Genomic DNA, 229,847 nt, shown 5'->3' with positions numbered 1-229,847 from the left:
GCTTGGAGATCGCGCGCGCCTCGGCGTGCTTCTCCTGGGCCCGGTCCAGCTCGTCCTGAGCCTTGCGCAGGCGTGCCTGGGAGGAGTCCAGGGCGCGGTTGGCGGCAGATATGCCCTGTTCGCGATGGTCGGTCGCGATCTTGACCTGGCCCTGGGCGCCGCGTACCGCGCGCCTGGCCTCGGCCACCACGCCATTCGCGTCGTCCATGCGGGAACGCGCGTCGTCGACGTCGCGCTTGTGGGGCCGCAGCTCCTGCTCGTGGTCCGAGCGCAGACGCTCGAGCTCGCCTGTGAGTTGCTCGACCTGCGCCTCCAGGGACTCCACCTGCCTCCTCTGGGAGGAGACCTCCTTTGACGCCTCTTCGACGATGGCGCTCTGCTCGGTGACGATTCCCTCGTAGTCGCGCTCGATGTCGTCGCGCCGCTCGAGGACCCTCTCGTCGTCGGCGAGCGCGTCCTCGAGTTCGCGGAGCTTCGAGCGGGCTCCCGCATGCTCGCGCGAGGCTGCGTGGACGTCACGCACGGCGGAGAGTCCCCCGTGCAGGGTCAAGGCCGCCGCCCCCGCCGCTCCGCGCGCGGCCGAGAGAGCCGTCCTACCGCGCGTCTCGTCCGTTTTCGCCACCGGGCCTTCGTCTGCCACAGGCTCCTCGTGCTTGTCACGATCGTCTGCCATAGGGGCCTCCCCACCTCATCTTTTCTGCGGGGCTCCCGCCATCAGGCGACGTCCCCATGAGTTCTCATTGTGCCGCAAGAGACGCGCGTCCCCGCCTCCGGATTGCGCGTATCCCAAGACTTTGCAGTCTCCTCAAGAACGTGCCTGCCCAAAGGCCCCATGTTTGATAGGATAGGCACAGCGCTTTCGGGGCAACAGACTGTCCCCGCCTGACAGGGAATTCTGGAAAAGGGAGTCCACAGCATGGTTTCTAAGCAGACAAGCATCATCAACGCCACTGGCCTTCACGCGCGCCCCGCGTCCGTCTTCGTGACCGAGGCCAAGAAGTACCAGTGCAACGTCACCATCAAGAACGTCGACAAGGACTCCGCGCCCGTAAATGCCAAGTCGATCATGATGATCCTGGCCGCCGGCCTGGGCACGGGCACCAAGGTCGAGGTCGCCTGCGACGGCACCGACGAGCAGGACGCCCTCGACGCCCTCGTCGCCCTCATCGAGAGCGGCTTCGGCGAGTAAGCAGCGCGCCCCCTTCTTAGGTGTGAGAGATGGCCCGGCACCCCCAGGGGTGCCGGGCCGTCGTCGCTTGCCCGTCCCCGGCGCGATCGCGATAATGGACGCCGGCCGCGCGGCAAGGCTCGGCCGAGACGAAGGGGAAGCACATGCGCGAGGGACACGAGGAGCGAAGGGCCGCGTCGGACGGCTGGGGGCGCGGCGAGGTGGCCGACGAGGGGCGCTGGTTCACCTATGACGTCGTGGCCACAGACCCCGCCACGCACGCGCGCGCCGGCGTCTTCCACACCCCGCACGGGGACATCCCCACGCCCATCTTCATGCCCGTGGGGACCAAGGCCACGGTCAAGGGGCTCCTGCCGTCCACGCTTGAGCAGATGGGCACCAAGATCCTGCTCTCCAATACCTACCACCTCTCCATGCGCCCCGGCGCGGACCTCGTGGCCGCGCGCGGCGGTCTGCACGACTTCATGCGCTGGCAGGGCCCCATCCTCACCGACTCGGGCGGCTTCCAGGCCTTCTCGCATGAGGAGTTCTTCAGGCTCTCGGACGAGGGCGTGCGCTTTCGCGCCGTGGACTACGACGGCTCCTGGGTCAGCTGGACCCCCGAGGAGAACATGCGCATCGCCCAGCAGCTCGGGGCCGACATCGTGATGCAGCTCGACCAGTGCGTGGGCTGGCCCGCCCCACGCGATAAGGTCGAGCGCTCCGTGGAGCTCTCGAGCATGTGGGCCGACCGCTGCTTTGCCGCGCACACCAGGCCCGACCAGGCCCTCTTTGGTATCGTCCAGGGTGGCATGGACCTCGACCTGCGCGTGCGCAGCCTGCGTCACCTCCAGGACTCCGGAGACTTCCCCGGCTACGGGATCGGGGGCTACTCGGTCGGCGAGGACCAGACGACCATGTTCGAGAGCCTGGCCCCCCTCGTCTCTGAGCACATGCCCATGGGCAAGCCCCGCTACCTCATGGGCGTGGGCACGCCCTCGACCCTGGTCCACGCCGTCGGCTGCGGGGTGGACATGTTCGACTGCGTGCTGCCCACGCGCACCGCCCGCATGGGGACGGCCTTCTCGAGCGAGGGCCGGCTGAACCTCAAGAACGCGCGCTTCGCCACGGACGACGCGCCCATCGACCCGGCGTGCCACTGCCCGGCCTGCGCGGGCGGCTTCACGCGCGCCTACGTCCACCATCTCGTGCGCCAGAGGGAGATGCTCGGGTCCATCCTGCTGTCGCAGCACAACGTCTGCTACGTGCTCGACCTCATGCGGCGCGCGCGGCAGGTCATCATCGATGGCACCTATGCCGACTTCGTGGCCGCCTGGGACCAGAGCCCCGCCTCGCGCGACTGGTAGCGCGCAGGCGCGCCCATCGGCCTTTTTGCCCTCGGTTCGCATTGGCGTACAATTAGTCGAATTGACCATCGGGCGCCCGACGCCCCACTGTGAGCGAAGAGGCCTGAGTCATGGCAGACAAGAGATTTGACCGCGGCGCCGCGAACGCGCGTGAGGCCGCCAAGAAGGCCCCCGCGTCTCGTCAGCCGTGGCGGAGGTCCTCCAAGCAGAGGAGGCGGTGCCTGGCCGCCCTCGCGTCCGCGCTCGTGCTCGTCGTGGTCGGGCTCGCCCTCGCCTGGCCCCCCGCCGAGCGTCTGGGCTGGGGCATCGACTTCGCCGGGGGAACCGCGAGCACCTTCATCGCGGACGACCCCTCCTCGGCAGGCGCCGCGGCCACCCTCGTGGCGAGGCGCCTCGAGAAGCTCGGGGTCACGGGCGCGCGCGTGAGCGCGGACGAGGACGGCACGCTCGAGGTCGTGGTCCCGGCGGGCCAGGACGCGACGTCGGCCGTCTCGTCCGCTACGCGCACGGGCCACGTGGAGCTCGTGCGTCTCGACGCCATCTCCGACCCCGAGGTCGTCGCCAAGATCCAGGCGGGCTCCACGGGCCTCTCGCTCGACGCGGGCTCCTACTCGGCGCTCGTCGACGGATCCGAGGTCAGCTCGGCCCAGATGGCGAGCCTCTCCTCGACGACGGACTCCTACGCGCTCACCCTGTCCTTCTCCTCCGACGCCGCCGCGCGCTTCGAGGAGGCGACCGGGCAGCTCGCCTCCGTGGGAGGCAAGATCGTGCTGCTCGTCGACGGCACCGTGGTCTCCGCCCCCTCCGTCAACGCGCAGATCACCGGAGGCCAGGTCACGGTGCCGGTCGGCACCGACGCCGCGGACGCCCAGGCTCTCGCGATCGCGCTCGGCACCGGCTCTTTGCCCGTGACCCTCTCCGTGCAGGGCACGTCCGCGGTCGCGGCGAGCGTCGGCGCCGGCGCGCTTCGCACGGGGGCCCTCGCCTGCGGCGTGGCGCTTCTCGTCGCGGTTGTCGCCCTCTTCGCGACCCTCGGTCCCCTGGGGCTTCTCTCCCTCCTCGCCCTGGTCGCGAGCGCCCTGCTGGAGCTCGGTGGCCTCGCCGCGCTCTCTCGCTCGGGTGCCTTCGTCCCCAGCGTCTACGGCTACGGCACCGCCGCGCTGTCCCTGGTCGTCCTTCTCGCCGTCTACGTGGGCGTGGTCGTGCGCTTCCGCGGCCGCGTGCGCGGCGGGTCCACGGCCGTTGACGCCGCAGGCGCGCCCCTGCGGCCCCTCTACCGCGAGCTTCTGGTCGCCGCCGGCCTTCTCGTGCTGGCCTTCGTGGTCGCACGCCTCGTGGGAGCCGCGAGCACGGAGGCCATCTGTGCCTCCTATGTGTGGCTCGTCGCCCTCGCGGCGGGGGCATTGAGCCTGCCGCTGGTCCTCGTCTCGCTTCTGCGCCTGGCGGCCAGGGGCTCCATGAGGGACAACCCCGGAGCCTGGCGGCTGGAACCTGTCGAGCGGGAGGTGCGCTAGCATGGCGGGGCTCGCCGACAGCCGTCGGTGGTCGGTGCTCGCCGCGGACGAGGCCGCCGAGCGCCGCCTGGCAGCGGAGCTCGGCGTGTCGCGCCTCGCGGCTCGCGTGCTGGTCGCGCGCGGCCTCGCGGACGCAGACGAGGCGCGCGCGTTTCTCACGCCCTCGCTCGCGCGCGACTGGGCCGACCCCCTGTGCATCCCCGGCATGGGCGAGGCGGTCGAGCGCCTCGAGCTCGCCCTCGCGCGCCACGAGACGATCGCCGTCTTTGGTGACTTCGACGTCGACGGCATGAGCGCCACCTGCCTGCTCACGCTCGCCCTGCGCCGGATGGGCGCGCAGGTGCACCCCTTCATCCCTGACCGCTTTACGGAGGGCTACGGCCTGTCCCAGAAGGCGCTCGAGCGCGTGCTTGCGGCCTCGGGCCCCGACCTGGTCGTGACCGTGGACAACGGCATCGCGGCCGCCCACGAGGTTGCGTGGCTCCGGGGCCAGGGCGTCGACGTGGTGGTGACCGACCACCACGAGCCGGCCGACCTCGTGCCCGTCGGCGTCGCCGTGGCTGACCCCAAGCTCGACGAGGACTGCCCCTCGCGCGAGCTCGCGGGCGCCGGCGTGGCCCTGAAGCTCGTCTGCGAGCTGGGCCGCCGCCGCGACCAGGGCGACCTCTGGCACGACTACGTGGACGTGGCCACGCTCGGGACCCTCTCCGACATGATGCTGCTCCAGGGCGAGAACCGCGCGCTCGTGGCCGAGGGGGTCGCCCGCATGCGCACCTCCACCCGTCCCGGCCTCGTCGCGCTCGCCGCCGCGAGCAGCCTCGACCTCTCCCAGGTGACGGCCGACGAGCTGCCGTTCTCGCTCATCCCGCGCCTCAACGCCGCGGGGCGTATGGGCACGACCGAGGTGGCCTTCGACCTCCTGCTCACCGACGACGCAGCCGAGGCCACGAGGTTGGCCGGGGCTCTCGACGCCACCAACGCCGCGCGCCGCCAGACCGAGGCCGCGCTCACCGAGGCCGCGCTCGGCGAGACCGAGCGGACCTATCGCGGTGGCCGGGTGGTCGTCGTGGGCGGCGAGGGCTGGCACGAGGGCGTCAAGGGGATCGTGGCCTCGCGCCTCGTGAACCGTTACCACGTCCCCGTGATCGTCTTCACCATCACGGACGGCATCGCCCGCGGCTCGGGGCGCTCGGTGGGCGCGGTCGACCTCTTCCACGCCGTCGAGCAGTGCTCCGACGTGCTCGTGCGCTTTGGCGGGCACGCGGGAGCGGTGGGAGTGACCTGCGAGGCCGCGCGCCTCGACGAGTTCCGCGCGCGGCTCGGGGAGGCCCTCGACGAGCTGCCCGCAGAGCAGTTCGTCGACGTCGGCGAGGTCACGGCCCTCGTGCGGCTCTCGGAGCTCACGGTCGAGGCCCTGGACGGACTTGAGGTCCTGCAGCCCTTCGGCCAGGGCAACAAGAAGCCCCTGCTCGCGGCCCGCGGCGTGACGATGAAGAACCGGGCGCGCGTGGGGACGGATGGCGCGCACCTGCGCTTCGTGGCGTCCGACGGCGTGGGCTCGGTGTCGGCGATCATGTTTCGCGCCCCCGACCCCGCTCGGGCCCTGTCCTGGGAGGGCGTCGTCGACCTCGTCTTCGAGGCCGTCAACGAGACCTGGCAGGGGCGCACCAAGCCCAAGCTCATGGTCAAGGACATCATCTACCGCACCCACGAGGGCCCGGACGTTCGCACGATCGCCGACGAGCTCGACGCCCTCGCAGACGCCGCGCCCGCTGTCGAGCAGGCTCCCGCGCCCGCCGCATCTGAGCGCGCGCGCCTCGCGTCTCTGGGCGCCGACGGCGTGGGCGACGCGCTGCGCCGCCGGATGATCGGGGAGAGCCCCCTTCTGCCGACCCAGGCCGCGGCCCTCGAGCGGCTCGCGGTCGGTCGGTCGTGTCTGGCCGTCATGGCCACGGGGCGCGGCAAGTCGCTCGTGTTCCACCTCCACGCCGCCCGCGAGGCCATCTGCCGCGCCCGCGCGAGCGTCTTCGTCTACCCCCTGCGCGCCCTCGTTGCCGACCAGGCCTTCCACCTGACCTCCGAGCTCGCCTCGCTGGGCGTCTCGGTCGAGGTTCTGACCGGCGAGAGCTCGCCCTCCGAGCGCGCCCGCGTCTTCTCTGCGCTCGGCGCAGGCGCGGCTGACGTCGTCCTTACCACGCCCGAGTTTCTCTCCCTGCATCGGGAGAGCTTCGCGGCCTGCCGGCGGGTGGGGTTTCTCGTCGTGGACGAGGCCCATCACGCCGGGCGCGCGTCGGCGGGGGAGCGTTCCGCCTACCTCGACCTGCCGGACGTGCGCGCCCAGCTCGGCGAGCCCGTCTGCCTCGCGGCCACGGCCACGGCCAGCCCTGAGGCGTCCCGCGAGATCTGCCGGCTGCTCGCCATCGAGCCCGACGACGTCCTGTGCGACCCCGCCGTCCGTGCCAACCTTGTCCTCGACGACTGCCGCGACCTGCGCGACCGCGAGACCGCCCTGGCGAGCATCGTGGCGCGCGGCGAGAAGAGCGTCGTGTACGTGAGCTCGCGCGACCAGGCGGTCTCGCTTGCGCGGATGCTGCGCCATCGCCTGCCGGAGCTCGCCGGGCGCACGGCCTTCTACCACGCCGGTCTTTCTCGCTCGGCGCGCGACCGCGTGGAGCGGGCCTTTCGCGCAGACGAGCTCACCTGCATCGTCTCCACGAGCGCCTTCGGCGAGGGGGTCAACCTCCCCGACATCCGCCACGTCGCCCTCTACAGCCTGCCCTTCGGCCAGGTGGAGTTCAACCAGATGAGCGGACGGGCCGGCCGCGACGGCGAGCCGGCCACGGTGCACGCGCTCTTTGGCTCCCGTGACGTGCGCATGAACGAGCGCATCCTCTCCTCGTCGTCGCCCGACCGCGCGGCCCTCGTGTCCCTGTGGCGCGCCCTGTCCTTTCTCGGGGCCGGCGGCTTCGAGATCGCTCTCGACGACGAGGGCATCGCCCAGGCCGCGCGCGACCTCGACCTGTCCTCGCCGCTCGCCGCGCGCGAGGTGGCCAGCGGCGTGTCGATCTTCTCCGAGCTCGGGCTCTGCTCGATCGCGGGCTGGGGGGACTCCCGCCGCGTCCTCGTGGCGTCGCCTCCGGCCCACGTGGAGCTCGCGCGCTCGGCGCGCTACGTCGAGGGGGAGCACGCGCTCGACGCCTTCGCGCGCTTCAGCGAGTGGGCGCTCACAGCCCCGGCCGACGAGCTCATCGCCCGCGTCAACCGGCCCATCATGCCCGACTTCGGTACCATCGTCTAGAAGAGGAGGAGCCCATGGACACCGACGCCAGAAACGAGAAGGTCCCCGAGCGTGGGGCTTCCCCGTTGCAGCAGGGCCCCGTCACCTCCAAGAAGGCGCCCCCCGATGCCGCCAACTTCCGCCTGCTCGAGGCCGCCTGTGCCGCCTACCTCGACGAGGAGGGCTGCGAGAAGGTCGAGCGCGCCTATCGCTTCGCGGCGGACTATCACCGCGACCAGCGTCGCCGCTCCGGCGAACCCTACATCAACCACCCCGTCGAGGTGGCACTCATCCTGGCACATGACCTGCGCATGGATGAGGACACGATCTGCGCCGCGCTCCTGCACGACACCGTCGAGGACACTCCCGCCACCCTCGACCAGATCGCGGGGCTGTTCGGCCAGACGGTCTGCGAGCTGGTGGACGGCGTGACCAAGCTCACCTCGATCGAGGTCACCTCGATGGACGAGAAGCAGGCCTGGAACCTGCGCAAGATGTTTCTCGCCATGAGCCAGGACATCCGGGTCGTCATCATCAAGCTTGCTGACCGTCTTCACAACATGCGCACCCTGGCGGCGCTCCCGCCCGACCGGCGCCTGTTCAAGGCGCGCGAGACCATGGACGTCTACGCGCCCCTGGCCGACCGCCTGGGCATCTCCTCGGTCAAGTGGGAGCTCGAGGACCTGGCCTTCTTCTGGCTCGAGCCCAAGGAGTACCAGCGCGTTGCCCGCATGGTCCAGGACTCGCGCGCCCAACGCGAGGACGACATCGACCGCGCGATAAAGACCCTGGACGACGAGCTCAAGAGCGTGGGACTCACGGACTACCAGATCACGGGCCGCCCCAAGCACCTGTGGAGCATCTACCAGAAGATGACCCGCAAGGGACGCGAGTTCTCCGACATCTACGACCTCATCGCCCTGCGCGTCATCACGCAGTCGGTGGGGGACTGCTACTCGGTCCTGGGGGCCGTCCACTCGCTGTGGCACCCCATGCCGGGCCGCTTCAAGGACTATATCGCCACGCCCAAGGCCAACCTCTATCAGTCCCTGCACACCACGGTCGTGGGACCCGACGGCCGGCCCATAGAGATCCAGATCCGCACCTCCGAGATGCACGAGGCGTCCGAGTACGGCATCGCCGCGCACTGGCTCTACAAGAAGGCCGGCAACTCGCGGGGCAAGATGAGCGCCGACGACCGCGCGATCGACTCCACCATCACCTGGATCAGGAGGAGCCTCGACTGGGCGACCGAGGACGACATCGACGACCCTCACGAGTTTCTCGACAGCCTGCGCGTGGACCTCTTCGAGCACGAGATCTTCGTCTTCACCCCCAGGGGAGAGGTGATGAGCCTGAGGCGCGACTCCACGCCGCTCGACTTCGCCTACGCCGTGCACACCGAGGTGGGCAACCACTGCGTGGGTGCCAAGGTCAACGGCTCGGTGGTGCCGCTGTCGTACCGGCTCAACATGGGAGACCGCGTCGAGATCCTCACCAACAAGAACGCTAAGCCCTCGCGCGACTGGATGAGCCTGGTGGTCATGCCCTCGACGCGAGCCAAGATTCGCAAGTACTTCTCGACGCAGACCAAGACCGACGACGCCGAGCAGGGTCGCACCGAGCTCGCCCACGAGCTGCGCCGGCGCGGCTACGGCATCTCCACCAAGCGCACGATCAAGGCGCTCGCGCGCGTCGTGGGGGCACTCGACTACCACGCGACCGACGACCTGTTCGCCGCCCTGCACACGGGCAAGGTCTCGGTCAAGCACGTGGCCAACAAGGTCGAGGAAATCCTCGAGGAGGGCTCCTCCGAGCAGCTCGCCGCCGCCGCCGCCGAGGCCGAGCGCCAGGCCGCCCACGACGAGGCGATGAGCTCCGGCAAGCCGATCATGCAGTCCTACGCGATCACGCGCACGGCGCGCGGCAAGAAGCGCAGGAGCAACTGCGGCGTGGTGGTCAAGGGTGACCCCGACCTTCTCGTCCACCTGGCGCACTGCTGCAACCCCGTGGCCGGCGACGAGATCGTGGGCTTCATCACCCGTGGCCGTGGCGTCTCGGTGCACCGCGCGAACTGCCCCAACGTGCGCTCGCTCATGGAGCACCCCGAGCGGATGATCGAGGTGGCGTGGGACACCTCGGGCGCCACGGAGTTTCGCGTGGAGATCGTCGTCGAGGCCACGGACCGCATGGGCCTGCTCAAGGACATCACGATCGCCATCGGCGACGCGGGCGGCAACATCTTGTCGGCCGCGACCCAGACGAGCGTCCAGGGCGTCGCGCGCCTGCGCTTCTTGGTAGCGATCTCCGACGCGAGCCTTCTGGACGCCCTGCTCGCCACCGTGAGCCGGGTGCCCTCGGTCTTCGACGCGCGCCGCATCATGCCCGGTGAGGGCGCAAACCAGATGAAAAGGAGGATCTAGCATGGACATCATCAGCGAGAAGGAGGTCGCACTCGGCTCCGACGAGCTGCGCCGCTTCGAGGTGACCCTTCTGGCCACCAACTGCTACGCCTACCTCTCCGAGGGCTCCTGCATGGTCGTGGACCCCGGCGGCTCCGGCGCCCAGCTGGCCGAGAGGCTCTCCGACGTGTCCGTGGAGCTCATCGTGGCCACGCACGGCCACGGGGACCACGTGGGCGGCGTCGCGGCCCTCAAACGCGCGACGGGAGCCCCCTACCTCATCTCGGCGGCCGACGCCGAGCGCGCCCGCCACGCCGGCGAGCGGGCCGAGACAGGCTACGTCTACGACGAGAACGCCCCCGCGCCGGACCGCACGCTCGCCGAGGGCGATGTCGTTACGGTAGGGACGGCCTCCTTCACGGTCATGGAGACGCCCGGGCACACCCCGGGCGGAATCGTGCTCGTGGGCGAGGGCTCGGCCAAGGGCATAGCCTTCGTCGGGGACACCCTGTTTCCCTCGAGCCACGGGCGCACCGACCTCACCGGGGGAGACGAGCGGGCCATCATGCGCTCGCTCGCGCGCATGGCCGCAAAGATCGACCCCACCACGGCGCTTCTGTGCGGTCACGGCCCCTCCACGACCATGGCCGACGAGCTGGCGAACAATCCCTACCTGCGCTAGCCGCGCGTCGGGCGGGCGCGCACATCTGCTATAGTTCTTCTCGCTCGCTACGCGCGTTGCGGGAGCTAGCCCGAGTGACGGAATGGCAGACGTGACGGTCTCAAAAACCGTTGGGGGAAACCTCGTGTGAGTTCGAGTCTCACCTCGGGCACCATGATCGAGCTGCGGCCGGGTTTTGCCCGGCCGTTTTCAGGTGTCGTGCCACGCAACAAGTGCGCTGGGTAGAATAAGAAGCGCATGACGCAGTGGGGCGGCAGGGGCCGTCCGACGTTCGAAGAAGGGAACACGCTCATGGCACTCTCCGACAAGGTAACCTCCGTCCTCAACGAGCAGATCAACAAGGAGCTCTACTCCGCCTATCTCTACCTCACCTTTGCCGACTACTACGAGGACCGCGGCCTCAAGGGCTTCGCCAACTGGTACATGATCCAGGTGCAGGAGGAGCGCGACCATGCGCTGGCGCTCCGTCGCTACCTGCTCGACAACGACTTCACCCCCAAGATGGCCGCCATCGCCGAGCCGGACCTGACCTTTGACAACGACCTCGCCCCGCTCGAGGCCGGCCTCGAGCACGAGGAATACATCACGGCCAGCATCCACCACTGCTACGAGGTCGCCCAGGGCGAGAAGGACATCCGCACGATGCAGATGCTCGACTGGTACGTCAAGGAGCAGGGCGAGGAGGAGACCAACGCCCGCGACAACATCACCAACATGAAGCTCTTCGGAAGCGACCCCAAGGGCCTGTTCGACCTCGACCGCGAGTACCAGACGCGCACCTACGTCGCGCTGACCGCACTTCCCATGTAGAAAGTCCGCAGCTTTTCCGAGTCGGCCTAGGCAACGCACGGTGGTTGTCCCAGGCCGACTCTTGTGCTACCATACACAAATGTGCTCTTACGAAGCGGGACCGCAGAGGTCCCCACCTACACGGCGCCTCAGGCAGCTGTCTGGTCAGACAAGATATTTCTCGCGCCCTCAGGTGCGTATGTCTCCCGGATGCCGCTTGGTGCCGGGGGCTTTTTTATGCGGCGTGAGCCGCGATGAGAGGAAGGTGTAGAAGATAGCCAGAAACGACGGTCCTCGTATCAACGAGGAGATCACCTCTCGCACGTGTCGCCTCATTGGCGTCGACGGGTCGCAGATGGGCCTGTTCGGAGTGCGGGACGCGCTGCGCATTGCCCACGACCAGGGGCTTGATCTTGTCGAGATCGCCCCTAACGCGGACCCGCCGGTCTGCAAGGTGCTCGACTACAAGAAGTTCAAGTACGAGCAGGATCGCAAGGCCAAGGCCGCTCGCAAGAACCAGGTCAAGGTCGAGATCAAGGAGATGAAGTTTCGTCCCAAGATCGACGTGGGGGACTACGAGACCAAGAAGGGTCACGTCCTGCGCTTCCTCAAGAAGGGTGCCCGCGTCAAGATCACGATCATGTTCCGCGGCCGCGAGATGGCCCACCCGGAGCAGGGGCGCATCGTGTTGGACCGGCTCGCCGAGGATCTGAAGGACTGTGCCACGGTCGAGCAGCAGCCGCTCATGGAGGGCCGCAACATGCACATGCTCATCGTCCCGATCAAGGGCGCCTTCGACGAGAAGGCGGACGCCGACGCGGACGAGGATCTAACGATGGAGAAGGAGAACTAGGTATGCCCAAGATGAAGACGCACAAGGGTACGGCGAAGCGCTTCCGTCGCACCGGCACTGGCAAGATCATGCGCGCCAAGGCGTTCAAAAGCCACATCCTGTCCAAGAAGTCGCCCAAGCGCATCCGCGGGTTTCGTCAGGAGACCACCCTCACGGCGGCCGACACCAAGAACGTCTCTCAGCGCATGGGCTCCAACTAGACAAGGCGCCCCAGAATTTTTTTCAACGAGGAGTTGATCAGATATGGCACGAGTCAAGCGCGCCGTTGCCGGCCGTAAGAAGCGTCAGACGCTCGTAGAGCGCACCAAGGGTTATTACGGAGTTCATTCCCGCACCTTCCGCGGCATGAAGGAGCAGTCCCAGCACTCCGGGCAGTACGCCTACCGCGACCGCCGCAACAAGAAGCGCGACTTCCGCTCCCTGTGGATCCAGCGCATCAACGCCGCGGCCCGCATGAACGAGCTCTCCTACAGCAGGCTCATGCACGGGCTCAAGCTCGCCGGCGTCGAGCTCGATCGCAAGGTCCTCGCCGAGATCGCCTACTCCGACGAGCAGACCTTCTCCGAGATCGCCGACGTCGCCAAGAAGGCCCTCGCCGACGCCGAGTAACCTGCGCTCTCCTGCGTTTTGAGCGCCTCGAGCCCCTGCGGCCCGGGGCGCTTCTCTGTGGGCCGGCTGTGCGTGTCACCCTTGCCGCTCGCAGGAGAAAAGCGACCGCTTGTGGGGGACGGGACGTCTCGCGTCTAAAGGGAACCCAGGGGGGAACAAAGAGAGTAAGCAAACGCGTCGCTACCCAAGAAGCGACCGACCAAGGAGGCGAGTCCAGTGAACAGCGAAGAGATAGCAGCTTTTGGGCCCGTTGGGAGCGCGACCGAGGTCTTCTAACATTCGGGCGAGCGCACTCGCCAACATTTTCCGATACTGCATCGGATGGGACCCTTGAAGGAAGCGCCGAACGGGCCCAAAGTTTAAGACAGAGCTCCTTTCCCATCGAGAAAGAGAACAGAGGCGATTCCGAAGTAATACCACACAGACATGGGGCGGAGCAAAGGGGCTCCGCCCCTTTTTCATGGCTCGAGGCTGCGTGACGCGTGCTCTTGGGCATATGACCCCTATCCCTTCCGGCATGCAACCCCCGCTCCTTCCGGTCAGGATTGGGGCGCTTTTTATGCAAGGGCCGCCGAGAGCGACGCCTTTTCTTCTAAGGGCTCACGTTTTCCCAGTTGGGAGCTCTTCTCAGCGAGAGGAGCATCAAAAGAGAGCCCCAATACTGGAGGGGGCGGCAGCCGGGAAAAGGGGCCCGATCGCAGCTGCGGTCGGGCCCCAAGCAAAAGACGAGCCTGTCGAGAAGCCCTAGTCCTTCTTGATCCAGCTGAACATGGAGCGAATCTTCTCGCCGGTCTTCTCGATCGGGTGGGTGTTGATTTCCTCGCGCTTCTCGAGGAGCCACTTGTGGTCGTTGTTGCAGTCCGCGACGAACTCGGCGGCGAAGGAGCCGTCCTGGATGCGGCCCAAGATCTCCTTCATGGCAGCGCGGCTCTGGTCGTTGATGACCTTGGGACCGGCGTAGTACTCGCCGTACTCGGCCGTGTTGGAGATCGAGTAGTTCATGAAGTGGATGCCGCTCTCGTACATGAGGTCGACGATCATCTTCATCTCGTGATAGACCTCGAAGTAGGCCAGCTCCTCGGGGTAGCCCGCCTCGGTCAGGGTCTCGAAGCCGGCCTTGACCAGCTCGACGAGGCCGCCGCAGAGCACGGCCTGCTCGCCGAAGAGGTCCTCCTCGGTCTCGTCCTTGAATGTGGACTTGATGACGCCGGAGCGGGCGCCGCCGATGCCCCAGCAGTAGGACAGGGCGATGCCCCAGGCGTCGCCGGTCGCGTCCTGTGCGACGCAGGCGAGGTCAGGCACGCCGGAGCCCTCGGTGTACTGGCGCCTCACGATGTGGCCCGGGCCCTTGGGGGCGCACATGATGACGTTGACGTCCTCGGGGGCCTTGATGTAGCCGTAGTGGATGTTGAAGCCGTGCGCGAACGCGAGGGTGTCGCCGGCCTCCAGGTTGGGGGCGACGAACTCCTCGTAGACGGCGGGCTGGGTCTCATCGGGCACGAGCATCATGATGACGTTGGCCTCCTTGGCCGCCGTCATCATGTCGCAGACCTTGAGGCCGGCCTCCTGGGCCTTCTGGGCGGACTTGGAGCCCGGGCGCAGGCCCACGCGGACGTCGCAGCCGGAGTCCATGAGGTTCAGGGCGTGGGCGTGGCCCTGCGAGCCGTAGCCGATGATGGCGACCTTCTTGCCCTGGATAACCGAGGGGTCGCAGTCCTTCTCGTAGTAGATCGTGACGGCCATGTTCTTCTCCTTTTTGTCGAGGTACTAGTCTGAAACGAACCGCCGAGGCGGGTGGTTCCCATGAGGGAGTGATGGGGCTGGGACCTACGAGTCGTGGCCCCCGCGCGCCATCGCGATCTTGCCGGTGCGCGTGAGCTGGCGGATGCCGTAGCCGCGGAAGAGGCCCTCCATGGCGTCGAGCTTGCTCTGGGTGCCGGTGGCCTCGATGGTGAGCGTGTTCTTTCCCACGTCGACGACCTTGGCGCGAAACACGTTGGCGATCTCGATGAGCTCGTGGCGCCGCTCGGGCGTGGCGGTCACCTTGAAGAGCACGAGCTCGCGCTCGACGGCGTCCTGCTCGGTGAGGTCAGAGATCTTGAAGACGCTGACGAGCTTGTGGAGCTGCTTGGTGATCTGCTCGAAGCCGACCTCGTCGGCCTCGACGATGATCGTCATGCGGGAGAGCGTCTCGTCCTCGGTGGGGGCGACGGTGAGCGACAAGATGTTGAAGCCGCGGCGGCTGATGAGCCCCGTGACGCGCGACAGGACGCCGGACTTGTTCTCTACGAGAACCGAGAGCAGGTGCTTCATCACTCGTCATCTCCCTTCGCAGGCTCCGTGGGCGCGCCCGGGTGCCCCGTCGTGCCAAAGCCCTTCTCGCTCACGCGCACGCCGCCCAAGGTGACGTCCAGGGCTCCGATGATGTCATCGAGTGGGGCGCCGGGGGCGACCATGGGGTAGACGGTCTGGTCGGTGGGGATCACGACGTCGAGCAGGTATGGTCCCTCGCAGGCGAGCATCTGGTCGAGCGCCGGGCCGATCTGGTCGGGCCGAGAGATGCGCGCGGCCTGCCAGCCGTAGGCGTCGGCGAGCTTCACGAAGTCGGGGGTGTCGGCGAGCTCGGTGAAGGAGTAGCGCTGGTGGTAGAAGAGGCTCTGCCACTGGCGGACCATGCCGAGGGCGCGGTTGTCGATGATCATGACCTTGATGGCGGCGTCGTTGATGGCGGCGGTGGCCATCTCCTGGACGTTCATCTGAAACGAGCCGTCGCCGGCGACGCAGACGACCTCGGCCTCGGGGCAGCCGACCTTGGCCCCGATGGCTGCGGGAAACCCGAAGCCCATCGTCCCCAGGCCGCCCGACGAGATGAACGTGCGCGCGTGCTCGCGGTGGATGTTCTGGTGGGCCCACATCTGGTGCTGCCCGACCTCGGTGGTGACGATCGAGGCCTCGGGGTCGAGTCGGTCAGACAGGGCCGAGAGCACGACCTCGGGCGCGATCTTGTCGGGATAGTCCGCGAAGGCGTCCGTGTAGAACGGCCAGCGCTCGCGCCACTCGAAGACCTCCCTGGTCCACGCATCGTCCACGGGATGGGCGTCGGCCTTGGCCAGGCGCTCGTTGAGCGAGGCGAGAACCACGCGCGCGTCGCCCACGATGGGCACCGCGGGGTCGACGATCTTGCCGATCTCGGCGGGGTCGATGTCGACGTGGATGATCTTGGCGCGGCGCGCGAACTCGGAGACCTTGCCGGTCACGCGGTCGGAGAAGCGCGCGCCCACGGCGATGAGCAGGTCGCACTCCGTGACGGCCCGGTTGGCGTACTTGGAGCCGTGCATGCCCACGGGGCCCAGGTTGAGCGGGTTGGAGCAGCGCATGGCCCCCTTGCCCATGAGCGAGGTCACGACGGGGATGCCCATGCGCTCGGCGAGCTCGGTCAGCTCGGCGCAGGCATGGCTGGCCACGATGCCGCCTCCCGCGTACAGAAGCGGACGCTGTGCCTCCTGGATGAGGGCAGCGGCCTGCTTGACCTGCTTCGCGTTGCCCTTGTAGGTGGGGCGGTAGCTGGGCAGGCTCACGGAGTCGGGGTAGTGGAAGACCATCTCGGAGCCCGACAGGTCGCTCGGGACGTCGATGAGGACGGGACCGGGACGCCCCGTCGAGGCGATGTAGAACGCCTCGCGGAAGGTCCGCGTGAGGTCGGCGTTGGACTGCAGGAGGAAGCTGTGCTTGACCACGGGCATCGTGATGCCCACGATGTCGGACTCCTGGAACGCGTCGGTGCCGATGACGCCGCGCGTGACCTGGCCCGTAATGACGACGAGGGGGACGGAGTCCATGTAGGCCGTGGCGATGCCGGTCACGGTGTTGGTGGCGCCGGGGCCGCTCGTGACCAGGACGACGCCGACCCTGCCCGTGGCTCGCGCGTAGCCGTCGGCCATGTGCGTGGCCCCCTGCTCGTGGCGGGCGAGCACGTGGCGGACCTTGGTGGAGTCGTACAGGGCGTCGTAGATCTTGATGGCCTGCCCCCCGGGGTAGCCGAAGATCGTGTCCACGCCCTCGGCCTCGAGCGAGGCGATAATCGCCTGCGCGCCCGTCATGGTCTTGCCCTCGTGCTCGGTCTTGCTACCCGGGCCGAGCGGGCGTCCCCCAAGGGCGCGCTGGCGCAGGGCGATCTTCTCCTCGGTGGTCATCATGAGAGGTAGGCCCCCTTGTCTGCGCTCGTGACGAGACGCGCGTAGCGGGAAAGGACTCCGGTGGCGTATCTGGGCGCGGGTGGCTCCCACGACGCGCGGCGGCGCCCGAGCTCGGCGTCGTCGACCTCGAGGGTCAGCGTGCCCGCGTTGATGTCGATGCTGATGGTGTCGCCCTCACGCACCAGGGCGATGGGCCCGCCGGCCGCGGCCTCGGGAGAGACGTGGCCGATCGCGGGGCCCTTCGTGGCGCCCGAGAAGCGCCCGTCGGTGATGAGGGCGCAGGACTTGTCGAGGCCCATGCCGCAGATGGCCGAGGTGGGCGTGAGCATCTCGCGCATGCCGGGGCCCCCGGACGGGCCCTCGTAGCGAATCACGAGCACGTCGCCCGGGCAGATCTTGCCGCCGAAGATGGCCTCGCAGGCCTCCTCCTCGCTCTCGAAGACGCGCGCGGGCCCGCGGTGGACGCGCATGTCCGGGGCCACGGCGCTCTTCTTGACGACGCCGTAGTCGGGGGCAAGGTTGCCGCGCATGACCTTGAGGCCGCCGTCGGCTGAGTAGGCGTCGTCGACGTGCCGCACGATCTCGCCGTCAGCCTCGGGGCACTCCCTGACCCAGTCGGCCATGGTCCCGTGGCAGGTGAGGGCGTCCAGGTCCAGGTGGCCGGTGCGCCCGAGCTCGCCGATGATGGCGGGGACGCCGCCGACGGCGTTGAGGTCCTCGATGTGGCGCGGGCCCGCCGGCGCGATGCGCACGATGTTGGGGGTCTGAGCGCTCATGCGGTCCCAGTCCCCCATCGTGACGGGGCAGTCGGCGGCGTGCGCGATGGCGGTGAGGTGCAGCATCGTGTTGGTGGAGCCGCCGAAGGCCATGTCGAGGGCCATGCCGTTTCTCACGGAGTGCTCGTTTATGATCTCGCGGGCCGTGATGCCCTGCTCGAGGAGCCTCATGACCTGCATGCCCGTGTGCTTGGCTAGGCGGATGCGCTCGGAGTAGACGGCGGGCACCGTGCCGTTGCCGGGCAGGGCCAGTCCGAGCGCCTCGGCGAGGCAGCAGATCGAGTTGGCCGTGAACATGCCCGAGCAGCTGCCGCAGGTGGGGCAGGCGGTGTTCTCGAGCCAGGAGCACTCGTTCTCGCTCATGGTGCCGGCCGTGACCGCGCCGACGGCGTCGAAGAGGCTGTTGAGGTCGGTCTGGCTGCCGTCGCGTCCGCGCCCGGCGAGCATGGGGCCGCCCGAGACGAGCATGGTGGGGATGTTCAGGCGGCAGGCGGCGATGAGCATGCCGGGGACGATCTTGTCGCAGCTGGGGATGATGACCATGGCGTCGAACTGGTGGCCCTGGATCGCGCACTCGACGGAGTCCGCGATGACCTCGCGGCTCGTGAGGGAGTAGCGCATGCCCTCGTGGTTCATGGCGATGCCGTCGCAGACGCCGATCGTGTTGATCTGCAGGGGGGTGCCGCCGGCCATGCGCACGCCCGCCTTGACGGCGTCGGCGATGGACTGCAGGTGGATGTGACCGGGAATGACCTCGTTCTGGGCCGAGATGACTGCCACGAAGGGACGGTCGAGTTCCTCGTCCGTGAGGCCGTCGGCCTTGAGGAGGCTCCGGTGAGGCGCGCGGGCCAGCCCCCGCTTGATGGCATCGCTTCTCAGTTGCACGTCGTCCTTCTTCCCCTCATGGCAGACAGATGCGCTACGCGTGAGTCTGCGGAGGGGGACGTGCCCGCTCGATGCCCCGTGACGGTGGGCTTCCGGCTCGAGGTACTGATCATCCGCAGACGCTCGGGGGTCTCCCGGCGCAGGGGGCGACGTTCTCGCGAGCTGCTCGAGGGGGTGTTCGGGGCCGTCCGCCGCGGGCTTCTCAGGTGTGCCCGCTTGCTGTGGGACGGGTGCGGCTCGTACGTGCCCTGTCATCGCAGATACTCAGTGCCTGGTAATGTACGTGTCCCCCTGTTTCCGCCGTGTGACCGCACGGGGGCGGTCTTGTTACGCTTGGTCTCGGCGGACGGGCGCGGGCGCGCTACAGCGAGGTCTGCACGAGGGTGGGGGAGAAGCCCGCCTCCTCGAGCGCGCCCACGATCTGGGCCCTGTGCTCCTCTCCGTAGGCCTCGATGGTGACGCGCAGCTCGACGGCGGCGTTTCTGTTGGTGCTCACGAACTGGTTGTGCTCGAGCTTGATGACGTTGCCGTTCTTCTCGGCCACGACGCTCGCCACGCGCACGAGCATGCCGGGGCGGTCGGGGAGCAGCACCGAGACCGTGAAGATGCGCCCGCGCTGGATGAGGCCGTGCTGCACCACGGAGGACATCGTGATGACGTCCATGTTGCCGCCCGACAGGATCGAGACCACGCGCTTGTTCTCGGCGGGGAGGTGCCTCAGGGCGGCCACACTGAGCAGCCCCGAGTTCTCGACGATCATCTTGTGGTTCTCGACCATGTCGAGAAAGGCCACGATGAGCTCCTCGTCGGGGACCGTGATGACGTCGTCGAGGTTCTCCTGCAGGTAGGGAAAGACGAGGTCACCGGGCTCGAGTACCGCCGTGCCGTCGGCGATGGTGCTCGCGGAGGGGAGCTTGACCACGTGTCCCGCCTCGAGCGAGGCCGTGAGGCACGCGGCCCCCTGGGGCTCGACGCCGATGACGCTGATCTTGGGGTTGTAGAGCTTGGCGAACGTGGAGGCGCCGCAGGCCAGGCCGCCCCCGCCCACGGGCACCAGGATCGTGTCGACGAGCGGCAGCTCCTGGATGACCTCCATGGCGATCGTGCCCTGTCCGCAGGCCACGACGGGGTCGTTGAACGGGTGGATGAACGTGTAGCCGCGCTCCTCGGCGAGCGCGCGGGCGCGCTCGCACGCCTCGTCGTAGACGTCGCCGTAGAGGATCACCTCGGCGCCGAGGGCCTTCGTGCGCTCGACCTTGATGAGCGGGGTCGTCGTGGGCATGACCACGACCGATGAGGCGCCGGCGCGTGCGGCAGCGTAGGCCACGCCCTGCGCGTGGTTGCCCGCGCTCGCCGTGACGAGGCCGCGCCCGAGCTCCTCGTCAGAGAGGGTGGAGATCTTGTAGTAGGACCCGCGGACCTTGTAGGCGCCCGTGCGCTGCATGTTCTCGGGCTTGAGCCACACGCGATTGCCGGACTGCGCCGAGAAGTACGGGCTCGCCACGAGCTTGGTCTCCTGCGTGACCTCCTTGACCTTCTCGGAGGCTTCCTCGAACGCCTCGAGCGAGAGCGTCTCTGGCATGGTGGGTCCCTGCTTTCTGAGCGGCACGGCTTTTCGATTTGCCTATAGTAGACCCCGCGGCGCGCTCGCGCCGGCTCGTCTCAAGGAGGTTCCATGGACGCTCGCGCGTCGGCCCCGCTCTTCTGGATTCGTGACGCCAGCGTGGTGCGCGCCGGTCGCACCATCCTGCACGTCGGCGACTTCTCGCTCTCCGAGGGGGAGCACGTGGCCCTCTTGGGCCCCAACGGCGCCGGGAAGTCGACGTTCATTCAGCTGCTCACCCGCGAGGTCTTCCCCCTGTGGCGCGAGGAGCCCCCCGTGCGCTTCCGCGGGCAGGAGCGGCCTCTGCTCTCCGAGATCAAGGGCGCCCTGGGCATCGTGAGCTCCACGATGCACGATCAGGTGCGCGTTCACCTCCCGGTGGAGGACATCGTCGTGGGAGGCCTGTTCGGGACGCTCGGGGTGCCCCTGCACGCCGAGGTGGGAGGCGCGCACCGCGAGCGCGCCCGCGCGGCCCTCGACCGCCTGGGCATCGTCGGGCTTGCCGGGCGCGACGTCATGACGCTCTCCACGGGCCAGGTCCGCCGCGTGCTCGTGGCGCGCGAGCTCGTGCGCGACCCCCGGGTGCTCATCTTCGACGAGCCGTGCACGGGGCTCGACCCCGAGGGGATGTACCACGTGCGCCAGACCATGGGGGCGCTCGCCTCCGAGGGCCGCTCGATCGTGCTCGTGACGCACTACCCCGAGGACATTATCCCGCCCATCGCTCGCGTGCTCCTGGTCAAGGACGGCGAGGTCTTCGCCGACGGCCCCAAGGCCGACCTGCTCACGAGCGAGGTCATGAGCGACCTGTTCGACGTACCCCTCGTGGCGGCCGAGCAGGACGGCTGGTACTCGCTGCGCGGCTCGTACGCCTAGGGCCCCTGTGCATCAAAAGGAAGGCCCGGGTGCCAGCCGAGGCATCCGGGCCAAACGGTCTCTGGTGGAGATGAAGGGATTCGAACCCTCGGCCTCTGCCTTGCGAAGGCAGCGCTCTCCCAGCTGAGCTACATCCCCAGGCGCGTAGCGCGCTGGTAATTGTGGCAGCGCCCCCGGCGGCTGTCAAGCGGCAATCGAGAAGCGATCGGCGGCGCGGCACCGGCGAGTGGCGTCGGCGCCGCGCGGGCATGATTGGGGCGCTTTTTTGATACGAGAGGCTCCTTCTCGGCATCCGTGAGCCTCGCCAGCTGGGATAACGCTATGCAGGGTGGCACTTTGACGTGCTTTTCTCGCAGATCCATCAAGAATGTGCCCGATCGTGGCAGAGGGTCGCGACAGGTGAGAAGCGACAGAAAAATCGTCCCCTGCGGTGCGGTAATGAACCCACCTCTCAAAAGGTGGGTGTCCCCATCGTGTGTTCCGGCTTTCTCAACAACGGAGAATACCCGTACTGAACACGAGATGTCGGACTCCCTCGTAGTGCTTGTCGGTTCACCCAGTTTGCACCGCAGGGCGACGACAACACCTACTATAGGTGAGCCGTCCGGAGAAACCAGTCTTGACTTGCGAGGCGTGGTCGGTGAAAGTAAAAGGTACGTGCGCGCGAGCGCCCCCGGTCCTCTCCACATACCCGCGTCCCTCGGCAAGGCGGCGGTCGTTTCCGCTATCATGAGCTGAGCAAAAGGCGTCAGCGCGTTCGGGGAGGAGACGAGGCAGTGCCACACTGGATGCCGTACCTGTGCCTCTTCGCGACCGCGCTTCTCACGACCGTCGCCGCGACCCCGCTCGCGCGTAGGATCGCCGTGGCCGTCGACGCGGTCGACTACCCCAGCGCCCGTCGCATCAACCGCACGCCCATCCCGCGCATGGGCGGCATCGCCTTGTTCTGCGGCATCGTTGCGGCGTTCGTGGTCCAGTACCTGGGCACGAAGTTTCTTGACTGGCCGGTCGTGCTCGTGCCCTCACCCAAGCTGCAGATCGACTACTGGCTGCTCGTAATCGCCTTCCTCGTGATCTTCCTCACGGGCCTTCTGGATGACTACCGCTCGCTGAAGCCGCTTCAGAAGCTCCTGGGCCAGACGCTCGCGGCCACCATCGCCGTGGCGGGGGGGCTCGTGATCGGTGACATCGCCGACCCCTTTTCCCTGCACGGCATCATACAGCTGGGGTGGCTCGCATACCCGGTCACCGTGGTCTACCTCGTGTCCTACGTCAACATCATCAACCTCATCGACGGCCTCGACGGCCTCGCGGCCGGTATCTCGGCCATCGCGAGCTTCACCATGTTCGTGCTCTCAGTGTGGGCGGGGCGCCCCGACGCCGCAGCGCTCTCAATCGCGGTCGCGGGCTCGTCCGCGGGCTTTCTGCGCCACAACTTCTATCCGGCCTCGATCTTCATGGGGGACTCGGGCGCCCTCACCCTCGGCTTTGCGCTCGGGACGGCGTCTCTGCTCTCGGTCACGCGCTTCGCGGGCCTGACCACCATCATCGTCCCGCTCGTCATAGCGGCCGTGCCCATCATCAACACCTTCTCGGCCATCGTGCGGCGCCTGCGTGCGCATGTGAGCGTCGGACAGGCCGACCTGGGCCACATCCACAATCGCCTCATGGCCGAGGGCTACAACCAGCGCCAGGCCGTGCTGCTCATCTACGCCTGGACCGCGCTTCTGTGCGTGGGTGCCGTCGTCATGACCAAGGTCTCCACCTGGCCGCGCATTCTCATCTTCTGCGTGCTCATGGCCCTCTCCGCGGCCTTCGCCCGGCACCTGCGCCTGTTCGACCCGGTGCTCCTGCACCGCCGCGATCCCAAGGACGGCGCGGGTGAGGTCGAGGGCCCTGCCGACGGGTCCCCCGAGGAGACCCACGAGCGGTCCCGGCGTCACGGGCGGGGGCGCCGCCCGTGACAGCTCCCGCATCGCCGTGGCCCTGCGAGAGGGCCTACGCATCCTGCGAGCTCTGCCCGCGTCGCTGCCATGTCGCGCGTCTCGGCGGCGCGGCCGGCGTCTGCGGGATGAGCGCCCAGCTCAGGGTGGCCCGCGCGGCCCTGCACTTCTGGGAGGAGCCCCCCATATCCGGCGCGGCCGGCTCGGGCGCTATCTTCTTCTCGGGCTGCCCCCTGCGCTGCGTCTTCTGCCAGAACCACGAGATCTCGAGCGAGGGGTTCGGCGCGGCCGTGAGCACGGAGCGCCTCGCCGAGATGATGCTCGAGCTTCAGGGGCAGGGCGCGCTCAACGTGAACCTCGTGACGCCCCTGCACTTCGCGCCCCACGTGCGCAGGGCCGTGGAGCTCGCCCACGCGGCCGGTCTCACGCTGCCCGTCGTCTGCAACACGTCCGGCTACGAGCGCGCCGAGGTCGTGCGTGCGCTCGGCGAGGTCGTGGACGTGTGGCTGCCCGACTTCAAGTACGCCGACTCTGGCCTGGCATCCGCGCTCTCGGGAGCGCCCGACTACCCCGACGTCGCCGCGCAGGCACTGGCCGCCATGGTGGGCTCCGTGCGCGAGCGGGGAGGGCGCGCGGTCGCCCCCGACGGGGCCATGACGCGCGGGGTCATCGTGCGCCACCTCGTCCTGCCCGGACACGTCCAGGACTCCTGCGCCGTGCTCGATCGGGTCTGGCAGATCGCGGGAAACCAGGTCGACCTCTCGATCATGAACCAGTACACCCCCAACGACGTCTGCCGCAGTGCCGGTGGGCCCCTCTCCCACGGCGTCTCCGAGGAAGAGTACGAGATCGTGCTCTGCCATGCCGACGACCTCGGCTTCGAGCGCCTGTGGTGGCAGGAGGGGGGCACGGTCTCGGAAAGCTTCGTGCCGCGCTTCGACGCGACGGGGGTGGCCGGGCCCGAGCTCCGGGGCCCCGGGCCCGACAAAGGGGTATAACTGTGGGCACTGTCGACGAGCGGGACGGAGGGCGTATGTCCGAGGACGAGGGCCTGAGCGAGGCGGAGCGCGCCGAGCTGGAGCGCCTGCGGGCCGAGAAGGCCGAGCGCGACGAGGCCGCGCGAGCCGCCGCCGAGCGCGCCGAGCTGGAGCGCCTGCGCGCGCAGAGCGACGCCGACGAGGCAGCCCGCGAGCAGGAGGCCCATGACGCCAGGGCACGCGAGCGGGGCCGCAAGATGATGGAGCCCGACGAGGACGACCTCAAGATGGCCCCTGGGCAAAAGATCGTGATTCTCGTCATGGTGGGGGTGGCTCTCATCTGGCTGCTCGCCACGCAACTCGGATAGGGGGACGACGTGTCACTCACCGACCGCACCAAGCCCACCGACGTCTGTCTCAACACGGATCTTTACGAGCTCACGATGGCGCAGGGCTTCTGGGAGTCCGGCCTCGCGGACGCCCAGGGCTGCTTTAATGCCTTCTTTCGCGAGAACCCCTTCGAGGGCGGCTACGCCGTCTGCTGCGGCGTGGGCCAGGTCGCCGAGCTCGTGGAGAACTTCGTCTTCGACGACGAGGACATCTCCTACCTCTCGGAGCTCGAGGCACCCGGCGGCGGCCCCATGTTCAAGCCGGGGTTTCTCGAGTACCTGCGCGACCATCACCTCGACCTCACGATACACGCGGTGAGCGAGGGGGAGGTCGTTTTCCCCCGTGAGCCCATGGTGCGCGTCGAGGGTCCCGTGATCGACTGTCAGCTCGTCGAGACGGCCCTGCTCAACCTCGTTAACTTCCAGACGCTCGTGGCCACCAAGTGCGCCCGCGTCGTGCGTGCCGCCGAGGGCCACCCGGTCTCCGACTTCGGGCTGCGCCGCGCCCAGGGCCCCGACGGGGGCCTCGCCGTGGCGCGCGCCTCCTACGTCGCCGGAGCCTCGTCCACCTCCAACGTGCTCGCCGGCAAGATCTACGGCATCCCGGTCTTTGGCACGCACGCGCACTCCTGGGTTATGGCCTTTGGCTCGGAGCTCGAGAGCTTCCGCGCCTTCGCTGCCTCGAGCCCCAAGAACTGCACCCTGCTCGTGGACACCTACGACGTCCACCAAGGCATAAAAAACGCCATCGTCGTGGCCAGGGAGATGGAGCGAGCCGGCGAGCGCCTCGCGGCCATCCGCATCGACTCGGGTGACCTCGCGCGCCTGTCCAAGGAGGCGCGCTTAGCCTTCGACGAGGCCGGCCTGCCCTACATCAAGATCGCCGTCTCCAACGACCTCGACGAGTACACGATCCAGTCGCTGTTCGCCCAGGGGGCGCCCATCGACTCGTTCGGGGTCGGCACCAAGCTCGCGACCTGCGACCCGCAACCCTCCTTGGGAGGCGTGTACAAGCTGTCGGCCATCCGGCGCGACGCGGACGGCCCCTGGACGCCCGTCATCAAGCTCTCCGAGCAGGCCTACAAGCGCACGCTCCCCGGGATTCAGCGCGTTCTGCGCTACCACGACGCCCTGGGCCGCCCCACCGGCGACCTCATCGTGGACGACACCGTCGCGCACGAGGGCGTGGCCCATCGGATGGTCGACATCCTCGACCCCTATCGCACCTACGACCTCGCGGGCGAGCCAAGCGGGCTGCTCGAGAAGATCGTCGAGGGCGGCCGACGCACCGCACCCCCCGAGGGGATAGAAGCGGCCCGGCAGCGCTGCGCCGACGCGCTCATGCGCCTCGATCCCGCGGTGACACGCTTCTTGAACCCGCAGGTCTATCCCGTGGGCCTCGAGCGCGGCCTCGCGGAGCTCCTGCGCAACCTCGCAGAGGAGGAGGGCGCGCGCTCCGGTCGCCCGACCGTGGCCTAGCTCGCCCGTCGCGCGCTCTGATACACTTCCTGCGGGCGCAGCGCCCTTGCGCCCGGCCCCTTCACGCCCCACGATGGGAGAGAACATGCCCGACAAGATCGAGGAACTCGTCCGAGCCGCCCTGGCGGCGGCCCAGGCCGCAGGAGAGCTGCCTGAGTTCGAGGTGGGAGACCTCGGGTTCGAGCGACCTGCGGACTCCGGAAACGGGGACTGGACCTCGACCGTCGCCCTGCGCTCTGCCAAGCTCGCGCACCGGTCCCCCGCGCAGATCGCGGCCGTGATCGTGAGACGCCTGGACCACGACGCGAGCGTCGAGCGCGTCGTGGTGGCAGGGCCCGGCTTCATCAACTTCTACCTCGCCGCCGCCTCGGCCAACGAGGTCTTCCGCACCGTCCGCGACCAGGGCCGCTCCTACGGTCGCTCGAACGTGGGTGCGGGTCAGAAGGTCCAGGTGGAGTTCGTCTCGGCCAATCCCGTGGGCCCTCTGCACGTCGGCCACGGGCGCTGGGCGGCCCTGGGGGACTCCCTGTGCCGCGTGCTCGAGCATGCCGGCTACGACGTCGAGCGCGAGTACTACATCAACGACCACGGAAGCCAGATGGACGTCTTCGGCCACTCCATCTCCAAGCGCTACCTGCAGCTCTTTGAGGTCATGGGGGAGCGCGCGTGCACCCTGGACGAGGCGCGCGCGGCCCTTCTCGCCGATCGCGAGGCCTACGTGGCCGACGAGGCCGACGAGCGCCCCCAGACGCATCCCCTCACGAACGCCTTCAACGAGGACCTGGGCGACAACGCCTATGGCGGCGACTACATCGTGGACCTCGCGGTGCGCTTCGCGGAGTCGGACGCTCGGCGCTGGCTCGCGGTCGCGGAGGACGAGCGCATGGCGGAGTTTCGCGAGCGCGCCTACCATTGGATGCTCGAGTCCATCCGCGACACCTGCCACGACGCGCGCTGCGACTTCGACGTGTGGTTCTCCGAGCGCAGCCTCTACGAGAAGGGCCCGAGCGGCATCTCCGCCGTCGACCGCGCGCTGGCCAGGCTCGACGAGCTTGGCCACCTCTATCGCGACGAGGCGGGTGCCCTGTGGTTTCGCTCGACGGACTTCGGCGACGACAAGGACCGCGTGCTCATCAAGACCAACGGCGACTACACCTACTTCGCCTCCGACGTAGCCTATCACTGGGACAAGTTCCAGCGCGTCGACCACGTGATCGACATCTGGGGGGCAGACCACCACGGCTACATCCAGCGCGTGTCGTCTGCCTGCGAGGCGCTCGGCTATCCGACGCAGTTCGAGGTCCTTCTCGGCCAGCTCGTCAACCTTCTGCGCGACGGCCACCCGGTCAGGATGTCCAAGCGCAAGGGCACGATGGTGGGCTTCGACGAGCTCCTTCGCGAGGTGGGCACCGACGCGACGCGCTACACCCTGGTCTCCAAGTCGTCCAACCAGATGATCGACTTCGACATCGAGCGGGTGAAGCGGCAGGACAACACGAACCCCGTCTACTACGTGCAGTATGCGCACGCGCGCATCTGCTCGATCCTGCGCCGCGGCGCGGGCGTCAGCGCCGAGGAGGCGGCCGAGCTGGGCATGGACGAGGTCTCTCGCCGCGCGGTGGGAGACGACTACGACCTCTCCCTGCTCACCGAGCCTGCCGAGGCCGCGCTCGCTCGCGAGCTCTCCGAGTTCGGGGCCCTCGTCGAGAGCTGCGCGCGCGATCGGGCTCCCTTCCGTCTCACGCACTACGCCGAGGAGCTCGCGGGCGAGTTCCACTCGTTCTATGCCGTCTGCCAGGTGCTCCCTGGCAAGGGGCGGCCGCTCGACCAGGAGCTGTCCCACGCCCGACTCGCTGCGGCAGACGCCACGCGTCGCGTGCTCGCGCTCACGCTCGAGATGATTGGGGTGTCCGCACCGCAGTCCATGTAGGGCGCGTTCAGGCGCTTTTCCCGTGAGAGCTCCCCCGCCTTGCCAGGAGGCGGGGGAGCTCTCATAGATGCCGAAGGGTGATATGTGGGAATTATCTACGTCTTTTATAAATTCCTTTGCATTAGCAATGGTTGAGTGGTTCGTTGTCTTGTATACTGCGTGGCTATAAAGAAGTATCTTAACTAAGCTGTTGTACTGGAGTTTGTTTGACTCTAAGAAAGGCCAGGGACCGTGGATCTCAAGGAATTCATGTCCGTGAGAAGGGCATATAACATCGTTCGGCAGATGGTTGACTCCAAGGAGCGACTCACCTTCGAGGAGTTCGCGATTCTCTGCCGCCTTGACGTCGCGGGGGCTCCGGTCAAGACCTCTGCCATCGCCGAGTACCAGGGCGCGCTTCGCCCCACCATGACGCATCGGACCAACCATCTCGCAAACCTGGGCTTCATCGTGCGGACCGAGGGCGACGTCGACCGCCGCAACGTGGTCTGCTCGATCTCCGACGAGGGCAGGGCGCGCGTGGCGCATCTCTCGGGCCTCACGCGCGCGCAGATCCCGGCCGGCCGCGCCCTGTCGCGCACCTCGGCCGACCGCATCCGCAAGTACGTCGACGCCATGGGCTCGCTCTTCTGCAAGGCCGGTGACCTCGTGGTCCTTGGCATCTACGCCTCCTCGGGAGACACGCTCACGATTATGCAGCTCGTCGAGGCGCTCGGCCTTCTACAGCCGACCGTGTCCATGTCAGTGTCCTCGCTCGTCGAGCACGGCCTCGTCACGCGCTCCCATGACGCGGGCAGCGCGCACACCACGAGCGTGAGCCTGACCCCGGAGGGCACGGCCTATGCCGAGGAGTTCGCCCAGAGGATTGAGCAGCTCGTCGTGAGGCGTAGGCTGCGCGGCGCGAACTAGGGGCCTTTCGAAGACATGCAATTGTTTCGTCTTGTCAGAATCTCATGAGTGCTATAATATACGAGTGGTTCCGTCTGGTAGATGCCAGAGGAGCCGCCCGTAATCTTATGTGAGCATACTTGCTCAAAACACATTGTGTCAGAGGGCATAGGCCCCGGACCTGAGCTCGGCAGACCCGCTTCGGTGCTTGGGTGCCCTGTGTGGGTGCCACAAAAGAGAGGTAACCATATGTCGGACGACGTAACGCCCGTTTCCGCCTCGGCTTCGGCCGACGACCAGCCGGCAAAGCCCCGGAGGCATCGACGGACCAAGGCGGAGATGGCGGCCGCACGCGCGCAGGAGGCAGCTGCTCGGGAGGCCGCGGAGAAGGCGGGGGAGCCCTGGCCGCCCAAGCGTCGTCGCACCCGCTCGAAGGCGAGCGCCCCTGAGAAGCCCGCGCCCGCGCATGAGGAGTCCGCACCTGCGCGCGAGGACTCGGTGAAGCAGGTCCCGAGCGTCCCCGAGCCCTCTGCGGAACCTGCCTCCGAGGCGACCCGCCCCGTCGCGGGCGAGCCCGCGTCCCACAAGACCGGAGCCCCCAAGCGTCGCCGAACCCATCGCCACGACGAGGTGCCCGCCTCGTCCCCCACTGCCTCCGCCTCTGCGCCCGACGAGATGACGCAGCTCACCCAGGAGGCAACCAAGGCCAGCTCAGAGCCAACGCAGATGCCTGCGCAGACGCTGGGCGCACCCTCCTTCGAGCATCGTCGCGAGACGAGCGCTCACGCTCCTGTGCCCGCGAACAGGCAGCCCCAGGCGGACTCCTCTCACATGAGCCGCAAGCACCGTCGCCCGGGTGACCACTCCGGCAGCGGCAACGGCTATCAGAGCCGTCGCCAGGCAAACAATCAGGGGGGGCAGAACAACCAGGGACGTCATCGCAACCGACGTCAGCAGGACTCCTCGTTGTCGCCCTCTCTCACGCGCGACGAGCTCATAAAGCTGAAGGTCGCGGAGCTGCGCTCCAAGGCGGCCGAGCTGGGCGTCGAGTACGTGGGCGTGCGCAAGCCCGAGCTCGTCGAGGCCGTCTACGCCGCCGCCGCCCAGGCCGAGGGGTTTCGCCCCGTCGAGGGCATCCTCGAGATCGGGAACGAGGGCTACGGCTGGATTCGCACGGGCAACTACATGGAGGGCGACGGTGACGCCTTCGTCTACCAGCAGCTCATTCGCTCGCTTGGCCTGCGTCCCGGCGACCGCGTGGCGGGAACCGTGGGCCCCGGTCGCTCCAACAGCAAGTATCCGCCCCTTCAGAGCGTGAGGACCGTCAACGGCCAGCCGCCCGAGGGGCTCAAGGTACGCCCGCGTTTTCGCGACCTCACGCCCGTCTTTCCCAATGAGCGCCTGGCCATGGAGTGCGACAAGAGTTCGATCACGGGTCGCGCGATCGACCTCGTCTCGCCGATCGGCAAGGGCCAGCGCGGCCTTATCGTCAGCCCCCCCAAGGCCGGCAAGACGACTGTTCTCAAGAAGATCTGCCAGTCCATCGCCGCCAACAACCCCGAGGTGCACCTCTTCTGCCTGCTCGTGGACGAGCGCCCCGAGGAGGTCACGGACATGGAGCGCTCGATCAAGGGCGAGGTCGTGGCCTCGACCTTCGACATGCCCGCCGACAACCACACGCGCGTCTCCGAGCTCGTGATCGAGCACGCCAAGCGGCTCGTGGAGACGGGCGAGGACGTCGTGGTGGTGCTCGACTCGATTACGCGCCTCGCGCGCGCCTACAACCTCGCACAGCCCGCGAGCGGCCGCATCCTGTCCGGCGGCGTGGACTCCGCCGCGCTCTACCCGCCCAAGAGGTTTCTGGGCGCGGCGCGCAACATAGAGAACGGCGGCTCCCTCACGATTATCGCCTCTGCGCTCGTGGACACGGGATCAAAGATGGACGAGGTCATCTTCGAGGAGTTCAAGGGCACCGGCAACATGGAGCTCAAGCTCGACCGCGACCTCGCCGACAAGCGCATCTTCCCCGCGATCGACCCGGTCTCCTCGGGCACGAGGAACGAGGACCTGCTCATCGATGCCGAGTACCAGCCGTTCGTCTGGGGCATCCGTCGGGTGCTCGCCAACATGAACAACACCGAGCGCGCGGCGAACGCCCTCATCAAGGGCCTGCGCGAGACGGAGTCCAACTCCGAGTTCCTCATCCTCAGCGCCAAGAAGGCCCAGAAGACCGGCTACATCGCCTAGAGGCCGCCGGCCCTAGACGCCCGACAGAAGCGTGAACAGCAGGTCCTGGGCGTGCAGGGTGAGGGCGGACGGCAGGAGCTTCACGGCCACGTGAATGAACTTCGCGTCCCAGGAGGGGACGCAGGTGGCGCTGCCGCGCCCGGCGGCCGCGAGCGCCTTTCTGACCACGCGCCGCGGCTGCTCGTAGCCGATTGTGGTCATGCGGCGCACGGCGCGCGCGTCGCCCGCGTTCGCGAGGAAGCCCGTGTCCATGAACTTGGGGCAGACGGCGCACACGTGGATGCCCACCGGTTCCAGCTCGTAGTTGAGGGTTCGCGAGAGGTCGAGCACGAAGCGCTTGGTGGCCGAGTAGCAGCTGAGCTCCGGCTGCGGGGCGAGGCCGGCGACCGAGGACATGTTGACGATGCACGAGCCGCCGTCCATGTGCGGCAGGGCCAGGTGGCACAGCCCGACCACGGCGCCGCAGTTGAGCCTCACCATGTTGACCTCATCGTCGCGGGAGATGCTCCCAAAGGAGCCGAATCGCCCGAACCCCGCGCTGTTGATGAGCCAGCGGACCCGCGCGCCGGCCTCGTCGAGCGCCTCGGCGAGCGCGTCGATCGACTGGGGCCTCGTGAGGTCGAGCGCGAAGACGCGACAGGGCGTGGAGCACTGGGCGCGCGTGGCCTCCAGGCGCTCGGCTCCGCGCGCCACGAGCCACAGCTCGTCGAGCGCGCCTCCCGCGCCCTGGTCGAGCTGGCGCGCGAACTCCCCCCCGACCCCCGAGGACGCCCCCGTGACGATGGCGATGCTTCGCATGATCCGGCTCCTCTCGACGTCTGAAAACACCTTGCAAAGTTACCCACAGTATAGGTATAGTCAACGTATATTCGAGCAATCGAGTGTCGCTACGGTACCCGAAGATGAAACGATGCCCAAGCCGTTGACACCCGCCCCGTCGCGTTTTTCGCCGGCGGAATAACGTGGTTTGACGTTCGTTTTGTCTTCCGCCTCTGGGAGGAGCGGGAGCACATGGTGCAAAGGAGAAACCCGGCCGTCGTCGCCGGTCTCGCAGGCGCTTTTGCCTGGGGCGTGCCCGCGTCGGCACAGGCGCTTTCCGTCTCGGACCTCGCGCGCGCCGCCGTCTCGCCCGAGGGCTCCTTCGTGGCCGGCCTGGTCTGCGGCACCGTCCTCACGGGTGGCGTTGCAACGACGATCGCGCTCGCACGTCGCCATCGCCGCACGCGCGCGCAGGCGCCCCTCGCTCCCGCGGACCCCGAAAAGACCAACGGGCGCGCGCTGGAGGGCAAGCCCGCGTCCGAGCAAGGGGACAAGCCTTCTCGGCGCCCGCGTCACCTGGCGCCCGAAGCCTCCGATCCGGACCCGGCGCGCGGCGCCGACCGGCCCGAGGACGTCTCCTCGCCTCGTCAGGGACCGGGCCACGCCGCCCGGGACTACGAGGACATCGCCGAGAACTACGTGCGCCGCGCGAGCTTTCGCGAGCGCATGTCCCGTCGCGCCCAGGGCGTCGCTGCCACGCTCAAGGAGCGCATGGACGCCGACATGATGGATGGCCTGCCCGTCATCGAGCGCGCCGACGGCTCGGTGGGCGACGTGGGCACGAGCTGGTGGCAGACGGCGGTGGGGTCGGGCAGTATCATCAGCGACGCCGGCTTCGCGCCCGACGACGCCATCCCCTCCGACTTCTCGTCCACGGGCCGCGAGCTTCTCGTCAACGTCGAGCGCGCTCGCGAGCGGGACAGCATCGCGCGCCGGGTCGCCTTCGTGGACAACGGCGTCTACCCCGAGCGTCGAGGTGAGGGCGAGCCCGAGGACGTCTGGACGTCCGCCCTGCGCTCCCTCGACGAGAAGATCGCCGCCGAGTCGCCCCTGCAGGACCCGATCGGATTTGTCGACGCCGCCGGCGACGCTGACTCCCTCGACGAGCCCGACGACCTCGAGGCGCAGACCGCGTTCATCCCGTTCAAGACGCCCGCCGGGCACCCCGAGGTCGTGGACACCGACACCTACGTGGACTACCTGATCGAGGACGAGTTCGGCAAGAACGCCTCCAAGGCCGTGCGCCGCAGCTCTCGCAGGTTCCTGCGCGTCCTGGAGGGCGGCACCCAGACCTCGAGGCACTTCGCGGACACCGCGCCCTCGCACGCGACCTACGCGCCCCGGCACTTCTCGACGTCCGAGGCCGCCGAGGCGTAGGCGCGCGGGCACGCTCTCTCGCTTCCGCGGCCCCAAAGTGTTTCGGATGCACGAGCTGCGTCACAGGATGATTAACAATTCCTTCACACGAGGTTCCGAGCGTCTGCGGTCGGGCTACGGTAGCTCCACGCTTTCGCAAGGGAAAAGCGACGGGAGGAGTTTAATCATGTTCGAGAACGTATCCAGGCGTCAGTTCCTGCAGGCATCGGGCGCGCTTGTTGCGGGTTTGGGTCTTGCTGGCTGCGGCGGTGGCTCTGATACGGGCACCGCCTCCGACGGCGGGGACGCGAGCAGCATCAAGGTGGGCGTCATGGGCCCCTACTCGGGCGACGTGGCCCAGTACGGCCTCGCGTGTCGCAATGGCGCGCAGCTCTACTTCAAGCAGATCAACGCAGACGGCGGCGTCAACGGCAAGCAGATCGAGCTGTCCGTCCAGGACGAGAAGGGCGACGCCACCGAGGCGCTCAACGTCTACAACAAGATGGTCGAGGACGGCGTCTCCGCCATCGTCGGTGACGTCACGTCCAAGCCCACGATCGCCGTGGCGCAGGCCTCCGTCGCGGACAACATGCCGTGCGTGACCCCGTCCGCCACGACGGCCGACGTCATCAGCTTCGGTGACAACTACTTCCGCGCCTGCATCACCGACCCCTTCCAGGGCAAGGTCATGGCCGACTTCGCGGCCAAGCAGGGCTACAAGACCGTCGCCACGATCTACAACAGCCAGGGCGACTACGAGACGGGCGTCAACGGGGCCTTCGTCGAGCAGGCTGCGGCCAACGGGATTACGCTCACCTCCGAGCAGGGCTACGCGCAGGGCGCCACCGACTTCAACGCCCAGCTCACCGCTATCATGAGCGACAACCCCGAGGCCGTCTTGTCCCCGAACTACTACCAGGACACGGGCAAGATCATCACCCAGGCCCGTCAGCTCGGCTACAAGGGCGTCTTTCTGGGCGCCGACGGCTGGGCCAACATCGTGGGCTCGGACCAGGACTACGCCTCGCCCGAGGACCTCGAGGGCTGCTTCTACGACTCCTCCTTCGTCGCCTCGAATGATGACGAGAGGGTCAAGAAGTTCGTCGAGGACTACAAGGCCGAGTACGACGAGGATCCCACGAACTTCTGCGCGCTGGGCTACGATGCGGCCATGATCGTGGCCGCGGGCCTCAAGGCCGCCGAGGAGGAGGGTGCCGAGGCCGGCTCCGACGACTACAGGCAGGCCGTCATCGACGCCATCGCCGCGGGTACGGTCGAGGGCGTCACGGGCTCCATCTCCTACAAGGGCACCGGCGACCCCGCCAAGTCCACGTTGATCATCACGTTCAAAGACGGCGCCGAGGAGATCTTCGACACCATCTCCGCGTAGGCGCGCGACACAGAAGACTGGCCCCGGGGCACCGAACGGACACGCGTCCGCTCGGTGCCCGGGCTTAGAAGAGACGACGGACGGGGCGCGGGCGCCCCTCAGGCGAAGGGAAGTGAGAGCCGTGACGTTTTTGATGCAGATCCTCAACGGGCTGCAGCTGGGCAGCATCTACGCGCTCGTCGCGCTGGGCTACACGATGGTATACGGCATCATCTTGCTGCTCAACTTTGCGCACGGTGACATCATCATGGTCGGCGGCTACCTCTCGTGGATCGTGATGGCACGACTCGGGCTCAACCCGGCCCTCGCCGTGCTCCTCTCGGTCGTGGGATGCATGCTGCTCGGCGTGCTTATCGACAAGATCGCCTACGCGCCCCTGCGCGAGGCGCCGCGCCTGTCGATCCTCATCACCGCCATCGGCGTCTCGTACTTCTTGGAGAACGGCGCGCAGCTCGTCTTTGGCGCCGACGCCAAGGTTGTCCCCGCGTTCGGAGACTTCGGTACCGTCTCCGTCGGCGGGGCCAACCTGTCCGTCACGGCGCTCATCATCGTGGCCGTGACCATCGTCTCGACCGTGGTCCTGACGTTTCTCGTCCAGAAGACGAAGTTCGGCAAGGCCATGCGCGCCGTGTCCGAGGACATGGGCGCGGCCCGCCTCATGGGCATCAACGTCAACAACACGATCTCGTTCACGTTCGCTGTGGGGTCGGCCCTGGCCGGCATCGGCGCCGTGCTCTACTGCATGGCCTATCCGCAGGTGAGCCCCACGATGGGCATCATGCTGGGCACTAAGGCCTTCGTCGCGGCGGTCCTGGGCGGCATCGGGTCCATCCCCGGCGCCGTCATCGGCGGCTTCGTCGTGGGCTTCGCCGAGGTGGGCGCCTCCGCGCTCGGCCTGTCCGTCTGGCAGGACGCCGTCGTGTTCCTGCTGCTCATCATCGTCCTCGTCGTCAGGCCGACGGGTCTTCTCGGCCGGCCAATGACGGAGAAGGTCTAGGGGGTGGCGCACATGAGCAAGAACAAGCAGGACGAGCGCGAGGACAGGCCCGTCATCATGACGCGGCTCGGCAAGGCGGCGTCCGACGCGTCCGTCGCCTATCGTCGTCTTCCCATGGTCGCGCGCTACGCGATCAACGCGGTGCTCGTGGCGCTCTTCCTCGTCGCGGGGGAGGCGCTCATCGGCGTTAAGGTCGTCAGCCGCTACCAGACGGGCGTCCTCGAGCAGGTGGGCATCTACATCATCATGGCGGTGTCCCTGAACATCGCGACCGGCTACCTGGGCCAGCTCCCACTGGGACACGCGGGCTTCATGTCGGTGGGCGGCTACGCGAGCGCGATCTTCATCACGCGCATGATGCCGACGATGGGCCTCGCGGCTAAGGACATGGCGACGGGCTCGCCGGCGGCGGTCGCGCTGTTCGTGGGCGGCATCGTGTTCGGAGGGCTGTGCGCCGCGGTCTGCGGCCTCGTCATCGGCATCCCGGCCCTGCGCCTCAAGGGCGACTACCTCGCCATCATCACGCTGGGCTTCGCCGAGATCATCCGCGTCGTGATCACGAACATCGACTCGGTCCTTGGCTTCACGCTCACGGGGGGCGCGGCCGGCCTCACGGGAATCCCGGCCTACTCGAGCTTCCTGAACGTCTTTCTCGTCGTGGCCGTCACGATCTTCCTTATCCACACGATGATGAAGTCGCGCCACGGCCGCGCCGTCCTCGCCATCCGCGACAACGAGATCGCGGCCGAGGCGTCGGGCGTCAACACGACCTACTACAAGACCCTCGCGTTCGTGGTCTCGGCGTTCTTCGCCGGCGTGGGCGGCGCGCTCTACGCAGGCTGCATCGGCGTCATGGACCCCTCGAAGTTCGGCTTCATGAAGTCGGTCGAGATCCTCGTCATGGTCGTGCTGGGCGGCATGGGCTCCATGCTCGGCTCCGTCATCTCCGCGACGGTGCTCACAATCCTGCCCGAGGCCCTGCGCGCCTTCGCGGACTACCGCATGCTGGCCTACTCGATCGTTCTCATCCTCGTCATGATCTTCCGCCCGCAGGGGCTTCTGGGCTCGTACGACTTCTCGCTCTCGCACGTGATTGAGCGGGTGATGAACCGCGACTTCCCCTGGAGGCGCAGGCGGACCAAGAAGACCACAGAGGAGGTCCAGGATGCCTAGCGAGAAGAGCAAGAAACGCCCCGTGCTCGTGCAGGTCGAGACGCCCAATCTCATTCCCGAGCGCGACCTGGGGACCATCCCGGTCCTGCAGGCCGAGCACCTGGGCATCGACTTCGGCGGCCTCACGGCGGTCGATGACTTTAACATTGCCATGGGCCACACCGAGATCTCGGGGCTTATTGGCCCCAACGGCGCGGGCAAGACCACGATCTTCAACCTGCTCACCAACGTCTACAAGCCCACGCGCGGCACGATTCTGCTTGACGGCTACTCCACGGCCGGCAAGTCCGTGACCGAGGTCAACAAGATGGGCATCGCGCGCACCTTCCAGAACATCCGCCTCTTCGATCAGATGACGGTCGAGGAGAACGTGCTCGTGGGCTTTGGCAACGCGATGTCCACCCACCTTTTGACGGACCTCCTGCGCCTGCCCAAGCACTGGCGCCAGGAGGCCGAGTTCCACGAGAAGGCCTTGGAGCTGCTCGACATCTTTGACATGCGCCGCTACGCGGACGCTAGGGCGGGCAACCTGCCCTACGGCGCCCAGCGGCGCCTGGAGATCCTGCGCGCCCTGGCCACCGGCCCCCAGGTGCTTCTGCTCGACGAGCCCGCGGCTGGCATGAACCCGGCCGAGACCGAGGAGCTCATGGAGAACATCCGTCAGATTCGCGACCGCTTCAAGATCGCAGTCCTCCTGATCGAGCACGACATGTCGCTCGTCATGGGGGTCTGCGAGGTCGTGGGCGTGCTCGACTACGGGCGCATCATCGCCAAGGGAACGCCCGAGCAGATTCAAAGCGACCCTAAGGTCATCGAAGCCTATCTGGGCAAGCAGGGGGTGAAGTAATGGCGGCGATGCTTTCTGTGCGCGACCTCCACGTCTCCTATGGGGCGATCAAGGCGGTTCGCGGCATCTCGTTCGGCATCGACGAGGGCGAGATCGTGACGCTGATCGGCGCGAACGGCGCCGGCAAGTCCACGACGCTCAACACCGTTGCGGGGCTGATCAAGGCCGAGAGCGGCTCGATCGAGTTTCGCGGCGAGGACATCGCGGGCGTGAAGGCTCACAACGTCTTGAAGCGCGGCCTCGCGCTGTGCCCCGAGGGCAGGCGCGTGTTCACGCACATGAGCGTGGCCGAGAACCTCGAGATGGGCGGCTACACGCGCTCCGACGAGGAGAACAGGGAGACGCTCGCGCAGGTCTTTGACCACTTCCCCCGCCTCAAGGAGCGCCGCGAGCAGCAGGCCGGGACCCTGTCCGGAGGCGAGCAGCAGATGCTGGCCATGGGGCGCGCGCTCATGAGCCGTCCGACACTGCTCATGCTCGACGAGCCCTCGATGGGCCTGGCACCCGTGCTGGTGGAGGAGATCTTCGCCATCGTGAAGCAGCTCAACGAGGCCGGCACCACGATTCTGCTGGTCGAGCAGAACGCCAACATGGCCCTGACCGTGGCCGACCGCGCCTACGTGCTCGAGACCGGCACCATCAAGAAGTCCGGCACCGGCGCCGAGCTCCTCGTGGACGATGACGTGCGCAAGGCGTATCTCGGCGGGTAGGCGTTCTTGCCGGCCCCGGTGCCACGCCCCTGGGATCCTTTCTCGTCCGTGGCCCCTCACGTACGATTGGGGCGATATTTTGATGCTCGAGGGCTTCTCACCAGCGCCCAACAGGCATTTTGCGAGGCGAGAAGGACGAGAACGTACACTTGGGGTCGATTCCCATCAAAAGAGCGCGCCAATCGTGCGGGGAGGGGAGAGGGGGCGTGGCGAGAGGGGCGCGGAGCAGGCACGCCGAGAAGGACCGCGGCCCTTAGTGCACCTCGACGGTGGTACCGAGGGTGTTCGCTGACAGGGTACGCAGCCAGAAGCCCGGGCGCGCGGCCGCGAGCGCGTCGGCGACCCGCGCGGCCCGCTCGTCTCCGTCAGCGATGGCGAGCATCGTGGAGCCCGAGCCCGAGATGACGAACGCGCACGCCCCCGCCGCGAGCGCGGCCGCGCGCAGGGCATCGTAGTCGGGTATGAGCGCGGCGCGGTAGGGTTCGTGGAGCCGGTCGTGGCAGGCCTTGGCAAGAAGCTCCGCGTCGCCCTTCTCCAGGGCGCGCACCACGGCCACGCAGCGTCCCATCTGCCAGACGGCCGTCTCCAGGCTCACCTCTTCGGGCAGGACGCTCCGCGCGTCGGCGGTGCGCACCTCGTAGGGCGGCGCCACGGCAGCGAAGCGCAGGTTGGGAGCCACGCTCAGGGTCGTGGAGGTGGCGCGTCCATCCTCCATGAACGAGCTCACGAGTCCGCCCAGAAGCGCGGGCGCCACGTTGTCGGGGTGCCCCTCGAGCGCGCAGGCGAGCTCGAGGGCCCGCGCGCGGTCGAAGCCGTCCTCGGAGAGGGCCATGGCCGCGGCGACCCCGGCGATCACGCACACGGAGCTGGAGCCGAGCCCGCCCGAGAGGGGGATGGGGGACAGGATGCTCATGTGCAGCGGCTGCGACTCCAGGTCCAGGGCGCGGCAGGCAGCGAGGTAGCTCTGCCATGCGAGGTTGTCCTCGCCGCAGAAGCGCTCCTCGCAGCCGTCGATCAAGAGCCGCTCGGCCGGCGTCACCAGAAACGTCGCCGTGAGGTCGAGCGCGATGCCCAGGCAGTCGAAGCCCACGCCCACGTTCGCGCTCGTCGCGGGGACGCGCACGATCACGAGAGGACGCGCGCCGCCGGCGTCATCCACGCTCACAGAAACACCCGTGCGCAGGCGGACTCCATGAAGCCGGCCATCTTCTCGCGGTCGCACACGTCATCGTGCAGGACCTCGCCCTCGCGCAGGCTCGAGAGCTGGGTGGGCGCGACGGTGCCGGTGAGGTGCTCGAGCGCGTCCATGCACGCGAAGCCGTTCATGCCCGTGACCACGACGCCGAGCGCTTCGAGCACGTCGGACGAGAACTTGTAGGGGCTCGCCGTGGACAGGCAGACGCGTGCCGCGCCCGTGCGCGCCTCGCGCTCCAGGACGCACGTGGCCACGGCGGTATGCGGGTCTATGAGCACATGCCGGTCCTCCCAGCAGGAGCGAATCGTGGCGCGCGTCTCGTCGTCGGAGGCCCTCCCACAGGAGAAGGTCGCGCGAATCTTGTCCATGAGGGCGGCGGGCACGGTGTAGGCACCCTTCTCGGCAAGCTCGCCCATGAGGGAGGCCACGAGCTCGCAGTCACCGTCGGACGCGAAGTAGAGCAGGCGCTCCAGGTTGGAGGAGACGAGAATGTCCATCGAGGGAGAGATGGTCTTGTGAAAGGGGCGGCGGCGGTCGTAAGTGCCCGTCGTGAGGAAGTCCGTGAGGACGTCGTTGGCGTTGGATGCCACGATGAGGCGGCACACGGGCAGGCCCAGGCGCTTGGCGTAGTAGCCGGCCAGCACGTCGCCGAAGTTGCCGGTGGGCACGCAGAACTCGACCTCGTCGCCCGCGCCGACGGCTCCCGTGCGCACGAGCTGGGCGTAGGCGTCGAAATAGTAGGTGACCTGCGGGGCGAGACGCCCCACGTTGATCGAGTTGGCGCTCGACAGGACCACGCCGTGCCCGGCGAGGCGCCCCGTGAGCGCGCGGTCGGCGAAGATGCGCTTGACCTCGCCCTGGGCGTCGTCGAAGGTGCCGCGGATGCCGCAGACGGCCACGTTGTCGCCCGGCTGGCACACCATCTGCAGGTGCTGGATGTCGGAGACCTTGCCGTCGGGATAGAAGACGCAGACACCCGTGTGGGGCACGCCCGAGAAGCCGTCGAGCGCAGCCTTGCCGGTGTCGCCCGAGGTGGCGCACACGATCATGACGTCGTGGCCGTCGCCGGCGCGCGCCACGCTCATGAGCTGCGGCAGCATCTGCAGGGCCACGTCCTTGAAGGCGCAGGTGGGGCCGTGGTAGAGCTCGAGGAGCCAGTCGTCGCCGAGGGGGGTCACCGGGCAGATGGCGGGGCTGTCCCACTGGCTGCCATAGGCGCTGCCCACGCAGGCCGCGAGCTCGTCTTGGGTGTAGTCGGGCAGGAGCGTCCGCAGCACGGTGAGGGCGGTCTCGGAGAATCCCTGCGCGCAGACGCGGGACAGGTCGATGCCGGCCTGGTCGAGCGCGTCCGAGACGTAGAGCCCCCCGTCGGGTGCGATGCCGGCGAGAATAGCTTGCTTGCTTGTTACGGAAGCCCCTCTTGAGCGCGTGCTGTGATACAAAGAAGTCACTGTGGCCCCTGCTCCTGTGTTGCGACCGGTTTCTTTATGCACGTATCATAGCCGCCCCGCAGGCAGCACGGTCCCAAGGACACATATTCGAAAGATTGGACGCCCATGAAGATCGCCCTTCTCGGCTACGGCACGGTCGGCCGCGGCGTGGACCAGATCATCTCCGAGCGCGTGAGCGAGGCGGAGGTCACCCGCATCCTCGAGCTGCCCGACCGCCTGACGGACGCGCGCATGACCTCGGACTACGACGACATCGTCGACGATTCCTCGGTCGAGCTCGTCGTGGAGTGCATGGGCGGCCTCGAGCCGGCCCACGCCTTCATCATGCGCGCCCTCGCGGCGCACAAGCACGTGGTCACCTCCAACAAGGCCGTCGTGGCCGCGCACCTCGCCGAGTTCATCTCGGCGGCGGCGCAGGCGGGGGTGAGCCTGTACATCGAGGCGGCCGTGGGCGGCGGCATCCCCTGGATCGCGAGCATCGAGAAGGTCCGGCGCATCGACGAGGTCACGTCGTTCTCAGGCATCATGAACGGCACGACGAACTACATCGTCGACGCCATGCGCCGCCAGGGCGCGGAGTTCGCCGACGTCCTGGCCCGCGCGCAGGAGCTGGGCTACGCCGAGCGCGACCCCTCCGCCGACATCGACGGCATCGACGTCAAGAACAAGACGATCATCTCGGCGGCCGTGGCCTTTGGCGTCAACTGCACGCCTGACCTGCCGGTCTCGGGCATCAGGAACCTCACCAAGGCCGACCTCGACCTCTTTGCCGCGCACGGCCGCACGGTGAAGCTCCTGGGGCGCGGCGTGCGGCAGGGCGGACGCTACGCCGCGGCCGTGGAGCCGGTGGCCGTGGGCGAGGGCACGCTCGAGGCGCAGGTCCCCTCCAACTTCAACCTCATGACGCTCGACGCCACCACGGTGGGCGAGCTCAAGTTCTATGGCCAGGGCGCCGGCAGCCTCCCCACCGGCAACGCGATCGTGCAGGACGTGCTCGACTGCGCCTCTGGGACGCTCCGTCCGACCTATGACCTCTCCCGCGCGCTCGCCTACGCGCCCGAGCTCCTGCGCTCGGACTACGTCGTGCGCACGTCGGCGGCCGTCGAGGGCGCCGAGCCCTTCGACGAGGGGGCGCTTCTCGTCCGCGACCTCGCGGCCGCAGACGCCCGGGCCCTGCTCGCGCGCGCCTGCGAGACCGACCACACCTCGTTCATGGCCGCGCTCGCGCAGGAAGGCTAGGCCCCCGCATGATCAAGATCGCCAAGTTCGGCGGGTCCTCGGTTGCCTCCGCGGAGCAGTTTCGCAAGGTCAAGGGGATCGTCGAGTCCGACCCCGACCGGCGCTTCGTGGTGGTTTCGGCCATCGGCAAGCGCTTTGCCGCGGACAACAAGGTCACCGACCTGCTGCTGCTTGTGAACGCCCACGTCCAGTACCACGTGGACTGCACGGCGCTTCTCGCCGACATCGAGCAGCGCTTCCTGGACATCGCCTCCGAGCTGGGGCTCTCGTGGCCGGTGGCCGAGCGCTTCGAGACCTTCGCCAGGAACATCAGGAAGCACTCGCCCGAGTACATCGTGAGCCGGGGCGAGTGGCTCACCGCCCATCTCATGGCCGAGTACCTGGGCGTTCCCTTCGTGGATGCCGCCGACGTGGTGGTCTTTCACCACGACGGCAAGGTGGACATGGAGCGCACCGCCGCGCGCCTGCGCGACGTGATGGTGCGCGAGGGGGCATTCGTCCTGCCGGGCTTCTATGGCGCCACCGTCGACGGTCAGATCAAGCTCTTCCAGCGCGGCGGGGGAGACATCACCGGGGCCATCCTCGCGCGCTGCGTGGACGCCGGCCTCTACGAGAACTGGACGGACGTCTCCGGCTTCCTCTCCGCCGACCCGCGCATCGTGGAGAGCCCGCGCTCCATCCGGCGCATCACCTTCGACGAGATGCGCGAGCTGTCCTACATGGGGGCCTCGGTCCTTCAGGAGGAGGCGATCTTCCCCGTCCGCGAGGTCAACATCCCCATCCAGATCAAGAACACCAACCGCCCCGCCGACGAGGGCACGATCATCCGCGAGAACGCCGAGCCGGGCGTGGATGAGCACCTCATCACCGGCATCGCGGGCAAGCGCGATTTCGTCTCCGTGCACGTCAAGAAGGCGCACATGTCCAACGAGGTGGGCCTCGTGAGAAGGACGCTGTCCATCTTCGAGCACTACGGCGTCTCCGTGGAGCACATCCCCACGGGCGTCGACTCCTTCAGCGTGGTCGTCGCCGGCGATGACGTGCGGGAGTCCGTCTACTCGATCATCGCGGACATCCGCCGCGAGGTCGAGCCGGATGACATCGCCCTGTCCGACGGCCTCGCCCTGCTCTCGGTGGTGGGCCGTAACATGTCCAAGCGCTCGGGCACCTCGGGCAAGATCTTCGGGGCGCTCGGCGACGCGGGCATCAACATCCGCATGATCACGCAGAGCTCCCAGGAGATCAGCATTATCATGGGCGTCAACAACGTGGACTTTGACCGCGCCGTGCGGTGTATCTATGACCGCTTCGTGCGCAACGAACTGGTCGCGGCAGGTGCCTAGAGCTCTGCGCGGATAAGAGACGATAAGAAACGGGCCCTGCCCGACGGGAGGAGAACGTCACATGAGCGATAAGACCGTTGCCATCCTCGGTGCCACCGGCGTCGTGGGAACCCAGATGCTCGTCAGCCTCGAGGAGCGGGGCTTTCCCGTGGGCCGGCTCGTGCCACTTGCGAGCGCGCGCTCGGTCGAGGCCGGACGGGTCGTGCGCTTCCGGGGCGAGGACGTGCCCGTGGAGCTCGCGCGCCCCGAGGCCTTCGAGGGCGTCGACATCGTGCTCGGTGCAGCCTCCGACGAGCTTGCGGGCAAGCTTCTGCCCGAGGCCGTGAAGCGCGGGGCGACTTGCGTGGACAACTCGCACGCCTTTCGCCTGGACGCGGACGTGCCCCTGGTGGTGCCCGAGATCAACGCCGCAGACATCGCGGGAAACAACGGCATCGTCTCCAATCCCAACTGCGCCACGATCATCGGCCTCGTTCCGCTGTGGCCGCTGCACCAGGCCGCAGGGCTCACGCGCCTCGTGGTCTCCACCTATCAGGCGGCCTCGGGCGCGGGCATGGCCGGCCTGAGGGAGCTCGAGCGCGAGACGCGCGCGGTGGCCGCTGACGAGCCGATGGGCCAGACCGACCCGTTCGCGCACCAGCTAGCCCACAACCTCATCCCGCAGATCGGGGGCTTCGACGAGATGGGCTACACCTCCGAGGAGATGAAGATGCAGAACGAGGGCCGCAAGATCATGCACCTGCCGGACCTGCGCGTGAACTGCACCTGCGTGCGCGTTCCGGTGGCTCGCTCGCACTCCGAGTCCATCACCTGCGAGTTCACCCGGCCCCTCTCGGTCGACCAGGCGCGCGAGCTCCTCGAGGCCGCCCCGGGCGTGCGTGTGGTCGACGATCCCGCGGCCGGCGTCTATCCCATGCCGCTCGATACCTCTGACCAGGACCTCATCTGGGTCGGCCGGCTCAGGCGCGACCTCTCCGCCCCCGAGGGCGCAAGCGCGCTCACCTTCTGGTGCTGCGGGGACCAGATTCGCAAGGGCGCGGCCACCAACGCGGTCCAGATCGCCGAGCACCTGCTCTAGGGGGAGTTGATAAGAACATGGCGCTTCTCGCCCACTACTACCTTCCCGGCCTGGCCGTGGAGGACCATGCAATCGACGTACCGCTCGACTGGCGGAAGACCTCGCCCGCGCGCGCGGCCGCTGACGGCCTGGATGCGGGCGCGCGCCTGCGCCTGTTCTACCGCGTGGTCACGACCCCCGAGAACGTGGGACGTGACCTGCCGCTTCTCGTGTTCCTGCAGGGAGGCCCAGGCGGGGCCGGCCCGCGCCTCACCGGGCCGGACTCCGACGGCTGGCTCCCCGAGGCGCTGCGCCACTTTCGCGTGGTCCTGCCGGACCAGCGCGGGACGGGACGTAGCAGCCACCTGAGCCGCCACGGGCTCGCGCGGGTGGGAGACGCCCGCGCGCAGGCCGACCACCTCAAGCGCTTCCTGGCCCGCTCGATCGTGTGCGACTTCGAGTACCTGCGGCTCGTTGTGTTCGGGGGTCGGCCCTGGGTCACGCTTGGCCAGAGCTACGGGGGCTTTCTGACCCTCTCGTACCTGTCGCTGTTTCCCGAGGGCGTGGCGGCGAGCTTCACGGCGGGTGGCATCCCCCACGTGCCCGCGAACGCGGCCGAGGTCTACGCGCGCACCTTCCCGCGCATGGCCGAGAAAACCCGCCAGCTCTACGCGCGCTACCCGGAAGACGCCGCGCGCGTGGCGGCGGTGGCGGACCTTGCCGCCTCGGGTGACGTGTGCCTGCCCGACGGCGCGCCCCTCACGGCAAGACGCCTCCAGCTTTTGGGGAGCGGGCTCGGCATGAAGCCGGCCTTCGAGCGGCTGCACAGCCTCTTTGACGTCGCCTTCGAGGACGGAGACGGCACGGGTGGCAAAACGCTCACGGACGGCTTTCTCATGGGGGTGCTCCAGAGCACGACCACGGCCTCGAACCCCTTGTACTGGACGCTCCAGGAGCTCATCTACGCGGACGGCGCGCTCGGCGAGCCCCTAGGCTGGGCGGCCGAGCGCGTCTACCAGGGTCGGCCCGAGTTCTCCGCTGACGCGCGTCCGCTCCTGTTCACGGGCGAGGCGGCCTTTCCCTGGATGTTCGAGGAGGATCCGCTTCTGGTGCCCCTCGCGCCTGCCATGGACCTCCTCATGGCCGACGTTGACTTCGACCGGGTCTACGACGCCGAGCGCCTTGCCGCGAGCGAGGTCCCGCTCCAGGCCGCCGTCTACTTCGATGATCTTTACGTTGACTCCGGCCTGCAGCTCGACACGCTCTCGCGCGTGGGGGCGAGCCACGCCTGGGTCACCAACGAGTTCGAGCACGACGGCCTGCACGGCACCGTGGTGTTCAAGCACCTCTTCGACGAGGCCCTGAACCGCGGCGACCTCGAGGCCGTCCTGCGGGGGTAGGGGGGCTGCTCTTCTCGGCGCGTCTCTCACCTTGCCAGCGCGCGAATCTCTCCTCCAAGGTCCCTGGGTCTCTTCCCCGGAATCCCACCTCCTGGATTGGGGTGCTTCTCTGATGTTCAAGGCCCTCTCGATCTTGGTCAACAGGCCTTTTGTTAGCCGAGAAGGCCACAAACCGCGCCCAAAGCCCGTATTACATTAAAAATAAAACTAGTACCAATCGTGAGGAGGGATCGTAGCATCATGGAGACGGGCGGTCCCTGCGCATAGGTAACTTGCGTTTGTGCGGCCGCAAAAGTCAGACTTGACGCCGCTGGCGAGAAGTTCTTTGCAGCGCTGCAGGTAGAGATGACGCGGGTTCTTGTCAGCCAAGTGTTCTTGTCATTTGCGGACGCACATATAGCATGAGCCCGCCCTGAGCGGGAGAGTCCGAGGGGGGTTCTCGCCTTCCTGCATCTGCTCTTTCCTTTTGCCGGATTGGGGCACGTTTTTGATGTGAGGGGGGTCCAAGCTCGGGCCGCCGTCCTTCTCGCCCGACAAAACGTCTGCTGGCGGCTTGCGAGAGGCCCAAGAGTATCGCCGAGAGGCCCGCGAGCATCAAAAGCTTCCCCAATCGTGGAGGGAGGGGGCCGAGGAGAAGGCTTCGCAACGGCCCTGCAACGGGATCACCGCCAGCGCGGCCTTGCCTGTGCGCCCCGCGAGGAAAATGCGCGTCGTGGCAAAATAGTCCTTGCATCGGACCCGCTCGTTTTGCATAATAGTCAGGCTGCTTCAAGAGGCGGCGGGATGGTGGGTGTAGCTCAGTTGGCAGAGCGACGGACCGTGGCTCCGTAGGTCGAGGGTTCGAGACCCTTCACCCACCCCATTCAACTGAATATGGATCGTTAGCTCAGCTGGTAGAGCAGGGGACTCTTAATCCCAAGGTCCAGGGTTCGAACCCCTGACGATCCACCATTTCACGGACCGTTAGCTCAGCTGGTAGAGCAGGGGACTCTTAATCCCAAGGTCCAGGGTTCGAACCCCTGACGGTCCACCATGAATGAGCAGACCGGACGTCTCAGACGTCCGGTCTTTTCGTATGAGGGGACGCCCCCGAGGGCCCCTTCGAAAGGGGACGCATGACGCATAGGAGGCCCGTCCGTCATCGAGGTCGCGCCGTCGTGCGGCCGCGCGGACCCCTCGCGCTTCTCGCCGTGCTCCTCGTCGCTCTGGCGACGTTTCTCGGCGGCGCGCCAACCCCGACCGCCCTGTCCGGCCCGTCCGCGACCCAGTCTGCCCCGAAGCAGCTCTGCGAGCGTCAGGACGGCTACACGAGCTGGGACCCCGAGGCCAGCCCGGACTACTATCGCGTGGTGGGGACCGCCGTCGTGGATGTCGACGTGGCCGCGGGCACCGTCCGCTACGAGGTCCTCGACGACCTGGGGCGAACTGGCCGCGCGATGGCTAAGGTAACCTATGACATGATGGAGGCCGGCAGCGCCCGCGAGCGCGGGGACATCTCCTCCCTGCACCCCTCGGGCTGGGGGCACAACGCCGAGGTCACGATCGCGAATCCCGGTGCCCGCGACTACCACGGAGCCCTCTACAACAGGAGCCACCTCGTGGCCAAGTCCCTGGGTGGCGCCGACGCCCAGGAGAACCTCGTCTGCGGCACGCGCACCCAGAACGTCGGCGACAACCAGGGCCAGGACGGGGGCATGGCCTACACCGAGGGCCTCGCGCGCACGTGGCTCGCCGCGCATCCGGACGGCGCCGTGTTCTACTCGGCCACGCCCGTCTACGAGGGCACGGAACTCCTGTGCCGCAGCGTCATCGTGGACGTGCGATCCTCGGACAATAGCCTTGACCTCGAGGTGGAGGTCTACAACGCGGCGCTCGGCTTTGACGTTGACTACGCGACGGGGGAGTTCAGGGCCTCGTGAGCGAGGCCGCGTGCGGTTCTCGTCCCCACGCCCCACGACATGCTCTAAAATGACGGTCGCGTCGCCGCAGGACGTCAAGCGCCCTTAGCTCAGTTGGATAGAGCCGCGGACTTCTAATCCGAAGGTCGGGGGTTCGAATCCCTCAGGGCGCACCACAAGCACCCGGGCCAGGCACATAACGCACGGTGCCTGGCCCGCTCCAGCTCCGGGATCGGCGCTGTTTTTTGCGACTATCCGCGCGCGTTATGCGGCATACTAGGGCCTGAGGCAACCGGTCGGAAGGAGCGCGTGTTGATTTACACGATGACGTTGAACCCTGCCCTTGACTACGTTATGCATCCTCTTACGCTTGACATGGGCTTCACCAATAGGTCCTCCTCCGAGGAACTCCACTGCGGCGGCAACGGCATCAATGTCTCGTCGCTTCTCAACGAGCTCGACGTCCCCAACATCGCGATGGGCATCGCGGGCGGCTTCACGGGCGACTACCTCCTGCGTCGCCTCCAGGAGAAGGGCATCGCGAGCAACTTCGTCTGCCTCGACCGCGGCAACACCCGCATCAACGTCAAGCTCAACGGCATCGTCATGACGATGGTCAACGGCATGGGCCCCAAGATCGCCCCCAAGAAGGTCGACGAGCTCCTCGACCGCATGGACGTCGTCACGTCGGGGGACATCCTCGTCCTCACGGGCTCGATTCCCAGCTCGCTTCCGTCGGACATCTACACCCAGATCATGCGCAAGCTCGGCGGGCGCGGCATACAGTTCGTCGTGGACGCCCCCGGCCAGCTCCTCATGGACTCGCTCGAGGCGCACCCCTTCCTCATCAAGCCCAACAACCACGAAGTCGGGCGCATCTTCGACGTGACCATCGAGTCCCCCGAGGAATGCGCCCCCTACGCCCACAAGCTTCACGAGGCGGGTGCGCGCAACGTCATCATCTCCTGCGGCGCGCACGGCTCGCTGCTCTTGGACGAGAACGGCGTCGAGCACATCGTGCCCACCGCCCACGTGCGCCTCGTCAACGCGACCGGCGCCGGAGACTCGATGGTCGCGGGCTTCCTCGCGCAGGTCACGCAGGGCGTCGACTACGAGACTGCGCTGATATTCGCCTCTGCGTGCGGAACCGCCACGGCAGCGAGCAAGGGAATCGCCCATCGCGAAAGGATCGACCGCGTGGTCTCCGCGCTCTACAAGAAGATGGGCCGTGCCATCCCGGGTACCATCGCACGCGACATCGAGGCCAACAAGGCTCGCGTCGCGGCGGAGGACTCGGGGGAGTCCTCCGAGGGGGACAAGTAGGCTCGAACGGGGCTCTCCGCGCCCCTGAGGGCGCATCGGGCGTCGTGATACGGCCGTACGCACGGCCAAGACCAAGGGGGATACATCATGTACGAGGGAGTCAACGCATCTGACGGTATCGGCATAGGCGTCGCGCGCGTCGCCGTCGAGCCCGACCTCAGCTTCACGCCGCATGTGCCCGCGGACGCCGGCGACGAGAAACAGCGCTACGCCGACGCGCGGGCCAAGTTCACCGAGCAGACCAACGCCCAGATCGAGCGCATGACCAAGACGGTGGGCGAGGAGGCTGCGGCCATCATGGGCGCCCACATCGAGTTTGCCGAGGACGAGGGCATCCGCGAGATGGTCGAGGGCTCCATCGACTCCGGCATGTGCGCCGAGCAGGCGGTCAGCGAGGCCTACGACACGTACTACAACATGTTCTCCAACATGGAGGATGAGCTCTTCCGCGAGCGCGCCGCCGACGTCGCCGACGTCAAGAACGGGCTTCTCGCCGATCTGCTGGACAAGGAGGTCGTCGACCTCTCCACGCTCCCCGAGAACTCCATCGTGGTCGCCCGCGAGCTCACGCCGTCCATGACCGCCGACATCGACAAGGACAACGTCGCCGGCATCATCACCGAGACGGGCGGGCGCACGTCGCACTCCGCGATCATCGCCCGCGCGCTCGAGATCCCCGCGGTCCTCTCGGTGGCCGATGTCACCAAGAACATCAAGAACGGCGACCTGCTCGTGGTCGACGGCACCAACGGCAATATCATCACCTCGCCCAATGACCACGACCTTGCTCACTACCGTGCCAAGGCCCGGCAGTTCGCCCAGGACAAGGAGGCCCTCGAGGCCTACCGTGGCAAGCAGACCGTGACCGGCGACGGCGACTCCGTGCTGCTCGTGGCCAACATCGGCAACCCCGACGACGCCAACGTGGCGGCCGAGCACGACTGCGAGGGCGTCGGGCTGTTCCGCTCCGAGTTCCTCTTCATGGACGCCAAGGAGCTCCCGACGGAGGACGAGCAGTTCGCGGCCTACCAGAAGGTCGCCCTGCGCATGAAGGGCCAGCCGGTCATTATCCGCACGCTCGACGTGGGCGGCGACAAGGAGATCCCCTACCTCAACCTTCAGAAGGAGGAGAACCCCTTCATGGGCTACCGGGCGGTGCGCTACTGCCTGGGCAACCCCGAGCAGTACAAGGTCCAGCTCACGGCCCTCTTGCGCGCGTCGGCCTTTGGCGACGTCAAGATCATGGTGCCCCTGGTGACCAACATCGACGAGATTCGCCAGGTCAGGAGCCTCGTCGAGACGTGCAAGGTGGAGCTTGACGCGCGTGGGGTAGCCTACAACAAGAGCATCCAGATCGGCACCATGATCGAGACGCCCGCCGCCTCCCTCATCGCCGACGACCTGGCCGCCGAGTGCGACTTCTTCTCCATCGGCACCAACGACCTCATCGGCTACACCATGTGCGCCGATCGCGGCAACAGCCGCGTGGGCTACCTCTACGAGGTCTACCAGCCCGCCGTTCTGCGCTCGCTCAGGCGCATCATCGAGGAGGGCAACAAGGCGAACATCATGGTGGGCATGTGCGGCGAGGCCGCGGCCGACCCGCTGCTGATTCCCGTGCTCATCTCCTTTGGCCTGGGGGAGTTCTCCGTCTCCGCACCGTCGATCCTGCGCACGCGTCGCGTCATCTCCGAGTGGACCAAGGCCGAGGCCGACGCCCTCACCGAGAAGGTCATGGGGCTCAAGACCTCCACCGAGGTCAAGGCGATGCTGCAGTCTGCGGCGCGCTAGCCAAAGTCCGAGTCCTCACATACCAGGGGCGCAACCCCCCCTCTTCCGCTCAGCTTCGTGCATAAGGCGCGCTTAGAAATCGCGGAGAGAGGAGGGGGCTGCACCGTGCCTTGGCTTCGGGACTTTCATGGGGAAAGGCAAAGAGCAAAGGGATAAGAGAAAAAAGAAAAAGAGTAGAAACAAGGGCATCCGGGTGTCTACGACGGAGAAAAGATTTTATGCCGATTCTGGTCGTACATAAATTTTTTCTCGCCTGGGAGAGGCCGTGGATTTAGGGCAGTTCCCAGGGGAAAGCTAGCGGGGGAGGATGACTCTGAGGGCGTGGGGGATGACGTCGACGTCGAAGTGGGTTCCCGTGAGCTTCTCGCCGTCGACCTGGCAGGGTGGCTCGACCTGAAAGTCAATCTCCGCATGGGCGATGCGCTGCAGCTCGACCACGCGCGAGCGAGCGTGGAGGCCCTGACGGGCGAGGCCGAAGAGGCCGAGCAGGTGGGGGATGGTCGGGACGCTCACGTTGTAGCACACGTCGAGAAGGCCGTCTGCGGGGTCGGCGTCCGGGCAGATGCGAAACCCGCCGCCATAGCTGGGGCCCACCTGGATGGCGAAGATGATGGTCCTGAGGTCGCGTGGCTCCTGGGCGTCGAAGCGCGCCACGCAGGGGTAGCCGTCCCGCGCGCGGGAGAGGATCTTGAGCCCCGAGGTCACGAAGAGCGCGGAGCCCTCCTGCGAGGTCGCGTGGGCGCGCCGCGCGGTGGTGTCAAGGGCGATTGCGGCGTCGAGGCCAAAGGAGAGAGTCTGCATGAAGGGCACCCCGTTCACGCTCCCCACCTCGAGCGACCCCACCCGTCCGCGCACGAGCTGCGCCAGGGAGGCCTCGACGTCGTTTCTCGCCATGCCGAGCGTGCGCGCGTAGTCATTGCCGGATCCGAGCGGCACGATGCCGAGCTGCGGGCGCCCTTCGGGCTCGATCTGCATGAGACCTCCTACGACCTCGTGTATCACGCCGTCGCCCCCGAGGGCCACCACGCTGTCGTAGTCGTGCGCGCCGGCCGCGAGGGCGCGCGCGTCACCGGGGCCGGAGGTGCGACGGACGTCGTATCCTTCGGTCGCCGCGGGCCAGGAGGAAAGGAAGCGCTCGGCGAAGTCGGTGCCCGCCGCCCCGTGTCCGCTGCGCGCGGCGGGGTTGGCGACAAGAAGCGTGCGACCGAGCGGGGAGTCTGCCATGGAGAGCCTTTCTCGGGAGGCCGGGGACTCCATTCTACGCGCGGCCCATGCGCTTGCGCGAGCTGCGAAACGGGCTTGCTGCGAGAAGGCTTCTCGCCTATACTCTTTCGAGCGGTACCGGGGCGTAGCGCAGCTTGGTAGCGCATCTGCTTTGGGAGCAGAGGGTCGCTGGTTCGAATCCAGTCGCCCCGACCAGTGCGGCGGTAGTTCAATTGGTAGAGCGTCAGCCTTCCAAGCTGATTGTTGCGGGTTCGAGTCCCGTCCGCCGCTCCACTAAAATAGCAGGTCAGACCATGGGTTTTGGTCTGGCCTGTTTCTTTTTAGATATGAGCCAGCTCGTGGTGCCTCCCAGCTTGCCAAAGGGTGCGGCATGGCCTGCGTCGGTGGCGAGAGACGCGTGTGTACGAGAGATTTCGCATCAGGTTCGATATCGTTACGCATCGGGTGCCCCTTTGCGCGCCCCCGGCGTTCGAACCTATTCTCATCTGGGCTTTCTGGGACGGGTTCCCGGAGGCAAGCTGACTAGAGGAGTGCACATGACATATTCCGAGAGGGTCCTGAGGGAGCTCGAGGAGCGCTACGCCAACGAGCCCGAGTTCATAGAGGCGGCCGACAGGGTCCTAGGTACGCTGCAGCCCGCGCTCGACGCCCATCCCGAGTACGAGCGGGCGGCCATTCTCGAGCGCCTCGTCGAGCCCGAGCGTGTCGTCATCTTCCGCGTCCCCTGGGTCGACGAAGCCGGCGCGGTGCAGGTCAACCGTGGGTATCGCGTCGAGTTCAACTCGGCGATCGGGCCCTACAAGGGCGGTCTGCGCCTGCACCCATCCGTGAACCTCTCGATCCTCAAGTTCCTCGGCTTCGAGCAGACGTTCAAGAACTCGCTCACCACGTTGCCCATGGGCGGTGGCAAGGGCGGCTCCGACTTCGACCCCAAGGGCAAGTCCGACCGCGAGGTCATGGCCTTCTGTCAGAGCTTCATGTGCGAGCTCTACCGCCACATCGGCCCCAACACCGACATCCCCGCCGGCGACATCGGCGTGGGCGCGCGCGAGATCGGCTACCTCTTCGGGCAGTACAAGCGCCTGCGCAACGAGTGGTCTGGCGTCCTCACGGGCAAGGGCCTCTCCTTTGGCGGCTCGCTCGCCCGCACGGAGGCCACCGGCTACGGCGCGGTCTACTTCCTGAGCCACATGATGGCCGAGCGTGGCGAGAAGCTCGCCGGCAAGACCCTCGCCCTGTCCGGATCCGGCAACGTGGCCATCTACGCCGCCCAGAAGGCCTCGGAGCTCGGTGGCAGGGTCGTGACCGTCTCCGACTCCAGCGGCTACGTCTTTGACCCTGAGGGCATCGACGTCGCTCTGCTCAAGGACGTCAAGGAGGTTCGCCGCGCCCGTCTGAGCGAGTACGTGGCCGCGCGGCCCTCGGCCGTCTACCACGAGGGGGAGCGCCCCTGGGCCGAGGCCTGCGACGTCGCTATGCCGTGCGCCACGCAAAACGAGCTCCTCCTCGACGACGCCCGGGCGCTTGTTCGCAACGGCTGCTCCTACGTGGTCGAGGGCGCCAACATGCCCACCGCGCCGGAGGCCATTGATTACCTGATCGACGAGGGAGTCTCCTTCGCCCCCGGCAAGGCCGCCAACGCCGGCGGCGTCGCGGTCTCGGGCCTCGAGATGTCCCAGAACGCCGGGCACCTCTCCTGGACCTTCGACGAGGTGGACGAGAAGCTCGAGGACATCATGGCCGACATCTACGCCTCCGCTAGCGCGGCTGCCAAGACCTACGGTCACGAGGGCAACCTCGTCTTTGGCGCCAACATCGCCGGCTTCCTCAAGGTCGCCGACGCCATGATGGCCCAGGGGGTCTGCTAGGAGCCCTCCCCGTATCGGCCGTGCCCCACCTCCGTCGTTCTTTGAGTGCCATCGGCAGTTCCAAGCGAGAAACGCGCCCCTCAACTGTCGGTAGCGTTCAAAGAACCGGGGCCGGCCCCCCCGGGGGGGGCTCTGAGACGCGCGCGCCCGTTCTTTACGAAAGCGTTGCGGCGCTTTTCGAATAACGCTTGAGCTGGTATGCTACCCACGACCTTTAAGACGGTACGAGAGACCGAAAAGGCGTCCACAACAGAGTCGTCGCTGCCTTATTCGGAGTCTCCGCCCCCGGCGGTGCTCCGTTTTTCATAGGGAGGCGAGCGCTCCTCTGGGCGCAGGGCTGAAAGGGCGGTGTTGCTGTGAACCTACTGGTCGATGAGGGCGCGCATCCCAGGGCGCTTCTCGCGCTCGAGGACGGGACCCACTTCTTTGGGCGAAGCGCCGGGGCCGAGGGCGAGACCTTCGGGGAGATCGTCTTCAACACCTCGATGGTGGGCTACCAGGAGATCGTGAGCGACCCGTCCTACGCGGGCCAGCTCGTCACGCTGACCTACCCGCAGGTGGGCAACTACGGCATCAACGAGAGGGACATGCAGGCCGACGAGCTCCACCTCGCCGGCCTCGTCGTCCACGACCTGTGCTACACACCGAGCAACTGGCAGTCCGTCTTGAGCCTGCCGGAGTTTCTTTCCAGCCGCGGGGTCGTGGCCATCGAGGACGTGGACACCCGCGCCCTCACCCTGGCCATCCGCGAGGGCGGTGCCATGCGAGCCGCCCTCTCCACGACTGACCTGGATCCCGAGAGCCTCGTGGCGCGCGTGCGCGCCAGCGCCCCCATCTCCCAGCACAACTACGTGGCCGACGTCTCCTGCGCCCGGAGCCACGTGGTCGGCGCCCGCACGGCTAGCAACGCGTCAGAGCGCCCCCTGCGCGTCGTCGCCTACGACTGCGGCGAGAAGTCCGGCATCGTCCGGCGCCTCGCGGCCGCGGGCTGCGAGGTTACGGTCGTGCCCTGGGACACCCCCGCCGCAGACGTCCTGGCCAGCGCCCCTGACGGCGTGTTCTTCTCCAACGGCCCCGGCGACCCCCAGAGCGTGCCGGCGGTGGTCGAGGCCGTTCGCGCCTGCCTGGGGAAGGTTCCCGTCTTTGGCATCTGCCTGGGCAACCAGGTCATCTCGCTGGCCGCCGGCGCGCACATCGAGAAGCTCCCGTACGGCCACCACGGCGGCAACGAGCCCGTGATGAACCTGCTCACCGGCAAGGTCGAGATCACGGCGCAGAACCATAACTACGGCCCGGTCTTCTCGACCTTCGGCCCGCTGGTCCCCGAGCTCTCCGACGACGTGAGCGAGCACCCACGCGACCTGCGCTTCTGGAGCCAGCGCCGGATGGCGCCGGTCGTCATGAACAAGCGCTACGGTCGCGTGCGCCTCACCCACGTTAACCTTAACGACGGCACGCCGGAGGGCATCCAGTTCCTGGACGTCCCGGCCTTCTCGCTGCAGTACCACCCCGAGGCCAAGCCGGGTCCCAACGACTCCGCCTACGCCTTCGCGGCGTTCGCCCGCCTCATGCGCGGCGAGCAGGACTACCTTGCCATTGACGTCCGAGAGGGGAGGCGCTTCTAGATGCCCAGGCGCACAGACATCAAGAAGGTCCTGATCATCGGCTCCGGCCCGATCGTTATCGGCCAGGCCTGCGAGTTCGACTACTCCGGCACCCAGGCCTGCCGCGCCCTGCGTGCCGAGGGCTACGAGGTCGTGCTCGTGAACTCCAACCCCGCCACGATCATGACCGACCCCGAGGCGGCCGACCGCACCTACGTCGAGCCCATCACCGTCGCCTCCGTGGCCAAGGTCATCGAGCGCGAGCGCCCGGACGCCCTCCTGCCCAACATGGGCGGCCAGACTGGCCTCAACTGCGCGGTCGCCCTGGCCAAGGCCGGCGTGCTCGAGCGCTTTGGCGTGGAGGTCATCGGCTGCGACATCGACTCCATCAACACCGGCGAGGACCGCGAGCTGTTCGCGGAGGCCATGCGCGACATCGGCCTGGAGGTCGCCCGCTCCGGCGTGGCCCACTCGATCGAGGACTGCGAGAGGATCGCCAAAGAGCTGGGCTACCCGGTCGTGGTCCGCCCGGCCTTCACCCTCGGCGGCGCCGGCGGCGGCATGGCCTACGACCATGACGACCTCGTGCGCATTGCCGGCGAGGGCATCTCGCTCTCCCCGGAGGGCGAGGTCCTCGTGGAGCAGAGCGTCGAGGGCTGGAAGGAGATCGAGATGGAGGTCATGCGCGACTCCGCCGGCAACGGCGTCGTGATCTGCTCCATCGAGAACCTCGACCCCATGGGCGTGCACACCGGCGACTCGATTACCGTGGCCCCCTGCCAGACCCTGAACGACTTCGAGCTCCAGCGCCTGCGCGACTACTCGATCGCCGTCCTGGAGCGCGTGGGCGTGGCCTGCGGCGGCTCCAACGTGCAGTTCGCCGTCAACCCGGACGACGGCCGCGTCCTGGTCATCGAGATGAACCCGCGCGTCTCGCGCTCCAGCGCCCTGGCCTCCAAGGCCACGGGCTTTCCCATCGCCAAGATGGCGGCCCTGCTCTCGGTGGGCTACACCCTCGACGAGATCGAGAACGACATCACGCGCGAGACCCCGGCTTGCTTCGAGCCATCGATCGATTACTGCGTGGTCAAGATCCCGCGCTTCGCCTTCGAGAAGTTCAAGGGCGCCGACGACACGCTCACCACGCGCATGAAGGCCGTCGGCGAGGTCATGGCCATCGGCACCACCTTCGAGGAGGCCCTGCAGAAGGCCGTCCGCTCGCTGGAGCAGGGCCACGCCGGCCTGGGGGCCGACGGCTCGGGTGACTTCGACGAGGAGCGCTTCGAGGAGCGTGTGGCCACGCCCACGCCCGAGCGCATCCTCTACGTGGCCGAGGCCTTGAGGCGCGGATGGGGCGTCGAGCGCGTCTCCGAGCTCACCCGCATTGACCGGTGGTTCCTCAACCGCATCGCCGACGTCGTCCGTGCCGAGCAGGCCATCTCTGCGCGCGGCCTGGCGGGGCTCGACGCCGCACGCATGATGGCCGCCAAGCAGCTTGGCTTCTCTGACGCGCAGCTCGCCTACCTTACGGGACAGCGCGAGGACACGGTCCGCGCGGTGCGCGAGGTCCTGGGCGTGCGCCCCTGCGTCAAGACCGTGGACACTTGCGCCGGCGAGTTCGCGGCGCGCACGAGCTATCACTACCTGACCTACGTGGCCGGCGGCACGAGCGAGTTTCACGAGGCCGCGCGGCCGCGCGTGGTCATCTTGTCGGCCGGCCCCAACCGCATCGGCCAGGGCATCGAGTTTGACTACTGCTGCGTCCACGCCTCCTACGCGCTCGCCGCCCGGGGCTACGAGACCGTCATGGTCAACTGCAACCCCGAGACGGTCTCTACGGACTACGACACCTCCGACCGCCTCTACTTCGAGCCGCTCACCTTCGAGGACGTCATGAACGTCATCGAGGTCGAGCGCCCCGTGGGCGTCATCGTGACCCTGGGCGGTCAGACGCCGATCAATCTGGCGGGCCGGCTCAAGGCCGCGGGCGTCCCCATCATGGGCACCCAGCCCGAGGCCATCGACCTCGCCGAGGACCGCGACCGCTTTGCGAGCCTGCTCGACCGCCTCCAGGTCGCCTACCCGCCCTCGTCCACGGCCGAGACCGCCGACGACGCCCGCGCGGTCGCCCGGCGCGTGGGCTACCCGCTGCTCGTGCGCCCGAGCTACGTGCTCGGGGGGCGCGGCATGGGCATCGTCTACGACGACGAGGACCTCGTGCGCTACATGGCCGAGGCCGCCAGGGTCTCCCCGGACCACCCCGTCTACCTCGACGCGTTTCTCGAGGACGCCATCGAGCTCGACGTCGACGCCCTGTGCGACGGCGACGAGTGCTACGTGGGGGCGGTCCTCGAGCACATCGAGGAGTGCGGCATCCACTCCGGCGACTCCGCCTGCTGCTTCCCGCCCTTCTCGCTGTCCGACAGAATCGTGGCCCGCGTCCGCGAGACCACGCGCGCCCTCGCGCTCGCCTGTGGCATCAGGGGGCTCCTTAACGTCCAGTACGCCGTCCGCGACGAGCAGATCTTCGTCATCGAGCTCAACCCGCGCGCGTCGCGCACGGTGCCCTTCTCGTCCAAGGCCACGGGGGTGCCCCTGGCCCGCTACGCGGCCCTCGTCATGAGCGGCGAGAAGATCGCCGCCCTCGACCTGCCGGCCGAGGACCGCGAGCTGGGCTACTACGCGGTCAAGGAGGCCGTCATGCCGTGGTCGCGCTTCCCGGGCTCCGACGTCACGCTCGGTCCCGAGATGAAGTCCACCGGCGAGGTCATGGGCCTCGACGCCACCTTCCCCAAGGCCTACGCCAAGACCCGCGAGGCCATCGACTACCAGACCCCGCAGTCCGGAAGCGTCTTCGTGTCCGTGTGCGACCGTGACAAGCGCTCGATCGCCCCGGTGGCGCTCGCGCTCACGAACTTGGGTTACGACCTCGTGGCCACGCGCGGGACGGCCAAGACGCTCAAGGCCGCGGGCATCGCCTGCGAGGTCGCGCGCCCCATCAGCGAGGGGCACCCCAACGTCGTGGACCTCATGGCCGCCGGTACGATCGCCTTCGTCATCAACACGCCCCACGGTCGCGGCTCGCGCGGGGACGGCATGAGGATGCGGGGCGAGGCCGTGAGTCGCGGGATCGACATGGCCACCACCATGAGCGGCGCGACGGCGCTCGTCCAGGCCATCAGCGCCCTGCGCGAAGGCCCGCTTGTACCGTGGGCCTTGCAGGACCTGAGAGGTGTGGAGTAAAGGGGGCAGCTCGGCGGTTCCCTCTCCGTCACGATTGCCGTCATGATTTTGGTAAATTTTTGATATTAAAGTGGACACTGTCCTTCTCGACGCTCACGTGAACTGAGAAAACGCGCGCCGAGAGGGACACGTGTCTCAAAACGCCACTGTCCGCATCAAAGAAGTGTTCCAATCCGCGAAGAAGGCCGCGAGCGCCGGCAAAACCGACAAAAGCGCGGCCCGGCAGACCTCTTGCTTGCTAGACCGCTTGGCGTACGGCGGTGTCGCGGAAGCAGAAGTGGTCGGGGCGGTGGCGCGACTCGGTGTACTCGATGAGGATTCCCTTAGCATCGAAGGTCTGGCTCGTCATAACGGCCAGACAGTCGAAACCGTCGAGGTCGAGTTCGACGCTGTCATGCTTGGTCGCGTGCTCCACGGTGATGGTACGTTTGCTCATGGCGATGGTGATGCCAAGCTCGTCCTCCATGTAGTCGTAGACCGACGCGGCGGCGATCTCGCGCGTAAGGTCTGGCACCGAAGAGGCGCGGAAGAGGTTGCGGTCGAGGATGAGCCGTTCGCCGCCGATGACGCGTACGCGCTCTATGGCCGTGAGGTCGCAACCCTCCTCGAAGCCGGTCCTTCTCGCCAGCTTCGCCGTGGCGACGAGAGGGGAGAGCTCCACTACATCGGTGACGGTATCGAGGTAAGCGCGAGCCGACGCCTCTTTGTACGACTCGATGTCGCCGATGGTGAAGGTCGCCCGCCCCTGCTCTTGATAGACCACGCGCACTCCCTTGCCGTGGACAGGTTGGACATATCCCTGCTCGCGCAAAAGACCGATGGCGCGGCGCAGCGTGTTGTGGGAGCAGGCGAAGGAGAGCACGAGTTCGCTTTCCGAAGGGAGAAATGACTGGTAGGGAAAGGCACCGTTCTCGATGCTCTCGCGGATGTCGTGGTAGATGGCGTCGTAGCGCGTCTTCATGGAAACAGACCTCCAGCCTGCGTGTATTGTCGTTTCAGTGTATAGCTTATTTGAATAAGATGCGGTCACCGAGAAAATCCTACCGTTCGCGGCACTTATCGCCTTGTGTATAACTTATTCAAATGAGTTATGCCACACTGAGCTTTGACTTATTTGAATAAGTTAAGTTGCATTACGAGAATGCAGGATAAGCTACGTAGACGGGGTCAAGGAAGGGGTAGTTGCATGGGTAAGTACACCGAGGACGTAGGCAGGCTCCTAGGGCTCGTGGGCGGCAGGGAGAACATCTCCGCCGTCACCCATTGCATGACGCGCATGCGCTTCGTGCTGGTGGACGAGAAAAGGGCCGACGTTGCGGCCATCGAGGAGCTGCCGAGCGTGAAGGGCAGCTTCACGCAGGCCGGGCAGTTCCAGGTCATCATCGGCAACGACGTGTCCACGTTCTACAACGAGTTCACGGACGCCTCGGGCATCGAGGGCGTCTCGAAGGACGCGGCCAAGGCGGCGGCAGGCGCCAACCAGAACCCGCTGCAGCGCGCGATGGGCGTTCTCGGCGAGATATTCGCCCCGCTCATCCCCGCCCTCGTCTGCGGTGGTCTCATCCTGGGCTTCCGTAACATCATCGGAGAGGTCAACTTCTTCGATGCGAGCGGTGCGTTCGACCTCGAGCACGGCACGCTCTCCATCGCCGATACCTCGCAGTTCTGGATGGGCGTATACAATTTCCTATGGCTCATCGGCGAGGCCGTGTTCCACATGCTGCCCGTGGGCATCTGCTGGTCCGTCACCAAGAAGATGGGCACCACGCAGATCCTAGGCATCATCTTGGGGCTTACGCTCGTCTCCGGACAGCTCCTGAACGGCTTTGCCGTGGCAGACACCGCCGCTGCCGATATCCCCGTGTGGGATTTCGGCTTTGCGCAGGTGCAGATGATCGGCTACCAAGGTCAAGTCATCGCAGCGCTGCTCGCGGCCTTCGTGCTCGTGGGTCTGGAGAAGTTCTTCAAGAAGGTCACGCCTGAGGTCGTGAGCATGATTGTCGTGCCGTTCTTCTCCCTCGTGCCGGCCGTCATCATCGCGCACACCATCGTCGGTCCCATCGGCTGGGCCCTCGGCGACGCCATCGCCAATGCCGTGAAGTTCGGCCTGGAGTCCGACTTCCGCGTGGTCTTCGCCGCCATCTTCGGTGCCGTCTACGCGCCGCTCGTGATGACCGGCCTGCACCACATGACCAACGCCATCGACACCCAGATGGTCAACACCGTGCAGTACACAACGCTGTGGCCCATGATCGCCCTCTCCAATATCGCGCAGGGGTCCTCCGTGCTCGCCATGTCCGTGCTGCAGAGGAACAACGAGCGCGCCCAGCAGGTCAACATCCCCGCGTTTATCTCCTGCTACCTCGGTGTCACCGAACCTGCTTTGTTCGGTGTCAACCTCAAGTACAGGTTTCCGCTGATCTGCGGCATGATCGGTTCCTCCATCTCGGCGATGGTCTGCGTGGGCTTCGGCGTCAAGGCGCTCTCCATCGGCGTCGGCGGCCTGCCGGGCATCCTCTCCATCATGTTCGAGTACTGGCCGCTCTTCACGCTGTGCATGCTCCTCGCCATCGTGGTCCCCTTCGCCTTGACCTTTGTGGTGGGTTCTAGGAGGCTCTCCAGCGAGGATCGCTATGGCCGCGCCATCGGGATCGCCGGCACCTCCGAGTCTGCCGCCGCAGTCGTTCCGACTGCCGCGGCCGCTCCGGCTGCCGCCTCGGTCGCTCCGACTGCCGCGGCCGCATCCTTCGAGCTTCTCGCCCCGCTCTCCGGCACCGTCTGTCCCATCTCCGAGGTGCCCGACGACATGTTCGCCAACAAGGTCTTGGGCGACGGCATCGCCATCAAGCCCGCCGCCGGCGCAGACACCGTGGTGGCTCCTGCCGACGCTACCGTGTCGGCCACCATGCCCGGCTCCAACCACGCCATCGGGCTCACGCTCGACTCCGGGCTGGAGGTCCTTATCCACGTGGGCATCGACACAGTTGATATGGGCGGAGACGGCTTCGTGTGCAACGTCAAACAGGGACAGCATGTGAAGGCTGGCGAGCGTCTCCTGACCTTCTCCACGGACAAGATTGCCGCGGCCGGGCACTCCACGATCACCGCGGTGGTGCTCACCGAGACGGGCGACGCCACTGATATCGAGTTTTTGACTGGCATGGAGGCCACGACCGGCACTACGACGGTGGTCACCTACCGTGCCTAGCCTCCGGCGATAAGATCCGGGGGTCGGCCGGGATGGAGCTCGCGCCGGCCCCCATGAGAGGAATAATCATGAGCACGGCTAAGAGGGACTTTCACGAGGGCGTGGTCTACCAGATCTACATCAAGTCCTTCTACGACACCGACGGTGACGGTGCGGGTGACCTGCCGGGCATCACGAGCAGGCTCGACTACCTTGACCGTCTGGGTGTGGACTACCTCTGGCTGACCCCGTTCTATCCCTCGCCGCAGCGTGACAATGGCTATGACGTGGCTGACTACTGCGCCGTGGATTCGAACTACGGTACGATGGACGACTTTGACGAGCTGGTTGCGGCTGCGAGCGACAGGGGCATGGGGATCATGCTCGATATGGTGCTCTGTCACACCTCCACTCAGCACGAGTGGTTCCAGCGGGCCCTTGCCGGCGACGAGCGTTTCCGGCGCTACTACATCCTGCGCGACGGTCGAGGCTCTACGGGTGCAGGCGACCCAGGCGAGCCGCCGACCAACTGGAAGTGCCTTTTCGGTGAAAGCGCTTGGGAGTGGGAGCCGCGTCTCGGCAAGTGGTACCTGCATCTGCACGACGTGAGCCAACCCGATCTCGACTGGACCAATCCCGAGGTGCGCGAGAGACTGGCCGACGTGGTGCGTTTCTGGAAGGCGCGCGGTGTGGCCGGCTTCCGCTTTGACGTGGTGAACCTTATCTCCAAGCCGGAGGTCTTCGTCGACGACATCGAGGGCCTGGGTCGCCGCATGTTCGCCGATGGGCCGCACGTTCACGAATACCTGAAGGAGCTCGTGGAGCGCACGGACATCGGCGACATGGTGACGGTGGGAGAGATGGCCGCAACCACGCTCGAGAACTGTGTGCGCTACACCAGGCCCTCTGAGCACGAGCTCTCCATGACGTTCAGCTTCCACCATCTCAAGGTGGATTACAAAGACGGCAGGAAGTGGGAGCTCATGCCTGCCGACATCGGCCGTCTGCGCGACATTCTGCACACGTGGCAGGAGGGGATGCAGGCCGGTGGTGGATGGAACGCCCTTTTCTGGGACAACCACGATCAGCCGCGCGCTATTACGCGCTTCGGCGGTCGCGAGGCCGTGGGAGAGCGCGGCGGCTCGTGGGAGAAGGTCGGCAAGATGCTCGCCGTCTGCGACCACCTTATGCAGGGAACCCCTTACATCTACCAAGGCGATGAGCTGGGCATGACCAACCCCGGCTACACCTCTATCGAGCAGTTCGACGACGTGGAGAGCCTAAGCTACTACAACATCATGCTGGATGCAGGTAAGACGGTCGAAGAGGCCCTACATGTCGTGAACGAGCGATCGCGCGACAACTGCCGTACGCCGATGCAGTGGACCGCGGGCGAGCGAGCTGGCTTCACGACCGGCATTCCGTGGCTCACCGTGCCCGCGTCTGCCGAGAAAGTCAACGCGGATGCCGAGGTAGGCGTCGAGGGCTCGATGTTCGAGTTCTACCGCGCGCTTGTGCGCCTGCGCCACGAGGACGCGGTGGTGAGCAGGGGAGCGGTGCACTTCCTTGGCGCAGGAGCTACGGCCGATAAGGTCATCGCCTTCGAGCGGACGCTTGGCGAAGAGCGGCTTGTGGTCGTGTGCTCGTTCGACGAGGGGCGCTGCACGGTTTCAACAGACGGGCTCGCTCTCGAAGGATATGCGCGCCTTCTCGGCAACTACGACGATGAGCCCGTATGTGATGGCGGCGTGCTCGCCCTGCGTCCCTACGAGGCCGTCGTCTACCGCCGCTAGACCCTACCTTGTCTTGTCTGCCGTGCCTCGCCTCTGCTGCAGCCTTGCTTCGCAAGGATTGGGACATATCTTTGATGTTTGCGGGGACATTGTCCCTTATCGACCCCACGCTACCTGCCAAAATGCTGGGCCGAGAAGGACAGTGTCTCAAAACACTGCCGACCATATCAAATAAGCGTCCAAATCCGCAAGAGGGGACGCGCGCAAGAGGTGACGGAGGAGCTGCCGCGCGGACTCCAATCCCGCACACGAATCCAGGGCTGTGGCAATAAACGACCCCTCGCTCATGCCCTGACCCCGATTCATGCGCGTACAGACCCGCGGGATAGGCTACCGAGAGCCAAACCGGGATTTTTCAGTGGTTTTAGCCGATCACCTCGAGTATCAGAATAATCGTCGACCCTCTGACCTGCTTCTTTCCTGTCGGCAAAAGGCGAGCCACTCGATAGGCGCCGACAAAATGACTGACAAGCCTCATCTCCATCTTGGCAGGGGGCAAGACCTCGCCGTGTTCCCCGTGTGTGCCCGCGGCCCGCGTGAAATAACGCGGCCACGGTGGGTATCCAGTAGAAGTTTGCTATGATTCAAAGGCTGTGCGGACCGCGGGCGTGGCGGAACTGGTAGACGCGCTGGATTTAGGTTCCAGTGGGGGAGACCCCGTGAAGGTTCGAGTCCTTTCGCCCGCACCAGCAAGCAAGAGCAGAGGCGGGGAAGGCCCGCCTGTACAAGACACGGGAGGAACGTTGAAGATCACCGTCACCGCTGAGAAGCCGTCCGACGACAAGCTGGCCGCAAAGGTGAGCGTGCCCGCCGACGACGTCGACGCCGCCATCGCCCAGGCCTACAAGGACATCGCCCACAAGTACAACTTCCAGGGCTTCCGCCGTGGTCACGCCCCCCGTCCGGTGATCGACGGCATCATGGGCCGCGAGTCCGTGCTCGCCCAGGCCACCAACGAGATGCTCAACCAGGTCGAGCCGCTTCTGCTCGAGGAGCTCGACGTCACCCCCGTCGGACGCGTCAACTTCGGCGAGGACCCGGACCTGGCCGTCCAGGGCACCGACTACGTCGTGGACGCTACGGTGGGCGTGCGTCCCGCCTGCGAGCTCGAGTCCTACGACGCCCCCCAGATCAACATGCCCCCCGACGAGGCCACCGAGGCCGAGGTCGACTGGCAGATCAATCAGCTCCTCTCCTATCAGGTCTCCTACGAGGACCTCGAGGAGGATCGCGCGGTCGTCGAGGGTGACCTCGTCTCCGTCGACATCGAGGACGTCGAGGGCGCAGGCCATCTCGCCGGCACCAACCGCATGCTCCAGCTCGACGGCAACCAGGTCCCCGCAGAGCTCCAGGCCGGCATCGTCGGCATGAAGAAGGGGGAGACCAAGGAGATTACCTGGACTCACGAGCACGAGCACGAGGGAGAGACCCACTCCCACACCTTCACCGTCAAGGTGACCCTGAACTCGATCAAGAAGGCCGTCACCCCCGAGCTCGACGACGAGGTCGCCAAGAAGTTCGGCTTCGACACCGTCGACGCCTTCAGGGACGCCGTCAAGGAGGAGGTCGAGGGCGACAAGAAGACCTCGCTGCCCAACCTCAAGGAGGACCGCGTCGTCGAGGCCGTCGGCAAGCTGCTCAAGCTCGAGACCGTCCCCGAGGACTACCAGAACGAGATCTTCAACGAGCTCGCGACCGAGTTTTTGAATCAGCTCCAGCGCCAGAACATGTCGCTTGACATGTACCTCGGAGCTCGCGGCGTCAAGGCCGATGACTTCATCGCCGACCTGCACGTCCAGGCCGAGGAGCGTGCCCGCCAGTCGCTGGCCCTCGACGCCGTGGCCGCCAAGCTCGGCCTCGAGGCCACCGACGAGGACATCGCCAAGGAGTTCGAGCGCTCCGGCGTCGAGGACGTCGCCGCCTCCGTCAACGAGTGGCGCGGAGAGGGTCGCCTTCCGGCCATCCGAGACTCCATCAGGCGCACCAAGGCCCTCGACTGGCTGGTCGAGAACGCCAAGGTAAACGTCGTGGACGAGGTCGCCGAGCGCGCCGCCGCGGCCGACGCCCCCGAGGGGCCCGCCCCCGCCGAAGCCCCCGAGGCCTCCGACGAGTAGCGGTCCCTCTCAGCACGCATCCCTATGCCCCGGGGGGCGGCTGCGGCCTCACCCGGGGCATCGCACAACGCAAGGAGGAACTCATGCACAACCCCACCAACATCCCGCTCATCCCCTACGTGGTCGAGCAGACCCCGCGCGGCGAGCGCAGCTACGACATCTACTCCCGCCTGCTCAACGACCGCATCGTCTTTCTCGGCGAGGAGGTCACGCGCGACTCGGCCAACCTCGTCGTCGCCCAGCTCCTGCACCTGGAGAGCCAGGACCCCGACAAGGACATCTCGCTGTACATCGACTCGCCCGGCGGCGACGTCTACGCCGGCCTGGGCATTGTCGACACGATGAACTTCATCAAGCCCGACGTCTCCACCATCTGCGTGGGCATGGCCGCCTCCATGGGCGCGGTCATCCTGGCCAGCGGCGTCAAGGGCAAGCGCCTCGCGCTTCCCAACGCGATGGTCCTCATCCACCAGCCCAGCTCCGGTGCCCAGGGCCAGCAGACCGAGATCCAGATCGTGGCCGACGAGACCAAGCGCATCCGCGAGCGCATCAACCAGATCCTCGCCGACGCCACCGGCCAGCCCATCGAGAAGATCAACGCCGACACGGAGCGCGACAACTACATGCGCGCGAGCGAGGCCTGCGACTACGGCCTGGTGGACAAGGTCATCACCTCGCGCGCCGAGCAGACCCAGGAGTAGCTCGATGCCCACAAACGACCAAGACAACGGCATCGGCCCCGCCGACAACGAGATGCACTGCTCCTTCTGCGGCAAGAGCCGCAGCCAGGTGAGCAAGCTCATCGCCGGGCCCGGGGGCGTCTTCATCTGCGACGAGTGCGTCCACACGTGCGCTGACATGATCGACGAGGCCGAGTTCGACGCCGCGGACGACGTCCTCGACGCCGACTCGGCCGAGCCGCCGATCAAGAACCTCCCCACCCCGCACGAGATCTACGACGAGCTGTCGCAGTACGTCATGGGCCAGGAGAGCGCCAAGCGCGCGATGAGCGTGGCCGTCTACAACCACTATCGCCGCATCCTGTCCGGAAACGACGAGGTCAAAGAGGGCGACGAGAGCGTTGAGATCGCCAAGAGCAACATCTTGCTGCTCGGCCCCACGGGCACGGGCAAGACCCTCCTGGCCCAGACGCTCGCCCGCTTCCTCGAGGTACCCTTTGCCATCGCGGATGCCACGACCCTGACCGAGGCCGGCTACGTGGGCGAGGACGTGGAGAACATCCTGCTCAAGCTCATCACCGCCGCCGACGGCGACGTGGAGCGCGCGCAGGTGGGCATCGTCTACGTGGACGAGATCGACAAGATCGCCCGCAAGGCTGAGAACCTCTCCATCACGCGCGACGTGTCCGGTGAGGGCGTCCAGCAGGCGCTCCTCAAGATCCTCGAGGGCACCGAGGCCAGCGTGCCGCCGCAGGGTGGCCGCAAGCACCCGCAGCAGGAGCTCATTCGCATCGATACCACCAACATCCTGTTCATCTGCGGCGGCGCCTTCGTGGGCCTGGACAAGATCGTGGCCGACCGCATCGGCAAGAAGGGGATCGGCTTCAACGCCGAGGTGGGCCAGCGCGCGGTGCACGACGAGGACGCCCTCATGGAGCAGGTCATGCCCCAGGACCTCCACAAGTTCGGGATGATTCCCGAGCTTCTGGGCCGCATCCCCGTTATCACGGCCACTCGCCAGCTCACCGAGTCCGACCTCGTGAACATCCTCACCGTGCCCCGAAACGCCCTCGTGAAGCAGTATCACCGGATGTTCGAGCTTGAGGGGGTGGAGCTCACGTTCGAGGATGACGCCCTGACCGAGATCGCGCGCCAGGCGCTCGCCCGCGGCACCGGCGCGCGCGGCTTGCGGGCCATCTGCGAGTCGACGCTGCAGTCCACGATGTTCGACCTGCCGAGCGACCTGGACATCACGCAGGTCGTCGTGACCAAGGAAAGCGTCGGTGGCGGCTCGGATCCGCGACTCGTGACCACGGCCCACGGAAAGCACCGCTCCGCCTAGCGGTCCCAGAACACATGACGTTTGCGGCCGCGCGCCTCGGGCTTCTCGCCCCGGCGTGCGGCCGTCGCCCGTGTCTCCCACCCCTGCGTCTTCCTACAGGTTTCCGCCGCCGACCTTCATGTAGCCTCGGATGAGGGTCGCGCGGCGGCGGGTGCCGGCAGGGCAGGTCTTGTCGAAGGCGGGCATGAGGGCCCGATAGAGCACGATGACCTGGGCGCGCTTGGCGAGACCGGTTGCGGAGGCGCGCGATTCCTCGAGCTGGCCGCGCAGCTCATCGAGGTAGGGCGAGCGCATGGCGTAGCGCCAGAAGAGGCCGGCGCGGTCGGCGTCCGGGTAGAGCCACGGACGGTTGTCGGGTCCGGCGAAGTGGACGATGCAAGGCTTCTCGCAGGCCTCGGCGTACTCGCCGCGCACGTCGGCCGGCGCGTTGGTCACGATGTGGGTGCGCCTCAGGCGCTGCCAGTCCACCAGGTAGTTCCAGCGCATGTGGACGCGCCGGTAGTGGCCGTTCACCACCTTGTTGAGGACGTCTTGGTCGTTCCAGCGCCAGGAGCGCTCGGTGGCGATCTCGAGGAACCTCTCGGCGGAGACGGTGCGGCGCAGCTCGGCGAGGTTCATGACGAGGACGCCCGCCTGGAAGTAGTCGTGCGGGTCGTCCATCCCCAGCTCGTAGGCGAGGTAGGGCCCCACGGTGGCGTCGTAGCCGTCAATCTGGCCGATGGTGTCCGCGTCGCGCGTGGCGGCTAGGGGGTATCCCTCTACGTCGACGTCGTAGAGCTCGGCGACGTCGACGTCTACGATGAGGTCGGAGTCGAGGTAGATGGCCTTGTCCACGTTGGGGAGCAGGGACGGGGCGAGCAGGCGGAAGTAGGTCTCGGGGCGAAAGTGGCCGTGGTAGGGGAGCTCGACGTCGCCCAGGGCCGCGTCCACGTCCAGAAAGCCAATCCCCACGTTGTCCGACTTGGTCTGGCGCGTGAGCGTGATCATGGAGGCGGGGGAGATGTTGCGGGTGAGGACGATGATGTCGTAGCGCCGCGTGGCGCCCGCGTTGTCCACGATCGACTGGATCGCCACCGAGAGATAGGGCACGAAGTTCTCGCTGCAAGCGAAGACGATCACGACGTCATTGAGGGGCAGATCAAGGTCGACCGAGGAGCTGGCCAGCATCGTGGACGAGAGCAGGTTCCTCGCGCGCGTGGTCTTGCGAAGTGGCTTCATGAATCTCCCTGCACGGACCTACAGAATCTACCAACTCTACCATCTTGAGCCGAGAAGCGCCCCCACGCCGCCGCGCCCATCGTTTTGGCTCAATCGCCGTCAGTCGCCGAGAAGTGCCCGCGCGTTTTGGGCCACGAGGGCGCGCACGTCGGCTCCCCGCGCGCGGGCCAGGCTGTCGAGCGTGCGGCCGACAGAGTCGACGAGAGTCGCCGCGCCTCCCTTGTCACCGGCGGCTGCGGGCAGGTCCGTCTCGGTGAGGAGGCGCGCGGCGGGTACGAGACGCGCGTACTCGCGGCCGCGCCCCGTGGCGAGCGAGCGCTCCCCGAACGAGAACCAGCACCCCGCTCGCACTGCGCGCCAGAGCTCGGGCGTCGACCCCGAGAACCAGTGCAGTACGCAGCGGCAGCACCCGGCGGCCCCGGTGCGCTCGAGGACGTCCAGGACGTCGGTCGCGGCGCACGCGGAGTGTATCGAGAGGACCCGGGGAGCCCCCGCCGCGCTCGCCCCGGCAGCCGCCGCGCAGACGCGCTCGAAGGCAGCGGCCTGCGCGCTCCAGGCGTCGGGCGCATCGCGTCCCCTCGAGCGGTCGAGCCCCACCTCGCCCACGAGGCGCTGGTCCTCGACGGCGCGGCAGAGCTCGTCGACGTCGTGCTCGCCGCAGTGGCCGTTGGCGGCCCACCAGGGGTGCAGCCCCGCTGCGAGGGCGACGTTGGGGCAGCCCGCGAGCTCGCCCGCCGCCGTGCGCCATCCCTCCGGCGTGACCGTCACCGCGAGGACGTCGAGGCCCGCGGCGTCGGCCTCGCGTGCCACGCGGGTTGGGTGGGCGAACCAGTCGAGGTGACAGTGCGCGTCGAACAGGCGTGCTTCGTCGTCTCTGGCATCCAATGTCGGTCTCCCTTGCCGGCTCACTTCTGAGCCCTTCTTGGGTTTGGGTTCTCGAAGTCCGTCCGGTCACGTAGACGGGCCCATCCTACCTGGCACTCTGCAGCATCATCCCAAGTTTTCGTCTCCTCGTAAACCCAAACTTGTGATGGGGTTTGGGTTCGTGAGGCGAGCGTCGCTGAGTTCGGAGGACTGCGACTGCAAGCTCCCCGTCTGGCTTTGGCGGTCTAGGGCTGTTCGAAGCCTCCAAAACTGTCAAAACCAGACCGGGAGATAACGGTGAGCCAAAGGGTCGGGCTCCGAGGGCGTCGTGGCTTGCCCGGTCGTACAAGGGCGCAAACCCAAACCCGGAAGAGAGGGCCCCTCGGCCCCGCGCCCGCGCGTGCTATTCTGGTGGGCGTTTATCGTTTCTTCGGAAGGATCTGTCGTGGAAGAGATGCCCAAGACCTATGACCCCCAGGCCGCAGAGCCCGAGCTCATCCAGAAGTGGATCGACGCCGGCTGCTACCAGCGCAGCAAGGGCGTCGGTGACTGCACCGTCGTGATTCCGCCCCCCAACGTGACGGGCATCCTCCACATGGGCCACGCCATGGACGACACGATCCAGGACACCTACGTGCGCTACAGCCGCATGCGCGGCCGCTCCACCCGCTGGATTCTGGGCACCGATCACGCCGGCATCGCCACGCAGACCAAGGTCGACAAGAAGCTCAAGGACGAGGGCGTGAGCCGCCTCAAGATCGGGCGCGAGAAGTTCCTCGACGCGTGCTGGGACTGGACGCGCGCGTACGGCGGCACCATCGTCAGCCAGATCAAGCGCATGGGCTGCTCGATCGACTTCTCCGACGAGAAGTTCACCATGAGCCCCGAGTTCAGCCGCGCGGTGCGCAAGGTCTTCTGCGACTGGTATCACGGCGGCCTCATCTACCGGGGCAAGCGCATCGTCAACTGGTGCCCCAGCTGCGCCACGGCCATCTCCGACGACGAGGCCGAGTACAAGGACGAGAAGGGCCACCTGTGGTACCTGCGCTACCCGCTTGCGGAGCCCGTCGACGGCATCGACCACGTCACCGTGGCCACCACGCGCCCCGAGACCATGCTCGGCGACACGGGCATCGCGGTGAGCCCCTCCGACGAGGCCAAGGCCGGGCTCGTGGGCAAGACGGTCGTGCTCCCCATCGTGGACCGCGAGATTCCCATCTTCGCGGACTGGCACGTGGACGCGGACTTCGGCACGGGCTTCGTCAAGGTCACGCCCGCGCACGACCCCAACGACTACGCCATGGGCCAGGCCCACGACCTGCCCCAGATCAACATCTTCGACGAGCACGCCCACGTGGTCGAGGGCTATGGGGAGTTCTCCGGCATGGACCGCGACGCGTGCCGCGAGGCCGTGGTCGCCTGGTTCGACGAGCATGGCCTGCTCGAGAGGGTCGAGGAGCTCGACCACTCCGTCATGCACTGCTACCGCTGCGACACCGTGCTCGAGCCCTGGCTCTCTGAGCAGTGGTTCGTCGCCGTCGACAAGCTCAAGGAGCGCGCGACCGAGGTGGTGCGCTCCGGCGAGGTGAGCTTCCACCCCGAACGCTGGACCGAGACCTACCTCACCTGGATGGACAACCTCAAGGACTGGTGCATCTCGCGCCAGCTGTGGTGGGGCCATCGCATCCCGGTCTTCTACTGCGATGAGTGCGGCTGGGAGGACGCCCTTGAGGAGGACGTGGACGTCTGCCCGCACTGCGGGGCCAAGGTGCACCAGGACCCTGACGTGCTCGACACGTGGTTCTCGAGTCAGCTGTGGACCTTCGCCACGCAGGGTTGGCCCGAGCACCCCGAGGGGCTCGCCGGCCACCATCCCACCAAGGTCTTGGTCACGGCCCGTGACATCATCGCCCTGTGGGTCGCCCGCATGATCATGAGCTCCCTGTACTTCACCGACGAGGTCCCCTTCCACGACGTCTACATCTATGCCACGATCCTGGCCAAGGACGGCAGCCGCATGTCCAAGTCCAAGGGCAACGGCGTGGACCCCATGGAGCTCATCGAGAAGTACGGCGCGGACGCCATGCGCTTCAACCTGCTCACGCTCGTCACCAACAACCAGGACGTCAAGTTCGACGCCACGATCGACAAGAAGACCCACGAGCTCCTGGAGAGCCCGCGCACCGAGCAGGCCAAGGGCTTCGTGACCAAGGTCTGGAACGCGAGCCGCTTCGTCCAGATGAACCTCGACGGCTACGAGCCGGGCCCGGCCGCGGCCGCCACCGAGGCCGACGCCTGGATGCTCTCGCGGCTGGCCCGCGAGGTCGAGCTCGCCACCGGCCAGCTCGAGTCCTATGAGTTCGGCGACTATGCGCGCGGTCTCGAGTCCTTCTTCAGAAACGAGGTCTGCGACTGGTACGTCGAGCTCTGCAAGGGGCGCCTGGTCGGCGAAGACGCCGCTGAGCGGCTCCAGGTCCAGCGCAACCTCGTCTTCGCCCTGGACACCTGCATGCGCCTTCTGCACCCCGTGATGCCGTTCGTGACGGAGTCCGTCTGGGACGCCCTGCCCGCGAGCGGCCTCGACGCGCACGACGCGCAGTTCCTCATGGTCGCGGCGTGGCCAGAGCCCGAGGCCTACGCCGGCCTCGTTAACGACGAGGCCGAGGGATCCTTCGAGCTCCTGCGCTCGGTGGTGGGCGCCGTGCGCTCCACGCGCGCCCGATACCGCCTGTCGCCCAAGGAGCGACTCGTGACCTCCGCGCGCATGGGGGAGGCCGACGCCGCGCGCTTCACGACGCTCGCGCCGCTCGCCGAGCGTCTGGCCAACGTGGGGCTCTCCTTTGGCCCGGAGGCCCGAAAGCCCGTGGGTTCCGTCTCCGTGTCCGACGGCGCACTCGAGGTCTTCGTCGAACTCGGCGATGTCATCGACCTGGAGGCCGAGCGCGTTCGTCTCTCCAAGGAGCTCGCCCGGGCCGAGAAGGACCTTGCGAGCGTCGAGAGAACCCTCGGCAATGCCGGCTTCGTCGCCAAGGCCGCGCCCGAGGTCATCGAGAAGAAGCGTGCCCAGGCCGCCGAGCTCGAGGCCATGATCGCGCAGGTCACCGAGCAGATACGGGACTTCTCGTAGGGGGCGCCCGCAGGGCGCTTCGGCAGGCAGGCGACGACGCGAAGGGAAGTGCCATGACGGCTGCTCTGGAGGCGCGCGGACTTGGTTTCTCCTACGGGGACGAGCCGGTCTGGGAGGACGTATCACTCTCGCTCGAGGCGGGCCAGGTCGCGTTTCTCGTGGGGCCCAACGGTGCGGGCAAGTCGACGCTTCTGCGCTGCCTCGCGGGATGGCTCGCCCCGAGCGCGGGCGCGGTCCTGCTCGACGGGAACCCCTTTGGCGGCCGGCGCCGCCTCGCCCCGCGCGAGCTGGTCTATGTGCCCGACGTCCCCGCCTTCTACGACGACCTCACGGCCGCCGAGCACATCTCCTTCGTGCTTGCCGCCAACGACGCGCGCGACCTTGGACCCCGGGCTGAAGAGCTCATGGGGAGCCTCGGCCTCGCGGGCCATGAGCAGGCCCTGCCCTCGTCGTACTCGCGCGGGATGCGCGAGAAGCTCGCCTGCGTGCTCGCGCTTATGCTGTCGCCGCGCGTGGTGCTGCTCGACGAGCCCCACGGCCCGCTCGACCCCGAGGCCGCCCGCGCGCTCTCCGGGGAGCTCTCCTGCGCGGCACGCGCGGGCGCGGCGATTCTCCTGAGCTGCCACCACGACGTGCCCGCCCTCGAGCCCGACCTCGTCGTGCGCCTCGAGGGCGGCCGCCTTGCCCGGGAGGGCGTGCGGGCATGAGGCGCGCGTCTAGTCTCGGCGCGCTCGCGCGCCTCGAGCTCCTCCACGCCCGCGGGGAGCTGCGCTGGGCGCTCTTCGCGTTTGGCATCGACTCCGAGCACGACCGGGGCTTCCTCGAGAGGACCTACCAGGCCTACATGGCGCTTGTCGCCCTCGTGGCGCTTGGCCTCATGTGGTCGGGCGTGCTTGCTGCAATCGCCGCCGGTGCGGCCTCGCTCGGCGAAAGCGTTGCGCACGGCCTCGCCGGGGCACTGGGAGCGGCTCTTCCCGCTGCGGCCCTGCTCGTCGACGCGACGCGGTACCTGAGGGGGTCTCCCTTCGGCCTCATCCGCCCGGATTTCTCCTTTCTCGCGCGCCTGGCCGCTCCGGAGGAGCTTGTGCTTGCGCGCTCCTGGCGCCCCGTTGCCGCCCACCTTCTGTGCGGCGTCCTCGTGGGATGGACGCTCGCGGTCCTTGCGGGCGCCGTGTCCGTGTCGGTGTCCGTGTCGGTGCCCGTCTGGGCTGCGGGCCTCGCGGCGAGACTCGTGGCCGCGTGGCTCGCGGCCCTGCTCGCCGGGCTCACTCGCTGCGCGGTCGCGCGTCCTGGCCGCCTCGCGACGACGGCTGCGCTCGGAGTCTCCTCTCTCGGGGTGGCGGCGCTCGCCTCCCTCGCCGCCGCGGCGCCCACGCCGGCGTGGTGCGCGGCGGTTCTCGTCCTCGCCTGCGCGGACGCCCGCGTCGCCGAGCGCGCCGACATGGCGTTCGTGATTGACGACAGCGCACCCGGTGCGGCCCTGCACGAGCTGAGGCACCTGGCGCTCGTGGACGCGGGGGCCTACGGGGAGGCGCGCTGGCACGTCCGCCGCAGGTGCCGCCGGGTGCCGCGCGCGTCGTGGCACTTTGGCACGGGGCCTCGTGCCTGCACGTCTCGCGCCCTCGCAGCGCTCGTGCGCCGTCCCTCGTCGCTCGGCGGCCTCCTGTCGCTCGCCGCCCTTCTGTCCGTGGGTGCCGTCCTCATGGCGCAGGGGACCCAGACGTGGCTCCTGCTCGGATGGCTCCTGTGCCTCGGGCAGGGCCTGGTCGCCCATCCGCCCGAGCTGGGGGCCGTCTTTCGCGACGACTGCGCGAACCGTCTCCTGCGGGGCCTTCTGCCCCTCTCGGCCCTGGGCCTGCTCGCCTCGGACGTGCTGCCCGCCCTCGCCGTGAGCGTGGGCGCCTCCCTCGTGGTGACGGGTGCGGCTGCGGCGCTCGTCGGCGCCTCGCTGCCGGCGGCGCTCGCCCTCACCCTGGCCCTGCACGCGGTCGTGACGCTCGCCTGCGGCCTCGACGACCCGCGACGCGTTGCCCTGGGACCCCGTCTGACCTGCATGTCCTTCTCGGTGCTTGCGTATCTTGCAGCGGGGGCGCTCGCGCTTCTGGGGGCCGTCTGGGCGCTCGGGTGCCTGGTGGCCGGCGCGGCCCTGCTCGTCTGGTGGCTTCGCTGAGCCCCAGCCGGCCCGCGCCCAGCCTGGCGCCCCTACGCCCATCCCAACAGGTCGCGGATCACGCGGCTTGCGATCATCTGCCCCATGATGGGGGGCAGGTAGGACATCGTGCCCAGAAGCGCGCCCGAGCGTGCCCACTGCTCCTCGGAGATGGCCGCCATGCGCAGGGGCTCCTCGTCCGAGAAGAGCACCCGCAGGTCGTGCACGCCGCTTCGACGGCACCTCTTGCGCATGACGCGTGCGAGCGGGCAGTCGGTGGTGTCCTCGATGCGCGCGAAGCGCAGCCGGCACGGGTCGAGCTTGTTGGCCCCGCCCATGGCGCTGAGCTCGGCGATTCCCTCGTCCTGGCACCAGGAGGCGAGCGCGACCTTCTGCGTCACGGTGTCGATCGCGTCGACGACGTAGTCGGGGCGGGGGAGCGCCCCCAGGGCCTCTGCGAGCTCCTCGCAAGAGAGATAGAGGCGCCGCGCGCAGGCCTCGGCCGCGGGATTGATGTCGAGGACCATCTCGCGCATGACCTCGGCCTTGTCGCGTCCGAGCGTGCTCGTGAAGGCAAGCGCCTGACGGTTCACGTTGCTTGGCGTCACCATGTCTCGGTCCACGAGCACGAGGCGACCCACCCCGCCGCGCGCGAGCGCCTCGGCACACGATGACCCCACGCCGCCGAGCCCCACCACCATGACGCGTGCCTGCGCGAGCCGCGCGAGGCCCTCGTCGCCCAGGATGAGGCGCAGACGATCGGTCGCCGTCTCGGTCGTCGCTTCTTGTCCCATGCGTCTTCCCCTTCCGCTCGGCCGCAAAATGCTACCGCTTCTCCCTCCTTGGGGAGGGGCCCACGACCGCTCAGGATAATTAATCAACCGCCCAGCGGGCGGACTAATTGTGTCGGGACCATTTCGCAAGCCCTATGTTAACGTACTCATTGGGAAAGGCGCGCGGCCAAAAGGGCATCTGCGCGTCGAGAGGAAAGGAAAAGCGCATGAGTATGGATTTGTCTCGCCGTAGGTTCCTGCAGTACTGCGGCCTTGGTGTCATGGGCGTTGCGGGCACGGCCACGCTTGCCGGCTGCGGCGGCTCGAGCGACACGAGCACCGACTCCGGCTCCAGCACGGACACCAGCGACGCCACGGTCGCCAACAGCGAGAAGCCGCTCGTCTGGTTCAACCGCCAGCCGTCCAACAGCTCGACGGGCGAGCTCGACAAGGACGCCCTTAACTTCAACGACAAGACCTACTACGTCGGCTTCGACGCTAACCAGGGCGCCGAGCTCGCCGGCCAGATGGTCCTCGACTACATCAAGGCCAACGCGGACAAGATTGACCGCAACGGCGACGGCGTCATCGGCTACGTGCTCGCCATCGGCGACGTGGGCCACAACGACTCCATCGCCCGCACGCGCGGCACCCGCAAGATGCTCGGCACAGCCGTCATGAAGGGCGACGACATCGACTCCGAGGCCGTGGGCACCAACTCCGACGGCTCCTCGAGCCTGGTCAAGGACGCCACCCTCGAGATTGACGGCAAGACCTTCACCGTGCGCGAGCTCGCCTCGCAGGAGATGAAGAATTCCGCGGGCGCCACGTGGGACGCGGCCACCGCCGGCAACGCCATCAGCACCTGGGCCTCCTCCTTCGGCGACCAGATCGACGTCATCGTCTCCAACAACGACGGCATGGGCATGTCCATGTTCAACGCGTGGGGCAAGGACAACGAGGTTCCCGTCTTCGGCTACGACGCCAACTCCGACGCCGTCAGCGCCATCGCCGAGGGCTACGGCGGGACCATCTCCCAGCACGCCGACGTCCAGGCCTACCTGACGTTGCGTCTTCTGCGCAACGCCCTCGACAACGTGGACATCAACACCGGCATCTCCATCGCCGACGACGCGGGCAACAAGCTCTCCGAGGACACCTACAAGTACGTCGAGGACGAGCGCTCGTACTACTCCCTGAACGTTGCCGTCACGGCCGAGAACTACAAGGACTACTTGGACTCCACGGTCACCTGGAAAGAGGTCTCCAACCAGCTCGACGCGAGCTCCTCGCCCGAGAAGAAGGTCTGGCTCGACATCTACAACTCCTCCGACAACTTCCTCGGCTCGACCTACCAGCCGCTGCTTGAGAAGTACGACGACCTGCTGAACCTCAACGTCGACTACATCGCCGGCGACGGCCAGACCGAGGCCAACATCACCAACCGCCTGGGCAACCCCAGCGAGTACGACGCCTTCGCCATCAACATGGTGAAGACCGACAACGCCTCCTCGTACACCTCGCTTCTGAGCTAGGGCGCAAGACGGACATGCGATAGGTGACACGGCAAGAGGGAGGGTACGTCCCTCCCTCTTGCCTTTCTGCGGCGAAGTGGCCTGGGTGCCTGGTCTCTCGGACCTCGACGGCGTGACACGGATGGGAGCGTGAGAGCATGGCGGACACTCAAGAGGACGTCATCTTGTCGCTGCAGGGCATGAGCAAGTCCTTCGGCATGAACCGGGTCTTGGACCACGTCGACCTCGAGGTGAGACGCGGCACCGTCATGGGACTTATGGGCGAGAACGGCGCCGGCAAGTCGACCATGATGAAGTGCCTCTTCGGCACCTACCAGAAGGACGAGGGCACCATCTTGCTCGAGGGGAAGGAGGTGAGCTTCTCCGGTCCTAAGGAAGCCCTGGAAAACGGGATCGCCATGGTGCACCAGGAGCTGAACCAGTGCCTCGAGCGCAACGTGGTGGACAACCTGTTTTTGGGACGCTACCCGGTCAACGCGGCGGGCGTCGTCGACGAGCGCCGCATGCGCAAGGAGGCCAGCGAGCTGTTCCGCAGACTCGGCATGACGGTCGACCTCACGCAACCCATGCGCAACATGTCGGTCTCCGAGCGCCAGATGTGCGAGATCGCCCGCGCCATCTCCTACAACGCCAAGGTCATCGTCTTGGACGAGCCCACCTCCTCGCTCGCGGTCCAGGAGGTGGAGAAGCTGTTCAAGATGATGCGCAGGCTCAAGGACGAGGGCGTCGCGCTCATCTACATCTCGCACAAGATGGACGAGGTCTTCGAGATCTGCGACGAGGTGTCGGTCCTGCGCGACGGCAACATGATCATGACCAGGCCCACCGCGGAGACGAACATGAACGAGCTCATCGCCGCCATGGTGGGCCGCTCGCTCGAGAATCGCTTCCCGGACGTGGACAACGAGCCGAGCGACGTGATCCTTTCCGTCCAGCACCTCTCGACGAAGTTCGAGCCGCACCTCTCCGACATCTCGTTCGACGTGCGCCGCGGAGAGATCTTCGGCCTGTACGGGCTGGTGGGTGCCGGGCGTACGGAGCTTCTGGAGACGATCTTCGGCGTGCGCACGCGCGCGGCCGGGCGCGTCTACTACAACGACAAGATTATGAACTTCAACAGCGCGCGCGACGCCATGGAGCACGGCTTCGCCATGATCACCGAGGAGCGCAAGCAGGACGGGCTGTTCCTCAAGGGCAACCTGACCTTCAACACCACGATCGCGAACCTCGAGAGCTACAAGAGCGGCCCCGCGCTCTCCAACCCCAAGATGACCAAGGCCACCAACGACGAGATCAAGACCATGGCCACGAAGTGCATCGGCCCCGATGACCTGATCTCGAGCCTGTCGGGCGGCAACCAGCAGAAGGTCATCTTCGGCAAGTGGATGGAGCGCGCGCCGCGCATCTTCATGATGGACGAGCCGACGCGTGGCATCGACGTCGGCGCCAAGTACGAGATCTACGAGCTCATCGTCAGGATGGCGAAGGAGGGCAAGACGATCGTCGTCGTCTCCTCTGAGATGCCCGAGATCCTCGGTATCACCAACCGCATCGGCGTCATGTCCAACGGGCGCCTTTCGGGCATCGTCAACACCAAGGAAACGAACCAGGAAGAGCTCCTGCGCCTCAGCGCGAAGTATCTGTAACGAGGGGACTGATGAGCATGTCAAAGCAAGACACGAGGATTCTCACGGAGGACCAGGAGGCCGAGCTCCTGCGTCCGATCGACGAGCACGTCGGCGCTATCCAGAAGAAGATCGACGCCCTGCGCGTCGACGGCTCCAACAAGGTCATCGCGCTGCAGAGCGGCATCGACACGACCAAGCGCGACCGCACCCTCACCAAGGGGGAGCGCGCGAACGAGATAGCCGCCTTCGAGGACGAGCTCAAGGCGGCCAAGGCCGTCGAGGCGCAGAACAAGCCGGAGGTGGACCGCCTGATCGCCGAGGGCACCTCCTACCTGAAGGAGCACTTCAAGAGCGACTACTACGATGCGGTCGCCGCCAGCTGCGCGGCCCAGAAGGGGCAGGCAAAGAAGGACTACCAGAGCAAGCTCGCCGAGCTTGCCGTCGAGCACAAGCAGAACATGGCGGCCACCTCCGACTCCCAGGAGACCAAGGAGGAGAAGTACGTCTACAAGAACCGCTGCTACGACGCCAAGCTCGAGAACGAGCGCGCGCTGCAGGCCATCAAGGAGCGCTCGCACACGGCGTTTAGCTACCAGTACCACCTGATTGACCTTCTCCGCATGTCTAAGTTCACGGTCGCGGAGTCCTGGGCCCAGAAGTGGGAGAACTACCGCTTCACGTTCAACCGTCGCTCCTTCCTCCTGAAGAACGGCCTCTACATCGCCATCGTGCTGGTCTTCATCGTGCTGTCCATCATCACGCCCTACGTCAAGGGCACCCAGCTCCTGACGACCCAGAACATCCTCAACATCTTCCAGCAGGCCTCCCCGCGCATGTTCCTGGCGCTCGGCGTGTCCGGCCTCATCCTGCTCGCGGGCACGGACCTCTCGATCGGCCGCATGGTGGGCATGGGCATGACCACAGCGACCATCGTGATGCACCAGGGTGTCAACACCGGTTCGGTGTTCGGTCACGTGTTCGACCTCACGGGCATCCCGGTCATCGGCAGGGTGCTTCTCGCGCTCGTTCTGTGCATCGTGTTCTGCACGATCTTCACGTCCATAGCCGGGTTCTTCTCGGCGCGCTTCAAGATGCACCCGTTCATCGCCACCATGGCCAACATGCTCATCATCTTCGGCCTGGTCACCTATGCGACCAAGGGCGTCTCCTTTGGCTCCATCGACCCGTCGATTCCCAACATGGTGATCCCCAAGATCGGCGCGTTCCCCACGATCATCTTGTGGGCCGTCGCGGCCATCGTCGTGGTGTGGTTCATCTGGAACAAGACGACCTTTGGCAAGAACCTCTACGCCGTGGGCGGCAACGCCGAGGCGGCCACGGCCTCCGGCATCTCCGTCATCGCCGTGACCCTGGGCGCCTTCATGCTCGCCGGCGTGCTGTACGGCTTTGGCTCCTGGCTCGAGTGCATCCGCATGGTCGGCTCCGGCTCGGCGGCCTACGGCCAGGGCTGGGACATGGACGCCATCGCGGCGTGCGTCGTGGGCGGCGTGTCGTTCACCGGCGGCATCGGCAAGATCTCGGGCGTGTGCGTGGGCGTGATCATCTTCACGGCGCTCACCTACTCGCTTACCATCCTGGGCATCGACACGAACCTCCAGTTCATCTTCTCGGGCATCATCATCCTCGTCGCCGTGACCCTCGACTGCCTGAAGTACGTGCAGAAGAAGTAAGCGGACCGCGGCGGCGGATCCTCTGCGCCCGTCCGCGCATCTCGGCACCAGGCAACCGCGGCTCCTTCCTTCCCTCCGCATTGTCTGAAGGAACCTCGCCTGGGGTCTCCACGTGCCGCCGAGGGACCGCCCGCGCGTTGCGAGCGGCCCCCGGCATTCCGGGAGGCGTCCACCTTCAAGGTCATGGTGAGGAGCGTGAGTCACATGCACGAATCGCAGCGACCGGGCGGAGCCCCCCGCCCGGTCTCCATGGCACAGGTGGCGCGCTCTGTCGGGGTCTCCCAGCAGACCGTCTCCCGCGTCGCCAACGACGCCCCCAACGTGAGCCCCAAGACGCGTGAGCGCATCCTGCGCGCCATGGACGAGCTGGGGTTCAGACCCAACTTCGCGGGCCGCTCGCTCAGAAGCGGTCGCTACCATGCGGTGGGGCTGTGCCTCTACAACGTCACCGAGTTCGGCAACCTGGCCACCCTTGACGGCATCACCTCGGCGGCGCGCGACCACGGCTACGCGCTCACCATGATCGAGATGGGCGACGACGCCCCCATCTCGCTCGAGGAGATGTCCCAGCGCATCATGGAGCTCCCCGTGGACGGGCTCATCTTGAGCATGAGCATCATGGCCAATGACTTCAACGAGTTCCGTCCGCACCCGGGCCTCTCCACAGTGCTCCTGACCATGCATGCGCACCCGTTCTGCACGACGGTCGACTCCGACCAGTACGGCTGCTCCACCCTGCTCATGAGCTACCTTTTCTCCCACGGCCACCGAGCCATCCGCTTCGTGAGCGGCCCCACCTACTCCATCGACTCGCAGTTTCGCGAGGCGGGCTGGCGCTCCGCGCTCGTGAGCCGCGGCCTCGAGGCGGCGGAGCCCCTCCGGGGGGACTGGACTGCCAACAGCGGCTACGAGGCCGGCTCCAGGCTTGCCCGAGACAAGGGGGCCACGGCCGTCTACGTGGCCAACGACCAGATGGCGATGGGCGTGATCGCCGCCCTCACCGACGCCGGCCGTCGGGTTCCCGAGGACGTGAGCGTGGTGGGCATCGATGACTCGCTCGAGAACACCGTTCCGCACAACAGGCTCACGACCGTCCGCTTCGACCTGCTCGCGCGCGGGCGGGTGGCCTTCGAGCACGCCATACGGGGCTCCGAGCCCGGCTACGAGACCGCGGCGATCAGGATTCCCGGGACGCTCGTCGAGCGGGAGACCGTGGCCGACGTGAGCTGAGACGCGCGCCCTCCAGTCGATGGCGTACCATGGGACGGCGAGTACACGCTGTGAAGCGTGTTGTCCTTCCCGGGGAGTTCCCCACGACCAAAGAGAGGATCGTCGCGGCGCATGAGCGATACCGACGAGCGGCACTTCAACGAGCTTGACAAGATGCGCGTGGAGGCCGCGGTGCGCGAGTTCCTCGTGGCGATAGGGGAGGACCCGAGCCGCGAGGGGCTTCTCGGCACGCCCGACCGCGTGGCGCGCGCCTGCGAGGAAATCCTCGGCGGCATGCAGGAGGACCCGGGCGCGTACCTGCGCACGCAGTTCCACGAGCCCGGCAACCAGGAGATGGTGATCGTCAAGGACATTCCCTTCTCGTCTCTGTGCGAGCACCACGTGCTTCCCTTCATAGGCCGCGCGCACGTCTGCTACATCCCGCGCGACGGGCGCATCACGGGCCTCTCCAAGATCGCGCGCTGCGTGAGCGGCTACGCCCGGCGCCTGCAGGTTCAGGAGCGCCTGACGGGCCAGGTCGCCGACGCCATGGTCCGCGAGCTCGACCCCCTGGGGGTGCTCGTGGTCCTCGAGGCCGAGCACACCTGCATGACCATGCGCGGCGTGCGGGCCGCCGGTGCCCTCACCACGACGTCGGCCGTGCGCGGATGCCTGCGCGACCTCAAGACACGCGAGGAGGCGCTGCGGCTCCTGGGTCTGTAGGCGGGGGGCCGTGTGGGCTGCGTAGCATCGCCATTGTGTGAAGAATCGCCTGATGGAGGCGACTCGCGTCGCTAGGGGCTCGTCCGAAGCGCCTCCAGAAGTCCACTTTTGCTACAATGCTGTGGCATCTGCGGTGCCGCGTACGGGCGTGCCCCGACATGAGAAGGAGTCCCCATGCAAGAACTGCTCGACCAGATCATCACGCCTGAGGTCCGCATGGTCCTCTACCTGATGGTCATCTGCGTCGTGATGCTCTACATCCTCTCGATCGTCTACGTCATCCGCGACGCCCAGCGCCGCGGGGCCGAGCCGTGGTGGATGTGGGCCATCATCTCCGTGATCCCCATCGTGGGGCTTCTCGCCTACGTGATCTTGCGCCCGAGCTCCTATCTCATCGACCGTGAGGAGCAGGACCTCGACATCGCTCTGCGGGAGCATCAGCTGTCGCACTACGGCATCTGTCCCAAGTGCGGCGCGCCCATCGACCGCGACTTCGTGGTCTGCCCGATCTGCAACACCCAGGTGAGAAACGTCTGCCCGACCTGCCACCGGCCCCTCAACGCGGACTGGAAGACCTGCCCGTACTGCCGGACGCGCATCCAGTAGACTTCGTCTGAGCGAGTCTTTTGCCCGCGCCTTGCGACGCGGGCTTTTTTGTGAGCGTGGCTCCGCCCGCCGGCGCAGCCGCTACGCAAAGGCGCTCTGGCGAGAAAAACGCAGGTTTGCATAGCGTCCCTGTCAGAAGGACGTGCGCGCAATCCCGTGAGCTCGGTTCTCCGCGAGGAAGTCCGCCCCGTGCGCGAGCCCATGCGAGAAAGGGCGCCCAGTATGTTGCACAGGACGCTCTTCCTCGACAAATTCCGTGCTTTGGACGGACTTCCTCGCAGACGACGGGTATATTTGCGTTCACCTGCGGCTCGCAGACACGAAGCCCCCTCTTGTGGTAAACCATAAGCAGCATCCGCCTACGGGAAGGGCCCCAACCTGATGTATTGCCTCATGGCGCGCAGCGCGCGAACGCAGACTATCTAGGCGTCTGTCCCCTCATCGGCCGGCAGGCCACGCGACAGACGCCTCAGAGCGCTCGACGTCACCCCCAGGTGGCGTGCGGGCGCTTTTCTTGTCGGGCAACCACAAAAAGACACATGAACGCACGGAGGAAGAGGTTTCTCATGAAGGTTCTCTATAACGACGGCCACGTGGATGAGTGCCCCGCCGAGGAGGTCACCCACGTCGTGCGCCACTCCGCCGCGCACATCATGGCCCAGGCCATAAAGCGCCTGCACCCCCAGGCCCACTTCGCCTACGGACCGGCCACCGACAACGGCTTCTACTACGACGTCGACCTCGGTGACGCCAAGATCTCCGAGGACGACCTGCCCGCCATCGAGGCCGAGATGAAGAAGATCGCCAAGGAGAACCTCAAGTTCACCACCTACGAGCTACCGCGCGACGAGGCCGTGAAGCTCATGGAGGAGCGCGGCGAGAAGTACAAGGTCGAGCACATCGCCGACCTCCCCGGAGACGCCCGCATCACCTTCTACCAGCAGGGCGAGTACATCGACATGTGCGTGGGCCCCCACCTCACCTACACCAAGGCCCTCAAGGCCTTCAAGCTCACGGGCGTCTCGGGAGCCTACTGGAAGGCCGACAAGAACAACAAGATGCTCACGCGCGTGAACGGCACCGCCTTCGCCACCAAGGACGAGCTCGACCATCACCTCAAGATGCTCGAGGAGGCCGAGCGCCGCGACCACCGCAAGATAGGCCGCGAGATGGAGCTCTTCATGACCAACGACGCCGGCCCGGGCTTCCCGTTCTGGCTGCCCAACGGCATGGTCGTGCGCAACTCCCTCATGCAGTACTGGCACGAGATGCAGGCCGCCTACGGCTACGACGAGGTCCAGACCCCCATCATCTTGTCGCGCAAGCTCTGGGAGACCTCGGGTCACTGGGAGCACTACAAGGACAACATGTACACGACCCAGATCGACGAGGAGGACTATGCGATCAAGCCGATGAACTGCCCCGGCGCGTGCCTCATCTACCAGTCCAAGCCGCGCTCGTATCGTGATCTGCCCCTGAAGCTCGCCGAGGCGGGCCTCGACCACCGCCATGAGCTCAAGGGTGCCCTGCACGGCCTCTTCCGCGTCCGCGAGTTCACCCAGGACGACGCCCACCTGTTCATCCGCCCGGACCAGATCACCGAGCAGGTCACGGACACCGCGCACCTCATCACGGCCTACTACGCGCAGTTCGGCTTCCCGTACCGCGTAGAACTCTCCACGCGCCCGGACGACTCGATGGGCTCCGACGAGGACTGGGAGCGCGCAGAGCAGGGCCTGCGCGACGCTCTCGACTCGATGGGCCTGGACTACACCGTCAACGAGGGCGACGGCGCCTTCTACGGCCCCAAGATTGACTTCCACCTCGAGGACTGCCTGGGCCGCACATGGCAGTGCGGCACGATCCAGCTCGACTTCCAGCTCCCACACAACTTCGAGCTCGAATACACGGACGTTGACGGCTCCAAGAAGCAGCCCATCATGATCCATCGTGCGGGCTTCGGCTCGTTCGAGCGCTTCATAGGCATGCTGACCGAGCAGTACGCGGGCAAGTTCCCCACGTGGCTCTCTCCCTGCCAGGTCAAGGTCCTGCCCGTCTCCGAGAAGACCCGCGCTTACTCCCATGCGGTCGCCGACGAACTGCGCGCTGCCGGCGTGCGCGTCAAGGTGGACGACCGCGACGAGAAGATCGGCTACAAGATCCGCGAGGCCCGCTCGATCGACCGCGTCCCCTACATGCTCATCTTGGGCGAGAAGGAGGTCGAGGCCAACAACATTTCCGTGCGCGACCGCACCAACGAGACGCACCAGATGGCCCTCGACGACTTCGTCTCCCAGGTGGGCGCCGAGATCTCCGAGCGCAGGTAGGGCAGATGGGCACGTCGCGCTGGTACGTCGCGGATGCTGCCACCTTGGACAAGATGCTCTCCGACGCCCCTGACGTGCGCGTGATCGCGCCGCTCGGGGGCGTCCCCGTCTCCTGCGCCGACGTGCGGGTGCAGGCACGTACGGCCCACGAGGCGCGCAGGGAGCTCGTTTGTGACGTGAGCCAGACGGGCCCCTCCGCCTGCCCCGCTCTCGGGATGGGCGCGGACGTTGCCCTCGTGCGCGCGCTGGCCTCCGGGCGGGTCCTCGTGGGAATTGGCGGGCACGCAGCCCTTGCGTCATGCCTGGACGAGGCGCTCGAGCCTTTGGGCGCAGACGAAGCAACGTGCGCGCTCGCGGACGCCGACGCCCGTGTCCGCTGGCGCGCTCGCTCGGACGCGGCCCAGGTCGTGGCCTCCTACCTCGCCTGTCATCCCCTTGTGGCCGAGGTGCGCTACCTGGGCCTGCGCGCGGACCCGAGCTTCTCGGTTGCCGCGCGCACGCTCCAGGGAGGCTTCGGCCCCATCGTGGACTGGCGGGCCCGTGGCGACAAGGACGCGTGGAGGCGCTTCTCGGCGGACGCGCGCGACCCTCGCGATCAGGTGCTCGAGCTCGAGGCGCTTCTCGGCGGACGATAGGCGCCCGAGAAGCGAATTTGGTCACGCGCGTGTGTCCGAAGGTCGACGGCGCGCTGCGGCGTGTGTAAGCTCATGCTCATAGGGGAGACGCGAGAGCTCCGGTGTCGGTGCAGATGGGAGAACACGATGGCCGAGTTCAAGACAGATATCCAGATTGCGCAGGAGGCCGAGGAGGAGGGCTACCCCATAGCCAAGGTGGCCGATGAGCTCGGCCTCGCGCGCGAGAGCCTCGTGCCGTACGGATATGACAAGGCAAAGGTGGACGTGAGCGACCTCGCCCAGAGGCCGCGCAAGGCCAAGCTCGTCCTCGTGACCGCCATCAGCCCCACGCCAGCAGGGGAGGGCAAGACCACCACCTCCGTCGGCCTGGCCGACGCGCTGAACCGCATCGGCAAGAAGTGCGTCCTGTGCCTGCGCGAGCCTTCGCTCGGGCCCGTCTTTGGCGTCAAGGGCGGAGCCGCCGGGGGCGGGCACGCCCAGGTCATCCCCATGGAGGACATCAACCTGCACTTCACGGGCGACTTCCATGCCATCGGCGCCGCCAACAACCTGCTCGCCGCCATGGTCGACAACCACGTCAAGCAGGGAAACGAGCTCAACATCGACCCGAGGCGCATCACGTGGCACCGCGTCGTGGACATGAACGACCGCCAGCTCAGAAACGTCGTTGACGGCCTGGGCGGCGTGGCCAACGGCACGGTCCGTGAGGACCACTACGACATCACCGTGGCCTCCGAGGTCATGGCGGTCTTCTGCCTGGCCACGAGCCTGGCCGACCTCAAGTGCCGCCTGGGCCGCATGGTCGTGGGCTACACCTACGACCGCATGCCCGTCACGGCCCACGACCTGCACGCCGAGGGCGCCATGACGGCGCTTCTCAAGGACGCCCTGGCCCCGAACCTCGTCCAGACGCTCGAGCACAATCCCGCCCTCGTCCACGGCGGCCCCTTCGCCAACATCGCGCACGGCTGCAACTCCGTCATGGCCACCGATGCCGCGCTGCGCCTCGGCGACTACGTGGTCACCGAGGCGGGCTTCGGCGCGGACCTCGGTGCCGAGAAGTTCTGCGACATCACGTGCCGCATGGCCGGCCTTGCGCCGGACGCCTGTGTCGTCGTGGCCACGGTGCGCGCCCTCAAGCATCATGGGGGCGTGGCCAGGGCGGATCTGGGCACCGAGAACCTTGAGGCCCTCGAGCGCGGCCTGCCCAACCTCCTGCAGCACGTGGACACCATGAGAAGCGTCTACGGCCTGCCCGTGGTCGTGGCGGTGAACGCGTTTCCCACCGATACCCCCGCCGAGCTCGCTCTCGTCGAGGACAAGTGCCGCGCGCTTGGCGTCAACGTCGCGCTCTCCGAGGTCTGGGCCAAGGGCAGCGAGGGCGGAGGGGCCCTGGCTCGCGAGGTCGTGCGCCTGTGCGACGAGCCCAGCGACTTCCGGTACGCCTACGAGCTCGGTTCTCTCAAGGAGGAGCTCGAGTTTGTGGCCCGGCGCGTCTATCGCGCCGACGGCGTCAGCTACACGAGCGCCGCGGAGAGGCAGATCGCCCAGCTCGAGGAGCAGGGCTTCACGAACCTGCCGGTCTGCATCGCAAAGACCCAGTACTCCTTCACCGACGACCAGACCAAGCTGGGCGCTCCCACCGGCTTCGCCATCACGGTGCGCAGCGTGCGCGTCTCGGCGGGCGCGGGCTTCGTCGTGGCGCTCACCGGCGACATCATGACGATGCCCGGCCTGCCCAGGCACCCCGCTGCCGAGAGCATCGACGTGGACGAGGACGGCAGGATCACGGGGCTGTTCTAGGCGGTCGTCTTAAAGTCTTAGGGTTTTCGAGGCCTCCAAGGGGGAGCCATGCAACGTCTTACTGACAAGAGCTGCGCGGAGTTCGCGGGCCTCGTCGCGGCCAAGCAGCCCACGCCCGGAGGTGGTGGGGCGGCCGCGCTGGTGGGCTCCCTCGCGGCCGCGCTCTGCTCGATGGTCGGCAGCTACACCACGGGAAAGAGGCGCTACGCCGACGTGGAGTCCGACGTCGCGCGCATGCGGGGAGAGCTCGACGACGCGCGGGCGAGCCTGCTTGACCTCGTGGAGGCCGACGCCGTCGCGTTCGAGCCCCTCTCGGTCGCCTACGGCGTCCCCAGGGAGGACCCGACCCGCGCGCGCACCCTCGAGGAGGCGACCGAGTCAGCGACCGAGCCCCCCCTGCAGGTCATGCGACAGGTCTGCCACGTCATCGAGCTGCTCGAGGAGATGGGCCAGAAGGGCTCGCGCGCGCTTCTCTCCGACGTGGGGTGCGGGGCGCTCCTCGCCCGCGCGGCGCTGGAGGCCGCGAGCCTGAACGTCTTCGTCAACACGCATGACGCCACGGACCGTGCCTGGGCCGCGCGCATCGAGGCCGCCTGCGACGAGATGCTCGCCTGCTACGTGCCGCGTGCACAGACCGTCGCCGAGGGCGTCACGGATCACCTGAGGGGGCGCGACTAGCATGGCTGACCTGCTCAGAGGCGCTCCCGTCGCCCAGGCGCTGATCGAGGAGCTCGTCGTCCGCATCCGCGCGCTCGTCGAGCGGGGCGTGACCCCCACGCTCGCGATCGTGCGCGTGGGGGAGCGCCCCGACGACCTCTCCTACGAGCGCGCCGTGCTCAGGCGCGCGGGGAAGGTGGGCGTCGCGATCAGAAGGTTTATCCTGCCGGCTGACTGCTCCCAGGAGGAGCTCGTGGCCGTCCTCGCCGGGGTCAATGAGGACGCCTCCGTCCACGGGTGTCTGATGTTCAGGCCCCTGCCCAGAGATCTCGACGAGGAGGCCGCCTGCGCGGCGCTCGAGCCCGCCAAGGACGTGGACTGCGCCACGACGGGCTCGCTCGCGGGCGTCTTCGCGGGCCGGTCCTGGGGGTTTCCCCCGTGCACGGCGGAGGCGGTCGTGCGCCTGCTCGAGCACTACGGCCACGTCCTCTCGGGGGCCAGCGTCTGCGTGGTGGGACGCTCGCTCGTGATCGGGCGACCGGTCGCGATGATGCTCCAGGCCGCCGACGCCACGGTGACGATGTGCCACACCAAGACGCGCGACCTGGCCCGCCGCTGCCGCGAGGCGGAGGTCCTCGTGGTGGCCGCCGGACACCCCAACACCGTGCGCGTCAACGCCGTGCGCGCCGGGCAGGTCGTCGTGGACGTGGGCGTGAACTGGGACGAGGGGGCCGGCAAGCTCGTGGGCGACGTCGCCTTCGACGAGGTGGAGCCCCTCGTGGGCGCGATCACCCCAGTGCCGGGCGGCGTGGGGGCCGTCACCACGGCGGTTCTCTGCGCGCATGTCATCGAGGCCGCCGAGCGCGCGCTCGACGGCCGGAGGTCGGCGGCGCTATCCTCTGTAGGCGGTGCGCATCGGCTCGCCTCCAGAGGAATGGCTGCGTGGAACATGGCATACGAGGTTCCCTTCTCGGTCCCGGCGTGGACCTACGACCAGGCGCTGGGCCGCCTCCACCAGGCGCTCCACTTTGGCATACAGCCCATGCTCGAGAGCGTGGAGGACATGCTTGTCGAGGCGGGCGACCCTGACCTGGCCTTTGACTGCGTGCAGATAGCGGGTACCAACGGCAAGACCTCGACCGCACGCTACACGGCCGCGATCCTTGCGGGAGAGGGGCTCCGGACGGCCCTCTACACCTCGCCGGAGCTCGTGGACATGAACGAGCGCATGGAGGTCGCCGGCGCGCCCGTGAGCCGTGAGTCCTTCGCGCGCGGCATCGCCGTCGCCGCCACGGCCGCAGAGCGCGTGAACGCCCGGCGCTCCGCGATCGGCGCACGTCCCTATGACATCACGGAGTTCGACCTGCTCACGGTCGGCGCGCTCGTGGCCTTTGCCGAGGCTGGCGTCGACGTGTGCGTGCTCGAGTGCGGCATGGGCGGCCGCTGGGACGCCACCTCCGCCGCGCGCTCGATCCGCTCGGTGGCCGTGACCGGCATCGGCCTCGATCACATGCGCATACTCGGCGACACCCTCGAGAAGATCGCCGGCGAGAAGGCCGCCATCATCAAGCGTGGCCGTACCTGCGTGCTCGGCGTGGGCACGGCGACGCCGGACACGATGGAGGACGTCTTCCTCGAGCAGTGCGTGCGTGAGGGGGTCACGCCCACGCTGCTGCGGCCGGACAACCTCGACGACGCCGCCGGCGAGCTGCACCCCGGCGTCCCGCGCGCGCACGAGGATCTGCCCCACGCGAGCTACCTGGTCACGCGTCGCCCCGGTCGAATCGGGGGTGCCCTCGTGCTCGACGTGCAGACGCTCCGCGCCACCTACCGCGAGGTCGCGGCGTTGAAGCCCACCTACCAAGCCGCCAACGTGGCCTGCGCCGTCGCGCTCGCGGAGGACTACCTCGGGCGCCCCCTCGACGAGCGGGCCCTTGCTGACTCCGTGGTCTCGTGCCCCACGCCGGGACGCTTCGACGTGAGGCGCGCCGACCCGCTCGTGCTCGTCGACGCCTGTCACAACCCGCAGTCCGTGGAGACCTTCCTCACGGCTGTGCGCCAGGTGCACGCGGACGTCTGCTCGAGGCCCACGCTCCTGTGCGCCGTGCTCGCCGACAAGGACGTGGAGGGCATCGTCGGCCTGCTTGCGCCCGAGTTTCCCCGCGTCGTGTGCGCGCAGACGTCCTCGCCGCGCGCCCTTGCCGCCGGCGAGCTCGCGCGCGCGTTCGAGCGCGCCGGCGTCGAGCCCCTCGCCACCTGCCCCACAATCACCGAGGCGCTCGCCCTCATCACGGCGCGCGGCGAGGAGTGCGTGGCCTGCGGCTCCATCACCACCGCAGGCGAGGTCAGCGCCCTTCTCTCCTAGATACTGTTGAAATAACAGTAATATTTCAAAAATACTTTTGAGAATAAAGTAAAAAGAAGATACGATAGAGCTGGCCTAGTTCCAGGAAGCTCTTTTAAACATGCAATGCGAACGACTTGTCAAGAGGCAATCGAACGAACGGCGCCATATGGACGATGGGCGCGATTTTCTCATGCTATACTCGTTCGGACTGCTTTTATCGGTGATGCCCTAAACGTGTGTGAGCTGTCCTTTGTACGATCGCGCCCGCGAACGGTCGCCCGCGCGGTCTCGTGAAAGAGGAGGAACGCATGGCAAAGAAGGTCCCGGCAACCATAGACAGCGTCGAGGTGCTGCAGAGGCGCATCCAGCAGATGCGCGCCGCGCAGGCCGAGTTCGCCAAGTTCAGCCAGGAGCAGGTCGACAAGATCTTCTACGAGGCCTCCATGGCGGCGAACAAGGAGCGCATCCCGCTCGCCAAGATGGCCGTCGAGGAGACGGGCATGGGCGTCATGGAGGACAAGGTCATCAAAAACCACTACGCCTCCGAGTACATCTACCACAAGTACAAGGACATGAGGACCTGCGGCGTCATCTCCGACGACGAGGCCTTCGGCTTCAAGCAGGTCGCCGAGCCCATGGGCCTCGTGGCGGCGGTCATTCCCACGACCAACCCCACCTCCACGGCCATCTTCAAGTGTCTCATCGCGCTCAAGACTAGAAACGCGATCCTCATCTCGCCGCATCCCCGCGCCCGCCTGTGCACCGCCCAGGCCGCGCGCGTCGTACGCGAGGCCGCCGAGGCCGCCGGGTGCCCCAAGGGCGTCATCGACTGGATCGACGTCCCCACCCTCGACATGACCAACGAGCTCATGCGCTCCGCCGACATCATCCTGGCCACGGGTGGCCCGGGCATGGTCAGCGCCGCCTACTCCTCCGGCAAGCCCGCCCTGGGCGTCGGCCCGGGCAACACGCCTGCCATCATCGACGACACGGCCGACGTCAAGCTGGCCGTCAACTCGATCGTCCACTCCAAGACCTTCGACAACGGCATGATCTGCGCCTCAGAGCAGTCCGTGACCGTCCTGGCGCCCGTCTACGATGCGGTCAAGGAGGAGTTCGCGGCTCGCGGCTGCTACTTCCTCGAGGGCGAGGAGCTCGACCGCGTCCGTAAGACCGTCATCATCAACGGGTCGGTCAACGCCAAGATCGTCGGCCAGAGCGCGCATACGATCGCTGCGCTCGCCGGCGTCGAGGTACCCGAGAAGACCAAGATTCTCATCGGCGAGGTCACCTCCGTCGACCCCTCCGAGGAGTTCGCGCACGAGAAGCTCTCCCCGGTCCTGGCCATGTACAAGGCCAAGGACTTCGGCGACGCCCTGGCCAAGGCCGAGCGCCTCGTCGCCGACGGCGGCTACGGCCACACCTCGTCGCTCTACGTTGACGTGAACCAGAAGGAGAAGATCGAGCGGCACTACGAGGCCATGAAGACCTGCCGCATCCTGATCAACACCCCCTCCTCCCAGGGTGGCATCGGCGACCTCTACAACTTCAAGATGGCGCCCTCCCTCACGCTGGGCTGCGGCTCCTGGGGCGGCAACTCCGTCTCCGGAAACGTCGGCCCCCAGCATCTGCTCAACATCAAGTCCGTGGCAGAGAGGCGTGAGAACATGCTGTGGCTTCGCATACCCGAGAAGGTCTACTTCAAGAAGGGCTGCATGCCCGTCGCCCTGCGCGAGCTCTCCGAGGCCTATGGTAAGAAGCGCGCGTTTATCGTCACCGACCAGTTCCTCTTCAAGAGTGGCTTCACCAAGAAGATCGAGGAGTCCCTGGACGAGCAGGGCATCGCCCACTCGAGCTTCTGGGACGTCGCTCCCGACCCCACGCTGCAGTGCGCACTCGAGGGCTTGAAGCAGCTGCGCGCCTTCGAGCCCGACTGCATCATCGCCATCGGCGGCGGCTCTGCCATGGACGCCGGCAAGATCATGTGGTCCATGTACGAGAACCCGGACGAGAAGTTCGAGGACATGGCCATGGACTTCATGGACATCAGGAAGCGCGTCTACAGCTTCCCCGAGATGGGCAAGAAGGCCTTCTTCGTGGCCATCCCGACCTCCTCGGGCACGGGCTCCGAGGTCACGCCCTTCTCGATCATCACGGACGCTGCGACCGGCACCAAGTGGCCTATCACCGACTACCAGCTCCTGCCCAACATGGCCATCGTGGACACCGACAACATGATGACGCAGCCCAGGGGCCTCACCTCGGCCTCCGGCGTCGACGTCCTCACCCACGCGCTCGAGTCGTTCGTCTCGGTCATGGCCTCCGACTTCACCGAGGGCCTGTCCCTGCGCGCGATGAAGCTCGTCTTCGAGTACCTGCCGCGCGCCTACGACAACCCCAACGACGTCGAGGCCCGCGACCACATGGCCAACGCTTCCTGCATGGCCGGCATGGCCTTCGCCAACGCTTTTTTGGGCGTCAACCACTCGATGGCCCACAAGCTTGGCGCCTACCACCACATCCCGCACGGTTGGGCCAACGCGGTCATCCTCACGCGCGTCATGCGCTACAACGCCGCCGAGCGCCCGACCAAGATGGGCACCTTCCCGCAGTACGCCTACCCGCACACGCTGGCCCGCTACGCCGAGGCCGCGCGCTTCTGCGGCGTGACCGGCGCCAGTGACGCGGAGGTCTTCGAGAAGTTCCTCGCCAAGATCGAGGAGCTCAACGATCACGTGGGGGTCAAGAAGACCATCGCCGACTTCGGCGTCGACGAGACGTACTTCCTGGACACCTTGGACGAGATGTCCGAGAACGCCTTCAACGACCAGTGCACGGGCGCCAACCCGCGCTACCCGCTCGTCACCGAGATCAAGGAGCTCTACCTCGACGCCTACTACGGCCGCGAGCCCAGCTCCTACGAGGACTAGTCCGGACACGTTCGGTTCGTTGCCCAGAAGGAGGCAGCAATGGAACTCTCTGACAGTAAGGTCGAACTCGCACGGCGCCAGAACAAGGTCGTCTACCGGGACGGCGCGCGCGTGGTCAAGGTCTTCAACGCGGCGAAGCCGGCCGGCGACGTCTTCAACGAGGCGCTCAACATCGCGCGCATCGGCGAGACGGGCATCAGACACCCCCACGTGCTCGAGGTCTCGCAGGTCGCTGACGGCTCCTGGGCGCTCTCCACGCAGTACGTCGAGGGCAGGGTGCTCGACGAGTTCTTCGTCGAGTCCTCGGGCACGCCCGCGTTCGACGGCTACCTCGAGCAGTTCGTCGACCTGCAGGTGGCCGTCCAGGGCACGCCCGCCCCGACCCTGCTCAACGCCCAGCGCGAGAAGATCTCCCACATGATCGCCGTCCTCGAGGACCTCGACCCGACGATTCGCTATGACCTGCAGATGAAGGCCGACCGCATGATGCCGGGTCGCAGCGTCTGCCACGGAGACTTCAATCCCACGAACGTCATCGTGGGCGCCGACGGCGAGCTCTACGTCTGCGACTGGGCCCACGTCACCCGCGGCCTGCCCGAGGCCGACGCCGCGATGACCTACATCCTCACCGCCGACAAGTCTCCCCAGACCGCTGCGGCCTACCTGGACCTCTACGCCCAGAAGGCCGATGTCCCCAAGCAGAAGATCCTCTACTGGGTGCCCGTCGTGGCCGCCGCCGAGCTCTCGCGCGGCCGCAAGGAGAACGAGGAGACCCTGAGGGCCTGGGTCAACGCCGCCAACGACTACGAGTAGCGCGTCCGCGTCCGAGCCCCCGCGTCTCTCGGCCCGTCAGCCCCTTTCGGCTGGCGGGCCGTTTTGCGTGTGTTCGGTCCCGGCTCATCCCCCTCTCTTCGCCCCAATCCTGAAGAGGCGGAGCGGGGAGAGGTGCCGGCAGCTCGTCTTGTGACCGATTGGGATAAGCTTACGTGCGGACACGTCTGAAGGGATCTCCATGGACAATCGCATGCGTCTTCGTGCCGTCGCGGCGGGGCTTCTCACCCTCGTGCTGGTGGTGGGCCTTGCGGCTTGCACGTCGGACGAGGACAAGGCCAAAAAGGCCGTGAGCGGCGTACTTGACGGCTATGTCGTACCCGCCGATGACAACCAGAGAAAGAAGCCCGATGATGACGCCTGGGCCTCGGCGAACTTCGGTGACGAGGCCACGATGGGGGTCCTCCAGACGTATGGGGTCGATCCGGACGAGTGGCATCGCCACTGCTTCTCGCACTTCTCCTACGAGGTGGGGGAGGCCGTCGTGGAGGACAAGAGCGCCGCGGTGAGCGTCACTGTGACCAACGCGAGCCTGGCCGGTGCCGTGGAGGCAGCCGGGACGGACTTCGCGGCCTTCGCCCAGACGGACGAGGTGCAGACCGTCTCCCAGGAGGGTGGCCGTCCCGCGCTCTTCTCGAAGCTCGTGCAGGGCGTCTATGACCACCTGGGCGCCGACGAGGACCTCGTCTCCACCACGGTGAGCCTCACCTGCACGAAGGATGATGACGGAACTTGGACCTTCGACCCCGCGGGCAACGAGGAGTTCTTCTCGGCGCTCTACGGCGGCTCGGACGTCCTTGCGGGGCTTTCCGCTGCCGCTAATGACACGAATGGAGCATAGGGTGTCGAGGAACTCTTATCGTACGCTTGCAATCCTTGGTGCCGTGCTTGCCGTCATCTTCTTTGCCTGCTACGCATGGTATCCGCAGGCCTTTCCCGGCCTGGGCTACAAATCCTATCTGGTGGGGACCCAGGGCCTCGGCGCGGTCTCGCTCGGCTTTCTCCTCTATGTCGCCGCGCTCCCCCTGGGCATAGCTGGGGTTATCGTGGCGCTCGTGCCGGGCTTTCTTCTGTGGCATCGCCGATAGGGGCCGACCAGGAATCGACGAGCCTGCCATGGAGCGCGGTTCGGCCTCTCTCGGGAGGACTTCTGTGCGCCATGGCACGCTCGTGTCCATGCTCCGTTATTGAAGGGTACGTACACTCTCTCTTGGGGTATGTACGCAGTTGCGCTTTTTAAAGCGGGGTCATCTGAGAGAGTCCGCAGGTAGGGCTCTTGGCGAGAAGAGCATCAATCTAGAAATTGTGTACGTACCTTGGGGAGGGGTGTGCGCGCCCTATACGCCCGCCGGTACGTCACGAACGAGAAGGCCGTGCCATCCTCGGTGGTCCCTCCCGGCTCCTGCGCCTCGACGACCCAGGACGGGTCGGCGTCCAGGTCGGGGAAGTAGGCGTCGGCCGGCAGCACGCAGTCGTGCTTGGTCACGTAGGCGCGCGTGCAGCGGTCGATGAGGGCGGCGTAGACCGAGGCGCCGCCGATGAGCCAGACCCGCTCGGGGTCGTCGTCCGCCACGAGACTCACCGCGGCGACGGGAGAGCCCGCGACCTCGACCCCCGCGGGGACCTCGTCCGGCCGGCGCGAGATCACGACGTTCCTGCGCCCCTTGAGGGGCCCGCCCGGGAAGCTCTCGAGGGTCCTGCGGCCCATGATGACGGTGCCGCCCCGGGTGTGCTCCACAAAGAAGCGCATGTCGGCGGGGTTTCTCACGAGCAGGGCACCTGATCTGCCGATGCCCCAGTCGGACGTCACGGATACGATGGCGTTCATGATGCCTCCTCGGCTCTCTCGGCTTCCAGCCCTTGACTCACGCTCGGCCGTGTGCGACCTAGACGGCGATGGGGATGTTCTTGACCTGCGGCCCGTGCTCGTAGCCCTCGACGACAAGGTCGTCGCAGGTGAAGTCGTAGAAGTCCGTGACCTCGGGGTTCAGGCTCACGTGCGGCGCGGGGTAATGGGGCCTCTCGATGAGCTCGCGGACGATGTCCACGTGGCGGTCGTAGATGTGCGCGTCTGCGATCATGTGGACGAGCCCCCCGGCCTCCATGCCCGAGACCTGGGCGACCATCATGAGCAGCAGGGCGTACTGGCAGACGTTCCAGTTGTTGGCCGCGAGCACGTCCTGGCTGCGCTGGACGAGCAGCATGTTGAGGGTGGGCCGCTCGGCACCGGGCTCCTGCGTCACGTTGTAGATGGCGTTGAAGGCGCAGGGGTACAGGTGCATCTCGGAGAGGTCCGAGAAGGTGTAGAGGTTCGTCATGATGCGCCGCGAGTAGGGGTTCTCGCGCAGGTCGAACAGGACGCGGTCCATCTGGTCGAAGTCGCCCTCGGGGTAGCGGGACGTGACGCCCACCTGGTAGCCGTAGGCCTTGCCGATCGAGCCTGACTCGTCGGCCCACGCGTCCCAGATGTGGGAGCGGAGGTCGCGTACGTTGTTCGACTTCTTCTGGTAGATCCAGAGGACCTCGTCCAGGGCGGACTTGAGGGCGGTGCGGCGCAGCGTGAGCGCGGGGAACTCCTCGCGCAGGTCGTAGCGGTTGCACACGCCGAAGCGCTTGAGGGTGTAGGCGGGGGTGCCGTCCTCCCAGCGCGGGCGGACGCGCTGGCCCTCGGTGGTGGTTCCGTGCTCGATGATGTCGGAGCACATGGAGACGAAGAGGTCGTCGGCCTTGCTCATGAGGCGTTCCTTCCTGCGTGCGGGGGCGTCGACGCGACCTAGCGCGCCGAGGGGCTCGAATCCAGAGAGCTCGTCAGGAGGGAAAGCCCGTCGAGAGGGCCGCTCCTCTCCGGCGAGCCGTCATGGAGCTCGTTGAGGTACTCGTCGTAGGGCTCGTAGTCGTCGGAGTAGGAGTCCTCGTCAGGGTAGTTATCGTAGTAGTCATAGTAGTCGTAATGGTCATAGCCGTAGTCATCGGGACGCGCGTATCCCGAGGTGGTGGCAATCTGGCCCACGGCGGACACGCAGCTGGAGAGGCTCAGGGTGAAGAGGGCGAGAAGCCCCACGACCAGGGCCGTGACCACGTAGGCGACGGGTCCCGAGCGCGCGTTGTCGGGGGAGGTGGTCGCGCTCGCGCTCTCTATGACGGGTGGCACGCGCGTCGGCCGCCGGTCGTCTGTCTCATCCATGCGCATCCTCCCTAGAGGTGCTCGGGCTCGAAGGTGTTGTCCCAGAACAGGCCCAGCTCGCGCACGAGGCGCACGTCGGCGGGGAGCCACTCCACGTCGAGGAGCTCGGCCTTGCTCAGCCAACGCAGCTCGTCATGGACGATCCCTCGGGGTTCCTCGCCATGCGCGAGCGTGCAGACGAAGCAGTCCATGCTCAGGTGGAAGGCGGGGTAGTCGTACTCGATGGTGTCGTAGGGCCACATGAGCTGCAGGTCGCAGCCGAGCTCCTCTGCGATCTCGCGGCGCAGGGCCTCCTCGGGGGTCTCGCCGTCCTTCACCTTGCCGCCGGGAAACTCCCAGCCGCCGGCCAGCTTGCCGTCCGTGCGATGTCCCGCGAGGACGCGCTCGTCACGATAGATGATGGCCGCCGAGACGTGGGTGATGGGCATGTTGTCCCCCTACCTTGTCTTGAGCCTGACGAGGGCGTAGTTCGTCCCCGCCTCGTCTTCGAGCTCGACGACCCAGCCGCCCCCATCCTCGTGCGCCACAGCAACGATGGAGTCTCCCAGCCAGGCCATCTTGCGGTACTGCACCGAGAGGCGCGCGAGGTCAATCGCGTGGCCCAGCTCCGCGAGCGCGTCCAGGGCGAAGAGCACGTACTGGGCGTTGTTGACGTGTCGGTTCGTGTCGAGGTTCTGCTCGCCGACCACGATGGTCTGACAGCGCCGCCCTCCCTCGGGAACCCGAATCTTGCGCTCGAAGGGGGCCATGTCCAGGCGCTTCTCGCCGGTGAAGTAGGCGCGCTGGTCCTCGGGGACGCGCGTGGCGCGCTGCTTGGCCGTGTCGAACATGAGCCACTGCGAGTCCGCGCGCACGAGGGTGCGCCCCTCGCAGTCCAGGATCTGGAAGTTCCTGAGCGCGTGTGCGTGCGTTATCTCATGGCACCAGGTCGAGACCGTGATGGGGGTGTTGAAGAGCGGCAGCTCCTCTATCTCTATCTGCCAGGCACCAAGAACCCACGCAAGGCCGCGCTCGCCGAGGGGCCCGAACCCTATGCCCAGGCTCTCGGAGTGGAAGGTCGAGCAGTCCTGCAGGTAGTTGATCATGGCGACGAGCGAGAGGCGCCCGTCCTTGTCGCATTCGCTGTAGCGCACGCGAGCGTCGAATGAGTACATAGGACTCCCGTCATCAGATCTTTCCACCAAAACCATAGCAGGTCGCAGACCCTGCGCACGAGAAAAGCACGTAGTGTACAATCGGGCAAAACGGCGCGGTGCGCGAGGAGGATACCATGGACAAAAAGGTGCGGTTTGCGACCATAGGAACGAGCGGCATCTGCGAGCAGTTCCTGCAGGCGCTCCCCCTCTCCGAGGAGGGGACCTACGTGGGGGCCTACTCGCGTGACCGCGCCCACGCGCGCGCGTTCGGCGAGCCCCACGGGGCGCGCCTGTTCTTCGACGACCTCTCCACGCTCGCGACCAGTCCCGAGGTGGACGCCGTCTACGTGGCGAGCCCCAACGCCCTGCACGCACCCCAGGCGCTCGAGCTCATCGCGCGCGGGAAGCACGTCCTCGTGGAGAAGTCCCTCGCCTCCAACGAACGCGAGGCCCAAGACGTCTTCGACGCGGCGCGCACGGCCGGCGTGGTGGCCATGGAGGCCATACGCAACCTCTACGTTCCCACCTTCGACGCCATCGAGCGCACCCTGGGCGAGCTGGGGCGCGTTCGCCAGGCAACCCTGCGCTTCGCCAAGGTCACCTCGCGCATGGCCCGCCTTGCCGCCGGCGAGCGGCTGAACATCTTCGACCCCCGCATGTCCGCCGGGGCCCTCATGGACATCGGCGTCTACTGCGTCGAGCCGGCGGTGGCGCTGTTCGGCGTCCCGCAGACGGTGCGCGCCCTCGGAGTCACCGCTGCCGTGCCCGGCGAGCCCGAGGGCAGCGCATACGCCACGATCGACCTGGCCGGTGAGGTCCTTCTGGGCTATGGCGACAAGATCGTGAGCATCTCCTACGGCAAGGCGGCCGACGACATGCTCTCCTCGCAGGTGGCGGGGGAGAAGGCCACGCTCGTCTGGGACCAGACGTCGTGCCCCGTGAACCTACGCGTCCACGAGCATGAGGACAAGGGCATGGTCTTTCGCGTGGGGGCCGAGGAGCTGCGCCCCCTGGAGGTCGAGGTCCCCGAGAGGGACATGGTCTGCGAGATCGACGCCTTTGTCGGTGCCGTTCGGGGCGACGCGGCCGCGCTCGCGCGCCGCGAGCGCTTCGAGGGCGTGACCCTGGGGTCGCTTCACGTGATGGACGAGGTGCGCCGTCAGGTGGGCGTGCGCTTCCCGGCAGACGAGCGCGCGGAGGCGTGAGGTCCCTGCCAGACATGCGGCCAGCCCTGTCCGCAGCCGCCCCCGTGGCGCTCGGCTACGTGACGATCGGCCTCCCCTGCGGCGTGATGGCCTCCCAGGCGGGGCTCGCCTGGTGGCAGGCCCTCCTGCTCTCCTGCACGTTCTACTCGGGCGCGGGGCAGTTCATGATGTCCTCCATGGCGCTCGCCGGCGCGCCCCTGGCCTCGATCGTGGCCAGCATCACCTTGGTGAGCAGCAGGCAGATGCTCTACGCGGCGGCCTTCTCGCCCTACTTCTCGCAGGTGGGACGACCGCTCGCCGCCCTGTTCTCGGCCACGGTGACCGACGAGAGCTTCGGGGTCAACCTCGAGCGCTTCGCGTCCGACGGGGGATGGGACGCCGTGAGCGCCGTCTGCGTGAACCTCGTCAGCATGGCGTCGTGGACCCTGTCGAACACCGTGGGGTGCGCCGCGGGTGCCGTCATCGCCGTGCCCGTGGCCGTGATGTCGTTCGCCATGACTGCGATCTTCATCTGCCTGCTCGTGGGCCAGCGCTGGGACTCCACCACGCTCGTGGTGGTGGCCTGCTCGGTGGTCGTGGTGGCGCTCATGAAGCTCGCGGGTCTCGGCGGGGCGGCCGTGGTGGTCGGTGCTGTGGCGGGGGTCGTGGCGGGCATGGCCAGGGGGGCGCTTGCCCGATGAGCGGGGAGGGCTTCTGGGTCTTTTATGCCTGCGTGCTCGCGGCGATACTCGTCTTTCGCTGCGTGCCCCTCTTCGCCCTCAAGGGCCGCACCCTCTCGCCGCGCGTGAGCGAGGCGCTCGGGTTCATCCCGCCCGCCGCCTTCGCGGCCCTCGTGGCCAACGACCTCATCGACCCCGCGGCCGGCCCGGACCCGGTGCCGCTCGTCTCGGCGGCGCTCGTGGTCCTGGTGGCCCGCAAGACCGGCTCGCTCATCTGGTGTGCCCTGGCGGGCATGGCGGTCTACGCGCTGCTGTCGCTCGTGCTGTAGCGGGCTGGCACCCGTGCTGCTCAGGAATTGAGGGCTACGGCGCGCGGAGGGGTCGCCTTGCGCAAGAATCACGGGCTGCGGCACGTCCCAACCTCTCGAAATCTGCCAGGGCTCGAAATTCGCGAGCGGCCGAGAAACGCAGGCGAGAAATCCAGCCGGGCCAACGGTGAGAAACCCGCCGCGCGGCGCCCTACGCGTCTGGGTAGGCGATCACGTCGGAGCCCCCGAAGCGCGAGGAGCCGTCATCGATCGTGCCGTAGGGGCTCATGGCGTCCACGATGAGGCGGACGCAGCGGGGCAGGGCGCGCGCTTCGTAGGCGATGACGCCGTCGCAGACCACGTCACCGTCCACCTCGAGCGGCATCGGCTCGCTCGCCTCGACGCGAATCGAGCGACCCTGGAAGCTCTCCAGAAATGGTCGCCCCAGCGCCTTGCCGCTCCTGTCCGCGAGCCCGAGGGCGAGCGGGGCGAGCAGCTGGGCGGTCGCCGAGGTCTCCACCACGATGACGTCGAGCAAGCCGTCGTCCATGCGGCAGTTGGGGACGATCTGGATGTCCCCCTGGATCATGGCGTTGTTCGCCACGAGGCAGGTGATGCCGTCGCGCTCGACGCTGTCTCCGTCCACGGTGATGGCGAAGCGCTCGACGGCCGGCCGGGGGTTGGTGAGGGCGGCCGCGAAGTAGGCGGCCTGCCCCATGAGCGCCTTGTTCGGCAGGGCCGCCTCCATGAGCTGGGCGTCGAAGCCGGTGCCCGACATGAGGCCAAAGCCGCGCACCTGCCTGGTGCCGTCCGCGTCCGTCCACGAGATCTCGCCGAGGTCGACCTCGGCCACCTTGCCCGCGCGGCAGGCGCGCGCGAGCGCCGTGGGCTCGGGGGCGTTGCCTATGTTGGCGCACAGGAGGTTGGCCGTACCTGAGGGAAAGACGCAGACGGGAACCCCGGTGTCCCTGAGGGCGTAGAGCAGCGAGGTAACGGTCCCGTCGCCGCCCGAGACTACGACCACGTCGAAGCGTGTCGCGTCCGCGCAGACGTCGGTGGCCACGAAGTCGTCGGCCAGGACGCGCAGCAGGCACTCGTCGCCGTCGTGGACGAGCACCCGCTCGAACTGGAAGATCGCGTCCGAGCCAAAGCCCGACTTCGGATTGTGAATGATAAGCGCACGCACGCCTTTTGCTCCCCAGGAATCGGACCGGACCATTGTCTGTATCATATACTGCGGCAGGCCTGCGAGGGGCCGCCGAAGACGTCCCCGTATGTTATCTCGAACCTCGCACGACAGAATCGAGCGCCGTGTACCTCTCGAACCAATCCGAGCTTCAGGCCTTCTGCGAGCGCGCGGGAGACTCCAGGGTCCTTGCCGTCGACACCGAGTTTCTCCGCGAGAAGACCTACTACCCCCGGCTCTGCCTGGTCCAGGTGGCCGCCGGCGACCAGATTGCCGCGATCGACCCGATTCTCATCGAGGACCTCTCGCCCCTGTCCGCCCTGTTTGAGGACCCCTCGGTGACCAAGGTCTTCCACGCGTGCACCCAGGACCTCGAGGTCCTGCTCGATGGCATGGGCTGCGCCTGCGCGTCGGTCTTTGACACGCAGCTCGCGGCCGCCTTCCTGGGCATGCGCCAGCAGGTGAGCTACGGCTCGCTCGTCGAGGCCTACTGCGACGTCCGCCTGCCCAAGGCCGAGGCGCTCACCGACTGGTCGCGCCGCCCGCTCGACCCCGAGCAGCTCACCTACGCCGAGGACGACGTGCGCTACCTCACGGGCATCTACGAGCGCATGATGGCCCAGCTCGTCAAGGCCGATCGCCTGGGCTGGGTGGAGCCCGAGATGCGCGAGCTGACGGACGTGTCTCACGTCCGTCGCGAGCCGCGCGAGGCCTTTACCCACCTTAAGCGCGCCGGCTCGCTCACCCGTCGCCAGCTCGCCGTGGCCCGCGAGGTCTGCGCCTGGCGCGAGAGGACTGCGGCCGAGCGCGACGTCCCGCGCAAGTGGGTCCTGTCCGACGAGATCGTGGTCGAGGTGAGCAAGCGCATGCCCACGTCCCCTGAGCGCCTGAGGCGCATCCGCGGGACCGAGCAGCTCTCCGAGCGCGTCTGCCGTGCCCTCGTGGAGGACGTCGAGAAGGGCGTGGCGTGCCCGGCCGAGAAGTGCCCCAAGGTGAGCCGCCGCGCGCGCCTGTCGAGCGAGTCCGAGGGCGTCGTCGACCTCATGTACGCGGTCATGCGCGTCATATCCGAGAAGAGCGGCGTGGCCACCCAGCTCATCGCCACGCGCGACGACCTCCTCGACTTCCTCCATGACCGGGGCGCGTCGCGCCTGGGCCGCTCGTGGCGCTGGGAGCTCGCGGGAAAGACCCTCGGCCGGCTGCTCTCTGGCGAGGTTGGCGTCACGGTCAAGGAGGGGCGCATCGAGCTGCTCTAGGCGTGCCCTGTCGTCTGTGCCGCTTTGCCGCCAGACGGGGTTTGTGTCCCGCCCGCTGGGTAGAATGGTCGAGAACAGCGAGGGGTCTCTTTCGTCTTGTGATTGGAGTCACGCATGCCCCTGTACTTTGGTTATGGAATCGACGTGGGCTACTACGTCATCGCGCTCGTCGCGCTCGTGATCGGCGCGCTCGCGCAGGGCTACATCAGGCGCACCTACCGCAAGTGGTCGGAGGTCGACTCGGGCATCCCCGGCACCGGGGCTGACGTCGCGCGCCGCATGCTCGAGGAGGGGGGTGCCGGCGAGGTGGGCATTACGCGCGTGGACGGCACCCTGACCGACCACTACGACCCGCGCGACAACCAGCTGCACCTCTCCCAGGACAACTACCGCGGCGGATCGGTCGCCTCGGTCGCCGTGGCCTGCCACGAGGCCGGACACGCGGTCCAGGCCGCGCGCGGCTTCGTGCCCTATCGCCTGCGCTCGGCCCTCGTGCCGGCCGTGAGCCTGGCCGAGCGCTCCTGGACCCTCGTGCTCCTGCTTGGCGTCTTCCTGAACACGGTCGGGCTTGTTCAGGTCGCCCTCGTCCTGTTCGCCGTCTCGGTCGTCTTCCAGCTCGTGACGCTGCCCGTCGAGATAGACGCCTCCCGGCGCGCGGTCGCCTACCTCGGCGCGCGCGGCTCGGGCCTAGACGAGCGCGGGGCCCGCGCGGTGCTCACCGCCGCGGCCCTGACGTACGTTGCCGCGGCCCTCACCTCCGTCATGCAGCTCGTCTACCTGCTCGCCCGCTACGGGAACCGCGGGGGCAGGCGCTGATGGCCCGGGAGAAGAGCTCGCCCATCAGCGTCACCGACGCCGTGGCCTTCGCCAGGGGAAGCGTCGACGCCTGGCCCACGCTCGTGGTCAACGGCGAGGTCTCGGGATTCCGCGGTCCCAACGCGCGCTCGGGGCACTGCTACTTCGAGGTCAAGGATGATGGGGCCTCCATGAGCGTGATCGTGTGGCGCGGTACGGCGGCCAAGATGGGGTTCGCCCTGCGTGACGGCCTCGCGGTGCAGCTCACGGGTAAATTCGACGTCTACAAGGCGTCCGGCAAGCTCTCCTTCGTGGCGAGCAGGGTCGAGGCGGCGGGGGAGGGGCTCTTGCGCCAGCAGGTCGCCGAGCTCGCCCGCGCCCTCGAGCGCGAGGGCCTCATGGCCCCCGAGCGCAAGCGGAGCGTCCCCGCGTTCTGCTCGCGCGTCTGCGTGGTGACGTCGCTTTCGGGCAGCGTCATCGAGGACGTCAAGCGCACGCTCGCGCGGCGCAACCCCCTCGTGGAGATAGACGTGGTGGGGGCGAGCGTGCAGGGCGCCGGCGCCGCGGCCACCATCGTGCGGGCGCTCGGCGTCGCCGCGGCCGCGGCCCCCGACGCCATCCTGCTCGTGCGCGGAGGAGGCTCTTTCGAGGACCTCATGTGCTTCAACGAGGAATCCGTGGCCCGCGCCATCGCGGCCTGCCCCGTCCCCGTCGTCACCGGCATCGGCCACGAGCCGGACACCTCGATCGCGGACATGGTGGCCGACCGGCGCGCCTCCACGCCCACCGCCGCCGCCGAGTCCGTGGCCCCGGCGATCGACGAGGTCGAGCGCCAGATGGTCCAGCGCCAGGTGCGCCTGGGCCGCTCCATGGACGCCCTGCTCGTCGCATGCTCTCAGCGGGTCGAGGGGCTCTCCCGCCTCGCCGCCAACGCGATGGGCTCCGGGCTCTCCCGTCGTCGCGTCTCCCTTGACGCGCTCGGGAGCCGTCGCTGCCTTACCGACCCCTACGCCCCCACCCGAGACCGGCAGACGGAGCTCATGCAGACCGAGCAGCGCCTCCACGACGCCATTCCCCGCTCCCTGGCCCGCCAGGCCGCAGGGCTCGACCAGGCGTCCGGGCGCCTGCGTCTCGTGGGGGAGCGCCTCACGCGCACCGGCGAGGCGACCTTCGCGCGGCTCTCTGCCTCGCTCGACGCGCTCTCGCCGCTCTCGGTTCTCGCGCGCGGCTACGCGATCGCACGCGACGGGGCGGGGCACGTGGTGAAGGACGCCCAGGTGCTCGCGGCGGGAGACGAGGTGAGCCTCGTTTTGGGCGTGGGCTCCGTCGACGCCACCGTCACGCGCACGCACGCCTGGTCCCACTAGACCCAGCTCGCATACAAGACGCCTCACGGCGCAGAAAGGAACACCCCATGGCAGACGAGAAGTACCCCAGCATCAAGGACATGACCTTCAAGGAGGCCTCCGTCGAGCTCGAACAGATCGTGCGGTCCCTGGAGGCCGGCGACCTTGAGCTCGAGGAGTCCCTCGAGCGCTACACGAGGGGCGTCGAGCTCCTCAAGAGCCTGCGCGAGCGCCTCACGGGCGCCGAGCAGAAGGTCCGCGTCCTTCTCGACGCCACTAACGAGGCGGCCCCCACGACCGACACCGCCTCGGCACCGGCGACCGCCTTCATAGACGAGTAGGTCCCGCACCCGAAGGGAGCACCATGTCAGACTGCATCTTCTGCAAGATCGCCCACGGCGAGATTCCTAGCGACCTCCTCTACGAGGACGACAACGTCGTCGCCTTCGAGGACCTCAACCCCCAGGCCCCCGTTCACGTGCTCGTGGTCCCCAAGGCCCACTACGCCACCCTCCTCGAGGACGTGGACGCCCCGACCCTGGTCTCCATGAGAAGGGCCGTGGCCAGCGTTGCCAAGAGGTTCGACCTGGGCGAGCGCGGCTTTCGCTGCATCGTGAACACGGGGGCCGACGCCGGGCAGACCGTCATGCACTTGCACCTCCACGTGCTCGGGGGCACCCCTCTGGGCGAGGGCCTCTTGCCGGACGCGTAGCGCGGTGCCCGCCGAGGCTTCCAAAGGGATATCATGAGCAGGTTGTCGCAGCCTAATTGTGGGAAAGACCCACGAGAGGAGAGTCATGAACGTTCTTGTCATCAATGCTGGTAGCTCGTCGCTCAAGTACCAGTTCCTGAACGTGGACACGCGCGAGGTCTACGCCAAGGGCAACTGCGAGCGCATCGGCATCGACGGGTCCTTCGTGGGCCACGAGGAGAACGGCGGGCCCAAGCAGAAGCTCGAGGTCGCGCTGCCCGACCACCGTACCGCCATCAAGCACGTCTTTGAGATCCTCAAGGCCGTCGACGCCCCCATCGACGGCATCGGCCACCGCGTGGTCCAGGGCGGCTGGTACTTCCCCGAGTCTGCCCTGGTCACCGACGAGACCCTGGGGTGGGTGCGCGAGGTCGCGCCCCTGGCGCCCCTGCACAACTACGCCGAGGCCGACGTCATCGAGATCTGCCGCGACATGTTCGCCCAGATCGGCAACGTCATCGTCCCGGACACCGCCTTCCACTACCACATGCCCGAGCACGCCTGGCGCTACGCCCTGCCGCGCGACGTGGTCGACACCTACCACGTGCGCAAGTACGGCGCCCACGGCACGAGCCACCGCTTCATCTGGCGCACCGTCCACGAGCTTCGGGGCGACAAGACCCATCGACTCGTGAGCTGCCACCTGGGCTCCGGTGCCTCCCTGTGCGCCATCGAGGACGGCAAGTGCATGGACACCACGATGGGTCTCACGCCGCTTGACGGCCTGATCATGGGCACGCGCTGCGGCACCATCGACCCCTCCACGGTCGTGTACCTCAACCGCGTCGGTGGCTACTCCATCGACCAGATCGACACCATGATGAACAAGGAGTCGGGCCTTCTCGCCGTCTCGGGACGCTCCTCGGACTCCCGTGACATCGAGGAGGGCGCGCACGTCGGCGACGAGCACTGCCAGATGGCGCTCGAGATGTTCTACTACCGCACCGCGCAGCTCTTCGCTGAGATGGCCTCGTCGATGCAGGGCGTGGACACCATGGCCTTCACCGCCGGCATCGGCGAGAACTCCGCCGAGATGCGCCAGGGCGTGGCCGATCGCCTCGCCTGGATGGGCGTGCACCTAGACGCCCAGAAGAACGCCGTGCGCTCCGACGAGCCGCGCGTGATCTCCACGCCGGACTCCGCGATCACCTGCATGGTGGTCCCCACCAACGAGGAGTACATGATCGCCCTCGACGTCGCCGAGCTACTCGGCTAGGACGCCTACTGGCATCACCTGCAGTCTTTGAGGCCGCCCCGACGCATCTGCCTGCGTCGGGGCGGCCCTTTTTGCAGTTGGTCACGCCGAGGGAGGTCTGCTCGTCCGCTCCCCAAAATGTCCTTGCGGCCCCTTGCAAGGAATGCTATAAATAAATCCTGCAAGGTTGTTACTCCTCGGGAGGCATTACTTGCGCAGTGGTTGCTCGTAGGCCCGGTGCGCAGTTTGCCCCTAAGGAGTTTTTTCATGGCCATGCGCGTCACCAAGAAGGTGAACAACAACGTTGCCCTCGCCCTCGACGAGGCGGGCAACGAGGTCGTGATCTTCGGGCGTGGGGTGGGATTTCCCCCCATGCCCTATCTGCTACGCGACGAGCGACAGATCAAGCGCGTCTTTCGCGACGTGAGCGCCCGCGTCGCCGAGGCCGCCGCCACGATCTCGGATGGGGTCCTCGTGGTCTCCTCGGACATCGTGGACCTCGCTCGCGTCGAGCTCGGCGAGATGACGCGGCTCTCCCCGAACCTCGTCTTCACGCTCGCCGACCACCTCCAGTTCGCGGTCGAGCGCGTGGGGGAGAGCATCACGATCGAGAATCCGCTTGCCGCCGACGTGGCCTACGTCTACCCGCGCGAGTACGGGCTCGGCAAGACCGCCCTCGGCATGGTAAAGGGGCGCGTGGGCGTTGAGCTGCCTCCCACTGAGGCCTGCTCGGTCGCGCTGCATATCGTGAGCGGGGAGGCGGGCGAGGGCCAGGGTGACATGAGCCTGGTTGTCAGGAGCGCCCTGGACATCGAGAAGATCACGGGCATCGTCGAGCGTGAGCTCGGCGTCACGCTCGCGCGCGACTCCTACGCCTACGTGCGCTTCGTCGCGCACCTACGGTTCCTCCTGGGTCGCCTGCTCAAGGACGAGAGTGTGGCCTCCCCCAACAGAGCCCTGTTCGACGAGGCGGCCCGCGACTTCCCCCAGACCTACGCCTGCGCGCGTCAGATCAACGACTATCTCACCGAGGCGCACGGCCTGTCGTGCACCAGCGAGGAGCTGCTCTACCTCATGATGCACATCGGCCGCCTCTCGGCCCTGCACTAGATTCGACCCCTCTGCCCTGGGCCCGGGGCGAGGGTTCGCATAGCACGGCACGGCCAGAGGCGGGCACCCGCCCGCTCGAGACAGCAAGGGAGGATCGGCATGGCAAAGAAGAACTACTCGGAGCTGGTCGACGCCATCTACGAGAACGTGGGTGGCAAGGACAACATCGTGCGCGTCGCGCACTGCATCACGCGCCTGCGCTTCGTCCTCAAGGACGACGCCAGGGCCAACACCGAGGTCATAGAGAAGACCCCAGGCGTCATCAAGGTCATGGTGGCCAACGGCCAGTACCAGATCGTCATCGGCAACAAGGTCGAGGAGGTCTACGACCAGTTCCTCGAACGCACCCACCTCTCCGGCGTGGGTGAGGTAGGCGTAGACGACGAGCCCGACGACGGCAAGAAGAAGTCCGTCGCCTCGACGGCCATAGACCTCATCTCGGGCATCTTCCAGCCCATCTTGGGGACCTTCTCGGCGGCGGGCATCATGAAGGGCCTGCTCGCCCTTTTCACCTTCCTGGGATGGATGTCCACGACCGACGGTGCCTACATGGTGCTGTATACCATCGCGGACGGCTTCTTCTACTTCCTGCCGGTCGTGCTCGGCTTTACCGCGGCGCGCAAGTTCAAAATGAGCGAGTTCAACGGGCTGGCCATCGGCCTGGCGCTCGTCTACCCGACGACGGTCGCCCTGACCGCGAGCGAGGTTCTCGGCACCGTCAACTTCGGCTTTCTGGGCACCTTTTCCTGGTATGCCACCTTCTTCGGCATCCCCATCATCATGCCCGCCGCCGGCTATACGAGCTCCGTCATTCCCGTGCTGCTCATGGTGTGGGCGGGCTCCAAGGTCGAGCGCTGGGTCAAGAGCTGGATCCCCGACTCGCTGAGGATGTTCTTCGTGCCCCTGATCACCGTTACCGTCGCGGTCGTGGGCGGCTACCTCATCATCGGCCCCATCGCCACGGTCATCACCAATCTGCTCGGTGGATTCTTTGGCGTGATCTTCAACCTGCCGGTCGTCGGGCGCCTGTTCGGGTGCGTCCTGGTCTCCGCGTTCTGGATGCCGCTCGTGATCTTTGGCTTCCACTGGAGCCTCGTTCCCATCGGGATCGTCAACCTTACGACGCTCGGATCTGACTACGTGCTCGCGGCCATGATCGGCCACTCCTTCTCCCTCGGCGCGGTTGTCTTTGCCATGTACCTCAAGAACAGAGACCAGGCGTTTCGCGAGATCGCCCTTCCGGCCATGATCTCCTCGTTCTTCTTCGGCATCACCGAGCCCGCCATCTACGGCGTCGCCCTGCCGGACAAGAGGGCCTTCGTGAACGCCTGCGTCGGCTCGGTGGCCGGTGGCATCGTCATCGCCCTGTCGGGCTCGCTGCTCTACATCAGTGGGGGCCTGGGCATGTTCAACTGGCTCTCCTACATCGATCCCGCCGGTGGCGCGGGCATCACGGGGATGGTCTGGGCCATCGTCGCCTCGCTCGCTGCAGCGGTCGTGGGCTTCGCGATCGAGTTCGCCACCTACAAGGCCCCTGCGCTGCCCGCCGTCGAGGCCGGCAAATAGTCTGCTTACGTGGGGCGCCGCCCGTGTCAGAAGGCGGCGTCCCTCACTCGGGCGGGGCGCGCACGCGTCTTGTCCCATCGGAAAGGAGAGACACATGGCAACGACGTTTCCCGAGGGCTTCTTCTGGGGCGGTGCCACGGCGGCCAACCAGTTCGAGGGAGCCTGGAACGTCGACGGGCGCGGCGCCTCCGTAGACGACCACTTCACGGGTGGCACCGTTGATCGGCCCCGCGAGATCACGCGCGCGATCGACCCCGACCGCCTCTACCCCAACCACGACGGCATCGACTTCTACCATCGCTACGAGGAAGACATCGCCCTTCTCGCCGAGATGGGCTTCTCCATGCTGCGCCTGTCCATCTCGTGGTCGCGCATCTACCCTAACGGTGACGACGCCGAGCCCAACGAGGCCGGGCTCGCGTTCTATGATCGCGTCTTCGACTGCTGCCAGGCGCACGGCATCGAACCCATGGTGACGATCAGCCACTACGAGATGCCCTACCACCTCGTCGAGAAGTACAACGGCTGGGCGAGCCGCGAGCTCATCGGGCTGTTCGAGCGCTTCTGCCACGCCATCTTCGAGCGCTACCAGGACAAGGTCCAGTGGTGGCTCACCTTCAACGAGATCAACGCCGGTGCCCTGGGCATGGGCTCCATGCTCTCGACCAGCCTCATCCAGGGCTTCGAGGGTCCCGCGAGCGCGCTCACGACCACGCTCCAGGAGCGCTACCAGGCCCTGCACCATCAGCTTGTGGCCTCCGCGCGCGTCGTGCGCTACGCTCACGAGCATTACCCTTGCTTCAAGATGGGCGACATGAACATCTTCGCCCTGTCCTATGCCGCAACCTGCGATCCTGCCGACGAGCTCGCCAACCAGGCCATGATGCGGCGCGTGAACTGGTACTGCTCCGACGTGCAGGTCAGGGGCGCCTACCCCTCCTACGCCCGTCGCCTCTGGGAACGGAGCGGCGTCGACCTCTCGATTGAGCCGGGCGACCTGGATGACCTCGGCGCGGGCACGGTCGACTTCTACACCTGCTCCTACTACATGAGCAACGTCATCGCCGCCCACGAGCTGGAGCAGACCAAGGGCAACATGGGCCTGGGCGGCGTGAACCCCTACCTCGAGCAGACCGAGTGGGGCTGGCAGATCGACCCCGTCGGCCTGCGGGTGGCCCTCAACCAGATCTACGACCGCTACCAGATTCCCCTCTTCGTGGTCGAGAACGGCATGGGGGCCCACGACGAGGTCGTGGACGGACGCGTCCACGACGACTACCGCATCTCCTACCTCAAGAAGCACGTGAGGGCCATGGCCGAGGCCGTGGACGATGGCGTGGACCTGCGCGGCTACACCTGGTGGGGCCCCATCGACCTGGTCAGCGCCAGCACCGGAGAGATGCGCAAGCGCTACGGGTTCGTCTACGTGGACAAGCACGACGATGGCTCGGGCACCAACGAGCGCCTGCGCAAGGACTCCTTCTACGCCTACCAGAAGATCATCGAGTCCAACGGCGCCGAGGGCGTCGACTAGCCCAGACGCGTGGGGAGGAGTTGCATGAGCGACAGGAGGGTCGTCTTTCTCGACGTCGACGGCACGATCACCACCTACGAGAACGTCATCCCCGCGAGCGCGCGCCGGGCCATCGGCCAGGCGCGCTCGCGGGGCCATAAGGTGCTCATGTGCACTGGTCGCTCGAAGGCGGAGAATCCGCCGGAGCTCTGGTCCGTGGGCTTCGACGGCATGATCGGCGGCAACGGCTCCTACGTTGAGGTCGAGGGCGAGGTGGTGATGCACCAGGTCCTGACTGCCGGGCAGTGTCGTCGCATCGTGGACTGGTGCCACGCCCGCAGCCACGAGTTCTACCTCGAGACCAACGACGGCCTGTTCGTGTCCGAGCGCTTCAGGGAGGCTTCGGGACCCGTTCTGCGCGCCTATGCCAGGAGCAGGGGTACCGAGGCCCCCGAGGGCGCGGAGACGGAGCTTCATGGCTCCGTCTACGGCGGCGAGCTCTATCGCGACGACGTCAACAAGGTGAGCTTCATCCTCAGCGACTACCAGGACTATCTTGACGCCAGAGAGGCGTTTGCCGACATGAGGGTCGGGACCTGGGGCGGCAGGGGAGAGAAGGCCCTGTTCGCAGACGTCGGACTTGCGGACGTGGACAAGGCCCGCGCTGTTCGCATGGCCGCGGAGCACCTGGGCGTCCGGATATCTGACACCATAGCCATGGGCGACGCCAAGGTGGACATACCCATGCTCGAGGCCTGTGGCGTGGGGGTGGCCATGGGATCGGGCGGCGAGGAGATACGCGCCATGGCCGACTACGTTACCACGGACGTTGACAAGGACGGCCTGTGTCACGCCTTCCGGCACCTCGGTCTGATCGGGGACCCCTTTCTGGAGAATTGAGCGCGCGAGGGACGTGGCTGCCAGCCAGTCTTAAACTAAACGCATGAAACGTCCGCCTCGCCCGAGGCAAGCTAGGGAGTGACACATGAGTTTTCTCGACAGATTCAAGAAGGCAGAGCCTGCAAGGCCTGCGTCCCTGTCCGTCACCGCGTCCGCGACGGAGGTCCTCGCGCCCGTCTCGGGCGAGGGCGTGGCCATGGCGGCCCTTCCCGACCCGCTCTTCGCGGGTGGGGCCATGGGCACGGCGTACGGCGTCGAGCCCGCCGACGGCATCGTCTACGCCCCGGTCTCGGGCACCGTCACGGCCACCACAGCGACCCTGCACGCGGTGGGCCTGTGCTCCGATGCCGGCGTCGAGGTGCTGATCCACGTGGGCGTGGACACCGTCAACATGAAGGGGGACGGCTTCGAGAGCTTCGTCGAGAAGGGCCAGCGCGTCGCTGCCGGCGAGCCGCTCATGAGCTTCGACCGCGCCAAGATCAGGCAGGCTGGCTATCCCGACACGGTGATCGTCGTCATCACCAACACGGACGACCTCGCCAGGGTTGAGCCCGTTGCCCCCGCTCACGTGAGCGCCGGCGAGAAGATCTTCGAGGTTGCCTCGGCGCGCTGACGCGCCTTGGCATCCGGTGGGCAGGCGAGCGACCGCGACGATCCCCTAGGGCGTCACAGCCGTTTTTTATATCTATACGCTTCAGATAAACCAATGAAATTGGATTCATTTTTTGTACCCTATTGTTAGGGGTTTATTGCGGGCGCCGCACAAGGAACTAGAAAGGCTAAAGAAGGGGTAAACTTTTTTGGAACCGAACGCAGAAGCGCTCCCAAGGGAAGGGAATCCCCATGTCACTGAGCAATCTCACCGTAAGCCGCCGCCAGGTCGTCGGCCTGGGCCTCGGTCTCGCCACGACCCTTGGCCTTGTGGCCTGCGGCTCCTCCGAGTCCTCTGATGCCTCCGGCTCCTCCAGCACGGACAGCTCCACGGATGCGACCGAGGACACCGAGGACGAGACCGTCCAGATCGACTCGTCTGCCTACGACGCCCTGATTGCCACGGGCTCCGTCGCCGACGACGCGGCCATCTCCGCGAGCACCTGGGCGACCAAGGTCAAGGACGCGGGCACCATGCGCGTCGGCGGCGTCCAGACCTCGATGCTCTTCAGCCTCCTCGACGAGACGGACGGCAAGCTCCGTGGATTCGACGCCGGCCTCGCGCAGCTCCTGGCCCGCTACGTCCTGGGTGACGAGTCCAAGATCGAGAACACCCAGGTCACCTCTGACACGCGCGAGTCGGTCCTGCAGAACGACCAGGTCGACACGGTCTTTGCCACCTACTCGATCAGCGACAAGCGCAAGGAGGTCATCTCCTTCGCCGGCCCGTACTACACCACCCAGCAGTCCATCCTCGTCAACGTCGACAACACGGACATCAACTCCGTGGACGACCTCGCGGGCAAGAACGTCGCCGCCCAGTCCGGCTCGACGGGCCCCTCGATCCTCGAGGAGCTCGCCCCCGACGCCACGATCCAGGAGTTCAAGACCGACGAGGAGGCCCGTGCGGCGCTCTCCCAGGGCCGCGTCGACGCCTACGTCATCGACACCAACATGCAGCTCGGCAGCATGGTGCGCAACCCCGGCAAGTATCGCCTCGCCGGCGATCCCTTCGGCCCGGTCGACGCCTACGGCATCGGGCTGCCGCTCGACTCCGACGGGGTCGACTTCGTGAATGTCTTCCTGCACAAGGTCGAGGACGAGGGCCTCTGGGAGGACCTCTGGAAGATCTGCATCGGCAACCGTGCCGGCATCGAGGATGTCCCCGAGCCTCCCGCCATCGGTGCCTAGGACGTGAGCGCACGGCCCTTTTCTGCGAACGGGCCGCGGGCGTGTACTGGTAGCAGGTGGGGCCTCCGCACATGGTGGAGGCCCCACGTGCGTGAGGAGGTTGCATGGGGCTCACGGAGCTTTTATCGACATACGGGCAGAGGTATCTGGACGGCCTGCTCGCCACCTGGAGCATGACGGCCGTCTCGTTTCTGCTCGTCATGGTGCTCTCCGTGCTCGTCACGGTCATGCGCGTCTCGCCCCTTGGCCCCCTGCGCGCGGTGGGGGACTTCTACGTGCAGGTGTTTCGCAACATCCCCGGTGTCGCGCTGCTCATTATCATCGTGTACGCGCTTCCCAACTTGAGGGTCGTGCTTGACTACCGCGTCTGCGTGATCGCGACCACGGTGCTGCTCGGCTCGGCCTTTGGCTCGGAGAACTTCATGAGCGGCATCAACACGATCGGCGTGGGGCAGATAGAGGCCGCTCGCTCGCTCGGCCTCTCCTTCACCCAGATCCTGCGCAGGGTCGTGATACCGCAGGCCCTGCGCACGACGGTCCTGCCCATGACCAACCTCCTCATAGCCGTGATGCTCACGACTGCCCTGGGCTCGCAGGTGCCCCTCTCGCCGCTCGAGCTCACCGGCGTCGTCTCCTACGTCAACACCCGCACCACGGGAGGCGTTCTGGCGTTTCTGATCTCGGCGGCCGGCTACCTGGGCACGGCCTTCGTCGTGAGCCTGGCGGGCAACCGCCTCGACAAGAGGGTGAGGATCCTGCGATGAGCACCCGCGCACCCGCGGCCGACTCCATGCGCGACGCCCTCTACGAGGCCCCCGGCCCCCGGACGCGTCGAACCATCAGGATCGGGACGGCCCTCTCCGCCCTTGTCGTCCTGGTCGGCCTCGCCGCCGTCGTGCGACAGTTCTACGTGACGGGGCAGCTCGCCCCGCAGTACTGGTCATTCTTCCTCGCGTCGACCACGTGGAGCTTTCTACTTAAGGGCTTCGTGGGCACCGTCGAGGTCGCCTTCACGGCCGGCCTCATTGCACTCGCCCTGGGCCTTCTGCTCATGCTCGGGCGCACGAGCTCGTGGCGTCCGCTCTCGGCCGTCTGCCGCGTGGTCATCGACTTCTTCCGCGGGGTCCCCAGCCTGCTGCTCATCTACTTCTTCTTCCTCGTGGTCCCGCAGTACGGCATTAAGATCTCCTCGTTCTGGATGCTCACGCTTCCCGTGGCGCTCGCCGCCTCGGGGGTGCTCGCCGAGGTCTTTCGCGCCGGCGTCAACGCCGTGCCCACGGGGCAGGTGGAGGCCGCTCTCTCGCTCGGCCTCTCTCCCGCCAAGACAATGCTCAGGATCGTCCTCCCGCAGGCCGTGCGCTACGTGATTCCCTCGCTCATCTCGCAGCTCGTGGTCGTGGTCAAGGACACCACGGTCGCCTACGTGGTGAGCTACCCCGACCTCATGCAGAACGCGCGCGTCCTCATCACCCGCTACGACTCGCTCGTCTCGATGTACCTCGTGGTGGCCGTCATCTACATCCTCATCAACTACGTCATCAACAAGGTGTCCGTCTACGTCTCGCGGCGCACGGGCGTCAAGATCATCCGCTAGCCGCGGACCCACCGATCGGAGAGCCATGACACAGAAGAGCGCAGGCCTGGGCGACGCGCCCCTCATCGAGCTTCGCCACGTCGAGAAGCACTTCGGGGACCTTCACGTGCTCCGGGACATCAACCTCCAGGTCAGAAGAGGAGAGGTGCTCGTCGTCGTGGGGCCTTCGGGCTCAGGCAAGTCGACGCTGTGCCGCACGATCAACCGCCTGGAGACCATCGACTCCGGTGAGATTCTCGTCGAGGGAGCTCTGCTGCCGCAGGAGGGAAAGGAGCTCACCGCCATGCGCGCCGAGCTCGGCATGGTCTTCCAGTCGTTCAACCTCTTCTCGCACATGAGCGTCCTGGACAACGTCACGCTCGGACCCATCCAGGTCCTCGGCATGAAGAAGGACGAGGCCGAGAGACGCGCGATGGAGCTCCTCGAGCGCGTGGGCGTGGCCGAGCAGGCCAAGAAGGTGCCCGCCCAGCTCTCCGGCGGCCAGCAGCAGCGCGCCGCCATCGCCCGCTCGCTCGCCATGCGCCCCAAGGCTATGATGTTCGACGAGCCCACGAGCGCGCTCGACCCCGAGATGATCAACGAGGTCCTCGACGTCATGGTCGGCCTGGCCCGTCAGGGCATGACGATGGTCGTGGTCACGCACGAGATGAGCTTCGCCCGCCGCGTCGCCGACCGGGTCGTCTTCATGTCCGAGGGGCAGATCGTGGAGGAGGCCGCCCCGGCCGACTTCTTCGACCACCCCGCCACCGGGCGCGCCCGGGAGTTCCTGGACTCCATCAAGGGCCACTAGCTCCCTGCTCCTGTTCCTCTTGTCATTCGACCGCCGTCATCTTGGAGGTTTTTTCGCATGTCCTCTCGTCCCACGTGCTCTGTCCGCCGCCCGCTCATCCTTGTCTCCCCGCGCTGGGAGTCCTGCGAGCCCTGCGTGCGCATGCCCGAGAAGCTGGCTCCCGAGGAGGCCATAGCGAGCGTCTTCGCCGACGCCATCATCGCCGCGGGCGGGATGCCGCTCACGATGCCGCTCACGGACGACTCCGTGCTCATGGAGACCTTCGTTGACATGTGCGACGGCGTGGCCCTGCCCGGCGGTCAGGACGTGAACCCGCGCCTGTGGGGCGACGAGGGCGACTACGACCCGCGCATGCTCTGCGACAAGCGCGACGCCTTCGAGCTCGAGCTGGTGCGCCGCGCCCTGGCGGCCAACAAGCCCCTCTTTGCCACCTGCCGCGGCATGCAGCTCCTGAACGTGGCCCTGGGGGGAAGCCTGTGCATGGACGTCCCCAGCCTCGAGCCGCGCGCGGGCATGGCCCTGTGGCGCCACGAGATGATCCTCAACGACCCGGCCCACCCAGTCGAGGTCGAGGAGGAGACGCTGCTCGCGCGCAGCGTCGGGAGCGCCCGCCTCATCCAGGTGAACTCGAGCCACCACTGCTGCGTCGAGCGGCTCGGCGAGGGCGTGCGGCTCGTGGGGAGGGCGACCGACGGGGTCCCCGAGGCTATCGAGGTCTCCTCCCAGCGCTTCTGCCTGGGTGTCCAGTGGCATCCCGAGTACACCTGGGGCAAGATCGAGACCGACTTCTCGCTCTGGAGGGCCTTCGTGGACGCCTCCGCCCGGACGACTCACGAGGGGAAGGGCGCTCCCGTCGAGCCTGCCCCGGTCAAGCTCGCGAGGTAGCTTCTTCTCGCTCGTCTTTGAGGGGCGACCGGGCGCCGCGCGCTAGAAGGCCAGCGCGCCCTCGCGCGCGAAGTGGTAGGCCACGCGCGGGGTGCCGTCGGCGACCCAGATGGTCCCGCATGAAACGAAGCCGCAGCGCTCGAGCGCGCCGCGCATGGGGAGGTTGCTCTCGTGGGTGTCCGCGCGCACGTTGCCGTGGCGCTCGCAGGCCCACCTGAGGAAGCGGGAGCCCAGTCCGCGCCCTGACGTGCTCACGGCGACGCGGTGCACGACCCAGTAGGGGGCGTCATCGAGCCAGCCCTCTCCCTCGATGCGCTCGTAGGTGGGGTCGGGGCCCGAGAGAAGGCTCAGGCAGGCCGCCGGCCCCGCGCCGTCGTCGATCACCCAGAGCGCCCCGGCTGCGAGGTCCCTCTGGGCGTCGACGCGACCGGGATAGGCCCCCGTCCACTGGGTGTGGTTGCCCTGCGCGCGCATGAAGGCGCGGGCGCGCTCGTAGAGGGCGGCCACGGCGTCGAGGTCCTCCTCGCGGGCCCGCCGCGGCCCCGCCTCCGATGCGACCCCCACTAGAAGGGCCTCAGAAAGAGGGAGCGCTCATAGGAGCCGCCGGGCCCAAGCGTGACGGTGCCGCGCTTCTCCTCGAACACGTCAGACTCGTCGTAGCAGGTGGCGCAGCCGCACCAGGGCTCGAGGGCCACGAAGGGGGAGTCGGCGGACGCGGTCCAGACGCCTAGGTAGTCGAACCCGTCGAAGCCCAGCTCCACGCCTCGCCCGCTGCGCGTGCCCCTGAGCGTCACCGCGTTTCCGGGCACCTCCGTAAAGACGAGCGTGAGCAGGCGCTCGATGAGCTCGTGGGTGAGCGGCAGGCGGTCGTCGTCGCGTAGGACCTCGTGCGTGCGCGAGAAGTCGTGCAGGCCGTCCGCGTCGATCGTAGGGACGCGCGCGGTCCAGGGTCGCTCGAAGACGAGCTCGTAGTCCGAGAATCCCTCGCCCGTCCCCGGCACGGGCACGTTGAAGGCCGGGTGCGCCCCCAGCGTGAAGGGCAGGTCCGCCTCGCCGGCATTGGTCACGGCGAAGGTCTGGACGAGCCTGTCGCCCTCGAGGGCGTAGGTCATGTTGAGGCGAAAGTCGTACGGATAGGCGGCGCGCGTCTGCTCGGTGGAGGCGAGCTCGTAGGTCACGCTCGACTCCGTCTGTCTGACCACACGGTGCTCGTAGAGGCGCGCGAGGCCGTGGCGCTTGAGACGGACCTCTCCCGCTGCGCTGATGGCGTGGTCGTTCCTCAGGCGCCCGACTATGGGGAACAGGATCGGGGCACGGCGGGCCCAGAAGCGCTCGTCTGCCTGCCAGAGGTACTCGGTCCCGTTTCTCCTGAGGCTCATGAGCTGGGCACCGAGTGAGTCCACCTGAGCCTCGAGCAGGTCGTTTCTGATGCTGGCGAGCTCTGACATGGGCTCTCCCGTCCACGAGGATTTGCGACCTCTCCACAATATCCCTGACGGGGCCGCGCCGCCATCCGGAGCGCTCAACTGACAAAAACAGCCCGCTGGGCGACTCCATCTAAATAAAGTGCCTTAAGGTTGTTATCCTTCAGAGATGCGCCCCGACCGGGGGAGCCAGGGGACCTCTTCGGGGGTCTCCCGTCATCCGTCAAGTCACAAGACCCGTCCTGAGGCTTGCCCAAAGGAGGCCCGCATGGTCATCGAGGAGCTCTCGCGCTACGGCATCGCCCACACCCAGGAGAAGACCGTCATCGACGCCTCTCCGGCCGTGCTCGTGGAGACGGCGCTGGCGCGCGGTGAGGGCAAGCTTACGAGCACGGGCAGCCTCTCGGTCGTCACGGGCGCCTACACCGGCCGCTCGCCTCGGGACCGCTTCATCGTGGACACGCCCGACGTGCACGACAAGATCGCGTGGGGCACAGTCAACGCGCCCTTCTCGCCTGAGGCCTACGAGCGCATCAAGGCCGAGGTCATCGGCCACCTCTCCGAGCGGAGGCTCTTCGTGGTGCACGGACTGGCCGGTGCCGACCGCCGCTACTCGCGCAGGGTCTGCGCCATCTGCGAGCTTGCGAGCCAGGCGCTCTTCGTCCGGCAGATGCTCGTCCGGCCGACCGCGCGTGAGCTTGATGATTTTGGACCGGCGGACTTCGTGGTCATGGCGGCCCCCAGCCTCAAGCTCGACACCGCGACGTACGGGACCCACTCCGAGGCCGTCGTCCTCATCAACTTCCAGGAGCGAACCATCCTCGTGGTGGGCACGCAGTACTCCGGAGAGATCAAGAAGGCGATCTTCTCGTTCATGAACTACCTGTTGCCCCTTGAGAATCACGTCCTCACCATGCACTGCTCCTGCAACATGAACCCCCTGTCGCACGGCACTACGGTCTTCTTCGGCCTGTCTGGGACGGGCAAGACCACGCTCTCCGCCGCCGAGGGCCGCATGCTCATCGGGGACGATGAGCACGGCTGGTGCGATGACGCGGTCTTCAACATAGAGGGCGGCTGCTACGCCAAGACCATCGGCATCACGCCCCAGACCGAGCCGCAGATTTTTGATGCCATTCGCTTTGGCTCGGTGAGCGAGAACGTGGTGATCGACCCGGTGACCCGCATGGCCGACTACTTCGACGTCGCGCTGACCGAGAACGGCCGCGTGGCCTACCCGGTGGAGTTCGTACCCGACGCCGTGGTCGCGGGCACGGCCAAGCGCATTCCCGACGTGGTGATCTTCCTGACCGCCGACGCCTTCGGGGTGCTGCCGCCGGTCTCCAAGCTCGATCGCGACGCGGCGATGTACCACTTCATGACCGGCTTCACCTCCAAGGTCGCCGGCACCGAGTGCGGCATCAAGGAGCCGCAACCCACGTTCTCGTCCCTGTTTGGCGAGCCGTTCATGCCCCTTGACCCCAACGTCTACGCGCGCATGCTCGGCGAGAGGATCGACGCCGGCGGCACCCGCGTCTACCTGGTCAACACTGGCTGGACGGGCGGCTCCTACGGTGCGGGCTCGCGCATCAAGCTCGCCTACACGCGCAGGATGGTCGAGGCGGCCCAGACGGGCATCATCGACGACGGCGAGTTCGTGCACGACGAGCGCTTCAACCTCGACGTGCCGGTGAGGTGCCCGGGCGTGCCCTCCGCGCTGCTTTGCGCCCGCGACACGTGGGTTGACCGCGAAGCCTACGACCGCGTGGCCGAGAGCCTGGCCCAGATGTTCGTGGACAACGCCGAGAAGCGCCTCACGACCATGTCCGACGCGGTGCGCGCCGCCGGGCCGCACCCCCTGGGCGTGATCGTGAATCGGTAGTCTCACCCGCACGGCGGGGCTGGGCGCGGTGACGGTGCTTCTCGCCCCAATGTCTCTCTTTTGTGCGGCCGCAAAACTCGGAGATAGCGCGCTGTTCGATTTCATCTTTATGTTTATGCAGGTAGAGGAGTCGTTTGTTTTTGTCAGTCGAGGAATCCTGTCATGTGCGGCCGCACAAACGCGATGAGAAGGGGCGCCACCCCAAAAGGTGACGCCCCAAGCCGTGCGAGATGAGGGGGAGAGCCTACTCGGCCAGCTGCGCCTGGACGGCGGTGATGGCGACCACGCCCACGATGTCGTCGGCGGAGCAGCCGCGCGAGAGGTCGTTGACCGGCTTGGCAATGCCCTGCAGGATGGGGCCGTAGGCCTCGGCGCCACCAAGGCGCTGCACCAGCTTGTAGCCGATGTTGCCGCTCTCCAGGTCGGGGAAGACCAGGACGTTGGCGTGGCCGGCGACCTTGGAGGCCGGGGCCTTGAGGTCGGCGACGGACTGGACCAGAGCGGCGTCGAGCTGCAGGTCACCGTCGAGCTCGATTGCGGGATTCTTCTCGTTGGCGAGCCTGGTGGCCTCCTGGACCCTGGTGGGCACGTCGCCCTTGGCGGAGCCCATCGTGGAGAAGCTGAGCATGGCCACCTTGGGCTCGACGTCGCCCATGAACGTCTTGAAGGACTCGGCGGACGCCAGGGCGATCTCGGAGAGCTCGTCGGCGGTGGGAGCGATGTTCAGGCCGCAGTCGGCGAAGAGCAGCGTGCCGTCCGCGCCGTACTCGGGCGTCTTGGTGCACATGATCATGAACGCCGAGACGAGCTTGGTGCCCGGGGCGGTCTTGAGGATCTGGAGCGCCGGGCGCAGGGTGTTGGCGGTGGAGTGGCAGGCTCCGGAGACCAGGCCGTCGGCGTCGCCCATCTTGACCATCATGGTGCCGAAGTAGGTGGCGTCGCCCATCTGCTCGCGGGCCTCGGGCAGCGTGACGCCCTTCTTGGCGCGCAGCTCGGCGAACTTGGCGGCGTACCCCTCGCGCCTCTCGGAGGAGCGCGGGTCGATCACGGTCGCGCCCTTGACGTCGATTGCATCGGGGTTGCCCAGGATGACGAGCTCGGCGAGGTCCTCGGCGATGACCTTGCGCGCCGCCTCGAGGGTGCGCGGGTCCTCGCCCTCCGGCAGGACGATCGTCTTCTTGTCGGCCTTGGCCGCCGTCTTCATGCGGGATAGAAAATCGCTCATGGTGCTCCTTCGAAAAAAGACTCCTCTACCAGCTCGTCCACCGCGCGTTTTGTGCATGTTGACGGCGCGGGGCGGACGCAGACCCATTATAGGGTCGAGATGCTAGAATCATGGGGACGATTGGCCAGATGCGTGCTCTTCTCGCCGCGCCGCCTGGGGCGGCGCGCATGCCGAAGACGCTGAGAGGACTTGTATGGGTATCCAGAGCGGTCTGCCCGCGGGGTTTTCCCCCGACGTCTACGACGTCATCGTGGTGGGGGCCGGCTACGCGGGCGTGGTGTGCGCGCGGCGCCTGGCCGAGTCGTGCGGCTTCAAGGTCGCCATCCTCGAGCGGCGCGGCCACATCGCGGGCAACGCCTACGACTACGCCGACGAGGCGGGCGTCCTGGTCCACAAGTACGGCCCGCACATCTACCACACCATCAGCGACCGCGTGAACGACTTCCTCTCGCGCTTCACCGACTGGACCGACTATCAGCACAAGGTGCTCGCCAACATTCATGGTACCCTCATGCCGGTCCCGTTCAACCACCGCTCGCTCAGGCTCGCCTTTGGCGACGAGCGCGGCGAGCGCCTCTACCAGAAGCTCGTGGACACCTTCGGCGAGAACAAGAAGGTTCCCATCATGGAGCTTCGCGAGAAGAACGACCCCGAGCTCGTGGAGGTCGCCGACTACGTCTACGAGAACGTCTTCCTGCACTACACCATGAAGCAGTGGGGCCAGGCTCCCGACCAGATCGACCCCTCCGTCATGGGGCGCGTGCCCGTCTTCGTGGGCGACGACGACCGCTACTTCCCCACGTCCACCTACCAGGGCATGCCCGCCCAGGGCTACACGGCCCTGTTCGAGCGCATGCTGGAGCATGACCTCATTTCCGTCTTCCTTGACGTCGACGCCCGCGACCTGCTCAGGCTCACCGAGACGAGCGCCAGCGTGTGCGGCAGGCCCTACGGCGGCGAGATCATCTACACCGGCCCCCTCGACGAGCTCTTTGGCCTGGACCTGGGACCGTTGCCGTACCGCTCGCTCGACATGGTCTTCGAGACGCTCGACGTCGACCAGTTCCAGCCCGTGGGCACGGTGAACTACACCACGAGCGAGGACTTCACGCGCATCACCGAGTTCAAGAACATGACCGGCCAGGTCCTGCCCGGCAGGACCACGATCATGAGGGAGTATCCGCAGCCCTACGAGCCGGGCCGCGGCCAGACGCCCTACTACGCGATTCTGGACGACGCCAACCGCGACCTTTACAAGCGCTATCGCGCGCGGATCTCGGGCCTGGTTAACTTCCACTGCGTGGGCCGCCTCGCCGAGTACCGCTACTACGACATGGACGGCGTCACGGCCTCGGCGCTCGAGCTGTCCGACGAGATCATCTCCGAGCACAACTAGCGCTTCACATGCGAAACGGGCCCCTCAGGGCCCGTTTCGCATGTGAAGGGGCAAGAGAGGAACGTCGATGAAGAAGACCATCACCTTTGGCATCCCGTGCTACAACTCGGCCGACTACATGGACCGCTGCGTCGAGTCCATCCTGGTGGGAACGGGCTACGCCGACGACGTCCAGATCGTGATCGTGGACGACGGCTCGACCAAGGACGACACCGCCGCCAAGGCTGACGCTTGGGCCGCGCGCCACCCCGCGATCGTCAAGGCCGTCCACCAGGACAACGGCGGACATGGCGTGGCCGTCATGAAGGCCGTCGCCCACGCCGACGGGGTCTACTTCAAGAACGTCGACTCGGACGACTGGGTGGATGCGGATGCGGCGCGCGCCCTTCTCGACCAGCTCAGGCGCTTCATCGAGCTGGAGGACCGCATCGACCTGGTTATCACCAACTACGTCTACGAGCACGTCGAGGACCACACGCACAACGCCGTCGACTACCGCCGCGTCCTGCCCACGGGCATGGTCTTCGGCTGGGGCCAGATCGGCCACTTCATGCCGTGGCAGTACCTGCTCATGCACGCGCTGACCTACCGCACGGACGTCCTGCGCGCCTCCGAGCTCCAGATGCCGCCCCACACCTTCTACGTGGACAACATCTACGCGTACGTGCCGTTCCCCCGGTGCCGCTCGCTCTACTACTTGGACGTCGACCTCTACCGCTATCTCATCGGTCGTGAGGACCAGTCGGTCAACGAGAAGGTCCTCACGAGCCGCGTGGACCACTACTGGCGGGTGGCGCGCATCATGATGCGCGCCTACCACCTCTACGACGACATCGACTCCGCGCAGCTCAGGGGCTACATGCTGAGCTACTTCACCATCATCATGGCCATCTGCTCGGTGTTCTCCAAGATGAGCGAGCGCGATGACGCCGAGGCTCAGCTCCAGGCCCTCTGGGACGAGCTCAAGGACTACGACGCGCGCATGTATCGCCACGCGCGCCACCACGTGGTAGGCCTGGTCACCAACCTGCCGGGCTCCGTGGGCAAGTCGCTCACGCTGGGCGGCTATCGCGTGGCCCAGAGGGTCGTGAAGTTCAACTAGGGGCGTCGCGGGGACGCGGAGCCGCGGGCCGCAGGGCCCTGGGAACTCGTGCAGGACTCCCTGCAAAGCTTCCCCGCTCAGTCGAGGAAGAGGAGCTCGCGCACGAGCGCATGCTGGAGGCGGGCGAACGCGAGGTCGCAGAGAGACTCGATCTTTGGGTGTCGCATGACCTTGTGCGTAAAGTCGCGAGAAGGGCGTCGTCCAGAAGGATCCCCGACGTGACGGAGCGCACCATCCACCCCACGTTGCGCAGCCCCTCGTTTCTGGCGTCGTCGCCGTCGACCTCATGGGCGCCGCTGTGGTGGTCGCAGCTGTCGTACTCCACGATGAGAAGCAGGCTGGGCCAGCACGGGCAGACGACGAGGTAGGGCTTGCCGAGCGCGACCTGGAGGTCCGGCGGGATCTCCACCCGCAGGCTGAGGCGGGGCTGGGGCAGGCCGCAGCCGCCCAGCTCCCGGGGCAGGGTGAGCAGCAGGGCGACGACCGTCTCCATGGGGGAGCGCGAGCCGGCCATGATGCGGCCCAGAGCCTGGCGCGCCCGGCGTGCCCCGCAGCCGTGGTTGTGGGCGAAGTCGCATGCGGGCCTCTTGTGGAACCCTCCCTCGGGGTGCGGGGAGCGCGCGTAGGTGCCGCAGATCTCCATGCCCACGCTTGCGGCTCGCGCGAGGCCCGACCGGGCGGACATCTGCTGCAGGCAGAAACCCGGGGAGGCGAGCAGTACGTCATCGGCGAGCCGGTAGAACCCACCCTTGGGAAGGGGAGTCGACCAGATGCGGTTCCTGACGCTCTTGCAGCGAATCCGCCGGCCCTCCTTTGAGACCAGGATGTGGGGAACCGCCCCTGCGTTGCCTCGACGCGTGCCGAGCGCAGGTCAAGGGTCGCGAGCTCGGCTGCCGGCGAAAGGGGCCGGCTCTGGGCCCGGGGCTCGCGGCGGGGCCCCCGAGCTTCTCGGCAAGTCCGAGCTCTCCCCAGCGTGCGAGTGCGGATATTGCAACGGTGTACGTACCCGAAAGGGGAGTGTACGTACCCTGTGGGGAACGGAGACAAGGACAGGGGGTGCACGTGCCCTAGTTTGGCACTATGATGAAAAACCCTTAGGACAAGGTGGCGCCCTCGCCAAGGCGGGGACACAGCGGGGAGTGGCGAACGATGGTCATGTTTCTCACGGTCTTGAGCGGGGTCTGCTGGACGGTCGTGTACCTAGACCTCATCCGACTGGGGCTCAGGGACAAGACCTGCGGCATGCCGCTGTTCGCGCTGGGGCTCAACATCGCGTCTGTGAAGAAGAGCCCTCATGCATGCTCATCTGTTCGGTAGCGGTATGCTTAGAAGTCCCGGTGTGAAGCTGCTAGTTCCCTACCTCGCGCGCACCTGGTCGAAGCTCGTCCTCGCACTCGTCACGACACTGGCGTACTCTGTCCCTTCCGTTCTTCCGGCATTCATAACGCAGAGACTAATAGACGACGGCCTCACGGCGAGAAGCTTCCGAACCGTTGTCCTGTGCGCCGCTGCCCTGCTCCTGGCGGCAATTCTTCGGTCTGCCCTCTCCATCCTGGCGACGAAGCTCTTCGCGACGATGGGCCAGACCGTTGCCGCTGACATGCGAACCGATATGATGGAGCGCGCCCTGTCGATGCCGCTGGACTGGCTCTCCGACAAGGACAGTGGCTATATCTCCTCACGCGTCAACGAGGTATCGAACGTCTCGATGCTCTTCTCCCAGACCAACTTCGCCTTCTTGGGGAGCCTCTTCCAGGCGTTCATCGCCGTCGGCCTGCTGGCCTCGATCAGCCTCCCCGTTTTTCTCCTCTGCCTTCTGCCCGTTCCGCTCTATCTGCTCTGTGCTCACCATTCGATCGGGCAATATCGTGCTGTTACGAAGGAGGCACTCGAGATCGGGGCCTCGCTCTCGGGGAAGATGAACGAGACCCTCGGAGGACGCGAGGAGGTGAGGGTCAACGGTTCCATTAAGCGGGAGAAGGGCCGGCTCGCGGCATTTAACCAGACCCTCAAGGCAAAGGGGATACGCCAGGCGCTCATAGCGGTGGTCACGGGCGAGGGCATGAAGACCCTAACCACCCTCTCCACGTCACTCGTCTACATCGTCTGCGGCTGGTACGTGGTCAACTCGTCTCTCACCATCGGCCAGCTGGTCGCCGCCGTCCAGTATGCCTCCCAGATGTACAGCCCGATTCTGGTCGCCGTGTCCGTGTCGCTCATGGTGCAGCCCGCGCTCGCGAGTCTCGGACGGATCGCCGACACGTTCTATCAGGACGAGGGGCCCACGCGGGGATCGGTCGAGATGGGTGAGCCGTCGTCGATAGTCGTGAGGGACCTGCGCTTCACGTGGCCCGGCTCCAACGGGGAGCTCTTTGGAGGCCTCTCCTTCTCGCTGACGTCGCCGTCCCTCGTCGTCGTGAGGGGTCAGAACGGCTCCGGCAAGACGACGCTCGCGAAGATCCTGCTCGGGCTCGTGAGCAACTGGGCCGGCTCCGTCAAGGTCGACGGGGTCCCGCTGCAGCAGATCTCCGAGGAGAGCTGGCGCGAGCGCTGCGCCACGGTCTCGCAGCGGCCCTTTCTCGCGAATGCGACCATCAGGGATAACGTCGCGTTCAGCGGCGAGGACTACGAGCAGGCCGCCTACGAGAGCGCCGTGCGGCTCTCCGGCCTCGACGGGGTGCTCGAGAGGCTCCCCGATGGCGACGCGACCGTCGTGGGCGAGGGCGCGAAAAAGCTGTCGGGAGGCGAGCGGCAGAAGGTCTCCCTCGCCCGAGCCCTCCTGCGAGGGGCGAGCGTCCTGATTCTTGACGAGCCGACCACGAGTCTCGACCAAGGCTCGTCCCTGGAGCTGAAGGGGGTCGTCCGGCACCTGTCGGAGTCTGGCATCGTGGTGGTCATCGAGCATACGGACCTGTTCGATGACATAGCCGACAAGGTGGTCCGCCTGTAGAAGGGTACGTACATCCATCCCTAGGATACGTATGCAATTTCTAGATTAATGCTCTTCTCGTCAGGGGCCCTACCTGCGGATCCTTTGCGATGATCCCCTTTAAAAAAATGCAGCTGCGTACGCACCCGGGAGGAGGGCGTACGTACCCTCATGAGGTGGGGAAAAGGACGGCGAGAGGTGCGCGTGCCCTCGTTAGGAGCCGGGCGCAGGGGCAAGCCTGGGCCTAGAAGATCTTGTCCACGAGCTCGGGGAGGGCACCGTCCTCGGCCGGGGTCGAAAGGACGAGGTCGCACACGGGCCTGAGCTCGTCGGAGACGTTGGCCACGCCCACGCCCAGGCCTGCGGCGACGACCATCTCGCGGTCGTTGGCGGAGTCGCCCATGCCCACGGTGTCGGCGACGTCGATGCCCAGGAGGCCGGCGAGCCCGACCAAGCCGGCACCCTTGTCGACCCCTGCGGGGACGACCTCGAGGTAGCGCCCCGACGAGTAGGTGATGCTGGCGAGCCCCCCGAGCAGGGGCCGCACCTCGTCGGCGAAGCGGTGCAGGAAGGCGAAGTCCTCGCTCATGTACAGCATCTTGGAGACGACGGGCACGCCCGAGAGGTCGGGCTCGGGGTACTCGCGCACCCGCTTGAGGGTGGAGAGGTAGGTGCGCTCTTTCGCGGGCCAGTCGCGCACGAGGACGCTGCAGTCGGGCGTGTAGGCGTGCAGGCAGATGCCGCGCGCCACGCCCAGGCGCCAGAGCTCGTTGGCGAGGCCGTGGTCGAGGCTGCGTTCGTGGAGGGGCTCGGGGTCGCCGAAGCGATTGAGGGTGCCGCCGTTGTACGAGATGACGTAGCCCCCCTCCATGAGGGCGGGGTCCACCTGGGCGAAGTTGTCCATGATGGAGAGGTAGCCGCGCCCCGACGCGGGCACGAAGAGCGCCCCCTGCGCGCGCAGGCGCGCGAGCGCGGACAGGTTGGGGGCGGGGATGCGGTGGCGATGGTCGAGGAAGGTCTCGTCCATGTCGGACGCTATGAGGCGATACATGCGTGTTCCTCTCGAACGAGCGCGAGCTGGGGTCGCCTCTACCCTACACCAGGTCGCGCGCGGCGGGCAGGCCGAAGGCCCCCTCGGCCGAGCGCGCGGCGTCTGCGATGGCGCGCCCGAGCGCGCGCGTGGCGAGCGCCCCCACCACGTCGAGTGCTGCCTCGACCTCGCCCGTGGCCATGACGAAGACGGTGTCGCCGTCGTTGGTGGTGTGGGTGGGGCTGATGGCGTGGGCGTAGGCGTCCGCGGACATCTGGGCGACCTTGGTGGCCTGGGCCTTGGTGAGCCGCGCGTTGGCGATGACGCAGGAGATCGTGGTGTTGGTCCGCGCGAGCGGCATCTGGGCGCGCGCGCCGAGAAGCGCCTCCACGCTGCTGCCGAGCGCGCCCTCAGCCGTGCGCATGCCGGCTATTCTCGCGCCCGTGTCCGGATCTAGGACGTCGCCGCAGGCGTTGACGGCGGCGACGGCCCCGCAGACGAGCGAGCCGGCCTGCTCCACGTCCTCGCCCAGGCCCGACTTCATGGCGCGCTCGGGCCCCGCGAGCTTGCCCACGGTGCAGCCGCACCCGGCGCCCACGTTTCCGCGTGCGAGGGGCGCGCCTGCGCCGTCCAGCGCCGCAGATACGGCCGCGCGGCCGTCGGCGAGCGTGGGACGCACGTGGGCGTCCCCGCAGGCGAGGTCGAACAGGCAGGCCCCCGAGACGATGGGTATCCGCGTCACGCCCACGTCCAGGCCGCACCCACGCCGCTCGAGCTCCTCGGCGACGCCGCAGGAGGCCGCGAGGCCAAAGGCGCTGCCGCCAGCCAGGATCACGGCATGGAGCACCTCGACGGTCTCCTCCGGACGCAGGAGGTCAGTCTCGCGCGTGGCCGGGGCGCCCCCGCGCACGTCGACCGCGCCCGTGGCCCCCTCGGGAAAGACGACGACCGTGCAGCCGGTGCCGGCCTCGGCGTGCGTGGCGTGTCCGGCGAAGACGCCGGGGATCTGCGTGATGCTCGTGATGTCAGGCATGGGTGCCTCTCTCCAGCGCGTGGGCGACGAGGTCGGCGCGACCCGTGAGGCCTGCGAGCTCGCGCACGAGGCGCGCGATTGGCAGACCCACGACGGTGGCGTAGTCCCCGCGGACCTTTTGCACGAGCAGCCTGCCCGCCCCCTGGATTGCGTAGGAGCCGGCCTTGTCGAAGGGCTCGCCCGTGGCCACGTAGGCGTCGATCACGGCCTCTTCGAGCGGCCAGAAGGTGACGTCGGTCGTCTCCACGAAGCTCCTGGCGTCCAGCTGCTCCGCCGCGGGCGAGAGTAGAAGTGCCGAGACGCCCGTCGAGACGTGGTGGGTGCGACCGGACAGGGCGCGTAGCATGCGCCGCGCATCCGCGGCGTCGGCGGGCTTTCCGAGCACGGTCGCCTCGTCGGTCCAGACGACGGTGTCGGCCGCCACCAGAAGGCCGTCGGCGGGCGCCTCGCCCAGCCGGCTGCGGCACGCCCGGGCCTTCTCGCGCGCGAGACGCGAGACGAGCTCCACAGGCGCCTCTCCGTCGTGTCTGGCCTCGTCTATGCGCGCGGGGGCGACGGAAAGCTCGAAGCCCACGGCCGCGAGCAGGTCTCGGCGACGCGGGGACTGGGATGCCAGGATCATGTGAGGTTCTCCTTCACAAAAGAGGCGGGAGCCGCAAGCGACTCCCGCCCATCGTACGTCATGCGTGCCGAGCCCGTTCTTGCCGCGCGGGTTACGCGACCTCGATGGCGGAGACAGGGCAGTTCTCGGCGGCCTCCTGGGCGCTGTCCTCGGCGTCCGCGGGGACGTCCCCCTCGATGGCGTGAGCCATGCCGTCGTCCCCGATGGAGAAGACCTCGGGGCAGGTGCCCTCGCAGACACCGCAGCCGATGCAATCCTCGTTGACCGTAGCCTTCATGTTGATTCCTCTCTCTTGCCTGGGCCCCTTACCCAAGTCACACCCTTTTGTACACGTTTCGCTCCTGACGCGCAACCGTCGCGAGCGGAGTCGCAAAAGACGGAGAGGCCTTACTGAGCTGCCGCTATTCCGAGCACCGCGCTACGGTTCTGACCTAACCGAGCAGAAAGCTCGTCATGGAGAGCGAACCCAGCGTGCAGGAGTGATTGAAGACCTCTGCCTTCTCGCCCGGGTCGGCGGCGCCGAGCACGTAGAGAAGCGGGCTGAAGTGGTCCGGCGTGGGCACGGCGAGCCGGGCCGTCTGGCCCAGGCTCCGGTAGCCCACGACGTCCTCGAAACCTCCCCGCTCGATGGCGCCCTTGACGTGGTCGTCGAACTCGCGAGCCCAGTCGTAGCCCCCGCGCTCCTGGCTCCAGTCGACCATGCGCAGGTTGTGGACAACGTTTCCGGATCCCAATAGGAGCACGCCCCGGTCGCGCAGGGGAGCGAGCTCGCGACCCGTCCGGTAGTGCTCCTCGGGGGTCGCCGTGGCGTCTATGCTCACTTGGATGACGGGGATGTCGCGCTCGGGATAGAGATGGGCGAGCACCGACCAGGTCCCGTGGTCGAGGCCCCAGGACTGATCGAAGGTTGTCTTTCGGCTGATCAGCCCCGCAACCTCTTGAGCCAGCTCGGGGTCCCCAGGCGCGTCGTAGGTGAGGTCATAGAGCGCCTGGGGGAACCCGTACATGTCATGGATGGTCTCGGGGTGGCCCTGATTCATGATCCTGGTGCCCCGCGTGAACCAATGGGCCGAGAGGGACACGATGGCCCGAGGACGAGGAATCTCACGTGCCACCCGCTCCCAGGCCTGCGTGTAGTCGTTGTCCTCGATCGCGTTGGTCGGCGATCCGTGGCCCACAAAGAGCACGGGCATTCTGGGCATGGGGGAGCTCCTTTCTCAGAGGGTCCTGACCTGGTACGTTCCCGCGCCTCGCGTCGCCTTTGACAGCAAGGTCACCGTCTCCACGTGGAAGGTCTGGGGGAAGAGGTCCACGGGCGTCACGCGGACGGGCGAGAAGGTCCCGGTGGCCTCGAAGCGCGCGAGGTCGCGGGCGAGGGTGGCCGGGTCGCACGACACGTAGGCGATCGCGCGCGCCGGCTGGGCCGAGAGGCGCTCCACCACGTCGGCCGCGAGGCCCGCCCGCGGCGGGTCCACCACGATGACGTCGGCCTCTGCGTCGGGAAACTCGCGACCCGCGTCACCGCCGATGGGGTCGACGTTGTCCGTGCCGGCGATCTCCAGGTTGCGGCGCAGGTCGCGCACCGCGGGCCCGTATGACTCGACCGCCGAGACGAAGCCCGCCCTGCGTGCGAGGGGCACGGTGAAGGTCCCCGCGCCGCAGTAGAGGTCCATGGCCTCCTCGTCCTTTTGGGGGTCGAGCGCCTCGAGCACGAGCTCCACGAGCTTCTCGGCGCCCCTGGTGTTCACCTGGAAGAACGACGGGGCCGAGACGCGCATGCGCTCCTCGCCCACGAGCTCGCCCCATGAGCCCGCGCCCGAGAGGCACTCGACGCCCGCGATGCGGCGGGCCTTGGCGGGGCCCTTCTGCAGGACGCGCACGACGGAGGTGGGGCGCTCGGCGTCGGCGAGGATCTTGGCGGCCTGCGCGCGGGGGAAGGAGCCAGGGCGATCCCAGAGGGCCACCTCGACGTCCTTGGTGCGCCGGGAGACGCGGATGCCCACGCGCTCCAGGTCGAGGCCATGGCTGTTGGAGAGAAAGGCGACGGCCCCTGCCACGGAGCGGGCCGCCCCGGCGTGGGTGCGATCGAGCAGCATGCAGCTCTTGACCCGCACGAGGCCCCCCTCGCCCGCGCCGTGCATGCCCAGGATGACCTTGCCGCCTCGCGTGCGGCCCACGCCGAGCTCAATCTTGTTGCGGTAGCCCCAGGGCTCAGAAGGGGAGACGAGCGGCGCCACGAGCTTTTCGGCATGCTCGAGGCCGAGGTGGCCGATGCGCGCGAGAGCGTCGACGACGCTGGCGCGCTTGGCCTCGGCCTGGGCGGGGTAGGCGAGCTGTGCCCAGGGGCACCCGCCGCAGACGCCGGCGTAGGGGCAGTCGGGCGTGACGCGATCGGGCGAGGCCTCCAGGACCTCGGTGACGCGGGCGTGGGCCCAGCGCTCGCTGAGCTTGTCGACGACAGCGCGCACGCGGTCGCCCGTCACGGCGCCGGACAAAAAGACGGCCCTGCCGTCCGCGTCGTGCGTGACGCTGTCCGCACCGTAGGTCATCCGCTCGGCCGTGAGCTCGAGGGTCTGGGGCTCGGTCATCTAGCGATCTCCTCCAAGAAGGGTGCGGAAGGCGGCCCCGAAGAGCGCGAGCGCGGCCGAGACGCGCCCCCGGCCCGAGGCGGCGGGTGCTGCGGGCTCGGCCGCGACGTCCGGCGCGGCCGAGCCGGACGGCCCCTCGCTCGCCGGGATCTCGGCCGGGGCCCCGGGGCGCTGCCGCGGACGGGCGTCGCGGCTCGTGGCGGCCTCCCGCGCGCGCTGGTAGGCCTCGACGAGAAGGACCTCCTGGCTATTGACGCGCGCGGACCCCTCGGGCGCGTCAACCGGCCCCCAGGTGCCCTCGCTCGTGAGCTGGCGCGCCTTGACGTTGTCGGAGAGCTGCAGCTCAATGAAGTGGCGGACGATGGCGCGACAGGCGGGGTCGTGCACGGGGAAGGCTATCTCCACGCGCCGCTCGGTGTTTCTCGTCATCATGTCCGCGCTCGAGAGATAAATCATATCTGCCTGGGCACCAAAGGCGTAGATGCGCGCGTGCTCGAGGAAGCGGCCCACGATCTGGTGCACCACGAGCCCGTCGGTCCTGCCGGCCACGCCCGCCTTGATGCAGCAGATGCCTCGCACCACCATCACGACCTCGACGCCGGCCTCGCAGGCCTCGGAGATCTTGTCGATGACGTCGCGGTCGGTGAGCGAGTTCATCTTGAGGAAGACGCGCGCCGGCTCGCTCGCGCGGGCGCGCCCGATCTCACGGTCGAGGCCCCTCATGACGAGGGGCTTGAGGCCCGCCGGGGCCACGCCGAGCTCGCAGTAGGAGCCGCGCAGGTTTCCCAGGGAGAGGTTGCGGAAGAAGGTGTTGCCGTCGGCGCCGATGCGCTCGGAGGCCGTGAGCAGCATGAAGTCGGAGTAGAGCCGGGCGGTCTTCTCGTTGAAGTTACCCGTCCCCAGGCAGGTGACGCGGCTGATGCCGTCTTTGTCATGGTAGGTGATCTGACAGATCTTGGAGTGGCACTTGAAGCCCTCGGAGCCGTAGATGACGGTGCAGCCGGCGTCGTCGAGGCGCTCCGCCCAGGCGATGTTGTTGGCCTCGTCGAAGCGGGCACGCAGTTCCATGAGCACGGTCACCTCCTTGCCGGCCTCGGCGGCGGCCACGAGGCTCTCGCAGAGGTGGGAACGCGTGGCCACGCGGTAGAGGGTGGCCTTGATCGAGATGCACGCGTCTTCGGCGGAGGCCTCGCGCAGGAGCTGCAGCAGGGGCGCCATGGACTCGTAGGGGTAGGTGAGCAGGACGTCGTGGTCCTCCACCTGGGGTCTGAGCGGACGGGCGAGGTCGACCATGGGGGAGACCTGGGGCTCGAACGGCGTGAAGACGCAGGCCGCGTGCGCGGGGTCGGGGACGTGCTCCTCCAGCCCGTAGACGTAGCCCAGGTCGAGCGGACGTTCGACGTGGAAGATCCGGCGCTCCTCGAGGTGGAGCTCGCGGGCTACCAGCGACTCCAGCGCGTGGCCGAGCTTTCCCTGGACCTCAAGGCGTACGGGCTGGAGGCGCTGGCGGAGCTTGAGGACCTTCTTCATGTGCTGGCGGTAGTCCTCCTCCTCCTCGACGCCCTCGCCGTCGGGGTCTATGTCGGCGTTGCGCGTGACGCGTACGACGGCGGCGTGCCGGGGTACGTAGTCGCCGAAGCAGCGGTCGAGGCAGCAGCTCAGCACGTCTTCGATGAGGGTGTAGCGCCACATCCCGGGCCTGGTCGGCAGCTCGACGACGCGGGGCTCCGTGGCGGGGAGCTCGATGAGGCCGAGCACGCCGCGCTCGTCGTCGGCCGCCTTGAGCGAGCACGCCACGAAGAGGCGGCCGTTCCTGAGGTTGGGGAAGGGGTGGCGCGGATCAACGACGAGCGGCGAGATGATCGGCGCGAGCCGTCGGTCGAAGTGGCGCGACACGGCGGAGCGGTCGGCGTCGGTGTAGTCGGCCGGGCAGACGCGCACGAGGCCCTTGCCCGCGAGGGCGGCCTCCACCTCGGAGAGGGCGCGCCCGTGGCGCTCCACGAGTGGGGGCAGGGCCGAGAAGATCTGGTCGAGCTGCTCGGCGGGCGTCTGGTTGGACTTGTTGTCCTTGGGCTGGTTCTTAAGGGAGGCGAGGTCTGAGAGGCCGCCCACGCGAATCATGAACCACTCGTCGAGGTTGGAGTCAAAGATCTCGCAGAACTTGAGGCGCTCGAAGAGGGGGACCTTGGGGTCGAAGGCCTCGTCGAGCACCCGGTCGTCGAAGCGCAGCCAGGACAACTCGCGGTTCTGGGTGAAGGAGTAGTCGTGGCGGCGGCGCGCCTCGTCCGAGGGAGCCTTGCCCCGAAGATCTTCTCCGCTGTCCTGCTTGCCCATGTCCGCCCCTCTCTCGCGCGGTCCGGCCAGGGGCCGGACCGGAACATGTTACGGCCCATGATAGCAGTCACCGCGAGACTGTAGGGCGCCTGTGCCGCCAAGACGGCCGCGCGGTCTAGCTCGCCCCGATGAGTCTGTCCAGGCTGCGGGAGTCGAGGAGGTTCACGGTCTCGAGCCTGCCCCGGTAGAAGACGGCGTAGTTGTTGAAGGGGCAGGGCAGGGCCTTGGACTGCTCGAGCGTCTCCACATGGACGAGCGCGACCGGCGCTCGCGCCGCTGCGCAGCGCGCGCGGACGAGCTCGATGCTCTGGTGAATGTAGGGACATTGGTCGTCGTAGTAGACGGTGAGGTCCTCAGACGCGATGGTCCCGACCTTCGCGGCGGGCGAGAAGCGCGGCACGGTGCCGTCGAGGGAGTATGCCAGAAGCTCGTAGCCCGTCTCCGTCTCGTCCACGGTCGCGAAGCCGTGGCCCCGCGCGAAGCGCTGGTCGGAGAGCCAGGCCTTCTGTCTGCGCGCCCCGAGCATGCAGACACCGGACCTGCCCTGCTCCTCCGCGTCGGCCAGACAGCTCTCCATGAGCCGTGAACCGTAGCCGCGTCCGCGGTACGAGCTGCCCAAGACCCACAGGCAGTACAGGTAGAGGTAGTTGTCGCCCATCACAGGGACCCATGCCGACTCGAGCGGCGCATATTCGATGAAGACCGCGGCCCTCTCGTCGAGCTTGCGAAAGACGTGCCCCTCGTTGAGCCGGTCGGCGAGCCAGACACGCTTGGCCTCGACGCCCGGATGTGGCCTCCTGGTGCGGATTATGCAGCAGAGATGCTCGTTGGCGAGGTTGTCTGCCGTGAGGTCTAGGAACTCGTCTGCCATGGGGCCCTCCAAGGTTGCGCCGTCCTCTCAAGAGGGGGTCGCGTCGTCGCTTCAGGGTAGCATACGCCACGGCCGCTCTCTCGCTCCGATAGCACCGTGACCATACGAATACGCGCAGGTAGACGTGGTGCGCGCGTCTGCGTCCACGGTAGTAGTATGGTAAGAGGAACGCAGTCGCCGACGAGGGGGAGTCAGATGCAGCGGGGCCTCAACGTACACTCCGAGATAGGGCGCCTGCGCACGGTGATGCTGCATCGTCCGGGAGGCGAGCTCCTGAACCTCTCGCCGGACACCCTGGCGCCCCTGCTCTTCGACGACATCCCCTTTCTGCAGGAGGCCCAGCGCGAGCACGATCGCTTTGCCTGGATGCTCGCCGACGAGGGCGTGGAGGTGCTCTACCTGGACCGGCTCGTCGCCGAGGCGCTCGACGCGCACGAGGGCGCCCGCGCCGAGTTCTGCGAGCGCTGGCTGAGCGAGTCGGGGGTGGACGGCCGGTGCGCCCGCGCCGCCGTGCGCGAGAAGCTCGACTCGATTGCGGACACCACGGCCCTCGTCGACAAGTGCATCGAGGGCGTGCGCGCCGACGAGCTCGACCTCGCGCCCTCGTCGCTCCTGTCGCTCGCTGACCTCATGCTCACCCACGGCAACGCCGTCTCCCCGCTGGTCGTGGACCCCATCCCCAACGCCTACTTCACGCGCGACACCTTCTCGGTCATCGGGCGGGGCGTCTCGATGAATCGCATGCTCTGCGCGACGCGGCGGCGCGAGTCGATCTTTGGTGACTTCGTCTTTCGCTATCACCCCGCCTACGCGGGCGTGCCCCGCTGGCACGAGAGCGGCTCTGCCTACCACATCGAGGGCGGCGACATCCTCGTGCTGGGTCCCCGCGTCCTTGGCGTGGGCATCTCCGAGCGCACCCAGCCCGCCGCGATTGACTCCCTGTCCCACCGCCTCCTGTGGGGGGAGCCCCCCTCCGGCGTCGAGCGCGTCTTCGCGTTCTCCATTCCGCACAAGCGCTCCTTCATGCACCTCGACACGGTCTTCACCCAGGTCGACGTGGACACCTTCACCGTGCATCCGGCCATCCTGGGGACCCTGCGCGTCTTCGAGCTCGCGCGCGGGGCATGCGCGGGCGAGGTGCGCATCCGCCAGCTCGACGGCACCCTCGACGCGATTCTCGCCCAGGCCCTGGGCGTGGGCGGCGTGCGGCTCATCAAGTGCGGCGGGGGCGACGAGATCGCGAGTGCGCGCGAGCAGTGGAACGACGGGTCCAACACGCTCTGCGTTCGTCCGGGTCGAATCTTCGTCTACCAGCGCAACTCCGTGACCAACGACATCCTCTCCCGCGCCGGCCTCGAGCTGCTTGAGGTGCCGTCCGCCGAGCTCTCGCGCGGACGCGGCGGCCCGCACTGCATGAGCATGGCCTTCTGGCGCGACGAGCTCTAGGCCCCGGGGCTGGGATACAATTTCTGGTGGCGCTTGCGCCAGCACACGACGACGGGCGCCGAGCGCCCACAAGGAGGGACCATGGCATCCAGCCTTTCCGGACGCAGCTTTCTGAAGCTCCTCGACTTCACCCCCGAGGAGATCCGAGGCCTTCTCGACCTCGCGGCCGACCTCAAGCGCGCCAAGCGCGCGGGCGAGCCTCATCGCTACCTCGAGGGCAAGAACGTCGCCCTCATCTTCGAGAAGACCTCGACGCGCACGCGCTGCGCATTCGAGGTGGGTGCCCGCGACCTCGGCATGCACGCCGTCTACCTGGACCCCTCGGCCTCGCAGATCGGCAAGAAGGAGTCGATCGAGGACACCGCGCGCGTGCTCGGGAGCATGTTCGACGGCATCGAGTACCGCGGGTTCGGGCAGGAGCGCGTCGAGACCCTCGCCACCCACGCGGGCGTGCCGGTCTGGAACGGCCTCACCACCGAGTTCCACCCCACGCAGATGCTCGCCGACGTCCTTACCATGCAGGAGGAGTTCGGCGAGATGCGCGGGCGCAAGGTCACGTTCATGGGTGACGCCGGCAACAACGTGGGCAACTCGCTCATGGTGGTCTGCGCCAAGCTCGGCATCGACTTCTGCGCGTGCGGCCCCGCCGCCCAGATGCCCGATTCCGCGCTCGTGGGCACCTGCCGCGCTCTTGCCGAGGAGTCGGGCTCCAAGATCGAGCTGACCGAGGACGTGGCCGCTGGGGCGCGCGGGGCCTCCGTCATCTACACCGACATCTGGGTCTCCATGGGCGAGCCTGCCGAGCTGTGGGGCAAGCGCATCGAGCTCCTCTCGCCCTATCAGGTGAACGCGCGGCTCATGGGCGAGGCCGCCCCCGACGCGATCTTCATGCACTGTCTGCCGAGCTTCCACGACCGCAAGACCGACGTGGGCGAGGAGGTCTACCAGAAGTTCGGCCTGCCCGAGCTCGAGGTCACCGACGAGGTCTTCGAGGGACCACGCTCGCGCGTCTTCGAGGAGGCCGAGAACCGCCTGCATACCATAAAAGCGGTGATGTACGCGACTTTGAGGGACCCGCAGTAGGATTTTTTGGGCCGAGGGGGACTTGTCAATAGATTTTCTTCGCACCTCCGAGTATCAGAAGTCACTTCTCCAAAGAACGTGCAGGTAGAGGGCGCGTCGTTTTTGGCGCTACTTGGGGTATTCGTAAAAATCTATTGACAAGTCTCGTTTTGACTGAGACGGGCCCCAGGGGGCCCAAAAAAGCGGGCTCCGATGGAGATACCGGGGCCCGTCTGTCCTGCTCCGACGACTAGGAGGACGATACGCTCATGTTCTCCAGCGTCTTGCTGAAGTCCTCGTAGAGGGTCTCATGCAAAAACGGGGAATAGCTCGTCGGAGAGAGCACGCGCGAACCCCTACGCCCGTCGACCTCGTAGGAGACGCCGCCGTCGGGAAGGGTCGGCTCCTCGGGTGCGGACGAGAGGCTCACGAGGTTGTCGTCGACGTCCCAGCGCGGCCCCTCTGAGTCCTCGTTCTCGTCCACGCCGTCTTGTGCTATCTGGTCCGTCGCGTCGTACCCCGCGAGCGGCAGGGGCTCGGTGCCGCCCTCGCCCAGGACGTAGGTGTAGCTCACGATCGACTCCCCGTCGTTCCAGAAGGCGTAGTAGGTTCCCGTCGCGCTGCTCCTGGCTCTAGGGGGGGGAGATGGTGAGGGACGGCCCACTCCAGCGGGTGCTGTCGAGCAGGCCGGGCAAAGGGCTGAGCGCGGCGACGAGCGCAAGAGCCACCGCGACGATGACCCCCACGACCAGGCCCGTCCTTGTATGAGTCGACCTCTGCGCCGGGTCGGGGACCTCGGATGCGGAAGGGGTCGAGGTCCCGGGCGGGAGGGGCGGCCCCATGCGGGGCGCGGCGGGAGCTGCTGCGATCCTCTCCCGGGGCGCGCCGGCCGCGCCGGTCGGCGCCGGTGCGGTGGTCGGCCTTCCGCACCAGGGACAGAACTTCGGGTTGTCCTCCAGCGTCTTGCCGCAGTGGGGACAGATCATGTGCAGGCTCCCTTCGCGGGCTCCCCCGAGCTAGTAGGTCATTCCCATGGCGTCGCGGACCTCGTCGAGCGTCGCGGCCGCGATTCTGCGGGCGCGCGCGTTGCCCTCGGTAAGGACGTCGCGGACGTAGTCCATGTCCTGCTCGTAGCGGCGGCGACGCTCGCGGATGGGTGCGAAGTAGTCGTTTACGACCTCGGTGACGTAGCGCTTGAGCTGGCCCGAGCCGCCCATGCCGATCTCGGCGGCGATCTCGGCGGGCTCGCGCCCGGTGCAGATGCCCGCGGTAGTAAGCAGTGCGGCGACGCCGGGGCGCCCCTCGGGGTCGAAGGTGATGTTGCGCTCGGAGTCGGTCTTTGACTTCTTGATGAGTCGGGCGGTCTCGTCGGCCGTCATGCACAGGGAGATGGCGTTGCCGTACGACTTGCTCATCTTGCGCCCGTCGAGTCCCGGCAGAAGCGGAGTAGAGGTGAGAAGCCCCGTGACCTCGGGAAAGACCGGCGCGTAGCGCTCGTTGAAGCGCCGCGCGATCTTGCTCGTGATTTCGACGTGGGGGAGCTGGTCGCGGCCCACGGGGACGACGTTTCCCTTGCAGAAGAGGATGTCGCAGGCCTGGTGGACGGGATAGGTGAGGAGGAGCCCGGTGAGCGCGTGGCCCGATGCCTCCTGCTCCGCCTTCACCGTGGGGTTCCTCTCCATCTCGGACTCGGTCACCAGCGAGAGGAACGGCAGCATGAGCTGGTTGAGCTCGGGGACGGCGGAGTGAGTGAAGACGAGCGTCCGGTCGGGGTCTATGCCGCAGGCGAGGTAGTCGACGACCATGTTGTAGACGTTGTCGCGGATGTGCTCGGTGGTGTCGCGATCGGTGATGACCTGGTAGTCGGCGATGACGATATTGGCGTGCACGCCGAGCGCCTGGAGGCGCACGCGGTCGACGAGGGTGCCAAAGTAGTGTCCCAGGTGCAGGCGTCCCGTGGGCCGGTCGCCCGTGAGCATGGTGTAGGCCCCGGAATTGACCTCGAGGTCGGCGTGGACCTCGTCGCTGCGCCTGAGCGCCGCCTCATAGCTTCCCTCGTTGGGCATGCTGGCTCCTTCGTGTGACGCGCGGTCACTCCCGCGCGCGTTTTTCGCAACGAGGTCTATGGTACGGCAAACGACGTCTCCTGTGGGAAGCTCAGCGGCAAACCCTGCTAGAATGAGATGGCTGAAATCCGAGGGAGGAACGCTCATGGCAAGCTCATACGGTACGGACGCTGACAAGCGCTCCCTCAGAGACGCCTACCGTCGCATGCGCGAGGACGTCCCGCAAGCGTCCCGGCGCGGCGCCGACGCGGCCATTTGCCGCATCCTCGCCGGCTTTCCCCCCTCTGCCGAGGCGCCCCTCGTGCTCTCCTACGTCTCGTGCGGCTCCGAGGTCGACACGCGCGCGCTGATTGAGGGGCTGCTCGCTCGGGGGCGTCGCGTCGGCGTGCCGCGCTGCGACGTTAGCCGCCATCAGCTGGGGTTCTGCGAGATTCTCGGCCTCGACGAGCTCGCGCGTGGCGCGCACGGCCTGCTCGAGCCCGCCGCCGACGCGCCCGCGCTGAGCGTGTCCGAGCTCGGCGGCTCCGCCTGCCTGGTCCCGGGTCTCGTCTTCGACGCCCAGGGTCAGCGCGTGGGCTACGGCGGCGGTTACTACGACCGCTTCCTGGCGTTTTATCCGGGCGAGAAGATCGGCCTGGCGCGCCTCGCGCAGATCTCCTCCAACCCGCTCCCGCACGACGCCCATGACGTGGCCGTCGACTTCATCGCTACCGAGAGCGGCGTCTGGAGCTGCCGGTAGGTTGGCGCGTCCTGCGACCGAACCTACCGCGCGCCGGTCGGCCCGCGTCCTGCGACCAGCCTCGCCCCGCTTCTGCCCTCCCTGTGGTCACCCTCCCACGATTGGGGCAAGTTTTTGATGTCCGATAACGGCCGCAGCGCCGTTACGTTCGTTTTTATCGAAAAGTGCTGGGTTTTGTGGACGTTTGAAACACTGAGAAGGGCTGAACATCAAAAACTTGCCCCAATCCAAGAAGGGGCGACGGCACGGAGAGGGGACGGGCGACGGACCGGAGTGCCCCTCAAACCCGGAGCCCTAGAGCCCGATCCTTTTGGCCAGGTCGAAGAGGGCCCTGCGGTATCCCTCGATGCCCATGCCCGCGATCGTCTCGAAGCACGCGGCGCGGATGTAGGAGACCTGGCGAAACTCCTCACGCTCGTCGATTTTGGATATGTGCACCTCGACCATGGGAAGAGCGACGGCCTTGGCGGCGTCGAGGATCGCGACCGAGGTGTGCGTGTAGGCACCGGGGTTGATGACGATCCCGTCGTAGTCGTCGTAGGCGTCCTGGATGGCGTCGACGAGGTCGCCCTCGTGGTTGGACTGGAAGCAGGAGCACTCGGAGAAGCCCGCCTCGAGTGCCGCCTCGCGGCAGGTCTTAAGCAGGGCCTGATAGGTGTCGTGCCCGTAGATGTCGGGCTCTCGGATGCCGAGCATGTTGATGTTGGGCCCGTTGATCACGAGCACGCGCGCGCGGAGGCCTCCGTCGTCCCCGGAAGCGTCCGGCTCGTCGGAGGGGGCCTTCTCGCTAGCGGGGCCCATCTTGTCGAGCATGCTCATCAGCTCGCTGACGTCTGTCTCGTCGTCCTTCGCGAGCTGCAGGGTCGCCTTTTGCTGCCCCGTGCGCTGGGCGTCCGCCGCGCGCCGCAGGGGGTTGGGCGCGATGTGGACGTGCAGCGACGACGCGGGGGCACCCCTCAGCGCGTCGAAGACCTCGTCGGAGGGCTCGATGCCCGTGAGGCCCACGAGCGCCTCCTGGACGGCCTCGGCCTTGCCGGGACCGAAGACGACCTCGAGGCCGTTGGTCCCGCGGCGCACGAAGCCCAGGACGCCCCGGGCGGAGGAGAGCATGTCGGTGTCCACGAGGGAGGGGTCCTCGGTGAGGATTCTGAGGCGGGTCATGCAGATGTCGTTCGCCCTGACGTTGTCCTTGCCACCCACCGCCGCAAGAACCTCTTCCGCTATCTGCTGCATGTTCACTCCGCGATCCCCTCCTGCTATCGAATCGCGAGCTAGGGCCCCGTCCACTCACCTGTCGCGCGACTACCCCCGATTGGTTTTTCCGCCCCAGTATACGTGCCGCTTGTTCGCGCACAAGCCATACCGCCGAGCGGCGCGGCGGACGGGGCGGCGGTACCGCTCGGCTAGACGCGCAGGAGGCTTGCGATCAGCTCCGCGTCGGAGGCGGGGGACCCGGTGCAGGACACGACGATGTCCGCCCACGCCCGATAGGACCCCATGCGCTCGGCGGCGAGCTGCTCGACGCCGCGGGCCTGCGACAGGGGGCGTCCCTGCGCGCTCAGCTCGGCGAGCGGACGGTCCAGAAAGACGATGCGACCGTTCTGGTGCAGCAGGTCATAGTTCTCGGGGCGGGTGACGACGCCGCCTCCGCAGGCGATGACCAGGCCCGAGCGCGCGCCGTAGCGACCGGTGGCCGCGGACTCGAGGGCACGAAAGGCCTTCTCGCCGTCCTCGCGGATGATCTGGCCGGGCCTGCGGCCCTGCTCGGTGGAGATGACCTCGTCGACGTCCACGAAGGGACGGCCCAAGAGGCGCGCGAAGCGCCGGCCGCAGCTCGTCTTGCCCGCCCCCGGCATGCCGATGAGCACCACGTTCTCCGTCTGCGCGAAGATCTCGCCCGCAATCCGCCCCACGAGCGCGTCGTCGAGCGCGCGGCCCTGGAAGAGCTCGCTTGAGCGGAACGCCTGGGCGACGAGCATGGAAAGACCGCTCTCGAAGGGCAGGCCGCGCCTCTCGGCGGCCAGGCACAGCCCCGTGCGGGCCGGGTTGTACACGACGTCCAGCACGCCGAGAAGCCCCGTGAGGCCGTCGAGCGTCTGGGCGGAGAGGGGCGAGGCGGGACACGACGGGTACATCCCCACGGGGGTGGCGTTCACTACGAGGGCGGCATCGGCATGGCGCTCGAGGAGCGTGTCGTAGGTGTCCCTCCCATGGCGCGAGATGACGCTCACCCGTGCGCGGGCGTCATCCTCGAGCGCCGCGCGCACGGCGCTCGAGGCGCCCCCGTCGCCCAGGACCAGCACGTCGCGCCCCCCGAGCACGTCGGCGGGTGCGCCCGCGAGCTCGCGCCGGCAGAAGCGCTCGAGCATCCAGGAGAAGCCGAGCACGTCGGTGTTCTCGGCCAGGACGGAGCCGTCCTGTTGGCGCACGAGGGTGTTGGCCGCGCCGAGGCGCTCCACGCGCGTCGAGCGAACGTCAGCGAGAAGCGCGGCCTCGTGCTTGTAGGGGATGGTGACGTTGAGGCCCGCCCAGGAGCCGCCGCGGACGAAGCCGGCGAGCTCGTCGGGCTCCAGCTCGAAGAGGTCGTAGGGCGCGGAGCCCAGGCGCGCGTGGATCTGAGGCGACCAGCTGTGCCCGAGCGTGCGCCCCACGAGGCCGTACGGGACGGCGGACTTCTCGCTCATCAGAGCACCTCCGCGTAGCTGCCCAGGTAGCGGCACTCCTGGCAGAGGCTGCCGATCGTGGACATGAGCGTGGAGAACTCGGGCGCGGCCACGGGGCAGTCGACGTCGAAGTAGAACATGAACTCGAAGTCGCGCTCGGGGATGGGGCGGCTCTCGAGCTTCAGGATGTTGATGTCGAGGGCGTAGAACTTGGCGAGCAGCTTGTAGAGGGAGCCGGGGGCGTGGGGGAGCACGATCATGAGCGAGGTGCGGTTGGCCCCGGGGTAGATCTCGAGCCTCTTGGAGATGCAGGCGAAGCGGGTGTAGTTGTTGTCGCGGTCCTGGACCGACTCGGCGAGGACGTCGAGGCCGTAGAGGCCGGCGCAGGAGCGCGACGAGAGAGCGGCCACGTCCGCGCGGTCGGACTCGGCCACCTGGCGGGCGGCCATCGCGGTGTTCTCGCAGACGTGGACGCGCACCCCGTCGAGCCCGGCGAGAAAGGCCCCGCACTGGTTGATGGCCTGCTCGTGGCTGTAGACGTCGCGCACTTCCGACAGGGTGGTCCCGGGCCTGGCCAGGAGGTTGTGGTCGATCTTGACGCGCGTGGTGCGCACCACGGAGAAGGAGTGCTCCATCATGAGGTCGAAGACCTCGTTGACCGAGCCGGCCGTGGAGTTCTCCACGGGCAGCACGCCGTAGTCGGAGAAGCCCTGCTCGACCGCGCGGAAGACCCCCTCGAAGGAGTCGAAGTAGCTGATGGAGGGATGTCGGAAGAAGCGCTCGGTCGCGATCTGCGAGTAGGCGCCCTCGACCCCCTGGCAGGCCACGTGGGAGCTCGGCGGGAAGAGCTCGGGCGTGCGCGCGCGGGCGTCCGCGATGCGCGCCGTGGTGTCGTCCTTCTCGCCCGCGTCGAGAAGCGCGTGCTGGCGGGCGCGGGAGGCCTCCATGAGGAGCTCCATGAGGACCTGGGCGTAGGTCCTGAGGTCGGCGGGGACGCCCTCGCTGGCCCCGGCGACCTTCTGCCGCTCGCGCGTGGGGTCGAAGACGGGTAGGCCGTGCTCCCTCTTGTAGGCGGCGATGCCCTCGGAGGTGTCGGCGCGCTCGGCGAAGAGCCGGAATATCTGGGCGTCGATACGATCGATGTCCTGTCTGAGCTCGGGAAGTTCTGCCATGGTCTCAAGGCCTTTCAGGGGAAGCGGGGGCGTGCGGGGACGTGCCTACTCGGCGGGCCAGGCGAGAAGCGCGTCGGCCACGGCCAGGGCGCAGACGCCCTCGACCACGGGGACGGCGCGGATGACGGCGGTGGTGTCGTGGCGGCCATGGATCTTGAGCTTGGCGGGCTCCATGGTGGTCAGGTCGACGGAGTCCTGCTCGACCATCACGCTCGAGATGGGCTTGAGGGCACAGCGCACGTGCAGGGGCGCGCCCGTGGTGATGCCGCCGAGGATGCCCCCGGCGTTGTTGGTGGCCGGCACGCAGGTGCCGTCGCGCACCTCGTAGGGGTCGTTGTTCTGGGTTCCGCGCAGGCGCGCGACCTCGAAGCCGCGCCCGAACTCCACGCCCTTGACCGTGGGGATGCCAAACAGGGCGCGCGCGAGGGTGTTCTCCATGCCGTCGAACATGGGCGAGCCCACGCCGGCGGGAAGCCCCGTGGCCACGCACTCGATGACGCCGCCCACGGTGTCCTTCTTCGAGCGGGCGTCCATGACGGCCTCGGCCATGCGCCGTCCGGCCCCCTCGTCGATCGTGGGGAAGTCACGGCCGTCGGCTAGCGCTGCCATCTGGCGGGCGAGCTCGGCCTGGGCGGCGGGGGAGTTGTCGAGGGCGCGGAGGGGCTCGTCGGCGATGCCCGCGAGCTCGGCGACGTGGGCGCGCACGTCGACGCCCTGGGTGGCGAGCCACTGCAGGGCCAGACCCCCTGCCAGGCACAGGGGCCCGGTCAGGCGACCCGAGAAGTGCCCGCCCCCGGGGACGTCCTGGGCGCCGTGCCACTTGGCCCAGGCGGCGAAGTCGGCGTGGCCCGGGCGCGGGACGGCCATGAGGTTGTTGTAGTCGGCCGAGCGCGTGTTGGTGTTCTCGATGAGGGCGGCCAGGGGCGCGCCGCAGGTCTCGCCGCGTGGGTTGAGGCCGCTCACGATGCGCGGGACGTCTGGCTCCTTGCGCGGGGTGCCCCAGGGGGCCTTGCCGGGGGCGCGCCGGGCCACGAAGGCCGCGAGGGCCCCCTGGTCCACGCGCAGGCCGGCTGGCAGGCCCTCGATGACGCATCCGACGGCGGCGGAGTGGGACTGGCCGAAGATCGTGACCTTGAGGGCGCAGCCCAGAGAAGACGGCATCAGCTCTCCTTTCTGACGGCTCCGCCCAGGGTGGCGAAGTCCTCGAAGAAGGCGGGATACGACTTGGAGACGCACTCGGCGCCCACGATGGTGGTGGGGCCCGAGCAGCGCGTGGCGAGAACGGCGGCCATCATGGCGATGCGGTGGTCGTTGGCGGCGTCGACGGTGCCGCCGGCGAGCTCGTCGGTGCCCTCTATGACAAGGCCGTCGCCCGTGACCTCGGCGCACCCGCCCAGGGCGTTGACGGCGGCCGAGACGGTGGCAAGGCGGTCGGACTCCTTGAGGCGCAGCCGCGCGGCCCCCACGACGTGCGTGGTGCCCGTGGCGACGGCGGCCACCGCGGCCAGGGGAGGCACGAGGTCGGGGCAGCTCTTCACGTCGAGGATGCGCCCCGCCAGGTGGTCCGGGGCGCAGGCCACGCTGGCCCTGCTGCGCACGATGCGCGCGCCGAGCAGGGCCAGGGCCCCCAGGATCTGGCGGTCGCCCTGTGCGCTCTGCACGTCTGCACCGGTGACGGCGACGCCGTCGGCGCCCAGGGCGCCGGCCGCGAGCCAGAACGCGGCGTTGGACCAGTCCCCGCCCACCTCGACCGTGCCGGGGGAGACGAAGCCGCACGGTGCGTCGACGACGAAGAGCCGCGCGGGGCTGCCGCCCTTGGTGGTCGCGGGCCCCTCGCCCACCTCGACGCCGAAACGGGACAGCGCGTCCATGGTCAGGCCCACGTACGGGCGCGACTCGACCGGCTCGCTCACCAGGACCTCGACGGCGCCGCCGGTGAGGGGGGCCGCCATGAGCAGACCGCTCACGTACTGCGACGAGACGTCTCCGGGCAGCTCGAAGCGGCCGGCCCCCAGGCGGCCCCCCGTGGCGAGCGGCATCCGCCCCTGCGCCGAGAGCTCGCAGCCGTGGGCGACGAGCCCCTCGTAGAGCGGGGAGAGTGGCCGCTCAGGGAGCCGACCGCGGCCCGTGAGGCGCGCCTCGGCGCCGAGGGCGCAGGCGACGGGCAAAAGGAAGCGCAGGGTGGAGCCGGACTCGCCGCAGTCGAGAAGCGCGCCCTGCGCGGGACGGGGCCGCCCCGAGGCGTCGCGGGGCAGGCCCACCACGCGAAAGCCGCGCCTCGTGCGGGCCACGTGCGCGCCGAGGGCCTCGAGGCACGAGACGGTGGCGTCGATGTCGGCCGAGGTGGTCGCGCAGTCGACGTCGGTGGTGTCCGCCGAGAGGGCGGCGCAGATGAGCAGGCGGTGCGCCTCCGACTTGGACGAGGGCGCCCGGACCTCGCCCGTCAGGGCTCCGGGGTCGATGACGAGGTTCATGCGCCTCGCACCCCGCAGCCGAGCTCCACGAGCTGTGCCAGCTCCTCGAGGCTTACGGTGCGCAGGCGGACGCGGGCGATCTCCTCGGGCACGACGATGCTGACCGTGGCACCGTGACGTTTCTTGTCGTGGGCGACATAGCCCATGAGGACGTCGTGGGAAAGCTCGGTGTCCGCGGGCAAGCCGTGAGCGATCACGCAGCGCTCGATGCGCTCGCAGGTCTGCGGCGAGCACCACCCCCTGCGCTCGGAGGCGCGCGCCATGCAGCACAGGCCCGCCGCGACGCAGGATCCGTGGCCGAGCGAGAAGTCGCTCGCGGCCTCGATGGCGTGGCCGATCGTGTGGCCGAGGTTGAGCGTCTGGCGCAGGCCGCTCTCGCGTTCGTCGGCCGCGACGACGTCCCTCTTGATGGAGACGTTTCTCGCGACCACCCGGGCCATGCGGCTCTCGTCGGTCTCGGGGCCGTTGAGGGGGCTTCGCGCGAGCTCGTCGAGGAGCGCGGCGTCGTCGAGGACCGCGTGCTTTATCACCTCGCCGCAGGAGTCCGTGAGCAGCGCAGGCGAGACCGTGGAGAGGCAGCGCACGTCGGCCACGACGGCCGCGGGCTGCCAGAAGGCCCCCACGAGGTTCTTGCCGGCCGCCAGGTCAACGGCGGTCTTGCCACCGACCGACGAGTCGACCATCGCGAGCAGCGACGTGGGAACCTGGACGACCTCGCAGCCGCGCAGGTACAGCGCGGCCGCGAGCCCCGCGATGTCTCCGGTGACGCCGCCGCCCAGGGCGATGACGACGTCTGCGCGCCCGAGCTCGCGCGCGGCGAGGCCCTCGAGCAGGTCGGCGAGGACGGGGAGTCGCTTGGAGCCCTCCCCGGCCGCGAAGACGAGGCGCTCGGCGACGTCGTAGCCGGCGGCGGCGAGGGACTTCTCGGCCGCGTCCGCGTAGAGGGGGGCAACGTTGGTCTCCGAGATCACGCAGCAGCGCGCGCCGCCTGCGCTGGCACGGGCGATCGCTCCCAGCTGGCAGAGGTTCCCGGCACCCACGTGGACATCATAGGGGCGCGAGCTCGTGTCCACGTGGATGACGCTCTTCTCGGCACATTGTTTGTTCTCGAGTGTCATCAGACCTCGTCCTCCCTCTCGTCGGAGCGCTTGAGGCGGTCCCCCTCGGCGAGGAGCTCGGTGAGGCGCTCGGCGTCGCGCGCCTCGAGGGCCTCCTTGTAGCGGTTGAGCGCGCCCACGAGGGTGCCGATCTCGGATGCGAGGTTGTCGGCGTCGTCCAGGAACAGCTCGCACCACATCTGGGGGTTGAGCCGTGCCACGCGCGTGAGGTCCTTGTACGACCCCGCCGAGAACCCCTCGTGCCGCGCGAGCGTGGGGCTCTTGACGTAGGCGCTGGAGACCACGTGGGCGAGCTGCGAGGTGTAGGCGATGACCTCGTCGTGGCGCTCGGGTGTGGTGACGGTGAGGCGCCCGAAGCCGCAGGGGGCCAACAGGCCCTCGAGGCGGTCGACGAGCGCGAGGCAGGTCACGCCGCGCACCTCGGGCGGCGGGCACACGACCAGGGGCGCGCCCTCGAACATATCTGCCCGGGAGTGCGCGTAGCCGGAGAACTGCGTGCCGGCCATGGGGTGGCATCCCAGAAAGGTGATGCCGGCCGCGCGCGCGATCTCGAAGCAGGGCTCGCAGACCGAGCGCTTGACGCCGCCCGTGTCGATGACGATGGCGTGCGCGCTCACGAGGTCGGCGTGCGCGTGCAGCCAGTCCACGCAGCCCTCAGGGTAGCAGGCGAGCACGACGAGCTCGCAGGTGCCCACGAGCTCGTCGGTGAGCGTGCCGGCCGTGGTCTCTATGGCCGCGAAGCGCTCGATGTCCTCGTCGAGGTCGAGAGCGTAGACCTCGCGGCCTGCGCGTGACAGCGCACGGGCGATTGAGCCGCCGATGAGCCCGAGGCCCACGACGCCCACGCGCCCGGCGACGACGCCGCTCTTCTCGGCGGGGCTCTGAGCGTCTTGCGCCATGGGCTACTCGACCTCCATCATGATTGCCTCGCGCACCTTGGCGACGCGAGTCATGGTGTCGGCAAACTGCGCGGGCGTGAGCGCCTGGGCACCGTCCGACCAGGCGTGCTTGGGGTCGTCGTGCACCTCGATCTCTAGGCAGTCGGCCCCTGCTGCCGTGGCGGCCAGCGCCATGGGGCCCACGTAGCGCGTGTGGCCGGTCGCGTGACTCGGGTCGGCGCAGACGGGTAGGTGCGTGAGGTCGTGCAGCACCGGCACGGCGTTAAGGTCGAAGGTGTTCCTCGTGCGGGTCTCGAAGGAGCGGATGCCCCGCTCGCAGACGATCACGTTGGGGTTGCCCTCGCTCATGACGTACTCGGCGGCCATGAGCAGCTCGTCGATCGTGCCGGCGATGCCGCGCTTGAGCAGGATGACGGCGTCGGTCTTGCCGACCTCCTTGAGCAGGGGGAAGTTCTGGGAGTTGCGGGCCCCTATCTGCCAGACCTCGATCTTGCGGTCTAGGAACGCCCCCACGTCGCGCGGGTCCATGATCTCGGTCACGACGGGCATGTCCAGCTCGGCGCGCGCCTCGCAGAGCAGGTCGAGGCCCTCGGTGCCCATGCCCTGGTAGGAGTAGGGGGAGGTGCGGGGCTTGTAGGCACCCCCGCGCAGCATGGTGGCGCCGGCGGCCTTGACCTCGCGCGCGATGCGGATGAGGCTTTCGCCCTCGACCGAGCACGGGCCAGCGATGACCTGGAAGTGGCCGGCGCCCACCAGGACGCCGCGGCCGCAGTCTATGACGGTGTCGTGCGGGTGGAACTTGCGGTTGGCCTTCTTGAACGGCTCCGAGACGCGTTGGACGCGCTCGACGATGTCCATGCCCTCGATGAGGTAGGGGTCGATGAGCGTGGTGTCACCCACCAGCCCGATGATGGTGGTGTTGTCTCCCCTGGAGATGTCCGTCTTGAGGCCCTTGCTCTCAATCCACCCGACGAAGTGGGCGATCTGCTCGGGCGTGGCCGTGTTCTTGACGACTGCGATCATTGTGCTCTCCCGTGGCTCTTCTGCGAAAAGTTAGTGGATAGTATCATAGCGTCGTTGCGCGCCGGTTACGTGGGGCGTCCCGGCGCTCGAAGCCTACGACGAGCTCTTCGTGAGGGGCTCGGAGTCGGGGGCCCAGGGCAGAACCTGTGCGGGAACAAAAAAGCGCCCCGGACACCGGAGGGTGTTCGGGGCGCAAGCATGCAGGTGCGCCCAGGGGGATTCGAACCCACGACCTTCTGCTCCGGAGGCAGACGCTCTCATCCACTGAGCTATGGGCGCAATGCGTGAGCTAGTATACCCAATCGGGCGCTCGGCGGGGGAGCTCGCCAAAATCGCTGCGGTGGCGGCTGCGCGCCGACGTCTGACCTCACCTGCTCGGCTTCTCGCGCCGATAAGTTCTCACTTTTGTGAAAGCACTGCCTGCTGGAATGTATAGAGATTCTCGAATGCCCCGTTGTTCTCGAGACTTGGTGCATATATTTCACCCGCGCTCTCACAAAAGTCGCAGATGCCGGGGGCGCGGCGCGGCGGGAGGCCTCCGTCCGCTCGTGGCATCATTCTGACGTTCTCGTAAGGTTGCCCCGTGACGCCGCGCGCGCGGACGCGCAACCGCGAGAATGAGAAGGCTTTCGGACAGGTCTCGGCACACGCGAGGGAAGAGGGGCGCATGCGAGAGAGAGAGGGCGGACTCGCCGGTCTCAGCGAGGCCGAGGTGGCCGAGCGGGTGGCCGCGGGGCGCACGAACGCGAACACCGACGTCAGGACCAAGCCAACCGGCGAGATCGTGGCCGAGCACACCCTCACGCTCTTCAACGGCGTGAACCTGGCCCTGGCGCTTCTCGTCATCCTGGCCGGCGAGCCCAAGAACCTGTTCTTCATGGTCGTGGTCGCGGCGAACCTCCTGATCGGCGTCGTGCAGGAGCTACGCGCCAAGCGCACGGTCGACAAGCTCACGATCCTCACGCAGCAGGAGGTCACGGTCGTCCGCGCCGAGGGCGAGCGCTCCCTCGACCCCCACGACCTGGTCCTGGACGACCTGGTGCGCCTGTCCCACGGCGACCAGGTCCCCGCCGATGCCGTCATCGTCTCGGGCTACGTGAGCGTCGACGAGAGCCTGCTCACGGGCGAGGCCAAGCCGGTCTCCAAGGGCCCGGGGGACGAGCTGCTCTCGGGGAGCTTCCTCGACGCCGGCAGCCTCGTGTGCCGCGTCAACCGCGTGGGCGCCGAAGGCTACGCGGCGCGCATCAACGCCGAGGCCAAGTACGTCAAGCCCGTGGCCTCCGAGATCCTTGAGACCCTCCAGGCGATCATCAAGCTGGCCAGCGTTGCGCTCGTGCCCCTGGGCCTGGGGCTGTTCCTGCGCACGCTGCTCATGGACGCCGCCACGGTCGAGGATGCGATCCTGGCCGCCGTGGCCGCCGTGCTCGGCATGATCCCACAGGGGCTCATGCTGCTCACCTCCTCCATCCTCGCCATCGCCACGACGCGCCTGGGGAGAAGAAACGTCCTCGTCCAGCAGCTCTACTGCGTCGAGGCCCTCGCGCGCGTGGACACGCTGTGCCTCGACAAGACCGGCACGATCACCACGGGCGAGATGGAGGTCTCCTCGATCGTCCCGGCCGTGGGCGTCGACGAGGCCGATGCCGAGTGCGCCCTCGTCAGCATCTCGACGGCGAACCGGGAGGACGCGAACGACACGGACCGCGCCCTTCTGTGCTATGCCGCCGAGCGCGGCGTGCGAGCGCTGAGCGCGCGGCGTCGCGTGGCCTTCTGCTCGGCGCGCAAGTACTCGGGCTGCGTCTGCGAGGACGGTCGCGCCCTGGTGATGGGAGCTGCATCCTTCGTGCTCGGAGCCGAGCGCGCGCACGAGGCCGATGCGCTCGCGCGGGCCTTCGACGCGACCGAGCGGGTGCTCGTGGTCGGGGAGGTCCCCGGCCTCTCCGCGGACGGTGGGCTCGAGGGGGACGTGCGCCTGCTCGGGTGCGTGGCCATACGCGACCAGATCCGCGACACGGCCGCCGAGACCATGCGCTACTTCCGCGAGCAGGGCGTCGAGCTCAGGGTTATCTCCGGGGACGACCCGCGCACGGTCTCGGCGATTGCCGCGCGCGTCGGCGTGCCCGACGCGGAGCGCTTCGTGGACGCGACCACGCTCGGCACGCCCGAGGCCCTCGCCGAGGCCGCGCGCACCTGTCGCGTCTTCGGGCGCGTGACGCCGCAGCAGAAGCGCGACCTGGTCCGCGCCCTGCACGAGCACGGGCGCACGGTCGCCATGACGGGCGACGGCGTGAACGACGTGCTCGCCCTGCGCGAGGCGGACTGCTCGGTCTGCCTGGCCTCGGGCTCGGCCGCGGCGCGTAACGTCTCGGAGATAGTGCTCGTCGACAACGACTTCGCGCACATGCCCGAGGTCGTCGCCGAGGGCCGTCGCTCGATCAACAACCTGCAGCGCTCGGCCGTGCTCTTCCTCGTCAAGACCGTCTTCACGGCGGCCCTCGCGCTCATCTGCATCATCATGCCGCCCTACCCGTTCCTCCCGATCCAGATGTCGCTCATCTCGGTGGCCATCATCGGTCTGCCGTCCTTCGTCCTGGCGCTCGAGCCCAACCACGAGCGGGTGCGCGGGGGCTTTCTGGCAAACGTGCTCGCGCGCTCGCTTCCCGCCTCGGCCGCCATCGTCTGCGGCCTGTTCGTGGAGCTCGTCTGCGCCCGCGCGCTGGGCTACTCGTTCGAGGAGATCTCGACCGTCGGCACGATCTTGGTGACGGCCGTGGGTGTGGTGCTCATCTGGCGCATCTCCCAGCCCCTCACCCCCCTGCGCGTGCTTCTTCTCGCCGTGGTCATCGGCATTGTTGCGGGTGGGTGTATACTCCACGCCCCGTTCTTCGAGATTGCTCACCTCCGCACTAACATGGTGGTCGTATCCCTTGCCGCCGGGGCTCCCGCGGTGGCATTCTTCAACTGGCTCTACGATCGCTCGCTCGCGAGCTACGAGACGGACGAGCGCTTTACGCGCCTCGTCAGCAGACTGGAGGGCACCCATGACCATCGCAGAAACCGTGGACTTTAGCGACGCGGTACGCACCGCGCGCCGGCCCGTGCGCATCGAGGAGGCCGGTATCGAGCGGCTCGTCTATCGCGTCGGCGCCATTCCCGGTGCCGAGCGGCTCCCGCGCGCGCTCGTGTGCCTGCTCGAGAACGTGGTGCGCCGCGCCGAGACTGACGACGACGCCATCCGCATGGCTGACGCCGTGGTGTCGGCCGGGCTCGCGGGCGCGTCCGGGGCGGAGGTCTCGTTCATGCCGGCGCGTGTGCTCTTCCAGGACTTCACCGGCGTCCCCGTCTTCGTGGACTTCGCCGCCATGCGCGACGCCATGGTCGAGCGCGGGGGAGACCCGATGCGCGTCAACCCACAGATACCGTGCACCCTCATCGTCGACCACTCCGTCATCGCCGACGTCGCCGAGTGCCCTTCGGCCGTCGAGAAGAACCAGGAGCTCGAGGCTGCGCGCAACCGCGAGCGCTTCTCGTTTCTCAAGTGGGCGGCCTCCTCGTTCGAGAACGTCCAGATTGTGCCCCCCGGCGAGGGCATCTGCCACCAGCTTAACATCGAGCGCTTCTGCGAGGTCGTGACCACCGATGCGCAGGCGAGAGAAGAGCTCCCCGTGGCCTGCTTTGACACACTCGTGGGGACTGACTCTCACACCACCACGGCCAACGGCCTGGGGGTCCTGGGCTGGGGGGTCGGCGGCATCGAGGCGGAGGCGGCCTCGCTCGGCCAGCCCATCTCCCTGCTCGTGCCCCCCGTCGTCGAGCTCAGGCTCGAGGGCGCACTTTGCGCTGGCGTCTCGGGCATGGACCTCGCCCTCAGCGTGGCCGAGCTCCTGCGCGCCCAGGGCGTCGTCGGCGCGCTCGTCGAGGTCACGGGGCCGGGCTCGCGCTCGCTGTCCGCCACGCAGCGCGCCTGCGTGGCCAACATGACGCCGGAGTACGGGGCCACCGCGACCCTCTTCCCCGTGGACGACGTTACCTGCGACTACCTCGCCCTCACGGGCCGCGACGCCCAGAAGGTCGCGTTCGCCCGCGCCTACCTCGAGGCGCAGGGGACCTTCGGCGACGCCCCGGGCCGCACCTACGCGCGCACGCTCGCGCTCGACCTCGCCCGCGTGGAGCCCTCGCTCGCCGGCCCCTCGCGCCCGCACGACCGCGTGGGCGTGGCGGGGCTCAAGGAGCGCTTCGAGTCCTGCGCTCGCGCGAACGGGCGCACGCCCGGGCAGACGGTCGAGGTGGAGGGGGTGGGGCCCCTGGCCCATGGTGCCGTGGCCATCGCCGCGATCACGAGCTGCACCACTGCCACGGACCCGGCCATGATGGTCGCCGCGGGTTTGCTCGCCCGCCGCGCCCGCGAGCGCGGGCTTCTTGCCAAGCCCTGGGTCAAGAGGATCCTCGCGCCCGGAAGCCACGCCACCGAGCTTTTGCTCGAGCGCTGCGAGCTGCTGGGCCCCCTGCGGGAGCTGGGCTTTTTCACCTGCGGCTTTGGGTGCATGAGCTGCATCGGCAACTCGGGGGAGATCAAGGCCTGCCTCAAGGCGCACGCCGGCGAGCTTGAGCTCGCGAGCGTCCTGTCGGGGAACCGCAACTTCGAGGGGCGCATCTCTGTCGACGTGAGCCAGAACTACCTCTGCCAGCCGGCCCTCGTGGTCGCCTACGCGCTCGCCGGCACCGTCGACGTCGACCTCACGAGCGAGCCGGTGGGCGTGGGCGCGGACGGTGCGCCCGTCATGCTCTGCGAGCTCATGCCCACCGACGAGGAGGTGCGCGCCCTTCTGTCCGCGCACCTCGATCGGACGCTCTACGCCGAGGGGACGGCCGGTCTCTTCGAGGGCTCCGCCACCTGGAGGAGGATCGAGGCCACCCGCTCGGCGACCTTCCCGTGGGACGGGGGCTCCACCTACGTGAGGCGCGCCCCGTACTTCGAGCTCGCGCACGCGTCAGACGTCATCGAGGTCAGGGGGGCCCGCGCGCTGGCGCTTCTCGGCGACTTCGTGACGACCGACCACATATCCCCGGCCGGCTCCATCGCGCAGGACTCCCCGGCGGCGCGCTACCTCGAGGAGCGCGGCGTGGCACCGGCGGACTTCAACACCTACGGCTCGAGGCGCGGAAACCACGAGGTGATGGCGCGCGGCACCTTCGCCAACGTCAAGCTCAGAAACGCGCTCGCCGAGGGTCGCGTGGGCGGCTGGACGCGGGACCTCACCTCTGGCGAGATCGTGCCCATCTTCGACGCGGCCCGGGGCTATCGGCAGGCCGGCGTCCCCCTCGTGGTCGTGGCCGGCAGGCTCTACGGGTCCGGGTCGAGCCGAGACTGGGCCGGCAAGGGCCCGCTGCTCCTGGGCGTGCGAGCTGTCATCGCGCAGAGCTTCGAGCGCATCCATCGCTCGAACCTCGTCCAGATGGGCATCCTGCCGCTCCAGTTCCTGGAGGGCCAGGGCGCCCAGAGCCTCGGCATCACGGGCGAGGAGACCTTCGACCTCGAACCGGTTGACTTCTCCCGAGGGCTGCCCCGCCCCCGGACGCTCACGGTGCGCGCCACGCGCGGCGACCAGACTTCCTTCAGCTTCGCGTGCGTTGTGCGCGTCGACACCCCAATGGAGGGGGCCTTCCTCGCCCGGGGTGGTATTCTTCCGTACGTCCTGGACAATCTGGCCTAGGTGGAGGGGGAGAAGGTGTCGTCCATGCGCTGTCCCAGCTGCGGCATGAGGGTGCCGGACGGCTCCCTCAGCTGCCCGTGGTGCCACGCCGACCTCGGGCTCACGCAGAAGATATCGCTCGGCGAGGCCTCGTGGTGCCCAACCTGCGGCGCGCTCGTCGCCCCCGGCGCCGAGACGTGCCCCAAGTGCGGCTCGGCCCTTCCCCGGGAGCCGGCGGCGCGCGCCACACGCGACCTCGACCTGCCCCAGATCGGAAACACGAGCGAGATGCGCGCGCTCGCCGACGACGCCGGCAAGACGGGGGTCATCACCCGCATCGAGAGCGCCATCCCCGCCGGCGACGCCGACTCGTCGCCGGCGGCCCGCCACGACCGCATGCCCCGCACCCGCGTCTTCCTCTTCGCGGCGCTCGCCGCCGTCGTGGTGGTGGGAGGGGCGACCCTACTGATCACGCATCCCTGGGATCCCGACGCCACGCAGACCAAGGCGACGACCCCCGCCGATACCTCCCAGTCGGGCTTTCCCGGCTTCCTTGACCTGCTCAGCGGCCAGGACCGCTCCGAGGCGGCCTCCTCCTCGGACGCGTCCGACGCGGCCTCGACCGCCGACACGGACGAGGTCTTCTCGGCCATCTCGGCGGCCTACGAGAGCCTGGGGGACCTCTCCGCGCGCGTGGACGCCAACGAGGAGAGCCTGCGCTCCGACGGCGTCTCCGCCGACGCCGACGCGCGCGCCTCCGGCCAGGCCGACGCGGCCGACCTCTCGATCGAGGTATCCAACCTCATCTCGCAGATCCAGTCGCTCGACGACGGCGCGGGCGCCTACACGTCGACGATCGACAACCTCGAGACGCTCGGCAACTGGCTGCGCAACCGCTGCGACGCCCTGGGCAGGTCGTGGTCGATCTCCGTCGCCTCGGCGGACCCCGTCTCCGACCGCGAGAAGATCCTCGCCCCGGCGGAGGCCGCGCAGAGCTACGCGACGCTCTTCTCGCAGAGCTACGCGTCCTGGGAGCCCCAGAGCTCCTAGGCCGCTGCGCGGGCGCACCGCGCTCGGCCCCCATCTTCGCGGCGAGCCTGCCTCTGCGCACGGATCGGGCCCCCGCATGTCGTTGTGCGCATGGGGGCAGGCCCGGGCGCGTCGCACGTCGCCCACGTCTGCCAAATGTGTGAAACACCGGACTTCCTGCTAAGATTGCATAGTTACAGCCAAAGGGTGGACGCGCATGCGCCACGCTCGAATCAGGAGGGGACATGGGCTTCATCCAAGACCCGCTCTACACGCCGTCCTACAAGACCACGGGAGACGAGGTCGCCGTGTTCGACACCGCGCGGGGCACCATCCGCGTGGCGCTCGACGCCGAGGGCGCCCCCGTTCACGTCGCCAACTTCTGCGAGCTTGCCGAGGCGGGCTTCTACGACGGCCTGAAGTTCCACCGCCACGTCCCCGGCTTCGTCATCCAGGGGGGCTGCCCCCACACGCGCGACATGACGAGCGAGCAGGTGGCCGCGGGGGCCTCCGGTCCCACCGGGCTTCCCGGCACGGGCGGCCCCGGCTACCGCATCCGCCAGGAGTACGCGACCAACCCGCGCAACTCCCACGTCGACCGCGCGCTGGCCATGGCCCGCTCGGCGGACCCCGACTCCGCGGGCTCCCAGTTCTACTTCTGTCTCGGGGCCCAGCACGGCCTCGACTCGGGCTACACGGTCTTCGGCACCACCCTCGAGGGCGCCGACGTCATCGGCGCGCTGCGCCAGGGTGACACCATCAACTCCGTTAGAATCGAGCACGGCCGCGCCTAGCCGCGCGCTCGCACAGTCTTGGAGGGCATCGTGAACCAACAGGCATACGAATCCGGAAAGCGCGCCTACCAGAGCGCGGACTGGCTGGGCGCCGTGACGCACCTCGGCGAGGCCGTCCGCCCCGGCGAGGTCTCCGGCGAGGTCGACCACCTGCGCGGCAACGCCTACATGAAGCTCGGGCAGTTCGACGCGGCGGCCGCGGCCTATGGCTCTGCGCTCGCCGACGGCGCCTACGGCAAGCGAGGGGCGCTCAGCTGCAACCGCGGACGCGCCCTGCTCGCCGCCGGGCACCTCCCCGAGGCGATCGCGGCCCTCACCGAGTCCGTGGCCGACACCTCCTACGCGACCCCCTACAAGGCCTACCTGGCTCTCGGCTCAGCCTATGAGCGCTCCGGCGACGCGCGCAGCGCGGGCATCGCCTACCGCAGCGCCGCCATCGACGAGACCAACCCCGCGCCCGCCGTGTCCCTCTCCAAGCTGGGCAGCTGCTTCATGCGGCTCGGTCGCTCCGTCGACGCCGTCGAGGCCTACCGCACCGCGCTCGACTTCACGACCCCGCTCGAGAGCCAGTCGAGGGTCTGGTGCGACCTCGGCTTGGCCTACGTCGCGGCAAACCGCATGTCCGAGGCCGTGGACGCCTTCGCGCACGCCGCCTCCGACACCTCGTTCACGTTCTCGCCGGAGGCCCAGGCCTCCTATGACGCGGCGCGTAAGGCCGTGGCCTCCTTGGGCGATCGCCGCCCCTCCGAGACCGACGCCTTTCTCGCCGCCGCGGGCTACGGGGCGGGCTACGACCCGCTCGACCCCACGGGCTCCTCGGGCGAGCTCATGCCGTCTCCGGAGGACACGGGCTTCTTCTCGGTCACCGAGGAGGACCTCATGGCCGCCGACAAGAAGGAGCGCAAGGTCAGGAAGAAGCACCGCCACACGGGACTCAAGGTCTTCATCGCGATTCTCGTCGTGCTCCTGCTCGCCGTGGGTGCCTCGGTCTTCGCCTACACGAGGGGCTACGGCTGGCCCACGCAGCAGGCCGTCTCCGAGGAGCTCTTTGCCGCCAAGACGAGCGGGTCGGACCTGGCCTCCTACGTCGTGAGCGGCACCTCGACCGAGCAGATCCAGGAGATGAGCGACGCCCTGCCCTCGGGTGCCACCGTCTCCGTCAACGGGGTCGACCAGACCATGACCGACTCGACGGTCCATCTCACCGCCGCTCTCGCCTCGGGCGGGGAGCAGGACTACGTCATCTCGATGAAGCGCGACGGCATCAGCTGGAAGGTCGCCTCGGTCACGCCCGAGTACGCCTCCCAGTCTGGATCAGGCAACACCTCGACTGACTAGGACCAAGGCAATGTCAATCTTTGACTCCCTCTTTGGAGAGTACGGCGGCGACCTCGCGATCGACCTCGGCACCGCCAACACGCTCGTCGCGGTGCGTGGCCAGGGCATCGTCATCAACGAGCCCTCGGTCGTGGCCATCGACAAGTCCGAGAGCCGCGTTCTGGCGGTGGGCGCCGACGCCAAGCGCATGATCGGCCGCACACCCGGCTCCATCATCGCGGAGCGCCCGCTCAAGGACGGCGTCATCGCCGACTTCGACGTCACCGAGGTGATGCTGCGCTACTTCATCGAGAAGGCCCGCGACCGTCACTATCCGTGGTCGCCCCGGCCGCGCGTCGTCGTGTGCGTGCCCTCGGGCGTCACCTCCGTCGAGAAGCGCGCCGTCTTCGAGGCCACCATCCAGGCCGGGGCGCGCCAGGCCTACCTCATCGAGGAGCCCATGGCCGCTGCCATCGGCGCCGACCTGCCCATCGAGGACCCGACGGGCTCCATGGTCGTCGACATCGGGGGCGGCACCACCGAGGTCGCCGTCATCTCGATGGGCGGCATCGTGGTCTCCCAGTCTATCCGCACGGCCGGCGACGAGTTCGACCAGACGATCCTGGAGCACGTCCGCGACGCCTACAACCTCTCCATCGGCGAGCGCACGGCCGAGGACATCAAGATCAAGGTCGGCTCCGCATCCTCGCTCGCCGAGGAGCTCGACGTCGAGGTCAACGGCCGCGACGTCATGAGCGGCCTGCCCAAGACCGTGCGCATCGAGAGCGAGGAGATCCGCCGCGCCCTCGACCGTCCCCTCGACGAGGTCACCAAGGCCGTCAAGGACGCCCTCGACGTGACGCCGCCGGACCTCGCCTCGGACCTCATGTACTACGGCATCCTGCTCACGGGCGGCGGCGGCCTTTTGCGCGGTCTCGACCAGCGCCTGCGCGAGGAGACCGGGGTTCCCGTCAACGTGAGCCCGACCGCCCTGGAAAACGTCGTCAACGGCTGCGCCAAGGTCCTCGAGGCCAACGCCCTGTCCGGCGGCTTCGTCCAGAGCGCGGGCCAGTAGGCGTGCCTTACTCCGGAAGGGGTCGGACGGCGTCGCCGACCATCGGCAGCAACCGGCAGTCGAGCGGCACCCGCACCCTCGCGGCCTGCGTCGCGATCTCGCTCGCGCTCTTCACCCTGAGCGTCCGGATGGGGGCGAGCGGCCCCCTGGAGGGCGTGCGGGGGGCCTTCTCGCTCGTCACCACCCCCGTGCGCTACCTCGGCGCGACGGTGGCGGCGCCCTTCCAGGGCATCGGCAACGTCGTGACCAACCTGACCGCCGACCAGGCCACGCTCTCGGAGCTCCAGGACCAAAACGCGCAGCTCCAGGCCAGAAACGTCGAGCTCGAGGAGGCCGAGCAGGAGGCCGAGCGCCTGCGTGGCCTGCTCGACCTCTCCGACGCGAACAACCTGCAGTCCACGGCCGCGCGCATCATCTCGGGGTCGACCGACTCCTGGAGCACCACGGTGACCATCGACAAGGGAACCTCCTCGGGGCTCTCGGCGGGCATGCCCGTGACCTCCGAGAGCGGCGTGATCGGCCAGATCGTCACCTGCGGCGCCACCACCTCGACCGTGCGGCTGCTCACCGACGAGAACTCGGCGATCTCCGCGATGACCCAGTCGAGCCGCGCCCAGGGCATGCTGTGCGGCTCGGCGTCGGGTCAGGTCAACCTCACGCTCGTGCGGACGAGCCAGTCGGTGTCGGTGGGAGACGTGGTCGTCACGAGCGGCCTGGGTGGGGTGTTCCCCAAGGGCCTGCCCATCGGTAAGGTCACGAGCGTGGAGAACAGCCCCGGGTCGCTCTACCTCAGCGTCGTCGTGGAGCCCCTCGCCCAGAGCGGCTCCTACGAGGAGGTCCTCGTGATCACCTCGCTCACCGAGGAGCAAAAGGCCACCGCCGACGACATAACGGCCGCGGACGCGCAGGAGAACGACGACGCCGCCTCGGCGCAGGCCGAGACCGATGCCGACGCGGCCGCCACGACGGACGCGTCGGCCGAGGGCACCGCGACCACCGCGACGACGGAGTAGGGGAGGGGCCATGCAGGTTGCGAACAAGAACCGAGAAACGAAGGGCGTGACGCTTCTCGCCATCGGCTGCGCGGTGCTCCAGCTGGCCCTGGCACCCAACGTGGGCCTCGGCAACGGGCGGGCCAACTTCGCCCTCGTCTTCACGGCGTGCGTTGCGCTCTCCCTGGGCGGGCGGCGCGGCGTCGTCTGCGGCTTTCTGGCGGGGCTCTTCTTCGACCTCTCCACCACGGGGCCGATCGGGCTCATGGCCTTCTGCCTGACCGTCACCTCCTACGTGCTCGGCCTCGAGGGGAGAAACCGCATGGCCGGCGACCTCGCCAACTCGATGATGCTCTTCTCGGCCTCAGCGCTCGCGGTCTCGTTCGCCTACCACCTCGCCATGCTGCTCGTGGGACAGGCGAGCTCGCTCATAGACGTCCTGATCTTCAGGACGCTGCCCACCGCGGCGCTCTCCATCGTGGCCTTCCTGCCGTTCGCCTACTACTACGCCCGGGTGCGCACCTCCGGCCCCAGCCTCGGCGGGCAGGGCGGTCACTTCTCGCGGCGGGGGCTCTAGGGGCGCCATGAACCTCTCCCTCGTCATCGTCATCGTCTGCGCCCTCGTCGCGCTCGTGCTGCTCGTGGTCTTTCTCGTCTACGGGCGCTCTGAGGTCAACTTCACCATTGACATCGGCGGCGCCTCGCCGCGCGCCCAGGGCGGCTCGGACTCCTCCGTCGAGAAGACCCTGTCGGCGCGGCTCACGGGGCTCGCCGTGAGCGTGGGGGCGGTCTTCGCGGCGCTTCTCGCCAAGCTCTGGTCCATGCAGCTCGTCTCGACGGACGAGTACTCCCAGCAGGCCGAGTCCAACCGCACGGGGACCGTCTACACGCAGGCCCCCCGCGGGCGCATCCTGGACCGCAACGGGGCCGAGATCGTCACCAACCGCCCGAGCCTCACGGTCGTGGCCGGCTCGGAGATCCTCGACGACGAGGTCGAGATGCAGCTCCTGGGAAATCTCATCGGCATGCCCTGCCAGGCCGTGCGCCGCAAGGCTCAGGACACGAGCGAGGGCTACCAGAGCCTGCGCACGATCTCGGTGGACGTCTCGAGGAGGGTCGTCGCGTTCGTCGGCGAGCACGCGCAGAGCTTTCCCGGCGTCGTGATCCAGCAGCGCACCCAGCGCTCCTACCCGCATGGGTCGCTCGCCGCGCACGTGGTGGGCTACACCGGCACGGTCACCTCCGACCAGCTGGCCGCGAGCGCCGACGCCGAGGAGGGCGCCATCACCTACCGCTCGGGCGACGTCGTGGGCCAGTCGGGCGTCGAGCTCGAGTACGAGAGCGTGCTCGCGGGAGTGCGCGGCGAGCAGACCGTTCACGTGGACGCGAATGGCAACGTGCTCGACTACGCCACGAGCATCGAGCCCCAGGCGGGCTCGGACCTCGTGCTCACCTTGGACCTCGGTGTCCAGACGGCCGCCGAGGAGTCCCTCGCGCGCGTCATGGAGCAGGTGCGCCAGGAGGGCTACGACGCCACGGGCGGCTGCGTGGTGGCGATCGACTGCACCAACGGGGAGGTCATCGCCCTGGCGAGCGCCCCGACCTTCTCGCCCTCCGTCTTCACGGGCGGCATCTCCGGGGCAGACTGGGACTCCCTGTCGGCCGAGGATGCCCACTACCCGCTCATGAACCGTGCCATCGCGGGGCAGTACCCCTCGGGCTCGGTCATCAAGCCCCTCACCTCCTTTGCGGCGCTCGGCAACGGCATCGCCAACGCAGGCTCCAGCTGGTACTGCACGGGCACCTGGACGTGGTCGGGCAGCGCCGACGACTCGACGGTCATGAAGTGCTGGTGGACGTCGGGGCACGGGTCCATAGACCTCCCGAACGGCATCACCTTCTCGTGCGACGTCGTCTTCTACGAGATCGGCAAGGGCTTCTACTACTCGGACAACCCCGAGGGCATGCAGGAGACCTTCCGCGCCTACGGCCTGGGATCGGCCACGGGCATCGACCTGCCTGGGGAGGCCGCCGGGCGCGTCCCCGACGCCGCCTGGAAGTGGGACTACTTCAAGGCCCTGGGCTACGCGGACGAGGACTGCACCTGGAAGGGCGGCGACAACTGCAACATCGCCATCGGCCAGGGAGACATGCTCGTGACCTGCCTGCAGATGGCCTGCAGCTACTGCGGCATCGCCAACGCAGGCCCCGTCTGGCAGCCGCACGTCATGAGGGGGGTGCGCAGCCGGCTCGGGGAGGGCTTCGTCTCCGAGTACCGCACCACCACCACGCGCACGGTCGACGAGGACCAGGAGTGGCGCGACCTCGTGGCCCAGGGCATGTACGGGGTCGTCTACGAGGAGGACAGCGCCCAGGCCTCCCACTGGACCAACCTCAGCGTCACCGTGCGCGGCAAGACCGGCACGGCCGAGCAGCCCACCGGCGACCCCATCGGGTGGTTCGTGGGCTACGCGCCCGCCGACGACCCCAAGTACGTCGTGGGCGCCAACATGGACCGCGTCCTGCAGGGGGCGAGCTCGGCCATGTACGTGGTGCGCGACGTCTTCGGGGCCATCTACGGAGAGCCGGACACGTCGTCCGAGTCGACCTCGAACGCTGACTAGGGAGGAGCCGCCATGGCACGTGACATCGCAGGTCCCGCAGGGCTCCTCGCACGCTTTGGCGGAGGCTCGAGGGGGGCCGCCCACGCCCGCGTGAGCGGCAGGCGCGGCAGGCTCGACCGCCTCTACCTCTCGCAGCTGATTCCGGCCCTGCTCACGGTGATCGTCGGCATCGTCACGATCTGGTCCGCCTCGCTCACGATCTCCGACGCCAACTTCGTGAGCTACCTCGCCGGCATCGCCCTGGGCCTGGCGGTCGCCGTCGTCATATGGCGCTACGACTACCGCGCGCTCTCCAACATGACGGTGGCTCTGTTCGTCCTCGCCTGCGCCCTGTTCCTCCTACCCAAGGTCCCGGGAGTGGGCTGGGAGGCCAAGGGTATGGTCGGCTGGGCCAAGGTCGGGCCGATTCGCTTCCAGCCCTCGGAGCCGGCCAAGGTCGTGACCGTCTTCCTCATGGCCTCGGCCGCGGCGCAGTACAACGGCAAGATCGAGACCTTCAGGGACTACGCCAAGCTCTGCGCGACGCTGCTCGTCCCCCTCGTCATGATCTTGTCCTACGACCTGGGGACGGGCCTCATCATCTTCGTCATCGGGGCGGCGATCATCATCTGCAGCGGTGCGCCGCGCCGCTGGGTAATCGCGACGATCGCGCTCATCGTGGGGGGAGCGGTCTTCGTGGTCATAACCTCCATGATCGACGGGCTCCCTCACATCCTTAAGGAGTACCAGCTCAAGCGTCTCACCGTCTTCATGGACCCGGCCTCCGACACCTCCGATGACGGCTACAACCTCCTGCAGGCCAAGATCGCCGTGGGGTCGGGGGGCTTCTTCGGCAAGGGGGTGGGAAACGCCACGCAGGCCGCAGGCGGCTTTTTGCCCGAGGCGCACACCGACTTCGTCTTCGCGCTGTTCGCCGAGGAGTTTGGCTTTTTGGGGTCGATCGTGCTCCTGGGCCTGTTCGCCTGGATGATCTTCTCCACCGTCCTGCTCGCGATGAGGATGGAGTCGACCTTCTCCAAGCTCGTGCTCGTGGGGTGCGTGGCCATGTGGACGTTCCAGGTTCTTGAGAACGTGGGCATGTGCATTGGTATGATGCCCATCACGGGCATCCCGCTGCCGTTCGTGAGCTACGGCTCGTCCTCGATGATCACGCAGCTCGCATCCGTCGGGGTGGTCCAGTCCGTGTGGCGGCACCGTCAGAAGGCGGCCTAGGAAAGGGGCGCGGCCCCGAAGGGAGGGACTCGTATGGCAAAAAAGAAGACGGCTACGGCGACGAGGTTCTTTGAGGTGCTCTCCTCGGGCAAGGACGCCTTCAGGGGGCAGGACGAGGCCATCGTCGTGCGCGTCCACGTGGACCCCACGTGCCCTCGCGAGCTCGCGCTCGCCGTCAAGGGCTCCCTCGTCGCCGAGAGGCCGGGCGGCGTGGTCGAGGTCAGGGGCCTTGTCGGCGCGCCCGCCCTGGACCCGGCGCCTGACGTGGCGCTCGTGCTCGTGGGCTCCTCGGACGTCTCCTCGCTCGTGGCGTCGTACGCGCGCGCGGGCGTCTTCGTGGGCCTGGTCGTCGAGGGCGCCCTCGACGCACCCGACCTGGGACTGGACGAGCGCTCGTCTGCCCGCGTCGGCGTCGTCGCCGCATCGAGCGCATCCGCGCTCACCGACAAGCTCGGCGCCTGGCTTGCCTCGGTCAGCGACAAGCGCCTCGCCCTCGCCGCCAACTTCGCCTTCTGTCGGCGTGCCGTGGTCGACGCTCTCGTCCGGCGCTGCGCGCTCGAGAACGCGGCCGTGGGGGCCGTGAGCCTCGTTCCCGGCTCCGACCTCCCGCTCATGTGCGCCAACCAGGCAACCCTCGCGCTCGACATCGCGGCGGCATACGGGCGCGCCCTCGCACCCGCGCGCGCGGTCGAGCTCGCCGGGGTCGTGGGGGCGGGCTTTGCCTATCGCGCTGTCGCGCGCACGGCTCTCGAGCTGATCCCCGGCCTCGGGGGCGCGCTCAAGGCCGGCGTGGGGTACTCGGGCACCCTGCTCACGGGCCATGCGCTGCGCCTGCGCTTCGAGGCAGCAGACGAGCACCGCCGCGCCCCCGCAGCCACGGGTGACGCAGGAGCCTCCGTCCAGCGACCCTCCTTTCGCGAGGCCGCCGACGCGCGTGACGGCTACGTCACGATCGGCAACGAGCGCGCCTGAGGGGTTGCGCGCAGAAGATGGGCGTCTTGTGGAGCCGACCCCGACGTTCGGGCCGGACGCGCGCGTATCAGTATCCTTAGCGGGGCTTCGCGCCCCGGCACGGCCCGCACCCGTCTTTTCCCTTACGGTTTCGCAGGTCATGTCAACTTTTTGTTGACGAGCCAAGGCGCTGCTAGTAATATGAAGGACTGTTGCACTCACAAGCAATGAAGGGTTCCCACATGTACGCAATCGTAGCAACTGGTGGCAAGCAGTATAAGGTTGCCAAGGGCGACGTCATCGACGTCGAGAAGCTCGACGCGCAGCCTGGCGACAAGGTCGAGCTCCCCGTCCTTCTCCTGAACGACGGCGCCAAGACCATCGTTGGCTCTGCCCCTCTCCAGGACAAGAAGGTCACCGTCGAGGTCGTCGAGCAGTTCAAGGGAGAGAAGGTTCTCGTCTTCAAGCTCAAGAAGCGCAAGCGCTACCATCGCGCCAATGGTCATCGCCAGATGCTGACGAAGGTCAAGGTCGTTGAGATTCCCGCGTAGTTCTCGTCTCTTCCTCGAGTAGAAGGCAGGTTCTTCCATGGCTCACAAGAAAGGTCTCGGCTCGTCTCGCAACGGTCGCGATTCCAACTCCCAGCGCCTGGGCACCAAGCGCTACGCCGGCCAGGCCGTGAAGGCCGGCGAGATTCTCGTCCGTCAGCGCGGCACGCGCATCCATCCCGGTGACAACGTGGGCATCGGCAAGGACGACACCCTGTTCGCCCTCACCGCCGGCACCGTCGAGTTCACCCAGGGCGTCCAGCACAAGGTGCACGTCCGCGAGGCCTAAGGGCTCTCAGGCACGCGCAGGCCCCGCTCCGGCGGGGCTTTTTTATTATACGGCCCTTTGAGGCTCCCTGGGGGCCGGGTCGCGCACGCGCGACGGAGTTGCCGTACCATGGAGGCCCAATCGAAGGAGGCTCACGTGGAGAACACCTTCACCGACCTTTCCCACATAAACGTACGTGGCGGCGACGGCGGCGCGGGCTGCATGTCCTTTCGCCGCGAGGCGTTCGTTCCCCGGGGCGGCCCGGACGGAGGCGACGGCGGGCACGGCGGCAGCGTCATCGTGGAGGCCGACCCCCAGCTCTCCTCCCTCATCGACTACCGCTACAAGCACCACTTCCGTGCTGAGCGCGGCACGCACGGCCAGGGCGCGCGCCGTCACGGCTCCGACGGCTCCGACCTCCTCCTGCGCGTCCCGGTAGGTACCGTCGTGCGCGAGCTCGACCCCCAGACCCAGGAGCCCCTCTACGACCTCGCCGACCTCACCCAGCCGGCCGAGCGCATCGTCGTGGCCCCCGGCGGCGCGGGCGGCCGCGGCAACATACACTTCGTGACCTCGGTGCGTCGCGCCCCGGCCTTTGCCGAGAAGGGCGAGCCCGCGCGCGAGCACTGGATCGAGCTCGAGATGAAGCTCATGGCCGACGCCGCCCTGGTGGGCATGCCGTCGGTGGGGAAGAGCTCGATCATCGCCCGCATCAGCGCGGCCAGGCCCAAGGTCGCCGACTATCCCTTCACGACGCTCGTCCCCAACCTGGGCGTTGCCCGTGCCGCGGACGGTCAGTCGTTCGTCTGCGCTGACGTGCCGGGCCTCATCGAGGGAGCGAGCGAGGGCAGGGGCCTCGGCCACCAGTTCCTGCGCCACATCGAGCGCACCGCCCTCATCCTTCACGTCGTCGACCTCACAGGCGGCTACGAGGGTCGCGACGCGGTGGAGGACTACCGCGCCATCAACGAGGAGCTCGCGGCCTACGCCTCAGAGCTCGCCCTGCGCCCGCAGATCGTGGTCGCGAACAAGCGCGACCTGCCGGACACTGCGGACGCCGCCCATTGCCTGCGCGAGGCCGCCGAGGCGGATGGCCGCGCCTTCTTCGCCGTCTCGGCGGCCACGGGCGAGGGCCTCGACGCGCTCGTGTCCGCCTGCGCCTCGGAGGTCTCCCGCCTCAGGGCCGACCTCGCCCAGGGCGCCCCGGAGCTCGACCTCACCTCCACGTGGGAGCGCGACCGGCAGCGCCGCGAGCGCCGGCTCGACGTCGTGCGCGAGGAGCGCCACGTCTGGCGCGTGAGCGGCCCGGCGATCGAGCGCATGGTCATCCAGACGGACTGGGAGAACGACGAGGCGGTCTCCTACCTGCAGCACCGCTTCGAGCGCTCGGGCTTGGACGCGGTGCTGGCCAAGGCGGGCGCCACGAACGGCGACGAGGTCCGCATCCTCGGCTTCGCCTTCACCTACGAGGGCGCCGACGAGCGCGGGGACTCCGAAGACGCCGCCCCGGACTTCGACGAGCTCGCAGTTGACGAGCTCGCAGCCGACGAGCTCGCAGGCGACGAGGAGGGCGACGCCCAGTGAGCTCCGGCAAGCTCGTCGTGGTCAAGCTCGGCTCGTCGACGCTCGTGGACGAGGGCGGCGCGCTCGACCGCTCCTTCGTCCGCTCGCTCTGCGACCAGATCGTCACCCTGCACCAGGAGGGCATGCGCGTCATCGTGGTGTCCTCCGGTGCCGTGGCCGCCGGCCGCGAGGTCCTGGGCTTTTGCGAGCGCCCGCGCGACATCGAGTCCCTGCAGGCCTGCGCCGCCGCCGGCCAGGCCCGGCTCACCCAGGCCTACGCCGACGTCCTCGCCGAGTGCGGCGTGAGCTGCGGCCAGGTCCTGCTCACGCGCCGCGACGTCGTCGACCGCGAGGGCTACCTCAACGCCCGAGGTACCCTCATGCGCCTGCTCGACCTGGGCGCCGTTCCCATCGTCAACGAGAACGACACCGTCTCGGTCGCCGAGTTCGCCTTTGGCGACAACGACATGCTCGGCGCCATCGTGGCGGCCCTCGTGGGGGCCGACCTCTACGTAATCTGCTCGGACGTCGAGGGGCTCTACACCTCCAACCCCCAGAGTGACCCCTCGGCCCGGCTCGTCGAGCGCGTGAGCGAGGTGGACGCGCGCACCCTGTCCATGGCGGGGGGCGTGGGAACGTCATTTGGTACCGGGGGGATGTCGTCCAAGCTCCGGGCGGCGCGCGCGATGCTTGCCGTGGGCGTCCCTACCGTGATCTGCCAGGGAAGAAGGCCGACCGCCCTCGTCGACGTCGCCCACGGCGAGCGGCTGGGGACACGCTTTGAGGCCCCCGCGGACGCCCCTCACGAGGGCGGACGCAAGCTCTGGATAGGCCTCGCCGAGGTCCCGCACGGCACGCTCACCCTCGACGAGGGGGCCACGCGCGCCGTCGTCGAGCGCGGGGCCTCGATCCTGCCCGTCGGCGTCGTCGCGACGCAGGGTGACTACGCCGCGGGAGACGTCGTCACCGTGACCAATCGCGCGGGGCTGGTCATCGGACGCGGCGTGGCACGCTACGGTGCCAAGGACATGGATCGCGTGCGCGGCCTCAAGCTCAACGTCGTCGCGCGCTTCCTGGGCACCGAGCGCGCGCAGCCCGCAGTCCACAGAGACGACCTGCTCGTCTTCTAGGAGGGAGAGATCATGTCAGAGGCACGCACCAAGGCGGCGCTCGCGCACGCCGTCGCCGCCGAGCTCGGGCGGGCTTCTCGCGCACGTCGCTCGAAGGCGATAGCGCGCGCGGGTCGCACCATCATCGAGCGCGCGGGCCAGATTCTCGCGGCCAACGGCCGGGATCTGGCCCGCGCGCGCGAGGCGCACATGCCGGAGCCCCTCCTTGACCGGCTCATGCTTGACGAGGGGCGCCTGGCCGCGATCGCCTCGTCGCTTGACGAGATCGCCGCCCAGGACGACCCGCTCGGCCTCGTGGTGGGGGGACGCACCCTCGACTCGGGCCTGCGCGTCGAGCAGGTCACGGTCCCCCTCGGCGTCGTGGCGATCGTCTACGAGGCCAGGCCCAACGTGACGGCGGACGCCTTCGCGCTGTGCCTTCGCGCCGGTGACGCCTGCGTGCTCAAGGGGGGCTCGGCAGCCCAGGAGTCCTGCGCGGCCCTCGCCGACGCCTGCCGCTCGGCGCTCGGCGCCTCCGGACTGCCCGCGGACGCCCTCCAGTACGTCTCCGACGACGCCTCCCACACCGCCACGCGCGAGCTCATCGGCGCGACCGGCCTCGTCGACGTGCTCATACCCCGTGGCGGCGCCTCGCTCATACGCTTCTGCGTGGAGAACGCCACGGTGCCCACGATCCAGACGGGAACGGGCAACTGCCACATCTACCTGCATGAGGCCGCCGACCCCGAGAAGGCCGCACGTATCGTGGAGAACGCCAAGTGCTCGAGGCCCGGCGTGTGCAACGCCGCCGAGTCCCTGCTCGTGGACGAGCCCGCCGCCGAGCGCCTCCTGCCCCCCGTCCTGCGTCGCCTGTCCGAGCGCGGCGTCGAGCTCGTGGGCGACGCGCGCGCGTGCGCCGTGGCCGCCTCCTGCGGGGTTGCCATGAGCTTCGCCACGACCGATGACTGGGGCCGGGAGTACCTGGACCTCAAGATGTCCGTTGCCTGCGTGGGTGGCCTCGACGACGCCGTGGCGCACATCAATCGCTACGGGACGGGTCACTCCGAGGCCATCGTGAGCGAGTCCTACGCCGCCTGCGAGGCGTTTCTCGCGCGCGTGGACGCTTCGGCGGTCTACGCCAATGCCTCGACGCGCTTCACCGACGGAGGCATCTTCGGCCTGGGCGGGGAGATCGGCATCTCGACCCAGAAGCTCCACGCCCGAGGGCCCATGGGCGCCCGCGCGCTCACCACGACCAAGTACCTTATACGCGGGGAGGGGCAAATCCGATGAGCGTGGACGCCCAGGCCCTGCGCGACCTCGACCTTCCCATCCTGGGCGGCGATGAGGGCAGGACCTATCGGCTCGGCGTCATGGGGGGCACGTTCGACCCCATCCACAACGGTCACCTCGTGGCCGCCGAGCAGGCCTACTGCGACCTCGACCTCGACCTCGTGGTCTTCATGCCCGCTGGGCGCCCGGCCTTCAAGCTCGACCGCGACGTGAGCCCGGGGGAGGACCGCTACGCCATGACGCTGCTCGCCACGGCGGACAACCCCCACTTCGTGGCCTCGCGCTTCGAGGTTGACCGCGCGGGCGTCACCTACACCGCCGACACGCTACGCCTGCTCAGGAAGGCCTATCCGGACAACGTGGAGTTCTACTTCATCACGGGCACCGACGCGATCACCGAGATCGTCGGGTGGCGCGACGCCGCTGACATCGCCCGCCTCGCGCACCTCGTGGCGGCCACGCGCCCCGGCTACGACCTCGACCGCGCCTGGGACGTGGTGGAGGCCTCCGGGGTCGCGTTCGATGTCACGTACCTCTCGGTCCCGGCGCTCGCCATCTCGTCGAGCCACCTGCGCGAGCGCGTGGGGGCCGGGCAGAGCCTGCGCTACCTCACGCCCGCCCCCGTCACCGGCTACCTCCACAAGCACGGACTGTACGGGGCGCAGGCCGTGCCGCGCATCTGCGGCGGCGGGGCGTGGTCCTGATGGCGGGGGAGGACGGGGGGCTCTACACGGCGCAGGAGCGCGCCCTCGTGGCGCGCCTCGAGGCGGACCTGAAGGCCCAGCTCGCCCCCAAGCCGTGCCGTCTCGCGCACTCGCTCTCCGTGGCGCGCACGGCCGAGGACCTCGCGCTGACCTACGGGGTCGACCCGCTCTGGGCCCGCGTCGCCGGCATCCTGCACGACTGGGACAAGGTCGTCGCCGAGGACGAGCTCGTGGCCCGTGCGCGGCGGCTGGGCGTGGAGATGGGCGTGGACCTCGGCCTCGTCCGACCGCTTCTGCACGGGATCGTGGCCGCGCGCGAGCTGCCCGCCCGCTATCCCGAGCTCCCCGACGAGGTCTGGCATGCGATCGCGGTGCACACCACGGCGGCGCCCGAGATGTCTCCCCTCGACGAGGTCCTCTTCGTCGCGGACGGCATCGAGCCCCTCAGGCCACCGGCTCCCGGAATCGAGAAGACGCGCGCTCTCGTGGGCGCGGCCCCTCTCGATGACGTGTTCTGGAGCTCGTTTGTGGGGGGAATCGTCTACGTCCTCGAGGAGGGTCGCTACCTCTATCCGGGTAGCATCGACATATACAACGCGCTCGCGGCAGGTCGCGCGCGCACACGCTAGCAAGGAGACCTCATGCCCCAAACCCCGCTCGAGCTCGCGCGCGTCGCCGCGCTCGCCGCCGACGCCAAGAAGGCCGCCGACATCGTCCTGCTCGACCTCTCGTCCAAGACCGACGTCTGCGACTACTTCCTCATCTGCACGGGCGCGACCGCCCGGCAGGTCGACGCCATCGTCGACGAGGTGCGCGAGCGCGTGCACGCGAACTGCGCCGTCTCGCCCCTCTCGTGCGAGGGCCGCGCCCAGCTCTCCTGGGTGCTCCTGGACTACGGCTCCGTGGTCGTCCACGTGTTCCAGCCCGAGGCCCGCGCCTTCTATCGCCTCGAGAGCCTCTGGGGCGACGCCGACCGCGTCGAGCTGGACCTTGCGGGCGCGAACGGCGACGCGTAGCCCCGGTGCCTAGAAGTCGCTTTTGTTCATGGGCGTGGTGTCCGACGTGCGTCCCCGGAAGCGCAGGTCGCGCCCATAGCTCACGGCGTCGTCGCCAAAGCGCTCGCGCAGCTCGTCGGTGACGCGGCCCAGCGCCGAGCCACCTTCGCCCTCCGGCGCGCCTGGCTCACCCGCGCCGAACAGCTCGAGCTGTTCGGGCCGCCTCGCGTCGAAGCCCGAGACCCCCACGCCCAGAAGGCGCACGGGGGCGCCCTCGTGCCAGAGCTCGCCCGCGAGCTCCACCGCCACCGCCCCGAAGACGCGCTCGTCGTCGGTCGGGTGCGCGAGCGCCCTCTGCGCGGAGCGCCCGCTCAGGGCGTCGTACTTGAGCTTGAGGGTGACGGTCGAGCCCCGGAGCCCCCTCTTGCGCAGGCGCCGTCCCACGAGGGAGGCGATGTGGCGCACGGCGGCGTGCACCTCCGCCTCGCTCGTGAGGTCGTGCTCGAAGGTGCGCTCGTTCGAGACGGACTTGACTTCGTCGGGCGCCGCCGCAGCGCTCACGGGGCTCCTCTCGAGCCCGGCCGCCCGCTGGGCCATGCGCGGTCCCAGCACCCCGAACGCGCGCTCCAGCGCGCACACGTCCGCGCGGGCCAGCTCGCCCAGGGTGGTGATTCCCATCTGGGCGAGGCGCTTCTCGGTCGCCGACCCCACGCCGCTCATGGCTCCCACGCCGAGCGGGGCGAGAAACGCGCGCTCGGTGCCGGGGAAGACCACGGTGAGCCCGCGGGGCTTCTCGCGCTCCGAGGCTACCTTGGCCACGGTCTTGCTGGTCCCCAGGCCGATCGAGCAGGTCACGCCGAGCTCTGAGACGCGCTCCTGGAGGCGGCGGCAGATCTCGACCGGGCTCTCGCGCGAGAAGCGCCCCGGCGTGACGTCGAAGAAGGCCTCGTCGATGGAGACCTGCTGCACGAGGGGGGTCTCGGCGTCCACGAGGGCCATGACGGCATCGCTCATCTCGCGGTAGCGCGCGTAGTTGCCCTGCGTCCAGATGGCGTCGGGGCAGAGGCGCTCGGCCGTGAACGAGGGCATCGCGGAGTGCACGCCAAAGCGACGGGCCTCGTAGGAGGCCGTGGAGACCACGCCTCGCTTGGACGAGGAGCCGCCCACGATGACGGGCTTGCCCCGCCACGAGGGATGGTCGAGCTGCTCGACCGACGCGAAGAAGGCGTCGAGGTCGAGCAGACCGATGGCGGGGCCCTCCCACGTGAACGGGGAGCCTGCGCCCATGAGGCCCCTGTCGGCTGGGTTCGTCATGCCCCGATTATAGGAGCACGGTGAAGGTCGTGGTTCCCTCGGGCGTGGACGCGGCGGAGATCTTTCCCCCCTGCGCCTCGACGATGCTTTTTGCGATGGCGAGGCCGAGGCCGAAGCCCCCGTTCTCCTGGCGCTCCCGGGCTCTGTCGGTGCGGTAGAAGCGATCGAAGAGGTGCTCGAGGTCCTCGGCCGCGATGGGCTCGCCGGAGTTGGAGACCGTGAGGCGAACGCGGCGCGCGTCGTAGGCGAGGCGCACGCGCACGGGGGTGTCGCGCTGGGCGTACTTCGTCGCGTTGTCCACGAGCGTGCGCACCATGCGCCCGAGCTGGGAGGGGTCTCCGGTCACGTGCACCCAAGGCGCGAGGTCGCACTCGATGGAGCAGCCCCGCTCGAAGGCGACCGCGTCAAACTCCAGGGCGCAGCCCTCCACGAGGGCCGTGAGGTCGACGTCCTCGCGCACGGGGCAATCGCCCGACCCCAGGCTGCGGCCCTCGTCGGCGCGGGCGAGCGTGAGGAGGTCCTCCACGAGGCTCTTCATGTGGCTCGCCTCCTCGCTGGTGCTCTCGACCCAGCGTCGGGCCCCTTCGGGCAGGGCGCCCTCGGAGCCGAGTATCTGCGTGTTTGCGACGATGACGGCAAGCGGGGTCTTGAGCTCGTGGGAGGCGTCCGAGACGAAGCGCCGCTGGCGCTCCCAGGCCTCGCGCACGGGGCGCAGGACCCAGCCGGACAGGAGCCACGCCACCACGTAGAGCGCCCCCATGGACACCGTGACGATCACGAGGTCGGTCGTGGCCTGGTCGCGCAAGCCGGAGTCGCGCGAGTAGGTGTCGGCGAGGGCGATCCTGAAGCCGTCGCCGGTGTCCGCGCGCATCCAGGCGATGGGGTAGTCGTCGCTGTGCCCCGAGTTCTGGTCGGAACCCAGGGCCTCGACTATGACGTCGTAGAGGGTGTCGGTGGGAATCTGGACGGGGGAGTCGCTGCGCGCCAGCACCGTGCCGTCGGCGCTCACGTCGACGGTCATGGTGAGGGCCGCGTCGCCTCCCTGCCGCCCGCTCGAGTCTCCAAACTGCGGGGCGAACTGCTCGTCCAGGGCGCGCTCGAGACTCTCGCGGGTGAGAGAGCGCTGACGCGAGGCACTCGCGAGCAGCGTCGAGCCCAGGGCGACGACGAGCACCACGCCCACGAGGGCCATCGTGATGGCTACGAACTCATGGCGCAGCTTGGTGAGCATGACGTCTCCTCGACGCTAGTCGTCGAAGACCTCGAGACGATAGCCGAGCATCCTGAGCGTGGTGATCTGGACCTTGGACCCGATGTGGCCGAGCTTCTTGCGCAGGAAGGAGACGTAGGCCTCGACGGAGTTCTCCGACGCCTCCGCGTCGGCGCCCCAGACGCGGGTGAGCAGGTCCTGCTTGGAGACCACGCGGGCGCTCGAGCTCATGAGGATGCTCATCACCTCGAACTCCTTGCCCGACAGGTGCACCGAGTGGTCCTCGCACGCGAGGTCGTGCGTGGTGAGGTCGAGGGTGACGTCGGCGAAGCTGACCTCGTCGAGCAGGACCTCGCCGCGCCGGCGCGTGAGGGCGCGCAGGCGCGCGAGCAGCTCGGGGGCCTCAAAGGGCTTGGTCATGTAGTCGTCCGCGCCTGCGTCGAGCCCCTCGACCTTGTCGGAGGTGGAGGTGCGCGCGGTGAGCAGCAGAACCGGGGTGCTCACGTTCTGGCGGCGCATCTCGTGGACGACCTCGTTGCCGTTCATGCCGGGAAGCATCACGTCGAGGACGATGGCGTCGTAGGCGTCCGAGAGCGCGGAGCGCAGGGCAGCCTTCCCGTCGTAGACGGCTTCGGCGTTGTACGAGGCGTCGCTCAAGATGCGCACGATCGCATCGGCAAGGTTGCGCTCGTCCTCGACGACAAGTATGTTCATGGCCATCCCTCCGCACGGTTGCTGGCTACGTCGTGTGTGCTATCCTACCCATCAACCCTTAAAGGGCACTGAACCGCAGCGCGCCGGCTCGACGCGCGGGGGCCCGGTTCACAAAAACTGCATCTTGCGGCCGTCGTGAAGAGTCGTATGATGAGTAACTGTTTTGTGGCTTTGCGGTGCGGCCAACCTACCCACTACGCGCATCGCTCGTCTGGAGGAGTTTTCATTGGCAGTTAAGATTCGCCTGGCCCGTCACGGTGCCAAGAAGCGCCCGTACTACCGCGTCGTCGTCTGCGACGGCCGCATGCCACGCGACGGTCGCTACATCGAGGAGATCGGTCGCTACAACCCGCTGACCAACCCCAAGACCATCGACATCAACCTCGAGAAGGTCGACGAGTGGGTCTCCAAGGGCGCCCAGCCCTCCAGTGCCGTCTCCCATCTCGTCGACGTCGTGCGCAACGGCCAGCCCGTCGTGGAGAAGAAGGCCAAGCTCTCCAAGAAGGCCGCTGCCAAGGCGGCGGCTGCCAAGGCCGACGCCGAGTAGCGTGGCCCGGATGGAAGCCACAGACGAGGCCCCCACGGGCGTGAATGAGTCCGAGCTGCCCTCCGACAAGGTCTGCGACCTCGTCGAGTTCATCGTATGCGGGCTCGTCGACGACGAGGACTCGGTCACCTTGGACGTGACGGACTCCGAGGCGGGCTCGCTCATCGAGGTCACCTGCTCCGAGCAGGACGCCGGTCGCGTCATCGGGCGCAAGGGCCGTACCATCAAGGCCATTCGCACCCTCGCCCGCGCCCTCGGTCAGCGCGTGGGCACGGCGGTCGAGGTTGAGGTCGTAGGCTAGGACCGCATGTACGAGCGCTTCAGAGCCATAGCCCGCGTGGTCAAGCCGCATGGGAGAAAGGGGGAGGTCGTCACGGTTTGCGTGGACGGCCTTCCCTCGCTTGTGCGCGCGGGGCTCGAGGTGGCCGTCGTGCCGCCCGCGCTCGGGGACGGGCGCTGGCACGTCGTGGACGCCTGCTCCGACGGCGGTCGCTCGGGCCAGCTCGTTGCCCTCTCGGGAGCGACCACGCTCGGCGACGCCGAGGGGCTCGTGGGAAAGACCCTGCTCGCCCGCGCGAGCGACCTACCGGCCGACCTCGCCCTGCACGACGCGTCCGCGCTCGTGGGGCGCGAGGTGCGCGTGGAGGGCACCGACGAGTGCGGATGGATCGAGGAGATCATGGTCGGCCCCGCAAATGACGCCTGGTGCGTGCGCACGCCCGCCGGAGAGGTGATCCTGCCCGTCATCGACGAGGTCGTCTCCGCGCTTCCCGAGTCCGGCCCCATCACGCTGCGCGTGCCGGACGGCCTGACGTGGCCGGGCGGAAAGGACGGACTCTGATGCGCTTCGAGGCCCTCTCCGTCTTCCCCGAGGTCTTCGACCCCTACCTCGACGCTTCCATCATGGGGCGCGCGAGAAGGGCGCGGATCTTCTCATTTCAGGCCCATGACCTGCGAGACTGGACCCATGATCGCCATCGGACGGTCGATGACGCCCCCTTCGGCGGGGGCCCCGGCATGCTCATGAAGCCCGCGCCGATCTTCGAGGCCGTCGAGGACCTCAGCGCGCGCGGCGAGGCGCGGCCGCGCGTGGTGTTCTTCTCGCCCTGTGGCCGCCCCTTCGATCAGGGCTATGCCGCCGACCTCGCCCGCACGCCGCGCGTGCTGCTCGTCTGCGCGCGCTACGAGGGCGTCGACGAGCGCGCCTACTCCCTGGCCGACGACGTCGTCTCCCTGGGCGACTACGTCCTGACCGGGGGCGAGCTCGCGGCGCTCGTCCTCATCGACGCCTGCGTGCGGCTTCTGCCCGGGGCCCTGGGAGACGAGGCGAGCGCCCAGGACGAGTCCTTCTCGGCGAGCCTGCTCGAGTACGCGCAGTACACGCGCCCGGCGAGCTATCGCGGGATGGACGTCCCCGAGGTCCTGCTCTCGGGCGACCACGCCCGCGTGGACGCCTGGCGCCGCGCCGACGCGCTTGAGCGCACCGCTCGCTGGAGGCCCGACCTGCTCGACGGCGCGGGGCTCACGGACGACGAGTGGGCCCGCGCGCGCGAGGCCCGGAGAGAGGGAGGTCCCTGCGATGGCCGAGCGTGACCGAAGGGGCACGGGCGGCGTCTGGTGGCTCGTGGGGTGCGTCGGGCTTGCCCTCGCTGCGGCCCTTCTGCTGCGGACCTTCGTCTTTGGCACCTACCTGGTCCCCTCGGGCTCCATGCTCGAGACCATCCAGGAAGGCGACCTGCTCGTCGGGGAGCGGGTGACGCTTCACTTCGAGGGTCCCCAGCCCGGCGACATCGTGACCTTCGACAGCCCGCTTGACGACCAGACCCTCATCAAACGCGTCATCGCGGTCGCGGGCCAGAGCGTGGACCTCAGAGACGGCTTCGTGTACGTGGACGGCGTCGCCCTTGACGAGCCCTACACCCTCGGCAAGCTCAGCTACTCCCTGTCGGACCTCGCGGGCGCAGCGCAGATCACCTATCCCTACACGGTCCCGGCCAGCTGCGTCTGGGTCATGGGCGACAACCGCACCAACTCGAAGGACTCGCGCTACTTCGGCGCCGTGAGCGTCGATGACGTAACATCGAGGGCGCTTTTCATCTACTGGCCCCTCGCCGACGTCGCCGGGCTCTAGGCGCGTCGGATCAAACAGGAAAAGGACGATATGAGCGACAACGCGCTTACGTTCCAAGACATGATTCTTGCGCTCGAGCGCTACTGGGCGGTACAGGGGTGCACGCTCATGCAGCCCTACGACTCCGAGGTGGGCGCGGGCACCTTCCACACGGCCACGACCCTGCGCTCGCTGGGCCCCTCCGCGTGGCGCACCTGCTACCCTCAGCCGTGCCGCCGCCCCGCCGACGGACGCTACGGCGAGAACCCCAACCGCCTTCAGCACTACTACCAGTTCCAGGTCCTGCTCAAGCCGTCCCCCGCCGACTCCCAGGACCTCTACCTCGGCTCGCTGGCGGCCATCGGGCTCGACCCCGACCTTCATGACGTGCGCTTCGTCGAGGACGACTGGGAAAGCCCCACCCTGGGCGCGTGGGGGCTGGGCTGGGAGGTCTGGCTCAACGGCATGGAGGTGACGCAGTTCACCTACTTCCAGCAGGTGGGCGGCATCGAGGTCGACCCCGTGCCCGTCGAGATCACCTATGGCCTCGAGCGCATCGCCATGTACGCCCAGGGCGTGAGCTCGGTCTACGACCTCGTGTGGAGCTATCTGCCCGACGGCACCCCTATGACCTACGGCGACGTCTTCCTGGAGAACGAGCGAGAGTTCTCGACCTACAACTTCGAGGTCGCCAACGTGGGGATGATGCGGCAGAAGTTCGACGACTACGAGGGGGAGTGCCAAAGCTGCCTCGAGCGCCGCCTGCCCCTGCCGGCCTACGACTGCGTCATGAAGTGCTCCCACGCCTTCAACCTGCTCGACGCCCGCGGCGCCCTGTCCGCCGTCGAACGCGCCAACTACATCCTGCGCGTGCGCGCCGTCGCCAAGGCCTGCTGCGAGGCCTACCTCGAAGAGGTCGCCGGCGCGCGCACATCGAACGAAGAGGTGGCCTAGATGGCTGAGACCCGTGACTTCCTGCTCGAGATCGGCTGCGAGGAGATGCCCTCGGCGCCGCTCATGGGCGCGGTGCGCCAGCTCGAGAGGCTCGTGCGCGACGGCCTCGACGAGGCGGGCCTCGCGCACGGGGAGGTGCGCGTGATCTCGAGCCCGCGCCGGCTCGCCGCCCTCGTGGCGGACGTCGCCTGCGCGACCGAGGAGGTCCACGAAGTAAAGCGCGGCCCGGCCGCCAAGATCGCCTTCGACGAGTCCGGCGCGCCCACCAGGGCCGCCGCCGGCTTCGCCCGCAAGTGCGGCGTGGGCGCCGAGGCGCTCGTGCGCCGCCAGGACTCCGACGGCCGCGAGTACGTCTTCGCCGAGAAGAGCATCGCCTCCGCGCCCGCGCTGCCCATCCTCTCCGCGCTCTCGGAGCGCCTCATCGGCTCCCTCGAGTGGCCCAACTACCGCAGCCAGCGCTGGGGCACCCAGCACCAGACCTTCGTGCGCCCGATCCGCTGGATCTGCGCCCTTCTCGGCAGCGAGGTCGTGCCCGTCACCTATGCGGACGTGACGAGCTCCAACACCACCCGCGGCCATCGCGTCCTGGGCCCGGGGGAGCACGTGGTCTGCGAGCCGGCCGCCTACGAGGGGGTCCTCGAGGCAGCGGGCGTGCTCTCGGAGGAGCGCCGGCGCTCGGCCATCGCGGCCGGTATCGCCGGGGTCGAGGCCGCGCGCCCCGGCTCGCGCGTCGACACCCCCAAGAAGGTCCTTGACGAGGTCGTGAACCTCTGCGAGTGGCCGACGGTCGTCGTGGGAACCTTCGACGCCGAGTTCCTCGAGGTGCCCCACGAGATCATCTGCGAGTCGATGCTCTCCAACCAGCGCTACTTCCCGATCTACGACGCCTCTGGCGCCCTCACGCGCGAGTTCGTGGTCGTCTCCAACACGCGTCCCGAGAACAGCGCGCGCGTCGTCGACGGCAACGAGCGCGTCGTGCGCGCCCGCCTCGACGACGCCAAGTTCTTCTACGAGGAGGACCTCAAGCGTCCGCTCGAGGCCTACCTGCCCCGCCTCGCCGAGGTCACCTTCCAGGAGCGGCTCGGCTCCATGCTCCAGAAGGCTGAGCGCATGGAGCGCCTCGCCCCCGAGGTCGCCCGCCGCTCGCTTCTGCTTGACGAGGCCCAGGCCGCCCAGGCCGGCCGCGCGGCGCTGCTCGCCAAGGCCGACCTCGTGACGCAGGCGGTCGTCGAGTTCACGAGCCAGCAGGGCGTCATGGGCGGCTACTACGCCGCGCACGACGGCGAGCCCGTCGAGGTCGCCCGGGCCATCCGCGACCAGTATCGCCCGCGCTTCGCGGGGGACCGCCTGCCCCAGGGCCCCGTGGGGACCTGCGTGGCCGTCGCCGACAAGCTCGACACGATCTGCGGCATGTTCGCCATCGAGCAGCCGCCCACGGGCTCGTCGGACCCCTTTGCGGTGCGCCGCAGCACCATCGGCGTGATCGCCATGCTGCGCGAGGCGCCTCTCGCCAACCTGGCCGCCCTGGTGTTTTGCGCGCTCGACGCCTACGAGGAGCAGGGCCTCGCCTTCGATCGCGGCACCGCCGAGCGGGCCGTCGCGACCTACTTCCAGGGACGCCTCGCCTCGATCGCGCGCGACGAGCACGTCTCGCCGGACACCGTCGAGGCCGTCTCGGCGGCCGGCGTCGTCGACCCCTCCGTCTTCCTCTCTCGGGCCCACGCCCTCGAGGACGCGCGCCGCACGAGCCCGGAGCTCTTCGAGGACCTCGCGCAGGCCTACGCCCGCGCCGCCCACCTCGCCGACGCGAGCCTGGGCACCTCCGTGGACGCGGGGCTTCTCGGCGGGGCCGAGCGCGCGCTGCTCGCGGCGTGCGAGCGGGGCTCGTCAGAGGTCGCGCGCCTCCTGGCAGCCGGAGACTTCGCGGGCTGTCTGGGGGCCCTTGCCGGGCTCAAGGCGCCCATCGACCGATTCTTCGACGACGTCCTCGTCATGGATGAGGATACTGCGAAGCGAGAGAACCGCCTGCGCCTGCTCAACCGCTTCGTTGAAGTCTTCGTGGGCGTCGCCGATATTGGCGCGCTCTCGCGTAAGAAGTAGGATAGGGTGGGCTCGGGCATCCGCGCCCAGGCATGACCACGGCTACAGGAGGACTCGCGATGACTACGCTTGATTTGGACGACGATGCCTTCGAGCAGGCGGTTCCGCTCATCTACGTCTTGTCGGACTCGCGCGGCGAGACGGCCAACACGGTCGTCATGGCGGCCGCGGCCCAGTTCGGCGACGGGTCCGTCGAGATCAGACGCCTCTCGAACGTCAAGGACGTCAATACCGTACGCGCCTACTTCGACGAGGACTTCGACCCGGACCGCCCGAGCGCGGTGTTTCACACCTTTGCCAACGGCATCCTGCGGCGCGAGATTCGCCGTGAGCTCGACCGGCGCGGCATCCCCTCGATTGACCTTCTGGGCCCGGCGGTCACGGTGCTCTCCACCCTCACGGGTGAGGAGCCTACCCATGCGATTGGTGCCGTCTTCAACGAGGAGCCCGAGGGCAAATAATCGAAAATCAGCTCCATATTACTACCATCAGGCCCAGGCTGCACGCCTGGGCCTGCTCTTTGTTCGCGGACGGCCGTTTACCCGCCATCAGTGACCGAATATCTAAATGAGCAGCTCTGAGCAGGTGAGCTTGCTACCATATTCAGATGGCGCGGGGTTGGGCCCCTGCGCGTGAACCCGTAGTAAGTGCACGTCCCCGCGGGCGTGTCTGGAACCCAGGAAAGCAAAAGAGGACAGTATGGCTGAAAAGCACGTGTACCGCTTCGGCGTCGGTGCCGACGGCGTGGACGCCACCGAGCTGGCGGGCGAGACCGTCGACGTCTCGAAGTGGATCGTCGGTGGCAAGGGCGCCAACCTCGCCGAGATGGCCCGCATCGGCCTCCCGGTCCCCCCGGGATTCTCCATCACCTGCCAGACCTGCGTCGCGTACTCCACCTCGGACAACACCTGGCCCGCCGGCGTCCTCGACGAGATTGACGCCGCCCGCGTTGACCTCGAGGGGCGCATGGGCAAGCAGCTCGGCGACCCCACCGACCCGCTGCTCGTCTCCGTGCGCTCCGGCGCGCCCTTCTCCATGCCGGGCATGATGGACACGGTCTTGAACCTCGGCCTGAACGACGTCTCGGTCCACGGCATCATCGAGCAGACCGGCAACGCCCGCTTTGGCTGGGACTCCTACCGTCGCTTCATCCAGATGTTCTCCGGCGTCGTCATGGGCGTCGACGGCCAGCTCTTCGAGGATGCCATCAACGCCAAGAAGGCCGAGGTCGGCGTCAAGCTCGACACCGAGCTCTCGGCTGATGACCTCGAGGACCTCGCGCAGACCTTCAAGCAGATCTTCGCGGTCAACGTCGACTCGCATGCCCACCCCGAGGTCACCGTCGACGGGCGCGCGGAGTTCCCGCAGGATCCCAAGCTGCAGCTGCGCCTCTCCATCGAGGCCGTCTTCGGCAGCTGGATGAACGAGCGCGCCATCATCTACCGCAAGCAGAACAAGATCTCCGACGAGCTCGGCACGGCCGTCAACGTCCAGGTCATGGTCTTCGGCAACAAGGGCGACACCTCCGCGACGGGCGTGGCCTTCACGCGCAACCCCGCCGACGGCACCAAGGAGTTCTACGGCGACTTCCTGGTCAACGCCCAGGGCGAGGACGTCGTGGCGGGCATCCGCAACACCGAGCCCATCGCCGACCTCAAGCACGTCGAGGGCCTCGAGGAGGCGGGCAAGCAGCTCGACGAGATCTTCCTCACGCTTGAGGAGCACTACCGCGACATGATGGACATCGAGTTCACCATCGAGCAGGGCAAGCTCTGGATGCTCCAGACCCGCGTGGGCAAGCGCACCGCCATGGCCGCGCTCGCCATCGCCATGCAGTTCGAGAAGGAGGGCCGCATCTCCAAGGAGCAGGCGGTCATGCGGGTCGCCCCGTCCCAGCTCGACCAGCTCCTGCACCCGCAGTTCGACCCGAAGGCCGACTTCAAGGTCCTCACCAAGGGCATGAACGCCTCGCCGGGCGCCGCCGTGGGACAGATCGTCTTCTCGGCCGACGACGCCGTCCACTGCGCCAACAAGGACCAGCCCTGCATCCTCGTGCGCTGGGAGACCACGCCCGATGACCTCAAGGGCATGGTCGCGGCCGAGGGCATCCTCACGAGCCACGGAGGCAAGACGAGCCACGCGGCCGTCATCGCTCGCGGCATGGGCGCCCCCTGCGTCTGCGGTGCCGAGGCGCTGCGCATCGACGCCAGGAACAAGGAGGTCGCCGTCTCCGGCACCGACGTCGTGCTCCACGAGGGCGACGTCATCTCCATCAACGGCACAACCGGCGACGTCATCTTGGGTGCCGTCACCCTGACCCGCCCCGAGCTCACCGGAGACCTCGAGACCATCCTCGAGTGGGCCGACGCTGTGCGCGTCGACGCCTCGCGCGGCCGCAACATAGGCGTGCGCGCCAACGCCGACAACCCCGCCGACGCCAAGCTGTCCCGCGACTTCGGCGCCGAGGGCATCGGCCTCGACCGCACCGAGCACATGTTCCTGGGGGACCGCAAGGAGATCATCCAGTCCTTCATCCTCGCCGACGAGCCGGGTGCCAAGCAGCAGGCCTTGGGCCAGCTCCTCAAGGTCCAGACCGAGGACTTCCTCGGCATGTTCGAGGCCATGGACGGCAAGGCCGTGATCGTGCGCCTGCTCGACCCGCCCCTGCATGAGTTCCTCGACGACCCGCGCGCCTACGCCATCGACCTCGCGCACGCGGAGGATCGCGGCGAGAGCCGCATCCAGCTCAAGGCCCGTCGCGACATGCTCGCTCGTCTCGACTCCTTCCAGGAGGTCAACCCCATGCTCGGCCTGCGCGGCTGTCGTTTGGGCATCGTGTACCCCGAGCTCACCGAGATGCAGGTCCGCGCCATTGCCGGCGCGGCCGCGCAGCTCAAGAAGCGCGGCCTGAACCCCAAGCCCGAGATCATGGTCCCACTCGTCTCCACCGTCGAGGAGCTCAAGGTCGTGCGCGAGCAGATCGGGGACGTCATCGAGGGCGTGTGCGAGCAGACCGGCGTCGAGCTCTCCATCCCCGTGGGATGCATGATCGAGATCCCGCGCGCCGCCGTCACCGCCGACGAGATCGGTGAGTACGCCGACTTCTTCTCCTTCGGTACGAACGACCTCACCCAGATGGGCTTCGGCTTCTCGCGCGACGACGTCGAGAGCGCCTTCATTCCGCTGTACCTTAGCAAGAAGATCCTCAAGGCCAACCCGTTCGAGACGCTCGACGCGGGCGTCGCCAAGCTCGTGAAGCTCGGCGTCGAGGGGGGCCACGAGGCCAACGACAAGATTGTCTGCGGCGTCTGCGGAGAGACGGGCGGAGACCCCGACTCGATCCAGATGTACTACGACCTCGGTCTCGACTACGTGTCCTGCTCGCCGTACCGCGTGCCCATCGCACGCCTCGCGGCGGCCCAGGCCAAGATCGTCTCGAACGGCGGCGCGAAGAAGCGCGCCTAGCCGTCGATCTCAGATGAGAGGGGGAGGGGGACTTCGGTCCCCCTCTTCCTTTAGGGACGAGGAGCCATCATGCGCATGCGAGGACGCAAGGAGCTCGAGCGCTCGGAGCACGAGACGCTCTCGGCGGACGCCACGTTCGCCGACGCGTCGCGCGGCCGTCCGCGACCCGAGGAGTCGGACCTGCTGAGGACCTGCTTCCAGTGCGACCGCGACCGGATCCTGCACAGCAAGAGCTTCCGTCGGCTGGCCCACAAGACGCAGGTTTTTCTCGCCCCCGAGGGAGACCACTACCGCACCCGCCTCATCCACACGCTCGAGGTGGCCCAGGTGGCGCGCTCCATCGCCCGCCCCCTGGGACTCAACGAGGACCTCACGGAGGCCGTGGCCCTTGGCCACGACCTGGGCCACACGCCCTTCGGCCACGTCGGAGAGCGCGCCTTGTCACACGCGATCGCGCGCTACCGGGGTCTCGACCCCGATGAGCCCACCAGCGGGCGGCTCTTTGAGCACAACGAGCAGAGCGCCCGCATCGTGGAGCTGCTCGAGCGCGACGGGGCCGGCCTCAACCTCACCTTCGAGGTCGTCGACGGCATCCGAAACCACTCTGGCACCCGGCACGCGGCCACGCCCGAGGGCCGCATCGTGGGCCTGGCCGACCGCATCGCCTATGTCTGCCACGACATCGACGACGCCGAGCGTGCGGGTCTGCTCTCTGAGGCCAACCTGCCTGCCGTCGCCCACGAGGTCCTGGGAGCGAGCTCGTCGGAGCGCATCGAGACCATGGTGCGCGACGTGGTCGAGAGGAGCGCCGAGACGGGCGACGTGGGCATGTCCGGGCCCATCTGGGATGCCATGATGGCGACGCGCTCCTTCCTGTTCGCGAACCTCTACGAGCGCGGCGACGCCAAGTGGGAGGAGCCCAAGGCCTACGCCATGCTCGAGGAGCTCTTTGACCACTTCGTGGCCCATCCCGACGAGGTGCCCGAGGAGTATTGCGTCCACGACGACGCACTCGAGGTGCAGGTCGCCGACTTCGTGGCCGGCATGACCGACCGCTATGCCGTGCGCACCTACGAGCGGCTCAAGATTCCGCAGTCCTGGCGTCGCTAGGCATTGTTCCCCGCGCTCATGAATCCGGGGGCGGGGCACGAAACGGTCGTCGAGCGCCTGCCCCAGGTCCGTTTTGTTGAGCAACGGGGCCTCTCGCCTGTCTCAGCCCCCGATTCCTGAGCGTCCCCTGGCCGCGTCGCGCCCGCCCGAGTCTGCTACCCTCGGGTGGAGAGAGACGACGGGGGGGGGGAACATGTCCAGACGCAGGGGTGGCCGCGGCCTGACGGTCGTTGCGGTGGTGCTCTCGCTCGCGTTCGTCATCGCCGCGGCGGGCCTTCTGCGGCTCGTCGCAACGGGCGGGGGCCCGGCGAGCGCGCCCGACGCGCCCGCCGCGCCAGAGCTCGCGCCCGCCGCCTTCGAGGACTACTCCTGGCAGGACGTCGCCCAGGTCGCCCAGAGGGTCGCCGCGGCCGGAAGCGACGAGGAGGGCGCCCAGATCGCGGGGGACTACAACCTCGGGGTCGGCTCGTCGAGGCAGCTCGTGCTGGGCAACGACGTGGCGGTTGAGGTCCGCGTCGTGGGGGTCAGGCAGGACGTGCGCTCGGATGGCTCGGGCGTGGCGGGGCTCACGTTCATGACCTCACCAATCGGCATGCGGCCCATGGAGCCCCCATCGACCAGCGAGGGCGGATGGCAGGCCAGCGGCCTCAGGGCCTGGCTGGCGGACGACGGGCGCGCTCTTCTGCCCGCCGAGCTCTCCCCGCTCGTGGTGCCGGTCGACAAGCTCACCAACAACGTGGGCGTGACCGACGACGTGGCGAGCGTCACGACGACCTCGGACGCCCTGTGGCTCTTCTCGGCCAGCGAGGTCTGCGGGAGCCTCACCTGGTTCGAGGACGAGTACGGGGCCGCTCCCTCGGCGGCGACGGGCTATGTGGACTTCTCGGCCTATGACGCGCTGCTGTCGGGGGAGGGGGAGCAGTACGCCTACTTCGCCCAGGTCGGCGTCACGGGCTCCTCGGACCCCGCCCACGTGCTCGCGCTCGGGTCCGCCTGGTGGTATCGCACCCCCTACCCGTACTCGTTCACGGGTGATGACGCGCGCTACTTCTACCAGGTCATGAGCTCGGGCTTCCCCTCCTCAACGGGCGAGGCCGACGCGGACTCCGGGGTGGTCGTGGGGTTCTGCCTCTAGGGGCGATGCGCGCCGGCGAAGAGGGGCCCGTCCCACGACGCCTAAAGAAGAACCTTGTTCCAAGGTGCGCGGTGTCCTATAATCGAACGCTGTGTGTAAGCCTATGTGTCGCTCGCCCAGCGTCGACACCTCTAGAGGAGACAAGGAAAGAGCATGGACTACATTCGCGCCATCGAGCGCCAGCAGATTCGCGAGGACATCCCCGCTGTCCGCGTTGGCGATCGCGTCAAGGTTCACTATCGCATCGTCGAGGGTGAGCGCACCCGCGAGCAGGTCTTCGAGGGCGACGTCATCCGCATGAGCGGCTCCGGGTCGCGCGAGACGTTCACCGTGCGCAAGATCAGCTTCAGCGTCGGCGTCGAGCGCACCTTCCCGCTCCACAGTCCCAAGATCGCCAAGCTCGAGGTCGTCCGCCACGGCGACGTCCACCGCGCCAAACTTTACTATCTGCGCGATCGCGTCGGCAAGGCCGCGCGCATCCGCGAGAAGCGCGACTAGAGCCTCGCCCCGCGCGCGTCACGAGCCGTCCCTGCGGGGGCGGCTTTTTTTGTCGGGGCGCGGCGGGGGCACGCACCGCCCACCGTTGCCTCCGTGCGGCCGCAAAAAGGCGAGATGGCGTAGCGTGATGAGAGACGCCTGATATTTCTGCAGGTAGACGAGTGAGGGTTTTTGTCAGTCGCAAGACGGTGTCCGGTGCGGCCGCAATGGCGAGGGTAACCTCGCGGAAGGAAGACAGCCATGTCCGTTCGTCCCGTGACGGCCCGCGAGGTTACGGCCACGATAGCCTCCGCCCCCCTCGAGGAGGCGCGCGCGCTCGTCGGGCGCTATGCCGAGGACCCCCGCAAGCAGGTCCGCCACGCCGTCGAGGTGGCGCGTCGCCGCGTCGAGCGCGAGGACGCGGAGCGCGAGCGCGTGCGCGGCATGTACGCCCTCCAGCACGAGCTCGGAGGCGACGGCGTGATCGTGGGCGTCGACGAGGTGGGCCGGGGATCCCTCGCGGGTCCCCTCACGGTGGGGGCCGTGGTGCTGCCGGACGACCCCGTCATTTGGGGCATCAACGACTCCAAGCAGCTCACCCCCGCGCACCGGGAGGCGCTCGCGGCCACGATCGCCGAGGTCGCCGTGGCCATAGGGATCGCGCACGTGGAGCCCGCGTCCATAGACGCCGTGGGCATGGCGAGTGCGCTGCGCCACGCGATGGCCGCCGCGATCGCCGACACGGGCGTCGAGCCCGACTGCGTGTTGCTCGACGGAAACCCGATGCACGTCCATCCCGCCGAGAAGAGCCTCGTGAAGGGGGACGCGCGCGTCGCCGCCATCGCCTGCGCCTCCATCGTGGCCAAGGTCACCCGCGACGCCCTTATGGTCGCCTACGACGAGGAGTATCCGGGCTATCACCTGGCCGAGTCGAAGGGCTACGGCTCCCCGGAGCACATCGCCGCCATCCGCGCGCGGGGCCTCACCCCCCTGCATCGCGTCTCCTTTTGTGGAAACTTCATGGATACTATGCCTCTTTTTTGAGGGAATGCTTTTGACGCGCTTTTTGTCTCGTCGCTTGCGTCCTACGTCATCGACGAGGGCGGCGGGCGCGCTTCGCTGAACGGTCAGGCATCGGTCGGCAAGATGAAAGACACCAGAAAGAGAGCTGCACACCCCCTCTGTCACCCTCGTCTGAACACAGGGCGGACCGAGGGAGGCAGTCATGCAGGACGGCTATGAGCGCACGTGCGACTACGAGGAGGACCCGGACGAGGAGTATCTCGCCGAGGGGGCGGACGAGAAGGACGAGAAGGACGAGAAGGACGAGAAGGACGAGAAGGACGAAGGAGAGCCGGACGCTCGGGGCGCGGCCGATCTCACCCCGCGCGAGCTGGGGCGCAAGGGGGAGGAGATGGCGGCGTCCTACCTCGAGCGCCGCGGCTGGCGGCTGCTCGAGCGCAACTGGCGCTGCCCCTACGGCGAGGCGGACATCGTCGCGCAGGACTCCGACGACGATGACAACGACACCGTCGTCCTCGTTGAGGTGAAAACGCGCCTCGCGCTGGGTGAGCGCGCCGACGCGATGCCCGAGCTGGCTGTGGACGCCCACAAGAGGTTTCGCTACCGCCGCCTCGCCCTCGCCTACCTCATGGAGCACCCCGAGGTCTTCTCGATCCGCTTCGACGTCATCGCCCTGAACGTCGTGGGCGATGGCTCGGCACGCCTGCGCCACCTGTTTGGCGCCTTCTCCCTGGACGACTGATGGACACCGGGTCCGCGAGCGTGCGAACGGCGGCGCTGAGGGGCGTGGAGGCGCTCCCCGTCACCGTCGAGGTCAGCACCTCAGGAGGTATCCCCGGCCTGGACATCGTGGGCATGCCCGACTCAGCCGTCCTCGAGGCGCGCTCGCGCGTGCGCTGCGCGCTGCGCTCGAGCGGCTTCACGCTCCCGCGGCTGCACGTCACGATCAACCTTGCGCCCAGCGAGATGCGCAAGTCGGGCACCGGATTCGACCTGCCCATGGCCGTCGCCATTCTCATGGCCACCCACCAGCTCTCCCCGGAGGTCGCACGGGACAGCCTCTTCGTCGGCGAGCTGGCGCTCGACGGATCGGTGTGCCCCGTGCGAGGGGACGTGGCCTACGCCCTCCTCGCGCAGAGAGAAGGGAGCACCCTCGTGACGGCCGCCGCGAGCCCGCTCTCGGCGGCGTGGCACGACGAGGCGCGCGGGATCCAGACGCTCGCGCAGCTCAAGGGAGGAGTGCGAGAGCTTGCGCCCCTCGGGGTCAAGAGCTCCCAGACGGGCCTCGACGCCCAGGGCGCGCGGCTCGACTTCTCGGACGTCGTGGACCAGGAGCTGGCGAAGCGGGCGCTCGTCGTCGCGGCGGCGGGACGTCACGGCATGCTCATGGTGGGGCCGCCCGGGGCCGGCAAGACCATGCTCGCCCGCCGCATGCCCACGATACTGCCGCCCCTCGAGGGGCGCGAGGCCGCCGAGGCCATGCTCGTCCACTCCGTGGCCGGCCAGCCCATCGACGCCCTCTCGCGCGGGGAACGGCCCTTCCGCGCGCCGCATCACTCCATCTCGGTCGGTGGCCTGGTGGGAGGGGGCAGGCCCGTCCTGCCCGGGGAGGTCTCCCTCGCCGACAGGGGCATTCTCTTCCTCGACGAGCTGCCGGAGTTCACGCGCGGCGCCCTGCAGGCGCTGCGGCAGCCGCTCGAGGACCACGAGGTGAGGATCGTGCGCGTCGACGGCGTCTACGCCTTTCCCTGCGACTTTCAGCTTGTCGCGGCGGCCAACCCCTGCCCCTGCGGCCACCTCGGCGACCCGGGCCACGCGTGCACCTGCCCGCCCGCCAAGGTGAGCGCCTACCAGGCGCGCATCGGAGGCCCCCTCATAGACCGCATCGACGTCGTGGTCGACGTGGCCCGCCCGATGAGCTCCCGGGTCATCCAGGGCCAGCAGGGGACGGGGTCGTCCGAGATGGAGTCCCAGGTGAGCGCCGCGCGCGCCTTCGCCGACTGGCGACGCTCCCGTCGCCGCTCTGCCGACAGCGACCCCGTCACGCAGGCAGACCTCACCGGAGAGGCGCGCTCAACCTTCGAGCGTCTCGCCGCGGGCCTCGCGCTCGGGGGCCGCGCTATCGTGCGCGTCGCCCGCGTCGCGCGGACGATCGCGGATCTTGCCGAGCACGAGCGCGTTGAGCCCGACGACGTCGTCGAGGCCGTGGGGCTGCGCGCCCGAGCGAGCTCATGAGAGGAGAAGAGCATGGAGTCGACTGAGCGATGGAAGCTGGACGCGGGGGAGGAAGGCTACCCGAGCACGCTCATGGAGCTCTCGTCGCCTCCCGCGTCGCTCTACGGGCGCGGGAGCCCCGGGGCCCTCGAGGGGCCCTGCATCTCGATCGTGGGGGCTCGGCGGGCCACGCCCTACGGGCTCGCGGTGGCCGAGATGGCGGCGCGGGTCGCGGCCGAGTGCGGCGTCACCGTCGTCTCGGGCGGGGCGATGGGCTGCGACTGCGCCGCCGGGCGCGCGGCGCTCGCGGCGGGAGGGACCACCGTCGTCGTCTCGGGCTGCGGAGCCGACGTCACCTACCCCGCGAGCTCGGCGGACGTCTTCGCGGGCGCGGTTCGCGCAGGCGGGGCGGTGGTGTCCGCCGAGCCCTGGGGGGCGGGGCCGCGCCGCTGGACCTTCCCGCGCAGAAACGCCCTCATCGCGGCCCTCTCCCAGGTGCTCGTCGTGACCGAGGCCGGGATGCGCTCGGGCACGATGTCCACCGCAGACGCCGCCCTCGAGCTCGACCGCACCGTCTACGCCGTGCCGGGCTCGATCTTCTCGCCCACCTCGAGCGGGACCAACCGCCTGGCCTCGGAGGGTGCGCGCGTCATCGTGGACGAGCGCTCCCTCGAGCTCGCGATCTCGCTCGATTACGGCGTCGCCCGCTTCGCGCACGCGGGAGAGCGCGCCCCCATGGGTCCCGTCATGGCGGCCCTGGTGGCCTCCCCCGCGCGGCCCGACGAGCTCGCCTCCCGCCTCAACGAGGGGGTCCTCACGCTGCTCCGCACCCTCACGGACTACGAGGCCTCCGGGATCGTGGAGCGCCTGCCGGACGGCAGGTACGCCCCCACGCGTGCCTTTCTCCTCGAGAGTGGGCGCGCGTGGGAGGGCTCGCCCTGAGCCTGCGCGAGCGCGCGTCGGCTTCATGCTAAGGTGGGTGGGCAAGGGAGCGAGAGGGGCACGCTCGCGACGCGAGGGGAGACGACACATGGGGCAGCGCGTGACGGTCGTCGGGGCGGGGCTCGCGGGGTGCGAGTGCGCCCTGCAGCTGGCGAGAAGGGGCGTGGGGGTGCGCCTGTACGAGCAACGGCCGACCCATGCCTCGCCCGCGCACCACACCGCCGGCTTCGCCGAGCTCGTGTGCTCCAACTCCCTCAAGTCGACCAAGCCCGACGTCGCGGCGGGGCTCCTCAAGCGTGAGCTCGACCGGATGGGCAGCGAGCTTCTGGGGTGCGCACGTCAGGCGTCCGTTCCGGCGGGAGGGGCCCTCGCCGTCGACCGGGCCGCCTTCTCGCGGCTGGTGGGCGAGCGCGTCGAGGCGAGCCCCCTGATCGAGGTCGTCCGCAAGGAGGTCACGCGCCTCCCGGAGGGCCCCTCGGTCATCGCAGCGGGGCCGCTGTGCTCAGAGGCGCTCTTCGACGCCGTTTCGGCCGTCCTGGGCGGGTCCCGCATGAGCTTCTTCGACGCCGCCGCCCCCATCGTGGACGCGGACTCGATCGACCGGGAGGTCGCCTTCTCCCAGTCGCGCTACGAGGAACAGTCGACGGGCGACTACCTCAACTGCCCCCTGAACAGGGACGAGTACGACGCCTTCGTGGACGCGCTCGTCTCGGCCGAGCGCGTCCTCGCCCGCGACTTCGAGCAGTCCGATCTCTTCTGCGCCTGCCAGCCCGTCGAGGAGGTCGCGCGCACGGGCCACGACTCCCTGCGCTTCGGGGCGCTCAAGCCCGTGGGGCTCACGGACCCGCGCACGGGGCGCAGGCCCTGGGCCGCCGTCCAGCTGCGCGCCGAGAACGAGGCGCGGACGGCCTACAACCTCGTGGGGTTCCAGACCAACCTCACCTGGCCCGAGCAGCGGCGCGTCTTTCGCATGATCGCCGGCCTCGGTCAGGCGGACTTCCTGCGCTATGGCGTCATGCACCGCAACTCCTTCGTCGACGCGCCGCGCGCGCTCGACCGCACCTTCGCCGTGCCCGGCACGAGCACGCGCCTGGCCGGCCAGATCACGGGGACCGAGGGCTACGTCGAGGCCATCGCGTCGGGGCTCCTCGCGGCGCTCAACACCTACGCGGCGCTTTCGGGGCAGGCCCCCGTGGACCTTCCCCGCACCGGGGCCCTTGGGTCTCTGGTTGCCTACGCGACCGACCCCCAGACGGTGGACTACCAGCCCATGCACGTGAACTTCGGGCTCTTTGCGCCGCTGGCCGACCCGCCGCGCAACAAGGCCGAGAAACGCCACGCCCTGGCCGAGCGCGCCCGCGCGGACTTCGACGCCTACCTCGCCGCGCGCCCCGACCTCTTCGGGGACGCCGGCTCGCGGGAGGCTTAGCGCATGGGCGCCTCAGACCCCGTCGAGCCGACCGCGGAGGCGCGCGGGCGCGCGGACGAGGCCGACCTTCTCGACCAAAGCGCGGAGCGATTCTGCCGCCACCTCGGCGTGGCCCGCAACCTCTCGGACAACACCGTGCGCGCCTATCGCTCGGACCTGGGCGCTTTTTCCGACTGGGTGCGCCGCGAGGGCGTGAGGCCCCTCTCCATCACCCATCGAGACCTCAGGCGCTACCTCGCCGAGCTCTCCCGCGCCGGCTACTGCGCGCGCACGGTCGACCGCCACCTCAGCGCCCTGCGCGGCCTCTACCGGTGGATGGTGCTCGAGGGGGTCTGCGAGCGCGAGGCCGTCTCGGCGCTTGCGAGCCCCAAGGCGCCGCGCGTGCTGCCTCTGGCCATGTCCGACGAGGAGGTGCGCGCCCTTCTCGCCACCTGCGGGGCCGATGACCCCGCGAGCCGGCGTGACCGCGCCTTTCTCGAGCTGCTCTACGCCACGGGCGCGCGTGTCTCGGAGGCGTCGGCGCTTCGCGTCGGCGACGTGGACTTCTCCCAGGCCCAGGTGCGGCTCTTCGGCAAGGGCTCCAAGGAGCGCATCGTGCCCGTCTACGAGGCGGCGCTCGACGCGCTGGGGGCCTACCTTGACGAGGCGCGCCCGGCGCTCGCGGCCCATGCGCGCCGGGTCACGGACGCCCTGTTCCTCTCGGCGCGCGGCAACCCCATGTCCGCGGACGCCCTGCGCACCCGCTTCGAGCGTCGGGTCGCCCAGGCCGGCCTCGACCCCGCCCTCACGCCGCACGCGATGCGCCACGCCTTTGCCACCGAGCTCCTCACGGGGGGAGCCGACCTCAGGAGCGTCCAGGAGCTGCTCGGCCACGCGAGCCTCGCCACGACGCAGATCTACACCCACCTGTCCGTCGAGCGCCTGAAGGACGCCACGCGCGGCGCGCACCCACGCTCGTAGAAGCACATTTTTCTCGACAAGTCCCTGATGAGCCTGTATACTTTTCCCCCGTTGTGCTGAGGCACGACGTGTCGCGCACGAGCGCGGCACCATTTCGCACGCGTGACGACCCGCCCGCCGTGGTGCTCGGGACTAACAGCCAGGTCCCGGGTGGCGTCTCGGGGATGACCTCACGCGGAGGACCAACCACAGGAGGTTACCATGGCTAAGATCACCATCCAGACCCTGCTCGACGCCGGCTGCCACTACGGCCACCAGACCCGTCGCTGGGACCCCAAGATGAAGCCCTACATCTTCGGCGACCGCAACGGGATCTACATCCTCGACCTCAAGCAGACCATGCTGGGCGCCGACAGGGCCTACACCTTCCTCAAGGACACCGCCGCCAAGGGCGGCACCATCCTGTTCGTTGGCACCAAGAAGCAGGCGCAGGAGCCTATCGCGACCCAGGCGGCGCGCTGCGGCATGCCCTACATCAGCCAGCGCTGGCTCGGCGGCATGCTCACCAACTTCGTGACCATGCGCTCCCGCATCACGCGCATGGAGGAGCTCGAGGCCATGGTCGAGGACGGTCGCATGGCCACCCTGCCCAAGAAGGAGCAGGCGCTTCTCGGCAAGGAGCTCGACAAGCTCCAGAAGAACCTCGGCGGCGTCCGCGACATGACCGCGCTTCCGCAGGCCATCTTCGTCGTCGACACCAAGCGCGAGGAGATCGGCGTACGCGAGGCAAACCGCCTGCACATCCCCGTCGTGGGCCTGCTCGACACCAACTCCGACCCCGACGTCATCGACTACGGCGTCCCCGCCAACGATGACGCCATCCGCTCCGTCTCGCTGATGTGCGAGCTCGCCGCCGACGCGGTCCTGGCTGGCACCGGCAAGGAGCAGATCACCGCCGAGGAGATGGCCACCCCCGCCGCGCCCGCCTCCGAGGCTCCCGTCGCCGAGGCGCCCGCCCCTGCGGCGGCTCCCGCTCCCGAGGCAGCTCCCGCCCCCGCGGCCGAGTAGTTACCCCCTAAGAAGCAAAGGAGAAGCACAAATGGCACAGGTTACTGCCGCGCTCGTCAAGCAGCTCCGCGAGATGACCGACTCTCCGATGATGGAGTGCAAGAAGGCCCTTGTCGAGGCGGACGGCGACATCGAGAAGGCCGTCGACATCCTGCGCACCATGGGCGTCGCCAAGGCCGTCAAGCGCGCCGGCCGCGACACCAACGAGGGTACCATCGCCACCTACGTCTCCGACGACGCCAAGGTCGGCGCGATCCTCGAGCTCACCTGCGAGACGGACTTCGTGGGCACCAACCCCAAGTTCACCGGCTTCGCCGCCGAGCTCGCGCAGGTCGTCGCCACGAGCGACCCCGCCGACGTCGAGGCCCTCAAGGCCTGTCCGATGAACGGCGCCACCGTGGGCGACGAGCTCACCGAGATGATCCACGTCATCGGCGAGAACATGAAGATCGCCCGCTTCCAGCGCGTGAGCGCCGCGGACGGTGCCCTGGGCGGCTACATCCACCTGGGCGGCAAGCTCGCCGACCTCGTGGCCTTCAAGCTCTCCGACGACGCGTTCGCCGCGTCCGCGGAGTTCAAGGCCTTCGCCCATGACGTTGCCATGCAGGTCGCCGCGGCGGCTCCCGTCGCCGCGCGCCGCGATGACGTCCCCGCCGACGTCATCGACCACGAGCTTGCCATCTACAAGGCTCAGGCCGCCGAGTCCGGCAAGCCCGAGGCCATCCAGGAGCGCATGGCCCAGGGACGTCTCGAGAAGTACTTCAAGGAGAACGTCCTCACCGAGCAGGAGTTCGTCAAGGATGGCTCCCTTACCATCTCCCAGCTCGCCCAGAAGGTCTCCAAGACCCTCGGCGGCCAGGTCGAGGTCATGAGCTTCGTGCGCTACACCTTCGGCGACGCCGAGTAGCTTTTGGTCCAGGCACGTCCGGGGGCCGGCGAAGCGCTTCGCCGGCCCCCTTTGTGTGCACGCTTACCACGCTCGCCCGCGTCGGGTGGGAAGGCCGGGTGGGCTCTGGTAGAATCGTTGGGTGGATCGAGCCGCGTGTGCGCGACTCAGACAATCGAGTGGAGGTTGGCTTGTCTGACATCAGGTACAAGCGCGTGCTGCTCAAGCTCTCCGGCGAGGCCTTGATGGGAGGCCAGTCCTTTGGCATCGACCCCGCGGTCCCCCAGCGGCTCGCCGAGGAGATACGTCCCGTCTACGAGGCCGGCACGCAGGTCGCCATCGTCGTGGGCGGCGGCAACATCTTTCGTGGCCTGTCGGGTGCCGCGGCGGGCATGGACCGCGCCCAGGGCGACAACATGGGCATGCTCGCGACGGTCATCAACTCCCTGTCCTTGCAAGATTGCTTCGAGCGCAACGGCATGGACTGCCGCGTCATGAGCGCCATCGAGATGCGCCAGATCGCCGAGCCCTACATCCGTCGCCGCGCCATCCGCCACCTCGAGAAGGGCCGCGTCACGATCTTCGCGGCCGGGACCGGCAACCCCTACTTCACGACCGACACGGCGGCCGCCCTGCGCGCGTGCGAGGTCAACGCCGAGGTCCTCATGAAGGCCACCAACGTCGACGGCATCTACGACGCAGACCCCAAGACGCACCCGGACGCCGTACGCTTCGACACCATCACCTATCGCGAGGTCCTGCGCCGCGACCTCAAGGTCATGGACTCCACGTCGACGGCCCTGTGCCATGACAACAAGATGCCCATCATGGTGTTCGACATCAACCACCCGGGCGTCTTCATGAAGGCCATCTGCGGTGAGAGCGTGGGAACCACCGTCGTCGAGGAGGACGAACAATGAGCCAGTACACGGACAACGCAAGCAAGTCGATGGACAAGTGCATCGAGGCCCTCAAGGCCAACTTCTCCCGCGTGCGCACGGGGCGCGCAAACCCGCACATCCTCGACTCCATCAGGGTCGACTACTACGGCCAGCCCACCCCCGTCACCCAGCTCGCGGGCGTGAAGGTCCCCGAGGCCTCCATGCTCGTCGTCGAGCCGTGGGACAAGACCTCCCTCAAGGCGATCGAGAAGGCCATTGAGACCTCCGACCTCGGCATCACGCCCTCCAACGACGGCGCCTGCATCCGCCTGCCCTTCCCCAAGCCCACCGAGGAGCGTCGCCGCGAGCTCGCCAAGGAGTGCAGCCAGATGGCCGAGGAGGGCCGCGTCGCCGTGCGCAACGTCCGCCGCGAGGCGAACGGCAAGGTGGAGCGCGACGAGGAGCTGCCCGAGGACGTGCAGACGCGCGAGAAGAAGGCCATCCAGAAGCTGACCGACTCCCACGTCGCCCTGATCGACGAGCTCCTCAAGGCCAAGACGGCCGAGGTCATGGAGATCTAGGTGCTGCCCGATCTTGACAAGCTACGGGAGTACTACGCCGAGGCACCCTCCGATATCCGCCTTGAGGACGTGGACCTCGACCGCATTCCCTCCCACGTCTCCGTCATCATGGACGGCAACGGCCGCTGGGCGACCGCGCGCGGCCTCGACCGCTCGCGCGGCCACGTGGCCGGCGTCGACTCCCTGCGCGAGGCCGTCACGACGAGCGTTCGCCTGGGCCTCGACGTCTTGTCGGTCTACGCCTTCTCCACCGAGAACTGGCGGCGGCCCCAGCGCGAGGTTGATCTCCTCATGCACCTCTTCGCGACGACGCTCGTGAACGAGCTGCCCCTCTTTCACCAGGAGAACGTGCGCCTGCGCTTCCTGGGGGACCTCGACGGGCTTCCCGACAAGACGCGCCGCGTCTTCCAGAGCGGCCTCGACGCGACCCGAGACCACACGGGCATGACCTTCGCGCTCGCCGTCAACTACGGCTCGCGCGCCGAGATTGCCCGCGCGGCGCGCCAGATCGCGCGGGAGGTCCGGGCGGGGACCCTCTCGCCCGACCAGGTGGACGAGTCCGCGCTCGCAGAGCGCCTCTACACGAGGGGCCTGCCCGACCCCGATCTGCTCGTCAGGACCTCCGGCGAGCTCAGGCTCTCGAACTACCTGCTCTGGCAGCTCGCCTACACCGAGTTCTACGTCACGGACACGCTCTGGCCCGATTTCTCGCGCTGGGATCTCCTGCGCGCCGTGGCGTCCTACCAGGGGCGCGCGCGGCGCTTCGGGGGAGTGGTGGGCTCGTGACCAAGCGCCGCGAGGACGAGGGCCCCGTCTCGGGGGCGGGCCTCGACCGACAGATCGACCGCCTCGAGGCGCGGCGCGCCTCCAAGGAGGACCGCAGGAGCGAGGGGAGCCTTCCCGCGCAGAAGGTGCGCGGCACCGCCGAGAAGCTCCTCACGCGCACGACCTCGGGGGTCATCTACGCGGTCGCGACGCTCGCGTGCCTGTTCGCGGGCCCCTGGATGACGACCCTGCTCATCGTCGCCGAGGCGTGGCTGTGCTGCTCCGAGTTCTTCCGCGTCTGCCGGCTGGGCGGGCGCATGCCCAACGAGACCCTCGGTCTGGCCGCGGCCCTGCTCTTCCCCGTGGCGGCGCGCGTGCGCGGCCTTCTCGCCCTGACGCTCGTCGTCTTTGTGCTGCTCATGGGCTGCGCGATCTGGTTCGTCTTCAACCCGCGCGCGAGCATCGCCGACGTCGCGGTCACGGCCTTCGGACCCCTGTACACCTCGCTCGCCTTCTCGAGCGTCGTCTTGCTGCGGGTGTCCGACCCCGGCCTGGGCGGGGCGCTGCTCACCCTGGGCGTTATGCTGTCAATCTGGGCCAACGATGCCCTGGCCTACTTCGTGGGCTCGTCGATCGGCGCTCACAAGCTCGCCCCGCGCATCTCGCCGCACAAGAGCGTCGAGGGGCTCGTGGGGGGCATCGTGGGCTCCGTCGCCATCTGGGCGCTTCTGGGCACCTTCGTCGTGCCCGAGCTTGGCGTCGCCACCTGCATGGTCTTTGGCCTCGTCGTGGGGCTTGCCGGCGTGATAGGCGACCTCTTCGAGTCGCGCGTCAAGCGCGGCGTGGGCGTCAAGGACTCGGGCAACCTGCTCCCGGGCCACGGGGGCCTGCTCGACCGCTCCGACTCCCTGCTCTTCGGGTGCATGACCGCCTACTTCCTGCTCCTGTTCGGAGGTGTCCTTCTGTGACCATCTTCGAGGACACCGCTCCTCGCTCCCCCCGCACCTACCCGCTGCGCGTCGCCGTTCTCGGCTGCTCGGGCTCGATCGGCTCCCAGACGCTCGACGTCTGCCGCCGCCACGCCGACCGACTGCGCGTGGTCGCCCTCTCGGTGAGGTCCTCGACCGAGAGGCTCTGCGCCTCCGCGCGCGAGTTCGGCTGCGCGCACGTGGCGGTGGCCGACCCCGCCCGCGCGCACGACGGCGCCCTCGAGGGGCTGCCCGCCGGCTGCGTGCTCTCGTCCGGTCCCGCCGCCGCCACCGCGCTCGCCTCGCTTCCCGACGTCGACGTTGTGGTCAACGCCCTCGTAGGCTTCGCGGGCATCCACGCCGGCTACGCCGCGCTCGCCGCCGGCAAGGTTCTCGCCTACGCGAACAAGGAGTCCATCGTCGTGGGGGGCGACCTCCTCATGCCGTTCGCCCGACCGGGGAGGCTCCTGCCGGTCGACTCCGAGCACAGCGCCATCTTCCAGTGTCTGGTGGGGGAGAGCCCCCAGAACGTGAGCCGCATCTGGCTCACCTGCTCGGGAGGGCCGTTCTACGGGCGCGTCCGCGCTGAGCTCGCCGGCGTGAGCGTCGCCGAGGCCCTGGCGCACCCCACGTGGAGGATGGGCGCCAAGATTACGGTGGACTCGGCGACCCTCATGAACAAGGGGCTCGAGGTCATCGAGGCCCACCACCTCTTCCAGCAGCCCATCGACCGCATACGCGTCCTCGTGCACCAGCAGAGCAGAATCCACTCGATGGTGGAGTTCGTCGATGGGATCGTGAAGGCCCAGCTCGGCGGCTCGGACATGCGCGCCCCCATCCAGTACGCCCTCAGCTACCCGGATCGCTGGGAGGCCGCCTGCGAGCGCGTCGACTGGTGCGCGGCCGACCCCCTCACCTTCGGGGAGGCCGACGAGAAGACCTTCGGCTGCTTGGCCCTGGCTCGCGAGGCGGGACGCGCGGGCGGGACCCTGCCCTGCGCGTTGAACGCCGCCAACGAGGTGGCCAACGAAGCCTTTCGCCGGGGCCTGTGTGGTTTTCTCGACATCGAGCGGATCGTGTCGTCCGTCATGGACGCGAGCTCTGCCGAACGGGTAGAGAGCGTGGAACAGCTCGTCGAGGCCGACGAGCGCGCTCGCGCGCTCGCCTCGGCCGCCCTCTTGGAGGTTCGCCCTTGAGCACCGTCGCATCCGTCCTCTCAGCCGTCTTCTGGGGGCTCCTCGTCCTCTCCGTGCTTGTCTTCGTCCACGAGGGCGGCCACTACCTGGCGGCCCGCGCGTTCCACGTCCGGGTGACCGAGTTCTTTCTGGGGCTGCCCTGTCGCTGGCGTCTCTCGCGCAGGAGCGCGAAGGTGGGCACCGAGGTGGGGGTCACCCCCCTCCTCCTGGGTGGCTACACGCGCATCTGCGGTATGGAGGGCACCGCAGACGAGCTCCTCGCGGCCGCCCTCGCCTGTGTCATGCGCCGCGGGCGCGTGAGCGCGGCCGACCTCGCCGGAGAGCTGGGCTGCGACACTGAGCGCGCCTACGGCCTTCTGGCCACGCTCACGGACTGGGCGGCGGTGCGGCCCTTCTACGACGCCGAGCTGGGGGAGAGCCCCGCACAGCGCGACTACCCCGCCGCCTTTGAGACCCTCGCGCGCGACGCCAATCTCCTGACCGAATACGACCGCGGCCACGACTTCTCGCTTCTCGGCTCCACCGCGGCGGGCGAGCCTCACAGGACGGGACTCACCGACGGGGAGCTCCTCGCGCACGAGCGGGACCGCACCTACCAGGGCGTCGGCTTTCTCAAGCGCTGCCTCATGCTGCTCGCCGGCCCCGCCGTCAACATCGTCCTCGCCTTCGCGATCGTGACCTGTGCGCTCATGGTCCACGGCGTGGACTACGCGGCCAACGTGAGCACGCTCGGGGGCGTGGAGGCGTCCTCGGTTGCCGACGAGGTCGGCCTCGCGGCGGGGGACTCGATCACCGCCGTGGACGACACCTCGGTCGCGACCTGGGACGAGCTCGTGGACGCCCTCTCGCCGCATCTCGAGGCGGGGGAGGACTTCTCCCTCACCTACGCGCGCGACGGCGAGACCAAGACCGTGGAGGTGGACCTGCCGGACGGCGAGCCCACCGAGGCGCTCGGCATCTACTCGAGCGTGGCGACCTATCGCCCCACGCTCGCCGAGGCCGCCCAGGCCTCCGTCGCCTACGCGGGGGAGGTGGCGAGCTTCGCCGTGCGTCTCGTCATGCCCCAGCACACGATGGAGGTGCTCGGCCAGTCGAGCTCGATCGTGGGCATCGCGGTCATGGCCTCAGACGCCGCTTCGACCGGCCCCTCCAACCTCGCCCTGCTCGCGGCGGCGGTCTCCATGTCACTCGGCTTCATGAACCTGCTGCCCATCCCGCCGCTCGACGGCGGCAAGATCCTCATCGAGGTCGTGCAGCTCGCCCTGCGCAGGCCGTTGTCGACGCGCGTCCAGAATGCCGTGAGTCTCGTCGGGCTGGCCTTCTTCGCCCTCGTCTTCCTGGTCGTCGTCAGAAACGACGTCCTACGCTTCGTGATTGGCTAGGTGATCCACATGCTGCTGACGTCAGCGGGGGCCGCGAGGGCCCCGCGCGAGCTCACCCGCCGGGTGAGCGTGGGGGGCGTGGAGGTGGGCGGCGGCGCCCCCGTGTGCGTGCAGTCCATGTGCACGACCAGGACCTCCGACGCCGAGGCCACCCTCGCCCAGATAGGATCGCTCGCCCAGGAGGGCTGCGAGATCGTGCGCGTGGCCGTCCCCCAGGCCACCGCGCTCGACGGCTTCGAGGAGATCTGCGCGCGCTCGAGCCTTCCCGTGGTGGCCGACATCCACTTCGACCACCGGCTCGCCCTCGAGGCCTGCCGGCGCGGGGCGCACGGCCTGCGCGTGAACCCCGGAAACATCGGCAGCTGGGAGCGCGTGGACGCCGTCATCGACGAGGCTGGGGCCGCCGGCGTGCCCATTCGCATCGGCGTGAACGCGGGCTCGCTCGACGAGCGCGTGGCCGAGAGGGACGACCTCACGCTCGTCGAGAAGCTCGTCGCGTCGTCCGTCTCGTTCGTGGAGCACTTTCGCGCGCGCGGCTTCGACGACCTCGTGGTCTCGGCCAAGGCCCACGGCGTCCCCACGACGGTGGCGACCTACCGGGCACTCTCGGCCGAGCTGCCGGACGTCCCCTTGCACGTGGGGGTGACCGAGGCGGGGACGCTGCGCCAGGGCACCGTCAAGAACTCCGCCGCCGTGGGGGCGCTGCTCATGGAGGGCATCGGCGACACGATGCGCCTCTCGCTCACCGCCGACCCCGTCGAGGAGGTTCGCGTGGCCTGGGACCTGCTCTCGGCCGTGGGCCTGCGCCGCCGGCGCCCCGAGCTCGTGAGCTGCCCCACCTGCGGCCGCTGCCAGGTCGAGCTTATACCCATCGCCGAGGAGGTCGAGCGGCGCCTGGCCGACGTGGTCGCCCCCATCTCCGTCGCCGTCATGGGCTGCGTCGTCAACGGCCCCGGCGAGGCGAGAGACGCTGACCTCGGCATCGCGTGCGGGAAGGGGCAGGCGCTGCTCTTCGCAGACGGCAGGCCGCTGCGCAAGGTGGCCGCCGAGCGCATCGTCGACGAGCTCTTCGCCGAGATAGGCCGTCGCTTCTCGTAGCGGCCCCGCACGCGGTCGTTTGTCATAGAATCGTCAGGGGGCGCGCGACTCGGCGCCCCTCGTTGCTGGACCGAGGGAAGGACCCCGCTTTGAAGCGCTACCAGAAGATGTCTCGACTCTACGCCCCCACGCTCAAGGAGGACCCCGCCGAGGCGGAGCTCGCGAGTCACCGCCTGCTCCTGCGGGCCGGCATGATACGCAAGCAGGCGGCGGGCCTCTACACCTACCTGCCGCTCGCCTGGCGCTCCCTCATGAAGATCGAGGCCATCGTGCGCGACGAGATGGACGCGCGCGGCGCGCAGGAGTGTCTCATGCCCATCATGGTCGACGCCGACATCTGGCGCGAGAGCGGCCGTTACGACGCGTACGGTCCCGAGCTCATGCGTCTCTCCGACCGCCACGAGCGCGAGTTCGTGCTCGGGCCCACGCACGAGGAGACGGTCACGGACCTGGTCAAGCACGAGCTGCGCAGCTACAAGCAGCTGCCGCTCAACCTCTACCACATCCAGGACAAGTTCCGCGACGAGATGCGTCCGCGCTTCGGCCTCATGCGCAGCCGCGAGTTCATCATGAAGGACGCCTACTCCTTCAACGCCACGCAGGAGAGCCTGCAGGAGAGCTACGACGGCATGAAGGAGGCCTACGCGAGCATCTGCGCCCGCTGCGGCCTCAAGGCCCTGCCCGTCGTCGCCGACTCGGGCCAGATCGGCGGGGACACCTCCGTCGAGTTCATGGCCCTGGCCGACGCGGGCGAGGCCTCGCTCGTCTACTGCGACGACTGCGGCTTCGCGGCCGACGACGAGGCGGCCGCCACGAGGGTGGCCGTCACCGAGGGCCCGGGCGACGGCGCGCTCGCCAAGGTCCGCACCCCGGGCCTGGGCACGATCGAGAAGGTCGCGGAGTTCTTCGGCTTTCCCGAGAGCGGCACGCGCAAGGCCCTGGCGCTCGTGGACGGCGAGGGGAGCCCCGTGGTGGCCATCGTGCCCGGCGACCACGAGATGAACGAGGTCAAGGCCGAGCACGCCTTCGGTGTCTACCATCTTATGAGCGAGGAGGAGCTCGAGGGGGCGGGGCTGCACAAGGGCTTCATCGGGCCCGTGGGCCTGCCCGCCGGCGTGCGCCTCGTCTGCGACGAGAGCCTGCGCGCGTCCACGAGCTGGACCTGCGGGGCCAACGAGGCCGACTACCACTACACGGGCGCGCGGCCTGGCCGCGACTTCGAGGCCGACGCGTGGGCCGACCTCGTGAGCGTGCGCGCGGGCGACCCCTGCCCTCGCTGCGGCAAGCCCCTGTCGGGCGCACGCGGCATCGAGGTCTCCCAGGTCTTCCAGCTCGGCACCAAGTACTCCGAGGCCATGGGGGCCACCTTTGCCGACGAGTCCGGGGTCGAGAGGCCCCTCCTCATGGGGTGCTACGGCGTGGGCATCTCGCGCACCCTCGCGGCCGTGGTCGAGCAGCACCATGACGAGCGCGGCATCTCGTGGCCCGTCTCGGTGGCCCCCTACGAGGTCGAGGTCGTCGCACTCACCGTCGGCGACGACGTCGTCGGCCCCTGCGCCCAGCGCCTGGCCGAGGAGCTCTCGGCCGCGAACGTCGAGGCCCTCCTGGACGAGCGGGGCGAGCGCGCCGGCGTCAAGTTCGCCGACGCCGACCTCATCGGCCTGCCGTACCAGGTCATCCTCGGCAAGCGCGGCGTTACCGCCGGCACCGCCGAGGTCAAGGTGCGCGCGACGGGCGAGCGCCTTGACGTGGCCCTGGACGAGGTCGCGGACTGGCTCGCCGAGCGCGTGGGCTCCGAGCGCGCGTAGAGATCTTCTGCGAGGGGCTGCGGGGGTGCGGGCTAAGGAGAGAGGTTTCTCATGACATATGCCGAGCTTGCGGCCGCCGCGCGCGGCAACATCGGGCCGTACTGCAAAGCCTGCCCCGTCTGCAACGGCAAGGCGTGCGGAAGCGCGATGCCCGGGCCGGGGGCCAAGGGCACAGGAACGGTCGCCGTCAAGAACTGGGAGGCGTGGCAGGCGCTCTCGGTCAACATGGACACCCTGCACGAGGCCTTCTCGGCCTCCACCGCCACGCGCGTCCTGGGTCGCGAGCTGTCCGTGCCCGTGATGGTGGGCCCCGTGGGCGACGTCCAGCGCCACTACGGCCAGAAGTACGACACGACCGGCTACAACCGCTGCGTCCTTTCGGCCGCCTCCGAGGAGGGCACGCTCGCCTTCACGGGAGACGGCATGGACGCGCGCATCATGTCCGAGGCGACGGCGGTCATCTCCGAGCTGGGCGGATGCGGCGTCCCCACGGTAAAGCCCTGGGACGCGGCCACGCTCGAGGTGCGTCTCGCCCAGGCGCTGGGGGCCCATCCGGTCGCCGTGGCCATGGACATCGACGCGGCGGGCCTGCCCTTCCTCAGGGGCCACGTCCCTCCCGCAGGCGCCAAGGGCGCCTGCCAGATCGCCGAGGTCGCGGACAGGTGTCACGCGGCGGGCACTCTCTTCTTGCTCAAGGGCGTGATGACCCCGTCTGCGGCGCAGCGCGCCGCCGATGCCGGCGTGGACGCGATCGTGGTCTCTAACCACGGCGGGCGCGTGCTCGACGGCGTCCCGGCCACGGCCGACGTGCTGCCGTCCGTCGCGCGCGCCGTGGGAGACGATGTCGCGGTCCTCGTGGACGGCGGCGTGCGCTCAGGCCTGGACGTCTTTCGCGCTCTCGCGCTGGGGGCGCGGGCCTGCCTCGTCTGCCGTCCGTTCGTGGTGGCCGCCTTTGGCGGGGGGGAGGCTGGCGTGCGCGACTACCTCGGAGAGCTCTCCGGCGAGCTCTCCGACGTCATGGAGATGTGCGGTGCGGCCACGGTCGACGACATCTGTGCGGACATGCTCTGGCAGGGGTAGCGCCTCCGCGGGCGTTTGCCACGCCACTCCCTCTCTGCGGGCTCCTTGCGTCGCTTTTCTCGTCTGAGACGCCGCAAGGAGCCCGCTCTGTGAGATCCGGCACTCTCGGTGGGGCGCTTCATGCGCTTTTAGAGCGCCAACAGCCGCATCTGCCCCGCCTGTCTTTTTTCGGCGTCTCAAGCGGGCGTTTCACGCGGTCGAGAAGCGCACGCATACGAAAACGGCCCGGACTCCAAGGGGAGTCTGGGCCGCTGCATGTGTGGTGGGCCCGGCAGGATTTGAACCTGCAACCCAGGGATTATGAGTCCCCTGCGCTAACCGTTGCGCCACGAGCCCCTATGAAAAAGGCGACGACCGGAGCCGCCGCCGAGATAACGTGGTGGAGAATAGGGGGTTCGAACCCCTGACCTCGTGACTGCCAGTCACGCGCTCTCCCAACTGAGCTAATTCCCCATGCGTTCGCGCAGAACACTATACCAGAGGAGCGCGGGCGGTCAACCGCCATTCTGAATTTCTCGCGAGACGAGCTCGGAGGGTACGAACGTGGTGAGCCTGCCGCCGTGCACAGAAAGACGCCGGAAAGGCGCCCGTCCGTGCGCGGTGGCAGGCTCGGCGAGAAAAACGCGCCGTGGAGCGCCCGCGCGCTCGCGCTCCCTACTCGCTGCCCAGAAAAGAGCCGCTCTGGCGGCCCCACAGGCGCGCGTACTCGCCGCCGGCGGCCACGAGCGCGGCGTGGGTGCCGTCCTCCACGATGCGCCCCTCCGAGAGCACAACAATGCGGTCCAGGCTCGCCACGGTCGACAGGCGATGCGCCACCACGATGGAGGTGCGGCCGCGCATGAGGTTCTCGAGGGCGTCCTGGATGAGCTTCTCGCTCTCGGAGTCCAGGGCGCTCGTGGCCTCGTCGAGCACGAGGATCGGCGCGTCCATGAGGATGGCGCGGGCGATCGCGACGCGCTGGCGCTGGCCGCCGGAGAGCTTGACGCCGCGCTCGCCGACCTGGGTCTCGAGGCCGTCCGGGAGCCTCTCGACGAACTCGAGGGCGTTGGCCTCGCGCGCCGCCCGCACGACCTCGTCCTCGGTGGCCTCGGGGCGGCTGTAGGAGATGTTCTCGCGGATGGAGCGGTGGAACAGCAGGGGCTCCTGGGGCACGTAGGCGATCTGGCGCCTGAGGCTCACCTGGTGGACGTGGGCGATGTCCTGCCCGTCTATGCAGATGCAGCCGCCCTGAAGGTCCTGGAGGCGCAAAAGGAGCGTCGTGAGCGTGGTCTTGCCCGAGCCCGAGCGGCCCACGAGCCCCACGCGCTGGCCGGCGGGGATTCTCAGCGTGAGGCCGTCGAAGACGCAGTCGCGCTCGCTCGCGTCGGCGTAGTGGAAGCGCACGTCGTCGAAGTCGATGGCGCCGCTCGTGACCGCGAGGTCGGGGGCGCCCTCGTCGTCGGCTACCAGGCGCGGCTCGTCCAGAATGACCGTGAGGTCATGGGCGTCTCCCAGGGCCTGGTTGATCTGCTGGAACATCGAGTTGAAGTAGTTGAAGCGGTTGGCGAGGTTGTTCGTGTAGGTGAAGATCATGACGAGCGTGCCCGCCGAGATGCCGAACCAGGCGTGGCCGCCCACGATGAAGACGGCCGTGAGCGCCATCATGAGTACGATGAGGGTGCTCGTGGTCGCCCCGGTCCGGATGGTGTGGCTCATGCGCGCCGCGCTCGTCGTGCGCACGTCCTCGTTGGCGCGCCTGAACAGCGCGCGCTCGTAGGACTCGCGTCCGGAGGTCTTGACGGCCATGATGTTGGTGATGGAGTCCGACAGCTCGCCGGAGAGGCGGTTCTGCGCCGCGGAGGCCTCGGCGTTGAGGGGCAAGATCTTGCGGTAGAGCTTGAACACCACGACCACGTAGACGACCAGGATCACGCTGAGCAGCGCCACGTAGACGGGAACGAGCGGCGCGAGCATGCCGATGGTGAAGACGATGCTGGCCGCGCTGGGGAGAAGCGTGTAGGTGAGCGTGCGGATGAGGCTTGAGTAGGCGGCGACGAACTTCGAGGTCGAGCTCACGAGCGTGCCGCCGTAGCGATTGGCGTGAAACGTCATGCTCTGGTTGGCGAGGGTGTCGAAGGCGAGGGCCCCGAGCTCGTAGCTGCCGGCGATGTCGAGCTTGGAGACGGTGTAGTCCTGGAGCTTGCTGCAGGCCTGGCCGGCCACGTTGGCGCCGACGAGGGCGAGGACGTAGGGGCCGAAGGTGGAGAGGACCTCGTCAGGGGCCACGCCGCCCGCGCCCACCGCGTCGACGATCTGGCCCACCACGAGCGGGTTCACGAAGGTGAGGAAGAACACGTAGCCCACCGTCACCAGGACGTCGGCCGCGAACAGGAGCCCCTGCGTGGCCGTGACCCGCCAGAAGTGCGCGAGCGTCCGCCTGGTGACTGAGGGGCCCCTCGTGCCCCGCGCGCCTCTCTTGTCTGCCTGTGCCATGCCCGTCCCTTCGTCGCCGTTTCCCCTAGCTTACGACAGGGGGCACGGCTGCGTCACCTGAGAGGCCGCGAGGGGGCCAAGCAAAGAGGGCCGTCGGCATCAAAGCCGGCGACCCTCGTCGTGTGTGGTGGAGAATAGGGGGTTCGAACCCCTGACCTCGTGACTGCCAGTCACGCGCTCTCCCAACTGAGCTAATTCCCCGATCTGGTGGGCGATGCTGGATTCGAACCAGCGACCCCTTCCGTGTGAAGGAAGTGCTCTACCCCTGAGCCAATCGCCCGCGTACGTGCTAGAGCATCATAGCAAAAGACGCGTCGCCGCGGCCGGGAAATTTCCCCTCTCCGCAAAGGTCCCCTCTCGCCTCCGCCGAGAACCACGGGCGGAGGCGAGAGGGGGGTGCGTCTAGCGACCCGTGATGGCGCGACGCAGCATCATGACATAGGCCTCAGCCCCCTCGGGGCGCAGGTGGGTGCCGTCGCCCCAGAACCACTCGTCGTGACCCTCGCTCTCGGCGTGCCAGTCGACGACCTCCACGTTGTCGTAGTCGGCGGCCACGTCCACGAGGGTCTGGTTGTTGAGGTCCTGCAGCGCGAGCGGCACGCGCACCGTGACGAGAAAGACCCGCTTGTCCGCCCCGCAGGCGTCGATGAGGGCCCTGACCTGCTCCTCGCGGGCCACGCCGTTGTCCGCGACCGACCACACCACGTTGTCGGCTCCGTGGCCGTCGGCCACGCACTGCTCGTAGACGGCGGGCGCGTCGTAGATCTGGCGGCCCACCTCGGCGTCGATCCAGCCGTTCGGAAAGACGCTCTGGAACTGGGAGGCGGCGCCCGCCGGGACCGAGTCCCCGATCAGGAGCACGCTCGCGTCGGTGGCGCCGGTCTGGGCGTCCACCGCGTAGTTGAGGTTGTTGATTGTGTCCACGGCCGCGGCGAAGGCGGTGCCGGCCAGGTAGGTGTCCGAGACGTCGTAGCTCGGGGCCTCGGCCTCCGACGCCGCCGTGAGGGGGCCCTTCTGGTCCGCGGGCACGCCCGTCGCCGTGGCGTCGAGGGGCACGACGGCCAAGACGAGCACGGCCAGCGCCCCCAGGGCCTCGAGGGCAAGGGCCGGCGCCGACTGGCCGGCGAGGCGGGCCCTGAGCGCTCCCCCCTCGCTCGGGCGCTCGAACAGGCGCCAGGACAGCTCGGAGACGGCGGCTATGAGCGCGAGCTCGAGGGCCCAGCCCCACCAGGGCAGCGCGGTCGTCCTCGTGGCGGGGTTCATCACGAGCAGGAGCGGGTAGTGCCACAGGTAGAGGGCGAAGCCGCGCCGGCCCGCCGCGACGAGGGGCGCCCAGCCGAGCGCGCGGGCGAGCAAACCCGGCGCGGGCCGCGCCACCACGCCCACGAAGAGGGCCGTGAGCAGCGACACGAGCAGGATGCCGCCGCGATAGGCGAAGTCGGAGTAGCCATTGAGCGTTACCATCATGAGGCCGATAAGGGCGAGTGAGGCTGCCCCGGCCACATCGTAGGCCCAGCCGGGAAGCGGGCGCGCCGCCTCGGAGCGCTCGGCCCCAAAGCGGGCGGGAAGGCTCAAGCGCCAGCCGCGACCGCGCGTCAGAAGGGCGCAGAGTGCGCCCACGAGCAGCTCCGCGGCGCGCGTGTCGGGCGCGTAGTAGATGCGGGTGGTGTCGCCGGTGGGGTCGTAGAGCAGCGCCATCTCCACGGCCGAGGCGCACGCGAGCGCCGCGACCACGACGCACGCGCCGCGCCGATGGCGCACGACGTGCGACAGGAGCTGGAGCGCGAGCGGCCACACGAGGTAGAACTGCATGGTGACGCCCAGAAACCAGAAGTGCGTGAGCGGGGAGGGGAGCCCCGCCGCGGCGAAGTACGAGACGTTGCGCACCAGGTAGGAGAGGTTGCCCACGAACAGCAGGCTGGGCAGGGCGTCGCTTTTCACCTTGGGCAGAAGGGGTGCCGCGAACAGGGCGCACAACAGCGCGCTCACCCCCACGACGGCGAGCATCGTGGGCAGAAGGCGCCCCACGCGCCTCATGAGGAAGCGGGGGTAGTCGAGACGGCCCGTGCGCGCGATCTCGCGCTCGACGGAGAGGGTGATCAGGTAGCCGGTCAGGACGAAGAAGACGCTCACGCCCAGGTAGCCACCGGGAAGCCAGGTGGGGTTGGCATGGTAGACAACGATGGCGGCGATGGCGAGGACCCTCAGGCCGTCGAGGGCCCCGATCTTGCGGGAGCTTGGCATACGCACTCACTTTCAAGGTGCCGCGCCCCAGGGGCGCATCGATTTCTCGCCTGCCATTCTATCGCCTCGCGCGCCCGGGTCGCCGCTCGCCTTCAAGAAGCCTGAAACTCGTCGAGCGGACCGCCCGGCCGCATGAGGCAGGGGCTTCTCGCGTAGTTTTTGGACAGCCCCGGCGCAACCCCTATACTGGTGAGCGTTTGGAACACGAGCAGAAACGAAACGCCTTGATAGCACTCGCAGACAAGATCACGAAGTCCTTCGGGGGCCGCGTCCTGTACGTGGCCGCCACGCTGCAGCTCAACGCCGGGGAGCGCTGGGCGCTCGTGGGGCCCAACGGCTCCGGGAAGACGACGCTGCTCAAGATTATCATGGGCCTCGAGTCCGCCGACGAGGGCAGCGTGAGCTTCGCGCGCGACGCCACCATCGGCTACCTCGAGCAGGAGGCCACGCTCGCCGGCTCCAAGTCCGCCCTCGCCGAGGTCGTCGACTCGGCCCACGAGGTCAAGGAGGTCGAGCGCCAGGTCACGGAGCTGGAGCGCAAGATCTCGAGCACGCCCCCCGGAGACGAGCTCGACGCCCTGCTCGAGCGCTACGGCCGCGCCCAGGACCGCTTCGAGCGGCTCGGCGGCTACGAGCTCGAGAGCCGCGCGCGCGCCATCCTCGCCGGGCTGGGCTTTCCCGTCGAGGACTTCGACAAGCCCGCGCGGGACTTCTCGGGAGGCTGGCAGATGCGCATTGCCCTCTCCAAGCTCCTCCTGCGCCATCCCGACCTGCTGCTCCTCGATGAGCCGACCAACCACCTCGACCTCGAGAGCGTCAAGTGGCTCGAGCAGTTCCTCGCCGGCTACGACGGCGCGGTCCTTCTCGTCTCGCACGACCGCGCCTTCATGGACGCCTGCGTCTCCCACGTGGCCGCCCTCGAGAACCGCAGCCTCAAGACCTACACGGGAAACTACGTGGGCTACCTGCGCCAGCGCGAGGACAACCTCGAGCAGCTGCGCGCCAAGCGCGCCGCCCAGGAGCGCGACATCGCCCACATGGAGACCTTCGTCGAGCGCTTCCGCTACAAGCCCACCAAGGCGCGCCAGGTCCAGGAGCGCGTGAAGAAGCTCGAGCGCGTCCGCGAGGAGCTCGTGGTCCTGCCCGAGAGCTCCAAACGCGTCCACTTCCGCTTTCCCGAGCCGCCCCGCACCGGCGACATGGTCATCCGCCTCGAGGGGGTCTCCAAGTCGTTCGGCGACAACCACGTCTACTCCGACGTCGACCTCACCCTCTATCGCGGAGACCACGTGGCGCTCGTGGGCCCCAACGGTGCGGGCAAGTCCACGCTCATGAAGCTCGTGAACGGCAAGCTCGCGCCTGACGACGGCACCGTCACCCTGGGCCAGAACGTGACGCAGGCCTACTACGCCCAGCATCAGCTCGAGGAGCTCAACGAGGCCAATACCGTCATGGCCGAGATGGACAGCGCGGCGCCCGGCTGGAGCACCTCCGAGGAGAGGCGCCTGCTCGGGGCGTTCCTGTTCCACGGCGACGACGTCGACAAGCGCGTGAGCGTGCTCTCGGGCGGCGAGCGGGCACGACTCGCACTGGCCAAGATGCTCGTCTCCCCGGATCCGCTGCTCATGCTCGACGAGCCGACCAACCACCTCGACATAGACTCGGTCGACGTGCTCGAGCGCGCCCTCGTGGACTTCCCGGGTACGATCGTGGTCATCTCGCACGACGAGCACCTCGTGCACGCCGTGGCCAACAAGGTCGTTGACGTCCGCGATCACCGGGTGAACGTCTACGAGGGCGACTACGACTACTACCTCTTCAAGCGCGCCGAGCTCGAGGCCGCGGGCGCGCGGCCGACCGACGCAGGTGCCCCGGCACCCGTCCCTGGTCCCCGCGCCGAGGCTACGACGGAACCCGCCGGCCGCAACGTCAAGACGCGCGAGCAGCGTCGCGCCGAGGCCGAGAGGCGCAACCGCAAGAACCGCGCGCTCAAGCGCGAGCGCAACCGTCTGAAGGAGGTCGAGTCCGCGCTCGAGCCGGCGAGGGGCCGCTACGACGAGCTCGTGTCCCTCATGGCCGACGAGGGCCTCTACAACGACGCCAAGCGCTTCGACGCCTGCCTGGCCGAGTACAACGCCCTGTCCAAGAAGATCCCCGCGCTCGAGCAGGAGTGGCTCGAGCTCTCCGAACAGCTGGAGGAGGCCGAGCGCGATGCGTAGCCCGTGGGCCTCGCACGCGCTGGGCGCCCTCGCCGTGATCTCTCGCGCGCTCTCCTGGGCGCTCGCGGCGCTCGTCGCGGCCGACGCGCTTCTCGCTGGCTGGTCGCGCGGCTGGCTCCTGGCGGTCAACGAGGTCGTCTCGCAGCTCATACCGGCCCTTGTCCGGGGGCTCTTCGTGTTCCCGACCTTTGTCGGCGGCGCCTTCCGGGGCGACTTCGCCCTGGTGGCCCTCGTCCTTATCGTGCTCGACTGGATCTTCTGCCGCATCGCTGCCTCGCTGCGCTGACGCCGCGAGAGGGGAGCCCCGCTTGTATTCCACAGACCGCCTCATATCGATCGTCCTCACCGTCGCGCTCGTCATGGTCTCCGCGATCATCCACGAGGTCGCCCACGGCTGGGTGGCCCTGCGCTGCGGGGACACCACGGCCAGAGACGCCGGTCGCCTCACGCTCGACCCCCGCGCCCACCTCGACGGATTCGGCTCGGTGGCGCTGCCGCTCATCATGGCGATCGTGGGCGGTCCCGTCTTCGCCTTCGCCAAGCCGGTCCCGTACAACCCCAATCGCCTCGCGCACCCCCGCCGCGACGAGCTCCTCGTGGCGCTCGCCGGTCCCGCGTCCAACCTCCTGCAGGCGCTCGCGGGCACGGCCCTCGTCGCGCTCGCGTGGGACTGGGGGGTCCCTGCCGTCTCCTCGGGCGCCATGGCGCCCGTCGCGTTCTCCTGGGTCCTCAGGATCCTCACGACGTACGTCTCGGTGAACCTCGTGCTCTGCTTCTTCAACCTGATTCCCCTGCCGCCGCTCGACGGCTCGAAGGCGGTGCTGTTCTTCCTCATGGGAGAGGCGAGAAGGAAGTACTACGAGCTGCAGCAGTACGCCATGGTCCTGCTCATCGTCGCCCTGTACGTGCTGCCCACCTTCCTGGGGGTGGACCCGCTCGGCGCCTACCTCGACGCTACGGCCGGATCGCTCTTTGGCCTTCTGATGGGCCTGGTGGGATAGTCCATGTCCTACCGCGTGCGCACACAGAGCTGGTCGGGGCCCTTTGACCTCCTGCTCCAGCTCGTGACCAGGCAGAAGGTCACCATCGGGTCCATCTCGGTCTCCGAGGTCGCTAACCAGTACCTTGAGGAGGTCGAGCGCATGGCCGACCTCGACCTCGACGTGGCGAGCGACTTCGTCCTCGTCGCCTCGACGCTGCTCGAGATCAAGGCCGCCTCCCTCGTCCCCGACGAGCCGTCCCAGGCCGCGCGCGACCTCGACGACGAGGACGACGACCTCGAGGGGCTCTCCGCCGACGAGGCACGCGAGGTCCTCATCGCCCGGCTCGTTGCCTACAAGCAGTTCAGGGGGGCGGGCGCGGCCCTGGGGGCGCGCCTTACAGCCGAGGGGCGCATGACGGCGCGCACCGTGGGCCCCGACCCGGAGTTTCTGGGCCTCATGCCCGACTACCTCGAGGGGATCACCCTGCGCAGCCTCGCCGTCATCTGCGCCGACCTCGACGCCCGGCGCGAGACGGTCCTGCTCGAGGCCGAGCACATCGCCCCACGGCGCCTTCCGGTGGCGCTCACCATCGCCTCGGTGGATCGCCTCGTGCGCACCCGCGGCACCGCCACCTTCTCGGAGCTCCTCGACGGACAAGACGCGCCCGAGCTCGTGGTCGCCCACTTCCTGGCCGTCCTCGAGCTCTTCAAGCGCGGCCTGGTGAGCGTGAGGCAGGACGAGGCGTTCGGCGAGATGGAGCTCACGCACGTGGCGGGCGCGCCCGCCTACGAGCTTGACGAGTCCGTCCTCGCCGAGCTCGACGAGGACTACGAAGAGGGGGGAGACGCTCGTGCATGACCTCGAACGCATCGAATCGGGCTCGCTCAGGGGGCTGCTCGAGGCGCTTCTGCTCGTCTCCGACGACGCGGTGGCGGCCACGGACCTGGCGCGGGCCACGGGAGCGGCCCCCGGCGAGGTGGCCGGGGCCCTGGCCGAGCTCGCGGCCGAGTACTCCGACGCCAACCGCGGCTTCCAGCTGCGCGAGGTGGCCGGCGGGTGGCGCCTCTTCACGCACCCCGCCTACCATGACCAGGTGGCCGACTACGTTGTGTCCTGGGACACGCGACGGCTCTCGCAGGCCGCCCTCGAGACGCTCGCCGTCATCGCCTACCACCAGCCGGTCACGCGCGAGGGGGTCCGCGCGATCCGCGGCGTAAACTCGGACGGGGTTATCGGCTCGCTCAGGGAGAAGGGGCTCGTGCGCGAGGCGGGCCGCGACGCCGAGCGCGGCCAGGCGGTCCTCTACGGCACCACGCGGCAGTTCCTCGAGCGCTTCGGCCTCAAGGGCCTCTCCGAGCTGCCGCCCCTGGAGGACTTCGCCCCCGACGAGGAGTCGCGACGCTTCATCCGCGAGCGCCTGTCCGGCCGCTCGCTCTCCTCGACCCTCGAGGAGGCGGCCGCCGACATGGACGACGAGCGCGAGCTCATGGGCGAGGACTTCGAGGGCGACGACGTCGCTGGCGCCCCCGCGCAGGACGGCCCGTCTGCGGAGGGGCAGCGATGAGCGATCCCGTGCGCCCGGACGGTCGGTACCCCATGCGCCTGCAGCGCTACCTCGCCCGCGCGGGCGTGGCGAGCCGGCGCGGGTCCGAGCGGCTCATGAGCGAGGGGCGCGTGCGGGTGAACGGGGAGGTCGTGAGCGAGCTCGGCAGCAAGGTCGACCCCGCGCGCGACCTGGTCACGGTCGACGGGCGCGCCTGCACGATCGAGGAGCGGCCCTGCTACCTCATGCTCTACAAGCCGGCGGGCTACCTCACCACGATGAGCGACCCCCAGGGACGGCCCTGCGTGGCCGAGCTCGTGCCCACGCGCGCGCACCCGGGGCTGTTCCCGGTGGGCCGGCTTGACCTGGACACGACGGGGCTCCTGCTCTTCACGACCAACGGGGACGTGGGGCAGGAGCTCCTGCATCCCTCGCGTCACGTGAGCAAGCACTACGTCGCGCTCGTCTCGGGCACGCCCGACGAGCGCGGCCTCGAACGTCTCAGGGCAGGCGTCACGCTCGAGGACGGCCCCGCCGCCCCCGCCGAGGCCGAGCTCCTCGACGCGTCCGACCCGCTCTTCTCGCTCGTGGCGCCCCGCGGCCCCGGGCGCACGGGCGCCGGCGAGCCCAACGCCGTCGTGGGGCTCACGATTCACGAGGGCCGCAAGCACCAGGTCAAGAAGATGCTCATGGCGGTGGGCCATAGGGTGCTGCGCCTGCACCGAGACTCCTTCGGCCCCCTCGCGCTGTCCGACGTGGCCGAGGGGAACTATCGAACGCTTAACGACAACGAGGTCAGGGCCCTCGAGGGGCTCTGCGCAAGAGGGGAGAGGCAATGAGCGGCATGCCAGGAGACCAGGTGAGGCAGCGGGTGCTCTTCATGAGGCACCCCGAGACGGTCTCCAACACGGAGCACTTCTTCTCGGGCCGGCTCGAGGTGCCCCTGACCCCCCACGGGGAGCGGCAGCGCGAGCGCGGCGTCGATGCGCTCGTGGCCTTCTCGCCCGCGCGCATCTACTGCTCGCCGCTCTCCCGGGCGCGCGTCCTCGCCGAGAGGGCCGCCGACAGGCTCGAGGTGGAGTGCACGCCCCTGGACGACCTCCTCGAGCTCGACTTCGGCCCCCTCGAGGGCAAGAAGGTGCGGACCGCCCAAGACGAGGGCCTGCGCTTTCCCTGGCCCGTCGACGCGTCCGGCCGCTCGCAGCCTCCCGCGGGCGCCGAGTCCTTCGAGCACCTGCGCGAGCGCGCGCGGCGCGTCCTCGACCTGCTGCGCCCCCTGGAGGGCAGGACCGCCTGCGTCACGCACGGCGGCTACCTGCGCATGCTCATGGCGACGGCCTACGCCATCCCGACCTCGCGCTTCTGGGACATGCACATCCTGAACGTCTCCTCGCTCTACTTCACCTGCGACGGGTCCACCTTCGCCCTGGGCGGCTTCAACCTGTCGCCCGAGGAGGTCGTCGCCCACGCCACTCAGCCCAACGAATACGACACCCGCGACATATGGGGCGCGGGAAGAGGGGAGCTCTCATGATCGTCGCCCTGGACGGTCCCTCCGGATCGGGCAAGTCTTCCGTCGCGCGCGCCGTGGCCCGGCGCTGCGGCCTCACCTACCTCGACACCGGGGCGATGTATCGCAGCGTCGCCCTGGTCTGCCTCGAGCGCGGCGTGGACCCTGCCGACGAGGCGGCGGTCGCCGAGGCCGCGCGCGCCATAGACATAGAGTTCGGCGACGCCGCCGACGGCTCGCAGACCGTGCGCGCCAACGGGGCCGACGTCACGGCCGCCATCCGCACGCCCGAGGTGGAGCGCGCCGTCTCCCGGGTCTCGGCTGTGCCGGAGGTGCGCGAGGTCATGGTTGCCCTGCAGCGCCGGGCCGGCGCGCACGGCGACGTGGTGGCTGAGGGTCGCGACATCGGGACCGTGGTGTTTCCCGCCGCCGACGTCAAGGTCTTCCTCACGGCGAGCCCCGAGGCGCGCGCCAGGAGGCGCGCCGTGCAGCGCACGGGCAGAAACCTCGCCGAGGACGCCGGTGCCGTCGCCGACGCCGAGGAGGAGAGGAGGGTCCTCGCCGACCTCGTGCGGCGCGACGCCTACGACTCCACGCGCGAGGCCTCGCCCCTGCGCCCGGCCGACGACGCCTGCCGCATCGACTCCTCGGACCTCACCTTCGAGGAGGTCGTCGACAAGATCGTGGCGCTCTCGCCCGAGCTGGCGGTCCGCGCCGCCGAGGAGCGCTCATGAGCGCGCCCGCTGCCCCGTCGAAACCCCTGCGCGCCTTTGCGGGAAACACCTACGACGACTACTACGACTCCGCGATGGCCGACTTCCCGCTGCCGGGACGGCTACTCGCCGGCTTCGTGGTCTGGCTGCTCTGGGGCCTCACCAAGCTCCTGTGGCCCTGGAGGGTCGAGGAGGCCGAGCTCCTGTTCGACGACGCGCGCGGACGCGTGGTCATCATGAACCACGAGTCCATGCTCGACCCGGTGATCGCCGTCACGACGATGCTCCGAGCCGGCGTGAGCGTGCGGACCGTCTACAAGGGGGACTTTGACAGGATTCGTCCCGCGACCTGGGTCTTCTCGCGTCTGGGCGGCTTTCCCGTCTCGCGCGGCTCGGCGGACATGAAGGCCGTCCGCAGGGCGCGTGCGTCCCTCATGCGCGGTGAGTGCGTTCTCATCTACCCCGAGGGGACGCGCGTGCGCGACGACGCCGAGGCCGAGGTCCACGGCGGCTACGCCCTCATGGCGCAGCTCGCAAAGGCCCCCGTCCAGCCCGTCGCCCTCATCGGGGCGCGTCACCTGCACTTCAGGAAGCGCGTCTTCGCGCGCGTCGGGGAGCCGATCGAGTGGTCCGAGCTCTCCTCGTCCAAGCGCAGGGAGCAGGCCGACGAGATGGAGGAGCGTGGCATGCGACGCGTCTACGAGCTGCGCGACGAGCTGCGCGCGGCGCACCCCGGGACGGAGTGAGTCGATGGCGCCCCGGATTCTCATAGCCCGCGAGGCGGGCGCCTGCTACGGCGTGGAGCGTGCCCTGGAGATGGTCGATGGCGCCGCCGAGGGGCTCGGTCGCGTCCACACGCTGGGCCCACTCATCCACAACCCGCGTGTGGTCGCCGACCTCGCCGCCAGGGGGGTCTCGGTCGTCTCGAGCCCCGAGGGGGCAAGGGGCGACACCCTCCTTCTGCGCACGCACGGCACCTCCCCCGACGAGGAGGCCCGAGCCCGCGCGCTGTGCGCGCGCGTCCTGGACGCCACGTGCCCCTTCGTCAAGAAGGCGCACGTGGCCGCCGCGCGCCTCGCCTCCGAGGGCTACCAGGTCGTCGTCGTGGGGGAGGCGGGCCACCCGGAGGTCGAGGCCACGCTGGCCCACGCCCCCGGCGCCGTGGTGGTGGGTTCGGCCGACGAGGCCCGCGCCCTGCCGGAGCTGCGCCGGGTCGGCGTGGTCGTGCAGACCACTGCACGCCAGGCCCTTCTGGCCGAGGTCGTGGGGGCGCTCGTCGGGCGCGCCGAGGAGGTGCGCGTGATCAACACGATCTGCGAGGCGACCTCGGGGCACCAGGAGGCGACCGACGAGCTCGCGCGCGAGGCCGACGTCATGGTGGTGATCGGCGGGCGCATCTCGGCCAACACGACGCGCCTCGCCGAGATATCCGCCGCGCGCTGCCCCAGGACCCATCACGTCGAGGGTGCCGACGAGCTCGAGGCCTCCTGGTTCGAGGGCGCCCAGACCATCGGCATCACCGCCGGCGCGAGCACGCCCGCCTCCCAGATCGAGGCCGTGCGCGAGCGCGTCGAGGAGCTCGTGGGGGCCTGAGCTTCGTGTTTTTCTCGTCCGGCGACTACGGTCCGCCCAGGGCGGCCATGGGCTCCCTACAGGGGAGAACGGGGGTCGCAGGCGAGGTGTGGGCCGTGGGTTGCCTGGGTCTCTCGCCCCTCTCGCCTCGGGTGCGCGTGCTAGACTTTTCACACCAATGGAATAGCGAGGAGTATTCATGCCCAAGCCCGTAGTCGCCGTGGTCGGCCGACCCAACGTCGGAAAGTCCACGCTTGTCAACCGAATCGCGGTCACGCGCGAGGCCATCGTCCATGAGTCTCGCGGCGTCACGCGCGACCGCTCCTACCACGACGCGGACTGGAACGGCCGCGACTTCGCCCTCATCGACACCGGCGGCATCGAGTCCGTCAAGTCTACCGACATCTTTGCCCCGCACATCCGCGAGCAGGCCCTCATCGCCTGCGAGGAGGCCGACGTCATCGTCTTCGTGGTGGACGGCTCGACCGGCGTCACCGACGAGGACGAGGAGGTCGCCCGCATCGTCCGCCGCCAGGATAAGCCCGTCTTCCTGGTCGTCAACAAGAGGGACGACCCCTCGACCGAGACCGACGGCCTGTGGGACTTCTACGCCCTGGGCGTGGGCGAGCCCCGCCCCCTGTCCGCGACCCACGGCCACGGCACGGGAGACCTCCTCGACGAGATCGTGGCCGCGCTGCCCGAGTCCGCCGACGAGCCGGACGACGACACGCTCTCCGTGGCCATCGTCGGCCGGCCCAACGTGGGCAAGAGCTCTTTGGCTAACCGCCTCGCCAACAAGAAGCGCTCGATCGTCTCGGACGTCGCGGGCACCACGCGCGACTCCATCGACTCGCTCATCGAGTGGAAGGGCCGCCCCATCCGCCTCGTGGACACGGCGGGCATGCGCAAGAAGTCCCAGGTGCACGAGGACGTCGAGTACTACAGCCTCGTGAGGGGCCTTCAGGCCATCGACCGCTCGGACGTGTGCCTGCTCGTCGTCGACGCCACGGTGGGCGTGACCGAGCAGGACCAGAAGGTCGCCGGCATGGCCATCGACCGGGGCTGCGCCGTCGTCTTGGTCCTCAACAAGTGGGACCTCGTCGAGACCGATCAGGGCCGCGACGAGGTCGTGAGCTCGATCGCCCAGCGCCTCTCCTTCGCCTCCTGGATTCCCACCGTCAACGTCTCCGCTCTCACCGGGCGGGCCACCGACAAGGTCCTCGGCCTCGCCGTGACGGCCGCCGAGGCGCGCGCCTCCCAGCTCAAGACCTCCCAGCTCAACGACCTTCTCGCCCAGATCCGCGAGAGCGGCTACACCAAGAGCGAGAAGGGCCGTCGCCTCAAGATGATGTACGCCACGCAGACCGGCTCCAAGCCGCCCCAGATATCGGTGTGGTGCAACGCCCCCGACCTCGTGGACGACAACTTCGAGCGCTTCGTCGAGAACCGGCTGCGCGGGCGCTTCGACCTCACGGGCACGCCGGTGCGCCTGAGGTTTCGCAAGAAGGCGGAGGGGGGGGAGCGATGAGCGCACTCGGGCTCTGGACGGCCGTCTTCACCTTCGTCTCCTACTTCGTGTGCGGCATACCGTTTGGCCTCATCATCGCGCACGCCACGGGCCACGTCGACGTGAGGCGCACGGGGTCGGGCAACATCGGGACCACCAACGTGGCGCGCTCGGTGGGCAAGGGGGCCGCCGCCCTGACCCTTCTGTGCGACGTGTCCAAGGGCCTGGTCTGCATGCTCGTGGCGCGCCACGCCATAGCGGCCTTCGCCCTGGCCGGCGACGTGTCCGCCCTCGACCATCGGACGCTGTTCGGCTGCAGCATGTCCGTGGTCTTCCTCGGCTGCGTGCTCGGACACGTCTTCTCGCCCTACCTGCACTTTCATGGCGGGAAGGGCATCGCGGTGGGCTTCGGGGCCGCGCTCGGGCTCTGGTGGCCCGTCGCGGTGGGGCTGCTCGCGGTCTTCATCGTCTTTGTGGTGCCCACGCGCTACGTCTCGCTCGGCTCTCTCGCCGCGGCGGTCTCGCTGCCCGTCTGGTGCGCGGTCCTTGGCTTTCCCGCCCCCTCGCTCGTGCCCGTCGTGACCGTGGCCGCAGCCGTGGTCTGGGCGCACCGTGAGAACGTGGGCAAGCTGGCTCGGGGCGAGGAGCACCGCTTCTCGTTTCACAGGTCCGGCGAGGGAGCCGGGAAGGGCGAGGGGGGTCGTCGATGAGCGCGCAGGTTGCCAGGCGCGTGGCCGTCATAGGGTCCGGCTCATGGGGCACCGCCCTGTCGGGGCTGCTCGCGGAGCAGGTCGGGGAGGTGCGCCTGTGGTGCCGCAGCGCGCGGGTGGCCGAGGCCATAGGAGCCACGCGGAGAAACCCGCGCCACCTCACGGACTACGAGCTGCCGAGCGGCGTCCATGCCACTGCGGACGCCGCAGAGGCCCTCGAGGGCGCCGAGGCCGTCATCTTGGCTCTGCCGTCGTCCTACCTGCGCGACGCCTGCCGCATGATCTCCCCCCTCGTGGACGCGAAGGCTCCCGTGCTCGTGCTCACCAAGGGCGTCGAGCGCGGCACCAACGAACTCATGGCCGACGTCGCCGCCACCGAGCTGGGCGGAGCGTGGCGCGTGGCCGTGCTGTCGGGGCCCAACCACGCCGAGGAGGTCTGCCTCGGCAAGCTCGCGGCGGCCGTGCTCGCCGCGCGCGACGCCGACGTGGCCGAGCGCCTGCGTGCGCTTCTCGTCAGCCCGTCCTTTCGGGTCTACGTGAGCGAGGACGTCGTGGGCGTCGAGGTCTGCGGCGCGGTCAAGAACGTCATCGCCATCGCCTGCGGCGTGGCGGCGGGCCTGGGCGCCGGGGACAACACGCTCGCCGTCCTCATGACGCGCGGCCTGGCCGAGATAGGCCGCGTCGCGGCGGCCCTGGGCAGCGACCCGCTCACCCCGATGGGCCTCGCGGGCATGGGCGACCTCGTGGCCACCTGCACCTCGGAGCACTCGCGTAACCGCACCTTTGGCGAGGCCCTCGTGGCCGGTGAGACCCTCGCCGCCTACGAGGAGCGCACCGGCATGGTCGTCGAGGGCGCGCGCGCCGCCCAGAGCGTGCTCGCCCTCGCCCGCGGCCTGCGCGTCGCGGCCCCCATCACCGAGGCGGTCAACGCCGTCCTGCACGAGGGGCTGCCCGTCGCCGACGCCATCGACGGCCTCTTGGGCCGTCGCCCGGGCGAGGAGTTCTACGGAATGGCATTCCAAGACAAGGAGAACCACTGATGCTAGAAGATGTCAAGATTGCGCCCTCGGTGCTCTCCGCCGACTTCATGCACCTCGCTGACGAGCTCGCCGACATACGCGACGCCGACTACGTCCACTTCGATGTCATGGACGGGCACTTCGTGCCCAACCTGACCTTTGGCCCGGACGTCCTGCGCGCCGTCAAGGGTGCCTGCGAGCTGCCCGTCGACGCCCATCTCATGATCTCCAACCCCGACGAGATGCTCCCCAGCTACCTCGACGCCGGGGCGGACCTCGTCTCCTTCCAGTACGAGGCCACCGCCCATGCCAACCGGCTCGTCGCCCTCATCCACGACCACGGGGCCAGGGCCTCGATCGCCCTGAACCCCGCGACGCCCGTGGGCATGCTCGAGTCGATCATCGACGAGCTCGACATGGTCCTCGTCATGACCGTGAACCCGGGCTTCGGCGGCCAGAGCTACCTCCCCTCGTCGACCAAGAAGCTCCGCCAGCTGCGCCGCCTGTGCGACGAGCACGGTGTGCGCCCGCTCATCGAGGTCGATGGCGGCATCTCCGCCCGAAACGCCGCCGAGGTCACGTGCGCCGGCGCCAACGTCTTGGTGGCGGGCAGCGCCGTCTTTGGCGTCCAGGACCGCCCGGCCGCCATCGCGGCCATCAGGAAGGCGGGCCTCACGGGCACCGCCAAGAAGGCCTAGGCGAGCCGGGTGCCACACAAGATCGTCTATCTGGACTACGCGGCCTCCGCCCCCGCCCGACCCGAGTCGCTCGCGGCCGAGCGCTCCTACGAGGAGGGGCCTCTGGCCGGTGCCAACCCGAACTCCCTGCACACCCTGGGCCGCGAGGCGGCGCGCGCCCTCGACGGCGCGCGCGCCGAGCTCGCCCGCTGCCTCGGCGGGGGCTTTCGCCCCGCTGACGTGACCTTCACCTCGGGCGGAACCGAGTCGAACAACCTCGCCGTGATCGGGCTGGCCGAGGGCGCGCGCGCCCGCGCTGCCCGCAGGAGGACGGTCGTGCTCTCGGCCATCGAGCATGACTCGGTCCTCGACCTCGTGGGGCCCCTGCGCGAGCGCGGCTTCGAGGTCGCGCTCGCCCGTCCCGGCTCCGACGGCGTCGTGCGCGCCGAGACCGTCCGCGCCCTGGTCGACGAGGACTGCGCGCTCGTCTCGGTCATGGCCGCCAACAACGAGACCGGCGTCCTGCAGAGCGTAGACGAGCTCGCCCGCGTTGCGCACGACGCCGGGGCGCTCTTCCACACCGACGCCGTCCAGGCCTTCTGTCGCGTGCCCCTCGACCTCTCCCGCGCCGACGCCGTGAGCGTGGCCGCCCACAAGCTCGGCGGCCCCGTCGGCGTGGGCGCACTCGCCGTGCGCGGGCGATTCCCCCTGCGCCCGCTCAGCTTTGGCGGCGGGCAGGAGCTGGGCCGTCGCGCGGGCACCCAGGACGTGCGCGGCGCGCTCGCCTTCGCGGCCGTTGTGCGCTCCACGAGCGCCACGCTCGACCAGACCCGCGCCACCGTCGCCGGACGGGCGCAGGCCCTCTACGAGCGCCTTTGCGCCACGGGAAGCGGCATCGCGCCCACGACCACGGTCGTCGTCGACGCGGGGAGGCTGCCCGGCATCGTGAGCGTCGTCGTGGACGGCCTGGACTCCGAGACCCTGATCCTCGAGCTCGACCAGGCCGGCTTCGAGGTCTCCGCCGGATCGGCCTGCTCGTCGGGCTCGCTCGACGCGAGCCACGTGCTGCGCGCGATGGGCATGGCCCGCGGGCGCGCCCTGGGCTCCCTGCGCATCTCGTTCGACGAGCGCGTGGATCCCCGTGACCTCGAGCTCTTTGCCGACGCCCTTCTCGCCATCGTTTCACGCCACCGCAGCGCGCGCAGGACCGGGCGCGCCCGAAAGACCCAAGGAGAACACTGAATGAGCGAAGCAGAAGCCCTCATGAACCTCCAGGACCTCGATCTGAGGCTCCTCAGGAGCGCCTCGACGCTCGCCTCGATGCCCCAGCAGAAGAGGCTCAAGACGATCGCGCTTGCGCGCAAGAAGGTCACGAGCGAGCTCACCAGGATCGTCGGGCAGCGCAAGGACGCCCAGATCGACATCGACGACGCCGAGGCCGCCCTCGCGCACTACCGCGAGAGGACCGCCGAGGTCCAGCTCGCCGCTGAGGCCGAGGCCCTCACCCATCGCGAGCTCGCGGGCTTCGAGCAGCAGCTCACCTCGCTCGCCAAGCGCGTCGAGAAGTGCGCCTTCTCGCTTCCCTCCCTGCGCGAGCGCCTCGGGCGCCTCGAGCGCGCCGAGGAGAACGCCCGCCTCACCCTGGAGAAGCTCGACGCCCAGGCGGCCGTCACCCAGGAGGCGCTCGACGAGGGATCAGCGGGGCTCAGGGCCCAGATCGTGACGCTCTCCCGCGAGCGCGCCGCCGAGGCAGCGCTCCTCTCGTCGGAGCACTTGGCCTCCTACGAGGTCGCGCGCAAGCGCTTCGGGGGCCTCGCGGTCGAGCGGCTCCACGGCAACGTGCCCACGGTCTGCCGCGTCAAGCTCCAGCCGAGCCAGTTCCACGACCTCATGGTCGGCGACGAGATTACGACGTGCCCCTACTGCCATCGCATGCTCGTCACCTCCGAGGGGGTCGAGGGCGCATGAGCGAGCGAGCCCCAGAGCCCGAGCGCGGGCGCGTCCTTCTGGCCGTCTGCGGCGGCATCGCGGCGTATAAGGCCTGCGAGGTGCTGCGCGGCCTCCAGAAGGCCGGCTGCGAGGTGCGGGTCACGATGAGCGCGGACGCCGAGCGCTTCGTGGGGCCGGTCACCTTCGAGGCGCTCTCGGGGGCCCCCGTGGCCGACGACCTCTACGCCTACCCGGGCTCACCGATCCCGCACATCGAGCTCGCCGAGTGGGCCGAGCTCGCGCTCGTCGTCCCCGCCACGGCCAACGTCATGGCCAAGATGGCGGCGGGCGTGGCCGACGACTGCCTCACCACGACCCTTTTGGCCGCCGCGTGCCCCGTCCTGGTGGCGCCGGCCATGAACGTGCACATGTGGGAGAACCCGGCGACCCAGGCCAGCGTCGCCACCCTCGCCGCGCGCGGCGTGTCCCTGGTGACGCCCGTCTCGGGGCGCCTGGCCTGCGGCGACGTGGGCTCGGGCAAGCTCGCCGACGTCGATGACATCGTCGCGGCGGCGCTCGCGTCCCTCGGGCGCGCGGGCATGCGTGACCTCGCGGGCGCGCGCCTCGTCATCACCGCCGGGCCCACCCACGAGGCGATCGACCCCGTCCGCTATCTCGCCAACGCCTCGACCGGCAAGATGGGCTACGCGATCGCGGCCGTCGCTGCCGCGCGCGGGGCTCAGGTGACGCTCGTCTCGGGGCCCACCTCTCTTTGCGCCCCCGCCGGCGTCAGGCGCACGGACGTGGTCTCGGCCGCCCAGATGCACGCCGCCGCCCATGCCGCGTTCGAGGACGCCGACGCCGCCGTGTGCTGCGCCGCCGTGGCCGACTACACGCCGGCAGCCCCCGCCGACCACAAGCTCAAGAAGTCCGCGGAGCCGCTCCACGCCCTCGAGCTCGTCCAGACCGCCGACATCCTCGCCGACCTCTGCGCCCGCAAGGGGGACCGAGTGGTGGTGGGCTTTGCCGCCGAGACGGACGACCTCCTGGCCCACGCGTCCCAGAAGCTGCGCTCCAAGGGCGCCGACCTCATCGTGGCCAACGACGTCTCGCGCGCCGACTCCACCTTTGGCTCCGACACGAGCCGCGTGGCCCTGGTCTCGGCCTCGGGTGTTGAGCAGCACGAGACCCTGCCGCTCGCGCAGGTGGCCGACCTCGTCTGCGACCGCGTGCGCGACCTCCTGGGGGCGCGCGCATGAGCGACGCGACCCTCACGACCCCTATGGTGCCCACGCTCGGCTGCCACCTCTCCGTGGCGCGCGGCTACGCGGCCATGGGGGCCGACGCGGTCTCCATCGGTGCCACCACCTTCGCCTTCTTCACGAGAAACCCGCGCGGGGGCAACGCGCGCGCCCTGGACCCCGCAGACGTGGACGGGCTTCGGGCCCTCATGTCCGAGCACGGCTTCGGCCGGCTCGTCGCGCACGCGCCCTACACGATGAACCTCTGCTCCCAGAAGCCCGAGACCATCGACTTCGCGCGACGCGCGATGGCGGGCGACCTCGAGCGCCTGGAGTCCCTGCCGGGAAACTACTACAACTTCCACCCCGGCAGTCACGTTGGCCAGGGGGCCGAGGAGGGCATCCGCCTCATCTGCCAGGGCCTGAACGAGGTCCTGGACCCCGGCCAGGCTACGACCGTCCTGCTTGAGACCATGGCGGGCAAGGGCACCGAGGTCGGGCGCAGCTTCGAGGAGCTCGCGCGCATCATCGACGGCACGGACCACGACGAGCTTCTCGGCGTGTGCCTGGACACCTGCCACGTCTCTGACGCGGGCTACGACATAGCCTCCGACCTCGACGGCGTGCTCGACGAGTTCGACCGCGTGATCGGCCTCGGGCGCCTTCGCGCCCTGCACCTGAACGACTCCAAGAACCCCATGGGCGCCCACAAGGACCGCCACGAGAAGATTGGCCTGGGCACGCTTGGCACCCCGACCTTCGCGGCCGTCATGACCAGCCCGCGGCTGGCCGGCCTGCCCATGATCCTGGAGACCCCCAACGACCTCGCGGGCTATGCGGCCGAGATCGCCCTTCTGCGCCGCATGGCGGCAGGGGAGGCGGTCTAGTGGGCATCCTCATCGGGCTCGAGCGCGTGAGCCACGAGTGGCCCGGCAAGCCCGTCCTGGTTGACCAGTCCATGGGCATCGACGAGGGCGACCGCATCGGCGTGGTGGGCAGAAACGGCGACGGCAAGTCGACGCTGCTGCGCATCGCGGGGCACCTCCTCGAGCCGGACGCGGGCTCGGTCACCTGGCGCGGCAACCTCACCGTGGGCTGTCTCGGCCAGGGCGACTCCCTCGACGACGACTCGACCGTGGGCCGTGCCGTGGTGGGTGACGTGCCCGACTACGTCTGGGCCTCCGACGCGCGCATCCGCCGCATCGTGGACGAGCTCATCGGCGACCTCGACTGGGACGCGCCGGTGGGCGAGCTCTCCGGCGGTCAGCGCCGCCGCTGCGACCTGGCACGCCTGCTCGCGGGCGACTACGACGTCCTGCTCATGGACGAGCCCACCAACCACCTCGACCTGCGCGCGATCGAGTGGCTCGCCGACCATCTGCGCACCCGCTGGCCCGAGGGCCAGGGCGCCCTCATCGTGGTCACCCATGACCGCTGGTTTCTGGACGAGGTCTGCGAGCGCATGTGGGAGGTCCACGACCGTCGGATCGAGCCGTTCGAGGGCGGCTACTCCGCCTACGTGCAGCAGCGCGTCGAGCGTGACTGTCAGGCGGCCGCCACCGAGGAGCGCCGCCAGAACACCCTACGCAAGGAGCTCAACTGGCTCTCCCACGGCGCCCAGGCCCGCTCGAGCAAGCCGAAGTTCCGTATCGACGCCGCCCGTGCCCTCATCGCGAACGACCCGCCGCTGAGAAACCCGCTCGAGCTCAGGCGCCTCGCCGTGAGCCGGCTGGGCAAGCAGGTCATCGAGATGGACCGCGTGACGTTCGCCTACCCGGACGCCACGCCGATCGTGGAGGGCCTCGACTGGCTCATCGGGCCCGGGGACCGCTACGGCATCCTCGGCGCCAACGGGGCCGGAAAGTCCACGCTGCTGCGCCTCATGACGGGACGCCTGGCTCCCACCGCGGGCACGGTCAAGATCGGGGCCTCGGTGCGCTTCGGGTGGATGTCGCAGCATCTCGACGCCCTCTCCCAGAAGGAGGACTGGCGCGTCCTGGAGGTTCTCGCGCGCTACAGGCGCAGCTACGTCGTGGGCGGCAAGGAGCAGAGCCCTACGCAGCTCGCAGAGGGCCTCGGCTTCGAGCAGCGCGAGCTCCAGAGCTTCGTGCGCGACCTGTCCGGTGGCCAGCGCCGCCGCCTGGCCCTGCTCTGCGTGATCCTCGACGAGCCCAACGTGCTCGTCCTCGACGAGCCGGGAAACGACCTGGACACGGACATGCTCGCCGTCATGGAGGACCTGCTCGACGGCTGGCCCGGGACGCTGCTGCTGGTGAGCCACGACCGCTACCTCATGGAGCGCGTGACCGACGACCAGTTCGCCCTCGTGGACGGCCGGGTGCGCCACGTGCCCGGCGGCGTGGACGAGTACCTGCGGCTGCTCGAGGAGTATGCGGAGGGCGCCGACGAGAGGCCCGTCTCCGCACCACACGCGGGCGCGACCCCGAAGCCGTCCGGCCTCACCAACGTCGAGCGCCGCGAGCTCAAGAAGCGCTTCGACGCCGTGGGCCGCAGGCTCGAGAAGGTCCAGGGAGCGCCCGACGAGCTGCGCGCGAGGATGGCGGAGGTTTCCGCGACGGACTACGCGGCCCTCATGGACGCCCAGGCCGAGCTCGACCGCGCCCTGTCCGAGATAGACGACCTCGAGTCCGAGTGGCTCGAGCTCTCCGACGAGCTCGGCATCGAGTAGGAGGGGGGCGCGATGCACGCGGCAGGGGC

At 68.4% G+C, this 229,847-nt stretch carries 199 protein-coding genes and 14 tRNA genes (1 of these 213 only partly in view); 159 read left to right on the top strand and 54 right to left on the bottom strand.

What is annotated here, in order from left to right; genetic code table 11:
- On the bottom strand, positions 1–673 hold the 5' portion of the coding sequence (locus tag INP52_RS06170; protein ID WP_194370030.1) for a coiled-coil domain-containing protein. 554 nt of this gene lie to the left of the window's left edge; 673 of the gene's 1,227 nt are visible here — the first part of the coding sequence; its start codon is at positions 671–673; its stop codon lies beyond the left edge, outside the window.
- A gap of 243 nt (positions 674–916) precedes the next feature.
- Between INP52_RS06170 and INP52_RS06165 the strand changes: the two genes are divergently transcribed.
- From INP52_RS06165 to rplT, 11 genes are all read left to right on the top strand, one after another.
- On the top strand, positions 917–1,189 hold the full coding sequence (locus INP52_RS06165; RefSeq protein WP_194370028.1) for an HPr family phosphocarrier protein: 273 nt from the start codon (positions 917–919) through the stop codon (positions 1,187–1,189).
- Between the two features lie 143 nt (positions 1,190–1,332).
- Positions 1,333–2,535 (top strand): tRNA guanosine(34) transglycosylase Tgt, encoded by a 1,203-nt coding sequence (gene tgt, locus INP52_RS06160; RefSeq protein ID WP_194370026.1) that lies wholly within the window; start codon positions 1,333–1,335, stop codon positions 2,533–2,535.
- A gap of 110 nt (positions 2,536–2,645) precedes the next feature.
- Positions 2,646–4,049 (top strand): SecDF P1 head subdomain-containing protein, encoded by a 1,404-nt coding sequence (locus INP52_RS06155; RefSeq protein WP_194370024.1) that lies wholly within the window; start codon positions 2,646–2,648, stop codon positions 4,047–4,049.
- Between the two features lies 1 nt (position 4,050).
- Positions 4,051–7,347, top strand: a complete 3,297-nt coding sequence (recJ, locus tag INP52_RS06150; protein ID WP_194370022.1) for a single-stranded-DNA-specific exonuclease RecJ — start codon at positions 4,051–4,053, stop codon at positions 7,345–7,347.
- Positions 7,348–7,361: 14 nt separating this feature from the next.
- Positions 7,362–9,749 (top strand): RelA/SpoT family protein, encoded by a 2,388-nt coding sequence (locus INP52_RS06145; RefSeq protein WP_194370021.1) that lies wholly within the window; start codon positions 7,362–7,364, stop codon positions 9,747–9,749.
- A gap of 1 nt (position 9,750) precedes the next feature.
- Positions 9,751–10,410: an MBL fold metallo-hydrolase gene (locus INP52_RS06140; RefSeq protein WP_194370019.1), complete on the top strand. Its 660-nt coding sequence runs from the start codon at positions 9,751–9,753 to the stop codon at positions 10,408–10,410.
- A 68-nt stretch (positions 10,411–10,478) separates the two neighbouring features.
- Positions 10,479–10,564, top strand: a tRNA-Leu gene (locus INP52_RS06135).
- 137 nt (positions 10,565–10,701) lie between these two features.
- On the top strand, positions 10,702–11,220 hold the full coding sequence (locus INP52_RS06130) for a ferritin (protein WP_194370017.1): 519 nt from the start codon (positions 10,702–10,704) through the stop codon (positions 11,218–11,220).
- A gap of 253 nt (positions 11,221–11,473) precedes the next feature.
- Positions 11,474–12,052 (top strand): translation initiation factor IF-3, encoded by a 579-nt coding sequence (infC, locus tag INP52_RS06125; protein WP_194372891.1) that lies wholly within the window; start codon positions 11,474–11,476, stop codon positions 12,050–12,052.
- A gap of 2 nt (positions 12,053–12,054) precedes the next feature.
- Positions 12,055–12,252, top strand: coding sequence for a 50S ribosomal protein L35 (rpmI, locus tag INP52_RS06120; RefSeq protein WP_194370015.1), 198 nt, complete (start codon positions 12,055–12,057; stop codon positions 12,250–12,252).
- A 43-nt stretch (positions 12,253–12,295) separates the two neighbouring features.
- Entirely contained in the window at positions 12,296–12,661 is a 366-nt protein-coding gene (gene rplT / locus INP52_RS06115) for a 50S ribosomal protein L20 (protein ID WP_194370013.1), read from the top strand.
- Positions 12,662–13,405: 744 nt separating this feature from the next.
- Here the strand turns inward: rplT and ilvC are convergent.
- The 5 genes from ilvC to ilvA form a co-directional block, all read right to left on the bottom strand.
- Entirely contained in the window at positions 13,406–14,404 is a 999-nt protein-coding gene (gene ilvC / locus INP52_RS06110) for a ketol-acid reductoisomerase (RefSeq protein WP_194370011.1), read from the bottom strand.
- 84 nt (positions 14,405–14,488) lie between these two features.
- A complete protein-coding gene (gene ilvN / locus INP52_RS06105; RefSeq protein WP_194370009.1) occupies positions 14,489–14,974 on the bottom strand; it encodes an acetolactate synthase small subunit in 486 nt (161 codons plus the stop codon).
- On the bottom strand, positions 14,974–16,857 hold the full coding sequence (ilvB, locus tag INP52_RS06100) for a biosynthetic-type acetolactate synthase large subunit (protein ID WP_194370007.1): 1,884 nt from the start codon (positions 16,855–16,857) through the stop codon (positions 14,974–14,976). Before ilvB ends, ilvN begins: the two co-directional genes overlap by 1 nt.
- Positions 16,854–18,518 carry a dihydroxy-acid dehydratase gene (ilvD, locus tag INP52_RS06095; RefSeq protein WP_228478276.1) on the bottom strand — a complete coding sequence of 555 codons (1,665 nt, stop codon included), beginning with the start codon at positions 18,516–18,518 and terminating at the stop codon, positions 16,854–16,856. The genes ilvB and ilvD overlap by 4 nt, the downstream gene beginning before the upstream one ends.
- Before the next feature lie 361 nt (positions 18,519–18,879).
- Positions 18,880–20,100 carry a threonine ammonia-lyase gene (ilvA, locus tag INP52_RS06090; RefSeq protein WP_194370003.1) on the bottom strand — a complete coding sequence of 407 codons (1,221 nt, stop codon included), beginning with the start codon at positions 20,098–20,100 and terminating at the stop codon, positions 18,880–18,882.
- A 93-nt stretch (positions 20,101–20,193) separates the two neighbouring features.
- On the opposite strand from ilvA, the gene INP52_RS06085 reads away from it, so the two are divergent.
- On the top strand, positions 20,194–20,997 hold the full coding sequence (locus tag INP52_RS06085; RefSeq protein WP_194370002.1) for an ABC transporter ATP-binding protein: 804 nt from the start codon (positions 20,194–20,196) through the stop codon (positions 20,995–20,997).
- Between the two features lie 62 nt (positions 20,998–21,059).
- On the opposite strand, the gene INP52_RS06080 is transcribed toward INP52_RS06085, so the two are convergent.
- A tRNA-Ala gene (locus tag INP52_RS06080) sits at positions 21,060–21,135 on the bottom strand.
- A 650-nt stretch (positions 21,136–21,785) separates the two neighbouring features.
- On the opposite strand from INP52_RS06080, the gene INP52_RS06075 reads away from it, so the two are divergent.
- The 7 genes from INP52_RS06075 (at position 21,786) to rho (ending at position 30,850) form a co-directional block, all read left to right on the top strand.
- Positions 21,786–22,961 (top strand): glycosyltransferase family 4 protein, encoded by a 1,176-nt coding sequence (locus INP52_RS06075; RefSeq protein ID WP_194372889.1) that lies wholly within the window; start codon positions 21,786–21,788, stop codon positions 22,959–22,961.
- A complete protein-coding gene (locus INP52_RS06070; protein WP_228478274.1) occupies positions 22,958–23,938 on the top strand; it encodes a radical SAM protein in 981 nt (326 codons plus the stop codon). The genes INP52_RS06075 and INP52_RS06070 overlap by 4 nt, the downstream gene beginning before the upstream one ends.
- Positions 23,939–23,973: 35 nt before the next feature.
- A complete protein-coding gene (locus INP52_RS06065; protein ID WP_194370000.1) occupies positions 23,974–24,285 on the top strand; it encodes a hypothetical protein in 312 nt (103 codons plus the stop codon).
- 9 nt (positions 24,286–24,294) lie between these two features.
- Complete coding sequence (locus tag INP52_RS06060; RefSeq protein WP_194369997.1) at positions 24,295–25,785, top strand: nicotinate phosphoribosyltransferase; 1,491 nt, start codon at positions 24,295–24,297, stop codon at positions 25,783–25,785.
- Between the two features lie 85 nt (positions 25,786–25,870).
- Positions 25,871–27,715, top strand: coding sequence for an arginine--tRNA ligase (argS, locus tag INP52_RS06055; protein WP_194369995.1), 1,845 nt, complete (start codon positions 25,871–25,873; stop codon positions 27,713–27,715).
- A gap of 249 nt (positions 27,716–27,964) precedes the next feature.
- A complete protein-coding gene (locus INP52_RS06050) occupies positions 27,965–28,624 on the top strand; it encodes a MarR family transcriptional regulator (RefSeq protein ID WP_228478429.1) in 660 nt (219 codons plus the stop codon).
- 228 nt (positions 28,625–28,852) lie between these two features.
- On the top strand, positions 28,853–30,850 hold the full coding sequence (gene rho, locus INP52_RS06045) for a transcription termination factor Rho (RefSeq protein WP_194369991.1): 1,998 nt from the start codon (positions 28,853–28,855) through the stop codon (positions 30,848–30,850).
- A gap of 12 nt (positions 30,851–30,862) precedes the next feature.
- Here rho and INP52_RS06040 read toward each other — a convergent pair whose 3' ends face one another.
- Positions 30,863–31,648 (bottom strand): SDR family NAD(P)-dependent oxidoreductase, encoded by a 786-nt coding sequence (locus INP52_RS06040; protein WP_194369989.1) that lies wholly within the window; start codon positions 31,646–31,648, stop codon positions 30,863–30,865.
- A gap of 213 nt (positions 31,649–31,861) precedes the next feature.
- On the opposite strand from INP52_RS06040, the gene INP52_RS06035 reads away from it, so the two are divergent.
- The 6 genes from INP52_RS06035 to INP52_RS06010 all read left to right on the top strand — a co-directional run bounded on the left by INP52_RS06035 (position 31,862) and on the right by INP52_RS06010 (position 38,142).
- Positions 31,862–33,046 carry a hypothetical protein gene (locus INP52_RS06035; RefSeq protein WP_194369987.1) on the top strand — a complete coding sequence of 395 codons (1,185 nt, stop codon included), beginning with the start codon at positions 31,862–31,864 and terminating at the stop codon, positions 33,044–33,046.
- A gap of 166 nt (positions 33,047–33,212) precedes the next feature.
- Entirely contained in the window at positions 33,213–34,415 is a 1,203-nt protein-coding gene (locus INP52_RS06030; RefSeq protein WP_194369984.1) for an ABC transporter substrate-binding protein, read from the top strand.
- A 121-nt stretch (positions 34,416–34,536) separates the two neighbouring features.
- Positions 34,537–35,412 (top strand): branched-chain amino acid ABC transporter permease, encoded by an 876-nt coding sequence (locus INP52_RS06025; protein ID WP_228478273.1) that lies wholly within the window; start codon positions 34,537–34,539, stop codon positions 35,410–35,412.
- A 12-nt stretch (positions 35,413–35,424) separates the two neighbouring features.
- Positions 35,425–36,585 carry a branched-chain amino acid ABC transporter permease gene (locus INP52_RS06020; RefSeq protein ID WP_228478272.1) on the top strand — a complete coding sequence of 387 codons (1,161 nt, stop codon included), beginning with the start codon at positions 35,425–35,427 and terminating at the stop codon, positions 36,583–36,585.
- Positions 36,578–37,432, top strand: coding sequence for an ABC transporter ATP-binding protein (locus tag INP52_RS06015; RefSeq protein ID WP_194369982.1), 855 nt, complete (start codon positions 36,578–36,580; stop codon positions 37,430–37,432). Before INP52_RS06020 ends, INP52_RS06015 begins: the two co-directional genes overlap by 8 nt.
- Complete coding sequence (locus INP52_RS06010; RefSeq protein ID WP_194369980.1) at positions 37,432–38,142, top strand: ABC transporter ATP-binding protein; 711 nt, start codon at positions 37,432–37,434, stop codon at positions 38,140–38,142. Before INP52_RS06015 ends, INP52_RS06010 begins: the two co-directional genes overlap by 1 nt.
- A 253-nt stretch (positions 38,143–38,395) precedes the next feature.
- On the opposite strand, the gene thrB is transcribed toward INP52_RS06010, so the two are convergent.
- Positions 38,396–39,307 (bottom strand): homoserine kinase, encoded by a 912-nt coding sequence (thrB, locus tag INP52_RS06005; protein WP_228478271.1) that lies wholly within the window; start codon positions 39,305–39,307, stop codon positions 38,396–38,398.
- A complete protein-coding gene (thrC, locus tag INP52_RS06000; RefSeq protein WP_194369978.1) occupies positions 39,304–40,788 on the bottom strand; it encodes a threonine synthase in 1,485 nt (494 codons plus the stop codon). Before thrC ends, thrB begins: the two co-directional genes overlap by 4 nt.
- Positions 40,789–40,893: 105 nt before the next feature.
- Here thrC and INP52_RS05995 point away from each other — a divergent pair, with 105 nt between their 5' ends.
- The 11 genes from INP52_RS05995 to ptsP all read left to right on the top strand — a co-directional run bounded on the left by INP52_RS05995 (position 40,894) and on the right by ptsP (position 50,839).
- On the top strand, positions 40,894–42,027 hold the full coding sequence (locus INP52_RS05995; RefSeq protein WP_194369976.1) for a homoserine dehydrogenase: 1,134 nt from the start codon (positions 40,894–40,896) through the stop codon (positions 42,025–42,027).
- An 8-nt stretch (positions 42,028–42,035) separates the two neighbouring features.
- Positions 42,036–43,370, top strand: a complete 1,335-nt coding sequence (locus tag INP52_RS05990; protein WP_194369974.1) for an aspartate kinase — start codon at positions 42,036–42,038, stop codon at positions 43,368–43,370.
- A gap of 61 nt (positions 43,371–43,431) precedes the next feature.
- Positions 43,432–44,448 (top strand): aspartate-semialdehyde dehydrogenase, encoded by a 1,017-nt coding sequence (locus INP52_RS05985; protein ID WP_194369972.1) that lies wholly within the window; start codon positions 43,432–43,434, stop codon positions 44,446–44,448.
- Positions 44,449–44,465: 17 nt separating this feature from the next.
- Positions 44,466–45,827 carry an alpha/beta fold hydrolase gene (locus INP52_RS05980; protein WP_194369970.1) on the top strand — a complete coding sequence of 454 codons (1,362 nt, stop codon included), beginning with the start codon at positions 44,466–44,468 and terminating at the stop codon, positions 45,825–45,827.
- A gap of 786 nt (positions 45,828–46,613) precedes the next feature.
- A tRNA-His gene (locus tag INP52_RS05975) sits at positions 46,614–46,689 on the top strand.
- A 13-nt stretch (positions 46,690–46,702) separates the two neighbouring features.
- Positions 46,703–46,778, top strand: a tRNA-Lys gene (locus INP52_RS05970).
- Between the two features lie 6 nt (positions 46,779–46,784).
- Positions 46,785–46,860 (top strand) — tRNA-Lys (locus INP52_RS05965).
- An 82-nt stretch (positions 46,861–46,942) separates the two neighbouring features.
- On the top strand, positions 46,943–47,746 hold the full coding sequence (locus tag INP52_RS05960; RefSeq protein ID WP_194369968.1) for a DNA/RNA non-specific endonuclease: 804 nt from the start codon (positions 46,943–46,945) through the stop codon (positions 47,744–47,746).
- A 78-nt stretch (positions 47,747–47,824) separates the two neighbouring features.
- Positions 47,825–47,901: transfer RNA gene (locus tag INP52_RS05955), tRNA-Arg, on the top strand.
- A 136-nt stretch (positions 47,902–48,037) separates the two neighbouring features.
- Complete coding sequence (locus tag INP52_RS05950) at positions 48,038–49,048, top strand: 1-phosphofructokinase family hexose kinase (RefSeq protein WP_194369966.1); 1,011 nt, start codon at positions 48,038–48,040, stop codon at positions 49,046–49,048.
- Between the two features lie 87 nt (positions 49,049–49,135).
- Positions 49,136–50,839, top strand: a complete 1,704-nt coding sequence (gene ptsP / locus INP52_RS05945) for a phosphoenolpyruvate--protein phosphotransferase (protein WP_194369964.1) — start codon at positions 49,136–49,138, stop codon at positions 50,837–50,839.
- A gap of 294 nt (positions 50,840–51,133) precedes the next feature.
- Here the strand turns inward: ptsP and INP52_RS05940 are convergent, their stop codons facing one another.
- On the bottom strand, positions 51,134–52,063 hold the full coding sequence (locus tag INP52_RS05940; RefSeq protein ID WP_194369963.1) for a diacylglycerol/lipid kinase family protein: 930 nt from the start codon (positions 52,061–52,063) through the stop codon (positions 51,134–51,136).
- 118 nt (positions 52,064–52,181) lie between these two features.
- Between INP52_RS05940 and INP52_RS05935 the strand changes: the two genes are divergently transcribed.
- From INP52_RS05935 to carB, 5 genes are all read left to right on the top strand, one after another.
- Positions 52,182–52,258, top strand: a tRNA-Pro gene (locus INP52_RS05935).
- Positions 52,259–52,260: 2 nt separating this feature from the next.
- Positions 52,261–52,336 (top strand) — tRNA-Gly (locus tag INP52_RS05930).
- Between the two features lie 263 nt (positions 52,337–52,599).
- The gene (gene gdhA, locus INP52_RS05925; RefSeq protein ID WP_194369961.1) at positions 52,600–53,931 is read left to right on the top strand and encodes an NADP-specific glutamate dehydrogenase; all 1,332 of its coding nucleotides are present in this window, start codon (positions 52,600–52,602) and stop codon (positions 53,929–53,931) included.
- Between the two features lie 356 nt (positions 53,932–54,287).
- Entirely contained in the window at positions 54,288–55,556 is a 1,269-nt protein-coding gene (gene carA / locus INP52_RS05920; RefSeq protein ID WP_194369959.1) for a glutamine-hydrolyzing carbamoyl-phosphate synthase small subunit, read from the top strand.
- On the top strand, positions 55,557–58,778 hold the full coding sequence (gene carB / locus INP52_RS05915) for a carbamoyl-phosphate synthase large subunit (protein WP_194369952.1): 3,222 nt from the start codon (positions 55,557–55,559) through the stop codon (positions 58,776–58,778).
- A 238-nt stretch (positions 58,779–59,016) separates the two neighbouring features.
- On the opposite strand, the gene INP52_RS05910 is transcribed toward carB, so the two are convergent.
- Positions 59,017–59,739: a UTRA domain-containing protein gene (locus INP52_RS05910; protein WP_194369944.1), complete on the bottom strand. Its 723-nt coding sequence runs from the start codon at positions 59,737–59,739 to the stop codon at positions 59,017–59,019.
- Positions 59,740–59,964: 225 nt separating this feature from the next.
- Here INP52_RS05910 and treP point away from each other — a divergent pair, with 225 nt between their 5' ends.
- The 6 genes from treP (at position 59,965) to clpX (ending at position 67,894) form a co-directional block, all read left to right on the top strand.
- The gene (gene treP, locus INP52_RS05905) at positions 59,965–61,986 is read left to right on the top strand and encodes a PTS system trehalose-specific EIIBC component (protein WP_194369942.1); all 2,022 of its coding nucleotides are present in this window, start codon (positions 59,965–59,967) and stop codon (positions 61,984–61,986) included.
- A 68-nt stretch (positions 61,987–62,054) separates the two neighbouring features.
- Positions 62,055–63,758 (top strand): alpha,alpha-phosphotrehalase, encoded by a 1,704-nt coding sequence (locus INP52_RS05900; protein WP_194369940.1) that lies wholly within the window; start codon positions 62,055–62,057, stop codon positions 63,756–63,758.
- A gap of 602 nt (positions 63,759–64,360) precedes the next feature.
- Positions 64,361–64,447: transfer RNA gene (locus INP52_RS05895), tRNA-Leu, on the top strand.
- Between the two features lie 54 nt (positions 64,448–64,501).
- Positions 64,502–65,872 carry a trigger factor gene (tig, locus tag INP52_RS05890; RefSeq protein ID WP_194369938.1) on the top strand — a complete coding sequence of 457 codons (1,371 nt, stop codon included), beginning with the start codon at positions 64,502–64,504 and terminating at the stop codon, positions 65,870–65,872.
- Positions 65,873–65,955: 83 nt separating this feature from the next.
- A complete protein-coding gene (locus INP52_RS05885; RefSeq protein WP_194369936.1) occupies positions 65,956–66,573 on the top strand; it encodes an ATP-dependent Clp protease proteolytic subunit in 618 nt (205 codons plus the stop codon).
- A gap of 4 nt (positions 66,574–66,577) precedes the next feature.
- Positions 66,578–67,894, top strand: coding sequence for an ATP-dependent Clp protease ATP-binding subunit ClpX (clpX, locus tag INP52_RS05880; RefSeq protein ID WP_194369934.1), 1,317 nt, complete (start codon positions 66,578–66,580; stop codon positions 67,892–67,894).
- 93 nt (positions 67,895–67,987) lie between these two features.
- Here clpX and INP52_RS05875 read toward each other — a convergent pair whose 3' ends face one another.
- Together INP52_RS05875 and INP52_RS05870 are read right to left on the bottom strand one after the other, a co-directional pair.
- Positions 67,988–69,112: a glycosyltransferase family 8 protein gene (locus tag INP52_RS05875; protein WP_228478270.1), complete on the bottom strand. Its 1,125-nt coding sequence runs from the start codon at positions 69,110–69,112 to the stop codon at positions 67,988–67,990.
- 99 nt (positions 69,113–69,211) lie between these two features.
- A complete protein-coding gene (locus INP52_RS05870) occupies positions 69,212–69,997 on the bottom strand; it encodes a TatD family hydrolase (protein ID WP_194369932.1) in 786 nt (261 codons plus the stop codon).
- Between the two features lie 424 nt (positions 69,998–70,421).
- Between INP52_RS05870 and INP52_RS05865 the strand changes: the two genes are divergently transcribed.
- From INP52_RS05865 to INP52_RS05855, 3 genes are read left to right on the top strand one after another with little or no spacing between them, the layout of a single operon-like run.
- Positions 70,422–73,103, top strand: coding sequence for a valine--tRNA ligase (locus tag INP52_RS05865; RefSeq protein WP_194369930.1), 2,682 nt, complete (start codon positions 70,422–70,424; stop codon positions 73,101–73,103).
- A gap of 53 nt (positions 73,104–73,156) precedes the next feature.
- Positions 73,157–73,810: an ABC transporter ATP-binding protein gene (locus INP52_RS05860; RefSeq protein WP_194369922.1), complete on the top strand. Its 654-nt coding sequence runs from the start codon at positions 73,157–73,159 to the stop codon at positions 73,808–73,810.
- Complete coding sequence (locus tag INP52_RS05855) at positions 73,807–75,273, top strand: hypothetical protein (RefSeq protein ID WP_194369920.1); 1,467 nt, start codon at positions 73,807–73,809, stop codon at positions 75,271–75,273. The genes INP52_RS05860 and INP52_RS05855 overlap by 4 nt, the downstream gene beginning before the upstream one ends.
- A gap of 32 nt (positions 75,274–75,305) precedes the next feature.
- Here INP52_RS05855 and INP52_RS05850 read toward each other — a convergent pair whose 3' ends face one another.
- The gene (locus INP52_RS05850) at positions 75,306–76,046 is read right to left on the bottom strand and encodes a tRNA threonylcarbamoyladenosine dehydratase (RefSeq protein WP_194369918.1); all 741 of its coding nucleotides are present in this window, start codon (positions 76,044–76,046) and stop codon (positions 75,306–75,308) included.
- Between the two features lie 206 nt (positions 76,047–76,252).
- Between INP52_RS05850 and INP52_RS05845 the strand changes: the two genes are divergently transcribed.
- The 15 genes from INP52_RS05845 (at position 76,253) to INP52_RS05770 (ending at position 96,035) form a co-directional block, all read left to right on the top strand.
- Positions 76,253–77,560 (top strand): substrate-binding domain-containing protein, encoded by a 1,308-nt coding sequence (locus tag INP52_RS05845; RefSeq protein ID WP_228478269.1) that lies wholly within the window; start codon positions 76,253–76,255, stop codon positions 77,558–77,560.
- Positions 77,561–77,697: 137 nt separating this feature from the next.
- Positions 77,698–79,206, top strand: a complete 1,509-nt coding sequence (locus INP52_RS05840) for a sugar ABC transporter ATP-binding protein (protein WP_194369917.1) — start codon at positions 77,698–77,700, stop codon at positions 79,204–79,206.
- 17 nt (positions 79,207–79,223) lie between these two features.
- The gene (locus INP52_RS05835; RefSeq protein WP_194369915.1) at positions 79,224–80,879 is read left to right on the top strand and encodes an ABC transporter permease subunit; all 1,656 of its coding nucleotides are present in this window, start codon (positions 79,224–79,226) and stop codon (positions 80,877–80,879) included.
- A 204-nt stretch (positions 80,880–81,083) separates the two neighbouring features.
- Positions 81,084–82,109, top strand: coding sequence for a LacI family DNA-binding transcriptional regulator (locus INP52_RS05830; protein WP_228478268.1), 1,026 nt, complete (start codon positions 81,084–81,086; stop codon positions 82,107–82,109).
- Between the two features lie 111 nt (positions 82,110–82,220).
- A complete protein-coding gene (folE, locus tag INP52_RS05825) occupies positions 82,221–82,811 on the top strand; it encodes a GTP cyclohydrolase I FolE (protein ID WP_194369913.1) in 591 nt (196 codons plus the stop codon).
- Between the two features lie 174 nt (positions 82,812–82,985).
- Entirely contained in the window at positions 82,986–83,417 is a 432-nt protein-coding gene (locus INP52_RS05820; protein WP_194369911.1) for a zinc ribbon domain-containing protein, read from the top strand.
- A 566-nt stretch (positions 83,418–83,983) separates the two neighbouring features.
- On the top strand, positions 83,984–85,744 hold the full coding sequence (gene thrS, locus INP52_RS05815) for a threonine--tRNA ligase (protein ID WP_194369909.1): 1,761 nt from the start codon (positions 83,984–83,986) through the stop codon (positions 85,742–85,744).
- 5 nt (positions 85,745–85,749) lie between these two features.
- Complete coding sequence (locus tag INP52_RS05810) at positions 85,750–86,379, top strand: PLP-dependent transferase (protein WP_194369907.1); 630 nt, start codon at positions 85,750–85,752, stop codon at positions 86,377–86,379.
- Between the two features lie 126 nt (positions 86,380–86,505).
- Complete coding sequence (locus INP52_RS05805; RefSeq protein WP_194369905.1) at positions 86,506–88,182, top strand: formate--tetrahydrofolate ligase; 1,677 nt, start codon at positions 86,506–86,508, stop codon at positions 88,180–88,182.
- 48 nt (positions 88,183–88,230) lie between these two features.
- Positions 88,231–88,860 (top strand): cyclodeaminase/cyclohydrolase family protein, encoded by a 630-nt coding sequence (locus tag INP52_RS05800; RefSeq protein ID WP_194369903.1) that lies wholly within the window; start codon positions 88,231–88,233, stop codon positions 88,858–88,860.
- A 1-nt stretch (position 88,861) separates the two neighbouring features.
- Complete coding sequence (locus tag INP52_RS10090; RefSeq protein WP_332307354.1) at positions 88,862–91,204, top strand: tetrahydrofolate dehydrogenase/cyclohydrolase catalytic domain-containing protein; 2,343 nt, start codon at positions 88,862–88,864, stop codon at positions 91,202–91,204.
- Positions 91,205–91,494: 290 nt separating this feature from the next.
- Positions 91,495–94,116, top strand: a complete 2,622-nt coding sequence (adhE, locus tag INP52_RS05785) for a bifunctional acetaldehyde-CoA/alcohol dehydrogenase (protein ID WP_194369901.1) — start codon at positions 91,495–91,497, stop codon at positions 94,114–94,116.
- Positions 94,117–94,155: 39 nt separating this feature from the next.
- On the top strand, positions 94,156–94,929 hold the full coding sequence (locus tag INP52_RS05780; protein WP_194369899.1) for a phosphotransferase: 774 nt from the start codon (positions 94,156–94,158) through the stop codon (positions 94,927–94,929).
- Positions 94,930–95,128: 199 nt separating this feature from the next.
- Complete coding sequence (locus INP52_RS05775; RefSeq protein ID WP_194369897.1) at positions 95,129–95,788, top strand: hypothetical protein; 660 nt, start codon at positions 95,129–95,131, stop codon at positions 95,786–95,788.
- A gap of 1 nt (position 95,789) precedes the next feature.
- A complete protein-coding gene (locus INP52_RS05770; RefSeq protein ID WP_194369895.1) occupies positions 95,790–96,035 on the top strand; it encodes a hypothetical protein in 246 nt (81 codons plus the stop codon).
- Between the two features lie 203 nt (positions 96,036–96,238).
- On the opposite strand, the gene INP52_RS05765 is transcribed toward INP52_RS05770, so the two are convergent.
- The 5 genes from INP52_RS05765 to INP52_RS05745 are packed head-to-tail and all read right to left on the bottom strand — an operon-like array spanning position 96,239 to position 99,285.
- Positions 96,239–96,775: a dihydrofolate reductase gene (locus tag INP52_RS05765; protein WP_194369893.1), complete on the bottom strand. Its 537-nt coding sequence runs from the start codon at positions 96,773–96,775 to the stop codon at positions 96,239–96,241.
- A gap of 58 nt (positions 96,776–96,833) precedes the next feature.
- Positions 96,834–97,682, bottom strand: coding sequence for a thymidylate synthase (gene thyA, locus INP52_RS05760; protein ID WP_194369891.1), 849 nt, complete (start codon positions 97,680–97,682; stop codon positions 96,834–96,836).
- Between the two features lie 38 nt (positions 97,683–97,720).
- Positions 97,721–98,131 (bottom strand): hypothetical protein, encoded by a 411-nt coding sequence (locus INP52_RS05755; RefSeq protein ID WP_194369889.1) that lies wholly within the window; start codon positions 98,129–98,131, stop codon positions 97,721–97,723.
- Positions 98,132–98,142: 11 nt separating this feature from the next.
- Entirely contained in the window at positions 98,143–98,559 is a 417-nt protein-coding gene (locus INP52_RS05750; RefSeq protein ID WP_194369888.1) for a (deoxy)nucleoside triphosphate pyrophosphohydrolase, read from the bottom strand.
- Between the two features lie 9 nt (positions 98,560–98,568).
- Positions 98,569–99,285, bottom strand: coding sequence for an acyl-[acyl-carrier-protein] thioesterase (locus INP52_RS05745; RefSeq protein WP_194369886.1), 717 nt, complete (start codon positions 99,283–99,285; stop codon positions 98,569–98,571).
- A gap of 116 nt (positions 99,286–99,401) precedes the next feature.
- Here INP52_RS05745 and INP52_RS05740 point away from each other — a divergent pair, with 116 nt between their 5' ends.
- The 3 genes from INP52_RS05740 to INP52_RS05730 are packed head-to-tail and all read left to right on the top strand — an operon-like array spanning position 99,402 to position 101,460.
- The gene (locus tag INP52_RS05740; protein WP_194369885.1) at positions 99,402–100,472 is read left to right on the top strand and encodes a Gfo/Idh/MocA family protein; all 1,071 of its coding nucleotides are present in this window, start codon (positions 99,402–99,404) and stop codon (positions 100,470–100,472) included.
- A gap of 14 nt (positions 100,473–100,486) precedes the next feature.
- On the top strand, positions 100,487–101,152 hold the full coding sequence (locus INP52_RS05735; protein WP_194369883.1) for an AzlC family ABC transporter permease: 666 nt from the start codon (positions 100,487–100,489) through the stop codon (positions 101,150–101,152).
- Positions 101,149–101,460, top strand: coding sequence for an AzlD domain-containing protein (locus INP52_RS05730; protein ID WP_194369881.1), 312 nt, complete (start codon positions 101,149–101,151; stop codon positions 101,458–101,460). Before INP52_RS05735 ends, INP52_RS05730 begins: the two co-directional genes overlap by 4 nt.
- A gap of 190 nt (positions 101,461–101,650) precedes the next feature.
- Here the strand turns inward: INP52_RS05730 and INP52_RS05725 are convergent, their stop codons facing one another.
- Positions 101,651–102,625: a diacylglycerol/lipid kinase family protein gene (locus tag INP52_RS05725; protein ID WP_194369879.1), complete on the bottom strand. Its 975-nt coding sequence runs from the start codon at positions 102,623–102,625 to the stop codon at positions 101,651–101,653.
- Positions 102,626–102,750: 125 nt separating this feature from the next.
- Here INP52_RS05725 and rnd point away from each other — a divergent pair, with 125 nt between their 5' ends.
- The 16 genes from rnd (at position 102,751) to INP52_RS05645 (ending at position 118,168) form a co-directional block, all read left to right on the top strand.
- Complete coding sequence (rnd, locus tag INP52_RS05720; protein ID WP_194369877.1) at positions 102,751–103,881, top strand: ribonuclease D; 1,131 nt, start codon at positions 102,751–102,753, stop codon at positions 103,879–103,881.
- Positions 103,882–103,995: 114 nt separating this feature from the next.
- Positions 103,996–104,697: a zinc metallopeptidase gene (locus tag INP52_RS05715; protein ID WP_194369875.1), complete on the top strand. Its 702-nt coding sequence runs from the start codon at positions 103,996–103,998 to the stop codon at positions 104,695–104,697.
- Complete coding sequence (xseA, locus tag INP52_RS05710) at positions 104,697–106,043, top strand: exodeoxyribonuclease VII large subunit (RefSeq protein ID WP_194369873.1); 1,347 nt, start codon at positions 104,697–104,699, stop codon at positions 106,041–106,043. Before INP52_RS05715 ends, xseA begins: the two co-directional genes overlap by 1 nt.
- A 47-nt stretch (positions 106,044–106,090) precedes the next feature.
- Complete coding sequence (gene xseB, locus INP52_RS05705; protein WP_194369871.1) at positions 106,091–106,363, top strand: exodeoxyribonuclease VII small subunit; 273 nt, start codon at positions 106,091–106,093, stop codon at positions 106,361–106,363.
- 23 nt (positions 106,364–106,386) lie between these two features.
- Positions 106,387–106,734, top strand: coding sequence for a histidine triad nucleotide-binding protein (locus INP52_RS05700; protein ID WP_194369869.1), 348 nt, complete (start codon positions 106,387–106,389; stop codon positions 106,732–106,734).
- Between the two features lie 85 nt (positions 106,735–106,819).
- Positions 106,820–107,989, top strand: a complete 1,170-nt coding sequence (locus tag INP52_RS05695; RefSeq protein WP_194369867.1) for an acetate/propionate family kinase — start codon at positions 106,820–106,822, stop codon at positions 107,987–107,989.
- Between the two features lie 246 nt (positions 107,990–108,235).
- Positions 108,236–109,078 (top strand): PRD domain-containing protein, encoded by an 843-nt coding sequence (locus tag INP52_RS05690; RefSeq protein WP_194369865.1) that lies wholly within the window; start codon positions 108,236–108,238, stop codon positions 109,076–109,078.
- Between the two features lie 99 nt (positions 109,079–109,177).
- Positions 109,178–110,644: a PTS transporter subunit EIIC gene (locus tag INP52_RS05685; RefSeq protein WP_194369864.1), complete on the top strand. Its 1,467-nt coding sequence runs from the start codon at positions 109,178–109,180 to the stop codon at positions 110,642–110,644.
- 94 nt (positions 110,645–110,738) lie between these two features.
- Complete coding sequence (locus tag INP52_RS05680) at positions 110,739–112,178, top strand: glycoside hydrolase family 1 protein (RefSeq protein WP_194369862.1); 1,440 nt, start codon at positions 110,739–110,741, stop codon at positions 112,176–112,178.
- Between the two features lie 24 nt (positions 112,179–112,202).
- Positions 112,203–113,057 (top strand): Cof-type HAD-IIB family hydrolase, encoded by an 855-nt coding sequence (locus tag INP52_RS05675; RefSeq protein ID WP_194369860.1) that lies wholly within the window; start codon positions 112,203–112,205, stop codon positions 113,055–113,057.
- A gap of 85 nt (positions 113,058–113,142) precedes the next feature.
- Positions 113,143–113,670 carry a PTS sugar transporter subunit IIA gene (locus INP52_RS05670; RefSeq protein WP_194369858.1) on the top strand — a complete coding sequence of 176 codons (528 nt, stop codon included), beginning with the start codon at positions 113,143–113,145 and terminating at the stop codon, positions 113,668–113,670.
- Positions 113,671–113,900: 230 nt separating this feature from the next.
- Positions 113,901–114,899, top strand: a complete 999-nt coding sequence (locus INP52_RS05665; RefSeq protein WP_194369856.1) for a glutamate ABC transporter substrate-binding protein — start codon at positions 113,901–113,903, stop codon at positions 114,897–114,899.
- 104 nt (positions 114,900–115,003) lie between these two features.
- Entirely contained in the window at positions 115,004–115,663 is a 660-nt protein-coding gene (locus INP52_RS05660; protein WP_194369854.1) for an amino acid ABC transporter permease, read from the top strand.
- The gene (locus tag INP52_RS05655; RefSeq protein WP_194369852.1) at positions 115,660–116,493 is read left to right on the top strand and encodes an amino acid ABC transporter permease; all 834 of its coding nucleotides are present in this window, start codon (positions 115,660–115,662) and stop codon (positions 116,491–116,493) included. The genes INP52_RS05660 and INP52_RS05655 overlap by 4 nt, the downstream gene beginning before the upstream one ends.
- A gap of 25 nt (positions 116,494–116,518) precedes the next feature.
- Complete coding sequence (locus tag INP52_RS05650; protein ID WP_194369850.1) at positions 116,519–117,283, top strand: amino acid ABC transporter ATP-binding protein; 765 nt, start codon at positions 116,519–116,521, stop codon at positions 117,281–117,283.
- A gap of 57 nt (positions 117,284–117,340) precedes the next feature.
- Positions 117,341–118,168 carry a gamma-glutamyl-gamma-aminobutyrate hydrolase family protein gene (locus INP52_RS05645; RefSeq protein WP_194369827.1) on the top strand — a complete coding sequence of 276 codons (828 nt, stop codon included), beginning with the start codon at positions 117,341–117,343 and terminating at the stop codon, positions 118,166–118,168.
- A 42-nt stretch (positions 118,169–118,210) separates the two neighbouring features.
- Here INP52_RS05645 and INP52_RS05640 read toward each other — a convergent pair whose 3' ends face one another.
- Both INP52_RS05640 and INP52_RS05635 read right to left on the bottom strand, forming a co-directional pair.
- On the bottom strand, positions 118,211–118,732 hold the full coding sequence (locus tag INP52_RS05640) for a GNAT family N-acetyltransferase (RefSeq protein WP_228478267.1): 522 nt from the start codon (positions 118,730–118,732) through the stop codon (positions 118,211–118,213).
- Positions 118,732–119,616: an aldose 1-epimerase family protein gene (locus INP52_RS05635; protein ID WP_194369825.1), complete on the bottom strand. Its 885-nt coding sequence runs from the start codon at positions 119,614–119,616 to the stop codon at positions 118,732–118,734. Before INP52_RS05635 ends, INP52_RS05640 begins: the two co-directional genes overlap by 1 nt.
- Before the next feature lie 244 nt (positions 119,617–119,860).
- Between INP52_RS05635 and pckA the strand changes: the two genes are divergently transcribed.
- On the top strand, positions 119,861–121,474 hold the full coding sequence (pckA, locus tag INP52_RS05630; protein WP_194369823.1) for a phosphoenolpyruvate carboxykinase (ATP): 1,614 nt from the start codon (positions 119,861–119,863) through the stop codon (positions 121,472–121,474).
- Between the two features lie 244 nt (positions 121,475–121,718).
- Here pckA and pta read toward each other — a convergent pair whose 3' ends face one another.
- On the bottom strand, positions 121,719–122,699 hold the full coding sequence (gene pta, locus INP52_RS05625) for a phosphate acetyltransferase (protein WP_194369821.1): 981 nt from the start codon (positions 122,697–122,699) through the stop codon (positions 121,719–121,721).
- A 193-nt stretch (positions 122,700–122,892) separates the two neighbouring features.
- Between pta and glf the strand changes: the two genes are divergently transcribed.
- Together glf and INP52_RS05615 are read left to right on the top strand one after the other, a co-directional pair.
- Entirely contained in the window at positions 122,893–124,095 is a 1,203-nt protein-coding gene (glf, locus tag INP52_RS05620) for a UDP-galactopyranose mutase (RefSeq protein WP_194369819.1), read from the top strand.
- A 67-nt stretch (positions 124,096–124,162) separates the two neighbouring features.
- Positions 124,163–125,197 carry a glycosyltransferase family 2 protein gene (locus INP52_RS05615; RefSeq protein WP_194369818.1) on the top strand — a complete coding sequence of 345 codons (1,035 nt, stop codon included), beginning with the start codon at positions 124,163–124,165 and terminating at the stop codon, positions 125,195–125,197.
- Here the strand turns inward: INP52_RS05615 and INP52_RS05610 are convergent.
- Positions 125,190–125,846: a hypothetical protein gene (locus INP52_RS05610; RefSeq protein WP_194369816.1), complete on the bottom strand. Its 657-nt coding sequence runs from the start codon at positions 125,844–125,846 to the stop codon at positions 125,190–125,192. The two genes, INP52_RS05615 and INP52_RS05610, sit on opposite strands and share 8 nt — an antisense overlap.
- A gap of 500 nt (positions 125,847–126,346) precedes the next feature.
- Here INP52_RS05610 and INP52_RS05605 point away from each other — a divergent pair, with 500 nt between their 5' ends.
- Both INP52_RS05605 and INP52_RS05600 read left to right on the top strand, forming a co-directional pair.
- A complete protein-coding gene (locus tag INP52_RS05605) occupies positions 126,347–126,514 on the top strand; it encodes a transmembrane-type terpene cyclase (RefSeq protein WP_194369814.1) in 168 nt (55 codons plus the stop codon).
- A 22-nt stretch (positions 126,515–126,536) separates the two neighbouring features.
- Entirely contained in the window at positions 126,537–128,147 is a 1,611-nt protein-coding gene (locus INP52_RS05600; protein ID WP_194369812.1) for an ABC transporter ATP-binding protein, read from the top strand.
- 223 nt (positions 128,148–128,370) lie between these two features.
- On the opposite strand, the gene INP52_RS05595 is transcribed toward INP52_RS05600, so the two are convergent.
- The 8 genes from INP52_RS05595 to INP52_RS05560 form a co-directional block, all read right to left on the bottom strand.
- Positions 128,371–129,177 (bottom strand): HAD family hydrolase, encoded by an 807-nt coding sequence (locus INP52_RS05595; protein WP_194369810.1) that lies wholly within the window; start codon positions 129,175–129,177, stop codon positions 128,371–128,373.
- 43 nt (positions 129,178–129,220) lie between these two features.
- Positions 129,221–130,189 carry a P1 family peptidase gene (locus INP52_RS05590; RefSeq protein WP_194369808.1) on the bottom strand — a complete coding sequence of 323 codons (969 nt, stop codon included), beginning with the start codon at positions 130,187–130,189 and terminating at the stop codon, positions 129,221–129,223.
- Positions 130,182–130,811 (bottom strand): Maf family protein, encoded by a 630-nt coding sequence (locus INP52_RS05585; RefSeq protein ID WP_194369806.1) that lies wholly within the window; start codon positions 130,809–130,811, stop codon positions 130,182–130,184. The genes INP52_RS05590 and INP52_RS05585 overlap by 8 nt, the downstream gene beginning before the upstream one ends.
- Before the next feature lie 91 nt (positions 130,812–130,902).
- Entirely contained in the window at positions 130,903–131,088 is a 186-nt protein-coding gene (locus INP52_RS05580; protein WP_194369804.1) for a ferredoxin, read from the bottom strand.
- Positions 131,089–131,242: 154 nt separating this feature from the next.
- The gene (gene ygiD / locus INP52_RS05575; protein ID WP_194369802.1) at positions 131,243–132,013 is read right to left on the bottom strand and encodes a 4,5-DOPA-extradiol-dioxygenase; all 771 of its coding nucleotides are present in this window, start codon (positions 132,011–132,013) and stop codon (positions 131,243–131,245) included.
- Between the two features lie 15 nt (positions 132,014–132,028).
- Positions 132,029–133,399 carry a 23S rRNA (uracil(1939)-C(5))-methyltransferase RlmD gene (gene rlmD / locus INP52_RS05570; protein ID WP_194369800.1) on the bottom strand — a complete coding sequence of 457 codons (1,371 nt, stop codon included), beginning with the start codon at positions 133,397–133,399 and terminating at the stop codon, positions 132,029–132,031.
- Positions 133,400–135,733, bottom strand: a complete 2,334-nt coding sequence (gene ppk1 / locus INP52_RS05565; protein WP_194369798.1) for a polyphosphate kinase 1 — start codon at positions 135,731–135,733, stop codon at positions 133,400–133,402.
- Positions 135,734–135,848: 115 nt separating this feature from the next.
- A complete protein-coding gene (locus INP52_RS05560; protein ID WP_194369796.1) occupies positions 135,849–136,604 on the bottom strand; it encodes a GNAT family N-acetyltransferase in 756 nt (251 codons plus the stop codon).
- 195 nt (positions 136,605–136,799) lie between these two features.
- On the opposite strand from INP52_RS05560, the gene INP52_RS05555 reads away from it, so the two are divergent.
- Positions 136,800–138,050 carry an arginine deiminase gene (locus tag INP52_RS05555; protein ID WP_194369794.1) on the top strand — a complete coding sequence of 417 codons (1,251 nt, stop codon included), beginning with the start codon at positions 136,800–136,802 and terminating at the stop codon, positions 138,048–138,050.
- 81 nt (positions 138,051–138,131) lie between these two features.
- Entirely contained in the window at positions 138,132–139,133 is a 1,002-nt protein-coding gene (gene argF / locus INP52_RS05550) for an ornithine carbamoyltransferase (protein ID WP_194369792.1), read from the top strand.
- Between the two features lie 229 nt (positions 139,134–139,362).
- Here the strand turns inward: argF and INP52_RS05545 are convergent, their stop codons facing one another.
- Genes INP52_RS05545 through trpS form a run of 3 tightly spaced genes read right to left on the bottom strand, consistent with a single transcriptional unit; the run spans position 139,363 to position 141,178 of the window.
- On the bottom strand, positions 139,363–139,686 hold the full coding sequence (locus INP52_RS05545; protein ID WP_194369790.1) for a hypothetical protein: 324 nt from the start codon (positions 139,684–139,686) through the stop codon (positions 139,363–139,365).
- Between the two features lie 58 nt (positions 139,687–139,744).
- The gene (locus tag INP52_RS05540) at positions 139,745–140,098 is read right to left on the bottom strand and encodes a zinc ribbon domain-containing protein (protein ID WP_194369788.1); all 354 of its coding nucleotides are present in this window, start codon (positions 140,096–140,098) and stop codon (positions 139,745–139,747) included.
- A gap of 30 nt (positions 140,099–140,128) precedes the next feature.
- On the bottom strand, positions 140,129–141,178 hold the full coding sequence (gene trpS, locus INP52_RS05535; protein ID WP_194369787.1) for a tryptophan--tRNA ligase: 1,050 nt from the start codon (positions 141,176–141,178) through the stop codon (positions 140,129–140,131).
- 145 nt (positions 141,179–141,323) lie between these two features.
- On the opposite strand from trpS, the gene INP52_RS05530 reads away from it, so the two are divergent.
- Positions 141,324–141,917, top strand: a complete 594-nt coding sequence (locus INP52_RS05530) for a 5-formyltetrahydrofolate cyclo-ligase (protein WP_194369785.1) — start codon at positions 141,324–141,326, stop codon at positions 141,915–141,917.
- A gap of 294 nt (positions 141,918–142,211) precedes the next feature.
- Here the strand turns inward: INP52_RS05530 and aroQ are convergent, their stop codons facing one another.
- The 9 genes from aroQ to INP52_RS05485 form a co-directional block, all read right to left on the bottom strand.
- Positions 142,212–143,150 (bottom strand): type II 3-dehydroquinate dehydratase, encoded by a 939-nt coding sequence (gene aroQ / locus INP52_RS05525; RefSeq protein ID WP_194369783.1) that lies wholly within the window; start codon positions 143,148–143,150, stop codon positions 142,212–142,214.
- Between the two features lie 170 nt (positions 143,151–143,320).
- The gene (locus INP52_RS05520) at positions 143,321–144,601 is read right to left on the bottom strand and encodes a shikimate kinase (RefSeq protein ID WP_194369781.1); all 1,281 of its coding nucleotides are present in this window, start codon (positions 144,599–144,601) and stop codon (positions 143,321–143,323) included.
- A complete protein-coding gene (locus tag INP52_RS05515; RefSeq protein ID WP_194369779.1) occupies positions 144,601–145,752 on the bottom strand; it encodes a bifunctional chorismate mutase/prephenate dehydratase in 1,152 nt (383 codons plus the stop codon). The genes INP52_RS05520 and INP52_RS05515 overlap by 1 nt, the downstream gene beginning before the upstream one ends.
- A gap of 45 nt (positions 145,753–145,797) precedes the next feature.
- Entirely contained in the window at positions 145,798–146,913 is a 1,116-nt protein-coding gene (gene aroC, locus INP52_RS05510) for a chorismate synthase (RefSeq protein WP_194369776.1), read from the bottom strand.
- Positions 146,913–148,226, bottom strand: a complete 1,314-nt coding sequence (aroA, locus tag INP52_RS05505; RefSeq protein WP_194369774.1) for a 3-phosphoshikimate 1-carboxyvinyltransferase — start codon at positions 148,224–148,226, stop codon at positions 146,913–146,915. Before aroA ends, aroC begins: the two co-directional genes overlap by 1 nt.
- Positions 148,223–149,344 (bottom strand): 3-dehydroquinate synthase, encoded by a 1,122-nt coding sequence (aroB, locus tag INP52_RS05500; RefSeq protein ID WP_194369772.1) that lies wholly within the window; start codon positions 149,342–149,344, stop codon positions 148,223–148,225. Before aroB ends, aroA begins: the two co-directional genes overlap by 4 nt.
- Positions 149,344–150,243, bottom strand: coding sequence for a prephenate dehydrogenase (locus INP52_RS05495; protein ID WP_194369770.1), 900 nt, complete (start codon positions 150,241–150,243; stop codon positions 149,344–149,346). The genes aroB and INP52_RS05495 overlap by 1 nt, the downstream gene beginning before the upstream one ends.
- 3 nt (positions 150,244–150,246) lie before the next feature.
- On the bottom strand, positions 150,247–151,266 hold the full coding sequence (aroF, locus tag INP52_RS05490; protein ID WP_194369768.1) for a 3-deoxy-7-phosphoheptulonate synthase: 1,020 nt from the start codon (positions 151,264–151,266) through the stop codon (positions 150,247–150,249).
- Positions 151,267–151,471: 205 nt separating this feature from the next.
- Positions 151,472–151,545, bottom strand: a tRNA-Arg gene (locus INP52_RS05485).
- Positions 151,546–151,933: 388 nt separating this feature from the next.
- Here INP52_RS05485 and INP52_RS05480 point away from each other — a divergent pair.
- The 19 genes from INP52_RS05480 (at position 151,934) to rsfS (ending at position 173,454) form a co-directional block, all read left to right on the top strand.
- Positions 151,934–154,336: an HAD-IC family P-type ATPase gene (locus INP52_RS05480; protein ID WP_194369766.1), complete on the top strand. Its 2,403-nt coding sequence runs from the start codon at positions 151,934–151,936 to the stop codon at positions 154,334–154,336.
- Positions 154,308–156,980, top strand: coding sequence for an aconitate hydratase AcnA (acnA, locus tag INP52_RS05475; protein WP_194369764.1), 2,673 nt, complete (start codon positions 154,308–154,310; stop codon positions 156,978–156,980). The genes INP52_RS05480 and acnA overlap by 29 nt, the downstream gene beginning before the upstream one ends.
- Positions 156,981–157,004: 24 nt before the next feature.
- Complete coding sequence (locus INP52_RS05470; RefSeq protein WP_194369762.1) at positions 157,005–158,009, top strand: zinc ribbon domain-containing protein; 1,005 nt, start codon at positions 157,005–157,007, stop codon at positions 158,007–158,009.
- A 224-nt stretch (positions 158,010–158,233) separates the two neighbouring features.
- Positions 158,234–158,782, top strand: a complete 549-nt coding sequence (locus tag INP52_RS05465; RefSeq protein ID WP_194369760.1) for a peptidylprolyl isomerase — start codon at positions 158,234–158,236, stop codon at positions 158,780–158,782.
- A 30-nt stretch (positions 158,783–158,812) separates the two neighbouring features.
- Complete coding sequence (locus INP52_RS05460) at positions 158,813–160,120, top strand: tetratricopeptide repeat protein (protein WP_194369759.1); 1,308 nt, start codon at positions 158,813–158,815, stop codon at positions 160,118–160,120.
- A gap of 10 nt (positions 160,121–160,130) precedes the next feature.
- Positions 160,131–161,174, top strand: coding sequence for a rod shape-determining protein (gene mreB / locus INP52_RS05455; protein WP_194369757.1), 1,044 nt, complete (start codon positions 160,131–160,133; stop codon positions 161,172–161,174).
- A 2-nt stretch (positions 161,175–161,176) separates the two neighbouring features.
- Positions 161,177–162,187, top strand: coding sequence for a rod shape-determining protein MreC (gene mreC / locus INP52_RS05450; RefSeq protein WP_194369755.1), 1,011 nt, complete (start codon positions 161,177–161,179; stop codon positions 162,185–162,187).
- A 10-nt stretch (positions 162,188–162,197) separates the two neighbouring features.
- On the top strand, positions 162,198–162,743 hold the full coding sequence (gene mreD / locus INP52_RS05445; protein ID WP_194369753.1) for a rod shape-determining protein MreD: 546 nt from the start codon (positions 162,198–162,200) through the stop codon (positions 162,741–162,743).
- 7 nt (positions 162,744–162,750) lie between these two features.
- A complete protein-coding gene (mrdA, locus tag INP52_RS05440) occupies positions 162,751–164,790 on the top strand; it encodes a penicillin-binding protein 2 (protein WP_194369751.1) in 2,040 nt (679 codons plus the stop codon).
- A gap of 12 nt (positions 164,791–164,802) precedes the next feature.
- Entirely contained in the window at positions 164,803–166,002 is a 1,200-nt protein-coding gene (locus INP52_RS05435; RefSeq protein WP_194369749.1) for an FtsW/RodA/SpoVE family cell cycle protein, read from the top strand.
- A 33-nt stretch (positions 166,003–166,035) separates the two neighbouring features.
- Positions 166,036–166,974 (top strand): hypothetical protein, encoded by a 939-nt coding sequence (locus tag INP52_RS05430; protein WP_194369747.1) that lies wholly within the window; start codon positions 166,036–166,038, stop codon positions 166,972–166,974.
- A gap of 221 nt (positions 166,975–167,195) precedes the next feature.
- Positions 167,196–167,504, top strand: coding sequence for a 50S ribosomal protein L21 (gene rplU, locus INP52_RS05425; protein ID WP_194369745.1), 309 nt, complete (start codon positions 167,196–167,198; stop codon positions 167,502–167,504).
- A 37-nt stretch (positions 167,505–167,541) separates the two neighbouring features.
- Complete coding sequence (gene rpmA, locus INP52_RS05420) at positions 167,542–167,790, top strand: 50S ribosomal protein L27 (RefSeq protein ID WP_194369743.1); 249 nt, start codon at positions 167,542–167,544, stop codon at positions 167,788–167,790.
- A 201-nt stretch (positions 167,791–167,991) separates the two neighbouring features.
- On the top strand, positions 167,992–169,353 hold the full coding sequence (obgE, locus tag INP52_RS05415) for a GTPase ObgE (protein WP_232364367.1): 1,362 nt from the start codon (positions 167,992–167,994) through the stop codon (positions 169,351–169,353).
- Entirely contained in the window at positions 169,350–170,462 is a 1,113-nt protein-coding gene (gene proB / locus INP52_RS05410; RefSeq protein ID WP_194369739.1) for a glutamate 5-kinase, read from the top strand. Before obgE ends, proB begins: the two co-directional genes overlap by 4 nt.
- A gap of 12 nt (positions 170,463–170,474) precedes the next feature.
- Entirely contained in the window at positions 170,475–171,734 is a 1,260-nt protein-coding gene (locus tag INP52_RS05405; protein WP_194369737.1) for a glutamate-5-semialdehyde dehydrogenase, read from the top strand.
- On the top strand, positions 171,731–172,438 hold the full coding sequence (gene nadD, locus INP52_RS05400; RefSeq protein ID WP_194369735.1) for a nicotinate-nucleotide adenylyltransferase: 708 nt from the start codon (positions 171,731–171,733) through the stop codon (positions 172,436–172,438). Before INP52_RS05405 ends, nadD begins: the two co-directional genes overlap by 4 nt.
- Positions 172,438–173,067, top strand: coding sequence for a bis(5'-nucleosyl)-tetraphosphatase (symmetrical) YqeK (gene yqeK, locus INP52_RS05395; RefSeq protein ID WP_194369733.1), 630 nt, complete (start codon positions 172,438–172,440; stop codon positions 173,065–173,067). The genes nadD and yqeK overlap by 1 nt, the downstream gene beginning before the upstream one ends.
- A gap of 12 nt (positions 173,068–173,079) precedes the next feature.
- Positions 173,080–173,454 carry a ribosome silencing factor gene (gene rsfS / locus INP52_RS05390; RefSeq protein WP_194369731.1) on the top strand — a complete coding sequence of 125 codons (375 nt, stop codon included), beginning with the start codon at positions 173,080–173,082 and terminating at the stop codon, positions 173,452–173,454.
- A 9-nt stretch (positions 173,455–173,463) separates the two neighbouring features.
- On the opposite strand, the gene dinB is transcribed toward rsfS, so the two are convergent.
- The 3 genes from dinB to INP52_RS05375 are packed head-to-tail and all read right to left on the bottom strand — an operon-like array spanning position 173,464 to position 176,671.
- Entirely contained in the window at positions 173,464–174,720 is a 1,257-nt protein-coding gene (gene dinB, locus INP52_RS05385; protein ID WP_228478265.1) for a DNA polymerase IV, read from the bottom strand.
- A gap of 34 nt (positions 174,721–174,754) precedes the next feature.
- Positions 174,755–175,978 (bottom strand): sensor histidine kinase, encoded by a 1,224-nt coding sequence (locus INP52_RS05380; protein ID WP_194369727.1) that lies wholly within the window; start codon positions 175,976–175,978, stop codon positions 174,755–174,757.
- A 15-nt stretch (positions 175,979–175,993) separates the two neighbouring features.
- Entirely contained in the window at positions 175,994–176,671 is a 678-nt protein-coding gene (locus tag INP52_RS05375; protein ID WP_194369725.1) for a response regulator transcription factor, read from the bottom strand.
- A gap of 226 nt (positions 176,672–176,897) precedes the next feature.
- Here INP52_RS05375 and rpsP point away from each other — a divergent pair, with 226 nt between their 5' ends.
- The 29 genes from rpsP to INP52_RS05230 all read left to right on the top strand — a co-directional run bounded on the left by rpsP (position 176,898) and on the right by INP52_RS05230 (position 206,790).
- Entirely contained in the window at positions 176,898–177,218 is a 321-nt protein-coding gene (rpsP, locus tag INP52_RS05370) for a 30S ribosomal protein S16 (RefSeq protein WP_194369723.1), read from the top strand.
- Positions 177,219–177,228: 10 nt separating this feature from the next.
- A complete protein-coding gene (locus INP52_RS05365) occupies positions 177,229–177,519 on the top strand; it encodes a KH domain-containing protein (RefSeq protein WP_194369721.1) in 291 nt (96 codons plus the stop codon).
- A gap of 6 nt (positions 177,520–177,525) precedes the next feature.
- A complete protein-coding gene (locus tag INP52_RS05360) occupies positions 177,526–178,059 on the top strand; it encodes a ribosome maturation factor RimM (protein WP_194369719.1) in 534 nt (177 codons plus the stop codon).
- Positions 178,059–178,811, top strand: a complete 753-nt coding sequence (gene trmD, locus INP52_RS05355) for a tRNA (guanosine(37)-N1)-methyltransferase TrmD (RefSeq protein WP_194369717.1) — start codon at positions 178,059–178,061, stop codon at positions 178,809–178,811. Before INP52_RS05360 ends, trmD begins: the two co-directional genes overlap by 1 nt.
- The gene (gene lepB, locus INP52_RS05350) at positions 178,798–179,349 is read left to right on the top strand and encodes a signal peptidase I (RefSeq protein ID WP_194369716.1); all 552 of its coding nucleotides are present in this window, start codon (positions 178,798–178,800) and stop codon (positions 179,347–179,349) included. Before trmD ends, lepB begins: the two co-directional genes overlap by 14 nt.
- 30 nt (positions 179,350–179,379) lie before the next feature.
- The gene (locus INP52_RS05345) at positions 179,380–180,282 is read left to right on the top strand and encodes a glycine--tRNA ligase subunit alpha (protein WP_194369714.1); all 903 of its coding nucleotides are present in this window, start codon (positions 179,380–179,382) and stop codon (positions 180,280–180,282) included.
- On the top strand, positions 180,283–182,382 hold the full coding sequence (gene glyS, locus INP52_RS05340) for a glycine--tRNA ligase subunit beta (RefSeq protein ID WP_194369712.1): 2,100 nt from the start codon (positions 180,283–180,285) through the stop codon (positions 182,380–182,382).
- Positions 182,383–182,441: 59 nt separating this feature from the next.
- A complete protein-coding gene (locus INP52_RS05335) occupies positions 182,442–182,843 on the top strand; it encodes a kinase/pyrophosphorylase (RefSeq protein ID WP_194369710.1) in 402 nt (133 codons plus the stop codon).
- A gap of 238 nt (positions 182,844–183,081) precedes the next feature.
- The gene (gene ppdK / locus INP52_RS05330) at positions 183,082–185,847 is read left to right on the top strand and encodes a pyruvate, phosphate dikinase (protein ID WP_194369708.1); all 2,766 of its coding nucleotides are present in this window, start codon (positions 183,082–183,084) and stop codon (positions 185,845–185,847) included.
- Between the two features lie 69 nt (positions 185,848–185,916).
- On the top strand, positions 185,917–186,957 hold the full coding sequence (locus INP52_RS05325) for a deoxyguanosinetriphosphate triphosphohydrolase (protein ID WP_194369705.1): 1,041 nt from the start codon (positions 185,917–185,919) through the stop codon (positions 186,955–186,957).
- Between the two features lie 193 nt (positions 186,958–187,150).
- Positions 187,151–188,092: a DUF6273 domain-containing protein gene (locus tag INP52_RS05320; RefSeq protein WP_194369704.1), complete on the top strand. Its 942-nt coding sequence runs from the start codon at positions 187,151–187,153 to the stop codon at positions 188,090–188,092.
- 153 nt (positions 188,093–188,245) lie between these two features.
- Entirely contained in the window at positions 188,246–188,590 is a 345-nt protein-coding gene (gene rplS, locus INP52_RS05315; protein WP_194369702.1) for a 50S ribosomal protein L19, read from the top strand.
- 240 nt (positions 188,591–188,830) lie between these two features.
- Positions 188,831–189,613 carry a ribonuclease HII gene (locus INP52_RS05310; RefSeq protein WP_194369700.1) on the top strand — a complete coding sequence of 261 codons (783 nt, stop codon included), beginning with the start codon at positions 188,831–188,833 and terminating at the stop codon, positions 189,611–189,613.
- A gap of 181 nt (positions 189,614–189,794) precedes the next feature.
- The gene (locus INP52_RS05305) at positions 189,795–190,334 is read left to right on the top strand and encodes a YraN family protein (protein WP_194369698.1); all 540 of its coding nucleotides are present in this window, start codon (positions 189,795–189,797) and stop codon (positions 190,332–190,334) included.
- Positions 190,334–191,827, top strand: coding sequence for a YifB family Mg chelatase-like AAA ATPase (locus INP52_RS05300; protein WP_194369696.1), 1,494 nt, complete (start codon positions 190,334–190,336; stop codon positions 191,825–191,827). The genes INP52_RS05305 and INP52_RS05300 overlap by 1 nt, the downstream gene beginning before the upstream one ends.
- A 12-nt stretch (positions 191,828–191,839) precedes the next feature.
- Positions 191,840–192,748: a DNA-processing protein DprA gene (locus tag INP52_RS05295; protein ID WP_194369694.1), complete on the top strand. Its 909-nt coding sequence runs from the start codon at positions 191,840–191,842 to the stop codon at positions 192,746–192,748.
- A gap of 88 nt (positions 192,749–192,836) precedes the next feature.
- A complete protein-coding gene (trmFO, locus tag INP52_RS05290; protein WP_194369692.1) occupies positions 192,837–194,177 on the top strand; it encodes a methylenetetrahydrofolate--tRNA-(uracil(54)-C(5))-methyltransferase (FADH(2)-oxidizing) TrmFO in 1,341 nt (446 codons plus the stop codon).
- Between the two features lie 3 nt (positions 194,178–194,180).
- Positions 194,181–195,137: a tyrosine recombinase gene (locus tag INP52_RS05285; RefSeq protein ID WP_194369690.1), complete on the top strand. Its 957-nt coding sequence runs from the start codon at positions 194,181–194,183 to the stop codon at positions 195,135–195,137.
- A gap of 201 nt (positions 195,138–195,338) precedes the next feature.
- Complete coding sequence (rpsB, locus tag INP52_RS05280; RefSeq protein WP_194369688.1) at positions 195,339–196,145, top strand: 30S ribosomal protein S2; 807 nt, start codon at positions 195,339–195,341, stop codon at positions 196,143–196,145.
- A gap of 31 nt (positions 196,146–196,176) precedes the next feature.
- The gene (tsf, locus tag INP52_RS05275; protein WP_194369686.1) at positions 196,177–197,052 is read left to right on the top strand and encodes a translation elongation factor Ts; all 876 of its coding nucleotides are present in this window, start codon (positions 196,177–196,179) and stop codon (positions 197,050–197,052) included.
- Between the two features lie 170 nt (positions 197,053–197,222).
- Entirely contained in the window at positions 197,223–197,951 is a 729-nt protein-coding gene (pyrH, locus tag INP52_RS05270; protein WP_194369684.1) for a UMP kinase, read from the top strand.
- Positions 197,948–198,493 (top strand): ribosome recycling factor, encoded by a 546-nt coding sequence (gene frr, locus INP52_RS05265; RefSeq protein WP_194369682.1) that lies wholly within the window; start codon positions 197,948–197,950, stop codon positions 198,491–198,493. The genes pyrH and frr overlap by 4 nt, the downstream gene beginning before the upstream one ends.
- Positions 198,494–199,279 carry an isoprenyl transferase gene (locus tag INP52_RS05260; protein ID WP_194369680.1) on the top strand — a complete coding sequence of 262 codons (786 nt, stop codon included), beginning with the start codon at positions 198,494–198,496 and terminating at the stop codon, positions 199,277–199,279.
- On the top strand, positions 199,276–200,226 hold the full coding sequence (locus INP52_RS05255) for a phosphatidate cytidylyltransferase (RefSeq protein ID WP_194369678.1): 951 nt from the start codon (positions 199,276–199,278) through the stop codon (positions 200,224–200,226). Before INP52_RS05260 ends, INP52_RS05255 begins: the two co-directional genes overlap by 4 nt.
- Positions 200,223–201,422: a 1-deoxy-D-xylulose-5-phosphate reductoisomerase gene (gene dxr, locus INP52_RS05250; protein ID WP_194369676.1), complete on the top strand. Its 1,200-nt coding sequence runs from the start codon at positions 200,223–200,225 to the stop codon at positions 201,420–201,422. The genes INP52_RS05255 and dxr overlap by 4 nt, the downstream gene beginning before the upstream one ends.
- On the top strand, positions 201,419–202,804 hold the full coding sequence (locus tag INP52_RS05245; RefSeq protein ID WP_194369674.1) for a M50 family metallopeptidase: 1,386 nt from the start codon (positions 201,419–201,421) through the stop codon (positions 202,802–202,804). The genes dxr and INP52_RS05245 overlap by 4 nt, the downstream gene beginning before the upstream one ends.
- Positions 202,805–202,813: 9 nt before the next feature.
- On the top strand, positions 202,814–203,902 hold the full coding sequence (gene ispG, locus INP52_RS05240) for a flavodoxin-dependent (E)-4-hydroxy-3-methylbut-2-enyl-diphosphate synthase (protein ID WP_194369672.1): 1,089 nt from the start codon (positions 202,814–202,816) through the stop codon (positions 203,900–203,902).
- A gap of 107 nt (positions 203,903–204,009) precedes the next feature.
- Complete coding sequence (locus INP52_RS05235; RefSeq protein ID WP_194372879.1) at positions 204,010–205,710, top strand: proline--tRNA ligase; 1,701 nt, start codon at positions 204,010–204,012, stop codon at positions 205,708–205,710.
- Positions 205,711–205,761: 51 nt separating this feature from the next.
- Complete coding sequence (locus INP52_RS05230) at positions 205,762–206,790, top strand: alpha-hydroxy-acid oxidizing protein (protein ID WP_194369670.1); 1,029 nt, start codon at positions 205,762–205,764, stop codon at positions 206,788–206,790.
- Between the two features lie 260 nt (positions 206,791–207,050).
- Here the strand turns inward: INP52_RS05230 and INP52_RS05225 are convergent.
- The 6 genes from INP52_RS05225 to INP52_RS05200 form a co-directional block, all read right to left on the bottom strand.
- A tRNA-Ile gene (locus INP52_RS05225) sits at positions 207,051–207,126 on the bottom strand.
- 41 nt (positions 207,127–207,167) lie between these two features.
- Positions 207,168–207,243, bottom strand: a tRNA-Ala gene (locus INP52_RS05220).
- A gap of 201 nt (positions 207,244–207,444) precedes the next feature.
- Positions 207,445–209,262 carry an ABC transporter ATP-binding protein gene (locus tag INP52_RS05215; RefSeq protein WP_194369668.1) on the bottom strand — a complete coding sequence of 606 codons (1,818 nt, stop codon included), beginning with the start codon at positions 209,260–209,262 and terminating at the stop codon, positions 207,445–207,447.
- A 125-nt stretch (positions 209,263–209,387) separates the two neighbouring features.
- A tRNA-Ala gene (locus tag INP52_RS05210) sits at positions 209,388–209,463 on the bottom strand.
- A gap of 4 nt (positions 209,464–209,467) precedes the next feature.
- A tRNA-Val gene (locus INP52_RS05205) sits at positions 209,468–209,542 on the bottom strand.
- Positions 209,543–209,664: 122 nt separating this feature from the next.
- Positions 209,665–211,506: an acyltransferase family protein gene (locus INP52_RS05200; RefSeq protein WP_194369666.1), complete on the bottom strand. Its 1,842-nt coding sequence runs from the start codon at positions 211,504–211,506 to the stop codon at positions 209,665–209,667.
- 224 nt (positions 211,507–211,730) lie between these two features.
- Here INP52_RS05200 and INP52_RS05195 point away from each other — a divergent pair, with 224 nt between their 5' ends.
- From INP52_RS05195 to INP52_RS05110, 19 genes are all read left to right on the top strand, one after another.
- Positions 211,731–213,725, top strand: a complete 1,995-nt coding sequence (locus INP52_RS05195) for an ABC-F family ATP-binding cassette domain-containing protein (RefSeq protein ID WP_194369664.1) — start codon at positions 211,731–211,733, stop codon at positions 213,723–213,725.
- Complete coding sequence (locus INP52_RS05190) at positions 213,718–214,011, top strand: hypothetical protein (RefSeq protein ID WP_194369662.1); 294 nt, start codon at positions 213,718–213,720, stop codon at positions 214,009–214,011. Before INP52_RS05195 ends, INP52_RS05190 begins: the two co-directional genes overlap by 8 nt.
- 22 nt (positions 214,012–214,033) lie before the next feature.
- A complete protein-coding gene (locus tag INP52_RS05185; RefSeq protein ID WP_228478264.1) occupies positions 214,034–214,726 on the top strand; it encodes a site-2 protease family protein in 693 nt (230 codons plus the stop codon).
- Between the two features lie 3 nt (positions 214,727–214,729).
- The gene (locus INP52_RS05180) at positions 214,730–215,566 is read left to right on the top strand and encodes a segregation and condensation protein A (protein ID WP_194369660.1); all 837 of its coding nucleotides are present in this window, start codon (positions 214,730–214,732) and stop codon (positions 215,564–215,566) included.
- Entirely contained in the window at positions 215,559–216,272 is a 714-nt protein-coding gene (scpB, locus tag INP52_RS05175; protein WP_194369658.1) for an SMC-Scp complex subunit ScpB, read from the top strand. The genes INP52_RS05180 and scpB overlap by 8 nt, the downstream gene beginning before the upstream one ends.
- Positions 216,269–217,090 (top strand): pseudouridine synthase, encoded by an 822-nt coding sequence (locus INP52_RS05170; RefSeq protein WP_194369656.1) that lies wholly within the window; start codon positions 216,269–216,271, stop codon positions 217,088–217,090. The genes scpB and INP52_RS05170 overlap by 4 nt, the downstream gene beginning before the upstream one ends.
- Positions 217,087–217,785, top strand: a complete 699-nt coding sequence (locus tag INP52_RS05165) for a histidine phosphatase family protein (protein ID WP_194369654.1) — start codon at positions 217,087–217,089, stop codon at positions 217,783–217,785. The genes INP52_RS05170 and INP52_RS05165 overlap by 4 nt, the downstream gene beginning before the upstream one ends.
- Positions 217,782–218,495, top strand: a complete 714-nt coding sequence (cmk, locus tag INP52_RS09915; protein ID WP_232364348.1) for a (d)CMP kinase — start codon at positions 217,782–217,784, stop codon at positions 218,493–218,495. The genes INP52_RS05165 and cmk overlap by 4 nt, the downstream gene beginning before the upstream one ends.
- Complete coding sequence (locus INP52_RS09910; RefSeq protein ID WP_228478262.1) at positions 218,492–219,220, top strand: lysophospholipid acyltransferase family protein; 729 nt, start codon at positions 218,492–218,494, stop codon at positions 219,218–219,220. Before cmk ends, INP52_RS09910 begins: the two co-directional genes overlap by 4 nt.
- Before the next feature lie 4 nt (positions 219,221–219,224).
- Entirely contained in the window at positions 219,225–220,067 is an 843-nt protein-coding gene (gene ispH / locus INP52_RS05155; RefSeq protein ID WP_194369652.1) for a 4-hydroxy-3-methylbut-2-enyl diphosphate reductase, read from the top strand.
- Between the two features lie 178 nt (positions 220,068–220,245).
- Positions 220,246–221,574 (top strand): ribosome biogenesis GTPase Der, encoded by a 1,329-nt coding sequence (der, locus tag INP52_RS05150; RefSeq protein WP_194369650.1) that lies wholly within the window; start codon positions 220,246–220,248, stop codon positions 221,572–221,574.
- On the top strand, positions 221,571–222,263 hold the full coding sequence (locus tag INP52_RS05145) for a glycerol-3-phosphate acyltransferase (protein ID WP_194369648.1): 693 nt from the start codon (positions 221,571–221,573) through the stop codon (positions 222,261–222,263). Before der ends, INP52_RS05145 begins: the two co-directional genes overlap by 4 nt.
- Positions 222,260–223,303, top strand: a complete 1,044-nt coding sequence (locus INP52_RS05140) for an NAD(P)H-dependent glycerol-3-phosphate dehydrogenase (protein WP_194369646.1) — start codon at positions 222,260–222,262, stop codon at positions 223,301–223,303. Before INP52_RS05145 ends, INP52_RS05140 begins: the two co-directional genes overlap by 4 nt.
- Positions 223,303–223,980: a ribulose-phosphate 3-epimerase gene (gene rpe / locus INP52_RS05135; RefSeq protein WP_194369644.1), complete on the top strand. Its 678-nt coding sequence runs from the start codon at positions 223,303–223,305 to the stop codon at positions 223,978–223,980. Before INP52_RS05140 ends, rpe begins: the two co-directional genes overlap by 1 nt.
- A gap of 9 nt (positions 223,981–223,989) precedes the next feature.
- On the top strand, positions 223,990–225,201 hold the full coding sequence (locus INP52_RS05130) for a cysteine desulfurase family protein (RefSeq protein ID WP_194369642.1): 1,212 nt from the start codon (positions 223,990–223,992) through the stop codon (positions 225,199–225,201).
- Positions 225,202–225,927, top strand: coding sequence for a zinc ribbon domain-containing protein (locus INP52_RS05125; protein WP_194369640.1), 726 nt, complete (start codon positions 225,202–225,204; stop codon positions 225,925–225,927).
- Positions 225,924–227,147, top strand: coding sequence for a bifunctional phosphopantothenoylcysteine decarboxylase/phosphopantothenate--cysteine ligase CoaBC (gene coaBC, locus INP52_RS05120; RefSeq protein WP_194369638.1), 1,224 nt, complete (start codon positions 225,924–225,926; stop codon positions 227,145–227,147). The genes INP52_RS05125 and coaBC overlap by 4 nt, the downstream gene beginning before the upstream one ends.
- A complete protein-coding gene (locus tag INP52_RS05115) occupies positions 227,144–228,016 on the top strand; it encodes a deoxyribonuclease IV (protein ID WP_269747160.1) in 873 nt (290 codons plus the stop codon). Before coaBC ends, INP52_RS05115 begins: the two co-directional genes overlap by 4 nt.
- Positions 228,016–229,818, top strand: coding sequence for an ABC-F family ATP-binding cassette domain-containing protein (locus INP52_RS05110; protein WP_194369635.1), 1,803 nt, complete (start codon positions 228,016–228,018; stop codon positions 229,816–229,818). The genes INP52_RS05115 and INP52_RS05110 overlap by 1 nt, the downstream gene beginning before the upstream one ends.
- Positions 229,819–229,847: the final 29 nt, after the last annotated feature.

This window comes from Thermophilibacter immobilis (assembly GCF_015277515.1).
Lineage (GTDB): Bacteria > Actinomycetota > Coriobacteriia > Coriobacteriales > Atopobiaceae > Thermophilibacter > Thermophilibacter immobilis.
The sequence above is the reverse complement of the archived record's forward strand: the minus strand, read 5'-3'. Positions and strand labels throughout refer to the sequence as shown.

Excerpts from the sequence above, each read along its gene's own strand:
- INP52_RS06165 (WP_194370028.1), top strand. The coding sequence starts at position 917 with ATGGTTTCTAAGCAGACAAGCATCATCAACGCCACTGGCCTTCACGCG.
- tgt (WP_194370026.1), top strand. The coding sequence starts at position 1,333 with ATGCGCGAGGGACACGAGGAGCGAAGGGCCGCGTCGGACGGCTGGGGG.
- INP52_RS06155 (WP_194370024.1), top strand. The coding sequence starts at position 2,646 with ATGGCAGACAAGAGATTTGACCGCGGCGCCGCGAACGCGCGTGAGGCC.
- recJ (WP_194370022.1), top strand. The coding sequence starts at position 4,051 with ATGGCGGGGCTCGCCGACAGCCGTCGGTGGTCGGTGCTCGCCGCGGAC.
- INP52_RS06145 (WP_194370021.1), top strand. The coding sequence starts at position 7,362 with ATGGACACCGACGCCAGAAACGAGAAGGTCCCCGAGCGTGGGGCTTCC.
- INP52_RS06140 (WP_194370019.1), top strand. The coding sequence starts at position 9,751 with ATGGACATCATCAGCGAGAAGGAGGTCGCACTCGGCTCCGACGAGCTG.
- INP52_RS06130 (WP_194370017.1), top strand. The coding sequence starts at position 10,702 with ATGGCACTCTCCGACAAGGTAACCTCCGTCCTCAACGAGCAGATCAAC.
- rpmI (WP_194370015.1), top strand. The coding sequence starts at position 12,055 with ATGCCCAAGATGAAGACGCACAAGGGTACGGCGAAGCGCTTCCGTCGC.
- rplT (WP_194370013.1), top strand. The coding sequence starts at position 12,296 with ATGGCACGAGTCAAGCGCGCCGTTGCCGGCCGTAAGAAGCGTCAGACG.
- ilvC (WP_194370011.1), bottom strand. The coding sequence starts at position 14,404 with ATGGCCGTCACGATCTACTACGAGAAGGACTGCGACCCCTCGGTTATC.
- ilvN (WP_194370009.1), bottom strand. The coding sequence starts at position 14,974 with ATGAAGCACCTGCTCTCGGTTCTCGTAGAGAACAAGTCCGGCGTCCTG.
- ilvB (WP_194370007.1), bottom strand. The coding sequence starts at position 16,857 with ATGATGACCACCGAGGAGAAGATCGCCCTGCGCCAGCGCGCCCTTGGG.
- ilvA (WP_194370003.1), bottom strand. The coding sequence starts at position 20,100 with ATGCCAGAGACGCTCTCGCTCGAGGCGTTCGAGGAAGCCTCCGAGAAG.
- INP52_RS06085 (WP_194370002.1), top strand. The coding sequence starts at position 20,194 with ATGGACGCTCGCGCGTCGGCCCCGCTCTTCTGGATTCGTGACGCCAGC.
- INP52_RS06075 (WP_194372889.1), top strand. The coding sequence starts at position 21,786 with ATGCCGTACCTGTGCCTCTTCGCGACCGCGCTTCTCACGACCGTCGCC.
- INP52_RS06065 (WP_194370000.1), top strand. The coding sequence starts at position 23,974 with ATGTCCGAGGACGAGGGCCTGAGCGAGGCGGAGCGCGCCGAGCTGGAG.
- argS (WP_194369995.1), top strand. The coding sequence starts at position 25,871 with ATGCCCGACAAGATCGAGGAACTCGTCCGAGCCGCCCTGGCGGCGGCC.
- INP52_RS06050 (WP_228478429.1), top strand. The coding sequence starts at position 27,965 with ATGTCCGTGAGAAGGGCATATAACATCGTTCGGCAGATGGTTGACTCC.
- rho (WP_194369991.1), top strand. The coding sequence starts at position 28,853 with ATGTCGGACGACGTAACGCCCGTTTCCGCCTCGGCTTCGGCCGACGAC.
- INP52_RS06040 (WP_194369989.1), bottom strand. The coding sequence starts at position 31,648 with ATGCGAAGCATCGCCATCGTCACGGGGGCGTCCTCGGGGGTCGGGGGG.
- INP52_RS06035 (WP_194369987.1), top strand. The coding sequence starts at position 31,862 with ATGGTGCAAAGGAGAAACCCGGCCGTCGTCGCCGGTCTCGCAGGCGCT.
- INP52_RS06030 (WP_194369984.1), top strand. The coding sequence starts at position 33,213 with ATGTTCGAGAACGTATCCAGGCGTCAGTTCCTGCAGGCATCGGGCGCG.
- INP52_RS06020 (WP_228478272.1), top strand. The coding sequence starts at position 35,425 with ATGAGCAAGAACAAGCAGGACGAGCGCGAGGACAGGCCCGTCATCATG.
- INP52_RS06015 (WP_194369982.1), top strand. The coding sequence starts at position 36,578 with ATGCCTAGCGAGAAGAGCAAGAAACGCCCCGTGCTCGTGCAGGTCGAG.
- INP52_RS06010 (WP_194369980.1), top strand. The coding sequence starts at position 37,432 with ATGGCGGCGATGCTTTCTGTGCGCGACCTCCACGTCTCCTATGGGGCG.
- INP52_RS05995 (WP_194369976.1), top strand. The coding sequence starts at position 40,894 with ATGAAGATCGCCCTTCTCGGCTACGGCACGGTCGGCCGCGGCGTGGAC.
- INP52_RS05990 (WP_194369974.1), top strand. The coding sequence starts at position 42,036 with ATGATCAAGATCGCCAAGTTCGGCGGGTCCTCGGTTGCCTCCGCGGAG.
- INP52_RS05985 (WP_194369972.1), top strand. The coding sequence starts at position 43,432 with ATGAGCGATAAGACCGTTGCCATCCTCGGTGCCACCGGCGTCGTGGGA.
- INP52_RS05980 (WP_194369970.1), top strand. The coding sequence starts at position 44,466 with ATGGCGCTTCTCGCCCACTACTACCTTCCCGGCCTGGCCGTGGAGGAC.
- INP52_RS05960 (WP_194369968.1), top strand. The coding sequence starts at position 46,943 with ATGACGCATAGGAGGCCCGTCCGTCATCGAGGTCGCGCCGTCGTGCGG.
- ptsP (WP_194369964.1), top strand. The coding sequence starts at position 49,136 with ATGTACGAGGGAGTCAACGCATCTGACGGTATCGGCATAGGCGTCGCG.
- INP52_RS05940 (WP_194369963.1), bottom strand. The coding sequence starts at position 52,063 with ATGGCAGACTCCCCGCTCGGTCGCACGCTTCTTGTCGCCAACCCCGCC.
- gdhA (WP_194369961.1), top strand. The coding sequence starts at position 52,600 with ATGACATATTCCGAGAGGGTCCTGAGGGAGCTCGAGGAGCGCTACGCC.
- carB (WP_194369952.1), top strand. The coding sequence starts at position 55,557 with ATGCCCAGGCGCACAGACATCAAGAAGGTCCTGATCATCGGCTCCGGC.
- INP52_RS05910 (WP_194369944.1), bottom strand. The coding sequence starts at position 59,739 with ATGAAGACGCGCTACGACGCCATCTACCACGACATCCGCGAGAGCATC.
- treP (WP_194369942.1), top strand. The coding sequence starts at position 59,965 with ATGGGTAAGTACACCGAGGACGTAGGCAGGCTCCTAGGGCTCGTGGGC.
- INP52_RS05900 (WP_194369940.1), top strand. The coding sequence starts at position 62,055 with ATGAGCACGGCTAAGAGGGACTTTCACGAGGGCGTGGTCTACCAGATC.
- INP52_RS05885 (WP_194369936.1), top strand. The coding sequence starts at position 65,956 with ATGCACAACCCCACCAACATCCCGCTCATCCCCTACGTGGTCGAGCAG.
- clpX (WP_194369934.1), top strand. The coding sequence starts at position 66,578 with ATGCCCACAAACGACCAAGACAACGGCATCGGCCCCGCCGACAACGAG.
- INP52_RS05875 (WP_228478270.1), bottom strand. The coding sequence starts at position 69,112 with ATGAAGCCACTTCGCAAGACCACGCGCGCGAGGAACCTGCTCTCGTCC.
- INP52_RS05860 (WP_194369922.1), top strand. The coding sequence starts at position 73,157 with ATGACGGCTGCTCTGGAGGCGCGCGGACTTGGTTTCTCCTACGGGGAC.
- INP52_RS05855 (WP_194369920.1), top strand. The coding sequence starts at position 73,807 with ATGAGGCGCGCGTCTAGTCTCGGCGCGCTCGCGCGCCTCGAGCTCCTC.
- INP52_RS05850 (WP_194369918.1), bottom strand. The coding sequence starts at position 76,046 with ATGGGACAAGAAGCGACGACCGAGACGGCGACCGATCGTCTGCGCCTC.
- INP52_RS05845 (WP_228478269.1), top strand. The coding sequence starts at position 76,253 with ATGAGTATGGATTTGTCTCGCCGTAGGTTCCTGCAGTACTGCGGCCTT.
- INP52_RS05840 (WP_194369917.1), top strand. The coding sequence starts at position 77,698 with ATGGCGGACACTCAAGAGGACGTCATCTTGTCGCTGCAGGGCATGAGC.
- INP52_RS05835 (WP_194369915.1), top strand. The coding sequence starts at position 79,224 with ATGTCAAAGCAAGACACGAGGATTCTCACGGAGGACCAGGAGGCCGAG.
- INP52_RS05830 (WP_228478268.1), top strand. The coding sequence starts at position 81,084 with ATGCACGAATCGCAGCGACCGGGCGGAGCCCCCCGCCCGGTCTCCATG.
- folE (WP_194369913.1), top strand. The coding sequence starts at position 82,221 with ATGAGCGATACCGACGAGCGGCACTTCAACGAGCTTGACAAGATGCGC.
- INP52_RS05820 (WP_194369911.1), top strand. The coding sequence starts at position 82,986 with ATGCAAGAACTGCTCGACCAGATCATCACGCCTGAGGTCCGCATGGTC.
- thrS (WP_194369909.1), top strand. The coding sequence starts at position 83,984 with ATGAAGGTTCTCTATAACGACGGCCACGTGGATGAGTGCCCCGCCGAG.
- INP52_RS05810 (WP_194369907.1), top strand. The coding sequence starts at position 85,750 with ATGGGCACGTCGCGCTGGTACGTCGCGGATGCTGCCACCTTGGACAAG.
- INP52_RS05805 (WP_194369905.1), top strand. The coding sequence starts at position 86,506 with ATGGCCGAGTTCAAGACAGATATCCAGATTGCGCAGGAGGCCGAGGAG.
- INP52_RS05800 (WP_194369903.1), top strand. The coding sequence starts at position 88,231 with ATGCAACGTCTTACTGACAAGAGCTGCGCGGAGTTCGCGGGCCTCGTC.
- INP52_RS10090 (WP_332307354.1), top strand. The coding sequence starts at position 88,862 with ATGGCTGACCTGCTCAGAGGCGCTCCCGTCGCCCAGGCGCTGATCGAG.
- adhE (WP_194369901.1), top strand. The coding sequence starts at position 91,495 with ATGGCAAAGAAGGTCCCGGCAACCATAGACAGCGTCGAGGTGCTGCAG.
- INP52_RS05780 (WP_194369899.1), top strand. The coding sequence starts at position 94,156 with ATGGAACTCTCTGACAGTAAGGTCGAACTCGCACGGCGCCAGAACAAG.
- INP52_RS05775 (WP_194369897.1), top strand. The coding sequence starts at position 95,129 with ATGGACAATCGCATGCGTCTTCGTGCCGTCGCGGCGGGGCTTCTCACC.
- INP52_RS05765 (WP_194369893.1), bottom strand. The coding sequence starts at position 96,775 with ATGAACGCCATCGTATCCGTGACGTCCGACTGGGGCATCGGCAGATCA.
- thyA (WP_194369891.1), bottom strand. The coding sequence starts at position 97,682 with ATGAGCAAGGCCGACGACCTCTTCGTCTCCATGTGCTCCGACATCATC.
- INP52_RS05755 (WP_194369889.1), bottom strand. The coding sequence starts at position 98,131 with ATGGATGAGACAGACGACCGGCGGCCGACGCGCGTGCCACCCGTCATA.
- INP52_RS05750 (WP_194369888.1), bottom strand. The coding sequence starts at position 98,559 with ATGCCCATCACCCACGTCTCGGCGGCCATCATCTATCGTGACGAGCGC.
- INP52_RS05745 (WP_194369886.1), bottom strand. The coding sequence starts at position 99,285 with ATGTACTCATTCGACGCTCGCGTGCGCTACAGCGAATGCGACAAGGAC.
- INP52_RS05740 (WP_194369885.1), top strand. The coding sequence starts at position 99,402 with ATGGACAAAAAGGTGCGGTTTGCGACCATAGGAACGAGCGGCATCTGC.
- INP52_RS05735 (WP_194369883.1), top strand. The coding sequence starts at position 100,487 with ATGCGGCCAGCCCTGTCCGCAGCCGCCCCCGTGGCGCTCGGCTACGTG.
- INP52_RS05730 (WP_194369881.1), top strand. The coding sequence starts at position 101,149 with ATGAGCGGGGAGGGCTTCTGGGTCTTTTATGCCTGCGTGCTCGCGGCG.
- INP52_RS05715 (WP_194369875.1), top strand. The coding sequence starts at position 103,996 with ATGCCCCTGTACTTTGGTTATGGAATCGACGTGGGCTACTACGTCATC.
- xseA (WP_194369873.1), top strand. The coding sequence starts at position 104,697 with ATGGCCCGGGAGAAGAGCTCGCCCATCAGCGTCACCGACGCCGTGGCC.
- xseB (WP_194369871.1), top strand. The coding sequence starts at position 106,091 with ATGGCAGACGAGAAGTACCCCAGCATCAAGGACATGACCTTCAAGGAG.
- INP52_RS05700 (WP_194369869.1), top strand. The coding sequence starts at position 106,387 with ATGTCAGACTGCATCTTCTGCAAGATCGCCCACGGCGAGATTCCTAGC.
- INP52_RS05695 (WP_194369867.1), top strand. The coding sequence starts at position 106,820 with ATGAACGTTCTTGTCATCAATGCTGGTAGCTCGTCGCTCAAGTACCAG.
- INP52_RS05690 (WP_194369865.1), top strand. The coding sequence starts at position 108,236 with ATGGCCATGCGCGTCACCAAGAAGGTGAACAACAACGTTGCCCTCGCC.
- INP52_RS05685 (WP_194369864.1), top strand. The coding sequence starts at position 109,178 with ATGGCAAAGAAGAACTACTCGGAGCTGGTCGACGCCATCTACGAGAAC.
- INP52_RS05680 (WP_194369862.1), top strand. The coding sequence starts at position 110,739 with ATGGCAACGACGTTTCCCGAGGGCTTCTTCTGGGGCGGTGCCACGGCG.
- INP52_RS05675 (WP_194369860.1), top strand. The coding sequence starts at position 112,203 with ATGAGCGACAGGAGGGTCGTCTTTCTCGACGTCGACGGCACGATCACC.
- INP52_RS05670 (WP_194369858.1), top strand. The coding sequence starts at position 113,143 with ATGAGTTTTCTCGACAGATTCAAGAAGGCAGAGCCTGCAAGGCCTGCG.
- INP52_RS05665 (WP_194369856.1), top strand. The coding sequence starts at position 113,901 with ATGTCACTGAGCAATCTCACCGTAAGCCGCCGCCAGGTCGTCGGCCTG.
- INP52_RS05660 (WP_194369854.1), top strand. The coding sequence starts at position 115,004 with ATGGGGCTCACGGAGCTTTTATCGACATACGGGCAGAGGTATCTGGAC.
- INP52_RS05655 (WP_194369852.1), top strand. The coding sequence starts at position 115,660 with ATGAGCACCCGCGCACCCGCGGCCGACTCCATGCGCGACGCCCTCTAC.
- INP52_RS05650 (WP_194369850.1), top strand. The coding sequence starts at position 116,519 with ATGACACAGAAGAGCGCAGGCCTGGGCGACGCGCCCCTCATCGAGCTT.
- INP52_RS05645 (WP_194369827.1), top strand. The coding sequence starts at position 117,341 with ATGTCCTCTCGTCCCACGTGCTCTGTCCGCCGCCCGCTCATCCTTGTC.
- INP52_RS05635 (WP_194369825.1), bottom strand. The coding sequence starts at position 119,616 with ATGTCAGAGCTCGCCAGCATCAGAAACGACCTGCTCGAGGCTCAGGTG.
- pckA (WP_194369823.1), top strand. The coding sequence starts at position 119,861 with ATGGTCATCGAGGAGCTCTCGCGCTACGGCATCGCCCACACCCAGGAG.
- pta (WP_194369821.1), bottom strand. The coding sequence starts at position 122,699 with ATGAGCGATTTTCTATCCCGCATGAAGACGGCGGCCAAGGCCGACAAG.
- glf (WP_194369819.1), top strand. The coding sequence starts at position 122,893 with ATGGGTATCCAGAGCGGTCTGCCCGCGGGGTTTTCCCCCGACGTCTAC.
- INP52_RS05615 (WP_194369818.1), top strand. The coding sequence starts at position 124,163 with ATGAAGAAGACCATCACCTTTGGCATCCCGTGCTACAACTCGGCCGAC.
- INP52_RS05605 (WP_194369814.1), top strand. The coding sequence starts at position 126,347 with ATGGTCATGTTTCTCACGGTCTTGAGCGGGGTCTGCTGGACGGTCGTG.
- INP52_RS05595 (WP_194369810.1), bottom strand. The coding sequence starts at position 129,177 with ATGTATCGCCTCATAGCGTCCGACATGGACGAGACCTTCCTCGACCAT.
- INP52_RS05590 (WP_194369808.1), bottom strand. The coding sequence starts at position 130,189 with ATGCCTGACATCACGAGCATCACGCAGATCCCCGGCGTCTTCGCCGGA.
- INP52_RS05585 (WP_194369806.1), bottom strand. The coding sequence starts at position 130,811 with ATGATCCTGGCATCCCAGTCCCCGCGTCGCCGAGACCTGCTCGCGGCC.
- INP52_RS05580 (WP_194369804.1), bottom strand. The coding sequence starts at position 131,088 with ATGAAGGCTACGGTCAACGAGGATTGCATCGGCTGCGGTGTCTGCGAG.
- ygiD (WP_194369802.1), bottom strand. The coding sequence starts at position 132,013 with ATGCCCAGAATGCCCGTGCTCTTTGTGGGCCACGGATCGCCGACCAAC.
- rlmD (WP_194369800.1), bottom strand. The coding sequence starts at position 133,399 with ATGACCGAGCCCCAGACCCTCGAGCTCACGGCCGAGCGGATGACCTAC.
- ppk1 (WP_194369798.1), bottom strand. The coding sequence starts at position 135,733 with ATGGGCAAGCAGGACAGCGGAGAAGATCTTCGGGGCAAGGCTCCCTCG.
- INP52_RS05560 (WP_194369796.1), bottom strand. The coding sequence starts at position 136,604 with ATGGCAGACGAGTTCCTAGACCTCACGGCAGACAACCTCGCCAACGAG.
- INP52_RS05555 (WP_194369794.1), top strand. The coding sequence starts at position 136,800 with ATGCAGCGGGGCCTCAACGTACACTCCGAGATAGGGCGCCTGCGCACG.
- argF (WP_194369792.1), top strand. The coding sequence starts at position 138,132 with ATGGCATCCAGCCTTTCCGGACGCAGCTTTCTGAAGCTCCTCGACTTC.
- INP52_RS05540 (WP_194369788.1), bottom strand. The coding sequence starts at position 140,098 with ATGATCTGTCCCCACTGCGGCAAGACGCTGGAGGACAACCCGAAGTTC.
- trpS (WP_194369787.1), bottom strand. The coding sequence starts at position 141,178 with ATGCCCAACGAGGGAAGCTATGAGGCGGCGCTCAGGCGCAGCGACGAG.
- INP52_RS05530 (WP_194369785.1), top strand. The coding sequence starts at position 141,324 with ATGGCAAGCTCATACGGTACGGACGCTGACAAGCGCTCCCTCAGAGAC.
- aroQ (WP_194369783.1), bottom strand. The coding sequence starts at position 143,150 with ATGCAGCAGATAGCGGAAGAGGTTCTTGCGGCGGTGGGTGGCAAGGAC.
- INP52_RS05520 (WP_194369781.1), bottom strand. The coding sequence starts at position 144,601 with ATGAGCGAGAAGTCCGCCGTCCCGTACGGCCTCGTGGGGCGCACGCTC.
- INP52_RS05515 (WP_194369779.1), bottom strand. The coding sequence starts at position 145,752 with ATGGCAGAACTTCCCGAGCTCAGACAGGACATCGATCGTATCGACGCC.
- aroC (WP_194369776.1), bottom strand. The coding sequence starts at position 146,913 with ATGCCGTCTTCTCTGGGCTGCGCCCTCAAGGTCACGATCTTCGGCCAG.
- aroA (WP_194369774.1), bottom strand. The coding sequence starts at position 148,226 with ATGAACCTCGTCATCGACCCCGGAGCCCTGACGGGCGAGGTCCGGGCG.
- aroB (WP_194369772.1), bottom strand. The coding sequence starts at position 149,344 with ATGACACTCGAGAACAAACAATGTGCCGAGAAGAGCGTCATCCACGTG.
- INP52_RS05495 (WP_194369770.1), bottom strand. The coding sequence starts at position 150,243 with ATGGCGCAAGACGCTCAGAGCCCCGCCGAGAAGAGCGGCGTCGTCGCC.
- aroF (WP_194369768.1), bottom strand. The coding sequence starts at position 151,266 with ATGATCGCAGTCGTCAAGAACACGGCCACGCCCGAGCAGATCGCCCAC.
- INP52_RS05480 (WP_194369766.1), top strand. The coding sequence starts at position 151,934 with ATGCGAGAGAGAGAGGGCGGACTCGCCGGTCTCAGCGAGGCCGAGGTG.
- acnA (WP_194369764.1), top strand. The coding sequence starts at position 154,308 with ATGACCATCGCAGAAACCGTGGACTTTAGCGACGCGGTACGCACCGCG.
- INP52_RS05470 (WP_194369762.1), top strand. The coding sequence starts at position 157,005 with ATGCGCTGTCCCAGCTGCGGCATGAGGGTGCCGGACGGCTCCCTCAGC.
- INP52_RS05465 (WP_194369760.1), top strand. The coding sequence starts at position 158,234 with ATGGGCTTCATCCAAGACCCGCTCTACACGCCGTCCTACAAGACCACG.
- mreB (WP_194369757.1), top strand. The coding sequence starts at position 160,131 with ATGTCAATCTTTGACTCCCTCTTTGGAGAGTACGGCGGCGACCTCGCG.
- mreD (WP_194369753.1), top strand. The coding sequence starts at position 162,198 with ATGCAGGTTGCGAACAAGAACCGAGAAACGAAGGGCGTGACGCTTCTC.
- mrdA (WP_194369751.1), top strand. The coding sequence starts at position 162,751 with ATGAACCTCTCCCTCGTCATCGTCATCGTCTGCGCCCTCGTCGCGCTC.
- INP52_RS05435 (WP_194369749.1), top strand. The coding sequence starts at position 164,803 with ATGGCACGTGACATCGCAGGTCCCGCAGGGCTCCTCGCACGCTTTGGC.
- INP52_RS05430 (WP_194369747.1), top strand. The coding sequence starts at position 166,036 with ATGGCAAAAAAGAAGACGGCTACGGCGACGAGGTTCTTTGAGGTGCTC.
- rplU (WP_194369745.1), top strand. The coding sequence starts at position 167,196 with ATGTACGCAATCGTAGCAACTGGTGGCAAGCAGTATAAGGTTGCCAAG.
- rpmA (WP_194369743.1), top strand. The coding sequence starts at position 167,542 with ATGGCTCACAAGAAAGGTCTCGGCTCGTCTCGCAACGGTCGCGATTCC.
- obgE (WP_232364367.1), top strand. The coding sequence starts at position 167,992 with ATGTCCTTTCGCCGCGAGGCGTTCGTTCCCCGGGGCGGCCCGGACGGA.
- INP52_RS05405 (WP_194369737.1), top strand. The coding sequence starts at position 170,475 with ATGTCAGAGGCACGCACCAAGGCGGCGCTCGCGCACGCCGTCGCCGCC.
- nadD (WP_194369735.1), top strand. The coding sequence starts at position 171,731 with ATGAGCGTGGACGCCCAGGCCCTGCGCGACCTCGACCTTCCCATCCTG.
- yqeK (WP_194369733.1), top strand. The coding sequence starts at position 172,438 with ATGGCGGGGGAGGACGGGGGGCTCTACACGGCGCAGGAGCGCGCCCTC.
- rsfS (WP_194369731.1), top strand. The coding sequence starts at position 173,080 with ATGCCCCAAACCCCGCTCGAGCTCGCGCGCGTCGCCGCGCTCGCCGCC.
- dinB (WP_228478265.1), bottom strand. The coding sequence starts at position 174,720 with ATGGGCGCAGGCTCCCCGTTCACGTGGGAGGGCCCCGCCATCGGTCTG.
- INP52_RS05380 (WP_194369727.1), bottom strand. The coding sequence starts at position 175,978 with ATGCTCACCAAGCTGCGCCATGAGTTCGTAGCCATCACGATGGCCCTC.
- INP52_RS05375 (WP_194369725.1), bottom strand. The coding sequence starts at position 176,671 with ATGAACATACTTGTCGTCGAGGACGAGCGCAACCTTGCCGATGCGATC.
- INP52_RS05365 (WP_194369721.1), top strand. The coding sequence starts at position 177,229 with ATGGAAGCCACAGACGAGGCCCCCACGGGCGTGAATGAGTCCGAGCTG.
- INP52_RS05360 (WP_194369719.1), top strand. The coding sequence starts at position 177,526 with ATGTACGAGCGCTTCAGAGCCATAGCCCGCGTGGTCAAGCCGCATGGG.
- trmD (WP_194369717.1), top strand. The coding sequence starts at position 178,059 with ATGCGCTTCGAGGCCCTCTCCGTCTTCCCCGAGGTCTTCGACCCCTAC.
- lepB (WP_194369716.1), top strand. The coding sequence starts at position 178,798 with ATGGCCGAGCGTGACCGAAGGGGCACGGGCGGCGTCTGGTGGCTCGTG.
- INP52_RS05345 (WP_194369714.1), top strand. The coding sequence starts at position 179,380 with ATGAGCGACAACGCGCTTACGTTCCAAGACATGATTCTTGCGCTCGAG.
- glyS (WP_194369712.1), top strand. The coding sequence starts at position 180,283 with ATGGCTGAGACCCGTGACTTCCTGCTCGAGATCGGCTGCGAGGAGATG.
- INP52_RS05335 (WP_194369710.1), top strand. The coding sequence starts at position 182,442 with ATGACTACGCTTGATTTGGACGACGATGCCTTCGAGCAGGCGGTTCCG.
- ppdK (WP_194369708.1), top strand. The coding sequence starts at position 183,082 with ATGGCTGAAAAGCACGTGTACCGCTTCGGCGTCGGTGCCGACGGCGTG.
- INP52_RS05325 (WP_194369705.1), top strand. The coding sequence starts at position 185,917 with ATGCGCATGCGAGGACGCAAGGAGCTCGAGCGCTCGGAGCACGAGACG.
- INP52_RS05320 (WP_194369704.1), top strand. The coding sequence starts at position 187,151 with ATGTCCAGACGCAGGGGTGGCCGCGGCCTGACGGTCGTTGCGGTGGTG.
- rplS (WP_194369702.1), top strand. The coding sequence starts at position 188,246 with ATGGACTACATTCGCGCCATCGAGCGCCAGCAGATTCGCGAGGACATC.
- INP52_RS05310 (WP_194369700.1), top strand. The coding sequence starts at position 188,831 with ATGTCCGTTCGTCCCGTGACGGCCCGCGAGGTTACGGCCACGATAGCC.
- INP52_RS05305 (WP_194369698.1), top strand. The coding sequence starts at position 189,795 with ATGCAGGACGGCTATGAGCGCACGTGCGACTACGAGGAGGACCCGGAC.
- INP52_RS05300 (WP_194369696.1), top strand. The coding sequence starts at position 190,334 with ATGGACACCGGGTCCGCGAGCGTGCGAACGGCGGCGCTGAGGGGCGTG.
- INP52_RS05295 (WP_194369694.1), top strand. The coding sequence starts at position 191,840 with ATGGAGTCGACTGAGCGATGGAAGCTGGACGCGGGGGAGGAAGGCTAC.
- trmFO (WP_194369692.1), top strand. The coding sequence starts at position 192,837 with ATGGGGCAGCGCGTGACGGTCGTCGGGGCGGGGCTCGCGGGGTGCGAG.
- INP52_RS05285 (WP_194369690.1), top strand. The coding sequence starts at position 194,181 with ATGGGCGCCTCAGACCCCGTCGAGCCGACCGCGGAGGCGCGCGGGCGC.
- rpsB (WP_194369688.1), top strand. The coding sequence starts at position 195,339 with ATGGCTAAGATCACCATCCAGACCCTGCTCGACGCCGGCTGCCACTAC.
- tsf (WP_194369686.1), top strand. The coding sequence starts at position 196,177 with ATGGCACAGGTTACTGCCGCGCTCGTCAAGCAGCTCCGCGAGATGACC.
- frr (WP_194369682.1), top strand. The coding sequence starts at position 197,948 with ATGAGCCAGTACACGGACAACGCAAGCAAGTCGATGGACAAGTGCATC.
- ispG (WP_194369672.1), top strand. The coding sequence starts at position 202,814 with ATGCTGCTGACGTCAGCGGGGGCCGCGAGGGCCCCGCGCGAGCTCACC.
- INP52_RS05235 (WP_194372879.1), top strand. The coding sequence starts at position 204,010 with ATGTCTCGACTCTACGCCCCCACGCTCAAGGAGGACCCCGCCGAGGCG.
- INP52_RS05230 (WP_194369670.1), top strand. The coding sequence starts at position 205,762 with ATGACATATGCCGAGCTTGCGGCCGCCGCGCGCGGCAACATCGGGCCG.
- INP52_RS05215 (WP_194369668.1), bottom strand. The coding sequence starts at position 209,262 with ATGGCACAGGCAGACAAGAGAGGCGCGCGGGGCACGAGGGGCCCCTCA.
- INP52_RS05200 (WP_194369666.1), bottom strand. The coding sequence starts at position 211,506 with ATGCCAAGCTCCCGCAAGATCGGGGCCCTCGACGGCCTGAGGGTCCTC.
- INP52_RS05190 (WP_194369662.1), top strand. The coding sequence starts at position 213,718 with ATGCGTAGCCCGTGGGCCTCGCACGCGCTGGGCGCCCTCGCCGTGATC.
- INP52_RS05180 (WP_194369660.1), top strand. The coding sequence starts at position 214,730 with ATGTCCTACCGCGTGCGCACACAGAGCTGGTCGGGGCCCTTTGACCTC.
- INP52_RS05170 (WP_194369656.1), top strand. The coding sequence starts at position 216,269 with ATGAGCGATCCCGTGCGCCCGGACGGTCGGTACCCCATGCGCCTGCAG.
- INP52_RS05165 (WP_194369654.1), top strand. The coding sequence starts at position 217,087 with ATGAGCGGCATGCCAGGAGACCAGGTGAGGCAGCGGGTGCTCTTCATG.
- cmk (WP_232364348.1), top strand. The coding sequence starts at position 217,782 with ATGATCGTCGCCCTGGACGGTCCCTCCGGATCGGGCAAGTCTTCCGTC.
- INP52_RS09910 (WP_228478262.1), top strand. The coding sequence starts at position 218,492 with ATGAGCGCGCCCGCTGCCCCGTCGAAACCCCTGCGCGCCTTTGCGGGA.
- ispH (WP_194369652.1), top strand. The coding sequence starts at position 219,225 with ATGGCGCCCCGGATTCTCATAGCCCGCGAGGCGGGCGCCTGCTACGGC.
- der (WP_194369650.1), top strand. The coding sequence starts at position 220,246 with ATGCCCAAGCCCGTAGTCGCCGTGGTCGGCCGACCCAACGTCGGAAAG.
- INP52_RS05145 (WP_194369648.1), top strand. The coding sequence starts at position 221,571 with ATGAGCGCACTCGGGCTCTGGACGGCCGTCTTCACCTTCGTCTCCTAC.
- INP52_RS05140 (WP_194369646.1), top strand. The coding sequence starts at position 222,260 with ATGAGCGCGCAGGTTGCCAGGCGCGTGGCCGTCATAGGGTCCGGCTCA.
- rpe (WP_194369644.1), top strand. The coding sequence starts at position 223,303 with ATGCTAGAAGATGTCAAGATTGCGCCCTCGGTGCTCTCCGCCGACTTC.
- INP52_RS05125 (WP_194369640.1), top strand. The coding sequence starts at position 225,202 with ATGAGCGAAGCAGAAGCCCTCATGAACCTCCAGGACCTCGATCTGAGG.
- coaBC (WP_194369638.1), top strand. The coding sequence starts at position 225,924 with ATGAGCGAGCGAGCCCCAGAGCCCGAGCGCGGGCGCGTCCTTCTGGCC.
- INP52_RS05115 (WP_269747160.1), top strand. The coding sequence starts at position 227,144 with ATGAGCGACGCGACCCTCACGACCCCTATGGTGCCCACGCTCGGCTGC.